This window comes from Halobacterium sp. DL1, assembly GCA_000230955.3.
Lineage (GTDB): Archaea > Halobacteriota > Halobacteria > Halobacteriales > Halobacteriaceae > Halobacterium.
Genome location: CP007060.1, coordinates 1,341,104 through 1,562,435 on the forward strand (window position 1 = coordinate 1,341,104; position 221,332 = coordinate 1,562,435).

232 protein-coding genes, 3 tRNA genes and 4 pseudogenes (2 of these 239 cut by a window edge) are annotated in these 221,332 nt (G+C 67.4%); 105 read left to right on the top strand and 134 right to left on the bottom strand.

Annotated elements, in window-relative coordinates:
* Together HALDL1_08545 and HALDL1_08550 are read right to left on the bottom strand one after the other, a co-directional pair.
* Positions 1–823, bottom strand: partial view of a type II secretion protein F gene (locus HALDL1_08545; protein AHG03639.1) — the start only. It extends 1,313 nt beyond the left edge of the window; 823 of the gene's 2,136 nt are visible here — the first part of the coding sequence; the start codon lies at positions 821–823; its stop codon lies off the left edge, out of view.
* Position 824: 1 nt separating this feature from the next.
* The gene (locus tag HALDL1_08550) at positions 825–2,474 is read right to left on the bottom strand and encodes a type II secretion system protein (GenBank protein AHG03640.1); all 1,650 of its coding nucleotides are present in this window, start codon (positions 2,472–2,474) and stop codon (positions 825–827) included.
* Positions 2,475–2,618: 144 nt separating this feature from the next.
* Here HALDL1_08550 and HALDL1_08555 point away from each other — a divergent pair, with 144 nt between their 5' ends.
* The 7 genes and pseudogenes from HALDL1_08555 to HALDL1_08585 all read left to right on the top strand — a co-directional run bounded on the left by HALDL1_08555 (position 2,619) and on the right by HALDL1_08585 (position 10,378).
* Positions 2,619–3,092: a hypothetical protein gene (locus HALDL1_08555; protein ID AHG03641.1), complete on the top strand. Its 474-nt coding sequence runs from the start codon at positions 2,619–2,621 to the stop codon at positions 3,090–3,092.
* Between the two features lie 65 nt (positions 3,093–3,157).
* A complete protein-coding gene (locus HALDL1_08560; protein ID AHG03642.1) occupies positions 3,158–4,519 on the top strand; it encodes a phosphomannomutase in 1,362 nt (453 codons plus the stop codon).
* A gap of 78 nt (positions 4,520–4,597) precedes the next feature.
* Positions 4,598–5,752: pseudogene (locus HALDL1_08565) on the top strand (ABC transporter).
* A 36-nt stretch (positions 5,753–5,788) separates the two neighbouring features.
* A complete protein-coding gene (locus HALDL1_08570; GenBank protein AHG03643.1) occupies positions 5,789–7,357 on the top strand; it encodes a heme ABC transporter ATP-binding protein in 1,569 nt (522 codons plus the stop codon).
* The gene (locus HALDL1_08575) at positions 7,354–8,631 is read left to right on the top strand and encodes a ribose ABC transporter permease (GenBank protein ID AHG03644.1); all 1,278 of its coding nucleotides are present in this window, start codon (positions 7,354–7,356) and stop codon (positions 8,629–8,631) included. Before HALDL1_08570 ends, HALDL1_08575 begins: the two co-directional genes overlap by 4 nt.
* Positions 8,615–9,817: a ribose ABC transporter permease gene (locus HALDL1_08580; GenBank protein ID AHG03645.1), complete on the top strand. Its 1,203-nt coding sequence runs from the start codon at positions 8,615–8,617 to the stop codon at positions 9,815–9,817. Before HALDL1_08575 ends, HALDL1_08580 begins: the two co-directional genes overlap by 17 nt.
* Positions 9,818–9,982: 165 nt before the next feature.
* Entirely contained in the window at positions 9,983–10,378 is a 396-nt protein-coding gene (locus tag HALDL1_08585; protein ID AHG03646.1) for a cytidine deaminase, read from the top strand.
* Here HALDL1_08585 and HALDL1_08590 read toward each other — a convergent pair.
* Positions 10,353–11,261 (bottom strand): transporter, encoded by a 909-nt coding sequence (locus HALDL1_08590; GenBank protein ID AHG03647.1) that lies wholly within the window; start codon positions 11,259–11,261, stop codon positions 10,353–10,355. The genes HALDL1_08585 and HALDL1_08590 overlap by 26 nt on opposite strands.
* Before the next feature lie 108 nt (positions 11,262–11,369).
* On the opposite strand from HALDL1_08590, the gene HALDL1_08595 reads away from it, so the two are divergent.
* On the top strand, positions 11,370–12,191 hold the full coding sequence (locus tag HALDL1_08595) for a uridine phosphorylase (GenBank protein ID AHG03648.1): 822 nt from the start codon (positions 11,370–11,372) through the stop codon (positions 12,189–12,191).
* 27 nt (positions 12,192–12,218) lie between these two features.
* Here HALDL1_08595 and HALDL1_08600 read toward each other — a convergent pair whose 3' ends face one another.
* Entirely contained in the window at positions 12,219–12,374 is a 156-nt protein-coding gene (locus HALDL1_08600) for a hypothetical protein (protein AHG03649.1), read from the bottom strand.
* A 96-nt stretch (positions 12,375–12,470) separates the two neighbouring features.
* On the opposite strand from HALDL1_08600, the gene HALDL1_08605 reads away from it, so the two are divergent.
* Complete coding sequence (locus HALDL1_08605; protein ID AHG03650.1) at positions 12,471–12,824, top strand: hypothetical protein; 354 nt, start codon at positions 12,471–12,473, stop codon at positions 12,822–12,824.
* 15 nt (positions 12,825–12,839) lie between these two features.
* Here the strand turns inward: HALDL1_08605 and HALDL1_08610 are convergent, their stop codons facing one another.
* Positions 12,840–14,009 (bottom strand): NADH dehydrogenase, encoded by a 1,170-nt coding sequence (locus HALDL1_08610; GenBank protein ID AHG03651.1) that lies wholly within the window; start codon positions 14,007–14,009, stop codon positions 12,840–12,842.
* A 60-nt stretch (positions 14,010–14,069) separates the two neighbouring features.
* Complete coding sequence (locus HALDL1_08615) at positions 14,070–14,603, bottom strand: TrmB family transcriptional regulator (GenBank protein AHG03652.1); 534 nt, start codon at positions 14,601–14,603, stop codon at positions 14,070–14,072.
* An 88-nt stretch (positions 14,604–14,691) separates the two neighbouring features.
* Between HALDL1_08615 and HALDL1_08620 the strand changes: the two genes are divergently transcribed.
* Positions 14,692–15,615 (top strand): nucleoside-diphosphate sugar epimerase, encoded by a 924-nt coding sequence (locus HALDL1_08620; protein ID AHG03653.1) that lies wholly within the window; start codon positions 14,692–14,694, stop codon positions 15,613–15,615.
* A 19-nt stretch (positions 15,616–15,634) separates the two neighbouring features.
* Here HALDL1_08620 and HALDL1_08625 read toward each other — a convergent pair whose 3' ends face one another.
* Positions 15,635–15,955, bottom strand: a complete 321-nt coding sequence (locus HALDL1_08625) for a hypothetical protein (GenBank protein ID AHG05253.1) — start codon at positions 15,953–15,955, stop codon at positions 15,635–15,637.
* Between the two features lie 89 nt (positions 15,956–16,044).
* Between HALDL1_08625 and HALDL1_08630 the strand changes: the two genes are divergently transcribed.
* Positions 16,045–16,995, top strand: coding sequence for an arginase (locus HALDL1_08630; GenBank protein AHG03654.1), 951 nt, complete (start codon positions 16,045–16,047; stop codon positions 16,993–16,995).
* 44 nt (positions 16,996–17,039) lie between these two features.
* On the opposite strand, the gene HALDL1_08635 is transcribed toward HALDL1_08630, so the two are convergent.
* From HALDL1_08635 to HALDL1_08645, 3 genes are all read right to left on the bottom strand, one after another.
* Positions 17,040–19,535, bottom strand: coding sequence for a DNA gyrase subunit A (locus tag HALDL1_08635; protein AHG03655.1), 2,496 nt, complete (start codon positions 19,533–19,535; stop codon positions 17,040–17,042).
* A gap of 1 nt (position 19,536) precedes the next feature.
* Positions 19,537–21,450, bottom strand: coding sequence for a DNA gyrase subunit B (gyrB, locus tag HALDL1_08640; GenBank protein ID AHG03656.1), 1,914 nt, complete (start codon positions 21,448–21,450; stop codon positions 19,537–19,539).
* A gap of 131 nt (positions 21,451–21,581) precedes the next feature.
* Positions 21,582–22,127: a hypothetical protein gene (locus HALDL1_08645; protein AHG05254.1), complete on the bottom strand. Its 546-nt coding sequence runs from the start codon at positions 22,125–22,127 to the stop codon at positions 21,582–21,584.
* Positions 22,128–22,277: 150 nt separating this feature from the next.
* Here HALDL1_08645 and HALDL1_08650 point away from each other — a divergent pair, with 150 nt between their 5' ends.
* From HALDL1_08650 to HALDL1_08660, 3 genes are all read left to right on the top strand, one after another.
* Positions 22,278–24,683, top strand: coding sequence for a DNA topoisomerase VI subunit B (locus HALDL1_08650; GenBank protein ID AHG03657.1), 2,406 nt, complete (start codon positions 22,278–22,280; stop codon positions 24,681–24,683).
* Positions 24,680–25,774, top strand: coding sequence for a DNA topoisomerase VI subunit A (locus HALDL1_08655; protein ID AHG03658.1), 1,095 nt, complete (start codon positions 24,680–24,682; stop codon positions 25,772–25,774). The genes HALDL1_08650 and HALDL1_08655 overlap by 4 nt, the downstream gene beginning before the upstream one ends.
* 83 nt (positions 25,775–25,857) lie before the next feature.
* Positions 25,858–27,042, top strand: a complete 1,185-nt coding sequence (locus HALDL1_08660) for a sugar transporter (protein ID AHG03659.1) — start codon at positions 25,858–25,860, stop codon at positions 27,040–27,042.
* Positions 27,043–27,070: 28 nt separating this feature from the next.
* Here the strand turns inward: HALDL1_08660 and HALDL1_08665 are convergent, their stop codons facing one another.
* Entirely contained in the window at positions 27,071–28,738 is a 1,668-nt protein-coding gene (locus tag HALDL1_08665) for a DNA ligase (GenBank protein AHG03660.1), read from the bottom strand.
* Positions 28,739–28,842: 104 nt separating this feature from the next.
* Here HALDL1_08665 and HALDL1_08670 point away from each other — a divergent pair, with 104 nt between their 5' ends.
* Entirely contained in the window at positions 28,843–30,372 is a 1,530-nt protein-coding gene (locus HALDL1_08670) for a hypothetical protein (protein ID AHG03661.1), read from the top strand.
* Between the two features lie 26 nt (positions 30,373–30,398).
* On the opposite strand, the gene HALDL1_08675 is transcribed toward HALDL1_08670, so the two are convergent.
* Complete coding sequence (locus HALDL1_08675) at positions 30,399–31,130, bottom strand: proteasome subunit beta (protein ID AHG03662.1); 732 nt, start codon at positions 31,128–31,130, stop codon at positions 30,399–30,401.
* A 99-nt stretch (positions 31,131–31,229) separates the two neighbouring features.
* Entirely contained in the window at positions 31,230–31,397 is a 168-nt protein-coding gene (locus tag HALDL1_08680; protein ID AHG03663.1) for a hypothetical protein, read from the bottom strand.
* Positions 31,398–31,646: 249 nt separating this feature from the next.
* Between HALDL1_08680 and HALDL1_08685 the strand changes: the two genes are divergently transcribed.
* From HALDL1_08685 to HALDL1_08695, 3 genes are all read left to right on the top strand, one after another.
* Entirely contained in the window at positions 31,647–32,009 is a 363-nt protein-coding gene (locus tag HALDL1_08685) for a hypothetical protein (protein ID AHG03664.1), read from the top strand.
* Between the two features lie 41 nt (positions 32,010–32,050).
* The gene (locus HALDL1_08690; protein AHG03665.1) at positions 32,051–32,590 is read left to right on the top strand and encodes a transcriptional regulator; all 540 of its coding nucleotides are present in this window, start codon (positions 32,051–32,053) and stop codon (positions 32,588–32,590) included.
* 278 nt (positions 32,591–32,868) lie between these two features.
* Entirely contained in the window at positions 32,869–33,285 is a 417-nt protein-coding gene (locus HALDL1_08695; protein AHG05255.1) for a hypothetical protein, read from the top strand.
* 86 nt (positions 33,286–33,371) lie between these two features.
* On the opposite strand, the gene HALDL1_08700 is transcribed toward HALDL1_08695, so the two are convergent.
* Genes HALDL1_08700 through HALDL1_08710 form a run of 3 tightly spaced genes read right to left on the bottom strand, consistent with a single transcriptional unit; the run spans position 33,372 to position 36,496 of the window.
* On the bottom strand, positions 33,372–34,361 hold the full coding sequence (locus HALDL1_08700; GenBank protein ID AHG03666.1) for a phosphoribosylaminoimidazole synthetase: 990 nt from the start codon (positions 34,359–34,361) through the stop codon (positions 33,372–33,374).
* Positions 34,362–34,400: 39 nt separating this feature from the next.
* Entirely contained in the window at positions 34,401–34,994 is a 594-nt protein-coding gene (locus tag HALDL1_08705) for a Zn-dependent protease (protein AHG03667.1), read from the bottom strand.
* On the bottom strand, positions 34,991–36,496 hold the full coding sequence (locus tag HALDL1_08710; protein AHG03668.1) for a conjugal transfer protein TraB: 1,506 nt from the start codon (positions 36,494–36,496) through the stop codon (positions 34,991–34,993). Before HALDL1_08710 ends, HALDL1_08705 begins: the two co-directional genes overlap by 4 nt.
* A gap of 124 nt (positions 36,497–36,620) precedes the next feature.
* Between HALDL1_08710 and HALDL1_08715 the strand changes: the two genes are divergently transcribed.
* Both HALDL1_08715 and HALDL1_08720 read left to right on the top strand, forming a co-directional pair.
* On the top strand, positions 36,621–37,085 hold the full coding sequence (locus HALDL1_08715; protein AHG03669.1) for an acyl-CoA hydrolase: 465 nt from the start codon (positions 36,621–36,623) through the stop codon (positions 37,083–37,085).
* A 31-nt stretch (positions 37,086–37,116) separates the two neighbouring features.
* Positions 37,117–37,566: a hypothetical protein gene (locus tag HALDL1_08720; GenBank protein ID AHG03670.1), complete on the top strand. Its 450-nt coding sequence runs from the start codon at positions 37,117–37,119 to the stop codon at positions 37,564–37,566.
* Positions 37,567–37,694: 128 nt separating this feature from the next.
* On the opposite strand, the gene HALDL1_08725 is transcribed toward HALDL1_08720, so the two are convergent.
* Complete coding sequence (locus HALDL1_08725; protein AHG03671.1) at positions 37,695–38,966, bottom strand: glutamyl-tRNA(Gln) amidotransferase; 1,272 nt, start codon at positions 38,964–38,966, stop codon at positions 37,695–37,697.
* Positions 38,967–39,242 (bottom strand): aspartyl/glutamyl-tRNA amidotransferase subunit C, encoded by a 276-nt coding sequence (locus tag HALDL1_08730; GenBank protein ID AHG03672.1) that lies wholly within the window; start codon positions 39,240–39,242, stop codon positions 38,967–38,969.
* Between the two features lie 225 nt (positions 39,243–39,467).
* Here HALDL1_08730 and HALDL1_08735 point away from each other — a divergent pair, with 225 nt between their 5' ends.
* The gene (locus HALDL1_08735; GenBank protein AHG03673.1) at positions 39,468–40,460 is read left to right on the top strand and encodes a transcription initiation factor IIB 2; all 993 of its coding nucleotides are present in this window, start codon (positions 39,468–39,470) and stop codon (positions 40,458–40,460) included.
* Between the two features lie 84 nt (positions 40,461–40,544).
* Here the strand turns inward: HALDL1_08735 and HALDL1_08740 are convergent, their stop codons facing one another.
* Positions 40,545–40,775 (bottom strand): mercuric reductase, encoded by a 231-nt coding sequence (locus HALDL1_08740; GenBank protein AHG03674.1) that lies wholly within the window; start codon positions 40,773–40,775, stop codon positions 40,545–40,547.
* A gap of 220 nt (positions 40,776–40,995) precedes the next feature.
* Here HALDL1_08740 and HALDL1_08745 point away from each other — a divergent pair, with 220 nt between their 5' ends.
* From HALDL1_08745 to HALDL1_08765, 5 genes are all read left to right on the top strand, one after another.
* Positions 40,996–42,087, top strand: a complete 1,092-nt coding sequence (locus HALDL1_08745) for a pyruvate dehydrogenase E1 subunit alpha (protein ID AHG03675.1) — start codon at positions 40,996–40,998, stop codon at positions 42,085–42,087.
* Positions 42,080–43,045 (top strand): 2-oxoisovalerate dehydrogenase subunit beta, encoded by a 966-nt coding sequence (locus HALDL1_08750; protein AHG03676.1) that lies wholly within the window; start codon positions 42,080–42,082, stop codon positions 43,043–43,045. The genes HALDL1_08745 and HALDL1_08750 overlap by 8 nt, the downstream gene beginning before the upstream one ends.
* A 101-nt stretch (positions 43,046–43,146) precedes the next feature.
* Entirely contained in the window at positions 43,147–43,644 is a 498-nt protein-coding gene (locus HALDL1_08755; protein ID AHG03677.1) for a potassium transporter TrkA, read from the top strand.
* Complete coding sequence (locus tag HALDL1_08760; GenBank protein AHG03678.1) at positions 43,645–44,829, top strand: sodium/hydrogen exchanger; 1,185 nt, start codon at positions 43,645–43,647, stop codon at positions 44,827–44,829.
* 75 nt (positions 44,830–44,904) lie between these two features.
* Positions 44,905–45,375 (top strand): NUDIX hydrolase, encoded by a 471-nt coding sequence (locus tag HALDL1_08765; GenBank protein ID AHG03679.1) that lies wholly within the window; start codon positions 44,905–44,907, stop codon positions 45,373–45,375.
* On the opposite strand, the gene HALDL1_08770 is transcribed toward HALDL1_08765, so the two are convergent.
* Both HALDL1_08770 and HALDL1_08775 read right to left on the bottom strand, forming a co-directional pair.
* Positions 45,372–46,436, bottom strand: coding sequence for an asparagine synthase (locus HALDL1_08770; GenBank protein ID AHG03680.1), 1,065 nt, complete (start codon positions 46,434–46,436; stop codon positions 45,372–45,374). The genes HALDL1_08765 and HALDL1_08770 overlap by 4 nt on opposite strands.
* On the bottom strand, positions 46,436–47,119 hold the full coding sequence (locus HALDL1_08775; protein ID AHG03681.1) for a phosphoesterase: 684 nt from the start codon (positions 47,117–47,119) through the stop codon (positions 46,436–46,438). Before HALDL1_08775 ends, HALDL1_08770 begins: the two co-directional genes overlap by 1 nt.
* Positions 47,120–47,249: 130 nt before the next feature.
* Between HALDL1_08775 and HALDL1_08780 the strand changes: the two genes are divergently transcribed.
* On the top strand, positions 47,250–49,349 hold the full coding sequence (locus HALDL1_08780) for a phosphoribosylformylglycinamidine synthase (GenBank protein AHG03682.1): 2,100 nt from the start codon (positions 47,250–47,252) through the stop codon (positions 49,347–49,349).
* On the opposite strand, the gene HALDL1_08785 is transcribed toward HALDL1_08780, so the two are convergent.
* A complete protein-coding gene (locus tag HALDL1_08785; protein AHG03683.1) occupies positions 49,346–49,618 on the bottom strand; it encodes a hypothetical protein in 273 nt (90 codons plus the stop codon). The two genes, HALDL1_08780 and HALDL1_08785, sit on opposite strands and share 4 nt — an antisense overlap.
* A gap of 26 nt (positions 49,619–49,644) precedes the next feature.
* On the opposite strand from HALDL1_08785, the gene HALDL1_08790 reads away from it, so the two are divergent.
* A complete protein-coding gene (locus tag HALDL1_08790; GenBank protein AHG03684.1) occupies positions 49,645–50,454 on the top strand; it encodes an imidazole glycerol phosphate synthase in 810 nt (269 codons plus the stop codon).
* A 46-nt stretch (positions 50,455–50,500) separates the two neighbouring features.
* Positions 50,501–50,902 (top strand): hypothetical protein, encoded by a 402-nt coding sequence (locus tag HALDL1_08795; protein AHG05256.1) that lies wholly within the window; start codon positions 50,501–50,503, stop codon positions 50,900–50,902.
* Here HALDL1_08795 and HALDL1_08800 read toward each other — a convergent pair.
* Complete coding sequence (locus HALDL1_08800; protein ID AHG03685.1) at positions 50,899–51,183, bottom strand: DNA-directed RNA polymerase subunit L; 285 nt, start codon at positions 51,181–51,183, stop codon at positions 50,899–50,901. The two genes, HALDL1_08795 and HALDL1_08800, sit on opposite strands and share 4 nt — an antisense overlap.
* Positions 51,184–51,330: 147 nt before the next feature.
* Here HALDL1_08800 and HALDL1_08805 point away from each other — a divergent pair, with 147 nt between their 5' ends.
* The gene (locus tag HALDL1_08805) at positions 51,331–53,106 is read left to right on the top strand and encodes a rhomboid family protein (GenBank protein ID AHG03686.1); all 1,776 of its coding nucleotides are present in this window, start codon (positions 51,331–51,333) and stop codon (positions 53,104–53,106) included.
* On the opposite strand, the gene HALDL1_08810 is transcribed toward HALDL1_08805, so the two are convergent.
* Together HALDL1_08810 and HALDL1_08815 are read right to left on the bottom strand one after the other, a co-directional pair.
* Complete coding sequence (locus HALDL1_08810; GenBank protein ID AHG03687.1) at positions 53,084–53,713, bottom strand: RNA methyltransferase; 630 nt, start codon at positions 53,711–53,713, stop codon at positions 53,084–53,086. The genes HALDL1_08805 and HALDL1_08810 overlap by 23 nt on opposite strands.
* Before the next feature lie 51 nt (positions 53,714–53,764).
* Entirely contained in the window at positions 53,765–54,151 is a 387-nt protein-coding gene (locus HALDL1_08815) for a hypothetical protein (GenBank protein ID AHG03688.1), read from the bottom strand.
* A 104-nt stretch (positions 54,152–54,255) separates the two neighbouring features.
* On the opposite strand from HALDL1_08815, the gene HALDL1_08820 reads away from it, so the two are divergent.
* Positions 54,256–55,422: a hypothetical protein gene (locus HALDL1_08820; protein AHG05257.1), complete on the top strand. Its 1,167-nt coding sequence runs from the start codon at positions 54,256–54,258 to the stop codon at positions 55,420–55,422.
* A 35-nt stretch (positions 55,423–55,457) separates the two neighbouring features.
* Here HALDL1_08820 and HALDL1_08825 read toward each other — a convergent pair whose 3' ends face one another.
* Positions 55,458–56,495: a diphthamide biosynthesis protein gene (locus HALDL1_08825; protein AHG03689.1), complete on the bottom strand. Its 1,038-nt coding sequence runs from the start codon at positions 56,493–56,495 to the stop codon at positions 55,458–55,460.
* A 152-nt stretch (positions 56,496–56,647) separates the two neighbouring features.
* On the opposite strand from HALDL1_08825, the gene HALDL1_08830 reads away from it, so the two are divergent.
* The gene (locus tag HALDL1_08830; protein ID AHG03690.1) at positions 56,648–57,196 is read left to right on the top strand and encodes a hypothetical protein; all 549 of its coding nucleotides are present in this window, start codon (positions 56,648–56,650) and stop codon (positions 57,194–57,196) included.
* Between the two features lie 117 nt (positions 57,197–57,313).
* Complete coding sequence (locus tag HALDL1_08835) at positions 57,314–57,712, top strand: hypothetical protein (protein ID AHG03691.1); 399 nt, start codon at positions 57,314–57,316, stop codon at positions 57,710–57,712.
* Here HALDL1_08835 and HALDL1_08840 read toward each other — a convergent pair.
* Positions 57,703–58,350 (bottom strand): bacteriocin, encoded by a 648-nt coding sequence (locus tag HALDL1_08840; protein ID AHG03692.1) that lies wholly within the window; start codon positions 58,348–58,350, stop codon positions 57,703–57,705. The genes HALDL1_08835 and HALDL1_08840 overlap by 10 nt on opposite strands.
* Before the next feature lie 79 nt (positions 58,351–58,429).
* Here HALDL1_08840 and HALDL1_08845 point away from each other — a divergent pair, with 79 nt between their 5' ends.
* From HALDL1_08845 to HALDL1_08855, 3 genes are all read left to right on the top strand, one after another.
* Entirely contained in the window at positions 58,430–59,269 is an 840-nt protein-coding gene (locus HALDL1_08845) for a beta-lactamase (protein ID AHG03693.1), read from the top strand.
* 79 nt (positions 59,270–59,348) lie between these two features.
* Positions 59,349–60,683: a hypothetical protein gene (locus HALDL1_08850; GenBank protein ID AHG03694.1), complete on the top strand. Its 1,335-nt coding sequence runs from the start codon at positions 59,349–59,351 to the stop codon at positions 60,681–60,683.
* Positions 60,684–60,748: 65 nt separating this feature from the next.
* Positions 60,749–61,657 carry a hypothetical protein gene (locus tag HALDL1_08855; GenBank protein ID AHG03695.1) on the top strand — a complete coding sequence of 303 codons (909 nt, stop codon included), beginning with the start codon at positions 60,749–60,751 and terminating at the stop codon, positions 61,655–61,657.
* 65 nt (positions 61,658–61,722) lie between these two features.
* Here HALDL1_08855 and HALDL1_08860 read toward each other — a convergent pair whose 3' ends face one another.
* Positions 61,723–62,889 (bottom strand): permease, encoded by a 1,167-nt coding sequence (locus HALDL1_08860; GenBank protein ID AHG03696.1) that lies wholly within the window; start codon positions 62,887–62,889, stop codon positions 61,723–61,725.
* A gap of 260 nt (positions 62,890–63,149) precedes the next feature.
* On the bottom strand, positions 63,150–64,604 hold the full coding sequence (locus HALDL1_08865; GenBank protein AHG03697.1) for an HTTM domain protein: 1,455 nt from the start codon (positions 64,602–64,604) through the stop codon (positions 63,150–63,152).
* 102 nt (positions 64,605–64,706) lie between these two features.
* Between HALDL1_08865 and HALDL1_08870 the strand changes: the two genes are divergently transcribed.
* Entirely contained in the window at positions 64,707–65,531 is an 825-nt protein-coding gene (locus HALDL1_08870; GenBank protein ID AHG03698.1) for a methyltransferase type 11, read from the top strand.
* Positions 65,532–65,816: 285 nt separating this feature from the next.
* On the opposite strand, the gene HALDL1_08875 is transcribed toward HALDL1_08870, so the two are convergent.
* The 7 genes from HALDL1_08875 to HALDL1_08905 form a co-directional block, all read right to left on the bottom strand.
* Positions 65,817–66,869: a XerC/D integrase gene (locus HALDL1_08875; GenBank protein ID AHG03699.1), complete on the bottom strand. Its 1,053-nt coding sequence runs from the start codon at positions 66,867–66,869 to the stop codon at positions 65,817–65,819.
* On the bottom strand, positions 66,866–67,243 hold the full coding sequence (locus tag HALDL1_08880; GenBank protein ID AHG03700.1) for a hypothetical protein: 378 nt from the start codon (positions 67,241–67,243) through the stop codon (positions 66,866–66,868). Before HALDL1_08880 ends, HALDL1_08875 begins: the two co-directional genes overlap by 4 nt.
* Positions 67,244–68,171: 928 nt before the next feature.
* Entirely contained in the window at positions 68,172–69,215 is a 1,044-nt protein-coding gene (locus tag HALDL1_08885) for a sulfate transporter (GenBank protein AHG03701.1), read from the bottom strand.
* A gap of 4 nt (positions 69,216–69,219) precedes the next feature.
* The gene (locus tag HALDL1_08890; protein AHG03702.1) at positions 69,220–70,029 is read right to left on the bottom strand and encodes a sulfate ABC transporter permease; all 810 of its coding nucleotides are present in this window, start codon (positions 70,027–70,029) and stop codon (positions 69,220–69,222) included.
* The gene (locus HALDL1_08895) at positions 70,004–70,906 is read right to left on the bottom strand and encodes an ABC transporter substrate-binding protein (GenBank protein AHG03703.1); all 903 of its coding nucleotides are present in this window, start codon (positions 70,904–70,906) and stop codon (positions 70,004–70,006) included. Before HALDL1_08895 ends, HALDL1_08890 begins: the two co-directional genes overlap by 26 nt.
* Positions 70,907–70,989: 83 nt before the next feature.
* Complete coding sequence (locus HALDL1_08900; protein AHG03704.1) at positions 70,990–71,868, bottom strand: ABC transporter; 879 nt, start codon at positions 71,866–71,868, stop codon at positions 70,990–70,992.
* Positions 71,865–72,914 carry a daunorubicin ABC transporter ATPase gene (locus tag HALDL1_08905; protein ID AHG03705.1) on the bottom strand — a complete coding sequence of 350 codons (1,050 nt, stop codon included), beginning with the start codon at positions 72,912–72,914 and terminating at the stop codon, positions 71,865–71,867. Before HALDL1_08905 ends, HALDL1_08900 begins: the two co-directional genes overlap by 4 nt.
* Positions 72,915–73,080: 166 nt before the next feature.
* Here HALDL1_08905 and HALDL1_08910 point away from each other — a divergent pair, with 166 nt between their 5' ends.
* Positions 73,081–73,755 carry a hypothetical protein gene (locus tag HALDL1_08910; protein ID AHG03706.1) on the top strand — a complete coding sequence of 225 codons (675 nt, stop codon included), beginning with the start codon at positions 73,081–73,083 and terminating at the stop codon, positions 73,753–73,755.
* Positions 73,756–73,833: 78 nt separating this feature from the next.
* Here the strand turns inward: HALDL1_08910 and HALDL1_08915 are convergent, their stop codons facing one another.
* Both HALDL1_08915 and HALDL1_08920 read right to left on the bottom strand, forming a co-directional pair.
* Complete coding sequence (locus tag HALDL1_08915; protein AHG03707.1) at positions 73,834–77,052, bottom strand: methyl-accepting chemotaxis protein; 3,219 nt, start codon at positions 77,050–77,052, stop codon at positions 73,834–73,836.
* Positions 77,053–77,281: 229 nt separating this feature from the next.
* Entirely contained in the window at positions 77,282–78,199 is a 918-nt protein-coding gene (locus tag HALDL1_08920; GenBank protein AHG03708.1) for an alpha/beta hydrolase, read from the bottom strand.
* A gap of 69 nt (positions 78,200–78,268) precedes the next feature.
* Between HALDL1_08920 and HALDL1_08925 the strand changes: the two genes are divergently transcribed.
* Positions 78,269–79,540, top strand: a complete 1,272-nt coding sequence (locus HALDL1_08925) for an atrazine chlorohydrolase (protein ID AHG03709.1) — start codon at positions 78,269–78,271, stop codon at positions 79,538–79,540.
* Between the two features lie 18 nt (positions 79,541–79,558).
* Here the strand turns inward: HALDL1_08925 and HALDL1_08930 are convergent, their stop codons facing one another.
* Entirely contained in the window at positions 79,559–81,859 is a 2,301-nt protein-coding gene (locus HALDL1_08930) for a chemotaxis protein CheY (protein ID AHG03710.1), read from the bottom strand.
* Positions 81,852–82,454, bottom strand: coding sequence for a DNA-binding protein (locus tag HALDL1_08935; protein ID AHG03711.1), 603 nt, complete (start codon positions 82,452–82,454; stop codon positions 81,852–81,854). The genes HALDL1_08930 and HALDL1_08935 overlap by 8 nt, the downstream gene beginning before the upstream one ends.
* 115 nt (positions 82,455–82,569) lie before the next feature.
* Here HALDL1_08935 and HALDL1_08940 point away from each other — a divergent pair, with 115 nt between their 5' ends.
* Positions 82,570–83,265: a glycosyl transferase family 2 gene (locus HALDL1_08940; protein ID AHG03712.1), complete on the top strand. Its 696-nt coding sequence runs from the start codon at positions 82,570–82,572 to the stop codon at positions 83,263–83,265.
* Between the two features lie 311 nt (positions 83,266–83,576).
* On the opposite strand, the gene HALDL1_08945 is transcribed toward HALDL1_08940, so the two are convergent.
* Complete coding sequence (locus HALDL1_08945) at positions 83,577–83,858, bottom strand: hypothetical protein (GenBank protein AHG03713.1); 282 nt, start codon at positions 83,856–83,858, stop codon at positions 83,577–83,579.
* 150 nt (positions 83,859–84,008) lie between these two features.
* Entirely contained in the window at positions 84,009–84,485 is a 477-nt protein-coding gene (locus HALDL1_08950; protein AHG03714.1) for an Lrp/AsnC family transcription regulator, read from the bottom strand.
* 237 nt (positions 84,486–84,722) lie between these two features.
* Between HALDL1_08950 and HALDL1_08955 the strand changes: the two genes are divergently transcribed.
* Positions 84,723–85,040 carry a hypothetical protein gene (locus tag HALDL1_08955; GenBank protein ID AHG05258.1) on the top strand — a complete coding sequence of 106 codons (318 nt, stop codon included), beginning with the start codon at positions 84,723–84,725 and terminating at the stop codon, positions 85,038–85,040.
* A gap of 21 nt (positions 85,041–85,061) precedes the next feature.
* Here the strand turns inward: HALDL1_08955 and HALDL1_08960 are convergent, their stop codons facing one another.
* The 7 genes from HALDL1_08960 to HALDL1_08990 are packed head-to-tail and all read right to left on the bottom strand — an operon-like array spanning position 85,062 to position 94,456.
* Positions 85,062–87,101: a hypothetical protein gene (locus HALDL1_08960; protein ID AHG03715.1), complete on the bottom strand. Its 2,040-nt coding sequence runs from the start codon at positions 87,099–87,101 to the stop codon at positions 85,062–85,064.
* Complete coding sequence (locus HALDL1_08965) at positions 87,101–88,237, bottom strand: sugar ABC transporter (protein ID AHG03716.1); 1,137 nt, start codon at positions 88,235–88,237, stop codon at positions 87,101–87,103. The genes HALDL1_08960 and HALDL1_08965 overlap by 1 nt, the downstream gene beginning before the upstream one ends.
* A complete protein-coding gene (locus tag HALDL1_08970) occupies positions 88,230–89,840 on the bottom strand; it encodes an iron ABC transporter permease (GenBank protein ID AHG03717.1) in 1,611 nt (536 codons plus the stop codon). Before HALDL1_08970 ends, HALDL1_08965 begins: the two co-directional genes overlap by 8 nt.
* Positions 89,841–90,983 carry an iron ABC transporter substrate-binding protein gene (locus HALDL1_08975; protein AHG03718.1) on the bottom strand — a complete coding sequence of 381 codons (1,143 nt, stop codon included), beginning with the start codon at positions 90,981–90,983 and terminating at the stop codon, positions 89,841–89,843.
* Positions 90,984–91,029: 46 nt separating this feature from the next.
* A complete protein-coding gene (locus tag HALDL1_08980) occupies positions 91,030–92,178 on the bottom strand; it encodes a hypothetical protein (protein ID AHG03719.1) in 1,149 nt (382 codons plus the stop codon).
* Positions 92,179–92,228: 50 nt separating this feature from the next.
* On the bottom strand, positions 92,229–92,942 hold the full coding sequence (locus HALDL1_08985) for a hypothetical protein (protein AHG03720.1): 714 nt from the start codon (positions 92,940–92,942) through the stop codon (positions 92,229–92,231).
* Positions 92,942–94,456 (bottom strand): MAPK-activated protein kinase, encoded by a 1,515-nt coding sequence (locus tag HALDL1_08990; protein ID AHG03721.1) that lies wholly within the window; start codon positions 94,454–94,456, stop codon positions 92,942–92,944. The genes HALDL1_08985 and HALDL1_08990 overlap by 1 nt, the downstream gene beginning before the upstream one ends.
* A 107-nt stretch (positions 94,457–94,563) precedes the next feature.
* Here HALDL1_08990 and HALDL1_08995 point away from each other — a divergent pair, with 107 nt between their 5' ends.
* Together HALDL1_08995 and HALDL1_09000 are read left to right on the top strand one after the other, a co-directional pair.
* Complete coding sequence (locus HALDL1_08995) at positions 94,564–95,715, top strand: 3-ketoacyl-CoA thiolase (GenBank protein ID AHG03722.1); 1,152 nt, start codon at positions 94,564–94,566, stop codon at positions 95,713–95,715.
* Entirely contained in the window at positions 95,712–96,092 is a 381-nt protein-coding gene (locus HALDL1_09000) for a hypothetical protein (protein AHG03723.1), read from the top strand. The genes HALDL1_08995 and HALDL1_09000 overlap by 4 nt, the downstream gene beginning before the upstream one ends.
* Before the next feature lie 6 nt (positions 96,093–96,098).
* Here HALDL1_09000 and HALDL1_09005 read toward each other — a convergent pair whose 3' ends face one another.
* The 4 genes and pseudogenes from HALDL1_09005 to HALDL1_09020 form a co-directional block, all read right to left on the bottom strand.
* Positions 96,099–96,320: a hypothetical protein gene (locus HALDL1_09005; GenBank protein ID AHG03724.1), complete on the bottom strand. Its 222-nt coding sequence runs from the start codon at positions 96,318–96,320 to the stop codon at positions 96,099–96,101.
* 189 nt (positions 96,321–96,509) lie between these two features.
* Entirely contained in the window at positions 96,510–96,746 is a 237-nt protein-coding gene (locus tag HALDL1_09010; protein AHG05259.1) for a hypothetical protein, read from the bottom strand.
* Positions 96,747–96,788: 42 nt separating this feature from the next.
* Positions 96,789–97,988, bottom strand: coding sequence for an acetyltransferase (locus tag HALDL1_09015; GenBank protein ID AHG03725.1), 1,200 nt, complete (start codon positions 97,986–97,988; stop codon positions 96,789–96,791).
* Between the two features lie 69 nt (positions 97,989–98,057).
* Positions 98,058–99,124 (bottom strand): annotated as a pseudogene (locus tag HALDL1_09020) (oxidoreductase).
* Between the two features lie 136 nt (positions 99,125–99,260).
* On the opposite strand from HALDL1_09020, the gene HALDL1_09025 reads away from it, so the two are divergent.
* Positions 99,261–99,947: a hypothetical protein gene (locus HALDL1_09025; protein AHG05260.1), complete on the top strand. Its 687-nt coding sequence runs from the start codon at positions 99,261–99,263 to the stop codon at positions 99,945–99,947.
* Between the two features lies 1 nt (position 99,948).
* On the opposite strand, the gene HALDL1_09030 is transcribed toward HALDL1_09025, so the two are convergent.
* Positions 99,949–100,179 carry a hypothetical protein gene (locus tag HALDL1_09030; GenBank protein ID AHG03726.1) on the bottom strand — a complete coding sequence of 77 codons (231 nt, stop codon included), beginning with the start codon at positions 100,177–100,179 and terminating at the stop codon, positions 99,949–99,951.
* Between the two features lie 122 nt (positions 100,180–100,301).
* Here HALDL1_09030 and HALDL1_09035 point away from each other — a divergent pair, with 122 nt between their 5' ends.
* Positions 100,302–101,171: a hypothetical protein gene (locus tag HALDL1_09035; protein AHG05261.1), complete on the top strand. Its 870-nt coding sequence runs from the start codon at positions 100,302–100,304 to the stop codon at positions 101,169–101,171.
* Positions 101,172–101,269: 98 nt separating this feature from the next.
* Here HALDL1_09035 and HALDL1_09040 read toward each other — a convergent pair whose 3' ends face one another.
* Together HALDL1_09040 and HALDL1_09045 are read right to left on the bottom strand one after the other, a co-directional pair.
* Entirely contained in the window at positions 101,270–102,046 is a 777-nt protein-coding gene (locus HALDL1_09040) for a hydrolase (GenBank protein AHG03727.1), read from the bottom strand.
* Positions 102,047–102,093: 47 nt separating this feature from the next.
* On the bottom strand, positions 102,094–102,894 hold the full coding sequence (locus HALDL1_09045) for a transporter (GenBank protein ID AHG03728.1): 801 nt from the start codon (positions 102,892–102,894) through the stop codon (positions 102,094–102,096).
* A 106-nt stretch (positions 102,895–103,000) separates the two neighbouring features.
* Here HALDL1_09045 and HALDL1_09050 point away from each other — a divergent pair, with 106 nt between their 5' ends.
* Complete coding sequence (locus HALDL1_09050; GenBank protein AHG03729.1) at positions 103,001–103,303, top strand: nucleotide pyrophosphohydrolase; 303 nt, start codon at positions 103,001–103,003, stop codon at positions 103,301–103,303.
* 306 nt (positions 103,304–103,609) lie between these two features.
* Here HALDL1_09050 and HALDL1_09055 read toward each other — a convergent pair whose 3' ends face one another.
* Positions 103,610–104,008: a purine-binding chemotaxis protein cheW2 gene (locus tag HALDL1_09055; GenBank protein AHG03730.1), complete on the bottom strand. Its 399-nt coding sequence runs from the start codon at positions 104,006–104,008 to the stop codon at positions 103,610–103,612.
* Between the two features lie 88 nt (positions 104,009–104,096).
* Here HALDL1_09055 and HALDL1_09060 point away from each other — a divergent pair, with 88 nt between their 5' ends.
* Positions 104,097–104,438: an ArsR family transcriptional regulator gene (locus HALDL1_09060; GenBank protein AHG03731.1), complete on the top strand. Its 342-nt coding sequence runs from the start codon at positions 104,097–104,099 to the stop codon at positions 104,436–104,438.
* Between the two features lie 69 nt (positions 104,439–104,507).
* Positions 104,508–104,789, top strand: a complete 282-nt coding sequence (locus tag HALDL1_09065; protein ID AHG03732.1) for a hypothetical protein — start codon at positions 104,508–104,510, stop codon at positions 104,787–104,789.
* A gap of 10 nt (positions 104,790–104,799) precedes the next feature.
* Here HALDL1_09065 and HALDL1_09070 read toward each other — a convergent pair whose 3' ends face one another.
* The 10 genes from HALDL1_09070 to HALDL1_09115 form a co-directional block, all read right to left on the bottom strand.
* The gene (locus tag HALDL1_09070; protein ID AHG03733.1) at positions 104,800–105,747 is read right to left on the bottom strand and encodes a cell division inhibitor; all 948 of its coding nucleotides are present in this window, start codon (positions 105,745–105,747) and stop codon (positions 104,800–104,802) included.
* Between the two features lie 45 nt (positions 105,748–105,792).
* Positions 105,793–107,526 (bottom strand): flagellar assembly protein J, encoded by a 1,734-nt coding sequence (locus HALDL1_09075; protein ID AHG03734.1) that lies wholly within the window; start codon positions 107,524–107,526, stop codon positions 105,793–105,795.
* Between the two features lies 1 nt (position 107,527).
* The gene (locus HALDL1_09080; GenBank protein AHG03735.1) at positions 107,528–109,417 is read right to left on the bottom strand and encodes a hypothetical protein; all 1,890 of its coding nucleotides are present in this window, start codon (positions 109,415–109,417) and stop codon (positions 107,528–107,530) included.
* A 9-nt stretch (positions 109,418–109,426) separates the two neighbouring features.
* Complete coding sequence (locus HALDL1_09085) at positions 109,427–110,197, bottom strand: ATPase (GenBank protein AHG03736.1); 771 nt, start codon at positions 110,195–110,197, stop codon at positions 109,427–109,429.
* Positions 110,194–110,649 carry a flagellar protein G gene (locus HALDL1_09090; protein ID AHG03737.1) on the bottom strand — a complete coding sequence of 152 codons (456 nt, stop codon included), beginning with the start codon at positions 110,647–110,649 and terminating at the stop codon, positions 110,194–110,196. Before HALDL1_09090 ends, HALDL1_09085 begins: the two co-directional genes overlap by 4 nt.
* Positions 110,650–111,087, bottom strand: coding sequence for a fla cluster protein flaF (locus tag HALDL1_09095; GenBank protein AHG03738.1), 438 nt, complete (start codon positions 111,085–111,087; stop codon positions 110,650–110,652).
* Positions 111,071–112,399 carry a fla cluster protein flaCE gene (locus HALDL1_09100; protein AHG03739.1) on the bottom strand — a complete coding sequence of 443 codons (1,329 nt, stop codon included), beginning with the start codon at positions 112,397–112,399 and terminating at the stop codon, positions 111,071–111,073. Before HALDL1_09100 ends, HALDL1_09095 begins: the two co-directional genes overlap by 17 nt.
* Before the next feature lie 96 nt (positions 112,400–112,495).
* Complete coding sequence (locus tag HALDL1_09105; GenBank protein ID AHG03740.1) at positions 112,496–112,966, bottom strand: flagella E; 471 nt, start codon at positions 112,964–112,966, stop codon at positions 112,496–112,498.
* Positions 112,963–114,855, bottom strand: a complete 1,893-nt coding sequence (locus HALDL1_09110) for a chemotaxis protein (GenBank protein ID AHG03741.1) — start codon at positions 114,853–114,855, stop codon at positions 112,963–112,965. Before HALDL1_09110 ends, HALDL1_09105 begins: the two co-directional genes overlap by 4 nt.
* 81 nt (positions 114,856–114,936) lie before the next feature.
* Positions 114,937–115,170 (bottom strand): hypothetical protein, encoded by a 234-nt coding sequence (locus tag HALDL1_09115; GenBank protein ID AHG03742.1) that lies wholly within the window; start codon positions 115,168–115,170, stop codon positions 114,937–114,939.
* Between the two features lie 156 nt (positions 115,171–115,326).
* Between HALDL1_09115 and HALDL1_09120 the strand changes: the two genes are divergently transcribed.
* The 4 genes from HALDL1_09120 (at position 115,327) to HALDL1_09135 (ending at position 118,890) form a co-directional block, all read left to right on the top strand.
* On the top strand, positions 115,327–115,902 hold the full coding sequence (locus HALDL1_09120; protein ID AHG03743.1) for a flagellin: 576 nt from the start codon (positions 115,327–115,329) through the stop codon (positions 115,900–115,902).
* Between the two features lie 2 nt (positions 115,903–115,904).
* On the top strand, positions 115,905–116,558 hold the full coding sequence (locus HALDL1_09125) for a flagellin (GenBank protein ID AHG03744.1): 654 nt from the start codon (positions 115,905–115,907) through the stop codon (positions 116,556–116,558).
* Between the two features lie 70 nt (positions 116,559–116,628).
* Complete coding sequence (locus HALDL1_09130) at positions 116,629–117,849, top strand: phycocyanin alpha phycocyanobilin lyase (GenBank protein ID AHG03745.1); 1,221 nt, start codon at positions 116,629–116,631, stop codon at positions 117,847–117,849.
* 171 nt (positions 117,850–118,020) lie between these two features.
* Positions 118,021–118,890 (top strand): hypothetical protein, encoded by an 870-nt coding sequence (locus HALDL1_09135; protein AHG03746.1) that lies wholly within the window; start codon positions 118,021–118,023, stop codon positions 118,888–118,890.
* 36 nt (positions 118,891–118,926) lie between these two features.
* Here the strand turns inward: HALDL1_09135 and HALDL1_09140 are convergent, their stop codons facing one another.
* From HALDL1_09140 to HALDL1_09185, 10 genes are read right to left on the bottom strand one after another with little or no spacing between them, the layout of a single operon-like run.
* Entirely contained in the window at positions 118,927–119,790 is an 864-nt protein-coding gene (locus tag HALDL1_09140) for a hypothetical protein (protein AHG03747.1), read from the bottom strand.
* A 46-nt stretch (positions 119,791–119,836) separates the two neighbouring features.
* On the bottom strand, positions 119,837–120,640 hold the full coding sequence (locus tag HALDL1_09145; GenBank protein ID AHG03748.1) for a chemotaxis protein CheR: 804 nt from the start codon (positions 120,638–120,640) through the stop codon (positions 119,837–119,839).
* Positions 120,637–121,101 carry a chemotaxis protein CheD gene (locus HALDL1_09150; protein AHG03749.1) on the bottom strand — a complete coding sequence of 155 codons (465 nt, stop codon included), beginning with the start codon at positions 121,099–121,101 and terminating at the stop codon, positions 120,637–120,639. The genes HALDL1_09145 and HALDL1_09150 overlap by 4 nt, the downstream gene beginning before the upstream one ends.
* Positions 121,098–122,237, bottom strand: coding sequence for a chemotaxis protein CheC (locus tag HALDL1_09155; GenBank protein AHG03750.1), 1,140 nt, complete (start codon positions 122,235–122,237; stop codon positions 121,098–121,100). The genes HALDL1_09150 and HALDL1_09155 overlap by 4 nt, the downstream gene beginning before the upstream one ends.
* Position 122,238: 1 nt before the next feature.
* Positions 122,239–122,826, bottom strand: a complete 588-nt coding sequence (locus HALDL1_09160) for a chemotaxis protein (protein ID AHG03751.1) — start codon at positions 122,824–122,826, stop codon at positions 122,239–122,241.
* 3 nt (positions 122,827–122,829) lie between these two features.
* Positions 122,830–124,842, bottom strand: coding sequence for a chemotaxis protein CheA (locus HALDL1_09165; protein AHG03752.1), 2,013 nt, complete (start codon positions 124,840–124,842; stop codon positions 122,830–122,832).
* Positions 124,842–125,882: a chemotaxis protein gene (locus tag HALDL1_09170; protein AHG03753.1), complete on the bottom strand. Its 1,041-nt coding sequence runs from the start codon at positions 125,880–125,882 to the stop codon at positions 124,842–124,844. The genes HALDL1_09165 and HALDL1_09170 overlap by 1 nt, the downstream gene beginning before the upstream one ends.
* A complete protein-coding gene (locus HALDL1_09175; protein AHG03754.1) occupies positions 125,879–126,241 on the bottom strand; it encodes a chemotaxis protein CheY in 363 nt (120 codons plus the stop codon). The genes HALDL1_09170 and HALDL1_09175 overlap by 4 nt, the downstream gene beginning before the upstream one ends.
* 47 nt (positions 126,242–126,288) lie before the next feature.
* Positions 126,289–126,822, bottom strand: a complete 534-nt coding sequence (locus HALDL1_09180; GenBank protein ID AHG03755.1) for a chemotaxis protein — start codon at positions 126,820–126,822, stop codon at positions 126,289–126,291.
* Between the two features lie 44 nt (positions 126,823–126,866).
* Positions 126,867–127,505, bottom strand: a complete 639-nt coding sequence (locus tag HALDL1_09185) for a hypothetical protein (GenBank protein AHG03756.1) — start codon at positions 127,503–127,505, stop codon at positions 126,867–126,869.
* Between the two features lie 289 nt (positions 127,506–127,794).
* Here HALDL1_09185 and HALDL1_09190 point away from each other — a divergent pair, with 289 nt between their 5' ends.
* Positions 127,795–128,697 carry a hypothetical protein gene (locus HALDL1_09190; GenBank protein ID AHG03757.1) on the top strand — a complete coding sequence of 301 codons (903 nt, stop codon included), beginning with the start codon at positions 127,795–127,797 and terminating at the stop codon, positions 128,695–128,697.
* Here HALDL1_09190 and HALDL1_09195 read toward each other — a convergent pair.
* The gene (locus tag HALDL1_09195) at positions 128,684–130,981 is read right to left on the bottom strand and encodes an ATP-dependent helicase (GenBank protein ID AHG03758.1); all 2,298 of its coding nucleotides are present in this window, start codon (positions 130,979–130,981) and stop codon (positions 128,684–128,686) included. The two genes, HALDL1_09190 and HALDL1_09195, sit on opposite strands and share 14 nt — an antisense overlap.
* A gap of 78 nt (positions 130,982–131,059) precedes the next feature.
* On the opposite strand from HALDL1_09195, the gene HALDL1_09200 reads away from it, so the two are divergent.
* The 5 genes from HALDL1_09200 to HALDL1_09220 all read left to right on the top strand — a co-directional run bounded on the left by HALDL1_09200 (position 131,060) and on the right by HALDL1_09220 (position 134,055).
* On the top strand, positions 131,060–131,494 hold the full coding sequence (locus HALDL1_09200) for a hypothetical protein (protein ID AHG03759.1): 435 nt from the start codon (positions 131,060–131,062) through the stop codon (positions 131,492–131,494).
* A gap of 90 nt (positions 131,495–131,584) precedes the next feature.
* The gene (locus HALDL1_09205; protein AHG03760.1) at positions 131,585–132,211 is read left to right on the top strand and encodes a DNA polymerase; all 627 of its coding nucleotides are present in this window, start codon (positions 131,585–131,587) and stop codon (positions 132,209–132,211) included.
* An 8-nt stretch (positions 132,212–132,219) separates the two neighbouring features.
* Positions 132,220–132,567: a ferredoxin gene (locus HALDL1_09210; GenBank protein ID AHG03761.1), complete on the top strand. Its 348-nt coding sequence runs from the start codon at positions 132,220–132,222 to the stop codon at positions 132,565–132,567.
* Between the two features lie 31 nt (positions 132,568–132,598).
* Positions 132,599–133,702, top strand: a complete 1,104-nt coding sequence (locus HALDL1_09215) for an aminotransferase class I and II (GenBank protein ID AHG03762.1) — start codon at positions 132,599–132,601, stop codon at positions 133,700–133,702.
* Positions 133,703–133,764: 62 nt separating this feature from the next.
* On the top strand, positions 133,765–134,055 hold the full coding sequence (locus HALDL1_09220) for a photosystem reaction center subunit H (protein AHG03763.1): 291 nt from the start codon (positions 133,765–133,767) through the stop codon (positions 134,053–134,055).
* A gap of 95 nt (positions 134,056–134,150) precedes the next feature.
* Here the strand turns inward: HALDL1_09220 and HALDL1_09225 are convergent, their stop codons facing one another.
* From HALDL1_09225 to HALDL1_09235, 3 genes are all read right to left on the bottom strand, one after another.
* The gene (locus HALDL1_09225) at positions 134,151–134,528 is read right to left on the bottom strand and encodes a phosphatase (GenBank protein ID AHG03764.1); all 378 of its coding nucleotides are present in this window, start codon (positions 134,526–134,528) and stop codon (positions 134,151–134,153) included.
* 132 nt (positions 134,529–134,660) lie between these two features.
* Positions 134,661–136,112, bottom strand: coding sequence for a DHH family phosphoesterase (locus tag HALDL1_09230; protein AHG03765.1), 1,452 nt, complete (start codon positions 136,110–136,112; stop codon positions 134,661–134,663).
* 74 nt (positions 136,113–136,186) lie between these two features.
* On the bottom strand, positions 136,187–137,029 hold the full coding sequence (locus HALDL1_09235; GenBank protein AHG03766.1) for a D-beta-hydroxybutyrate dehydrogenase: 843 nt from the start codon (positions 137,027–137,029) through the stop codon (positions 136,187–136,189).
* Positions 137,030–137,128: 99 nt separating this feature from the next.
* Here HALDL1_09235 and HALDL1_09240 point away from each other — a divergent pair.
* Positions 137,129–137,202 (top strand) — tRNA-Lys (locus HALDL1_09240).
* A gap of 205 nt (positions 137,203–137,407) precedes the next feature.
* Here HALDL1_09240 and HALDL1_09245 read toward each other — a convergent pair.
* Positions 137,408–137,749, bottom strand: a complete 342-nt coding sequence (locus HALDL1_09245; protein AHG05262.1) for a hypothetical protein — start codon at positions 137,747–137,749, stop codon at positions 137,408–137,410.
* 260 nt (positions 137,750–138,009) lie between these two features.
* Between HALDL1_09245 and HALDL1_09250 the strand changes: the two genes are divergently transcribed.
* The gene (locus HALDL1_09250; protein AHG03767.1) at positions 138,010–138,429 is read left to right on the top strand and encodes a stress protein; all 420 of its coding nucleotides are present in this window, start codon (positions 138,010–138,012) and stop codon (positions 138,427–138,429) included.
* Between the two features lie 18 nt (positions 138,430–138,447).
* Here HALDL1_09250 and HALDL1_09255 read toward each other — a convergent pair whose 3' ends face one another.
* Positions 138,448–138,624 carry a hypothetical protein gene (locus HALDL1_09255; GenBank protein AHG03768.1) on the bottom strand — a complete coding sequence of 59 codons (177 nt, stop codon included), beginning with the start codon at positions 138,622–138,624 and terminating at the stop codon, positions 138,448–138,450.
* Between the two features lie 310 nt (positions 138,625–138,934).
* Between HALDL1_09255 and HALDL1_09260 the strand changes: the two genes are divergently transcribed.
* Together HALDL1_09260 and HALDL1_09265 are read left to right on the top strand one after the other, a co-directional pair.
* Positions 138,935–139,324, top strand: a complete 390-nt coding sequence (locus tag HALDL1_09260; GenBank protein ID AHG03769.1) for a hypothetical protein — start codon at positions 138,935–138,937, stop codon at positions 139,322–139,324.
* Positions 139,325–139,391: 67 nt separating this feature from the next.
* A complete protein-coding gene (locus HALDL1_09265; GenBank protein ID AHG03770.1) occupies positions 139,392–139,838 on the top strand; it encodes a hypothetical protein in 447 nt (148 codons plus the stop codon).
* On the opposite strand, the gene HALDL1_09270 is transcribed toward HALDL1_09265, so the two are convergent.
* Complete coding sequence (locus tag HALDL1_09270) at positions 139,781–140,617, bottom strand: succinylglutamate desuccinylase (GenBank protein AHG03771.1); 837 nt, start codon at positions 140,615–140,617, stop codon at positions 139,781–139,783. The two genes, HALDL1_09265 and HALDL1_09270, sit on opposite strands and share 58 nt — an antisense overlap.
* Positions 140,618–140,718: 101 nt before the next feature.
* On the opposite strand from HALDL1_09270, the gene HALDL1_09275 reads away from it, so the two are divergent.
* The 5 genes from HALDL1_09275 to HALDL1_09295 all read left to right on the top strand — a co-directional run bounded on the left by HALDL1_09275 (position 140,719) and on the right by HALDL1_09295 (position 147,224).
* The gene (locus HALDL1_09275; protein AHG03772.1) at positions 140,719–141,201 is read left to right on the top strand and encodes a hypothetical protein; all 483 of its coding nucleotides are present in this window, start codon (positions 140,719–140,721) and stop codon (positions 141,199–141,201) included.
* A gap of 114 nt (positions 141,202–141,315) precedes the next feature.
* Positions 141,316–144,864, top strand: a complete 3,549-nt coding sequence (locus HALDL1_09280) for a Patched family protein (protein AHG03773.1) — start codon at positions 141,316–141,318, stop codon at positions 144,862–144,864.
* Positions 144,861–145,616: a TrmB family transcriptional regulator gene (locus HALDL1_09285; GenBank protein AHG03774.1), complete on the top strand. Its 756-nt coding sequence runs from the start codon at positions 144,861–144,863 to the stop codon at positions 145,614–145,616. The genes HALDL1_09280 and HALDL1_09285 overlap by 4 nt, the downstream gene beginning before the upstream one ends.
* Positions 145,617–145,648: 32 nt before the next feature.
* Positions 145,649–146,077: an acetyltransferase gene (locus HALDL1_09290; protein AHG03775.1), complete on the top strand. Its 429-nt coding sequence runs from the start codon at positions 145,649–145,651 to the stop codon at positions 146,075–146,077.
* 196 nt (positions 146,078–146,273) lie between these two features.
* Complete coding sequence (locus tag HALDL1_09295; protein AHG03776.1) at positions 146,274–147,224, top strand: ATPase AAA; 951 nt, start codon at positions 146,274–146,276, stop codon at positions 147,222–147,224.
* 21 nt (positions 147,225–147,245) lie between these two features.
* Here HALDL1_09295 and HALDL1_09300 read toward each other — a convergent pair whose 3' ends face one another.
* The 7 genes from HALDL1_09300 to HALDL1_09330 form a co-directional block, all read right to left on the bottom strand.
* The gene (locus HALDL1_09300; protein AHG03777.1) at positions 147,246–147,518 is read right to left on the bottom strand and encodes a glutaredoxin; all 273 of its coding nucleotides are present in this window, start codon (positions 147,516–147,518) and stop codon (positions 147,246–147,248) included.
* Between the two features lie 39 nt (positions 147,519–147,557).
* Positions 147,558–149,066 carry a hypothetical protein gene (locus HALDL1_09305; GenBank protein ID AHG03778.1) on the bottom strand — a complete coding sequence of 503 codons (1,509 nt, stop codon included), beginning with the start codon at positions 149,064–149,066 and terminating at the stop codon, positions 147,558–147,560.
* Positions 149,063–150,457, bottom strand: a complete 1,395-nt coding sequence (locus HALDL1_09310) for a hypothetical protein (GenBank protein ID AHG03779.1) — start codon at positions 150,455–150,457, stop codon at positions 149,063–149,065. Before HALDL1_09310 ends, HALDL1_09305 begins: the two co-directional genes overlap by 4 nt.
* A complete protein-coding gene (locus tag HALDL1_09315; protein AHG03780.1) occupies positions 150,454–151,047 on the bottom strand; it encodes a hypothetical protein in 594 nt (197 codons plus the stop codon). The genes HALDL1_09310 and HALDL1_09315 overlap by 4 nt, the downstream gene beginning before the upstream one ends.
* On the bottom strand, positions 151,044–153,611 hold the full coding sequence (locus tag HALDL1_09320; protein ID AHG05263.1) for a hypothetical protein: 2,568 nt from the start codon (positions 153,609–153,611) through the stop codon (positions 151,044–151,046). Before HALDL1_09320 ends, HALDL1_09315 begins: the two co-directional genes overlap by 4 nt.
* 68 nt (positions 153,612–153,679) lie before the next feature.
* Positions 153,680–153,889 carry a hypothetical protein gene (locus HALDL1_09325; protein AHG03781.1) on the bottom strand — a complete coding sequence of 70 codons (210 nt, stop codon included), beginning with the start codon at positions 153,887–153,889 and terminating at the stop codon, positions 153,680–153,682.
* Positions 153,890–153,933: 44 nt separating this feature from the next.
* Positions 153,934–154,524 (bottom strand): Lrp/AsnC family transcription regulator, encoded by a 591-nt coding sequence (locus tag HALDL1_09330; GenBank protein AHG03782.1) that lies wholly within the window; start codon positions 154,522–154,524, stop codon positions 153,934–153,936.
* Between the two features lie 128 nt (positions 154,525–154,652).
* On the opposite strand from HALDL1_09330, the gene HALDL1_09335 reads away from it, so the two are divergent.
* Positions 154,653–154,850: a heavy metal transporter gene (locus tag HALDL1_09335; protein AHG03783.1), complete on the top strand. Its 198-nt coding sequence runs from the start codon at positions 154,653–154,655 to the stop codon at positions 154,848–154,850.
* Between the two features lie 12 nt (positions 154,851–154,862).
* On the opposite strand, the gene HALDL1_09340 is transcribed toward HALDL1_09335, so the two are convergent.
* Positions 154,863–155,195: a hypothetical protein gene (locus tag HALDL1_09340; GenBank protein ID AHG05264.1), complete on the bottom strand. Its 333-nt coding sequence runs from the start codon at positions 155,193–155,195 to the stop codon at positions 154,863–154,865.
* A 196-nt stretch (positions 155,196–155,391) separates the two neighbouring features.
* Between HALDL1_09340 and HALDL1_09345 the strand changes: the two genes are divergently transcribed.
* Together HALDL1_09345 and HALDL1_09350 are read left to right on the top strand one after the other, a co-directional pair.
* Entirely contained in the window at positions 155,392–155,925 is a 534-nt protein-coding gene (locus HALDL1_09345; GenBank protein AHG03784.1) for a peptide methionine sulfoxide reductase, read from the top strand.
* Positions 155,926–156,053: 128 nt separating this feature from the next.
* Positions 156,054–156,653 carry a flagellin gene (locus tag HALDL1_09350; GenBank protein AHG03785.1) on the top strand — a complete coding sequence of 200 codons (600 nt, stop codon included), beginning with the start codon at positions 156,054–156,056 and terminating at the stop codon, positions 156,651–156,653.
* Between the two features lie 95 nt (positions 156,654–156,748).
* Here HALDL1_09350 and HALDL1_09355 read toward each other — a convergent pair whose 3' ends face one another.
* Positions 156,749–159,049, bottom strand: coding sequence for a cadmium-transporting ATPase (locus HALDL1_09355; protein AHG03786.1), 2,301 nt, complete (start codon positions 159,047–159,049; stop codon positions 156,749–156,751).
* Between the two features lie 211 nt (positions 159,050–159,260).
* Here HALDL1_09355 and HALDL1_09360 point away from each other — a divergent pair, with 211 nt between their 5' ends.
* From HALDL1_09360 to HALDL1_09370, 3 genes are all read left to right on the top strand, one after another.
* Entirely contained in the window at positions 159,261–159,488 is a 228-nt protein-coding gene (locus HALDL1_09360) for a hypothetical protein (protein ID AHG03787.1), read from the top strand.
* Positions 159,485–159,787, top strand: a complete 303-nt coding sequence (locus tag HALDL1_09365; GenBank protein ID AHG03788.1) for a cupin — start codon at positions 159,485–159,487, stop codon at positions 159,785–159,787. The genes HALDL1_09360 and HALDL1_09365 overlap by 4 nt, the downstream gene beginning before the upstream one ends.
* Before the next feature lie 107 nt (positions 159,788–159,894).
* The gene (locus HALDL1_09370) at positions 159,895–160,206 is read left to right on the top strand and encodes a hypothetical protein (GenBank protein ID AHG03789.1); all 312 of its coding nucleotides are present in this window, start codon (positions 159,895–159,897) and stop codon (positions 160,204–160,206) included.
* Positions 160,207–160,225: 19 nt separating this feature from the next.
* Here the strand turns inward: HALDL1_09370 and HALDL1_09375 are convergent, their stop codons facing one another.
* Positions 160,226–160,942 carry a bacterio-opsin activator gene (locus HALDL1_09375; protein AHG03790.1) on the bottom strand — a complete coding sequence of 239 codons (717 nt, stop codon included), beginning with the start codon at positions 160,940–160,942 and terminating at the stop codon, positions 160,226–160,228.
* A 443-nt stretch (positions 160,943–161,385) separates the two neighbouring features.
* On the opposite strand from HALDL1_09375, the gene HALDL1_09380 reads away from it, so the two are divergent.
* Positions 161,386–162,039: a bacteriocin gene (locus HALDL1_09380; protein ID AHG03791.1), complete on the top strand. Its 654-nt coding sequence runs from the start codon at positions 161,386–161,388 to the stop codon at positions 162,037–162,039.
* A gap of 89 nt (positions 162,040–162,128) precedes the next feature.
* A complete protein-coding gene (locus HALDL1_09385; protein AHG05265.1) occupies positions 162,129–162,323 on the top strand; it encodes a hypothetical protein in 195 nt (64 codons plus the stop codon).
* Between the two features lie 32 nt (positions 162,324–162,355).
* Here the strand turns inward: HALDL1_09385 and HALDL1_09390 are convergent, their stop codons facing one another.
* The gene (locus HALDL1_09390; GenBank protein AHG03792.1) at positions 162,356–162,661 is read right to left on the bottom strand and encodes a hypothetical protein; all 306 of its coding nucleotides are present in this window, start codon (positions 162,659–162,661) and stop codon (positions 162,356–162,358) included.
* Between the two features lie 318 nt (positions 162,662–162,979).
* Between HALDL1_09390 and HALDL1_09395 the strand changes: the two genes are divergently transcribed.
* The 3 genes from HALDL1_09395 (at position 162,980) to HALDL1_09405 (ending at position 165,806) form a co-directional block, all read left to right on the top strand.
* On the top strand, positions 162,980–163,375 hold the full coding sequence (locus HALDL1_09395) for a diadenosine 5'5'''-P1,P4-tetraphosphate pyrophosphohydrolase (GenBank protein ID AHG03793.1): 396 nt from the start codon (positions 162,980–162,982) through the stop codon (positions 163,373–163,375).
* A 227-nt stretch (positions 163,376–163,602) separates the two neighbouring features.
* Complete coding sequence (locus HALDL1_09400; GenBank protein AHG03794.1) at positions 163,603–164,748, top strand: membrane protein; 1,146 nt, start codon at positions 163,603–163,605, stop codon at positions 164,746–164,748.
* Between the two features lie 23 nt (positions 164,749–164,771).
* Positions 164,772–165,806: a halocyanin gene (locus tag HALDL1_09405; GenBank protein ID AHG03795.1), complete on the top strand. Its 1,035-nt coding sequence runs from the start codon at positions 164,772–164,774 to the stop codon at positions 165,804–165,806.
* 27 nt (positions 165,807–165,833) lie between these two features.
* Here the strand turns inward: HALDL1_09405 and HALDL1_09410 are convergent, their stop codons facing one another.
* The 9 genes and pseudogenes from HALDL1_09410 to HALDL1_09450 all read right to left on the bottom strand — a co-directional run bounded on the left by HALDL1_09410 (position 165,834) and on the right by HALDL1_09450 (position 172,144).
* Entirely contained in the window at positions 165,834–166,073 is a 240-nt protein-coding gene (locus HALDL1_09410; GenBank protein ID AHG03796.1) for a hypothetical protein, read from the bottom strand.
* A gap of 181 nt (positions 166,074–166,254) precedes the next feature.
* On the bottom strand, positions 166,255–166,611 hold the full coding sequence (locus HALDL1_09415; GenBank protein ID AHG03797.1) for a thioredoxin: 357 nt from the start codon (positions 166,609–166,611) through the stop codon (positions 166,255–166,257).
* A 295-nt stretch (positions 166,612–166,906) separates the two neighbouring features.
* A complete protein-coding gene (locus HALDL1_09420; protein AHG03798.1) occupies positions 166,907–167,308 on the bottom strand; it encodes a TrmB family transcriptional regulator in 402 nt (133 codons plus the stop codon).
* Positions 167,309–167,395: 87 nt separating this feature from the next.
* Positions 167,396–168,439 carry a hypothetical protein gene (locus tag HALDL1_09425; protein AHG03799.1) on the bottom strand — a complete coding sequence of 348 codons (1,044 nt, stop codon included), beginning with the start codon at positions 168,437–168,439 and terminating at the stop codon, positions 167,396–167,398.
* Entirely contained in the window at positions 168,436–168,585 is a 150-nt protein-coding gene (locus tag HALDL1_09430) for a hypothetical protein (GenBank protein AHG03800.1), read from the bottom strand. The genes HALDL1_09425 and HALDL1_09430 overlap by 4 nt, the downstream gene beginning before the upstream one ends.
* A gap of 177 nt (positions 168,586–168,762) precedes the next feature.
* A pseudogene (locus tag HALDL1_09435) lies at positions 168,763–169,940 on the bottom strand (sodium-dependent phosphate transporter).
* A gap of 27 nt (positions 169,941–169,967) precedes the next feature.
* Positions 169,968–170,402: a hypothetical protein gene (locus HALDL1_09440; GenBank protein AHG03801.1), complete on the bottom strand. Its 435-nt coding sequence runs from the start codon at positions 170,400–170,402 to the stop codon at positions 169,968–169,970.
* A gap of 48 nt (positions 170,403–170,450) precedes the next feature.
* Positions 170,451–170,939 (bottom strand): YeeE/YedE family protein family, encoded by a 489-nt coding sequence (locus HALDL1_09445; protein AHG03802.1) that lies wholly within the window; start codon positions 170,937–170,939, stop codon positions 170,451–170,453.
* 11 nt (positions 170,940–170,950) lie between these two features.
* Positions 170,951–172,144: a beta-lactamase gene (locus HALDL1_09450; protein ID AHG03803.1), complete on the bottom strand. Its 1,194-nt coding sequence runs from the start codon at positions 172,142–172,144 to the stop codon at positions 170,951–170,953.
* Positions 172,145–172,391: 247 nt separating this feature from the next.
* Here HALDL1_09450 and HALDL1_09455 point away from each other — a divergent pair, with 247 nt between their 5' ends.
* From HALDL1_09455 to HALDL1_09470, 4 genes are all read left to right on the top strand, one after another.
* The gene (locus HALDL1_09455) at positions 172,392–172,637 is read left to right on the top strand and encodes a hypothetical protein (protein ID AHG03804.1); all 246 of its coding nucleotides are present in this window, start codon (positions 172,392–172,394) and stop codon (positions 172,635–172,637) included.
* Position 172,638: 1 nt separating this feature from the next.
* Positions 172,639–173,220, top strand: a complete 582-nt coding sequence (locus tag HALDL1_09460; protein AHG03805.1) for a hypothetical protein — start codon at positions 172,639–172,641, stop codon at positions 173,218–173,220.
* 129 nt (positions 173,221–173,349) lie between these two features.
* The gene (locus HALDL1_09465) at positions 173,350–173,790 is read left to right on the top strand and encodes a hypothetical protein (protein ID AHG03806.1); all 441 of its coding nucleotides are present in this window, start codon (positions 173,350–173,352) and stop codon (positions 173,788–173,790) included.
* 2 nt (positions 173,791–173,792) lie between these two features.
* Positions 173,793–174,353 (top strand): S-adenosylmethionine-dependent methyltransferase, encoded by a 561-nt coding sequence (locus tag HALDL1_09470; GenBank protein ID AHG03807.1) that lies wholly within the window; start codon positions 173,793–173,795, stop codon positions 174,351–174,353.
* A 50-nt stretch (positions 174,354–174,403) separates the two neighbouring features.
* Here the strand turns inward: HALDL1_09470 and HALDL1_09475 are convergent, their stop codons facing one another.
* Positions 174,404–175,006: a superoxide dismutase gene (locus tag HALDL1_09475; protein AHG03808.1), complete on the bottom strand. Its 603-nt coding sequence runs from the start codon at positions 175,004–175,006 to the stop codon at positions 174,404–174,406.
* A gap of 147 nt (positions 175,007–175,153) precedes the next feature.
* Here HALDL1_09475 and HALDL1_09480 point away from each other — a divergent pair, with 147 nt between their 5' ends.
* On the top strand, positions 175,154–176,299 hold the full coding sequence (locus HALDL1_09480) for an acyl-CoA dehydrogenase (protein ID AHG03809.1): 1,146 nt from the start codon (positions 175,154–175,156) through the stop codon (positions 176,297–176,299).
* A 42-nt stretch (positions 176,300–176,341) separates the two neighbouring features.
* On the opposite strand, the gene HALDL1_09485 is transcribed toward HALDL1_09480, so the two are convergent.
* From HALDL1_09485 to HALDL1_09515, 7 genes are all read right to left on the bottom strand, one after another.
* Positions 176,342–178,225 (bottom strand): hypothetical protein, encoded by a 1,884-nt coding sequence (locus HALDL1_09485; GenBank protein AHG05266.1) that lies wholly within the window; start codon positions 178,223–178,225, stop codon positions 176,342–176,344.
* Positions 178,226–178,319: 94 nt separating this feature from the next.
* Positions 178,320–180,263, bottom strand: a complete 1,944-nt coding sequence (locus HALDL1_09490) for a chromosome segregation protein SMC (GenBank protein ID AHG03810.1) — start codon at positions 180,261–180,263, stop codon at positions 178,320–178,322.
* A 47-nt stretch (positions 180,264–180,310) separates the two neighbouring features.
* Positions 180,311–180,922, bottom strand: coding sequence for a hypothetical protein (locus HALDL1_09495; protein ID AHG03811.1), 612 nt, complete (start codon positions 180,920–180,922; stop codon positions 180,311–180,313).
* 127 nt (positions 180,923–181,049) lie between these two features.
* Positions 181,050–181,123: transfer RNA gene (locus HALDL1_09500), tRNA-Thr, on the bottom strand.
* An 11-nt stretch (positions 181,124–181,134) separates the two neighbouring features.
* A complete protein-coding gene (locus HALDL1_09505) occupies positions 181,135–181,617 on the bottom strand; it encodes a sporulation protein (protein ID AHG03812.1) in 483 nt (160 codons plus the stop codon).
* A complete protein-coding gene (locus HALDL1_09510; protein ID AHG03813.1) occupies positions 181,617–182,813 on the bottom strand; it encodes a phosphoglycerate kinase in 1,197 nt (398 codons plus the stop codon). The genes HALDL1_09505 and HALDL1_09510 overlap by 1 nt, the downstream gene beginning before the upstream one ends.
* 102 nt (positions 182,814–182,915) lie before the next feature.
* Positions 182,916–183,473, bottom strand: coding sequence for a hypothetical protein (locus HALDL1_09515; protein ID AHG05267.1), 558 nt, complete (start codon positions 183,471–183,473; stop codon positions 182,916–182,918).
* Between the two features lie 210 nt (positions 183,474–183,683).
* Between HALDL1_09515 and HALDL1_09520 the strand changes: the two genes are divergently transcribed.
* Positions 183,684–184,373 carry a uridine/cytidine kinase gene (locus HALDL1_09520; protein AHG03814.1) on the top strand — a complete coding sequence of 230 codons (690 nt, stop codon included), beginning with the start codon at positions 183,684–183,686 and terminating at the stop codon, positions 184,371–184,373.
* Here HALDL1_09520 and HALDL1_09525 read toward each other — a convergent pair whose 3' ends face one another.
* The 3 genes from HALDL1_09525 to HALDL1_09535 form a co-directional block, all read right to left on the bottom strand.
* Positions 184,374–184,697, bottom strand: a complete 324-nt coding sequence (locus HALDL1_09525) for a hypothetical protein (GenBank protein ID AHG03815.1) — start codon at positions 184,695–184,697, stop codon at positions 184,374–184,376.
* A 265-nt stretch (positions 184,698–184,962) separates the two neighbouring features.
* Positions 184,963–185,044, bottom strand: a tRNA-Ser gene (locus tag HALDL1_09530).
* Positions 185,045–185,100: 56 nt separating this feature from the next.
* Positions 185,101–185,865 carry a hypothetical protein gene (locus HALDL1_09535; GenBank protein ID AHG03816.1) on the bottom strand — a complete coding sequence of 255 codons (765 nt, stop codon included), beginning with the start codon at positions 185,863–185,865 and terminating at the stop codon, positions 185,101–185,103.
* A gap of 122 nt (positions 185,866–185,987) precedes the next feature.
* On the opposite strand from HALDL1_09535, the gene HALDL1_09540 reads away from it, so the two are divergent.
* On the top strand, positions 185,988–186,197 hold the full coding sequence (locus tag HALDL1_09540) for a hypothetical protein (protein ID AHG05268.1): 210 nt from the start codon (positions 185,988–185,990) through the stop codon (positions 186,195–186,197).
* A 35-nt stretch (positions 186,198–186,232) separates the two neighbouring features.
* Here the strand turns inward: HALDL1_09540 and HALDL1_09545 are convergent, their stop codons facing one another.
* Together HALDL1_09545 and HALDL1_09550 are read right to left on the bottom strand one after the other, a co-directional pair.
* Positions 186,233–186,865, bottom strand: a complete 633-nt coding sequence (locus HALDL1_09545; protein AHG03817.1) for a uracil-DNA glycosylase — start codon at positions 186,863–186,865, stop codon at positions 186,233–186,235.
* A 49-nt stretch (positions 186,866–186,914) separates the two neighbouring features.
* Complete coding sequence (locus HALDL1_09550; protein AHG03818.1) at positions 186,915–188,066, bottom strand: chorismate synthase; 1,152 nt, start codon at positions 188,064–188,066, stop codon at positions 186,915–186,917.
* A gap of 264 nt (positions 188,067–188,330) precedes the next feature.
* Between HALDL1_09550 and HALDL1_09555 the strand changes: the two genes are divergently transcribed.
* A complete protein-coding gene (locus HALDL1_09555; protein AHG03819.1) occupies positions 188,331–188,636 on the top strand; it encodes a hypothetical protein in 306 nt (101 codons plus the stop codon).
* A gap of 11 nt (positions 188,637–188,647) precedes the next feature.
* Here the strand turns inward: HALDL1_09555 and HALDL1_09560 are convergent, their stop codons facing one another.
* Complete coding sequence (locus tag HALDL1_09560; protein AHG03820.1) at positions 188,648–189,931, bottom strand: 3-phosphoshikimate 1-carboxyvinyltransferase; 1,284 nt, start codon at positions 189,929–189,931, stop codon at positions 188,648–188,650.
* Positions 189,932–190,009: 78 nt separating this feature from the next.
* On the opposite strand from HALDL1_09560, the gene HALDL1_09565 reads away from it, so the two are divergent.
* Positions 190,010–191,182 (top strand): peptidase M24, encoded by a 1,173-nt coding sequence (locus HALDL1_09565; protein ID AHG03821.1) that lies wholly within the window; start codon positions 190,010–190,012, stop codon positions 191,180–191,182.
* A gap of 4 nt (positions 191,183–191,186) precedes the next feature.
* Here the strand turns inward: HALDL1_09565 and HALDL1_09570 are convergent, their stop codons facing one another.
* The gene (locus HALDL1_09570) at positions 191,187–191,771 is read right to left on the bottom strand and encodes a DNA-binding protein (GenBank protein ID AHG03822.1); all 585 of its coding nucleotides are present in this window, start codon (positions 191,769–191,771) and stop codon (positions 191,187–191,189) included.
* Positions 191,772–191,823: 52 nt separating this feature from the next.
* Positions 191,824–193,197 carry a histidine kinase gene (locus HALDL1_09575; GenBank protein AHG03823.1) on the bottom strand — a complete coding sequence of 458 codons (1,374 nt, stop codon included), beginning with the start codon at positions 193,195–193,197 and terminating at the stop codon, positions 191,824–191,826.
* 84 nt (positions 193,198–193,281) lie between these two features.
* On the opposite strand from HALDL1_09575, the gene HALDL1_09580 reads away from it, so the two are divergent.
* A complete protein-coding gene (locus tag HALDL1_09580) occupies positions 193,282–194,007 on the top strand; it encodes a prephenate dehydrogenase (GenBank protein AHG03824.1) in 726 nt (241 codons plus the stop codon).
* A complete protein-coding gene (locus HALDL1_09585; protein AHG03825.1) occupies positions 193,994–195,385 on the top strand; it encodes an S-adenosylmethionine-dependent methyltransferase in 1,392 nt (463 codons plus the stop codon). Before HALDL1_09580 ends, HALDL1_09585 begins: the two co-directional genes overlap by 14 nt.
* Here the strand turns inward: HALDL1_09585 and HALDL1_09590 are convergent.
* On the bottom strand, positions 195,382–195,966 hold the full coding sequence (locus HALDL1_09590) for a hypothetical protein (GenBank protein ID AHG05269.1): 585 nt from the start codon (positions 195,964–195,966) through the stop codon (positions 195,382–195,384). The genes HALDL1_09585 and HALDL1_09590 overlap by 4 nt on opposite strands.
* A gap of 202 nt (positions 195,967–196,168) precedes the next feature.
* Between HALDL1_09590 and HALDL1_09595 the strand changes: the two genes are divergently transcribed.
* The 3 genes from HALDL1_09595 (at position 196,169) to HALDL1_09605 (ending at position 198,764) form a co-directional block, all read left to right on the top strand.
* Positions 196,169–197,425, top strand: coding sequence for an anion permease (locus tag HALDL1_09595; GenBank protein AHG03826.1), 1,257 nt, complete (start codon positions 196,169–196,171; stop codon positions 197,423–197,425).
* Positions 197,426–197,491: 66 nt separating this feature from the next.
* On the top strand, positions 197,492–197,911 hold the full coding sequence (locus HALDL1_09600; GenBank protein AHG03827.1) for a universal stress protein: 420 nt from the start codon (positions 197,492–197,494) through the stop codon (positions 197,909–197,911).
* Positions 197,912–197,990: 79 nt separating this feature from the next.
* Entirely contained in the window at positions 197,991–198,764 is a 774-nt protein-coding gene (locus tag HALDL1_09605; protein AHG03828.1) for a 5'-nucleotidase, read from the top strand.
* Between the two features lie 3 nt (positions 198,765–198,767).
* On the opposite strand, the gene HALDL1_09610 is transcribed toward HALDL1_09605, so the two are convergent.
* Positions 198,768–199,265: an NUDIX hydrolase gene (locus HALDL1_09610; GenBank protein ID AHG03829.1), complete on the bottom strand. Its 498-nt coding sequence runs from the start codon at positions 199,263–199,265 to the stop codon at positions 198,768–198,770.
* A 226-nt stretch (positions 199,266–199,491) separates the two neighbouring features.
* Here HALDL1_09610 and HALDL1_09615 point away from each other — a divergent pair, with 226 nt between their 5' ends.
* The 4 genes from HALDL1_09615 (at position 199,492) to HALDL1_09630 (ending at position 202,276) form a co-directional block, all read left to right on the top strand.
* Entirely contained in the window at positions 199,492–199,878 is a 387-nt protein-coding gene (locus HALDL1_09615; protein AHG03830.1) for a membrane protein, read from the top strand.
* Between the two features lie 63 nt (positions 199,879–199,941).
* Positions 199,942–200,622 (top strand): IcfA, encoded by a 681-nt coding sequence (locus HALDL1_09620; protein AHG03831.1) that lies wholly within the window; start codon positions 199,942–199,944, stop codon positions 200,620–200,622.
* 82 nt (positions 200,623–200,704) lie between these two features.
* The gene (locus HALDL1_09625; protein ID AHG03832.1) at positions 200,705–201,466 is read left to right on the top strand and encodes a geranylgeranylglyceryl phosphate synthase; all 762 of its coding nucleotides are present in this window, start codon (positions 200,705–200,707) and stop codon (positions 201,464–201,466) included.
* 48 nt (positions 201,467–201,514) lie between these two features.
* The gene (locus HALDL1_09630; GenBank protein ID AHG03833.1) at positions 201,515–202,276 is read left to right on the top strand and encodes a membrane protein; all 762 of its coding nucleotides are present in this window, start codon (positions 201,515–201,517) and stop codon (positions 202,274–202,276) included.
* Between the two features lie 40 nt (positions 202,277–202,316).
* On the opposite strand, the pseudogene HALDL1_09635 reads toward HALDL1_09630, so the two are convergent.
* A pseudogene (locus tag HALDL1_09635) lies at positions 202,317–203,113 on the bottom strand (alpha/beta hydrolase).
* A 248-nt stretch (positions 203,114–203,361) separates the two neighbouring features.
* Here HALDL1_09635 and HALDL1_09640 point away from each other — a divergent pair.
* The 4 genes from HALDL1_09640 to HALDL1_09655 all read left to right on the top strand — a co-directional run bounded on the left by HALDL1_09640 (position 203,362) and on the right by HALDL1_09655 (position 207,125).
* A complete protein-coding gene (locus HALDL1_09640) occupies positions 203,362–204,429 on the top strand; it encodes an adhesin (protein AHG03834.1) in 1,068 nt (355 codons plus the stop codon).
* Positions 204,411–205,202 carry an ABC transporter ATP-binding protein gene (locus tag HALDL1_09645; GenBank protein AHG03835.1) on the top strand — a complete coding sequence of 264 codons (792 nt, stop codon included), beginning with the start codon at positions 204,411–204,413 and terminating at the stop codon, positions 205,200–205,202. The genes HALDL1_09640 and HALDL1_09645 overlap by 19 nt, the downstream gene beginning before the upstream one ends.
* Positions 205,199–206,206, top strand: coding sequence for an ABC transporter permease (locus HALDL1_09650; GenBank protein AHG03836.1), 1,008 nt, complete (start codon positions 205,199–205,201; stop codon positions 206,204–206,206). The genes HALDL1_09645 and HALDL1_09650 overlap by 4 nt, the downstream gene beginning before the upstream one ends.
* Positions 206,207–206,909: 703 nt before the next feature.
* Entirely contained in the window at positions 206,910–207,125 is a 216-nt protein-coding gene (locus tag HALDL1_09655) for a hypothetical protein (protein ID AHG05270.1), read from the top strand.
* Positions 207,126–207,331: 206 nt separating this feature from the next.
* On the opposite strand, the gene HALDL1_09660 is transcribed toward HALDL1_09655, so the two are convergent.
* Together HALDL1_09660 and HALDL1_09665 are read right to left on the bottom strand one after the other, a co-directional pair.
* Positions 207,332–207,598 (bottom strand): chorismate mutase, encoded by a 267-nt coding sequence (locus HALDL1_09660; GenBank protein AHG03837.1) that lies wholly within the window; start codon positions 207,596–207,598, stop codon positions 207,332–207,334.
* The gene (locus HALDL1_09665) at positions 207,595–208,449 is read right to left on the bottom strand and encodes a shikimate kinase (GenBank protein AHG03838.1); all 855 of its coding nucleotides are present in this window, start codon (positions 208,447–208,449) and stop codon (positions 207,595–207,597) included. Before HALDL1_09665 ends, HALDL1_09660 begins: the two co-directional genes overlap by 4 nt.
* Before the next feature lie 104 nt (positions 208,450–208,553).
* On the opposite strand from HALDL1_09665, the gene HALDL1_09670 reads away from it, so the two are divergent.
* Positions 208,554–208,982 carry a hypothetical protein gene (locus tag HALDL1_09670; GenBank protein AHG03839.1) on the top strand — a complete coding sequence of 143 codons (429 nt, stop codon included), beginning with the start codon at positions 208,554–208,556 and terminating at the stop codon, positions 208,980–208,982.
* Between the two features lie 6 nt (positions 208,983–208,988).
* Here HALDL1_09670 and HALDL1_09675 read toward each other — a convergent pair whose 3' ends face one another.
* The 3 genes from HALDL1_09675 to HALDL1_09685 are packed head-to-tail and all read right to left on the bottom strand — an operon-like array spanning position 208,989 to position 210,890.
* Complete coding sequence (locus tag HALDL1_09675; protein ID AHG03840.1) at positions 208,989–209,123, bottom strand: hypothetical protein; 135 nt, start codon at positions 209,121–209,123, stop codon at positions 208,989–208,991.
* Between the two features lie 22 nt (positions 209,124–209,145).
* Positions 209,146–209,820 carry an ABC transporter gene (locus tag HALDL1_09680; protein ID AHG03841.1) on the bottom strand — a complete coding sequence of 225 codons (675 nt, stop codon included), beginning with the start codon at positions 209,818–209,820 and terminating at the stop codon, positions 209,146–209,148.
* Positions 209,820–210,890, bottom strand: a complete 1,071-nt coding sequence (locus HALDL1_09685; GenBank protein ID AHG03842.1) for an ABC transporter — start codon at positions 210,888–210,890, stop codon at positions 209,820–209,822. Before HALDL1_09685 ends, HALDL1_09680 begins: the two co-directional genes overlap by 1 nt.
* Here HALDL1_09685 and HALDL1_09690 point away from each other — a divergent pair.
* The gene (locus HALDL1_09690) at positions 210,865–211,077 is read left to right on the top strand and encodes a hypothetical protein (protein ID AHG05271.1); all 213 of its coding nucleotides are present in this window, start codon (positions 210,865–210,867) and stop codon (positions 211,075–211,077) included. The genes HALDL1_09685 and HALDL1_09690 overlap by 26 nt on opposite strands.
* On the opposite strand, the gene HALDL1_09695 is transcribed toward HALDL1_09690, so the two are convergent.
* Complete coding sequence (locus HALDL1_09695; GenBank protein ID AHG05272.1) at positions 211,074–211,886, bottom strand: hypothetical protein; 813 nt, start codon at positions 211,884–211,886, stop codon at positions 211,074–211,076. The two genes, HALDL1_09690 and HALDL1_09695, sit on opposite strands and share 4 nt — an antisense overlap.
* 222 nt (positions 211,887–212,108) lie before the next feature.
* Here HALDL1_09695 and HALDL1_09700 point away from each other — a divergent pair, with 222 nt between their 5' ends.
* Positions 212,109–212,543 carry a GCN5 family acetyltransferase gene (locus HALDL1_09700; GenBank protein ID AHG03843.1) on the top strand — a complete coding sequence of 145 codons (435 nt, stop codon included), beginning with the start codon at positions 212,109–212,111 and terminating at the stop codon, positions 212,541–212,543.
* A gap of 99 nt (positions 212,544–212,642) precedes the next feature.
* Here HALDL1_09700 and HALDL1_09705 read toward each other — a convergent pair whose 3' ends face one another.
* A complete protein-coding gene (locus tag HALDL1_09705) occupies positions 212,643–213,167 on the bottom strand; it encodes a hypothetical protein (GenBank protein AHG05273.1) in 525 nt (174 codons plus the stop codon).
* 63 nt (positions 213,168–213,230) lie between these two features.
* Positions 213,231–216,059: a helicase gene (locus HALDL1_09710; GenBank protein AHG03844.1), complete on the bottom strand. Its 2,829-nt coding sequence runs from the start codon at positions 216,057–216,059 to the stop codon at positions 213,231–213,233.
* 93 nt (positions 216,060–216,152) lie between these two features.
* Between HALDL1_09710 and HALDL1_09715 the strand changes: the two genes are divergently transcribed.
* Positions 216,153–216,896 carry a xylose isomerase gene (locus HALDL1_09715; protein ID AHG03845.1) on the top strand — a complete coding sequence of 248 codons (744 nt, stop codon included), beginning with the start codon at positions 216,153–216,155 and terminating at the stop codon, positions 216,894–216,896.
* A gap of 6 nt (positions 216,897–216,902) precedes the next feature.
* Here the strand turns inward: HALDL1_09715 and HALDL1_09720 are convergent, their stop codons facing one another.
* The 3 genes from HALDL1_09720 to HALDL1_09730 all read right to left on the bottom strand — a co-directional run bounded on the left by HALDL1_09720 (position 216,903) and on the right by HALDL1_09730 (position 220,600).
* Positions 216,903–217,637: a phosphoesterase gene (locus HALDL1_09720; GenBank protein AHG03846.1), complete on the bottom strand. Its 735-nt coding sequence runs from the start codon at positions 217,635–217,637 to the stop codon at positions 216,903–216,905.
* Positions 217,638–217,641: 4 nt separating this feature from the next.
* On the bottom strand, positions 217,642–219,255 hold the full coding sequence (locus tag HALDL1_09725; GenBank protein AHG03847.1) for a hypothetical protein: 1,614 nt from the start codon (positions 219,253–219,255) through the stop codon (positions 217,642–217,644).
* A gap of 76 nt (positions 219,256–219,331) precedes the next feature.
* On the bottom strand, positions 219,332–220,600 hold the full coding sequence (locus HALDL1_09730) for a replication protein A (protein AHG03848.1): 1,269 nt from the start codon (positions 220,598–220,600) through the stop codon (positions 219,332–219,334).
* Positions 220,601–220,764: 164 nt separating this feature from the next.
* On the opposite strand from HALDL1_09730, the gene HALDL1_09735 reads away from it, so the two are divergent.
* A protein-coding gene (locus tag HALDL1_09735) for a 5-amino-6-(5-phosphoribosylamino)uracil reductase (protein ID AHG03849.1) crosses the window boundary here: on the top strand, positions 220,765–221,332 show its 5' portion. The gene runs 92 nt beyond the window's last position; only the first 568 of its 660 coding nucleotides appear in the window; its start codon is at positions 220,765–220,767; its stop codon lies beyond the right edge, outside the window.

Sequence of the window (221,332 nt, forward strand, 5' to 3'; positions counted from 1 at the left end):
TGGACTCGGCCTCGTCGGCGTAGTACTCGTACTCCTGTTTGAGGAACGACGGGAGCTGCTGGCCGCTCTTCAGGACGCTCGTGAGGTTCTCGGAGAACTCCGAGAGGTCGTCGCTGGGCGTGCGGTCGCCGAGGCGTTCGAGCGCGCGGAGGATGTCCGAGCCGTACATGTCGACGTCCTTCACAACGATGCCCATCTCGCGAGCGCTCTCGCCGTACACCGACCGGTTCCGCGCGAGGATGCGCAACACCTCCGGTAGCGCCATCCCGCTCCGGGAGAGCGCGTACATGAACGCGACGGTGCGCTCCATCGACGTGTCGATGCGCCGGGCCCGCTCGCCGGCCTCGTACCGCGGCAGTAGCCACCGCACCTTGCTGGTGAGCAACGCGCCGAGCAGGCCGAGCGTGGCCCCCGACGCCACGAAGATGCCGAACAGTTCGGCGACGGTGAAGTCGGCGACGCTCGTGGCGAACAGCCCCCGTACCGCGGCGGGGAACTGCTCCTGGAAGCTCTCCGGTGTGGTCCCGACGAAGACGAGCACGCCCGCGACGAGGTAGACGCCCAGGATGGCGCCCGCGAGCGCCGCCGTCGTCGCGAACAGGTAGGTGCGGGCGGCGTACAGCCGGTAAGTCTGTGGGACGTGAGCGCCACGGAGCGCGTCGACCTTCTCGGGGTTCACGTCCTGCTGGTCGCCCGCGAGCGGGCCGAACGTCGCGAGCGCGACCCGGGAGACAACCCGGTCGAGGGCGGGAACGACGGACGCTACCGCGAAGAAGAGCAGCGCCGCGAACACCGTCGCGAGTGGCAGGTAGACGAGGGCCATACTACTCGGCGACACCCGGCGCGTCCACCACGACGTCCTCGTCCAGTTCCGCCTTCACGCGCTCGACGACGCGCTCCGGATTGGCGTAGTACTCGTTGATGAGCGCGGTGAACTGCCGGTAGTCTTCGACGTTCTGCTGGGTGAGGTAGTGGAGGACGCGCTTCCGGTTCCGGAGTTCCCGCAGTAGTTCGCTCCGCGACCAGCCGCGCTCCTCGCGGATGTCGTCGAGGACGACCGAGTCGCGCTGCGAGAAGGAGTCGTCGGCCGCCTGCCACTCGAACGCCGTCGAGTAGTCGAGGTCGCCGGTTCGCTGGTCGATGCCCTCGATCTCGGCGATGACGCGGTTACGGCGGACGCGCTTGGTGCCGACGTGCGTGAGCGTCTGCACGCAGAGGATGTCGAGGCTCTGGATCATCGCCCGCGGCACGTTGATTGGGTCGTTCTCGAGGCGGTTGATGACCGTCTGCACGCTGTCTGCGTGCATCGTGGAGTACGTCGTGTGCCCCGTGTTCATCGCCTGGAACAGCGTCATCGCCTCCTCGCCGCGCACCTCGCCGACCACGATGTACTCGGGGCGGTGGCGGAGTGCCGAGCGCAGCAGGTCGTACATCGTGATGTCGTCGCCCTCGCCGATGGCTTCCCGCGTCACCGAGGAGAGCCAGTTCTCGTGGTACAGCGACAGCTCCCGGGTGTCCTCGATGGTGAGCACCTTCGAGCGTGGCGGGATGAACATCGAGACGGCGTTCATCGAGGTGGTCTTCCCGGAGGCCGTCCCGCCCGCGAACAGGAGGCTCTTGTTCGACTCGATGGCGAGCCAGAGGTACGCCATCTGGTCGAGGTCGAACGTGTTGAGGTCGACGAGCCGCGCCGGCGTGAACGGGTCCTCGGAGTACTTCCGGATGGTGAACGCCGACCCGCGCGGGGTTACCTCCTCGCCGAGCGCGAGTTCGGCCCGCGAGCCGTCGGGCAGCGTCGTCTCCGTGACCGGGTCGCCGATGGAGATGTGGCGGCCCGACTGCTGGGCGAGGCGGACGACGAAGCCGTCCAGTTCCTCCTGCTCGTAGCTGACGTTGGTCTCGACGTCCGTGTACTCGGCGTGGTAGACGAACAGCGGCACCCCGTAGCCGTCACAGGAGACGTCCTCGATGTAGGGGTCCTGCATCAGCGGGTCGAGCTTCTCGAACCCCTCGAAGGCGCGGTGGAGGTAGTAGAACAGCCGGTAGAACGCGTTCATGCCGATCTCCACGCCGTACTCCTCGAGCAACTGCTTCATCTGCTCTTTCAGAACGGATTCGGGGTCCTCGGGTTCGTAGACGGCGTCGTAGATGAGCGCGTCACGGATGTCGTCGTACAGCGTCTCGAGGAGGTCCTGCTCGAAATCGTCGAGGCCGGGTTCGACGACGTGGTAGCGGTGTTCGTCGTTGGCCCCGTCGTACCCGATGTAGACGAACGCGTACGGCGCGTTCACCCAGTACCGGTCGACCTCCTCGTACCCATCGAGCCCGTCGAAGGACACCAGTGGCCCGTGGGCCTGGGGCTCGTACTCCGTGACTTCGACAGCGGAGCCGCGGAGCACCTCTGCGGCGCGCTTCGCGCGGTGTCGGAGGCGGTCCATCCGCCTGTCGAGGTCGGCGAGGAGGTCGTTCGACATCGATAGCTACCCCCATCTTCTCTCCCGTGAACTTAAAGACTGTCCGGTGGCGCTCGCTCGGCGCCGCCGCTGGGGGCTAGCAGCGTTCTGTGGTGAGGCGGGCGTTACGTTCATTTCCCCGTCGCCCCAACTGTCCGGTAGGGAATGCGCCGGGATTACTTCGAACTGGACGTGACGGGCGTCGACTGGGTCGACGACGGCGGTGAGCCGAGCAAGCCGAACGTCGTCATCGAGTTCACGGGCGACGTCGACGACCTCCGCGACCGACTCACAGACCACGACGGTGAACTGCTCGACGCCAGCGAAACTGACGCCACCTTCCGCCTCACGGACGACGTCGAGGAACGGGGGGCGACGGGCGTCGTCGCGGTGACCAACCGCACCACGGGGGACTTCGTGCTCGAACTGAACGAGGACGCCGAGGACGTCTTCACGTTCATCCGTGCAGCGCGCCGCTACGGCGAGGACACGGACGACGACGAGGGGCGCTACCGCGTAGAGATACGCGTCGACGGCGACGAACTGGTCGTCTACGAGAAGTCGACGTTCCTCGTCTACAGCCGGGACGGCGACCTCATGCGCGCGGACAGCCTCATACCGAGCGGCATCGAACTGTAGCAGCCCCTACTCCTTCGACGCCCGTATCACCGGGAGCTAAGTGCGAGCATCCGCTCCCACAGGGCATGGAACTGTTCGGTACGGCAGGCATCCGAGGGGACGCCGTCGAGCGCGTGAGTCCGGCACTCGCGCTCGCTGTCGGCACCGCAGCCGGTGGGGAGGCACGGGGGCACGGCGACCGCGAGTTCGTGGTCGCGCGCGACGGCCGGGAGACGGGGCCAGCGCTCGTCGCGGCGATGACCGCTGGACTCGAAGCCGCCGGTGCGCGCGTTCAGAACGCGGGCGTGCTCCCGACGCCGGCGCTCGCCTACGCCTCGCGTGGCCGCCGCGGGGTTCAGGTGACGGCCAGCCACAACCCGCCTGAGGATAACGGCATCAAACTGTTCGTGGACGGCTCGGAGTACGACCGCCAGCGCGAGCAGGCCGTCGCCGAGCGCGTCGACGCAGAGGCGACGTACGCCTCCTGGGACGAGTGGGGCGACGCCGAGTCCGTCGAGGTGCTCTCGGACTACCGGGACGCAGTCGCCGCGTACGCGAGTGAGTTCGGCGCGCCACTCGACGGTCTGACCGTCGTCGTCGACTGCGGGAACGGCGTCGCGAGTCTCGCCACGCCCCAGGTGCTCCGGCGACTCGGCGCGCACGTCGTGACGCTGAACGCGAACGTGGACGGCCACTTCCCCGGCCGGCCGAGCAAGCCGACGCCGGAGACCATCACCGACCTTCGCGCGTTCGTCGCCGAGAGCGACGCCGCGTTCGGCATCGCTCACGACGGCGACGCCGACCGTATCGTCGTCGTTGACGGCGACGGCGACGTCGTCCACGAAGACACGGTACTCGCGATTCTCGCCGAGCACTACACCCGGGAGAGCGACGCTGTCGACCCGGTCGTCGTGACGACGCCGAACGCGTCGGCCCGCATCGACGAGCGCGTGCAGGACGCCGGCGGCCGCGTCGAGCGCGTCCGACTCGGCGCGCTCCACGAGGGCGTCGCGGACGCCGAGGCCAACGGTGGCGACGTAGTGTTCGCCGCCGAGCCCTGGAAGCACGTCCACACCGGCTTCGGTGGCTGGATCGACGGTGTTGCGTCCGCCGCAGTGCTCTCGGGCCTCGTGGCGGACGCAGACGGCTTGGCGCCGCTCCGCGACCCGGTCACGGAGCGCCCATACCGGAAGGTCAGCGTCGACTGCGTGGACGCCCGGAAGGTAGCCGCGATGGACGAACTCGCTCAGACGCTCCCCGACGCGTACCCCGACGCGAGCGTCGACACCGAGTACGGCGTCCGACTCGAGTTCCCCGACGCGTCGTGGACGCTCGTGCGCCCCAGCGGCACGGAACCGTACGTCCGCGTCTACGCGGAGAGCGACGACGTCGACGCCCTGGTCGACGAGGTTGCCGGGGTCGTCGAGGACGCCGTGCGCTCGGCCTAACTAGTACAGCGAATTCGGCCACTCGCCCCCCCTGAAACGACGCTTTTATCAGGGTACGTACTACTCTTTGAGGCAACTATGTCCGACTTCGATCGGCGCGAGTTCATCAAGGCAACGGCGGGGCTCGGGGCAGTGGGTCTCGGCGGCATCGCTGGCTGTACCGGCGGCCCCTCGGACGGCGAGGAGGACACGACGACCTCGACGACCACGACCTCGGACGACTCGGGGAACGACACGACCACGGAATCGACGACCGCGGAGTCCGAGACCACCCACGTCGGGATGGTGTACGCGACCGGCGGTCTCGGCGACGGGTCGTTCAACGACCAGGCCCAGCAGGGCATCCAGCAGGCAGCCGAGGACTTCAACGTCGAGTACCGCGAGACCCAGCCCGACGAGGCCTCGCAGTTCGGCAACTTCCAGCAGCAGCTCGCCAGCTCCACGGACCCCAACTAAGACCTGGTGTCGTGCATCGGGTTCCTGCAGGCTGACGCGCTCAGCGAGACGGCGGCGAACTTCCCAGACCAGGACTTCCAGATCGTCGACTCCGTGGTCGAGTCGGACAACGTCGGGAACTACGTCTTCCAGGAGCACGAGGGGTCGTACCTCGTCGGCGTGCTCGCGTCGATGCTGACGTCCCAGAGCTTCGAGGCGGGCGCGGGTTCGACGAACCCCGACAAGACGACCGTCGGCTTCGTCGGCGGCGTCGAGGGCGCACTCATCAAGAAGTTCGAGGCAGGCTTCACGGCCGGCGCGAAGGCCGCGGGCGACAACGTCGAGGTGCAGACGTCGTACGTCGGTAGCTTCAACGACCCGACTGGCGGCCAGGAGGCCGCCCTCGCGATGTACAACGACGGCGCAGACATCGTCTACCACGCCTCCGGCAACACTGGGACCGGCGTGTTCCAGGCGGCCCAGGAGCAGGGTCGGTTCGCCATCGGCGTCGACCGCGACCAGTCCGTCACCAAGTCCAGTTACCAGGACGTCATCCTGGCGAGCATGGTCAAGCGCGTCGACACGGCCGTGTACAACGCCGTCGAGGCGAAGGTCAACGGCGAGTTCGCGGGTGGAAACGTCACGACGCTCGGCCTCGAGAAGGACGGTGTGGCCTGCGTCTACGGCCAGCAGCTCGGCTCGGAGATCCCGGAGGGTGCGAAGAGCGCCGTCAGCGACGCACGCGAGGGGATCATCGCCGGCGACATCTCCGTCCCGCAGGACCCGTCGAACGTCTAGGCTGGCCGACCTCTACCCCACTGGTATCTGTACGAAATGAGCCAAACGGACGCGGCTGTCCGACTCGAATCGATCACGAAGCGCTTCCCTGGCGTCGTCGCCAACGACGAGGTGGACCTGACCGTCGACCGCGGCACGGTCCACGCGCTGCTCGGCGAGAACGGCGCGGGGAAGACGACGCTGATGAACGTCCTCTACGGGCTGTACCAGCCGACCGACGGCCGCGTCGTCGTGAACGGCGAGCCGCGGGACTTCGACTCGCCGCGCGACGCCATCGACGCGGGCATCGGGATGATCCACCAGCACTTCATGCTCGTGGACCCGATGACCATCGCGGAGAACATCGCGCTCGGCAACGAACCCCGGAAGTGGGGCGGCCTCACCGTCGACGAGGAGGCGGCCCGCCGGGAGGTCGTCGAACTGAGCGAGCGCTACGGCTTCGACGTCGACCCCGACCAGACGGTTGCCGAAGCGAGCGTCGGCGTCCAGCAGCGCGTCGAGATTCTGAAGGCGCTCTACCGGGGCGCGGACATCCTCATCCTGGACGAGCCGACGGCGGTGCTCACCCCCCAGGAGGTCGAGGACCTCTTCGGTGTGCTCGAGGAGCTCACCGACCAGGGGAAGACGGTCATCTTCATCACGCACAAGCTCGGCGAGGCGATGCACGCCGCCGACGACGTCACCGTCCTCCGGGACGGCAAGCAGGTCGGCACCGTGGCCGCCGACGAGACGTCGCGTGAGGAACTCGCCGAACTGATGGTCGGCCGCGAGGTCATCCTCGGGGTCGAGTCCTCCCCGGTCGAACCGGGGGAGCCGGTGCTCGGCGTCGACTCCCTCTCGGTTCGGGACGACCGCGACGTGCCGGCGGTGCGCGACGTCTCGTTCACTGTTCGCGAGGGCGAGGTGTTCGGCATCGCGGGCGTCGACGGCAACGGCCAGGCCGAACTCGTCGAGGCGATAACGGGCCTCCGCGAGCAGGAGTCAGGCAGCGTCACCTTCGACGGCCGCGACCTCTCGGAGGACTCCCGCCGCGAGCGCATCGAGCGCGGGATGGCGTACATCCCGGAGGACCGACAGGAGCGCGGCCTCGTGATGGAGTTCGACCTCGTCGAGAACGGGATCCTCGGCAGCCAGCACAGCGCGCCGTACGCCGGAAACGGCCGCATCGACTGGGATCAGTCACGCGACCACGCCGAACACATCGTCGACGCTTACGACGTTCGACCGCCGAACGCGGACAACGACGCCGCGTCGCTGTCGGGCGGCAACCAGCAGAAGTTCATCGTCGGCCGCGAGTTCGAGCGCGACCCGCGACTCGTCGTCGCCACGCACCCGACGCGGGGCGTCGACATCGGCTCCCAGGAGTTCATCCACGACCGACTGCTTGGCCTCCGCGAGGACGGCCGCGCGGTGCTGCTGGTCTCCTCGAAACTCGACGAAGTACAGGGGCTCTCGGACCGCCTCGCGGTGATGCACGACGGCGACCTGATGGCCGTCGTCGACCCCGAGGCCATCACGGAGGAGGAACTCGGCCTGCTGATGGCCGGGGAGTACCCCGAGGACTACCCGACCGCTGAGACCGCCACCCCGGGGGTAGAGTCGTGACGGTCCGCGACCGAGCCCAGGACGCGATGGTGCGACTCGTCAACGCCTCCGGCTTCGAACGCCTGCTCATCAGCCTCTCCGCACTGCTGCTCTCCATCCTCATCGGCGCGGTCATCATCCTCGCCGCCGGGCGTATGACCGACTGCGGGTCTGCGGTGTACACACTCGCGTTCCCCGGCAGCCTCGTCACCGGACTGGTCGGCGGGGACGCGCTGTTCTCGATGGGGTTCTGTTACGACCCGTTCTCGGTGTACGACAAGCTGTTCCTCGGCGCGCTCGGAGACGTCCTCAACAACCCGACGAACGGCCAGTTCGCCACCACGCTCGCGGAGACGACCATCCTGATGTTCACTGGCGTGGCCGTCGCCATCGCCTTCCGCGCGGGCATCTTCAACATCGGGGCGCAGGGCCAGCTCGTCGTCGGCGCGCTGCTCACCGCTGTCGTGCTCGTCTACGTCGCGCCCGCGTTCTCGGGACTCGGCGTCGTTGCGACGCTCGTCCTGCTCCCGTTCGGCCTGTTGCTCGGCGCGCTCGGCGGGGGCGCCTACGGGGCGCTCCCCGGCGCGCTGAAGGCGTACGCGGACGCCAACGAGGTCATTACAACCATCATGCTGAACTTCGTCGCCACCTCCGTCGCGCTCTACCTGGTGTCGGACCACTTCAAAGACCCCGAGAGTTTCGCCGACCAGACCGTGGCGATCCCCGACTTCTCGCTGTTCCCGTCGATGCTGTTCCGGGCGCGAGACGACTTCTCGCTGGTCGCGCTCGGCATCGGCGTGCTCACACTCGTCGGCATCTGGTACGTCCTCACCCGGACGTCGTTCGGCTACGACGTGCGCACGAGCGGCCTCCAGCCGGACGCCGCCGAATACGGTGGGGTCGATGCAGACCGGACCATCGTGTCCAGCATGGCGCTGTCCGGCGCGCTCGCTGGCGTCGGCGGCGCAGTGTACGTGTTGATGATACTCGGGAACTTCCAGACTGGAGTCCCGTCGTACGGCTTCGACGGCATCACCGTCTCCATCCTCGCGGGCAACAACCCGCTCGGCGTCGGCTTCGCTGCGTTCCTCTTCGGCGTCCTGAAGAGCGGGTCCATCGTCGTCCAGGTGGGCTCGGACGTGCCGCCGGAACTGGTGGGCGTGCTCCGCGGGCTCATCATCCTCTTCGTCGCCATGCCGGAGTTCTTCCGGATGGCTGGTCGGAAGTTCTACTCGGTCCAGCCGACGGGGAACCGCGCTGTCGCCGCGGACGGCGGAGGTGGTCACGATGAGTGAGGCGTCCATCCGCGGCCGCGCCGGGTCGGCAGTCCGGAACGCCCGCGAGCGACTCTTCGAGGGGCGCAGCCCTCTCCAGCAGATCGTCATCGCCGTCTCGTTGTTCGCCGGGGTCGCGCTGCTCGCGGGGGGCATCTTCGCACCGAACTCGACGGCCTCGGACCTGCTCACCATCTTGTTCGCGGACTCGACGCTCGCCGCCACGCTGCGGCTATCCGTCCCCATCGCGTTCGCCGCGCTCGGTGGCATCTTCGCGGAGAAGAGCGGCGTCATCAACATCGGCCTCGAGGGCCTGCTCATCATCTCCGCGTTCACGGGCATCTGGGCGACGGACATCACCGGCAGCGTCTGGCTGGGGCTGCTCGGCGGTATCGTCGCCAGCACGCTGCTCGCGGGCCTGTTCGCGGTGGTCTGCATCGAGTTCCGCGCCGACCAGATCATCGCCGGTCTCGCCGTCTGGCTCATCGCGCTCGGCCTCGCGCCATTCGCGTCCTCCGTCGTCTACGGCGGGACCACCACCGTCAGCGTCCCCACCTTCCAGACGCTGCCGAACATGAACGTGCCCGTGCTCTCGGCGCTCGTCACGACGCCGCTCGGCTTCGTCGTCGAACTCCCGGTCTTCGGCGTGCTCGACCTCGAGTCGTCGCTCGTCGGCATCCCGTTCTTCGGGGCGCTGTTCGATGCCAACCCCACTGTCTACCTGATGTTCGCGGCCGTCGCGCTGTCGTGGTACACGCTCAACCGCACCGCGTTCGGCCGGTGGGTGGTCGCCAGTGGCGAGAACCCGAAGGCACTCGACACCGCCGGCGTCAACGTCCACCGCGTGCGCTACGCCGCCGTCCTGCTGTCGGGCGTGCTGGCGGGCGTCGGGGGCGCGGCGCTCGCGCTCGGCATCGGCCAGTTCACTGGGAACGGCCCGACGATGGTCAACGGCAAGGGGTTCATCGCCATCGTCGCCTACCTGTTCGGGAACTACAACCCCATCGGGGCGTTCCTCTCGACGATGCTGTTTGCAGGCCTCGACGCCGTCCAGTTGACCCTCCAGGCGCGTGACGTCTTCCAGGTTCCGCGGCCGCTCGTGCGCACCATCCCGTACGTCACCGTCATCATCGTGCTCGCGCTGTTCGGTCGCACCCGCCTGCCGGAGGCGGCCGGCGACAACTACGAGTCCGGCGAGGGCGAGTGAGGCCGGCGTCGGCCCACAGACAGCCCTCCATCGGAACGGGTGATATGCAGCGCCCGAGGCGCCGTGTCGGCTCTGTCACTGGATTTCTGTGGAAACGACCGTGGTTCAGAAGTCACTGACTGCACACCACCTACTGTTTTGCCCGCGCCGGAAGAAGGCATAGGCATGGACGAAGCCGACCTGCTGTCTGCCGCGCGCGACTCGCTCGACGACGCGTACGTCCCGTACTCCGAGTACCCCGTCGGCGCCGCCATCGAGACGGCCGACGGCGAGGTGTACGTCGGCTGCAACATCGAGAACGCCAACTACTCCAACAGCCTCCACGCCGAGGAGGTCGCCATCGGGGAGGCCATCAAGGACGGCCACCGGGAGTTCGAGCGCCTCGTCGTCACGTCCGCCGAACGCGACGCGGTCACGCCCTGCGGGATGTGCCGCCAGACGCTCGCGGAGTTCTGCGACGACGAGCTGCCGGTGCTCTGCGACGCCGGCGAGGACTTCGAGCGCTACACGCTCGGCGAGTTGATTCCCGACACGATCACGCCCCAGATGCTCGGGAAGTGAGCAGGTCGACGAACGTCGCCCTGTTCAACAGCACGAACCCCACCGCGACGACGACGAACCCGAGCACGGTGACTGGACCGACGCTGTGGCCGAGCACCACCCACCCGACCACGGCCGTCACCACGGGCACCGCGTAGGAGACAAGGTTGGCCCGGACTGGTCCCACGACGTCGATGAGTTCGAAGTAGAACGGGTAGGCCAGCGCCGTCGCGACGACGCCCACGTAGAGAATTGAAACTACGAGCGTCGACGTGTCCGGGAGCACCTGCGACTCTCCGAGGAGACTACTGAGAACGTGGAGGAGAACTGCGCCGAGGACGAGCCCCCAGGCCGTCTCCGCGAGCGCGTCGAGTCCGGAGTCCAGACGGCTCACGAGCACGCTCCCGAGCGCGAGGTTGGCGGCCCCGACGAGCACCAGTAATTTGCCGAGCGCTCCGCCCGTGAGTGCGGCGAACGACGGCTGGACGACGATGCCAACCCCCACCAGACCGAGCGCGAGGCCGAGGAACTCGACACTGTCGAGGCGGTCGGACGGGAGGAGGCCGCGCGCGAACCCCGTCGCGATGACCGGGGCCGTGCTGAAGAGGATGGACGCGACCGCTCCGGTGGTGTACTGCTGGCCGGTGAACAGGAAGGCGTTCATGAACGCCGCGACCAGCACGCCGTTCACAGCGACGCTCAGCACGTCGGCGCGGGTTCTCGGCAGCACGCGGTCCGATAGCAGGAACGCCAGCGGAACTGCGGTCACCGCGGCGACGTCGAGGCGGAAGGCCGCGAACAGGACCGCCGGGAGCGCCGTCAGCCCCACGTCGATGGCCACGTAGGCACCGCCCCAGGCGAGCACGACGACGGCGAACAGGACGACGGCGCGGTTCCGAGACACGCCGACGACAACGACCGCCACGACGAAGTGTGTTGGGCTCCCGGCACGCCGCCGGAGCTGCCGACGAAACGGCAAGACACTTTGTGTCGGGCGGCCGAATCGGCTGGCATGCCCGGCGACAGCGAGGACCCGAACGACGAGGTCCAGTACCACATCGAACTCGCAGAGGGGGACGTCGCGAACGCGGTGCTCCTCCCTGGCAACCCGGAGCGCCTCGACAAGATCACGCCGTTCTGGGACGACCACGAGGAGATGGCCTACCACCGCGAGTACCGCACCGCTACCGGTCGCTACGAGGGGACGCCCATCTCGGTCACCTCGACCGGCATCGGCTCCCCGTCGGCCGCCATCGCCGTCGAGGAACTCGCGCGGGTCGGCGCGGACACGTTCATCCGCGTCGGCTCCTGTGGCGCCCTCCAGGCCGACATGGACCCCGGGGACCTCGTCATCACGCGGGGCGCCGTTCGGCAGGAAGGGACCAGCGACGAGTACGTCCGCGAGGACTACCCCGCGGTCGCCGACCACGAGGTCGTCGCGGCGCTCGTCGCCGCCGCCGAGCGGCTCGGTCACGACTACCACGTCGGCCTCACGATGAGTTCGGACTCCTTCTACGCGGGCCAGGGACGGGCTGGGTTCGACGGCTTCGAGGCTGCGGGCAGCGACGACCTGGTCGACGAACTGAAGGCGGCGAACGTGAAGAACGTCGAGATGGAGGCGGCGGCCATCCTCACGCTCGCGAACATCTACGGCCTACGCGGCGGCGCCGTCTGCTCGGTGTTCGCCAACCGCGAGACCGGGGAGTTCCTCACGGAGGGCGAGACCACGGCGGCAGAGACGGCGAGCCTCGCGGTCCACCTCCTGGAGAAGATGGACCAGAAGAAGGCCGAAGCCGGCGTCGACCGGTGGCACGCCGGTCTGAGCCTGGAGTAGACAGCGACCCCGTCCACTCTACTGGTTCTACCGTTCGGGGTCGACGTCGTCCGAGAGGAAGATGCTGTCCTCGCCCGAGTAGAACGTGTCCAGGGCGCGGAGCGCGCCGATGTACGCCCCGATTGCGACGACGGTGACGGCCACGAGGAGGCTGAACGCGATGCCGATGAGTTCGGAGACCATACCTGGGGTCCACGGCGCTCGGTCTTCAAATGGCGGGTTGGACGTCTGCGCGTGGTCCTTCCAAACTCCTAAACCGGCTGCCGGAGTGCTACCGGTATGACTGACATCTGGGAGGACGGCGCCATCTCCGGGGCGTTCGCGACCGAGTTCGAGGACTGGGCGACGCGGAACGGCGCGGAGATAGAGACGTCGACCGACGAACAACTGTTCTGCGAGTTCCCGCCAACGGAGTCTCAGATACGGATGCGCGTCGGCCTCTACGAGGCCAACGGGCGACACCTCCTCCGGTTCGATACGGTCCGCGAGGAAGTGGAGCTGAAGCTCCTGACCGAGTTCGAAACGACCGAGAGCAAACTCATCCTCCAGTCCGACAAGTCCAGTCGAACGTTCTACCTCGACGTGCAGGCCAGCGAGTGGCGCATCGAGAAGCGACCCGTCGCGCAGTCCTGACCCGCGGCGGTCCAGCTACAGCGCGTCCCAGGCCTTCATCGCACGGGGCCACGACGTGATCTTCGCGATCCAGCGCGCGGCGGCCCCCTTCTTCAGCATCTTCGCGGGCGTGCTGTTGAACGTGCGGACCGGGGCGGAGATACCGTTGACCTCGACCTCGTGGGCGAGAGCCGTTTCGCCCACGGAGATGAGCGTCCCCTGGTCGTCGTACGTCCACGTCTTCAGCGGGCGGTCGTCGATGGCGCGGGCGATGTTCTCCGCGGCGACGTCGGCGGCCTGCCAGGCGGCCTGCGCGGTCGGCGGCGCGACGTCGTCGTCACCCTGGTCGACGAGCGAGCAGTCGCCGACGGCGAACACGCGCTCGTCCTCGGTCTGGAGGTTCGAGGCCGTGCTCAGGCGGTTGTGCTCGGCCTCAACGTCGACCTCGCCGAGTTCAGACGGGCCGGTGACGCCGCCGGTCCAGAGGAACACGTCGTAGTCGAGGTCGTCGCGCTCGTCGAACTGAAGGCTATCCGCTTCGGCGGCCGTAATCGGGTCGTCGGTGAGAATCTCGATGTCGCGGTCTTCGAGGCGGTGACGGAGCGCGCCCTGGATCTCGCTGTCGCCCGGTGGGAAGATCTCGGGCAGCGCTTCGACGAGCGTGATGTCGATGGGGGCGTTGCGGCGGTCGCGGAACTCCGCGAGTTCGCCGGTGCTCTGGATGCCGGAGAGACCGGCGCCGCCGACGACGACCTGCGCGGGGTTCTCGCGGGTCGCCTCGCGTGCTGCCTCTCGCACCTGCTCGTGAATCTCGAGGGCGTCGTCGAGGCTCTTCAGCGTGAGCGGGTGTTCGTCCATCCCGTCGATGCCGTACGTCGCGGTGTCCGAGCCGATGCCGACGAGGAGGTAGTCGTAGTCGACGTCCTCGCAGTCGGCGAGTTCGACGACGCGGTCGTCCGTGTCGACGTCGGTGACGGCGTCGTGGACGAACTGCGTCTGGCGGGACTTGATCTCCTCGACGGGGATCGTGATCTTCTCTTTCACGCCGGGGTCCCGGATGATGCGGTGTGCCTCGTGGAGGACGAGGTGGTAGTCAGTGTCGGAGATCCAGACGAGTTCGGTGCCGGAGTCCAGTTCGGATTCCAGTTTCGCTACGGCACCTGCGCCAGCGTACCCTGCGCCGAGAACGACGACTCTCGTGGTCATGACAAACGGTCGGGGGCCCTCGGATACAAAGGCTTTGAAACGCAGTCGGGCGGAGAGCTGTCAGTGAGCGGGCTCTTCGGCGGGCGCTTCCATCGAATCGATCTTCAGAATCAGGATGTTGCTCGTGTCGTCTTTCCCGTCGAGCGTGCCCGTGATGAGGAGCTTCGACAGCGGCGTCGGTCCGACGCGGAGTTCGTCGCCCTCGTGGAACTCCTTGACCGAGCCCCGGAGGTGTATCTCGGCGCGGCAGAGCTCCGGGTGGTGGACGCTCGTGAGGTCGATCTCCTGGACGTTCGCGTTCTCGAACTCCTCGCCCTCACAGAACACGGGAATCTCGGCGGTGGTGTCGAGTTGCTGGATCTCCAGGGCCTCGTAGGCGTTCGCGGTCGGCTTGTAGCCGCCCTTCGGTCCGGGGACGCCCTCCACCAGCTGGAGGGCTTTCAGGCTCTGCATCTGGTTACGGATGGTGCCCGCGTTCCGGTCTACCTCCCCGGCGATGTCCTCCCCCTTGATCGCCTCCTCGCGCTGCGTGTAGAGGTCGACCAGCGCCCTGAGGATGGTCTTCTGGCTAGAAGTCAGTTCGATTGATGACATGCTGTAGCATTCTCCACTGATTTTCTTAAAACCCCCGATGGCGGCGGTAGAACGGTAGACTTTACGGCACGTTAACCGAGCGTAGCGTATGGACGGAAACCGCGTGCTGGTCACGGGTGGCGCTGGGTTCATCGGGTCGAACCTCGCGAACCACCTCGCCGAGACCAACGACGTCGTGGCGCTGGACAACGGCTACCTCGGGACGGCCGAGAACCTCGACGACGCCGTCGAGTTCGTCGAGGCGGACGTTCTCGACGACGACCTCCCGACCGACGTGGACGTCGTCTTCCACCTCGCCGCGTTCTCCAGCCGCCAGATGCTCGAGGAGAACCCCCGACAGGGCGCCCGCGTCAACGTCGAGGGGTTCGTGAACGTCGTCGAACAAGCCCACGCCGACGGCTGTGACACCGTCGTCTACGCCTCGACGTCCTCCGCCTACGGGAGCCGAACTGAACCCAGCCCGGAGGATATGGACCTGGAGGCCGCGACGGGCTACGACGCGTCGATGCTCGGGCGCGAGCACTACGCCGAGTACTACAACAACTTCTACGACGACCTGGCCTGCGCTGGCACACGATTCTTCTCGGTCTACCAGGGCTACGGCGGCAACGAGGCCCACAAGGGCGAGTACGCGAACACGGTCAGCCAGTTCGCGGACAAGATAGCCGACGGCGAGTCACCGGTGCTCTGGGGCGACGGCTCTCAGACCCGGGACTTCACGCACGTCGACGACATCGTCCGCGGCCTCGTCACCATCGCCGAGCACGAACTCGCGGGCGTCTACAACCTCGGCACGGGGCGCTCGTACTCGTTCAACGAGATGGTGGAGATGATCAACGACGCGCTCGGGACGGAGGTCGAACCGACGTACGAACCGATTCCGATCGAGAACTACGTCCACGACACCTGTGCGGACATCTCGAAGGTGCGGGACGCGACCGGCTGGGAGCCGGAAATCAGCTTCGAGGAGGGCGTCCAGCAGGTGTGTGCGCCCTACGTCGACGGCGAGTAGTCGACGCAGCCGGCGGAACTCACGAGTAGACGTGGGACCAGTCGATTATCTTCGTAATCGCCACGGTCAAGCCGAGGACCGCCCCGCCGAGGAGCAGGCCCGTCGCGTAGACGGAGCCCGCCCACGCCATCAGTTCCCGCGGGAAGAACAGGTAGAGCCAGGTAGCGACGCCCACGTAACACGCCAGCGGCGTCAGCAGCAGGGCCGCCTTGCGGGGCCGGAGTCGTTTCAGTTCGCCCCACGTCCGTTCGTGGCGAAGGTTCCCCGTGAACGGCAGCCACAGCACCCACGCCACCACGCGGAGTCCCAGATAGTACAGTTGCTGAACCTTGGAGGGCATGCGATTTCGTTGTAGTGGCTATCTTGTATAAGTGCTTCCACCGAGGCGATACCCCGACGTACAAAGGGCCTCTCGTCGTATTGCCGGGTGTGACCCGAACTGTCCAACTCATCGGCGCACCGATGGACTACGGTGCGGACCGGCGCGGCGTCGACATGGGCCCGTCCGCGATTCGGTACGCCGACCTCGCCACCGAACTGTCGGACGCGGGCGTCGAAGCGGTGGACACCGGCGACCTCTCGATGCCCCGCGCGGAGGAACGGGACCCCGGTAACGAGAGCGCGAAGTTCCTCCCCGAGATCGAGGACCTCTGTGGTCGCCTCGCGGACGAAGTCGAGGAGGCGATCGCGGCCGACCGCGTCCCGCTCGTCCTCGGCGGCGACCACGCCGTCGCCATCGGTTCGATGGCAGGGAGCGCGCGCGACGCCGACATCGGCGTCGTCTGGTTCGACGCTCACGGCGACTTCAACACGCCCGAGACGTCGCCCAGCGGCAACGTCCACGGGATGCCACTCGCCGCCGCGCTCGGCGAGGGCTCGTTCGCCGACCACCCCTGGGCCACTGCCCCCGGCCTCAAAGAGGAGAACATCGCCTACGTCGGCCTCCGTACCCTCGACGACCACGAGCGGGAGGCCATCCAGGACAGCGACATGACGGCGTTCACGATGAGCGAAATCGACGAACGCGGCATCACTGACGTCACGGAGGAGGCCCTGGACGTGGCCAGCGCGGGCGTCGACGGTGTCCACGTCTCCTTCGACATGGACTGGCTCGACCCCGAGGAGGCGCCGGGCGTCGGGACGCCGGTCCGAGGCGGCGCCACCTACCGCGAGGCCCACACCGCCCTCGAGACGGTGGCCGAGCGGGACGCCGACGAGGAGATTCTGCGTTCGATGGAGATCGTCGAGGTGAACCCAATTCTCGACCAGTCGAACCGCACCGCGGACATCGCGGCGGAACTGGCGGCGAGCGCGCTCGGGAAACGAGTGCTGTACAACGCTGGGCGCGCGAGCCGTCGCCGGAAACGCGGCGAGCAGTAGAACTAGCGTCGTCGACCTGTTTCGGTACAGAACGGGAGTGAGGCCTACTCCTCGTCCGATTCGTCGTCAGCCTCGTCGTCGTTCTCGCTCGGGCGGTAGACGGAGACGGCGGCGACCTCGTCGCCCTCCTCGACGTCCATCACCTTCACGCCCTTCGTGTTGCGGCCGTAGGTCGATATCTCGTCGACCGGGAGGCGGATGATCTGGCCGCGCTCGCTCATCGCGACGAGGTTGTCGTCGTCGTCGACGCTGTCCAGGGAGACCACGTCCCCGTTGCGCTCGTCGGTCTTGATGTCGACGAGCCCCTTCCCGTTGCGGCTCTGCTTGCGGTACTCCGAGAGCTTCGTGCGCTTCCCGTAGCCGAACTCGGTGACCGTCAGCAGCGTGCGCTCGTCGTCGGCGTCGACCGCCGCGACGCCGGCCACGCGGTCGTCGCCCTCGAGATTCATCCCGTGGACACCGCGGGCGTTGCGGCCCATCGGCCGGACGTCGTCCTCGTCGAAGCGGATCGCCATCCCCTGCTCGCTGCCGAGGATGACGTCGTCGTCGCCGCTGGTCACCTCGACGTCCGCGAGTTCGTCGCCGTCCTCCAGGGAGGTGGCGATGATGCCGGTCGTGAGGATGTTGCCGAATTCGCCCACGCTCGTGCGCTTCACGTAGCCGTGGCGGGTGGCCATCGTGAGGTACTCGTCGTCGGCCTCGAAGTCCAGGTCGTCGGCCGTGACGACCGCGGATATCTCCTCGCCGTCGTCCAGGTCGAGGATGTTGACCGCGGAGGTCCCGCGGGCGGTGCGGGACATCTCCGGCACCTGGTACACCTTCAGGCGGTAGACCTGCCCCTGGTTCGTGAAGCAGAGCAGGTAGTCGTGCGTGCTCGCGGTGAACACCGTCGAGACGCGGTCGTCTTCCTTCAGGTCGGTGCCGATGATGCCCTTCCCGCCGCGGTGCTGTGAGTCGAACGTGTCCGCGGGGACGCGCTTGATGTAGTCGCCCTCGCTGAGCACGACCACGACGTCCTCCTCGGGGATGAGGTCCTCGTCGGTGACGGTGCCGGCGTCCTCGATGAACGAGGTGCGGCGCTCGTCGTCGTACCCGTCCTTGATCTCGCGGAGTTCGTCCTTGATGACCGAGAGCAGTTCCTCCTCGCTGCCGAGGATCTCCTCGAGGCGCTCGATGGTCTCCGTAACCTCCTCGTACTCGGTCTCGATCTCGGCGGCCTCCATCGACGTGAGGCTGCCGAGCTGCATCCGGACGATGTGGTCGGCCTGGGCCTGCGTGAAGTCGAAGACCTCCTTCAGCGCTTCTTTGGCGCCGTCGCGGTCCTCAGCGCCGCGGATGGTCTCGACCACGTCGTCGACCTGGTCGAGGGCCTTCAGGCGCCCCTCGAGGATGTGCGCGCGGTCCTCGGCCTCCGCGAGGTCGTGCTCGGAGCGCCGGCGCACCACCTCGCGGCGGTGGGCGACGTACTCCGCGAGCATCTCCTTCAGCGTGAGCACCTTCGGCTGGCCGTCGACGAGCGCGAGGTTGATGATGCCGAACGTGCGCTCGAGGTGGGACTCCAGCAGCCGGTTCTCAACGACGTCCGTGTTCGCGTTCTGCTTCAGTTCGATGACGACGCGCACGCCGTTCCGGTCGGACTCGTCGCGGAGGTCGCGGATACCCTCCAGTTTCCCGTCGTTGACGTCGTCGGCGATGCGTTCGACGAGCTTCGACTTGTTCTGCTGGTAGGGGAGCTCGGTGATGACGATAGTGTCGCTGCGGTCACCCTCCTCGACGTGGTACTCGGCGCGCATCCGGACGCGGCCGCGACCGGTCTGGTAGGCCTGCTTGACGTCCGAGCGCCCGACGATGTTCCCCGCCGTGGGGAAGTCGGGGCCCTTGACGTAGTCCATCAGGTCGACGACGGTGCACTCGGGGTTGTCGATGAGGTGGATTGTCGCGTCGATGACCTCGCCGAGGTTGTGCGGCGGGATGTTCGTCGACATCCCGACGGCGATGCCCGAGGACCCGTTGACGAGCAAGTTCGGGAGCGCCGCCGGCAGCACTGTCGGCTCGGTGAGGCGGTCGTCGTAGTTGGCCTGGAAGTCGACCGTGTCCTTCTCGATGTCCTCGAGCAGTTCCTCGGCGATGGGGGCCATGCGGGCCTCCGTGTACCGCATCGCCGCGGCGGGGTCGCCGTCGACGCTCCCGAAGTTCCCCTGCCCGTCGACGAGGGGGTAGCGCATCGAGAAGTCCTGGGCCATCCGCACGAGCGCGTCGTAGATGGCGGAGTCGCCGTGCGGGTGGTAGTCACCCATCGTGTCCCCGACGATGTTCGAGGACTTGCGGTGGCTCGATCCGCTCGTGATGTTCGCCTCGTGCATCGCGTAGAGGATGCGCCGGTGGACGGACTTGAGGCCGTCACGGACGTCTGGCAGCGCGCGACCCGCGATGACGCTCATCGCGTAGTCGATGTACGACTGCTCCATCTCCTCGTCGACGCGCACGTTCTTCACTCGGTCCGCCACGCCGTCGGGTACGTCAGGTGATTCCGAACTCATCTCAGATGTCCACCCACTCTGCGTCCGTCGCGTTCTCCTGGATGAACCGCTTGCGTGGTTCGACGGCGTCGCCCATCAGCACGGAGAACATCTTGTCCGCCGCGGCCGCGTCCTCGACGGTGATGCGCTTGAGGATGCGGTGCTCCGGGTCCATCGTGGTGTCCCAGAGCTGCTGGGGGTTCATCTCCCCGAGGCCCTTGAACCGCTGGACCTGCGTCGGGTTGCCATCGCACTTCTCCTCGACGATGCGCTCGCGGTCCGCTTCCGTCATCGCGTCGTACGTCTCGCCGCGGTAGCGGATGCGGTAGAGCGGCGGCTGGGCGGCGTAGACGAACCCGCCCTCCAGCAGCGGCTTCATGTGCCGGTAGAAGAACGTCAGCAGCAGCGTGCGGATGTGCGCGCCGTCGACGTCGGCGTCCGTCATCATCACGATGTTCTTGTACCGGAGGTTCTCGATGTCGAACTCGTCGCCGATGCCGGTGCCCAGCGCGGTGATGATGTGTCGCAGCTCCTCGTGTTCGAGGATGCGGTCGAGGCGGTGTTTCTCGACATTCAGAATCTTCCCGCCGAGCGGGAGGATGGCCTGGAACTCGGGGTTGCGGCCCTGCTTGGCGGAGCCACCCGCGGAGTCGCCCTCGACGATGAACAGTTCGGCGTCGTCGGGGTCTTTCGTCTGGCAGTCCGCCAGCTTCCCCGGGAGGCTCGTCGAGGAGAGCGCGCTCTTCCGGCGCGTTAGCTCCTCGGCCTTCTTCGCCGCCTTCCTCGCCTTCGCGGCCTCGACGGCCTTCAGGACGACCGCTCGCGCGGTGTCGGGGTTCTCCTCGAAGTAGGTGCCGATGCCCTCGTGGACGACGCCCTCGACGATGCCCCGGACGTCGCTGTTGCCGAGTTTCGTCTTCGTCTGTCCCTCGAACTGCGGGTCGGGGTGTTTCACGGAGATGACCGCGGTGAGGCCCTCCCGGATGTCCTCGCCCTTGAGGTTCTCGCCGTCGAGTTCCCCGAGGAGGTCGTTCTCGTTCGCGTAGTCGTTGACGACCCGCGTGAGCGCCGTCTTGAAGCCCGTGAGGTGCGTGCCGCCCTCGCGGGTGTTGATGTTGTTGGCGAACGCGTGCGTCGAGGACTGGAGGTCGTCGGAGGCCTGCATCGCGATCTCGACCTGGATGCCGTCGTCCTCGTCCTCGAAGTAGATGACGTCGTCGTGGAGCGCGTCGCGGGACTCGTTGAGGTACTCGACGAACTCCCGGATGCCGCCGTCGTACTTGAACGTCGAGGACTCGACCTCGTCGCCGCGCTCGTCCGTGAGCGTTATCTCCACGCCGGAGTTGAGGAAGGCGAGTTCGCGCAGTCGCGTCTCCAGGGTGGAGTAGTCGAAGTCCAGCGTCTCGAAGATCTCGCTGTCCGGTCGGAACCGGATGAGCGTCCCGGTGTCGTCGCTGTCGCCGAGTCGCTCGAGGTCGGTGACGGGTTCGCCGCGTTCGAACTTCTCGCGGTACTTCCCGCCGTCGCGCTCGACCTCCACGGCGAGGCGCTCGGAGAGCGCGTTCACCACGGAGACGCCGACGCCGTGGAGCCCACCGGACACCTGGTAGGACTTGGCGTCGAACTTCCCGCCCGCGTGCAGGACGGTAAGGATTACCTCGACCGCGGGGCGGTCGTACTCCTCGTGGGTGTCGACCGGGATGCCCCGGCCGTCGTCCTCCACGCTGACGGAGCCGTCCTCGTGGAGGGTCACTTCGATGTGGTCACAGTAGCCTGCCAGTGCTTCGTCGATGGAGTTGTCCACGACCTCGTACACCAGGTGGTGCAGGCCACGAGAGTCGGTGGAGCCAATGTACATCGCCGGCCGCTTCTGCACCGCCTCCAGTCCCTCGAGGACCTGGATTTGGCCAGCGCTGTACTCGGATTGTTCGGACATGAACGTTGTAGCGCCGTAGTCGCCGCATAGGTAAAAAAGCCCCGCACGCGTGCGCGCGAAACCGGGTAGGGTGACCTTATCCCCGGAGTCACTCCCGCAGACTGTAACTCGGGCGTCCGAGCGCTTCGGCGTCAGGCCGCCGACAGCGACGCGAGGTAGCCGCCGACTGCCCCCAGGCCCGCGGGAAACAGGATGGCCGCGAACAGCAGGACGTGCGGGAACGAGAGGGAGAGCGCCACGCCGTCGGTCGTCCCGGTGAAGTAAACCCCGCCGAGGACGGCCAGCGGGAGGTAGCCGAGGGTAGGCAACGCGCCGGCGAGCATCTTCGTTCGCGTGTCGGCTGGCACGATGTCCTTCACGGCGACGCTGTACCCCGTGCTGGTGAGCACTACGACGACGAGCAGCACGAACAGTTCGCCCGCGTTCGCCACCTGGGTCGCGTAGTTCAGCGTCGCGGAGCCCCCGGTGATGGGGACCAGGTGACCGCCGTAGAAGACGAATCCTAACTCGGCAACCGGCGACAACCCCGCGAACGTCCACCGGGTGAACACGCTCGTCCCGACGAGGGAGTACAGCGCGACGGACGCGAGGAACCCCGTGACGTAGGCCAGCACTCCGTTGACGAACCCGGAGACCACGGGGACGTCGCCGGAAGCCGGGGCGTCGATGTCCAGCATTCTCACAATCTCGAAAAGCGGCGAGCATAGTCGTTGTGGTCCCAGATGGTGCCCGTGAACCGGACTATCAGGCCCCGAGGACACCACTTTCACTTTCACCGAAGGTACCACGGTGGTTTTAACCTCGGAAGGGGAAAACAGAGGCACCGAATGACGTCCTTCCAGTCGACACTCGCCGAGGGAGAAGGCATCGCGGAGGAGCTAGCCGCGAGCCAGCGGGAGATCTCCATCGCCGAGTTCTTCGAGAAGAACAAGCACATGCTCGGCTTCGACAGCGGAGCCCGGGGGCTCGTCACGGCCGTCAAGGAGGCCGTCGACAACGCCCTCGACGCCACCGAGGAAGCCGGCATCCTGCCAGACCTCCTGGTAGAGATCGAGGACGCCGGGGACTACTACACGCTCGTCGTCGAGGACAACGGCCCCGGCATCACGAAAGAACAGATCCCGAAGATCTTCGGGAAGCTGCTGTACGGCTCGCGGTTCCACGCCCGCGAGCAGAGCCGCGGACAGCAGGGTATCGGCATCTCCGCTGCCGTGCTCTACTCGCAGCTCACCTCCGGGAAACCCGTCCGCATCGAGAGCCGCACGCAGGACAGCAACGTCTCGCACTACTACGAGCTCATCATCGACACGGACACGAACGAGCCCGAAATCGACATGGAGAAGGAACTCTCCGCTGCCGAGAGCAACCTCCGCGGGACCCACGGGACGCGCATCGAGATGGACATGGAGGCGAACATGCGCGCCCGCGGCCAGCTCCACGACTACATCAAGCACACCGCGGTCGTCAACCCGCACGCCCGCATCGAACTCCAGGAGCCCAAGGGTGAAATCAAGGCCGAGCGCGCGGAGGGCGCGGGCCTGCCCAAGGAGACCGAGGAGATTCGACCCCACCCCCACGGCGTCGAACTCGGGACGCTCATCAAGATGCTCGACGACACGGACTCCCACTCTGTTTCCGGGTTCCTCCAGGGGGAGTTCACGCGCGTCGGGAAGAAGACCGCAGACAACATCGTCGAGGCGTTCCTCGACCGCCACTACGGCCGCGAGATGCGCTGGCGACCGCCCGGCGTGGAGTCGGAGGTCGACCTCGAATCGGTCGTCGTCGACGCCGTCTCCAACAAGGGTGCCGCCGACACCGAGGCGTTCGCCGAGCGCGTCGTAGACGCCATCGAGGACGCCGGCCGCGTCGGCCACTCGGAACTCCAGTCGCTCGTCGCGGACGCCGCCGATGCCACCGAGAAGGAGACGGGGAAGACGTTCGGCGACACCGTCCAGCAGAACGTCGTCGAGGCGGTCTGGACCGAACTCACGGCCGACCGCGCGGACGATATCTTCGTCGCGGTCGACGCCGCGACCACCGCCCAGAAGGACGACGCCACCGTGCGCGGCCTCGCCGAGCGCATCGCCGACAAGTTTGGGGCGGATACGCCCAGCGACCGCGTCACCCGCGACCAGCTCTCGGAGTTCGTCGAGCGCGCCGCGGAGATGACCGAGGACATCGAGGACGCGACCATCGGCGACACCGCCCGCGAGAACGTCGTCCGCGAGATCTGGACGGAGATGGCGACGGTGCCCGACGACCCGCCGCTCACGCGGGAGGTCGGCGCTGACCGCGACGTCGCCAGCGACCTCCTCGCCGCGATGGAGAGCGTGCAAGTGATGGCACCCCCGACCTCGTGTCTCTCCCCCATCGACGCGGACCTGGTGGAGGCCGGCCTCCGCAAGGAGTTCGACGCGGAGTTCTACGCCGCCTCCACCCGCGACGCCGACGTCCACGGCGGCGACCCGTTCATCGTCGAGGCCGGCATCGCCTACGGCGGCGAACTCGAGGCCGAGGGCGGCGTCGACCTGATGCGGTTCGCCAACCGCGTGCCGCTTGTCTACCAGCGCGGTGCGTGTGCGATTACCGAGGTCGTCAAGGACATCGGCTGGCGGAACTACAACCTCGACCAGCCCGGTAGCTCGGGGCTCCCCCAGGGCCCGGCGGTCATCATGGTGCACGTCGCGTCGACGAACGTGCCGTTCACCAGCGAGTCGAAGGACGCCGTTGCCCACGTCCCGGCCATCGAGGACGAGATCGAGCTCGCGGTGCGGGAGGCCGCCCGCGAACTCAAGTCGTTCCTGAAGAAGAAGCGCTCGATGCGCAAGCGCCAGCAGAAGCAGAACGTCATCATGGACATCCTCCCGAAGATGGCCACGAAGGTCTCGGAGATGACCGGTCGCGAGCAGGTGAACGTGAACGACTCGCTGGCACGTATCATGAACAACGTCCTCGTGGAGCGGGAGGTCGAGGACGGGACGGTGACGCTCCGCGTGGAGAACCACGGGAGTTCCGCCGCCGACGTCGACCTCACCGACATCGTCTCCGCGGAGCCCGCCGACCCGACCGACGGCAACGTCGTGGAGATGGACGGCGAGTGGTTCGTGAAGTGGTCGCCGTCGATCTCCGGCGGCGACACCGAGACGCTCTCCTACGAGGTCGATGACGCCGACGCGACCTTCGACCTGAACGTGGACGGAATCGAGGACGCCCGACTCACTCTCAACCAATGAGCTACGCAGACACCGACGACGACGCCCGAGAACGCCTCATCGCGATGGCCGAAGAGTTCTACGACCAGTTCGAGGACGGGGAGATCCCCCGGATGACCCTGCCCACGCGCTCGAAGTCCAACATCGAGTACGACGAGGACGCCAACGTCTGGGTGTACGGCGACCGCACGAGCACGCGCTCGGCGAACTCCGTGCGCGGCGCCCGGAAGCTCCTGAAGTCCGTCTACACCGTCGACTTCCTCGCCCACCAGCTCGACGACGACCGCTCCTCGACGCTGCGTGAGTTGTACTACCTCTCGGAGTCCTGGGACGAGAAGGAGGCCCAGTTCAACGACCAGAGCGAGTCCGACAAGCTCGTCGAGGACCTCGAAATCGTCTCCGGCGTGAAACGCGAGGACTTCCACATGCGCCCCGAGGAGTCCGGCGCGAAGGTCATGGGGCCGCTGCTCCTCCGCGAGCAGACCAACCGTGGCGACCGCGAGATTCACTGCCAGGACGACGTCGGCCAGGGCGGCTACCAGATTCCGAACAACCCCGACACCATCGAGTTCCTCGACTCGGACGCCGACTTCATCCTCGCGGTGGAGACCGGCGGGATGCGCGACCGCCTCGTCGAGAACGGCTTCGACGGCGAGTACAACTGCCTCGTCGTCCACCTCGGCGGCCAGCCCGCCCGCGCCACCCGCCGACTCACCAAGCGCCTCCACGACGAGGTCGGCCTCCCGGTCACGGTCTTCACTGACAGCGACCCCTGGTCCTACCGCATCTTCGGTTCGGTCGCCTACGGCTCGATCAAGTCCGCACACCTCTCGGAGTATCTCGCCACGCCGGAGGCGCAGTTCATCGGCATCCGCCCGGAGGACATCGTCGACTACGAACTGCCGACGGACCCCCTCAGCGACTCCGACATCAACGCCCTCGAGTCCGAACTCGAAGACCCGCGGTTCCAGAGCGACTTCTGGACCGAACAGATCGAGCTCCAGCTCGACATCGACAAGAAGGCCGAGCAGCAGGCGCTCGCCTCCCGCGGCCTCGACTTCGTGACGGACACTTACCTGCCCGAACGCCTCGACACCATGGGCGTCATCTAGTCGGTTCGTCTCTCTCGCCAACTTCTGCGTTCTCGGTTGCCGCCTGGGACAGATGCAAGACCGTGCGGTAGTTCCTCGGAACTATGGACCACGGCCCGGCGCTCCGCGACCACCCGATCGTGGTGGCGAGCATCTTCGGTACCATCGTCGCATCGGGTGCCTTCGAGATCGTCCCGGCGAGCACGACGCCCGTGATGGCCGACCAGCTCGGCGCGAGCGCCGCTGAGGTCAACTGGCTCGTGAGCGTCATGCTCGGCGTCGCCGTCGTCGCGAGCCTCCCCTCGGGGGCGATCGTCGACCGATTCGGGGCCCCGCGTAGTTTCGCGCTCGCGGCTGTGACGCTGGTCGTCGGTGGCGTGGTGGGCTGGCATTTCACCCGACAGGGCGCCTACTGGCCGGTGTTCTGGTCGCGGTTGGTGGCGGGAATCGGCTTCGTACTCGTCTGGAACACCGGCCTCACCGTCGTCGGACAGTTCCAGAACGCCGCGACCGCGACCGGACTGTTCACCGCCGGCGGCCCCATTGGGTTCGCGGTTGGTCACCTCACGGGACCGACCATCGTCGCGGAGTACGGCGCAGCATCCGTCTTCCTCGTCTACCCACTGCTCATGCTCCCCGCACTCGCCGGGGTGCTTCTCGCCTGGGACGACGAGCTGGCCGGCGGTGGGACCGGCGAGTTACCCTCGCTCGGCGACGTGCTGAGCGTCTCCCGGAACAACTCCGTACTGCTGGTCTGCGTGCTGGGGTTCGTCGCCTACTCACTGTACCTCTTCATCAACAGCTGGGTGCCGACGTACCTCACTGAGGAGCTTTCGCTGTCGCTCGCCCAGAGCGGCGCGCTGACCGCGATGTTCCCGCTGCTGGGCGCCATCTCCCGGGCGAGCGGTGGCGTCGTCACCGACCGGCTGTTCGGCGGCCGGACGCGGCCCGTCGTGCTCGCCTCGCTGTTCGTCTCCGGAGTCGCCGTCGCCGGCATCGCGCTCTCCTCGACGTACCTCGTGGTGGCAGCGTTCCTCTTCGTGGGCGGCTACTTCGTCCAGTTGAGTCTCGGTCTCTTCTACAGCGTCGTGCCGACCGTCGTCGCCGACGCCAACGTCACCACGGCTGTCGCGCTGCTCTCGAGTGTCGGCCTGTTCGGCGCGTTCAGCGCGCCGCTGGTCGCCGGCGCGGTCATCCAGGCGACGGGGTCGTACGCGGCCGCGTTCGGCTACGCGCTCGGGCTCACTGCCGTCGGGTTCGCCCTCGCCGTGCCGTACTTCCACGACTGACCGCAAGCGGAGGGGCCAGACAGCCTCCTCATCCCTGCTTCTCGGCGGTGCGCTCTACGCGCTCGATGGTGTCCGCAGTCTCCGAGGTCTTGTCCTCGCGAACGGTGACGAACCGGGGGAAGCGGAGCGCGTAGCCCGAGGAGTACGTCGGGGACTCCTGTATTTCCTCGTAGCCGACCTCGAAGACGACGGCGGGCTCGATATCGACAGCCTGGCCGTCCTCCGCGCGGATGTGCGGTTCGAGCAGTTCGGTGAGCTCCGCGAGTTCCTCGTCCGTGATGCCCGTGGCGACCTTCCCGATGGTCTCGAAGGCGTCGTCGTCCTCGTCGCGAGCGGACAGCAGGAACGTCCCGAGGAACGAGGCGCGTCGCCCCTCGCCCCACTCCGCTCCCGTGACGACGAGGTCCAACGTCTCCACGTCGGGTTTGCGCTTCAGCCAGTGTTTTCCGCGGTCGCCCGGTGTGTAGGCGGCGTCCGGGTCCTTCAGCATGATGCCCTCGTGACCGCTGTCGAGCGCGCGCTCCTCGAAGGCCGCTATCTCGTCGGGGTCGTCCGTGACCAGCAACTCGGAGACCGCCGACTCGTCGCCGACGACCGCTTCGAGGCGCTCGTAGCGCTCCAGGAACGGTGCTTCGAGCAGGTCGTCTCCGCCCGCGTGCAGGCAGTCGAAGGCGTTCAGTTCGACGCGAACCTCCTGGCGCATCGCCTCGACGTCGTGCTTCCGGCGGAACCGCTTGAGGATCTCCTGGAACGGGAGCGGGTCGCCGTCCGCGGAGACTGCTACCGCTTCACCGTCGAGGATGACCGGCGCTTCGACGTGCTCCTCGACGAACTCCACGACCTCCGGGAGCGCGGCGGTCACGTCCTCCATGTTCCGGGAGTACAGCGAGACGTTCTCGCCGTCCCAGTGGACCTGCAGGCGGGCACCGTCGAACTTCGTCTCGACGGCCGCCTCCGCCCACTCCTCGAGGGCGTCGGTGACTGTGCCAGCCTGGGCGAGCATCGCCTGCACGGGGCGCCCGACTTCGAGGTGCATCGCGTCGAGTCCGGACTCGCCGTCGTCGCGGGCCGTCTCGGCCACGAGGCCGTAGTCGTTGGACACCTGGAGCGCGCGCTTCACGGCGTCGACGGGCAGGTCGAAGGCCGCCGCGATGGCGTCGCGGACGGTGCCCTCGCCGACGCCGATGCGCATCTCGCCGAGCACGAGGCGCGCGAGGTAACGCGCTTCCTCGCTCGAACAGCGGTTGAACAGGCCGAACAACAGCGTGACTTTCTCGTCCTGGCTGCCGTCACCCTCGGCGGCCGCGAGCGCCTCGAGTTCCGTGAACACCGCCGTGACGGTGAGGTCGTCACCACCGCTCTCGTCGCCGAACGCCGCGAGTCCGGCCTGTCCGCCGAGGTCCAGGCTCGTTGCCACCTCGCCGATGTCGCCGGTCTCGGCGAGGCGGTCCTCGACGTCGCTCACTGAGACGTTCGTCCCCGCCGCCCGCGCGAGCGCCTCGTAGCAGAGCCGCGGACCGATGTCGAGTTTCGTCTCCGAGTGGGCCGGAAAGACTCGCCCCTGAACGAACCGCGCGACGACGCCCAGGTCGTCGTCTGCGTCGGCGAATAGGTCGGTGACGAGCGCGACCACCTCGAGGTCCGCTGGTTCGGCCTCGATGTCGGCGGCGTGGGCGGCGAACGAACCGAATTCCATCGAGTGGAGCTACCCACCTCCAGTAGGTAAATCCCGCGAACCGCGGGCGGCGCCACTTCGCCATCGTCGCCGCTTATTAGGCCCGTGACAGCGAAGGTCCCCCCATGCCAGGGTCGGACCTCGTCGACCGAGTAGGGGACGTCCTCGATGTCGACCCGGAGACGTTCCAGCAGCGGGTTCGCGAGGACGCCGAGACTATCAAGGGGGAGATAGCAGCGGGCACGTTCGACAACCCGCAGGCCATCGTCGGCCTGGAGTACGAGTTCTACGCGGTCACCGACGACTGCTCGCTCGCCAGGGTGCCACGCCGCGTGCTCTCGTTCGTCGGGTTCGAGAAGGAACTCGGCCTCCACAACGCCGAGATGACGCTGAGCCCGCAGCCGCTCAACCGACACGGGTTGGCCGCCCAGGAGGCGGAGGTGAAGGCGAACCTCGACGCAGCCACGGAGCCGATGGCCGCGGAGGGACTCCACCTCGTCAGCGACGGCATGTGGACGATTCCCCCGGAGGGCGAGACGGCCGAGAGCTACCTCACGGACAGCGTCGAGCGCGACGGGATGATGCTCGCGACGAATATGAGCGCGTCGGCCCGCTACCACGCGATGGCCAACACCGGCCAGCCGGCGGGGATGCGACTGGACGCCCCGCACGTGAGCCTCCAGGCGGACACCGTGATGCCGGAGGCGCTCATCACCTCGATCCAGCCCCACTACCAGGTGGCCCAGGCGGTCGACCTGCCCGACCGCTTCAACTACGCGCTCAGGTTCGCCGCGCCCCTGCTCGCACTCGCGGTGAACTCGCCGGTGTTCCCGCCCGACCTCTACGACGACGACGCTCGGGCAGAGGAGATTCTCCGCGACGGGTGGGCGGAGTCCCGCATCGACGTCTTCGAGACGGTGTTGAACGTCTCTGGCGAGCAGGAGAAGGTCACGTTTCCCCGCGACCTGGCGGACGTCTCGGCGGCCATCGACCGGGTCGCTACCGACGATACCATCGTCCCGATGTCGGTGTCGAAGAGCGGCCGCTTCGACGACGAGTTCGCCCACTGGCGTCGCAAACACGGCACGTACTGGCGGTGGGTCCGACCGGTGTTCGGCGGGTCATCGAAGGAGAAGGCCAACGCTCGCATCGAGTTCCGCCCGGTCGCCGGCCAGCCGACGGTGCGGGACACCATCGCCGTCCACGCGGCGTTCGCCGGCCTGCTGGAGAACCTCCCGCGGACCGACCACCCGCTCCGGGAACTCGACTGGGAGGCCGCCCGCGACAACTTCTACGACGTCGCCCGCGACGGCCTCGACGCCGAAATCGAGTGGATAACCGCAGAAGGCGACCGCGTCACCGACAGGAAAGAAATCTACACGGACTTCTTCGACCAGGCGGAGGCCGGCCTCAAACGCCGCGGCCTGTCCGAGGAGGAGGCCGCGAAGTACCTCTGGCCGCTCCGCCACCGCGCCCGCCACGCCGTCACGCCCGCCGGGTGGAAGCGCGACCGGATACGGGAGGCCCTTGACGAGGGGAGTTCCTTCGAGAACGCGGTGTACGCGATGCAGTGCGAGTACATCGAGAACCAGCGGGAGACGCTGCTCTCGGGGAGTTTCGCGGACTGGGTGGGGCGGGGCGACGAACTGGAGTAGGGCCGCAGAACAGCGACGGGTGCCGACTACAGGATGTCGTCGAACGTCTTGTGGCCGACGATGGTGATGCCGTCGGCGGTGATGCGCGTGATGTGGATGCCGTTGCCGGACGCCGTGTCGCGCTCACTGGCCGACTGGACGGCCTGGGCGCCGACGCGCTCGGCCTCCTCCATCGTCAGGTCGTCGGTGTACTCCTGTTCGAGGACACCGAGCGCGTAGGGCATTCCCGAGCCCTGCGCGGTGTACTTGTCGGACATCGAGGAGCCGCCGGGGTCGAGGCTGTAGACGTGAGCACCCTCCTCGTCGACGCCGCCCAGGATGGGCACGACGAGGAAGAACGGGCCACCACGGAGCAGGTTCGACGCCATCGTGGAGAGCGCGTTGATGGACATGTACTCGCCGCGGCGGGCCTCGTAGAGGTTGGCCTCAGCGCGGAGCGAGCGGATGAACGCCTGCGAGCCGCCGACGGAGCCTGAGATGGAGAGGGCTGCGTTGGGCTGAATCTCCTCGACCTTCTGGACGTTCTTGTTGGAGATGACGCGGCCGCCGAGGCTGGCGCGCATGTCGGAGGCCATCACGACGCCGTCCTCGGTGGTGATGCCGACGATGGTGGTGCCGGTCTTGTTGACGTTCTCCATGTCCTGCGTCGAGAAGTCGTGGTCCGGAAGGGAGCCGACTTCCGGTTCGTACGGGTTCGGGGTGTCGTCGAACCGAGCCCGGTTCCGGGCGAAGTCGGAGCCTTCGTTGGAGTTGAACATTACTGGAGGTTACCAGTCCGGGACGGATAAAACCATCTTTTCCGGGGTTCTGCGTGGTGCCGCGAATCCCGGCGAGCGAGCGTCTGCGTACCGGTCGCGTCAGTTCGCGGACCGGTAGGCGCGTTCGGTCTGTTCGACGATGCGGCCGAACGGAAGCGTGACGCCTGCCTGACGGAACAGCAACGCGACGGGTAGCAGCAGGATGCCGAGTGCGAGCGTGGACTGGTACAGCGCGAACAGTCCGAATTGGGTGATGCGGTCGAACATCGGATACCATCGCCCAGACAAGACCAGTATAAATGCATTCCGGCCTGTCGGTGCTGGCTACCCCGACGCAGTGATGCGATTAAACCCAACTTGTCCCTGGCCCAAGCTGCGGTGCCGGAAATCGTAGTCAGTCGTATGCTCGCCGTGGGTGTGCGGATGGCACTCTGTAAGTTATGAGGATAGTTCGGGTCACGTCCGCCGCGACGGGCGAACCACAAAGCACGACTTTCCCCGCGCCGATAGGAGTGTATGAGCAACTACGTCGTTGCGATGGAAGCTGCCTGGTTGGTCCGTGACGTCGAGAACTCCGACGACGCCATCGGCGTCGCCGTGAGCGAGGCCGGCAAACGGCTGAACGACAAGGACCTCGACTACGTAGAGGTCGAGGCGGGGGTCACCGGCTGTCCCGCCTGCGGGGAACCCCTGGACGCGGCGTTCCTCGCGGCGAAGACGGCGCTCGTCGGGCTCGTCCTCGAACTCACCGTGTTCAACGCCGACAGCGAGGAGCACGCCAAGCGCATCGCGAAGAGCGAGGTCGGCGGCGCGCTCCGCGACGTCCCCCTGGAGGTCATCGAGGTCATCCAGGAGGACGGCGACGAGGAGGACGCGTAGTCGCCCGAACATTTATTAATAACTGCTGGTAATCGGTTGGTATGTACCTGCCGACGCCCGACGAGTTGCGAACGCGTCGGACCTCGCTCGAGTTGACCCAGAGCGACCTCGCCGACCGCGCAGGCGTCTCACAGCCACTCATCGCCCGCATCGAGGGCGGCGACGTCGACCCAAGACTCTCGACACTGCGACGAATCGTCGAGGCGCTCGACGAGGCCGAGGGCGATATCGTCCGCGCGGGCACTCTGATGCACGAGGAAGTGATCAGCGTCGCGCCCGACGACTCCGTCAAGGAGGCCGTCGAGAAGATGCAGGAGGCCGGCTACTCCCAGCTCCCCGTCATCACGAACGGGGTCCCAGTGGGTTCTATCAGCGACAGCGACGTCGTCAGCGCGGGGAGCGACATCGCTGACCACCCCGTCCGCGAGGTGATGAGCGAGAGCTTCCCCACCGTCTCCCAGGACGCCAGCGAGGACGAGATTTCGAGCCTCCTCGACCACTACAAGGCCGTGATGGTGACCGACGACGGTGAGACGGTCGGCATCATCACGCAGGCCGACGTCGCAGCCCGGGTGAGTTAGCCCGACCGTCGCTCACCGAATCCGTCATCGTCGCGTACGGGGTCGGGCAGAAGATACTTCATTTCGCCATTCGACCTCCCAGTATGGACCGGCGTCGCTACCTCCGGCACGCCGCTGCCGCGGCCGTCGCCGCGGTGTCTGCGGGTTGTTCGTCGGACAACGACTCGCCGAGGGAGTCGGAGGCCGACCTGACTACGCCGGCCGACCCCAGGGTAAGGACGCACAGATGGGCACCGCCGGACGACAGTCTCAGCTGTGCCGACGAGGCCGTGGAGCCGATGGAGGCCGTGACCGACGAACAGTTCCCCGAGCAGTCGGACGCCCTCGAACTGACAGCTTCGACGGACACCGTCGTCATCGGTGACGAAATCACGTTCTCGCTCCGGAACGTCGGCACTGAAGTGACGAGCCTCGGCTCCATTCACACGTACGCGTTCCAGCGCCGCGACGGGGACGGCTGGGCGCCTGTCTACCACACCTTCGGGTCGGAGTGGTATAGCGCGTGGATTGGATTCTGGCCCGGTGGCGGCTACGACTGGTCATTCACCTTCGACCGAAACGGCCTGGAACGGAGGAACAGCACCAACCCGAGCTACCTCGTCTGCTCGCCGCTCGAACCTGGGACGTATCGATTCGTCCACTGGGGGTCGAGCAGGCCCGCCCTCGCGACGGAGTTCACCGCCGAAGCACCCTGAACCGTCCGACCGGAGCGCACAGGAGCCCCCGATTCATTCTGTCGGTACCGTGAGTCGTCGAGGCGGAGACTGGCAACGGGACTGGCTCAGAGCGTCAGCCCGCGAACCGCCACTTCCTCGCCTTCCTCGACCTCGCCGATCTTCTCGCCGTCCGTCGCTTCGACCAGCGAGTCGGCCTCGCTCTCCGGGAGTGCGACGACGAAGCCGGTGCCCATGTTGAACGTCCGGTGCATCTCCTCGTCGTTCACGTTCCCGGCGTCCTGTACGAACGCGAAGACGTCCTGGGCGGGCAGCGGGTCCGAGACGTCGTACCGGAACTCGCCCATCCGCTCGAGGTTCGTCCAGCCGCCGCCGGTAACGTGGGCCGCGGCGTGGGCGTCGTGGTCTCGCAGGTCCTCCAGCAGGTAGGCGTAGATGCGCGTCGGTTCGAGGAGCGCGTCGCCGACCGTCTCGTAATCGTCGCCCGGAAACGGTTCGTCGAAGCCGCCCGCGCGCTGGGCAGCCTCGCGGGCGAGCGTGAGTCCGTTCGAGTGGATACCCGAGGAGGGGAAGCCGACAAGCGCGTCCCCTGCCTCTGCCTCACCCGGGAACAGGTCGTCCTCGGTTGCGAGTCCGGCGACGGTACCCGCGAGGTCGAACCCCTTCACGACTTCCGGCATGACGGCCGTCTCGCCGCCGACGAGCGCCATCCCGGACTCCTCTGCGCCTGCGGCGAGTCCCTCGCCGAGTTCCGCCGCGCGCTGCTCGTCGGGTTCGTCGACGGCGAGGTAGTCCACGAACGCGGCGGGTGCGACGCCCGCCGCGACGAGATCGTTGACGTTCATCGCCACGCAGTCGATGCCGACGGTGGAGTAGTCGTCCATCGCCTCCGCGACGAGCAGTTTCGTGCCGACGCCGTCCGTCGCGAGCGCGAGGTAGCGGTCCCCCAGGTCCACGAGGCCCGCGTACTCGGTGGTGTCCGCGACGCCGGACACCGCACCCACGAGCGCGGCCGTCGCGGCCTCGCTCTCCTCGATGTCCACGCCCGCTTCGGCGTAGGTCAGCTCGTCGCTGGCATCCTCGTCGCTGTCAGTCATACACGGACGTGTGTATTTGGCGGCGAAAAGCGTGCCGGTCTATACGCCGAAGAACAACACGACCGCCGGGCCGATGGTCGGGACCGCCGCCGCGGCGTAGGCGACCGGACTCCAGTCGAGGACCGTTGCGCCGTCGAGCGGCCCGAACGGGATCATGTTGAAGCCCGCGAGCAGCACGTTGATGAACAGGCCCCGCTGGCCGATGTCCGGCGCGAACGGGATGACCGCCAGCGAGACGCCGGCGAGCGCGACGTTGGTCAGCGGGCCCGCGAGCGCGATGAGACCGTGCTCCTTCGGAGTGATGTAGCCGCGGTGGTGGACCGCGCCGGGCGCCGCGAAGAGGAACCCCGCGAGGCCGCCGGCGACGGCGAGCGCGAGCATCCCGTAGTCGGCGCGGAACTCCGCGTGTTGCCCGAAGTTCACCGCGACCACCTTGTGCGCGAGTTCGTGGAGGAGGAAGGCGACGCCAACCGTCGCGAGGCTGAGCGCGAACTCGGCGACGAACAGGTCGCTGACGAGCACGTCGGCCATGTTCGTCGGCGTGATGCCCCGGACGTACAGCAGGCTGAACGCGAAGCCGAGAGCGACCCACGCGATCACGAGGTCCCGTCCCTCGCGGGCGCTGACCTTCATCGGAGCAGCCCCCAGATCGCGTCGGCGCTGTTCTCGACGCCCGTCAGCATCGCGTCGGTGACCGCGCCGACGCTGTCGAAGGGGCCGCCGATGAGCGGCAGCACGACGAACGGGAACAGCGCGCTCGCGACGAAACTCCCGACGTTCGTCAGCGCCACCACCGAGATGAGGCGGAACAGCGGGACGTCCAGCATCTCGGAGACGAGCGTTCGGATGGGCGTCTCCTCGTCGCTCATGAGTTCGTTCAGCGTGGAGATGTCCGAGACGTTCACGTCGAGGTAGCGGAGTTCGACGTAGCCCGCGAACCAGCCCGGCGCGAGCAGCGGGTTGACGCTGGTCAGCCACGCCACCGCGCCGCCCACGCCCGCGCTCGTCCAGTGTGCCCCACCTAGCTTCGCCGCCCCTGCGGAGATGATACCGTTGAACAGGAACCACGCGCCGAACACCTGGAGCAACACCGTGTTGCCGACGCCCGCCATCACGAGCAGGCCGAAGAAGACGAGGAAGCCGACGGTGAACAGGAGGCCGAGCAGTTTGAACACGGAGAACCGGCTCTTCTGGACGCCGGTCAGCGACGCCATCGGCGGCAGCGTCTCGGGGTTCTCGAGGTAGCGCTCGATGCCCTCGCGGTGGCCCGCGCCGACGACGGCGACGACGTGTTTCCCCTGCTCCCGGAGCGCGACCAGGCTGTGGGCGATGTAGGCGTCCCGCTCGTCGATGAGCGCCTCCGCGCCCTCCGGGCTGAACCGCCGGAACTCCTCCATCATCGCCGAGACGACGTCGGCGTCCGTGAGGTCCTCCATCGAGAACTCCTCGACGTCCTCGGGTTCCTTGCGCACGAACACCAGCGCGAAGACGACCCCGAGGACGACCGCTCCGCCCGCGGCGAACAGCACCGCCTCCGCGAGCAGCGACAGCACGCCGACCACGTTCCCGAGCAGGCCACTCACGCCCGGCGGCGGTGGCACGAGGAACGGGCCCGCGACGATGCCGGCGACGATGCCGGCGAGGAAGCCGACGAACGCGCCGACGGCGAGGCCGAGCGTCCGGCTGTCGGTCACTCCGAGCGCGAGTTCGCCCACCAGTCGTAACTTCTCGAAGCTGCTCATCCGCGCCCAGAACCGCTGGATGGTCACCTGGATGTCGCGGTCGACGAGCGCCACGTCCGCGCCCGAGCGCTCTGCGGCGTCGACCGCGGCCTTCATGTCCGCGCCGGGTTCGATACCGAAGCGGTCGCCGAGGCGCTTCTGGACGTACGACAGCAGCCAGTACGCGAGGAACTGGAACGCCATGCTCCCCTTCAGGAGGTCGCTGGCGTCGAGGTCCTCGGGCGCCTCACCCTGCATCTGGCGGAAGCGACCCTCGTCGAGTTCGACCGCGACGACGTCGGGGTTCTCCTCCTCGACCACGCGCTCGACCTCCTCGACGCTGTCCGCGGAGACGTGGGCGGTCCCGACGACCCGGACGGAGCCCTCCTGGGTCGCCGCGGCTTCCTCGCTCATTGCTACTGACGATTGGCGGACTGGCCTTACGCTTGTCGGATACCCGTGGCGTCTGGTCCCTGCGGCCCCCGACCACTGAACCCGGGTCGCAAGGTTTCAATGCGATGGCTGCGAAGCCCCACGTATGACCGACTCGGCGCGCCTGTTGGACTCGTACACGGAGATGACGGAGATGCTGCTGCCCAACGACACGAACAACCTGGGCCGGGCGCTCGGGGGCGCGGTGCTCCACTGGATGGACATCTGCGCGGCCATCGCGTCGATGCGCTTCGCGGGCAACCAGTGTGTCACCGCGTCGATGGACCACGTCGACTTCATCAGCCCCATCGAGATGGGGGAGGTCGCCGTCGTCGAGGCGTACGTCTTCGATACCGGTCGGACGAGTATCGACGTGAAAGTCGACGTGCGTGCGGAGGACCCCCGGGAGGGAACCAAGCGCAAGACCACCTCGTCGTTCTTCACCTTCGTCGCTCTCGACGACGACGGCAAGCCGACGGACGTGCCGGACCTGCGCTGTGACTCCGAGGCCGAGGAGGGACTGCGGACGGCCGCCTTCGATGCGAAGGCCGCCCAGCGAGAGGACGCCTAAGCTTTTCCCAGTCCGCGGCCTACCACCACGCGTGTCTCTCGACGCGCCAGCACCGGACCCGCCCGAGCTCGACGGCGACCCCGACGAGTACGACGACCTGACCGTTCAGGGGACCGACTATCACCGCGACGACCTCCAGGCGTTCCTCGAGGACGGCGCGTGGGCGGAGGCGTTCGAGTCGTGGGCGGCCGAGACGGACCTCGACCGCGAGGCGTTCGACGCCGCCGTCGACCTCGGCCTCTTCGAGCAGTTCGACTTCTTCTGGGACGACTTCGCCGACCGCGTTGGCTACCACGCCCCGGGCCTCCCCGAGAACTGGCGCGAGCGCGAACTCCACCCCGACCTCGACTCCTGGGGGACCGTCTCCGGCATCAACGCGTCGCTGGCGGAACTCGGCGCGGAGGTCTCCAACCATCTCAAGGAGGAGTACGTCGACTGGGAGGCCGAGTACGACACGCCCGACGACCTCCCGGACTTCTAGAATCGTTTGCGCTACGGGTCGCCGATGGCGACCCTCGGCAAAATCTCCACCAGAATCACGCCTGGTCCCTTCGCACGCCTCGGGCGCGCGGCGGTCTGCGGGCTCGACCGCTCGCTTGGCGAGCGGAACTACGACTCGACCGCAGCAGCCGCGTTGACGATGGTCTCCTCGCCGAACGCCGGGCCGACGAACTGGAGGCCGACGGGGAGGCCGTCGACGTCGCCCACGGGGACCGAGATGGCGGGGAGGTTCGCGAGGTTCGCTGGCGTCGTGTTGGCGTCCGCGAGGTACATCTGGACCGGGTCGTCGAGGCTCTCGCCGAGCTTCGGGGGGAGGACCGGCATCGTCGGCGAGGCGAGCACGTCCACCTTCTCGAACGACTCGTCGAAGTCTCGCTTCACGAGCGAGCGGGCCTCCTGGGCCTGCTTGTAGTACTTGTCGTGGTAGCCAGCCGACAGCGCGTACGTGCCCATCAGGATGCGGCGCTTCACTTCGTCGCCGAACCCCTCGGAGCGCGCCTCCGAGAACGACTCGTTCCAGTCGCCCTCGAAGCCGCCGGAGTGGCCGTAGCGCACGCCGTCGAAGCGCGCGAGATTCGAGGACGCCTCGGACATCGCAATCACATAGTAGGCCGCGACGGCGTACTCGCAGGACGGGATGTCGACGTCCTCGACAGTCGCACCCCGCGCCCGCAGGTCGTCGAGCGCGTCCTCGAACGTCGCGACGACGGCCTCGTCCGCACCCTCGACGAGTTCGTTCGGGACGCCGACGGTGAGGCCGTCGACGTCGCCCTCCGCTGCCGACGCGTAGTCCGAGTCGGCGCCCTCCGCCCGCGTCGTCCCGTCGTTCTCGTCGGGACCGGCGAGCACGTCGAGCATCGCGGCGGCCTCCTCGACGGTCGGCGCGATGGGGCCGATCTGTTCCAGGGAGTTCGCGTAGGCGACGAGGCCGTAGCGCGACACGAGCCCGTACGTCGGCTTGATGCCGACGACGCCGCAGTACGCGGCCGGGGCGCGGATTGAACCCCCAGTGTCGGAACCGAGCGCGAGGTCCGCCTCGCCACCGGCGACGGCCGCCGCGGAACCGCCCGAGGAGCCCCCAGGCACGCGGTCCTCGTCGACGGGATTCTTCGTCGCGCCGAAGTAGGACGTCTCGGTGGTCGTCCCCATCCCGAACTCGTCCATGTTCGTCTTGCCGACGATGGTCGCGCCCGCGTCCTTCAGGCGTTCGACGACCGTCGCGTCGTACGGCGGGACGTACTCCTCGAGCATCCGCGACCCGCAGGTCGTGCGGACGCCCTCCGTAGAGATGTTGTCCTTGACGGCGACGGTGGCGTCCGCCAGCGGGCCGTCCTCGTCGCCCTCGATGGTCTCCTCGGTGATGAACGCGTTCAGCCCCATCTACGACACCTTCGGCCCCTTGAAGCGGCCGTCCTCGGTCTCCTCGGCGTTCGCGAGGGCCTCCGCCTGGGTCAGACAGTCCTCGACCTCGTCGTCACGCATCACGTTGACGAGTTCCGGTTCTGAGTCGACCTCGGGCACCTCCTCGAGCGCCTCGAACTGCTCGAGTATCTCCCCGAACTGGTCGACGAACTCGTCGACCGCGTCGTCGTCGAGGTCGACGCGCGCGAGGTCCGCGACGTGCCGTACTTCCTCGGCGTCCACGGAATCGGTCATGTTCCAGCGATTGCGCGTGCCAGCGGTAAGCGTTTCGATGGCCGCACCGCTCACTACCGGGCCAGAAAGCGCGCCGACGAGCGCCGTCGAGAGGGGTCGTTTCCAACTGACAACAACCGCGCCGTCACGTGGTAACGGCTGCCAAAGCCCTTTTGTTCTCTCGCACCCTCGTTCAATTCGTATTCGACGTTCTTTCGGCCACAGAAACAACGGTCAGCCCTCACAATGAGTGATAGCACACGGACCCGCGAGGAGGAACGGGAGGCGGAAGAGCGACGCACGAGAGCGGAGTCCGAAGCCAAGGACGCCAAGCAGGATATCGCCTGTCCCGAGTGCAGCGGCGACCTGGTGGTCGACGAGGAGCGCGGCGAGACGGTCTGCGGTGAGTGCGGCCTCGTCGTCGAGGAGGACAGCATCGACCGCGGGCCGGAGTGGCGCGCGTTCAACGCCACGGAGAACGACCAGAAGTCCCGCGTCGGCGCCCCGACGACGAACATGATGCACGACAAGGGGCTCTCGACGAACATCGGCTGGCAGAACAAGGACGCCTACGGCAACTCACTCTCCGGGCGGCAACGACGGAAGATGCAGCGCCTGCGCAAGTGGAACGAGCGTTTCCGAACGCGGAACAGCAAGGAGCGAAACCTCAAGCAGGCCCTCGGCGAGATCGAGCGGATGTCCTCCGCACTCGGCCTCCCCGACAACGTCCGGGAGACGGCGTCGGTCATCTACCGACGCGCGCTGAACGAGGACCTGCTTCCCGGGCGCTCCATCGAGGGCGTCGCCACCAGCGCGCTCTACGCCGCCGCGCGGCAGGCGAACACCCCTCGCAGCCTCGACGAGGTGGCCAACGTCAGCCGGGTCGAGCGCGACGAGATCGCCCGCACCTACCGCTACGTCGTCCGCGAACTCGGCCTCGAGGTCGCGCCCACAGACCCCGCGAGCTACGTCCCCCGGTTCTGCTCGGAACTCGACCTCCCCGACGAAGTCGAGCGCCGCGCTCGCGAACTCCTCACGGCTGCCGAGGACGCCGGCATCACCTCCGGGAAGTCGCCGGTCGGCCTCGCCGCGGCCGCCGTCTACGCCGCCAGCCTGCTCACCAACGAGCGAATCACCCAGAGCGAGGTCAGCGACGTCGCGAACATCAGCGAGGTCACCATCCGCAACCGCTACCACGAGATTCTCGAGGCCGGCGGCGAGGAGTCCATCGAGGCGTAAAACTGACCACCCGACACTGGCGCGACCCCTCTGGCCGACAGCCCTCGCACCCGTTTTGACCGTCTCGCGACAGGGAAGAGCCGTCTACGCGTCTTCCTCCGTCAACTCGACCTCGTAGCCCAGGTCCTGTACGACGGACTTGATCTCCACCTCGGAGATGAGTTCCTCGCCGTAGCGGACCGTCACCTCCCCGCTGCCCGCGTCAGCTTCCGCGAGTTGGACGCCTTCTCGCTCTCGCAGTGCCGCCTCTATCTCCTCGACGTCGCCCTCGGACTCCAGGCCCGGCACGGCGAACGTCGTTCGGCTATTCGCCATTGTACACCTCGTTGGGCAACCCGGCTCCCGAAGTACCGCGACCGTTTCCGTCTCGCAGAACGCTGCTGGCTGGCTCGACTGACGGGCGGTCACCTGCGTGCATGCAAGAAGCTTCGGCAATCAGCTGGTTAGTCCTTGTGCCGGGGGACGCCTCGGGGTCGCCATCAACTCGTGGCTGGCCCGGGAAGCGGGTTAAACCGCTGGAACGAGTAACGGTACCATGCCACGCGAGGAGATCGCTCAGTTCACCATCGACTCGGTACAGGTGCTCTCGGAGGACGAGACCGTCGACGAGGAACTCGTCCCCTCGCTGTCCGACGACGAACTGCTAGAACTGTACGAGGAGATGAAGCGCTCGCGTCGCCTCGACGAGCGGGCCATCGCGTTGCAGCGGCGCGGGGAGATCGGCACGTACGCGCCGGCCATCGGCCAGGAGGCCGCCCAGGTCGGGAGCGCGTTCGCGATGGCCGAAGAGGACTGGCTCGTGCCCTCGTTCCGCGAGGGGCCAGCGCTCCTCGCACACGGTGTCGAACCGCATCAGTTGCTCTGGTACGCGATGGGGATGGAGGAGGGCGCCGAGATTCCCGGCGGCGAGGGCGCGCTCCCACCGTCGATTCCAGTCGGCACCCAGCCGCTCCACGCCGTCGGCGTCGGCTGGGGGGAGTCACTCCAGGGACGCTCGAACGTCGCGGTCACCTACTTCGGGGACGGCGCGACCAGCGAGGGCGACGTCTACGAGGCGCTCAACTTCGCGGGCGTCTACGACGCCCAGACCGTCTTCGTCTGTCAGAACAACCGCTACGCTATCTCGACGCGCCTCGCCGACCAGACCGCCGCCGAGACGCTCGCACAGAAGGCCATCGCGGCGGGTATCGAGGGCATCCGCGTCGACGGCAACGACGTCCTCGGCGTCTACCGCGTGGCGAAGGAGGCCATCGAGAAGGCGAGAGACGGCGAACCGGTGCTGATAGAGGCGCTCACCTACCGGCGCTCGATGCACACGACGTCCGACGACCCCTCCGTCTACCGGGAGTCGGAGGAGGAGGACGAGTGGGCAGCCAGGGACCCAATCGTCCGCTTCCAGGTGTACCTCCGGAACCGGGGGATTCTCGACGACGAGACGGTGGCGGAGATCGACGAGCGCATCGAGACCGAACTCGCTGCGGAGATTGAGAAGGCCAGGGAGGGCGAGGCAGACGTCGACCCGGCGGACATGTTCCGGCACGTGTACGAGGAGATGCCGGCGTCCCTGGAGCGACAGATGGCCACGTTCGAGTCGGCCGGCCTGCCCGGCGGTGAGACGGATGGTTGAACAGCTCCGGATGGTCGAGGCCGTCCGCGAGACGCTGCGCGGGGAACTGGAACGGGACGACAGCGTCGTCGTTTATGGCGAGGACGTCGCCCGTGCGGGCGGCGTGTTCCGGGCGACGGAAGGGTTGGTCGACGATTACCCTGACCGGGTCTTCGACACGCCCGTCGCGGAGGCGGGCATCATCGGGACCGGCGTCGGCCTCGCCGCGACTGGGCTCCGACCAGTGCCCGAGATCCAGTTCCAGAGCTTCCTCTACCAGGGGTTCCACCAGCTCGCCCAGCACGTCGCCCGCATCCGCAGCCGCACCCGCGGGACTATCACCTGCCCGATGACCATCCGGACGCCGTACGGCGGCGGCATCCACGCACTCGAACTCCACTCCGAGAGCTTCGAGGCGGGGTTCGCCCACGTCCCCGGACTGAAGGTCGTTGTCCCGTCGACGCCGGCCGAGACGACCGGCCTGCTCAGGACTGCCGTCCGCCACCCCGACCCCGTCGTCTTCATGGAGCCGACCCGGATCTACCGAGCCTTCCGCGAGGAGGTGCCCGACGACCACGAGATTCCGCTCGGAGAGGCCCGCCTGGCGGCCGAAGGCGACGACGTGACGGTCGTCGCGTGGGGGTCGATGCTCCGCGAGACGCTGGACGCCGTCGAGGACCTGGACGCGAGCGTCGAGGTCGTCGACCCGCGGACCATCTACCCACTTGACACCGAGACCATCGTCGACTCGGTGAAGAAGACCGGTCGCTGCGTCGTCGTCCACGAGGCGCCCCGGACCGGCGGGATGGCCGGCGAGATAACGGCCCGCGTCAACGAGGAGGCGTTCCTCCACCTCGAAGCGCCCGTCGAGCGGGTCACCGGCTACGACGTGCCGGTGCCGATGTTCGCTCGCGAGGACGACTACGTCCCGGACACCGACCGCATCGCCGCCGGCATCCAGCGCGCACTCGACTTCTAGGCGCGGTGGTTCGACTCGCTCCGGCCGGGTGGCCGGGAACGCCTCGAACAGTACTGCGACGCCACCTGAGCTTTATTGGACTGCCGAACCCCCGTACTACCATGGTCATCTACGAGGCGGACGTTCCTGGCGTCGGCAAACGGTTCGACGTGGAGGTGGGTGACGAAGAGCGCCTGGTCGTCATCGTCCACCACGACGGCAGACGCGAGATCTACCGGCGGGACCACCCGGACGCGGACGCCGAGAAGCTGTTCGACCTCTCCTCGTCGGAGGCAAGACAGGTCGCGAACGTCCTCCAGGGCGCCGACTTCCAGCCGCTGGACCTCGACGAGGTCGACGTGCCGCTGGGGAACGCCTTCATGGAGTGGGTGGAGATTCCCGACGACTCCCCGCTCACCGGCGAGACCATCGCCGACGCGAAACTCCGCGAGCAGACGGGGACGACCGTCGTGGCCATCCAGCGGGACGACGAGACGATCGGGAGTCCGGAACCCGACACCGTGCTCTCGACGGGCGACATCCTCGTCGTCATCGGTTCGCGGGAAGAGCAGCGGGCGCTCGACACGCTCCTCGAGACGGGGTCGGTCGAGAACGCCTAGATGGCGGGACCGCTCCTCCTGGAGATCGGTATCGCGTTGCTCGCGCTCACCGTCGTGGGCGCGCTCGCCCAGCGCTACCAGCAGTCGGTGATTCCCGCGTACATCGGGGCCGGCATCCTCGTCGGGCCCTACGTTCCGACGTCCTTCGGCGGGTTCTCGCTGCGCCTCGTCTCCGACAGCGAGTTCGTCAACACCGTCGCGGAGCTCGGCATCATCCTGTTGCTGTTCTTCCTCGGACTCGAGTTCAGCATCGGGACGCTCCTCCGGAACCGCAACAGGCTGGCGAAGGTCGGCGCGATAGACCTCGTCGCGAACGCCCTCGTCGGCGTCGCCATCGCCGCGGCGTTCGGGTTCGGGCTGACTGGAATCATCCTCGTCGCCGGCGTCGTCTACATCTCCTCGAGCGCGGTCATCACGAAGGGGCTTACGGAGTTCGGCTGGCTCGCGAACCCGGAGAGCGAGGTCATCCTCAGCACGCTCGTCGTGGAGGACATCGTCATCGCGGTGTACCTGGCGGTCGTCTCCGCGGCCGTCGTCGGGAGCGGCCCCATCAGCGAGGCAGCGGTGACCGTCGTGCAGTCGTTCGCCTTCCTGGCGGTGCTCGCCGCCGTCGCGTACTACGGGACGAACTACGTCGGGCGCGTCTTCGCCGTCGACTCCGACGAACTGTTCGTCCTCCGCGTGCTCGGCGTGACCGTCTTCCTCGGCGCCGTCGCCCTCCAGATCGGCGTCAGCGAGGCCGTCGCCGCGTTCTTCGTCGGCACCGCGTTCAACGGCTCCGGCCTTGAGGACCGCATCGAACACCTCCTCTCCCCGGTCCGGGACGTCTTCGCGGCCCTGTTCTTCTTCTCCATCGGCCTCGCGACGGACCTGCTGGTCGTCGTGGACGTCTGGCTGTTCGTCGCCGTGGCCGTGGTCTGTACGGCGGTGTCGAAGCTACTGAGCGGCTTCGCGAGCGGTCGCGTCTTCGGGCTCACCGACCACCGGTCGGCCAGGGTCGGCCTCGGTCTGGTCGCCCGCGGCGAGTTCTCCCTCATCATCGCGACGGTGGCGGCCACGAGCGCCATCCCCGCCGTCAGCCAGTCGATACCCGCGTTCACCGTCGGCTACGTGCTCGTGATGAGTCTCGTCGGCTCGCTGTCCATCCAGCACGGCTCCCGGCTCTCCTCACTGGTCCAGTCGTAGGCGACCGGCTGGGTCCACGGGAACCTCCCACCCGGATTCCGAACCGGTTACGTGCTATCGGTGTCCTGAGCGACCATGGAGACGACTCGCCACTTCACCGCGACCGTCTACGTCGTCAACGACGGCGCGACCGCCCTCCACGAACACGACCGACTCGGCATTCGCATCCCGCCCGGCGGCCACGTCGACCGCGACGAACTTCCCCACGAGGCCGGCGTCCGCGAGGTCCGCGAGGAGACCGGCCTCGAAGCGACGATTCTCGGCGACGCGCCCGACGTCCCCGCGCCGGACGGTCGAGCGCTCCCCAGCCCCCGCTACCAGATGCTGTACGACATCGACGTCCATGAGGACGGGCGGGTCGCCCACCAGCACATCGACCACCTCTACTTCGCCATCGTCCCGTCGCGGGACATCGACCCCGCGTCGGGCGAGGAACCTCCTGGTGCGTGGGAGTGGTACACGCCCGCGGACCTCCGTGGGAGCGACCTCGACGCCGACACCGTCCAGCTCGGCCTGGAGGCCATCGAGGCCGCCTGCGACGGTTAGCGGCGACTCTCGACGTACTTCGTCACGTGGTCGTCCATCCGGCGCTTGAAGCCGGCCTGCCGGGCCAGACGGTCGACCTCGCGGGCGACCAGACTCCCGTACTGCACGGCCTTCTTCTCGCGGTCCGCGACCGGGTCGGGGAGCCACTCCCGTGCGGCCTCGCGGAGCGCGCGCTTCCGCACGCCGCCCGAGACCAGCCACTCTTCGGACAGCGTCAGCGCCGCGCGCACCACGTGGTCGTGGAGCAGCGGCGTCACGGGTTCGACGCCGGCGGCCCGCAGCGCACGGATGTCGCGCTCTAGCTGGTTCGGCAGTGTCTCCAGGACCTCCCGGCGCGCGCCGCGGACGGTGTCGGCCTCGACCCGCGGGTCCTCTGGTGCCTTCGCCACCTTCGCGTAGCCGCCGAACAGTTCGTCGGCGCCCTGTCCGAGCGCGAGGCGGTCGTAGCCGTCCGCGGCGGCCCGCCGCGCGACAAGGTATAGCGGGAGCGCTATCTGGACGTCCATCGCGTTCGTCCGCCCGATTACCCGTGACACGTCCGGCACAGCGTCCTCGATGTCCGATAGGCTGACCTCGTGGACGCGCAGGTCGCCCTCGCACCCCATCGCGGCGGCGGAGTCCCGTGCGGCCTCGACGTCCGCGCTGCCCTCGAAGCCGACGACGTACAGTGGGGCGTCGAGCTGCGCTGCGACTAGCGCGGAGTCGACGCCGCCGGAGAACGCGACCGCTAGACCGTCGGTGTCGACGTCGTCGAGCACGCTGTCGATGGCGTCGCGCACCCGCTCGACCGGTCGTTCGTCGTTCGCTGGTACGTCCGGGAGCGTCCAGACCCGGCGTGTCTCCCCCGATTCACGGACGTGGCCAGCGGGGAGTAGCGTCGACCTCGGCAGTTCGTCGGGGTCGTGGCTCCACTCCACCCCGTCGTAGTAACAGAGTTCGCGTCCGAGCACGTCGCGGACCAGTCGGCCGTCCGGGAGTTCGCCGGCGAAGCCACCAGTCCCTGGGAGGGGGTCGCCGGATTCGAGCGCCGCGGCGACCGTTTCGGTGGCCGCCCCGCGCATCAGAAGAACTCCGAGAAACGGTTGCGCACGCGGCGTTTCGCGCCGCCGGCGGCCTGCCGGAAGCTGATGTACCACGGCGTGCGCTTGCCCTCCACGCTCGTCTCGCCGCGGCGAATCGCGTCCAGAATCGCGGACAGCGAGTGGTCGTCTGCGCCCACCCGAGTGACGGCCTGCCCCACCATCTCCGCGATGTGGGCGTCGCTGCCCGCTGTCATCGGGAGGTTCCGGTTGAGCGCGAACGCCTCGGCCTGGCGGTTCGCCCGCCCGGTGAGTAGCCGCGAGTTGTACACCTCGATTGCGTCCGCCGACGCGAGTTCGTCCCGCGTGATGTTGGCCGCGACGCCACTCCGTGAAGACTGGAACGGGTGTGGCACGACGGCGATGCCGCCGCGGTCCCGTATCTCGTCGAGGGTCTCTACGAACGGGAGCCCCGAGGGCACCGCATCGTGGACGCCGATGGCCAGCACGTGGCCGTCGGCGCTGGTCACCTCCATCCCGGGGATGCCGACGAGGTCGTACTTCGGCGCCAGGTCCGCGGCGCGCAGGCTCGCCGTTATCTCGTCGTGGTCCGTGACCGCGAGCGCGTCCAGACCCACCGCCTGGGCCTGCTCCAGCAGCATCTCGACGGGGTCCCGGCCGTCGTGGGAGAGCTCGGAGTGGGTGTGCAGCTCGACGGACAGCACGGAACAAGATTGCAGGGGGGTCGGCAAAAGCGCCCCGGTACGGACCTCCCTCGCTGGGACCTGCCCGGCGGAGTTGCACGAGCGTGCACATAGAAACGACTAAACTCACGCAGAAGAACCAAGAAGGTGAATGCCACTCGCCGACTCGGACCGCCGTCTGGTCGAAGCCGAACTCGGCCGCGACCCCACGCCCGCGGAGGTCGCGCTCTTCGAGAACCTCTGGAGCGAACACTGCGCGTACCGCTCCTCGCGCCCGCTGCTGTCTGCCTTCGACAGCGAGAGCGAGGACGTCGTCGTCGGCCCCGGAGACGACGCCGCGGTCGTCTCGGTGACCGACGACCTCTATCTCACGTTCGGCGTCGAGAGCCACAACCACCCCTCCTACGTCGACCCGTACGACGGCGCTGCGACCGGCGTCGGCGGCATCGTCCGGGACACGCTTTCGATGGGCGCCTACCCCATCGCGCTCGCGGACAGCCTCTACTTCGGGGGCTTCGACCGCGAGCACTCCCGCTACCTCCTGGAGGGCGTCGTGGAGGGAATCAGCGACTACGGCAACGCCATCGGCGTGCCGACGGTCGCCGGCTCCACGCAGTTCCACGACGGCTACGAGGGGAACCCGCTGGTCAACGTCGCCTGCGTCGGGCTGCTCCACGCCGACCGCCTCGTCACGGCCGCGGCCAAGGAACCGGGGAACAAACTCGTGCTCGTCGGCAACGGGACGGGACGCGACGGCCTCGGCGGCGCGAGTTTCGCCAGCGAGGACCTCGCGGAGGACGCCGAGACGGAGGACCGGCCCGCTGTCCAGGTCGGCGACCCGTACACGGAGAAACTCCTCATCGAAGCCAACGAGACGCTACTCGACCGCGACCTCGTCGTCGCCGCCCGCGACCTGGGCGCGGCGGGCCTCGGCGGCGCGTCCTCCGAGATGGTCGCCCAGGGCGACCTCGGCGCGCGCATCGACCTGAACGCCGTCCACCAGCGCGAACCGAACATGAACGCCCTCGAGATCCTCCTCGCGGAGTCCCAGGAGCGCATGTGCTACGAGGTCCGCCCGGATGACGTCGACGCCGTCCGCGAGGTCGCCGAACGCTACGACCTCGGCTGCTCGGTCATCGGCGACGTGACTGAGGGGAACTACGTCTGTGAGTTCGGCGGGGAGACAGTCGTCGACGCGCCCGCCGAGTTCCTCGCCGACGGCGCGCCGATGAACGACCTCGCTCGCGAGGACCCGCCGGTACCCGAGACCGACCTCCCGGAGGTCCCGCTCGGCGAGGCGTTCGACGCCGTGCTCGGGAGTCCGAACACCGCGAGCAAGCGCTGGGTGTACCGCCAGTACGACCACGAGGTCGGCAACCGGACGCTCCGGCGACCCGGCGAGGACGGCGCGCTGCTCGCGCTCCACGAAGCTGAGGAAGAGACCGCCGTCGCGCTCTCCGCGGGCGCGAACCCGAACTGGACCGACACGGACCCGTACCGTGGTGCGTACGCAACCGCCGTCGAGAACGCGACAAACCTCGCCGCGGCGGGCGCGCGACCGCTCGCAGCGGTCGACTGCCTGAACGGCGGCAACCCGGAGAAGCCCGCCGTCTACGGCGGCTTCGCGGCCGCAGTGGACGGCCTCGCGGACGGCTGCCGCGACCTCTCGGTCCCCGTCGTCGGCGGCAACGTCAGCCTCTACAACGACTCCGTCGCTGGTCCCGTGCCGCCGACGCCGACGCTCGCGATGCTCGGCGTCCGCGAGGGCTACGACGCGCCTGGGAGCGCGGTCAGCGGCGACGGCGAACTCGTCCTCGTCGGCGGCCACGACGACACGCTCGGTGGCTCCGAGTACCTCGCGCAGTTCGACGGCAGCGACACGTTCCCCGACGTCGACGACGCGGGAGTCGCGGCGGTCCGCAGGGCAGCTACCCACGACGCCACGCTCGCCGTCCACGACGTGAGCGACGGCGGCCTCGCGGTCACGCTCGCGGAGATGGTGACCGGGGACGCTGGCGTCGATGCAGACGTCCCGAGCATCGACGCGCTGTTCTCGGAGGCGCCCGGCCGGGCCGTCGTGGAGACGACGGACGCCGACGCGCTCGCGGACGAGGTCGCGGTGCCGGTCGTCTCACTCGGAACGGCGACCGAAGACGGAGGGCTGTCGCTGTCCGTCGGCGACGCTGGCGTCGAGTACGACTTCGAGGAGATCGTGGCTGCTCGTGACGTGCTCGCCCGCGAACTGGACTAGGCCAGCGTCGGGAGGACGTACGCCACCGCGACGCCGACCAGCAGGACGAGGAAACCGACGAGAATCTTCCCCTTTGAGTACGCCTGCATCGGAGACGTGACGCGCTGGTCCGCCTCGCCGCCCTCGTGGGCGTCGGGGTCGTGGGCCGTCCCTGGAGCGTCGCCGTGCGTATCGTCGTGGTCTGCGGTCATGCGCGACGCTTCGAACGGGCCGTACTTGGCAGTACCGAACCAGGCGCCGCGGGCGCGGTGCGGACAGACGAAACCCATATTCGGTGTTCGCGCCAAGCGACGGTATGCTCACCAAGCGCGTCGTGCCCTGCATCGACGTGGACATCGACGACGACGGGAACGCCGCGGTGTACACCGGCGTCAACTTCGAGGACCTCGAGTACACCGGCGACCCGGTGGAGATGGCCAAGCGGTACAACGAGTCGGGCGCCGACGAGTTCGTCTTCCTCGACATCACGGCGAGTTCGGACGGCCGCGAGACGATGCTCGACACCGTCTCCCGGGTCGCCGACGAGGTGTTCATCCCGCTCACCGTCGGCGGCGGCATCCGCGACACCGAGGACATCAAGGAAACGCTGCGGGCGGGCGCCGACAAGGTGTCTATCAACACCGGCGCGCTCGAACGCCCGGAACTCATCACCGAGGGCGCGAAGGCGTTCGGGAGCCAGTGCATCGTCATCAGCGTCGACGCGAAGCGCCGCTTCGACGATCGCGGCGAGCAGTACGAGCAGGTGGACGGCGAGTCCTGCTGGTTCGAGTGCATGGTGAAGGGCGGCACTGAAGGGACGGGCGTCGACGCGCTGGAGTGGGTTGCGGAGGCCGAGGAGCGCGGGGCCGGCGAACTGTTCGTCAACTCCATCGACGCCGACGGGACGAAGGAGGGGTACGACCTGCCGCTGACGGGCGCCGTCTGCGACACCGTCTCGACGCCCGTCATCGCGTCCTCGGGCTGCGGGTCGCCCCAGCACATGGTCGACGCCTTCGACGCCGGCGCGGACGCTGCGCTTGCGGCGTCCATCTTCCACTTTGGCGACTACACCGTCGAGGAGACGAAGCAGTACCTCGACGAACACGGCGTCCCGGTTCGCCATTGAACCCATCGGCGAACCACTTATGGTTTTGGTGGTAAATAGTGACAGTATGTCACACTTCCGTACGTCGGGGCCGCCCGACACCGACCCGGGAGAATGTCCGGCGAACGGCCCCCTCGAACCGGGGCGGTCCGTCGTGGAGGCCGTCGAGTGCAACACGGCCAGGTTCGTCGACTTGACGGGAACGTCCGGGGGTGTGGTCCCGACATACCTCGTGTTGACGGGCGCCGAACGCGCGAACGTGTCGCTGTCGGGGACCGAGGTCTACGCGTTGCCGGAGATACAGAACGCACTCGCGTACTTCGGTCCGGAGACGAACAGCGTCCGCGTCCACACCTGTCCGGAGCGTCGAACGCTACTGAACGAACACGTCGCGGCGTTGACCGACGGCGGGGAGTCCACCGTCGAGTTCGCCGACCGGACGTTCGACCTGGACGTCGTCCTCGGCTAGACCGCGGCCTCGAAAATGTCCGCGAAGTCTCGTAGTTCGTCGCCCGTACGGTTCGCCGCGGACTGCAGCGCGTCCAGCGGGTCCGTGTCCTCGTCAGTCTTGATGGTGAGCAGCGGCTCGGTCTGCCCGCCGGACTGCTCGGGGTTGACGTCGTAGGAGGCGGCCTCCACGCCGTCGGTCTCCAGCAGCGCACCCTTCAGCACGTTCATGAACGTGTGGTTCTCCCCGGCGATCTCGATAGTGAGTTCCGCGTCGCCCTTCTCGATGACCCGCAGATCCATACCCCGTGATTCGGAACTGCGGCGTTTCAACGTTTCGAAGCCCTGATTGGACGAAGCACGGTCCGGCCAGCTGACGGACCGGCGGCCGTTCCCGGCGGAACTCGCGGACGCCACTGCTTTATTCTCCCGCGCCAAGGCACCACCTGTATGAACGTCTCCCCGCTGGTGGTGGTCGCCGGCACGGCCCTCGTGGCCCTCGCAGTGCTGGCGGTCGTCTCCCGCTTCCGCCAGTTCTCGCTGCGCTCGTACGGCGTGCCGATTGCCGTACTGGCCGGTGTGGTCGTCGCGGTCGCCACCGGCACCCTGAACGTCTGGCGGGGGACCGCGTGGGTCGGCGTCGTCGTCTTCCTGGGTTCCCTGGTCGTGGTACTGTCGAGCGGTGAGGGCCGCGCGTTCTGGCAGCGCGTGCGCTCCCGGCTCCTCTTCGGGGTGCCGTGGGGGACGCTGGTCGTCACCGGAGCCATCGTCTGCTTCTACCTGTTCGTGCAGTTCGGCGCCCGCGGCACCGGGTCGCCGCTCGTCATCCCGTTCGTCTCCTGGTCGTACTTCTACCCGCTGGGCGTCCTGACCGCGCCGCTGGCCCACGCGAGCCTCGGTCACGTCACGAGCAACCTCGTCGGCACGCTCGTCCTCGCACCGGTCGTCGAGTACGCAGTCTCGCACTACCCCACCGAGCGGGGAACCACGTCGTTCGGGTCGTGGCGGACGAACCCGTACGTCCGCGCGTTCGTGCTCTTTCCCCTGGGTGTCGCCATCATCTCCCTGCTCACGGGCCTGTTCTCGTGGGGGGCGACGATCGGCTTCTCCGGCGTCGTCTTCGCGTTCGCCGGCTTCGCGCTCGTCCGCTACCCGCTCGCGACGGTCGTCGCCGTCGCCGCCCGGGACGTGGTCTCCCTGCTGTGGTCGGTGCTCCAGAACCCTATCTCGTTCGCGTCCGTCTCGCCGTCGTTCTCACCGCCGTGGTGGGCGGGCATCTCTGTGCAGGGGCACCTGTTCGGATTCCTCGTCGGCGCGGTGCTGGCGGCGGTCCTGCTCTCCCGCCGGGAGGAGCGCCCGTCGGCCGCTCGCGTCTGGTTCGGGTCGGTCGTCCTCGCGACGTCGCTGTCGCTGTGGGCGGTGTGGTGGTACGGTCAGAGCGTCGACTACGTCCTCTACCGGTCACTCGGCGTACTGCTCGTCGTTGGGCTCGCGCTCACACTGACCGCCGCAGTGCGCGCCGACGAGACGACCATCGCGCGCGACCTCACCGGGCGGAGGGCGGCGGTGCTGTTGCTGTTGCTGCCCGTCGTCACGATGTCGATGGCCGCGGTCCCCATCAACCTCACCACCGTCGAAGACTCGTCGCTGGCCGGCGACCCCGTCGAGATCCGGGGCTACGAGGTGACCTACGCGGAGGACGTGCAGAACGAGCGGGTGGCGTCCGTCCAGTTGCCGTTCTTCGCGCAGGCGACGAACGTCTCCGCGAGCGGCGTCATCGTCGCCAGCGACAGCCGCACCATCTGGACGGAGCGCGTGAGCGCCGGCGAACTCGCGTTCTTCGGCGACAGTTCGGTGACGGTCGGGGGCATCGGCTGGGAGGAGACCGTCTGGGCGCACCGCCGCGGCTGGGTGCCCCGTGGTGGCAGCCCCGTCTACAACGTCTACCTCGAACCGCCGGGCGCGGACTGGCGGCCGGTGTTCGCCTCCAGCAGTTCCACCGCCGACCCCGTCGTCGCGGACCGACAGGTGCGCATCGACGCCGAGACCGGTCGGTTCACTCTGGAAGTAGTGCGCAACGACTCCGTGCTGGGAACGGCGCGGATTCCGCCGGTCAACGAGTCGACGAGCGCCGGCGGTCTGACGTTCCGCCGGCAGGAGGCGAGACTGCTCGCCGAGCGGGGGAACACGACCGTGACGGTGGCTACTCGCGAGACCTACGAGTAGCCCACTCGACCCTGAACGCCTCGACGTCGAGTGTCTCCCGCTCGCTCGTGTGGAAGTCGAACTGGCGGTCGACGTCGAACTCGGCGGCGAACGCGTGGGTGAGTTCGCCGCCCCTGTCGGTAGCGAAGGACTCGACGAACGCCCTACTCCCGCTATTGTGGATGGAGTAGGAGACGTCGGCGACGTCCGCCGCCGCGGCGAGGAACTCACGGTCGGCGTGGCGCTGGCCCGCTTGAGCGCCGAAGGGTGGATTCATCACGACGGTGTCGACGCTCGATAGCGGTGGGCGCGTCGCGTCGCCGAGCAGCCAGTCGACGGCCACGCCGGGGTCGACTCGCTCCTCGTTCTCGCGTGCGACAGCGAGTGCTTCCGGGTCTCGTTCGATTGCGATGACTCGCTCGGGACTCCGCGTCGCGGCGCCGAGCGCGAGCATCCCCGTTCCCGTGCCGAGGTCCGCGACGGAGCGGCCGGCGACGTCGCCGTGGAGGTCCGCGAGGTGGAGGAGGTGGGCGGCGATGTCCGCGGGCGTGGGGTACTGTTCGAGCGCGGCGCTCGGGTTCCGGAACCCTTCGACGGCCGATAGTCGACGTTCGAGCGCGCGCTTCACGACGGAGGCGAGGAGACGACGGGCGAAGAAACCTGCGTTAGAACCGGGCAGTCAGTCGAGTGCGAGGCCGTCGACGTCGAGGCTGACGCCGTCGCGGTGGGCGCGTTCGGCGACCGCCGAGAGCGCGGGACGGGCCTTCTCGGGGCACTCGACGGCGTCGACGTCGACCGTGAGCTGGTTCGCGCCGATGAACGCGGCCGCGTCGACGATGTCCCGGAGGCGGTCGGCCTCGCGCTGGGTGGCGAGCGAGCAGTCCTCCTCGAAGCGTACCTCGGCCGTAACCTCTGCGGGGACGTACCCCTCGCGTGCGAGTTCAGCCGCCAGCGTTCGGAGGTCGTCCCGCGACACGTCTGCGATGGTCGTCGCCTCGACGGCGACTGGGGTTCGCTCGATGGGGCGACAGCCTTCGACGGTGTCGGAACGGGGCGTGGTGCTCATGGAACTACATACATAGCGGAAATACAAAAACCTTTGCAGATGCTCAGTAGTAATACCTCATTGCACAACGTTATCCGTTGCCACGTCTCTTTCTCGCAAGGAACATGCCAGCTGGGGACCCGAGCGGGCCGGAGGACGGCTCGGTGCTCGTATTACACGTCGACGACGAGCCCGATTTCGCCGACCTCGTGGCGGAGTTCCTCGAACGGGAGGACGACCGCCTCGAGGTAGCCACGGCCACGAACGCCGACGACGGACTCGACGCGCTGGCAGAGCGGCCGGTCGACTGCGTCGTCTCGGACTACGACATGCCCGGGACCGACGGGATCGAATTCCTGGAGGGCGTCCGCGAGGCGTTTCCCGAGCTCCCGTTCGTGCTGTTCACGGGGAAGGGCAGCGAGGAGGTGGCCAGCGACGCCATCTCCGCAGGCGCCACGGACTACCTCCAGAAAGAACGCGGCACCGACCAGTACGCCCTGCTCGCGAACCGCGTGCGCAACGCCGTCGAGAAGCGCCGCTCCCAGAGCGCGCTCGCCGAGCGCAACCGCCGACTCGAGACGCTCGTCAGCAACCTCCCGGGTGTGGTCTACCGGTGCCGGAACGAACCCGAGTGGCCAATGGAGTTCGTCGGCGGCGAGTGCGAGGAACTGACCGGCTACCCAGCCGAGACCATCGAATCCGGCGACGTGGTCTGGGGCGAGGAAGTCCTCCACTCCGAGGACGCAGAGCCAGTCTGGGCCGAGGTCCAGTCCGCGCTGGAGCGCCGCGAACCGTTCGAGGTCACGTACCGCATCCACACCGCGGACGGCGAGCGACGAACCGTCTGGGAGCGCGGCCGCGGCATTTTCGAGGACGACGAACTCGTCGCACTCGAGGGATTCATCACCGACATCACGAACCGTCAGCGGCGGAAGCAGGAGCTCGAACGGAAGAACGCGCGCCTGGAGGTGCTCTTCGAGAACTCCCCGGATCTGATAGTGGTCCACAACGAGACCGGAATCATCGTCGAGGCGAACCGGCGGTTCCGCGACGAACTCGGCTACACCCAGGCGGAGGTGGTCGGGATGGCCGTCTGGGACATCGCCGTCGACGCGACCGAGGAGGGTGTGCGGGAGATCGAGCGGGAGACCGGGGTCGGCGACCTCCAGCGGTTCGAGTCGACGTACGAGCGCACCGACGGGGACCGGTTTTCGGTCGTCAACCACCTGACTCGACTCGACTTGAACGGCCGAGAGCGATACGTCGCCATCGGTCGCCTCGCGGACCACTGAGGAGTCCACAGAACGACTCTGGAGTGGACTGTCGCCTACCAGGTGCCGTGGAACGTGTCGAAGGAGAGTTCGTCGAGGGGCTTGTTGCCGACCGCAATCTCGTACTCGCCGGGCGTGAGCATCGGCTGCTTGAACTGCGGGCCGTCGTCGGTCGTGATGCGCGGACAGCCAGTGTTGACGTAGGCGTCCATCCCGAAGTTCGTGAGTCGGTCCGGGGTGACCTCGTCCATCGTGATGAGGTAGGCGTTCTCGTTGTTCTCCACGATCTCGTTGGCCTGGTCCCAGCGACCCTGGCCGATCTTCGTGCAGAAGATGACGCCCCACGTCTCGGCGTCCATCGCCTTGTGGACGGAGGCGTAGCGCTGCTTGAGGAACTTCTCGGTGTCCGCTATCGAGACCGAGTTGTTGACGGGGTCGGCGATGACGACCGTCTTCTCGGGGTGTTCCATCGCGAGGCCGAGCGGGTGGAACTTGCCGCCGCCGACGTACAGCACCTGGTCGGCGTCGATGTCCGCGCTCGCGTAGTTGCAGCCCAGGACCTGCCCCTCGTTGGTGAGGCGGTCGTCGCCGCGGCGCGTGTGGACGTCGAAGCCGCGCTCCTCGAGGTACTCTCGCATCTCGTCGAAGCGGTTCATGTGCTGGGCGGTCGTGACGAGGCCGACGTCGCCCTCCTCGAGTTCGTCGAGGGACTGCTCCATGATGGGTTCGACCTCGACGTTCGAGAACAGCGGCACGTAGATGATCTTCTCGGACTCCTTCATGGGGGAGTGCCCGAAGTGGACGAAGACGTCCGTCCGCCGCATCATGTAGGTGTCGAGGTCGCAGGCGCCGTAACACGGCTGCCCGGAGATGAGGATGCGCACGTCGTCGGGGAGCAACTGCCTGAGGTCGTCGGCGACGGCCGGCCCGCGTCGCTTCAGCCCCTCCGGGAACTGGAGCCCCACCTTCTCCGCGCCGCGTTCCTCGACCTCCTCGACGATGCGGTCGAGTTCGTAGTCCCACGTCCGGTCGTGTTTCAGGGAGAGGCCAGTCTTCCGGAGGTCTCCCGCCGAACGCGTCTCTTCGTGGCTCATTGCTCACCGGTACAGGCTTCGCTCGTTTAACCCCGGCGGTTCCCCGAAGCGCCCAGAGCAGGTGCGCGAACCACTCACAGGCGCGTTCTGGGTTCGCACACTAGAGCGGACTCCGGGGGACCTTATGCGCGGTCAGCACGTACTGTGTCAGCATGGCGCGAACAACCTCGCCGTGGTGGCTGCGGCTCTCGCTGTGGTTTGCGGCGACGCGACTCGGAACCTGGGTGTTGTCACGGACGCTCCCCCGCGTCGACCGCGTCCTCTCGAGCGTCTCCGGCGGTCGGCTCTCCATCGCCAGGCTGCTGTCGGCGCTCGGCGCACCGGTCGTGGAACTGACAACAGTCGGCACGAAGACGGGGAAGCGCCGCAGCGTCCCCGTGCTGGGCTTTCGGGACGGCAGGAAGTGGGTCGTGGTCGCGTCTAACTGGGGACGCGACCGACAGCCCGCCTGGTACCACAACCTGCGAGCCAGGCCGGACGTCGAGCTGTCCTTCGGTGGCGAGACGGAGCAGTACGTCGCTAGCGAAGTGACCGGGGCGAAACGGGCCGCGTACTGGAGCCGCCTCGAAGCGCTGAATCCCGGTCTCGAAGCGTACCAGGAGCGCTCGGGGGACCGCGACATCCCGGTCGTCGTCCTCACTCCCAAGCCGATGGCCCAGGCGAGGACGGCCCCGGGAGGTCGAGTCAGCGCAACTCAGTAACCGTCCGCGGTGGCGGTGTGTGTCGTCGTCCGTCTCCGTGAGCGGCTCGCGAGACCCTCGGCGACGGTCACCCCCGGTTCCGGCAGGTTGAAAGACCGGCGGCCCCAACCCGGAACCATGAGTGTCGATTCCGACGCCGCGGCCGCGACCGAGACGACGGACGCAGAGGCGCTCGCGCGCCAACTCGGCGAGGCGATCACCGAACTCCCCGAGTACCAGGACTTCGAGGAGGCCAAACGCGAGGTCGAGACGAGCGAGGAGGTCCAGGAGCGTATCGGCGAGTTCGAGGAGATCCGCCAGGAGTTCATGCTCGCCCGCCAGACGGGCGACGCGACCCAGGAGGACATCGAGCGCGTCCAGGAGGCCCAGGCCCACCTCCACGACCACCCCGCGATGGCGGAGTACCTCGACGCCCAGGACGCCGTCCAGGAGACCTTCGAGGAGCTCAACGACGTCATCTCCGAACCGCTCGACGTGGACTTCGTCGGCGAGTCCGGCGCCTGCTGTCAGGACTGACGGTCGACCGCTTCTCGCGAGAGATTCCGCATCGCTCGGCGCAACCGCTCCGAGACCGACTGTTCTGAGACGCCCAGTTCCTCGGCGACTGCAGCGAGCGACGCGTCCCGTGGCACCTCGAGGTACCCCGTTTCGAGGGCGAGTTCGAGGGCCTCCGACTGGGCCTCCGTGAGACAGGACTGGTTCGGCGCGTCGGGCTCGTCGTAGATACTCTGGACCGTGAACTCGACCGCCGCTTCGTCGGCCTGGGCCTGGAACTCGCGGAGCGCGTCCCGGTCCGGGAACCGCACTCTGTTGTGCCACTCGCCGCCGCTGGCGCCGACGTTGAGCTGGGCGGCACCGACCTCCAGCCAGCGGTTGTACATCTGGACCTCCACGTCCTCCGCGACCCGGTACCGGTAGAGGCGTCGTCCCTCGAAGTCCTCGAGCAGCGCGACGTCCGTGACTGTCGGGTCCGCGCGGATGGCGTCGTCGAAGGTCTCGAGGTCGCCGCCAGTCGCCCAGAGCATCGTGACGACGTCCTCCGGCGGCACCCCGTCGACGGACTCGACGCTGATGGCGACGTCCGGCGCGCGTCTCATCGTGTCGGTCAGGACGAGCCGCGGGGACCTGAGCGTGAACTCCACGATGATACTCATCACCCGACACACGCAGGCCGTCGGGAAAATTCCTGGCTTTCCCCGGAACGCTTAGGGACGCGCCGGCTGACCCTCCGGTATGGTACACTCCGACTGGGGCGACTGGCTGCCCGAGGCCATCGCCGACGCCGACCCCGAGGGAGTAGCGGTCTGGTATCTCGGCTGCAACGGCTTCGTGCTGAAAGGCAGCGGCGGGACGACGCTGTTCGTCGACCCCTACTTCGGCACGGGCGACCCGCCGCGGACGGTTCGGATGGTCCCCGTTCCGATGAACCCGCGGGACGTCACGGAGGCTGACGCCGTCTTCGCCACCCACGAGCACTCCGACCACGTCCACGGCCCGAGTCAGGCGCCGATACTCGCGGAGACCGGCGCGACGTACTACGGTCCCGACGACTCCGTCGCGCTGGCCCGCGACGAAGAGGAGTGGCACGACCGGTACGCCGTCCAGGCCGACCAGTACGAGGAAGTCGCGGAGGGCGACACCGTCGAAGTCGGCGAGTTCACGGTCCACGTGGAGTTCGCACACGACCCCGACGCGACCCACCCGGTTTCCTACGTCTTCGAGCACGACGCGGGTACCGTCTTCCACGGCGGGGACACGAAGCCGAGCGAGGAACTCGAGCGCGTGGGCGAAGCCTACGACATCGACCTCGGCATCCTCGCGTTCGGCTCCGTCGGCCAGATTCCGGACAAGCAGACCCGCGAACCGAAGCGCACGCGCTGGTACAGCGACGAGAACCAGGTCGTCGAGGCCGCGAGCGCGCTCCAGTTCGACCGGCTGCTCCCCTCGCACTGGGACATGTGGAAGGGGTTGACCGCGGACCCGACGGCGCTCCACCACCACGTCCGGAGTTTCACGTACCCCCGGCGCCTCGAGGTCGCGGAGATCGGGGACCGCGTGGACGTCGAGTCGTGACAGGGAAACTTGCTTTCGAGTCGGCGGGCAATTTAAGTCCTGCCTTGCGTAGGTGGGGGTATGCACGACCAGCGAACGGGTGGTTGCTGTGAGTGACGAGACGGTCGTCGAGAGCGACGGGGTCACTGTGAGCAAGTTCTTCAACGGAGAGGACTTCCCGGTGCCCGCCGTCGCCTTCGACGTCTCCTCCTCACGGGACAGCCCCGTGGAACTGCGAATCGTCGACGAGATACCCGAAGAGTTCGGCATCGACCAGATCGGCTTCCACCCCGAGTACGGGAGCGAGAACTGGACCGCCAGCGGCGACGGCGTCGTCCGCTTCGAGCGCGAGATCGAGGCCGGCGAGACGTTCACCACCGTCTACGGCGTCCGCATGGAGGACGGCCAGGACGAGACACCGTTCCTCTCCGCGCCGACCGTCGAGATCGACGGCGAAGACATCGACGACGTCGTCCCGCCCGAGTCCACCGACGTCGTCCGCGAACTCGCGGGCGGCGAGCGCGACACCGTCCCCGGCCTCGAGGACGACGAGGAACTGGAAGCCGAGGTCGCCGCGAGTTCCGGCGGCATCGACTCCCTGGACGACGACGCCGAAATCCTGGAGGGCGACATCGACCTCGGGTCCGACGACGCGGCCGACGCGGCGGCAGACTCGGACGCCGATGCGGACAAGGACTTCCTCGACGCCGACGACGAGGACCCGGACCCCGTCGAGGCCGGAGAGGAACTCGACCCGGTCGATGGCGGTGAAGACGACGAGAGCGACGTCGGGCTTCCCGACCCCGACGCGCCGAGCGAGACAGCCATCGGCGCGGACGCCGACCCGGTCACCGAGACGGCGAGCCTGGACGAGGAACCTCCGGCCGCTATTGGCTTCGACGCCGGTGACGTCGCCGGCGCACTCGCGGAGGCCATCCGCCAGGACGAGGTCAGCGACGAGGACATGGAGACGCTCGACGAGGCGTTCGGCGGCATCTCGGGCAGCACGGAGGTCGAGATAGAGCACGTCCAGAGCCGCGTCTCCGAACTCGAGGCGTACACGGACGCCCTCGAGGCGTTCCTCGACGATAACGGTCCGGCACAGGACCTGCTGGCGGAACTCGAAGCGGACGTCGGGAGCCTCTCCGAGGACCTCGGTGAACTGGAGGCCAGCGTGGAGAACGCGGCCGACGAGCGGGAGACGCTCCGGGAGCGCGTCGCGGACGTCGAGGCGGAGTTCGACGCCGTCGACGACCTCTCCGACGACCTCGAGCGCCTCCGTGGCGACGTCGAGGCACTCGACGAGCGCGTCGCCGACACCGAGGACGCGGTCTTCGAGATCGGGGACATCGAGGACGACCTCGAGGACCTCGAGGACCACGTCGACGAGATCGAGGAGTGGCGCAACCAGCTGTCGGACGTCTTCGGCACGTAGGCGAACTCGGCCGGGGTATCCCCGGAAGCGGAACCGTTTTTGACGCGCGAGGGCTCTTTCCCACAATGACTACGCCGGTTCGCGTCGCCGTCCCGCGCAAGGGACGGCCGCTGGAAGCCGTTCTCGACCGCCTCGCGGCGTGCGCCGACGCGACGAGCGTCGCGGACAATGTCGTCTCGACGCTGCGCTATGAGAAGGCGCTCGCGAAGGACGAGCAGACCGACGACCGCGGCGTCTACGAGCGCCTCGCCGCGTACAGCGACCCCGACGACCCGAACCGTCCCGACTACACGCTTCTCCGGGACGCGCGCGCCGGGAAACCCCGGCGCATCGCCTTCGACTCGCTCTCTCTCGACGTCGACGGGACGCCGGTTCAGTTGATCGGCCGGGAGGAGCCGTTCCGCGCGCTGCGCACCCACGAGTTCGCGCTCGGCTTCGACAGCGCCGACCTCGTCCTCGAGGAGGTCGTCCAGTTGCGCCCGGAGCCGCTGTCGACCATCGCGGACCTGAACGCCCGAATCGACCCACACGACACCGACGTCCGGGTCGTCTCGGGGCTCGGCGACACCGTCTACCACACGCTGCTGGCGACGCCCGCTGCTGTCCAGTCCGTCGACGCCGACGGACTCGACCGGGAGTTCCTCGCCGCCTACGAGGGCGAGGTCTGTATCAGTCCGCGCTACGAGCGCCTCGTGGAGGCCGTTCTCGGCACGGACGCCACAGAGGGCGTGGAGTTCGTCTACCCCGACGCGGGCCGCGAGGAGGAAGCTGCCGTCGCGGACACCGGCGTCGGCGTCTACCTCACGGTTACTGGTTCTACCGCGCGCGAACACGGTCTCGAGGTGGGCGAGCCGCTGTTCCCAAGCGAGACGGTGCTGATGCAGAACAGCTCCGAAGCCGAGGGCGCCGACGTCGAGGCGGTCCAGCGCGCGCTCACCACCGAACCGTCGGAAACCGCGATTCCGCCGCAGTAGCGACGGACGGGAGAGTTTGGTAGAACAGCGCCACCCACCGACGCTGCCTCGGGTGCTGACATCGGTCACCCAGGCGGCCCATTTTCGCTGTCTGGCCCGGTCGATTCGACGTACTCCGTAGTGGCACCATCTTCGTCGGTGGCAGCCCGTGGCTCGTCCGTGGTTGCAGTCTCCCGGGATTCGGGACGCACGAGCAGCGGGAGGACGTTCACGACGAACTCGACGATGACCACCATCAACAGCGGTGCCAGGAAGATGCCGTACCAGCCGAACAGCACGGGACCGAGCAGGTACGCGAACATCACGAGCCCCATGTGGTAGCGCTCGCCCGACAGCCTCGGTCGGATGTACGTCCGGACGACGTTGTCGAACACCACGCTCATGAAGAGGTAGAACGCGACGGGAATCCAGAGGAGGGACTGGTCTGCGTTGTAGGCACGGAGCCCCAGGAACGCGACGATGAACGCGTACACGACCGAGCGCCCGACGAGCGGCACGAGGGTGAACAGCCCGGTGACGACAGCCAGCAGTAGCGCCGTCGGAATCCGGAGGGGCGCCGGTGCGACGAGATTGAAGACGGTGTAGATGATTGCAGCCAGCACGATGACGGCGAATATCGTGAGAGAGTAGCCGAAGTAGACCGACGTCAGGCCCCGGTCGACGCCGCGGAGGTAGTCGGCGCTCAGTGAATCCGGGCCCAGGACGTTGGTTTCGAACCACCCGGCTAGCCGCCGGTCTTCAGTGAGCAGGAAGAACGCCAGGATGAGCACGAGGGAGACGTTGAACAGCGTCGTCGCCAGCACACCGACCACGACGCCGAACTGGTCGAGCACCGGCGAGACCGCGGGGTTCTGGAGTATCACGACGACGGTCTCGACGGGGTCCGTCGGGAGCTCCGCGACCGAGAACGGGAGGTCCCTGAGGGCGGCCTCGACGGTCTCCGAGGAGAGGAATCTGAGTATCTGTCCCAGCGCGATAGCGAGGAACGCTGCGACGAAGAGGAGGATGGGGACGACGATGAGGAGGAGCGTGAGTACGGCCGCTAGCGACCGCGAGGGGGCGTGGCGCTGGAGTCGGCGCGAGATGGGGCGCGCGACGTAGTAGGTGAACAGCCCGAAGACGATCCAGCCGACGTTCTGGCGTCCGACCCAGACGAGCACCCCGAAGATGACGAGGCCCAGAATCCACCAGGCAATTCCAGGGCGTTGGGGCCGGGTCCCCGCTTCGACCATGTGACTACTACTACTGCGGCGACACAGTTAACCTTTCAGCGCACCAGTACGTTCTGCGAGCGTCGCTGTGGATTCTGCGTCTGGATCACGTCGCACGGCCACGGACACCGGCACGAGGGAGGCTGTGAGCAGGGCCCGCGTGTGTCCCGAAGTAGATATCCGAGCGTGGAGGTTCACGGTCACCCGTTCGCCGCGACCACGGTAACGGTGTCCTCGTTACTATCGACGAGACGTGCGCAGCGCCAGGGGAACAGCGCCACTCAGCCGCTACAGTTCCGTTCGACGAGCAGCACGCGGTTCGTCGGCTCCGGGCCGTCGAGACGCGTCGGCTGGAGGACGGCGTAGACGGAGACGTTCCGGAGTGTGGCGTCGTTGCGGGCGTCCCAGCGCTCGCAGAGGTAGCCAGCGAACTGCGAGGAGAGTTCCGGAGCGTCCGCGCCCTGGAGGTTGGTGAGGTACTTCCGCCAGCGCGCGCTGGGGTACGTCGAGGAGACGTCTGGCGGTTTCTCCCAGTCGAAGCTGCCGCCCTGGAACGCGTCGACGCGCTCACCCGACTCGAGCGTGCCGGGCGCCGTGAACCACGCGTCGGTCCCCAGCGGTGCCGGTGCGAACATGTTCCACCGCGGGCTGGGGTCGCTGTTCACCGGCGCGTCCTGGGGGATGGCCACGAACCCGACGGTCGCAGCGTTCCAGACGAGCACGACCACCAGCACGACGGCGAGTCCGCCGGAGAGCGACCGGTTCCACCACAGCCGAACCGACTCGGGGGGCGTCGGAAGCGAGACCAGCGGCAGCGTCTCACGAAGCCGACGCTCCCACCCGTGGACGGGCAGGTCGCGGAGTACTGGAACTGCGTCCCGACCGGGCAGTCGGTCCCAGACCACGGCCGGGACGAACGGGAGCAACGCCGCGACGGAGATGAGCGGGAAGAGGCCGAGTTGCATCGTGGCGAGCATCCCGAGGTGCATCGCCGCGAACAGCGCGACGAGCGCGGCGCGCAGCCACCCCGTCAGCACGAGCAGGAGGAACGACCCCGCGACCAGCGTTATCCAGAGCTTGTCGAACGCCGCCAGGAGTCCGGGGTACTGGGCGAGCACCTCGCCGAACCCGACGACGAACATGTCGAGGCTGAAGACGTACTCGATGGCCTCGCCGCTCTTCCAGACGTCGCTGCGGAGTTTGAGCGCGGCGTTGACGGAGTAGACGACCACCACCTGCAGGAGCACGCCCGCGGTGGCCACGGACAGCACTCGACCCCGGTGGTTCTCGCTCCGGACGGCGTCGACGGACCACCGCTCGCCGAGCGGGAGGAAGATTGCCCAGAGGAACAGCATCCGGAAGAGGATGTCCCCGCCGTTCAGTACCATCGGGTTCCGGTACTGAAGAGAGACGAGCAACACGCCGGTCACCACGGTCGCGAGCGTCGTCCGGTAGCCGACGAGCATCGCGAGCGCGACGACGGCGGCCAGCACGAACAGCGCTCCCTGGACCCACGCGCTGCCCGACAGCGCGTGGATTGAGAACTGACTGATCTCGGGCCACCGCTCGTACAGCAACGCTGTCGGCAGGACGCCGGCGTCCGTGTAGAACGCGACGAGGCTCCGCGAGCGGAGGGCCAGGTCGGCGAGCACGAGGCTGGCGAGCGCGACGCGGAACGCCGCCAGCGCTCGCTCGTCCGCGCCGAACCGGCTGGCGACTGCGTCCCGGACTGTCACAGTTGGTCCTCCCGTGCACGCCGAATAAGCTTTCCGTGGGCCACCCGGCACCACCGGCCCCGAGTCGGGGCTTTATGCGCGTGGGAGGCGTGCAATCGACGGATGACAGACGCCGACAGCGAGGGCCAACAGCGCTCGACGTACACTTGGTCGGCGGGCCGCTATCCGTCGCTCGCGCCGAACTTCCTGCCGGCCATCGCCCGCGTGGTGAGCGCGGCGGGAATCGACCCCGGGAACCGGGTGCTCGACGTCGGTTGTGGCACGGGGAACGCCGCGCTGACCGCCCGCCGCGCCGGCGCGGAGGTGGTCGGCGTCGACGTCACGCGACCGATGCTCGAACTGGCCCGCGAGGGCGCCGCGCTGGCCGACTACGACGACATCGAGTGGGTCGCGGGGGACGCCGAGGTGCTCCCGTTCCCGGACGGCAGTTTCGACGCCGTGCTCTCGAACTTCGGGCACGTGTTCTCCCCGGAGGCGAGCGTCGCGGGCAGCGAGATGGTCCGGGTCGCGCGCGAGGGCGGCCGGGTGGCGTTCACCGCATGGTCGCCGAACGGCCTAGTCGGGGCGCTTACCGACGTCCTCGACGACCACGTGGCCCACGAGAACCACGACCCGTGGGCCCACCTCCGCTGGGGGAAGCCGGGGTTCGTCCGGGAGCAACTGGGTGAACACTGCGAACTCTCTGTGCAGCGCCGCATCGCCCGCTTCCGGTACGTCTCCCCGCAGCACTTCTGGCGGGAGTTCGCCGAGGAGTCGGGGCCACTGTCGCCGGCGCTCAGACAGCTAGAGGAGCAGGACGCCCGGGAAGCACTCCGCAGGGACGCGCTCGCGACGCTCGACGAGTGGTTCGCGGACAACGCGGTCCGCGTCGAGTACCTCCAGGTCCGTGGCATCGTCGGCGGCGCCACGAGAGCGGACCGCGATTAAGCTGACCGTCGGGGCCACCTTTCGCTGCTAGCTCCTCGTGACGAACGTTTCTCAAGCCAATTCCTCGTTCCTCGCTCCCCGCCCCATCGAGATCGGGTGCTCTGAGCGCTCCACGGTCGATGCAGTCGACGGACACTGACGAAATCGCCCGTAGCCATGCGATAGAACGCCTCTGCAGGTGGATTGAGGTGCCGCTATCAGTTCTGAGAATACCTTCAGTGAAGGGGTCCAGTCAGGCACCGAGTTGATATAGCAGGATACAGTTTACGAGTCTGCCACGCGACGCTACGACAGGGAGTAGATGTTAGATAAGTATACTTTACGGACCCTGTCTCCCCAGTTGTGAGTGTACGTGTCGATGATGTCGTCCGCCACGTCTCCGCGGAGATATTTCACGACGCCGCGGTCTCCGGTTCGGTCCCGGAGGTGAGTCGTGAAGAAGTGTCGGAAGTAGTGGGGCGTGACGTTCTCCGCGGCGTCACCGCCCGTTCGGTACCAACCCGCTGCCTCGGCGTGTCGGCGCACCATTGAGCGCACCATCTCCGGCGTCAGGCGCTCTCCCCACGCGTCTCGCGTGCTCACGAACAGCGGCTCGGCCTCCGATGTGGCGTCGGGCCGTATTGCCAGCCACCGGACGAGAGCGGCTTTCAGCTCCCCGTCGACGGGAACGAGCGTCGCGCGCTTGCGCTTGTTCGACGCAGTCCGTTCTTCGCCGTTGACTGTCTCGCCGCGGCTCATCGCCGGATCGACGAACAGCGTGTCGGGTCGACCGTCGAGTTGTCCCCGGGTTCCGAGGTCGTAGGAACCCTCGACCGCCGGCGTGGCCAGTGAGACGTCGCGAACGTCGAGGTTGCAGAGTTCGCCGACCCGCAGCCCTGTCTTCAGGAGCGCCACAATCACGGCGCGCTCTAGCGGGTGGGTGATATCGGCGACGAACTCCCGCATTCGCTCGACGGAGACCTCGCGGCGCGTCGGGTCGGTGTCGATGGCTTCGTCCATCTCCTGCATCACGAGCGCCATCGGGTTGGCGTCGAACGTCCCGACCTGGGTCATGTAGCTGTAGAAGCGGTTGAGGTAGGAGGCGTACGTGGCGACGGTACTCTCGGCGTGCTCGCCGCGGAGTTCGTGCACCCACGCGAGGCAGTCCCGGCGGTCCGCCTCCGCGGCCGTCGTGTCGAACTCCGTCAGGAACGCCTCGAACTCCTGGAGGACGCGGCCGTAGGCCTCCCGCGTCCGCTCGGACTTCCCGTGGTAGCCCATGTCCTCGAGGAAGTACTCGACCGGGTCCTCCGTGTCGGCGTCACCGCGGTCGGCAGCGGCCGATGCTTCACCGCTCATGCGTCCTCCTGGAGCACGAAGCCGTCACGGCGCGGGTCGAAGCGAATCTCGCCCGCCTCTGACAGCGCCTGGACCGTCTCGTCGAGTCGGTCCTCGAAGTCTCCGGACAGTTCGTCGACGAGCTGGTCCCACGAGACGACCCCCTCCGCAGAGAGGGTCGCGAGGACCCGGTCTTCGAGGCCCTGACCCCTGGGGTCTGACCCCTCAGAACCACCTTCCTCGCGGTCGGTCAGGAACCCTCGTCGCCCGGCCTGTACCATCGACCGGAGGAACTCGCTGAGGGACATGTCCATCTCCTCTGCATGCGTCACCCACTGCTCCTTCTGGTGGGCTGGCACGTACGTCTTCACGACTGCTCGGTCGTCACCGGCCATGGACCACCGATTCGAGGCCGCCTCCTTCAATGTTCCCTTCTCCGTGGATAAAGACCCTTATCCAGGAACTGGGCGCTACCATTTGGTGTTATGTAGTACCAGATTCGCCGATACAGTGGATGGAAAACACTGCCTTGGATGATAAGTGGATTTCCTATGTGGTGCTCCATAGAAGGATAAACTCTTCTGTCTGTTCGGCGGTTCGAGTCGGTTCGCCCCGTTCAGTTCCAGGCACACCAGTAGAATGCCCACCAGACTTGATCCGTCAAGCAACTCTCAATCCCGATTGGCGAGGCAATTGCGACGGATGCTCTGGGCTAGTGGAACTAGCTATCGCCGAGTGGGTCGAGGAGGGTTCGTAGTTCGGTTGACCAGGTCAGTCTACCATGCCGTTCTCCGGAAACCCGAACGACCGCACACTCGCTTCTCGGCTCGGACGGCTGGTGGAGCACCCTCACACCCCAACAGGCAGTGAACTGGGGCCTGGATAGTTCGGACCCACAACACAGAGTACACCGGGCGCACTGAGTCCTTTCGCTCAGCGGCACAGCTAGTGTGTCGAATGTGGTTCTCCTAGCCCGTTTCCTATAGGGTGAGCGGCTTCAGCAGCGGAGGAACGCAGCATGAATCGCATCGAGTGATATCGAAGGAGAATCGGAAGCCACTCTCGTGCGCTGGCTCGTTGGGCGCGCATCGCAGTCGACGAGTGGAGCCCCGAACTGATTCGGGGGTGAATGCCTCGATTTATGGGATTCTCGAATTTTGAAATCGTGTGTCGAGGCAGTCGCGCTGTCCGAACAGCAACTCGTAAACTGTATGCTGCGATACGAAGGCCTCGGTGGATTTTCTTCTTCGTTTTGGTCGAAAACCAACACGCAGCGACCTACGGAAACGGAGACGACGAGGTCCAGCAACCCGTTGGTTGGGGTTACTCGCTCAGCACGTGGATCGCGTCCGGAGGGAGCATCGCGCGAACGACGGACTCGGGTTCGACGTGCACCTGTTCGAAGGTCGCCGGTTGGAGCGATGCGACGAGCGAGAGGTCCGTGCCGTCGACGTCCACGAGGACCCGGTGTTCGTCGCCCTCGTTCAGGTGGCGGCGAACCGTTCCGGCGAGCGCGTTCTCGTCGGCGGTTTCGGTCGCCGAGGCGTCCCGCAGTTGGACCCGAGACGGACGGACGCAGACGCTGACGGATTTCCCAACCGAACTGTCGGCCCGTGCTCGGAGGGTTTGTTCGCCCACGGCGAGTGTGAGCGAATCGCCGTTCTGTTCGAGCACTGTCGCGTCGAAGACGTTCTCGCTCCCGGTGAACCGGGCGACGAACTCGGAGTCCGGACGGTCGAGGATGGTCTGTGGTGGACCGACCTGTTGGATACTCCCGTCCCGGATGACCGCGATGCGGTCGCCGAGCACCGTGGCCGCGCGCTGGTCGTGGGTCACGTAGATCGTCGGAATCTCCAGCGACCGGAAGAGGTCGTGCAGTTCGTCGCGCAGGCGGCGACGAATCGGCGTGTCGAGACTAGACAGCGGCTCGTCGAGCAACAGGACCTCGGGGTCCGCAGCGAGTGCCCGGGCGAGTGCGACGCGCTGGCGTTCGCCACCTGAGAGGGCAGACGGTCGGCGGTCAAGAACGTCCTCGATTTCGAGAGTCGCGGCGAGGGCACCTGTCCGGTCACCATCTGTCGCGGCGTACTCGACGTTCTCCCGCGCGGTCATGTGCGGGAACAGCGCGCCGTCCTGAAACACCAGTCCCACGCCGCGGTCCTCGAGTGGGCGACCGACGAGTGGCCGTCCGTTCAGTGAGATGTCGCCAGCGTCGGGAGTGGCGATGCCGGCAATCGTCGAGAGCAGCGTCGTCTTCCCGCTCCCCGAGGGCCCCAGCAACGAGAGCACCTCGTCGCCGACCGTGAGGTCGACAGGCCCGAAGTCGAAGTCGCCGTAGGATTTTGCGAGTCCAGTTATGTTTAGCATCGAGTCACTCCAGTGGATTGGTTCCGAGGACGTCGAGGACGACGAGCGTTCCGACGGCGATACCGACGAGGATGACCGCGACGGGGAACGCGTTCTCAAGGCCGAGTGTCGTGAACGACACCCAGATCTGGACCGGCATCGTCCGCGGGTAGTACGCGAGCATGATGGTCGCGCCGAACTCGCCCATCGCCCGGGCGAACGCGAGGGTGACGCCGGCCAGAATCCCCGGCCACGCGAGCGGGAGGGTGACGCGTCGGAACGTGGTGAACCTGCGCTTGCCGAGCGAGCGCGAGGCGTGTTCGAGGCTCCGGTCGACGCTCTCGATGGCCGCCTTCGCGGTGACGACGACGAACGGCGACGCGACGAACGTCTGCGCGAGGACGACGCCCGCCAGCGAACGCGTCAGCGGGAATCCGCTGGCCCCGGCCGCACCCCCGAGCAGCGTGTTCGGCCCGACGACGGTCAACAGCACCATCCCGCTGACGACCGGCGGCAACACCAGGGGGAGGACGACGACGGCGGTGACGACCGTCGGTAACCGACCGTCGGTGCGCGCGAGCCAGTACGCCAGCGGGAGGCCGAACACGGTGGCGATGACCGTGCTCGCGCTGGCGCCGAGCAGCGACGTCCGGGCCGCCGCGAGCACTTCGGGGTCGTCCAGTCGAGCGAGGACGGCGCCGGGTGGCTGGCTCGCGACGAGTGCCAGCAGCGGCAGGAGGTAGTAACAGAGCAACACCGCACCGAGGACGAACGCGACCGAGAGCCAATCGAACCGTCCGGCGACGGACTCAGTTCGCGACGTTCTCGGGAACATTGCCGGTGTAGCGTGGGTAGTCCTGGGGCACCACGAAGCCGTACTCTCGGAGGTACTGTCCCGTCGTCTGTTCGCCGAACACGTCGACCACTGCGGTCGATTCGCGGCGAGCGGTCGACCCGTAACTGATGGGGGCGCCCGTGACGACCGTCCCGCCCGGAAGTTCGTAGGACACCGACGCGTACCGGTCCGCGTACTCGGGCGTGCTCAGGTCGATTTCGGGGGGTAACTCGACGTAGTCGTAGCCCCGCTCGACAGCCATGCTCCGGTACGCGACGGCCGCGTTGACCGACCCCGTCTCGAACTGACTGACGAGTTGCGTCTCCGGGTAGACCTGCCCGCGGCGTGGAATCGTCTTCCGGAGGTTCTCTGTCGTTCCGTAGTACTCCGTGGCCAGTTCGAGCACGAACAGCGTCCGGTAGCCGAGCGGGTCCAGGTCCGGGTCGGTCCGGCCGAGCGCGACGTCGCCCTCGAGCAGCGGCCGGTACCACCGGTCGGGCCCCGCCTCGGCGATGCGCTGCCCGCCGTCGGTGTCCTGGTTGTAGGCGAGGACCACCGAGTTAGTCGCGAACTCCGCGTACCAGTCGGGTTCCATCGGGCCGTCGAACAGCGCGACGTCAGCGACCGACACGATGTCGGGGTCTTTCTGGCCCTCCGCGACGAGGCGAGCGACTTCGGCGGAGCCACGCGCCTCGACTTGCAGGTTCGCGTCGACGGCCGGCCGGAGCCCGTTCTCGAGGGCGTTGTTGAGGCTCCCGGCAGCCAGCAGGGACACAGTCGGCCCCGGGTCGCCGGCCAGCGCAGAGCACCCCGCGAGCGCTCCCGCGCCGGCGGTGAGACCGGCGATGACGTCCCGGCGACCGAGCGTGCGCGCCATGCGTGTATACACAGACGGTTTCCGTATAGTCGTAACGCAATCAATTCTGGTTACGTGGGCGCCGGGAGGGAGGGGGCGGACCCTCAGCGCACGTCGGAACTCGACGCCCGCGACAGCAGGACCACAGCGATGGCGCCGAGCACGAGGTCGAGGGCGACCAACACCACGATTCCGGGGACGACGCCGTCGAGGGTCCCGCCGAACACCGACACGTCGACGACGCTCGCTACGTCCCGGTCGAGCATCAGCGACCGGGCGGCGTCGACGCCGTACGTGACGGGGTTGAGGCTGGCGAACGTCTGGACCCACCCCGGGAGCGAGTCCAGTGGGAGGAACGCACTCGAGAGGAACAGCAGCGGGAACTGGAGGAGGTTCGCGGCGATGATGGTCGACTCCTGGTCGCGGGTGATGACGGCCAGGGAGTTCGACAGCGCGAGGAACCACAGCGAGAACAGGATGCCGACGGCGACGATGGCGACGGCGCCGACCACTCCGGTCGCGATCTCCGCGCCGAGCAGCACGCCGAGACCGAGGATGATCGATATCTGGATGGCGATGCGGAACACCTCCGCGGCGGTCTTGCCGACGAAGACGGCCGTCCGGTTCATCGGCGAGACGAGCACCTTCTCGAACATCCCGTTCTCGATGTCGTTGACCAGACCGATGCCCGACGTGATGGCCGCGGCGAGCGCGACCTGTATGGCGATGGCTGGAACGAGGTACGTCTCGTAGTTGATGCCGGGGATGCCGCGGTTGACGGCGTCGCCCGCGACGTTGCCGAACACCTCCGTGAACAGCACGAGGAAGATGATGGGCTGGACGAGCGACACCACGAGCACGAACGGGTTGCGGACGGCCTTGAGGTTCCAGCGCTTGAAGTTCACCCAGACGTCCCCGAAGAAGGAGTTGCCGGAGCGCTCGACGCGGCGGTCGGCGGCCGCGTCGCTGGCGGGCGAACTCATCGACCCACCTCCCCCTCCTCGGGCGTCTCGACGTCGAGCTCTTCGCCCGTGATGGCGAGGAACACGTCGTCGAGAGTCGGTGCCCGGATGTTGAATCCGGTCACCGTCAGCCCCGCGTCCCGGAGCGCGACGAGCAGGTCGGTGCCGTACTGGCGCGCGGTCTCGGCGGTGACGCTGATGCCGGTCTCGGTCTCCGAGACGGAGGCGTCGTCGAACGCCTCGAACTCGCGGGCGATGTTCGCGGCGCGGCTTCGGGCGTCGCCGTCGCCCTCCAGTTCGACGTCGAGGACCTCGCCGCCCACCTCGCGCTTGAGGTCGGCGGGGCTCCCCTCTGCGACGATGTTGCCGTCGAGGATGACCGAGAGGCGGTCACAGAGCTGGTCGGCCTCCTCGAGGTACTGCGTGGTGAGAAAGATGGTGGTGCCCCGGTCGTTGATGCGGCGGAAGTAGTCCCAGAGCCGGTTGCGGGCCTTCGGGTCGAGTCCCGTCGTCGGTTCGTCGAGGAACACGAGCGGCGGCTGGTGGACGAGCGCGGTGGCTGCGTCGAGGCGTTTCTTCATCCCGCCGGAGAACTCCTCCGCGCGTTTGTCGGCGACCTCCTCGAGGCCGACCAGTTCGAGCAGTTCGTCGATGCGGTCCTGGCGGTCGCCCCGGGGGACGCCGTAGGCCTCGCAGGCGAATCGGATGTTCTCCTCGGCGGTCAGTTCGGGGTCGATGCTCGTCTCCTGGGCCATGTAGCCGATGGATTGGCGGACCTTCCGGGGTTCGGAGCGGACGTCGAAACCGTTGACGTGGACGTCACCCGCTGTCGGCGAGAGCAGCGTCGCGAGCACCTTGATGGTGGTCGTCTTCCCCGCGCCGTTCGGGCCGAGGAAGCCGAAGAACTCCCCCTCCGGCACGGTCATGTCGACGCTCCGGACGGCCTCGGTACCGTCGGCGTACGTCAGTCCCAGTCCCTCCACGTCGATTGCTGGAGCCCTGGACCGCGCCTCTTCGGTCCGGGTCGCCGCCGGCTCGGCCGGCGACTCGGACTGTGGTGTTGGCATACCGGTACTAGCGGGGCGGGCTGTAAAGTCGTTCAGCTTCGAGTAGTCGAAGTCTCGCCCTCGCTGTCGCAGTTCGACTGTTTGGAGGTTCAGTGGCAGTCAGGCGTGACCAGCAGGAGCTTCCCACTACCCTAGGCTTATTCGGCTCGCCTTCCCGGTGACGCGTATGCGAATCAAGACATCGCTGAAAAGTAACTTCACGGCGGGACTCGTGCTGGTCGGGCCGCTCGTCGTGACGCTCGTCATCCTTCGGACGCTGCTCGGCTGGCTCGGTGGGCTGCTCGACCCCATCGTGGAGGGAACCCGACTCGCCACCCAGACCGGCGACAGCACGGTGCTCGCACAGCTACTCGCACTCGGCATCATCGCCGCTCTCGTGACGGTGCTGGGCTTCCTGGCCCAGCGCACCGTCGGGAAACGCATCTTCGGGCGGACCGGCCGCCTCGTCGACTTCCTCCCGGTGTTCCGGACTATCTACGGGAGCGTCCGCGGGATGGCGTCGTCCGTCGTGAACCGGAGTTCGGACTTCGAGTCCGTCGTCTACGTCGAGTACCCACGCGACGGCGTTTACCGCCTCGGCCTGAAGACTGGCAACAGTCCCGAGGACCTCTCGGAGATTGCGGGCGAGCGCGCGCACAACGTCTTCTTCCCGGGGAGCCCGAACCCGACGCAGGGCTCGCTCATCCTCGTGCCCGACAGTCGCGTCTACGACTCCGAGTTGAGCGTCCGCGCCGCCATCCGCCTGCTGATGACGACCGGGATGGACCAGTCCGACTCCGTCATCGAACTCGACGACGACGAGGTCGTGTTCCCCGGCGACCACCCGGGGTCCGCGGACTGAGCGCCGCGGGCGGACCATCCGCTACACGAACACGAGAACCACGTAAAGAATTGGACGGGAACTGCCGGAGTTCTGCAGTCAGTCGTCTTGCCGGTCGAACTCCCAGTCGCCGCCGTCGGTGGCCGGTTCGACGGACCCGGAGACCGCCGAGGCGTCGACGTCCCTGCCGCTCGTTCCGCTGTCCTCGCCGACCTGGAACTGGGTGACGAGTTCCTGGAGGGACTTCGCGGACTGCGAGACGCCCTGGACGCTGGTCGTCACCTCGTCGATGGCGGCGGTCTGCTCCTCGGTCGCCGCGGACACGTTGCTCGCCTCGGCGGCGGACTCCTCGCTCACTGCCGACACCTCGTCGACCATCGCGACGACCTCCTCGGTGGAGACCGCCTGGTCCTCCGCGGCGTCCGAAATCTCCTCGACGCCGCGCTCCGCGTCGGTCACCGCGTCCGCGATGTCGTCGAACATCTCGATCGCGTTCCCGATGGTCTCGGCCCCGCTGTTCACGCTGTTCTGCATGGACTGCATGTCCTCGACGGTCTCGTCGGTGCTGTCCTGTATCTCGGAGATGAGCTGTTCGACCTCTTCGGTGGCATCGCCGGCTTCCGCCGCCAGCGTCTTGATCTCGTCCGCGACGACCGCGAACCCTTCGCCGGCCTCGCCGGCGCGGGCGGCCTCGATGGACGCGTTCAGCGCGAGCAGGTTGGTCTGCTCGGCGATGTCCGTGATCAGCTGGACTATCTCGTTGATCTCCGTGATTTGGTCCTCTAGGCTCTCGACCTGGTCGACGGCCTCGTCGGCCTCGGACTCGATTGCCGTGATTTCGTGGGTTGCGTCCGCGGCGTGGTCGCGGCCGCGGTCTGCCAGTTCGACGGCTTCGTTCGCCGTCACGACGACGTCTTCGGCCGACGACGCCACCTCCTCGATGGTCGCCGAGAGGTCGTTCATCTCGTGAGAAACGGACTGTAGCTGTTCGGTCTGCTGGTCGGCGCCGCTGGCGATCTCCTCGACGGCCTGGGCGGTTTCCTGGCTCGCCGACTTGATCTCCTCGGCGCTCGCGGCCGTCTCGTCGCTCAGCTCCGCAAACTTGTCGGCGACGTCCCGAACCTCCGCGAGGCTGGTCTCTATCTCCTGGAGGCCGGCCTCCAGGTCGGTCATCACGACGCCGTACTGCCCGGGGAGGTCGGTGTCGAACTCCTGGTCGAGGACGCCCTCTCGCAGCAGGCGGCTGGTCTCCTGTAGCTGGTCGAAGCTCCCGGAGAGCTGTCGGACGCCCCCCTGCAGGTCTGCGAGGACCTCGCCGTACTCGCCGGGGAGGTCGGTGTCGACTTCCTGGTCGAGTTCGCCCCCGCGAATCCGCTGGCTCGTCTCCCGTATCTCGTCGAAGGCGACCTGAAGCCGACCGATGCCGTCGTCGAGGTCGGTCATAATCGTGCCGAACTCGCCGGGGAGGTCAGTGTCGATGTCCTGGTCGAGGTCACCCTGGCGGAGTCCCTCGCTGACACCCCGCAGCTCAGTGACCTGCCGGCGGAGGTTCGTCCGCATGTCGTCGAACGCGTCGACCAGTTCGCCGACCTCGTCGTCGCCAGCGTTCACCTCGACGGTGTCCTCGAAGTTGCCCTGCGAGAGCGACTTCGCCTGGTCGCGGACCGCCTCGATGGGCCGCGAGAAGTACCGCGCAGCGAGGTATCCCAGGCCGACGACGGCGACGATGATGCCGCCGACGAGCAACAGCAGGAGGTTACGCGCGGACGTCGTGCGGTCGTCGAGGGCCGCCGCGAGCGCCGCGCTCGGCCCGGTCACGTCTGTCTCGGGGACGGTCCCGAGAACTGCCAGCTGTTTGTCGCCGAACTGGAGCGGCGCGTAGGCGACGTAGTAGTTGCTCTTCGCTCCGTCAGAAGCGGTTCGCGTGTACGTCTCGAGTCCGGAATCTCCGGCGAGGATCTGCTCTTTCGCGATATCGGTCAACGAGCCGTACTGCTGGCTCGTGATGCTCGACCCTGCGGTGACAACAGACTCGTCGGGGTGACTCAGAATCGTTCCCTCCCCGTTCACGATGCTGAGGTGGCCGGACTCACCGACCGTCATCCCGGTCGCGAGATCGGTGACGATGCCGTAGTCGAACTTGAGCGCCACCGTGCCGCCGAACTCGCCGTCGTGGTAGACCGGCGTGGCGATGTAAACCATCTGCTCGCCGTTCACGTTGCGGACGTCACCGACGTACACCTCGTCCTTGCCGAGCGTCTTCGCGTTCTTGAACCACTTGGTGTTCGCGTAGGACGTGCTGTCGAGGGACTCGGAGACGACCGACCCGTTGTCGTTCCGGTGGGCGCGTGTGACACCCCACCCGTTCTCGTCGGTCATCACGATCTCGTCGTAGGCGTAGCGCTCTTCGCCATCGGCGGTGACCGTCCGAGTGTTCAGGTAGCTCTCGAAGGAGTCGCGGATGCCGTCGCGGGCGTTCTCGACGGCGCTCGTCTGGAGCTCGTAGTAGTAGACGCTCGGCGCGAGCACCCACTCGAAGTCCTCGTAGTACGTGTAGGCGATGAACTTCTGCTCGGTCGGGTTGCCCTCCTGGGTGGTGTCCTCCCAGTCGTATTGGGCGATGCCCCACTCCTCGCCGTTCCGGATGGCCGCCTCGGACTGGACCGTGGACTCGATGTCCTCGAAGACGGTGAGGTCAGCGTCCTCGACGAGGTTGAACCCGTCTGCCAGGTTGTGGTGGGAGACGATGGAGGAGTCCAGCGTCGTCACGTAGGCGTAGCCCGTCTGACCGATGTAGCCGGGCTGGTGCGTGTCGGCCAGCGTCCCGCTGGGCTGGGTGAAGTTGCCCGCCGTCCCGAACAGCGTCGCCTCAACTTCGTCTTTCACGGCCTGTTGCTCCGAGGCGGAGAGCTGTTCCCAGTTCTGGCCGCCGTACTGCCGTTCGAGAATCTGCTGTTTGGCCGTCTCGACGGTGTCGTGCATCTGGAGCGCGACGAAGCCGACCTGCCGGTGGCTCTGCTCCCGTATGAGTTCCATCTGCCCCGCTTCGGCGGCCTGGTAGTTCTGGACTGGCGTCGACTCCGCCAGCGACCGCACGTCGACGCGGCGCACGTTGAGGAGGTTCTGGAGTTCTCCCTGTCTCGACTGGACCGTGTCGTTCAGTTCACCCGTGATCTGATCCTCCAACGTCGTGGTGCTCTGGTCCTGCGCGTACGAGCCCACGGATTCCATGTTCTGGAGGCCGGCCACACCCACGGCCGAGACGGGAACCAGCGAGATGACGAGACAGAGTACGATGAGCTTCGTCCTTATCTTCACGACCGCTCACCCGGGCTGCTTGCGGCTGCTGCAGCCGTGTCCTTCGACCGTGCCTCTGCCCTGCCGCCCGACTGTTCGAACTTCCTTTCTCTCCGGGAATCCCTGCCCCCGTTTTCTTCCATGTGTCCGCCGTCACTATATGGGGTAATTAAATCTTGTGTGGCGTTCTTTCCTCCGATAACGTCGGGGTTGAATCTCCGACATGAATCGGCCTTCGACGCACTGTCACTCAGCCGAGGCGGGCTGCGAGGCGGTCCATCGCGTCGTCCGCGGCGGCGACGTCGTCGGTGAGGCTGAGGAATCCGTGGGCCATCGACGGGTAGTGGTGGTGCTCGACCGGTGTCCCGCCGGCGTCGAGGGCGGAGGCGTACGCCTCTCCCTCGTCCCGGAGCGGGTCGTGTCCGGCGGTGACGACTGTCGCTGGCGGCAGGTCGCCGTGGTCGGGGGCGCGCAGGACGCTCGCGTACGGGTTCGCGGCGTCGACGGGACTCCGGCAGTACTGGGCCCAGAACCACTCGACGTCAGCGCGGGTGAGCAGCGGGCCATCTCCGTGCTCTCGGTAGGACTTCCGGCTCGTGTTCCGGTCAGTCATCGGGTAGAGCAGCGCCTGGTGGGCGAGGTCGGGTCCGTCGAACGCCCGTGCGCGAAGCGCGACGGCGGCCGCGAGGTTGCCGCCCGCGCTCGTCCCCGCGACGGCGACGCTGTCCGGGTCACCACCGAACGCGGCCGCGTTGTCGACGGTCCACTCCAGTGCGGCGTAAGCGTCGTCGAGGCCCGCTGGGAACGGGTGTTCGGGCGCGAGGCGGTAGTCGACGCTGACGACGACGCAGTCCGCGCGGGCGGCGAGTTCCCGGCAGACGCCGCCGATGGAGTCCAGCGTCCCGAGTGTCCACCCGCCGCCGTGGTAGAAGACGACGACGGGTGCTGGTCGCTCTGGGTCGTCGTGGTAGACGCGGACGGGCACCTCGCCCGCGGGGCCGTCGAACGCGAGGTCACGGGCGAACGCGACCTCTCGCGGGTTTTTGGCGGTGAACACCTCGTCCTCCACGCGGCGCGCGGCCGGGACGGAGAGTTCGTGCCACTCCGGGACGCCGGCAACGCGAACCCGCTCGACGACCGCCGCCAGTTCCGGGTCGAGTTCGCTCACGGCTGTCCATCTCACCCCGCAACCGAAAACGTTCGGAACGTTCTCGTCGCTGGCGTCACACGGTGGGGTATGGACGAGTTCGACGCGTCGCGGTCCGCGGCCCGGATGCGCGACGCCGAGTCCTCGCTGACGGGGCTCCGCGAGCGGTTCTCGACGCCCGAGGGGACGGTGTACATGGACGGTAACAGCCTCGGGGTCCACGGCGAGGACGCCGCGGTGGCCCTCGAGCGCGCCGTCGACCAGTGGCGGGAACTCGGTATCGAGGCGTGGACGGAGGCCGACCCGCCGTGGTTCGACTACGGCGAGCGACTCGGCGACCGACTCGCGGACGTCGTCGGCGCCAAACCCTCGGAGTGCGTCGCGGCGAACTCCACGACGGTGAACATCCACGCGCTCGTCGGAACGTTCCTCGACGCCGCCGACGGCACGCGCGTCGTGGTCAACGAACTCGACTTCCCGACCGATCACTATGCCATCCGCGCACAGCTGGAGGCGCGTGGCCTCGACCCAGTGGAGAACCTCGTGGCCGTCGAGAGCGACGACGGGCGGACAATCGAGACGGACGCTATCGAGGCGGCTGTCGACGACGACACCGCTATCGTGTTCATGCCCTCCGTGCTCTACCGGAGCGGTCAGCTGTTCGACCTCGAAGCCGTCACCGACGTCGCCCACGAGCACGACGCGTTCGCGGGGTTCGACCTCGCTCACTCCGTCGGCGTCGTCCCCCACGACCTCCACTTCGACGGCGTGGACTTCGCGGTGTGGTGTAGCTACAAGTATCTCAACGCGGGACCGGGCGCCATCGCGGGTCTCTACGTTCACGAGGACCACTTCGACCTCGACCCTGCGCTCCCCGGCTGGTGGGGTCACGAGTCGGCGACGCAGTTCGACCTGCGCCCGGAGTTCACGCCCGCCCCGGACGCGAGCGCGTGGCAGATAGGCACGGTGCCGGTGTTCTCGGCCGCGCCGCTGTTCGGTACGCTCGACGTCGTGGAGGCGGCGGGCATCGACGAACTCCGCGCGCACTCGGTGTCGCTCACTCGATACCTCATCAGCCTCGTCGACGAGCACCTCCCGGAATGTACGGTCGGTAGTCCCCGCGAGGCCGACCGACGCGGCGGCCACGTCGCGGTCGAACACCCCGAAGCCGGGGCGCTCAGTCGCGCGCTCCGGGACCGCGGCGTGGTCGTCGATTACCGGCCGCCGAACGTCGTCCGGGTCGCGCCGTCGCCGTACTTCGTCGGCTACGAGGACGTGTGGCAGGCAGTCGACGAACTCCGCGTGGTGCTCGAAGAGGACGCACACGCCGACTACGCCGCCGAGGCGGACTCCGTCACCTGAGGCCGGTTACGCGGACGTCTACTCGCTCGTCGTGAACTCGAAGCGCGCGCCGCCATCCTCCCCGTCGGTCACCGACATCGTCCAGCCGTGGGCCTCGGCGATGCTCTTCACGATGGCGAGGCCGAACCCGGTGCCGTCCTCGCTGTGTGTCTCCCCGGACTTCAGGACGCTGTCGCGGTGGTCCAGCGGGATGCCGGGGCCGTCGTCCGAGGCGAAGAAGCCGTCCTCGGTCGTGCCGACTCTCACCGTGACACTCGGGCCAGCGTGCTCCACGGAGTTCCCGAAGAGGTTCTCCAGTAGCGACCCGAACCGCGAGGGGTCCGCGAGGAGCGTCGCGTCGCCGGTTACCTCCAGGGCTGCACCGTCGGTCTCCACGTTCCGCCACGCCTGCTGGGCGGCCGTCGACAGCGACACGTCGACCGTCTCGTCGAGGCTGCGCCCCGTCCTGGCGAGGGTGAGCACGCTCTCGATGATGTCGTGCATCCGTTCGAGCGCGGTGTCCGCCCGCTCGAAGTGCTCGTCGTCCCCGGTCTGTTCGGCGAGTTCGACGTAGCCCCGCGCGACGTTCAGCGGGTTCCGGAGGTCGTGGCTGACGATGCTGGCGAACTCCTCGAGGCGGTCGTTCTGGCGCTCCAGTTCTCGCTCGCGCTCCTTGCGGTCGGTGATGTCGGTGTACATCGCGTAGCCGTGGACGTTCGGCTTGTCCAGGCGGAACGGCACCACGTCGAGCAGGAAGTCCCGCGGGCCGTCCACGGCGATGCGGCGAACCTCGACGTTCACGCTCTCCCCCTCCTTGAGCTTCTGGTTGTACACCTCGGCCTCGGTGATGGCGTCGGGTGGAACGATGTACTCGTCTATCCGTTCGTTTGCGAGTTCGGACTCGCCGTAGCCGAACACGCGCTCGAAGGCGGGATTGATCGACTGGATGACGGGCTCCCCGTCCTCGACGAAGAAGCTCCCGGTCGGGCTCGGAATGTTCTCGAACAGCGCGGCGAGGCGGTTGCGCTCGCGGCGCAGTTCCGCCTCGCGTCGGTGGAGCATCTGTACGCGGTCAGCCCGGTCGAGCGCCGCCTCGCCGTTCGCAGCCAGCACGCGCACGAGGTCGCAGTCGGTCCGGCTGAGCGTCCCCCGCTCGGTGGCGCCGACGAGTAGCACGCCGTGCTCCCCGAGTGGGTGGATGATCTCCTCCTCGATGAGCGTCTGCGGGTTGTGGACGTCCTGGTGGTCCGGGACGTAGTCGAACCGCTCGGACTCCCCGTTCTCGTACACCCGCCACGCGAGGCTCTCGCCGGCCTCGAGCACCGGCGGTTCGTCACCGCCGACGGGTCCGGAGACGGCCGCCGGCAGGAGCGCGTCGCCGTCCTCCGAGACGAAGAACACGCCGACGTACGGCAGCCCGAGCAGGTCTTCCGCCACGTCGACGATGACCGACGCTATCTCGCCGGAGGTGTCCACGGCGAGCATCCGTCGCATGGCGTCGTGGAGGCCCGTGAGCGTCCGTTCGCGGTGGTGTTGCTCGGTCACGTCACTGACCACTGCGAAGGCGTCGGCGCTCGTTCCCTCGTCAAGCGGTTTGACAGTGACCTCCAGAACGCGGTCGTCCGCTGGGTCTGCGAGCGTCGTCTCGAGAGTCACGTCGCCCCCTGTGGGGACGAGTGAGCCGCCGTCCGCCTCGACGAGTTCTGCGAGTGACTGATCGCGGAGTTCCGACTCGGTCGCCTCGAAGATGCGTTCGGCGGCACCGTTCGCCTGCTCGATGGTCGCGGGCGCGTTGACGCCGGTGTCGTAGAGCACGAGCGCGTCGTCCGCCTGCTCGAACAGCGTCCGGAAGCGCTCCTCGCTCTCGCGGACGTCCTGCCGCGAACGGATTCGCTGGACCGCCTGGAACGTGTGGGAGGCGAGCAGTTCGGCGAGTTTGAGGGTCTCCTCGTCCAGGCTACCGGGTTCGTCCATGCCCGCCTGGAAGATGCCGACGTCCCCGATGGGGACGGTCACGACCGACCGGGGAGCCCCTTCTGGTAGTTCGTCGACGCGGGGGTCGTCCTCGACGTCGGGCACCACCTCCGACTCGCCCGTCTGGTAGACCTCCCCGGCGATGCCCTCGCCGACGTCGATTCCGGTCACGCTCGGTCGCCGCCCGCTCCACGCACGCACCGACAGGACGCCGTCGCTCTCCGTCTCCACGACCGCCGTCGAGAAGTCGAAGATGGCCGCCGCGGCGTCCGCCATCGCGTCGTACACCGTCTCGACGCGCTCCGCCCTGGCAACCTCGGTGGCGTACGCGAGCAGTTCGCTGCGCTGGTCGCTGTTGTCACTCATCGTCGGACTGGTCGGAGAGGCGCCTGAACAGCACCTCGTAGTCCTCGTTGTCGAAGTCCGCGACAACCTCGTCGAGTTCGCCACGGAGCGCTTCGAGCCTGGACCGTAGCTCAGCGAACTCGTCGGACTCCGTGACGGTGGGGTCACCGGAGTCCACCAGCAGCGCGTGCTTGCGCGCCGTCGAGAAGTAGCGCTGGACCGTGCCGTCGTACGTCGAGCGTCTGAGGAGGCGCTCGACAGTCGCGAGGAGGGTGTCGCGGTCGACGGGTTTGCGGAGGTAGTCGTCGAACCCGAGGTCGATGATGTCGAGTTCGGGTTCGACGGCGGTGACCATCGCGACCCGGCACTCGAGGTCGCGCTCCCGGATGGTCTCGAGGACGTCGTCGCCCGAGAGGTCTGGCATCTGCCGGTCGAGCAACACGGCGTCGACGCGCTCGTCGAGGGAATCGACTGCCTCCTCGCCGTTGTACGCAGTTCTGACTGTGTAGCTGTCGCGCAGCCAGATGGCGTAGAGGTCGGCGAGCCCCTCCTCGTCGTCGACGACGAGAATGGTGGCCGCCTCGTCGTCCGTGTTCCCGTTGTCGACGTCGCTCATATTTGCGGTGTCCCGCGGTCTGGCGGACAAAAGAAGCGGACCTATTTATCACTTGTTGCGTGCGGGCCGACGGTTTTGGCAAGCCTAAAATACTCGCGCTGAGTAGCGACCGGCGATGAGAGAGACCGACGGCCCCTACACGCTCGACGACGTCACCGTCGTCATGGGGACGTACAACGAGGAGGCGGCCGTGGACGCCGTCCTCGACGACATCGAGTCCGCCACGGACGGGCGCGCAAGCGTCGTCTGCGTGGACGGATCGAGCGACCGGACGCCAGAGATCGCGCGGGAACACGGCGCCCGAGTCGTCGAACAGGAGCCCCAGGGATACGGTGTCGCTGTCCGGGCCGCGCTGCTCGAAGCCGAGACGCCCGTCGTCGTCACTACCGACTGCGACGACACCTACCCGATGGAGCGCATTCCGTCGTTCCTCGACTACGTCAACCGCGGGTACGACGTGGTAAGCGGGGACCGGCTCTACTGGGGGGCCGACGAGATGCCCGCGTTCAACCGCCTCGGTAACGCCGCGTTCGCCGCGCTGGCGTCCCTGCTCGTCGGCGAGCGAGTCCACGACACGACCACGGGGATGCGCGCCTACCGCCGCGAGGTCGTCGAGGACATCCACTGGACGCAGAACACCGGGCTCTCCGCGGAACTGCTGCTCCGCCCGCTCTGCCGCGGCTACGACGTGCTGGAGGTTCCCATCGAGTACGACGAGCGCCTCGGCGAGACGAAACTCGACCCCCTGGAAGGTGGTGCGGAGATTCTCGGCTCTATCGTCAAGGTCTGCCTCGAAGAGCGCGTTCGCTGAACGAGCCGGTGGTCGAGCACGCGTCGGCCCGACCCGTCAGCGCGGTGCAGGGTCCGTCACTCGTCCGGCGCTCCAAGAGTAATCCCTCAGCGAAGGGCGGGTTCGCACTGTAGATGAATTCTCCCCGTCAGTTGCGTCGGATTCCCCGTCGAGTGGGTCCACGCAGACGACACAGGTCGTGGTTTGCTCCGTCTCCCCGTCGTAGCTGGCCTGTTCGTCGCCTGCGGTGCCGCTCGGCCGCTCCGCTCGGGCCGGTCAAAGATGACCGCTACTGTCGACAGCACCGTCGCTCGGCTGCCGCTGTCGGTGGACTACTGCTCCCCGGGGCCGACCGTGGGCCGAGAACGGCGTTCCTCGTCGGTCACCGACACCTTGCCGTCGCTGTCCACGGTCACCTCGTAGCCTACGTACGTGAACTGGACTGTCAGGCTGTCGGCGCGCGTCTGGACGAGCGCGGTCAACGCGTCGGGGTCCAGGACGTCGTACAGCGGCGGGAGACTTGTCGGTTCGACGGCGCTTCGGTCTGCGACTTCCCGGATGATTCTGTGGAGTAGGTCGTTGCTGGTAGAACGCTCGATGCTACTGCATTCCATTACAGAACCACAGGCTTGCGACGTAGATAAGCCTCACAGAAAGTTGCTGGCCGTTGGTGCAGGATTTCAACGACGACTGCAGAATCGCGCAACCATTGAGTTGTGGGAAGGCGCAACTTTCCACCGGAGTACTGCGGTTTTCGTCCCAAGTCAGTCCTCGGTAACGTCGCTCCCGAAGTGGTCGAACGGCTGGACGTGGGAGTCCTTGACGAACTGCTGGACCTCGACGTCCAGTCCGAGCGACTCGATGTCCGCCGCGATGCGCGTGACGTCGTCGCCTTCGACGGCCACCGCCTCGATGACAAGGTTCCCGGTTCCGGAGTGGATTTCGTCGACCTGCACGACGCCGTCGATGCCGATTGCCCGCTCCACGTGTTCCGCGCGTTCGCCGACGGACACCGTGCAGACGAACTTGACGCGCAGCTGGAAGCCCGCCGCGTCGTAGTCGATGTGCGGGTGGTACCCCTGGATGACGCTGCGCTCCTCCAGTCGCTCGATGCGGTTCCGGACCGTGTTCGGCGCGACGCCGACGGCTTCGGCGATGACCGACGCGGTGTTGTTCCGGGCGTCGGCCTGGAGCATGTGGAGGATGCCGCGGTCGACCTCGTCGAGTTCCGGCGGCTCCATACGTCGTCTACCGGAACGCGACGGAAGGCCGTTGTTACCAGTCGCCCCGGTCTGGTCGTCGGTAACTCACACCTATCCGTCAGAGGCAGCACTCTCCTCCACGGTCACAGAGGCGGTCCCAACTCTCGAACGAGCAATCCTGCGAACAGCGTCGAGAAGCATACTTCCTGCCAGATAACTCGGCCTGATCCCCGATTTCACCAGATACTATTTGGGTACTGGCCTCGTAGCGTAGATATGGTAAATGACACGGAAGATACTGATGTTCGCGAGGGGGGTGGGTTCGGCGTCGACCAGGCCCTCGGCGTGGTCGACAGCGTGCTCGGGGACTGGACCCCGCTGGTCTGGAAAGCGGTGGTCTTCTACGCGCTGTGGATCGGGCTGGCGTACATCGCGATGACGACCGTCACGGGGAGCCAGACGGCCCAGTTCGCGGCCATCGCCTACTGGTTCGGCTGGCTGTTCCTCGGGATGACCGCCATCCTCGGCGTCTTCATCGCGGTCAGTGGCTGGATCGACCGGATGCGACTCTCCAGCCGGCAGAGCAAGTACTGACGCGAAGCCAGCGACTCGATTCTACGCCGCTCGTACCGTCGCGTTCAGGGTCGTCCCGTCGGGTCCAGCCCCTGGGACGAAGGCCGCCTCGCCGCCGCAGTTCCTGAGGTCGGTGCAGAGCTCTCGATACGGCGTCAGCGCCCGGTAGCCGTCCGCCGTCTCCTCGACCGGGAGGCGAACGCGGTAGCTGAGGCCCGCGCCGTAGCCGCCGTCGACGAGGGCCTCGACAGTCACGCTCCCGTTCAGCGGCACGCTGGCGTCCTCGGTCTCCGGAGCCAGTCCATCGAGACGAACGCGTCCGTCACGGACAACCACGTCGAACTCGGCGCTTCCACCGGCGTCCACCGCCCCGAGTGCGTGGTGGACCCGCTCGTCGCCCGAGGAGAGCGTGAGGGTGACGCTCTCCGTCCACTCCGGGAGGCCGACACGCACGCCGGTCCGCAGCGCGTCCCCCGAAACCACCTGCACGCGCCGGAGGTCGGGCGTGACCGGCCGCGTCGAGTACGGCGACCACGACCCCCGGTAGACGTACCGGTAGAGCTCGCGGTCCGGGTAGGCGTCCACGACGGCGAACTGGCGCTCCTCGAGCGCGTAGACGGTCCGCCCGTCGAACCCGGGGTCGTTGCGCAGCGGCTGGAACGGGTGGTTGAGCCACTCCCCGTACGGCTCGGGGAGGAACACCACCGAGTCGGCGGGCGGCGACGGCTCGAACGGTTCGTAGGCGGCCTCGTAGTGGTCCGTGAGGTCGGCGTTCTCCCGGAGTTGCGGCCCGGCGACGGACGCCGTCGCGGCGCCGAGTACCGCTCCCGTCACGACCAGCAGGGCGACCGCAGCGGGGCGAGCGCGGCCGGGCGAAACGCGTCTCCGGACCGAGCGCCGGGCCACGTCCACGACGGCCAGCAGCCCGACTGCCGCGAACGCGCTCGCCGGCACGAGCAGGTCGAAGTGGTAGTACGGACCGAGCGTCGAGACGAGGCCGTCGGTCGGGTCGCCCAGCGCGCCGAGCACGTTGCGGTTCCCCCAGAAGAGGAGGTTCCCCGCGACGACGCTGACGGCCGACCCTCCGAGGACTGCCGGGCGCCAGTCCCAGCCACGGTGGTGGGTCGCGTAGACGCCGACAGCCGCAAGTAGGGTGCCGAGCGCGCCGAACGGCCCCCACGTCGTGAGGAACTCCCCGACCACCTCGGCGTTCGAGCGCACGGCGAGCCCGGGGGTGTACGTCAGTTCGTAGCCGAGAATCGCGCGGCGGCCGAACCCGAGGCCGTCGAGGGGCGCGAACGCCTGGTACGGGAACAGCAGCGGCGACCCCGTGACGACGGCGTTGTACGCGAGCGTGACGGCGACGCCGAGGAGGCCGACGGCCGCGGTAGCGCTGCGGCGCCGGACGACCGGGCCCGTCGAGCGGTCGCGGAGCGCGGGCAGCAGCGTCCAGACGGCGTGCGCGACGAACGGGGCGGCGAACAGTACAGCCGTGTACGGTCGCGTGAAGAACGCGAGTCCGGTCGCCGCGCCCGCGATCGCAGCCCATCGTGGGCTCCCGGTGCGCTCGGCGCGGAAGTACGCGAGCGCGAACGTGAGGTTCAGCATCGTCGTCGGCGCGTACGGGAGGAAGAGACCGGACTGCACGAGGAACAGCGGGGAGCAGAGCAGGGCGACGCCGGCCACCACGCCGGTCCGGTGGTCGAATACCTCCCGAACGACGCCGTAGAGCAGGGCGACGGTGGCGGCGGCGACGGCGGGTAGCGCGTAGCGGAACGACCCCGCGAGTTCGCCGAGCGCGAAGACCGCGGCGGTCGGCGGCGCGTACTTGGGGTAGAGGCCGCTCGCCGAGTCGACGAAGAACCACGGCCGGAACGCGTCCTCGACGGGCGGGCGGAGGAACAGCTGGCCGTCGATGAGCATCGCGGCCTGCTGGAGGTAGACCGCCTCGTCGTGGTTCGTAGAGTGGTACGGGAAGAGGTGGACGGAGACGGCGAACGCGACGACTGCGGCGACGCCGGCGAGCGCGAGCGGTGCGAGGGGGAGGCGATCGATGGCCCCGCGCACGCGCTGGTCGTCCATTATCGGGTCGGGTACCAGGCCAGCGAGTGGTCCGACACCAGATCGACCGTCACGGGTTCGCCGACGTCCATGTCTTCGGCGTGGTTGTGGAGGCAGCGCACCACGTCGCCGTTGTCGAGTTCGACGTGGTAGATGAACGAGGGGCCGGTGTACTGGCGCTGGACGATGACGCCGTTCGCGTTCGCCTCGTTGGCGGGAACGGCGCGCAGGTCGTCGGGGCGCACGAGCACGTCGACCATCGCGCCCGTGTAGCCGTCGGAGAGCCCCTTCAGGAGCCCGCGGTCGTAGGAACCGATGCGTGTGTCGACGGTCTGCTCGCCGACGCGCCCGGAGAGGAAGCCGGCCTGGCCGAGGAAAGAGGCGACGAACCGCGACTCGGGGTGTTCGAAGACGGACTCGGGGTCGCCGACCTGCTCGAGGCGGCCGTCGTTGAGCACAGCGACGCGGTCCGAAATCGAGAGCGCCTCCTCCTGGTCGTGGGTGACCGAGACAGCGGTGACGCCCGCCTCCTTGAGGATACGCCGGACCTCCTCGCGCATCTCGACACGGAGTCGCACGTCGAGGTTCGAGAACGGTTCGTCGAGCAGGAGGATGTCGGGTTCGGGCGCGAGGCTCCGGGCGAGCGCCACACGCTGCTGTTGCCCGCCGGAGAGCTGGTCGGGCGAGCGTTCGCCCATTCCGGGCATGTCGACGAGTTCGAGGAGGGCGTCGACGCGCTCCGCGGTGGCCTCGTCGTCGAGGTCGGTCAGCCCGAACGCGACGTTCTCCCGGACCGAGAGGTGGGGGAACAGCGCGAAGTCCTGGAAGACGATGCCGACGCCGCGGGTCTCGGCGTCCTCGAACGTCCCGGGGCCGGCGACGGTGTCACCGGACAGCGAGATGGTGCCCTCGGTCGGGCGTTCGAGGCCAGCGAGCAGACGCAGCGTCGTGGTCTTCCCGCAGCCGGAGGGACCGAGCAGCGTGAGGAGTTCGCCGTCGCGCACGGTGAGCGTGAGGTCGGTGACCGCCGTCTCCGTCCCGTACTCCTTCGTGACGCCGTCGAGTTCCAGCACCGTCTCTGGTTCGTCCGGCTCGGCCTTCGCGTCGCTGTCTCCGGGTTCCGTCGCCGTCTCCGTCGTGACGTCTGGGTCAGCCATTGTATCGTTCCTGTGCGAGGATGACGACCATCGAGAGCGCCGACACGCCCACGAGGACGAGCGCGGGCACCGCGGCCGCGCCGTACGAGCCCGCTCCTCTGACGAGCCAGATGTAGGAGACCAGGGTTTCAAAGCCTAACGGACTGAGCATCAGCGTCGCCGGGAGCTCCTTCATCGTCGTGAGGAAGACGAGCGCGGCGCCCGCCGCGACGCCTGGCGCGATGAGCGGCAGCGTCACCTCGCGGAACGCAGCCGTCGACGAGCGGCCGAGCGTGCGCGCGGCCTCCGTCAGCTTCGGGTCCACCTGGAGCACCGACGAGCGCACGGTACCGACGGCCTGCGGGAGGAAGCGCACGACGTAGGCGAATACGAGCAGCGGGAGCGTCTGGTAGAGCGACGTGGCGTACTCCGTGGAGAAGAAGATGAGCGCGAGCCCGATGACGACACCCGGGACGGCGTAGCCGACGTACGTGAGGCGGTCGGCGACGGTCGAGACGAGGGAGTCCGAGCGCGCCGAGTAGCCCGCCACGGGGAGCGCGAGCAGGATGGCGGCGAGCGCGGCGGCCACGGCAACCTTCACGGAGTTCCACGCTACCCCGGGTTCGAACGTGAAGACGGTCGCGCCCGCCTGTTCGAGCCAGAGAACGAGCACGCCCAGGGGGACGGCCAGGGCGAGCCCCGCTACCGCGGTACAGAACGCGAGCGCGGGCAGCGTCCAGGCGCCGAGTTCGATGCGTCCGGGCTGGCGGGAGCCCCGCGAGATGTACGCCGCGCTGTCACCGCCGAGGCGGGATTCGAGGGCGAGCACGACGGCGACGACGCCGAGCAGCTGTAGTGAGAGCAGCGCCGGGAACCCCTCGGGGACGCCGAGGCTCTGCTGGGCGACGTATATCTGCTGGGTGAACACCTGGTAGCGCATGATGGATGGCGTGCCGAAGTCCGAGAGTGCGTACAGCGCGGCGAGCAGCGCGCCCGCCGTGACGCCGGGGAGAATCTGGGGGACGGTGACGCGTTTGAACGCCTCCCAACGGGAGTGGTTGAGGGTGCGCGCGGCTTCGACCAGCGTGCCGTCGAAGGAGAGCAGCGCGGCCCGCGTCGTGAGGAAGACGTAGGGGTAGGTGAACAGAATCAGCACGAGTGCGGTGCCGTGGAGTCCGTAGATGGCGGGGATGCGTTCGATGCCGAGCGGCGCGAGCGCGTCCGCCAGGTCACCCCGGGGGCCGAACGCGCTGACGAACGTGAACGCGCCGATGTAGCTGGGGACGACGAGCGGGAGCGCGGCGACGATGGTCCAGAACCGCCGCCCCGGGAGGTCGGTCTGGACGGTCAACACCGCCAGCGGGACGCCGACGAGCACGCAGCCGAGGGTCACCCAGAAGACGAGCACGAGGCTGTTGACGAGCGTCGTGACGCTGCCCGAGTAGGTGAACAGCCCGAGCAGGTGGCCGAGCCCGTAGTTCGACGCGCGGACGAAGAGGACGACGAGCGGCAGCGAGACGAGCGCGGCGACGGCTGCGGCGACGAGCGCGAGACCGAGGCCGCTGGCGCCGTCGTCGCCCGCGGCAGCGGCCTTCAGCCGTTCGATGCGCTCGCTGGTCGCCATCTACGAGAGGATGCCGACGTCCCGGAGCATCGAGAGCGTGGGCTGTACGTTCGAGAGCTTCTGGAGGTCGATCTCCGGCGGTTCGAGTTCGTCGATGGTCGGGAGCGGGCCGACCGGTTCCACGCCGGAGATCATCGGGTAGGCGAAGCCGCGGGTGGCGATGAACTCCTGGGCCTCCGCGGAGAGCAGGTGGCGGACGAACAGGTTCGCGAGGTCCTGCTTGCCCGAGCCGCCGAGGACGGACGCGCCGGAGACGTTGACGAGTGCGCCCGCGTCGTTCTTCGTGAACGCGAGGCCGAGGGGTGCGTTCTCTCGGCGCGCGAGCACGCGGATGGCGTAGTAGTGGTTCGCGAACCCGGCTCCGATTTCGCCGTTGGCGGCCGATTCGGAGACCAGGAACTCGTTGTCGTAGCGGGCGACGTTCTGGTCGACCATGTTCTGGAGCCACTGCCGGGTCGCCTCGTCGCCGCGCTGGAGGCGCATCGCGGTGACGAACGAGTGGAACGCGCCGTACGTCGGCGCCCACCCCATCGCGCCCGAGAATCGGTCGTCGGTGGCGAAGGCCGCGACGTCGGTCGGGATGTCGGAGGCCGCGAACTGCTCGGTGTTGTACGGAATAGCGCGTGCGCGTCCTGCGACGCCGACCCACTGGCCAGTCTTGAACGCGTCCGGGACCGGCGAGAGCGCCTCGGAGGAGAGCTGCGTCGTCGCACCGGCGTCCGCGACGTAGGCCAGCGACCCGGCGTCGACCGACCAGAACACGTCCGCCCGGACGGTGTCGTTCTCGTGTTCCTGTTCGATCTGCTTGGCGAGCTGTGAGGAGGGCTGGACGCTCCAGGTCGCCTCGAAGCCGTCGTAGTAGCGGTTGAACAGTTCGAGGAGGTTCTCGTAGCGGCCGCCCTCGCCGCCGCCCAGGTAGACGTTGAGTTTGCCCTCGAGGTCCGGGAGGTCCTCGATGGAGGTGCCGCCGGGTGCGGGTCGACTGGAGACGAGCGGCCCCGAGCCGCGGAAGTCCGCGAGTCCCGGCTGCCCGCTGCTGCCGTTCCCGCCGAGAAGTCCAGAACAGCCCGCGAGACCGCTCGCAGCTACCGTACCGGTCGCCGCGAGGAAGCGCCGACGCGTGCGTCCGAATCCATCGCTCATAGGGGAATTAGGTCGGCCTAAAACTCTTATAGCTACCGGTTCGTACTCAGTCGTCGGCCGTCGCGGCGACGCGCTGGTCGGCGACCGCGTCCAGGCAGTCCACCCAGTCCAGCAGGTACTCGCCGCACTCGTTGAGGAAGGCGCCGTTGTTGTACTCCTCGTAGTCCCCTTCCGCGAGCCGCTCGCCGACTGCGCGTGCGACCGCTGCGTACGACTGCTCGCCGACCTCCGCGGCGGCGACCTCTCTCCAGAAGTGCTCGTTGAGTTCGAGGCCCGCAACCTCGTTGGCGAGGTCGTCGAACGTCGAGCGTGGAGCCTTGTTGTGCTCGCAGAGCGGCGCGCCGTTGTAGACGTCGCCGCCCACCAGGTCGGCGGCGCGCTTCAGCAGGACGCCGCTCCAGATGTCGTCGAAGCGCCCGACGTCCCACGCGTTGTCGTCCATCGGGAACTGGTAGAACGCGGGGATGACCTCGCGGCGGAACGCCAGGTTCATCGAGCAGACGGTGAGGTAGTCGTCCTCGCGCGCGACGAAGTCCCGCTCGAAGTCCTCGAAGTCGGTTCGCGTCTGGGCTTGTCCCTGCAGGTCGCCGTCCATCAGGATGCGGACGGCGTCTAGGTCAGGGACGTTCGTCCAGAGGCCCTGGGAGGCGACGACGTGGTCGACCTCGGTCGTGCCGACGTCGACGTCCTCGTCCATCGCCGAATAGGGGTAGCCCCGCGGGTAGAGGTCGGTGTCGGACTGGTAGAGCACGTTCACCCAGTTCTCGTCGGAGGTCACCGCTTCGACCTCGCCCTCGTAGTGGAGGTTGTCGAGGTGGGTTCCGAAGAAGTCCCACTCGTCGTGTGGGAGCGTGTCGTCGTCGACGAACACGCCGTAGTCGAAGTCGTTGGCCCACATGTACAGCAGGCCGAACGACGTCTGGGCGTGGCTGGCGGCGGGGACGAGGTGGCTGTAGTCGGCGACGCCGTGTTCGTCGAACCACTCCTCGCGGTCCGACCCGTCGAAGACGGCGCCGGCGACGCCCTCGTCGTCGAGCATCTCTCGCATCCCGTCGGTGTCACAGAACTCCTCGGTGACGAGCACCACGAACAGGCGGTCGAGGTCGAAGCCGTGGTCGCGGGCGTTCCGGAAGTACGAGTGCACGCACTCCCACTCGCGTATCGTGGGGACGACGACGCAGACGTCTCGGCTCATCGGTTACAGCCTTCTATTTAGGCTGGCCTAAAAGGTGTGTCGTTGTCGGCTCACGAGATGCCCGCGACCGACTGCTGGAGCCGGATCGTCGGCGGCACCAGCAGGCCGCCGAGGAGGACGAGGAAGACGTAGGACATCGAGTCGGCCACGGCAGCGGGTGCGACGAGCGCCACGAGCCCCGCGACTGCGACGCCCGTCGCGCAGACGAGCACGATGAGGAGGTGGCGGCGGAGCGTGTCCATCGTCGTGCCGTGCGCCAGCGCCTCCAGTCGTTCGCTGAACGCCACGCCGTACGCTGCGAACGCGAGCGCGCCGACCCCTTTGATGATGGCCGTGGCAGTGGTGTCACCGAGCGCGACGACGACGACCCACTCGGCGGCGATGACCAGCACGAACGCGAACTCGATGGTCCGCACCTGCTCCAGCGAGAGGTCGCGTTCTTCTGGCGGTGGGGCGAGTGCGCTGTCGTAGTACACCTCCCGCATCGCGAACGCCACGAACGCGATACCGAACAGCAGCGAGAGGTCGCCGAACGCCCGCACAACGTTGCCGCCGCCCAGCATCAGCGCGAGTCCGCAGAGGGCGAACGCCGACAGCGCGATGCCGAGGTACGAGAGGTAACTCCAGAAGTCCTCGTGGCCCTCCATGCGGTCGAGTTCGAAGTTCTGGAGCGCGTAGTAGGTGAACGCGACGCCGGAGACGAGCACGATGCCGTAGCCGGTGAACTCCAGCGCCGAGAGCACGTTCGCGGCCGCTGTCGCCATCAGGCCACCCCCTCCCCGCCGAGCTCCGGCACCAGTTCGTCGAGCGCGCGCTGGAAGTCGATGACGGTGTCGTAGCGCGCCGCCTTCTCGGACGCCAGCGACAGCGAGAACAGCTCGTCGACGGAGTCGGGGAGCGCCGGATTCCACTCCGTCGCCGGCACCAGGGTGTCGCCGTCGGTGGGCGCCTCGCCGGTGAACAGGTAGTAGGTCATCGCGCCGACGCCGTAGACGTCCGTCGACTGGTCGAAGCGACCGTACCGCTCGGGTTCGCGGTGTTCGGGCGCCGCGAACCCGACCGGAACTGGCGGTGTCTGCACGCCGCTGGCTCCGTGTGCGAACCCCCAGTCGCCGACAACCGGGGCGTCCCAGGTCCGACCGCCCGTATCCACGAATCGTACTGTCCCGGGATGGAGGCCGCCGTGGACGACTCCACGCGCGTGAGCGTAACTGACCGCTTTCGTGATGCTCATCGCGTCGTAGACTGCCTCGGCGAGCATCTTGGGGACGCCACGTCGGTCGAACGTCTCGCCATCGTCGTAGCGCGTCGCCAGCCAGCGCTCACCGTGGCCGAGTATCGACACCACGTGGTCGTGGTCGTCGATGGCCGCCCACCGCTCGACGGCCTCGTGGAACGCCTTCAGCACCGCCGACTCGTCGCGGTGGAACCGGCGGTAGGTGACGAGGCCGTGTTCGAGTTTGTCCTCGTCGACGTCCGCGCGGAAGTCCGTTGTCAGTACCCCCCGCCGGAGTTTCAGATTCGGTGAGAGGTCGTCGTCCTCGAGGACGACGTTCGGCGGGTCCGGCACCTCGTCGGGGGGACCCATATTCGGGCGCTCGTCCTCGTTGTCCTCTGCGACCGCCGGTGCGTCCTGCCCGAAGGAGACGTACACCGGCCGGGAGCGGTCGTCGTCCGCGTTCACCGTGACGACGGAGACGCCCTCCGGGAACAGGTCGACGAACTCGGGGTGGGCGCGGACCAGCATCGGGTAGCCCGCGTCCTCCGCGCGGTCCGCGATAGCCGCCGTCACCTCGCGGACCGCCTGCTTCGCGTAACGCCTGAGCAGCGCGTCCTCCGAGCGAGTGAGCGGCGCGATGCTCGAGAGACCTGCGCTCGCGCGGGCGGGGTAGGCCTTCGTCACGCCAGCGACGGCGACTACGCCGTTCTGTCGTACCAGCGGGTCCGCGGAGCGAGTGAGTTCGACGAGGTCCCCGAACTTCACGGAGAGCGCGTCGGGCTGTCGATCCGCGAGTTCCGCGAGCACCCACGTCGCGCCGCGTTGCACCCAGACGTCGTCGTCGTCGACGCGGTCGAGCACGCTGTCGAGGTGCGCCCGCACCTTCGTCGGCTTCGAGGACGCAGCCTCGACGAGTCGCCACGCGGCGCCAGCGCGTGCGTCGGCGTCCTCGCTGTCGAGTTCGGCGACGAGCGCGTCCACGGAGTCCGCCTCGACCTGCTGCTGGAGCGACGCGACGTGTTCGCGGTCCACCTCGCGGTCGCGTTTGTCGGGTTCCATGCGGGACTGTCGCCGCTTACTCGCTCGCGACAGCACATGGACCTTTGGGTGTGTACCCGTCCGCCCGGAGTGAAAACCTAAAAGACGCCTTCGGGTGACGGAGGTGTATGAACCGAGTAGCAATCGTCGGTGCGTCGATGACGGAGTTCGGCGACCGCGACGCGTGGGTGCGTGAGTTGCTGGCGGAGGCCGGCGACGCGTGCCTCGACGACGCGGGCGTCGCGGGCGACGAACTCGACCACCTCTACGTCTCGAACATGGCAAGCGGCGAGTTCGAAGGCCAGACGGGCGTGCCGAACGCGCTCGCTCACGACCTGAACGCGATCGGCGCCTACACCGCGCGAATCGACCAGACCAGCTCTTCCGGTGGCGCCGGCATCTACGCCGCCTGGCAGTCCGTCGCGTCGGGCGCCAGCGACTTGACGATGCTCGTCGGCGGCGAGAAGATGACCCACCGGTCGACCGGCGAGGCGACGGACGTCATCGCCAGCCTCACCCACCCGGTGGAGTACAAACACGGCGTCACGCTCCCGAGTTTCGCGGGGCTCACCGCGCGCAAGTACCTCGACGAGTACGACGCCCCTCGGGAGTCCCTCGGGAAGGTCGCGGTGAAGAACCACCGCAACGGCGTCGACAACCCCCACGCGCAGTTCCGCAAGGAGGTCGACCTGGAGACGGTGCTCGACTCGCCGGTCGTCGCGGACCCGCTGCGCCTCTACGACTTCTGTCCCATCACGGACGGCAGCGCGGCGCTGCTGTTCTGCCCGGAGGACGTCGCCAGCGAGTACACCGACGACTACGTCGTCGTCTCCGGCATCGGGGGCGCCACCGACACCCACGTCGTCCACGAGCGCGAGGACCCGACGACGATGGGCGGCGTCGTTGACTCCTCGGAGATCGCCTACGAGATGGCAGGCCTGGGTCCCGACGACGTCGACGTCGCTGAACTCCACGACATGTTCACCATCCTCGAGTTCCTCCAGAGCGAGGACCTCGGCTTCTTCGAGAAGGGCGAGGGCTGGAAGGCCATCGAGGACGGCGTCACCGACCGCGACGGCGAACTCCCCATCAACACCTCGGGCGGCCTGAAGTCCAAGGGCCACCCGCTCGGCGCGAGCGGGGTCGCACAGGCGTACGAGATCTACCAGCAGTTGCTCGGCGACGCCGGCCCGCGGCAGGTAGAGTGCGAAGTCGGCCTCGCGTGCAACGTCGGCGGCTTCGGCAACTGCGTAACCACCACCATCCTCGAACAGCCATGACAGACGACGACCAGAGTTTCGACGCGCACCGCTGCCCGAACGGCCACCTCTCGTACCCCGGCCACACCCGCTGCCCGGACTGCGGCGAGAAGCAGACGGAGACCGTCGACCTCGCGGACCGTACCGCGACGGTCGTCACGTGGACCACTTCGAACGCGACGCCGCCGGGCGTCCGCGAACCGAACCACCTCGCCATCGTCGAGTTCGACGTCGACGGCGAGGCAGTCCGCGCGCTCGGCCAGCTAACGACTGCGGACGACGTCGACATCGGCGACGAGGTCGAACCCGTGTACGCGGAGGAACTCCGCGAACCGGGCGTCGGTATCCGCGAACCCGACAGTCAGGAGTGGGACGGCTACCGCTTCGAACCCGTCTGAGCGGTCTCAGTTCCCGCCGGGGGTCAGCTTCCGGACGGTCTTCCCGAGGTTCTCGATGGAGCCGTCGAGGAACGACCGTATCGAACCGAGGATGTCCCCGACGAACTCCGGAACCGCCGAAGGGAGGTCCGACGGCGGGCCGGCCGCTGCGACGTTCGTGAAGTCGATACCGATGGTCGCGACAGTGTCGACGAGTTCTATCATCGCACTCGTTCCTGGGAGCGCCACCCATAAGGAGCATGGAGTCGCTCGACCCGGATTTCGGACAGTTAACCCGATTCAGCGCCGGTTGGCGCTGTCGGACGCGGGTCGGTGAAGGACGCCGTCGATTGCACCCGCCACGGTGGATTCGAAGAGCGCGAGCGCGCCGACGAGGGAGAGGAACGCCAGCGACAGACCGAACCCGGGTGTGACCTGCTAGGGCTGGAAGACGGCCACCACGAGCGCGACGACGCCAAGCACGACGAGCAGTTCGCCGACGCCCACGAGCAGGCCGTGCCACAGGCCGGACCGCAGTCCGCCCTCAGACGCGACTGCTCCGGCGCCACCGAGGAAGCCGGTGACGAACACGTACGGCGGGACGGTGAAGACGGCCACGGCGCTCGTGGCGACGATTACACCCACAGCGGCGGCGACCCCCCACCAGTTCGCCATCGAGGCGACCGAGGCGGCACGACTCCCTAACTCTAGGAGTGCTCAGAACCCCTCGCGGAGCAGCGTCTCGCGTTCGGGGAACGCCTCGCCGAGGAACTCGACGGCGGCCTCCACGCCGTCCAGGTCGCCGACGGTGGCGAGTTCGGCCGCGCCCCGGTAGCCGACGTACAGCTGGGAGAGCGCGCCGACGCCGAGGGCGACGTCAGCGTCTTCTTCTGTGGATTCGACGCTGGCCCCTCCGTCCTCGACCACGAGATTGAACGCGTCGTCGTTCCACGCCGCGAGTGGGTCGTCGACGTCCAGTACGACGGAGCCAGAGATCTCCTCGGGGAACGAGAGCGCTTCCAGCGCTTCCGGCACGTCCACGATGCGGACCATCGGCCCGACGTGCAGCGTCGCGTCCAGGTCGTCCGCGTTCGGAATCACGTCCAGCAGGTCTGCGTCGGCGGGCGTCCAGAACTGCACGCTGTCGACCTGCGAGTCGTGGTCCGCGAAGAACCGGAGGAGCGCGAGCAGCGCGTCGTAGTCGACGTGCGCCATATCGAGGACACTCAACACTCTGCCGTCGTCGCCCGCGCTGACGGAGTACGCGACGTAGGCAGCGAGTTCTCCGTCGCGCTCCCACCCGTAGACGTACGGGTCGTCGTCGTAGCCGGTGAACACGCGCTTGCGCCACCACTCCTCGGTGCGGTCCATCGTCAGTTCGTAGCGCGCGCCGTGGGCGTCGTGGACCGGGTCGAGTCGCTCCCACTCGTCCTCGCTCAGTTCGACGAACTCGCCGTGCCGGTGGTCACGCGTGAACGACAGCATCTCGGGGTCGACATCGTGCTCCACGCCCCGGCTGCAGGTGGCCCAGCCGTACTGGCCGTAGAACGTGCGCTTGAACGGCCAGAGCGCGGAGAGGTAGGTGCCGTGGTCGCGGGTCTCTTCGAGCGTCGCGGCGAGCAGGTCGCCGACGAGGCCCTGCCGTCGGGACTCCGGGGGGCTCGCGACCGCCGAGAGGCCGTCCATCGGGTGGAAGTCGCCGCGGACGCGCGTCGAGAAGTCGATGAGTTTGCAGACCGTCAGCAGGTCGTCGCCGTCGTAGAGGCCGCGGCGGCGGCCCAGTTTCCACGCCGCTGGGATGTCGTCGGGGTCGACGTCTTCGGGGTCCGTGGGTCCCTCGTGTGGGCGGAACGCGTAGCTGACAAGAGACCGGAACTCGGGGACATCACTCTCGGGGACGGGACGGAACTCGGGCATACTGAGTTCCGAAACGTCGTACCGCTTCAAGCTACCGGGAGCGTGTGAACGGGTCGTGAGGCGCGCGGCTCAGAAGCCGCGGCGGTACTGGACGGGCACGTCCACTGCGTCCTCGCAGCCGAGGTCATGGGCGGCGTGCAGCGGGAAGTAGGGGTCGCGGAGGAACTCTCGGCCGACGACGGCGAGGTCCGCGCGCCGGTCCGGATGCCGCCAACCGTGCCGACCTTGATGGATGTCTCACGCTCGTCGCGGATGCGCTCGGCGAACCGGACCTGGTAGTTCGGCCCGACCCAGTCGATCTCCTGGTCGGGGTGGATGCCGCCCGAGGAGACGTCTATCAGGTCGGCGCCAGCCTCGTAGAGGTCGTCCGCGAGTCGGACGGACTGCTCGATGTCCCAGGAGTCCCTGTCGTCGAGCCAGTCGGTCGCGGAGATGCGGACGAATACGGGGGCGTCCTCGCCCCACTCCTCGCGGACTGTCTCGGTCACCTCGTGAACGAGGCGCGTCCGGTTCTCGAATCTGCCACCGTACTCGTCCTCGCGGTGGTTCGCGACCGGTGAGAGGAACTCGTGGAGGAGGTAGCCGTGGGCGGCGTGAATCTCCGCCACCTCGAAGCCGGCGTCTCGGGCGCGTCGCGCGGCCGTCCGGAACGATTTGACGACGGCGTCGATGCCGTCGCGGTCGAGTTTCCGGGTGGCCCGCTGGTCGTCCTCGTAGGGGTAGGGTTCGTCGCTCGGGGCGACGACGTCCCAGCCGCCCTCCCCGGGACCGAGCGGACCGCGGTCGTCCCACGGACGGGCCGTCGAACCTTTTCGTCCCGCGTGGGCGAGCTGAATCGCCGGCGTCGCGCCCTGCGAGCGGACGAACTCCGCGATGGGTGCCAGCGCGTCGGCGTGTTCGTCGCTCCAGATGCCCAGGTCCTCGGGGGAGATGCGGCCGCGGGGTTCGACCGCCGTAGCTTCCGTCATCACGACGCCCGCACCGCCGACGGCGCGGGAGCCGAGGTGTGTGCGGTGCCACTCCGTCGCCAGGCCGTCCCGGTCTTCGCAGGAGTACTGGCACATCGGGGACACCATCAGCCGGTTGCGGATCGTCGCCTCGCGGATTTCCAGCGGCGAGAACAGGTCGGCCGTCATTGTCCGTGGTACCGGTCCGGGCGGTTTATCGGTGATGGAGAGCGGCGTGCTTGCCGGCTTCGATTCGAGATCAGCTTTATCTAACAACTCCCTCACCAAATATTTATCAAAGTGGTTGCCGTGGATACAGGTACAGATGGCAGATACTGCGTCCGACCGCGGGTGGGCCGACTCCCCGGTAGCATTCGGCGACGCGCTCGACGAACTGAAGACCACGGGATGCATGCTCCTCGTCGTCCAGCCAGCCAACGGCGACGGGGGCCACGCGGGCTGTGACCGGATGCTCGGCTCGGACGTTTTGGCCGACAGGCGCCGACTGTTCGTCCGGACCGACACCGCACACGCCGACGGTCACGGCGCCGCGACCCACCAGTCGACGGACGACAGTCAGACCGTGGTCCTCGACACGACCGCCCGCGGTGCGACGGCCGCTCAGGGGAACGACGCCACACCGGCGTCTTCCACCACTGTCACCGACGACCTGGCCTCCCTCGCGGACGCGGCGGAGTCGGAACTGGACGCGCTCGCACCCGCCAGCGGCTTCGACACGGGAGAGCTACGGGTCTGCGTGGACTCCTTCGGCAGTCTGCTCGCTGCCGAGGACCTCGCCGCCGCGGCGAACTGCGTCGAGCGACTTCAGCGCGCCATCACCGTGCGGGGCGGGATGGGGCACCTCCACGTCAGCCGCCAGGTCCCGGCGACCGCCGTGGAGGCGCTGCTCCCGCTGTTCGACGCCGTCGTGGAGGTCGCCGACGACGAAAGCCCACGCCAGCGCTGGCACCTCCTCGACGAGTCGTTGTCGACGTCCTGGCTCGAACTGTAAGCTACGGCGCTTCGTCGCCCTCGCTCGTTGCCATTTCGTAGTTCTCGTCGCCGTCCGTCTCATCGCTTGTATCTGCTCCAGACTCCGCGACCGATATCTCCGCCTCGACCGCTATCTCGAGACCGGGCTCCTCCAGTTCGGCCTCGAACGTCTCGGTGTCTTCGACTTCGACCTCTAGTTCCGACGAGTCGACCTCGATCTCTACCTCCGTCTCGACGTGGGTGTCTGCCATGCCCCCAGTTACGCGTTGGACGTGGAAAACGTCTGGCCGCGGACAGGGGTCGACGTAGCCCTCGGTCGACACCCTCCACCCCGAGTTATATGTCGTCTCACCACACACTGTCGGACGATTCGATGACGACCGAGGAGACTGGTGTCGACTCGCGCACTGTCGGCGAGGCGCTCGACGCCATAGAAGACGGTGCTGACGCCCTGAGCGTCCCCGGAGAGACCGAGGAGACCGCGGGCGCCGTCTTCCGCCGGCACCGGGAACAGCGCGAGACACACCCCTACTCAGTCGAGACGACGGCGGCCGCGTGCCTCTACGTGGCTTGCAAGGTCGAACGGGTGCCGCGGACCGTCGACGAGGTGGTGGACGCGACGGGGGCCGACCGCACCCACCTGTTGCGCCGCGCGAAGGAAGTGACCAGTGAACTCGACATCGACCTCTCCGGGTTCGCGGACGCAACGCGGTACGTCGAGCGGTACGTCGGGGAACTCGAGCTCCCCGGGGACGTCGCGGCGCGCGCGAGCGACATCGTGGACGCCTGTGAGGACGCCGGTATCGCGGGCGGGAAGTCCCCGAGCGGGTGGGCGGCGGCCGCCGTCTACAACGCCTGCGTGGAGGCGGACATGAAGGTCCGCCAGGACACGCTCACGGAGCTCGCGGACGTGACCCACGTCACCATCAGGAACCGCTACCAGGAGCAACGCGAACTACTGTACGAGCAGAACCCACCCCCCGAGACGGCGGACGAGGCGATAGACTGGTACTGCGAACACCTCCCAGCCTCGGAGTACGTCGCGACGGCCGCCCGCGACCTGCTCTCGACCGCCGCTGGGAGTCAGGACCTCGACGACGCGCCTGCTGTGTGGGCCGCCGCGGCACTCCGTGTCGCTGGCGAGCGCGCTGGCGCACCCATCGGGATGAAGGCGCTCAAGACGCCGGTCCGCTGCGCGTCCTCGGCCATCCACGAGCGCGAGCAGGCCTTCGAGAACTGCTGAGTGCTGCTGCTATCCTCGGTAGTCCTTGGTGCGACGGTCGTCCCAGCCAGGTAGGGTGCTACCAGTGGTATTGAGCGAGCAGCGCCGGTGTCGGTTAGCTACGAATCCTCGGCGAACACGGGGATGAATTCGCGCTGCTCGGCCAGGATGTCGGGGTCGAGGTCCGCGACGAGCGTGCGGTCGTCGCGGTTCAGCGACGCGCTGACTGCGCCGTCCGGGCGCACGACTGCCGACCGACCGGCGTACTCGACGACCGGCGAGTCCGGGAGTTCGCGCCGTCCCGTGCGGCCACAGCCGACCACCCAGCGCACGCCGTCGAGCGCGCGGGCCCGCAGGAGGAGCCGCCAGTTCTCGCTGTAGGAACCGGGCCACGCGCCGACGACGAACAGCGCGTCGACGCGGTCGCGGGCGAACGCCGCGCTCACCTCCACGAAGTTGAGGTCGTAGCAGGTCACGATGCCCGCCTCGCCGACGGGCGTCTCGACAGTGACTGCCTCCTCGCCTGCCGAGAGCACACCGCGCTCGCCCGCCCAGCGGTTTCGCTTCCGGTAGAACGTCCGGTCGCCGTCCGGCGCGACGTAGACGGCGGTGTTGTAGTACTCCTCGCTGGCGTCCTCGACGAACCCGGCGAGTACGGCGACGTCGTAGTCGGCGGCGTAGGCTGCGAGTCGGTCGAGTTCCTCCCCCTCCCGGTCGAGCGCGGCGTCGTAGACTCGTTCGTCGGCGACGAAGCCGGTGAGCGCGTACTCCGGGAACAGCGCGACGTCGACGCTGTTGTCGAGGCCGGCGAGACGCTCGCCGACGGTGGCGAGGTTGGCCGCCGGGTCGAGGTCCGCGACGTCGGTCTGGCAGGCGGCGACGGTTGGAGTCGGCACACCCTCGACTCCGCGGGCACTCGGCAAAAGTCCGGCGCTCCGGCCGCTCAGGTGACGAACAGCATCGGCACCATCCCCGCGACGCCGAGGACGAGACCGGTCGCCAGTTCGCGTGCACCGCCGCCCGGGAGGCGCTCGCCGACCTCCCTGGCCTCCGGGATGAACTCGTGGAGGACGAGGAACACCATCGCGCCGCCCGCGAAGCCGAAGCCGACGGGGAGCAACGTCCGTGCGACCTGGACGAACGCGTACGCGAGCACCGCGCCGATGGGCTGGGGGACGCTGGTGAACACCGCGACCCCGACCAGTTTCCAGCGGCGCGCGCCGTGTTCGTGGAGCGGGATGGAGACGGCCAGCCCCTCTGGGACGTTGTGGATGGAGATGGCGATGGTCATGAAGACGGCGAGCAGCGGGACGGTGAACCCGAGAATCGGGAACCCGCCATCCAGTCCCATGTCGGCGAAGGAGACGCCGACGGCGACGCCCTCGGGGAACGAGTGGACGGTGAGGACGCCCGCGATGAGCACGAGTTTCTTGAAGTCTGCCTCGGCAATCTCCCGTGGCGCGAACTCGTAGCTGTGGATAATGCGGTCGGCAGCGAGGACGAGGACGACGCCCACTGCAGCGCCCGCAGCCACTTCGAGTGGCGTCCCGTAGTTGAGCCCCTCCCGGAACAGCCCGAACCCGGAGGCCGATAGCATGATGCCGGAGGCTAGCCCCCAGAGGCCGACGCGCCAGCGGTCGTCGACGTCGTCGACGAAGAAGAACGGGAGGGCACCCAGTCCCGTGGCGAGTGCCGTCAGCAACCCGGCGACGAAGACGAAGGCCAGCGTACCCGTCAGTTCCATACCGCGACCTACGCAGACGTGACGAATATCGCTTTTGCTTCCGAGAAAATATATTCGGGTAGCCTAAAACCAGGCGAGTGAAGCAGGGGGTCGCGACTAGGGAGGTATGGACGAGCAAGCGCGCGTCGCCGCGTTCCTCGACGGCAACGACCTCCGCGCACCCCCCGAGAATCGCGTCCTCGACCTCGCTAGCGAGGTCGGCGAACTCGCGAAGAACGTCAACGAGAGCACCGACTACGGCGCTTGTGAGGGCGCCGACGTCGAGCGCGACGAACTCGGTGACGCCCTGTTCTGCCTGCTCGCACTGGCCGACGAGCTCGACTACGACGCGGGCGCGGCCGTCGACGAAGCGCTCGCGAAGTACGAGGACCGCATCGAGGAGAGCGGCGGCGCAGGTTCCGGCGCGTAACAACTACAGCACCACCACCGGTTTCACGCCATCTGATTGTCAACGTCGCGTCTCACAGCGCCACACCGACACGCGACAGGGCGAACTGAGCGAGTACTCCGAACCGTCCAGGGACTCGGCGGCGCCCCTCCGGAGCAGCGTTCAGAACGATCACCGAGATGGAGGTGCACATCGTGGCCGTACAGCCGTACGCGCTGCCGGCCGTCGGACGTGCGGAGAATCTCGTTCGCGGCAGTTGATTCAGACGCGGAGGTTGTTGAACTGATACCGGGGCTCCTCAACGACTACGGTGACTTGGACGGACTCCTACACCAGGGCGTTGGGTTCGACCCAGACGACGAAACGGTCCTCGCGCCTGACGACGCCCCGAGTCGTTTCCGAAGCAGCCGAATCGTCGAGCTCGGCTTCGCTGACGGACTCCACCTCGTGGACGTTGTCGACCAGCAGGCCGGTCGCGTCGTGGTCCGAGAGTACGACGATGCGCTGGCCGTCCGGCTCCCCGTCGACCTCCAGGTTGACCCGTGGGTCGACGACTGTCGTCGTCTCGCCGCGCAGGTCGACGACGCCGACGACGTTCGCGTCGGCGTTCGGGATCTGGGTCACGTCCTCCGTCGCGTCGACGATCTCGTCCACGTGTCCGATGTCTATACAGTAGCGACCGTCGTCCAGCGAGAACTCCAGCACGTCCGTCTCTTCGTCAGCCATACGGAGGTCTCTGCAACCGACCAGATTAAGCGTTGGGTCTACAACAGGCCCGACAGTCTTTTTTCCCCCCGCTCCCATCCTTCGCTCGATGGAGCCGGTGGACGTGTTGCGGGTACTCGGTAACAAGTACAACGCCGAGATACTCGAAGCAACGCACGCCCCGAAATCCGCCCAGGAGCTCAGCGAGGAGCTCGACATCCCTATCGCAACAAGCTACCGCCGAATCGAGGAGCTGAGCGACCACGACCTCCTCAAACTCGAGGGGAAGGAGCTCTCCGACGAGGGGCGCCGCACGAAAGTGTACCGGCGGCAGATAGACGAAATAACCGTCAAGTTCGGCGTCGACGAGACGCGCGTCGACACCACCGAACGCACAGAGGCCAAGAACGCGCTCGTCGACGTGTGGAGCGACCTTCGTTCCGAAGGCTAATTCTCCTAGGTAATAACTGCGGCCACAGATTTATACGCGGTGTAGGTGACCACTGTACGACACTTGGATATGCGCCTCATCGAAGCACTCTACCTCGTGTTCAGTGGCACGCTCACTGCAGCCGGCCTCAGCATGGTCTGGTTCGCGGTCCGCGCCTACCGGAACACCGGACGGTCCGCCATGCTCTACCTCTCCGTGGGGTTCGGACTCGTCGTCGCCGCCGCGCTCGGCACGACGCTGCTCGCCTTCCTCACGGGGTTCGAACAGACACGTTCGCTGCTGACGGCGAACTACCTCCTCACGACCGCAGGGTACATCTGCGTGATGTACAGCATCGTCATCCGCGACTGAAGGGGTCCGCTCAGGAGAAGCGAGACTTCACGCGGTCGAACAGTTTTACGCGCCGCTCGGAGGCGTCCGGACTCTCGTCGAGGCCCGCCTCCTCGATTAGCTCTTCCAGGGAGATCTCGTAGACGGGCCCCTCCTCCGCTGCCTCTTCTGGCTGGCCCGCCGGTTCCGCCGTCTCTCCCGTGTCGGGGTCGACCCACTCGAAGCCCGCGTCGGGCGTCGTGGTCGGCTCCATCCCCACGCTGTCCGCGAGCTTCGCGGCGAGACGGTCGTAGGCCCGCGCTGCCGGGCTCTCCGGTTTGATGTCGACGACCGGCCGGCTCTTGCGCACGGCCAGTTTTACCGCGTCGTCGTGGGGAACGCTGGCCGTCACTGCCTCCGTCGTGCCGAGCGCGGCAGCGATGCCCTCGACGTCGTCGAAGCCGCCGTCGCCGGTCCGGGTGAACACCGCGCCGACGACCGGTTTCTCCAGCTTGGTCACCAGCTGCCCGGTCTTCGTCGCGTCGGTCAGTGACGCGAGCTCGGCGGTCGTGACCAGCAACACGCCGTCGGCGACGCTCATCGCCATCGCGATGTCGTAGCTCAGGCCCGCTCCCGCGTCCAGCAACACCACGTCGTTGCGGGCCCGGAGGTAGTTCACCACGCGGTGCAGCGACTTGGCGTCAGCCTCGGCGAACTGCTCGAGTTCCGTGGAGCCAGGGACGAGGGTGAGGCCGTTCGTGTCGTAGGCAGCCTCCGCTGGCGACGCTTCGCCCGCGAGGACGTCGTGAAGCGTCTTGTCGGGGTCGACGCCGAGCAGCCCCGCGAGGTTCGCCATCCCGAGGTCGACGTCGACGAGGGCCACGTCGAACCCGTCGTTGGCGAGCGCGACTCCGAGATTCGCAGTCGTCGTCGACTTCCCGACGCCACCCTTCCCGCTGGCGACGGCGAACACGTACCCGTCGCCTCCGGCCTCGTTCATCTATCGCCACGTAGCGGGGTACAGTACATAAGTGTGGCTCCGTCGTCAGACCGCCAGCAGCGACCCGACTAGCTCCAGGGTCAGCGCCGCGATGACGGCCGAAATCCACGTCATCGCGACGAAGTGGACGTAGGCGTTGACCTTGTGGCCGCCGTCGATGACCCGGATCATCAGCGAGGAGAGCACCGCGTTGACCAGGATGGTCACCACCAGCAGGTACTCGATCAGCTGGATGTCGTACACCTCGGTGTTGATGATGCTGCCGACGTTGAACGCGGGGTTCGAGAAGTCAAGTCCGAGTCCCGAGATGACGTCGACGATGCCGAGGCCGATGAAGAACGCGAACGTCGCGGCTGCGGTGATACCGTAGAGGACGCCGATCATCGTCGAGACGGACTGCGAGCGGCGCTGGCGCAACTGCAGCACCTCGCTCATGTTCCGCGAGATGAGCTCTCCCAGGTTTTTGGGCTCCCCGCCCATCTGGCGCCCGATGAGGTACATCTCGCTGAACTTCTGGATGAGGTAGGAGTGAGCGTCCGCAGTGAAGTGCCGCCACGCCAGGGAGGCGTCGAGGCGGAGGTTCAACCGCTTGTAGAGGTCGTCGACCAGCCCCGAGAGCGCGCCGAAGTTCTTGTCGCGCAGCGTCTCCAGAACCCGAGTGGTCGTGGTCTGGCGGGCCGTCTCGCTGGCCCCCAGTCCGCGGATGAAACTCGTGAACGAGTCGTCGCGGTCCTTCACGCGCTCCTCCTCGAAGTGCGCGAGGATGCCGGGGATGAGCAGCGGCGTCGTCGGCACCGCGGCGTACAGCGGGAGCGGGACCGACCGGGGGTCGACGCTCGTCCACCTGAACAGGACCGCCATCACGCCGACGACGGCCGCCACGGAGAGCAACCCGCCGACCGCCGTCGCGCCCCGGAGCTTCCACTCCGTCCACGTCGTCCGGTTCTCCGGGAAGTACCACAGCGGGTCGCTCGGCGCGACCGTGTAGATGGCGTAAAGGAAGCCGATCTGGATGAACGAGTAGAGCACGACGACGGCGGACACCGTCATGGTCGGGTTCGTCCCGGAGAGGATGGGCAGGACGGTTGCGAACACGAGCGCGAACGTCACGGACAGCACCATGGACAGGTAGAGGTCCTTCATCACCTGGAGGTTCTCCAGTTGCCCCTCGTAGGCTGTCACGTAGTTCCGAATGATGGCATCCTGCTCGGTGGTCAGGTACGACTCCAGGCTCTCCCCGGAGTTGATCGTGTACGCGAGCCGGTCGAGGAAGTCGGCCAGCAGGTCGCTGGGAACCTTGTTCGCGCGCATCCGGCAGGCGTCGTCGAGGCTCTGGTTCCAGGCGTCGATGAGCTGGACGATGCGGCGGGCCTCCTCTGCGAGCGGTCCGTACTCTTCCTCGGCACCGATGCGGCGGAACACCTCCACCCGGTCGATGTTCGTCGTCGACAGCACCGTCATGTGAGTGACGAACAGGTGGAAGCGATTCTCCATGCGCGTCCGGCGCTGGTCGAGTCGGATCTTCGGGTAGAGCACCGCCGCCACCAGGCCGAGCAGGCCGAGCATCGGTATCGGCAGCGTGAGGAATATCGGCAGGTCGAAGACCACCACCGAGACGACCGAGAAGATGAAGAACAGCACTCCCGGCGCGACGATGAACAGCACGTACTGGAACGTCGGCATCGGCATCTGCCGGTAGGACTCCAGCACCGAGTCCACGATGTCCCCGAGCTCCAGATTCTCCAGCGTGCCTGTCGCTTCGACTTCCTCGGTGGACATGTTAGAACCCGCGCGAGATGGTGAACGGTAGCCCCTCGACCCCGTCCCGCTGGAACGCCGCGATGGTGTCGTTGAAGTCGTGGTAGCCGATCAGGTCCTCCTGGATGATGCGCTCGATGATCTCCGCGCGGAAGTCCATCTCGTCGTAGATTTCGCGGGTGTCGGCGTAGCCCAACAGGGTCGCAATCTGCTCTTCGAGTACGTAGGAGTTGTTCCGGCCCTGGAAGACGATCTCGTCCTCGACGGGGTCCCAGTAGAACGCCTGCCGGGTGACGACCCCGCCCATCTCCTTGGAGTACCCCTCGATCTCCTGCACCGAGGTGACACGGCGCAGGACGTCGTCGCCCTGTTTGACGCGGTTCTGGAACAGCGCCACGTCGGCGTTGTCCATGAACGTCTCCGGGACGTTGATTGGTTCACCGGTGAACCGCTGAATCATCGAGACAATGTCGCTGGCGTGGAACGTCAGCATCACGGGGTGACCGGTCTGGGCTGCCTGGAACGCCATGCGACCCTCGGCGCCACGCACCTCACCGACGACGATGTAGTCGGGGCGGGAACGGAGCGCCGCCGCGACCAGGTCGAACATGTCCACGTCTGCGGAGTTCTCCCCTTGCCCCTCGCGGGTGAGCAGTTGCTGCCACGTCTCGTGGGGCGGGATGACCTCCGCGGTGTCCTCCGCGGTGTAAATCTTCGAGTCCCGCGGGATGAACGACATGATGGAGTTCAGTGTCGTCGTCTTCCCGGACGCCGTCTCCCCGACGACGAACACCGTCTGCTCGTTCTCAAGGCAGAGCCAGAGGTAGGCAGCCAGTTCCGGCGACAGCGTCCCCCACTTCGTAATCTGGCCGACTGACAGCGGCACGTCGTCGCCCTGGCGGATGGTGAGCGACGGCCCCTTCAGCGAGACGTCGTCGCTGTAGATGATGTTGATACGGGAGCCGTCCGGGAGCGTCGAGTCCACGATCGGGTCGGAGTCCGACACCGGGTCACCCATGCGTTCGCCGATGTTCCGCAGCCAGCTGTCGAACTCCTCGGGGGTGCCGAAGTCCACGGTGGTCTCGAGCATCCCGTAGGTGCCGTGGTCGACGTAGCAGCCGCTGGGCCCGATGACGTGAACGTCCTCGTTGTACGGGTCGCGCATCACCGGTTCGAGCGGTCCGAGTCCGACGATGTCCCGGTTCAGCTGGTAGCGGATGTTCTCGTAGGTCGTCTGGTCGACGGGGATGCGCCCGAACCCGAACGCCTCCTCGAGAGCCTCTCGCATCACCGGCACTGCAGCACGGAACTGGTTCGCGAAGCTGGTCGGCGCCGACGCGACCCGGCGGGCCCCCGCCTTCACCTGCTGTGTGGAGAGGTCGCCGGAGTCCATCGACATCTGCCCGCGCTCGTCGCTGACCATCGTGTCCGCGACCGACGAGGAGTCGAAGTTCCGCACCAGCGAGCCGAGGTTGTTCGGGAGCTGGCGGACGCGGTGGAAGACTCCCATCTCGTCCTCGTCGTTGATGCGAACCGTCTCTTCCAGGAGTTCCTCGATGCGGTCGTCGTACTCAGCCTCCGCCTCCGGAGCGGGCTTCTGGACGGACTTCTCTAGGATGCGTTCCTGGACGTTGGCGAACACCGCGGCCTCGGGCCCGGAGAGCTCCGGTTCGATGGTGTAGTACTTCGTGTCCTTCCCCAGGTCGCCGTAGACGTGGCAGTAGATGGGGCCGCCCACGGGGTAGAGCACGTTCGGCTTGTCGGCCTCCCAGTCGTCGTCCGGTTCGTCGATGAGCTCCGGGAACTCGCCCGTGAACTGCTTGAACCGCTGGAGGTACTCGCGCAGATGGGTGTAACGACTCGCGGTCTCCCGGAGTTCGTGCCCGATCTGTCTACTCCCGTGGTCTGCCATGGTGATTTCCTACGCCACACTGCGACTCTCGATGACGATACCGGTCCCGGACCGAACCGAGTACCCGATCGTGTCACCGACCTGCTCGCCCATGCCGGCGAACCGGCGTACGGCGATCGAACGGCGGACGTCGTTGCCGACCTCTACCATCTGTAACTCGAGGTAGACGTCGGCAATCGAGCGGAACGGCCCGATTGCTTCCTCGTCCACCGTACTCGGGTCCACCGTCAAAACGATGACCTTCCCCTGCGAGACGACGTCCCTGAAGAACGAGATGATCTCGAGGGCCGCCTGCCGCTCGTCGTTCTGACGGACGAGCGCCTCGAACTGCGGGTCGTTCCGGAGGATGGCGTCGAACGTGTCGATGATGACGGTGTCGGCCTGCCACATCTTCTCCGCCTCCATCAGCCGCTTCAGTAGCTGTTTCCGGTTCCCCTCGTCGTCCTCGTCCATGTCGGTCGTCCGGAGCGCGCTCTGTCCAGTGTCCACGTCGGCGTGGAAGAACAGCAGGTCCTCGTTCAGGAGGTGCTCCTCGACGTCGTAGCTCAGCGAGTGCATCTGGTCGATGAAACCGCGAACCGTCAGCTCCGTCGAGACCAGCGTCACGGAGTGGTCCTCCTCGCAGAAGCCGTGCGTGAACCGCTGGCTCATGGCGGACTTCCCCGCGCCGTAGTCGCCCTCGATGAGGACGATGCTGCCGCCGGGAATCCCACCGCCCAGCTCGTTGTTCAGTCGGTCGTGCGCGTCCAGGCCGAGGGAGTAGAGATTTCTCGTGCTCATGTAGTTCTGAACTCCAACACCTCCTCGTCACCGTGCACGATGACCACGATGCGGTGGTCGCCGCTTTCCAAGTCGACGCCCGTCGCGTTCACGCGAGCGACATTACCCGGGGTCCAGCTAGTTCCGTCGACGACCTCGACCGTCAGTCCGGTCTGGTACTGGCCGTCGACGATGAACTCCACGATGTCCGGGTCGGCCCCCAGGCTGTTCGACCCCGTGTTTTTCAGTAGCACCGTCAGGTTGTTGCTGCCGTCGTCGTAGATCGAGTCCGGGCTCCCTGCGTCGCTGATGATCTCGACGTCTGTCTGAATCTCCTTGCTCACGTCCACGCTCCTGTCGCCGAGAGCGTCGCTGAGCCGCTGGACGCCGTTCGTCATCGTGCCCGCGACGGACGCCGCTACCAGGATGCTCGCGATGAATATGATGAGCGTCGACGAGGACACGCTGGCCACTCAGACCACCCCCGTCGCAGTGACCCCGGTCGACGTCACGACCTTCACGCGAGAGGGTTCAGCACTCAAGTTCACCTCGATACTGTACGTCTCTCCCGGGAGCCACAGCGTCGTGTTCGACTGACCGTCGACGGTCCAGTTCTCGTAGCTGTCGCGGCTGTAGAACTCGCCGTCGACGAGCAGGTCGGTCTCGTTCACCGACAACGATGTAGCACCCTCGTTGGTCACGTTCACCGTCAGTATGTCGTCAGTGGAGTTGTACGTTGTGTTCGTGACGTTTACCTCGGTGTTACGTTGCTCGAGGACGCGCTCCCCGTGACCGGCGTCGGCGTCCTGCACCCGTTCGTAGCCGTTGTAGGCCGCCGAGTAGAGGATTCCGACGCTGACGAAAGCGGCGATGAACAGGATCGCCGCCGAGCCACTAACGCTGAATCCCATTCCTGTGGAGGTCCTCACAGCGGTCGACGATGGCACGCTCGATGTCGTCGCTGGCCAGCTCCTCGATGTAGTCCAGGCTCTTCAGGTGGTCGTCCATCGTCAGTTCCGTCGTCCCGAACTCCTCTCGGTAGAGGTAGTCCGAGTCCGTGAGCCCCTCCAGGTAGTCGAACAGCTGGTCCCGGACCGGCTCGCCGATCCAGCCGATCCGCTCGTAGTAGTTCAGCGTGCGCACCGTGTTCTTCGGGCCGAAGTCGGTGAGCAAGTAGTCCAGCCACTCGAGACAGATCACGTCCCCGAGGTAGCCCTTCGGTGGATCGACGAGGTGTGGCCCCTCGCCGCGCGTCCGCAGACCAAGCGCCGGGGCCTCCTCACTCGCTTCGTTCGGACCCGTGTCCGCCTCTGTCTCTCCGAACTCGAACCCATCCTCTTCGGCGTCGTCCTCGGCACCTGCCTCCGCTTCGAGGTCGGAGTCGTCGAACCCGAGGTCGGGCTTCTCGTCGGCCTCGATACCCTCGTCGTCGGGCGCTTCGCCCTCGGCCCAGTCGGCGTCTCCGGACTCGTACTCCTCCTTGAGTTCGTCGAAGGACGTCCCGTCACCGCTGCCGCCGTCGTCTGCTTCGCCCTCTTCTTCGTCGGCTTCGAAGTCGTCGAACCCGTCCATGTCACCAGTCTCCTCGTCCAGTTCCGCCTCGTCCTCGAACTTCCCGAACTCGTCCATCTCCTCGTCGTCCTCGAGATCCTCCATCCCGTCGTCTAAGGCGTCGTCCTCGAAGAAGTCGTCCGCGTCCGCGTCCGCGATGTCCGAGTCGAGGTCGTCGTCGGCCGTCTCTTCCGCTTCCTCCTCGTCGAACAGGCCGAAACTCTGTCCGGCAGCGTCACCGCCGCCGCCCATCGCGTCCGGATTCACGTCGTCGACGAACGGGTTGACGCCGCGAGTCACCATCTCGTAGATCTCGAGGAGTTTGCGGACGTTCTCCTCGACGTCCTCGACGCTCTCGGAGATCTGTTCGTTCTCGCTACGGACGGTGTTCGCCTTCGACGCGACGTTCGACACCTCGGTCTCGAGTTCCTCGATGCGGTGTTCGAGTTCGTTGACAGAGGAGTCCTGCATTCCCCCACCTCCACCGCCGTCGTCGTCCATATCGTCGAACGACCCGAACTCGTCGTCGAAATCGTCGTCCATTCCGAACTCCTCGTCACCCTCGGAGTCCCCCGACCCCTCGTCGTCATCGAGCCAACTGGCCATACCGACGGCCAGCGCCCCGAACTGCAGGAGAATGAGGGCAGTCGGGGTGAGGTGGATAAACTTCATCGGGATAATACACGAGAGTCCCGCGTAATTAATGTTCTCCCCCAGTTCTCAATTCGATGAATCGGATAGGGGGCGCTTATACAGCGAGTACGACCGCTACTCCATCGAGGCTAGACGGGCGATGAAGACGAGGCTCAGCACGTGGTCGGCCATTCCGAGGTCCGCGTGGGCTTCCTCGTCCGCCGGTCCCGCGAAGCCCCGGACGTGGTTGCGCAGTTTCTCGCTCGCTTCCTCGCCGACCCAGCCGATGTTCTCGTAGTAGTCGAGGGCCTGCAGCGAACGCTTGACGCCGCCCCGCTCGAGGAGGAACTCGAGCCACTCGAAGAGTGTAATCTCGGCGGCGTACTTCCCCGGCATGGTCTGCAGGTACGGGCGTTCGAGTCGGTCCTCGCTCGCACTCGACTGCATGAACAGGAGCTGCTTCAGCTGTCCCGACCGGACGGACTCGTCGGTCTCCTGTTCCTGTTCGGCGAGCCGTCGCTTCAGCTCGCGGATGTTCTCGTCGTCACCCTGCTGGGCGGCGGTGCGTAGTTCCTCCGGGTCGTACTCGCGTGGGTTGAGCGTCATTTGGTGTTCTCCTCCGTGTTAGTGAGCTGGTCGACGCGCTCGTTCAGTTCGCGAACTGCGCGCGACTGCTCCTGCGTGGCGCTGACGATTCGTTCGGACGCGTCCGCGGCGCCCTCGGCCTGGTCCTGGACCTCCTCGATGGTGACGATGACGTCCTCGACCGTCGAGGCCTGCTCGTCGTTCGCCCGAGCGACCTCCGTGATACCGGTCGCAGCCTCGTCGACGGCTTCGGCGATCTCTTCGAGCGCCGTCAGTGCGTCGTCTATCTCGTCGCCCGCGCGGTGAATCTGCTGGTGGGACTCCTCGACGGCGACCACCGTCTCGTTGGCCTGCTGCTGGACCTCCTCAATGCTCCCCGCGATTCGCTCCGTGTGCGAACGCGTCTCGTTGGCGAGCTCCTTCACCTCGTCTGCGACGACCTCGAAGCCACTACCTGCTTCGCCCGCGCGCGCCGCCTCGATGTTGGCGTTGAGGGCCAGCAGGTTCGTCTGGTCGGCCACCTCCGCGATGACCTCCACGACGTCCTCGATCTCGTCCATCTTCTCCTCGAGTTCGGAGACGCTGTCCACCAGGTCGTCGCTGATGTCGATGACCTCGTTCGTCGCCGTGCTCGCGCCCTTGCTCGCGTCGAGACCACTTTCGGCGGCGGTCTGTGCCTGCTCCGCGGCCGCGGCAACCTGGTCCGAGGACGCCGCGACCTCTTGCATGCTCGCCGAGAAGTTCTGCATCTCGCTGGCCGCGTCCGAGAGCATCTCGTTCTGATCGGTGACGACCGACGCGATCTCGTTCGCCTCGGTCGTCGCCTCCTGGATGGAGGACGCCAGTTCCTGGGTCTTCCCGTCGACTTGCCCGACGAGGCGCTCGAACTGGTCGGCCATAGAGTTCAGGTCGTCGACGACCTGCACCAGCCGGTCGTCGATGTGTCCATCCTGCTCGAACGACGCCCGGGACTCCAGGTGACCGTCCTGCAGTTCCTGCATCGTCGAGCGCAGCTCAGTCACGAGGTCCTCCGTCGCGTTCGCACGCGCGACATCTTCAGTACGGTCGTTGACGGTCTGGACCACGGCGATTAGTTCCCCGCGGTCGAATATCGGTCGAGCACTGAACTCGATCTCGTGCTCGTGGCCCGCTCGCGTCACCATGGTCCCCGAGTCCTCGTAGAGGACGTACTCCCGGTCGGCGCGCGACACGTCGAACTCGACCTCGGCGCTGTTGGGTGCTTCCAGCACCTGCTCGGCCAGCGTCATCGACCGACTCCCGTCTGCGTAGATGGCGTCACAGGCACCTTTCGTGCCGACCGCTTCGTCCGCCGAACAACCCGTTAACTCCTCGAGAGCGTTGTTCCACGCCACGACTTCCCCGTCGACGTCAAGCATGAACACCGGCATCCCGATACCGTCGAGTAGTTCGTCGTCCTCGACGTTCAGTTCGTCTTCGTCTTCGATCCCGGCGTCGCCGAACTCTGCGACACCAGTGGCGGCATCCCGGACGACTGCGGTCATCCCTGCCCGGAGTTCGCCCTCCGCCCGGTTGAGCGACTCCTCGTCGAGCCCCTCTCTGTGGAGCCGGTCGAAGACGGCGTCCACGACGGCATCGACCGACACCTCGTGAGCGGAGACGAACCCCGAAGCGCCGACGCCCGCTGACTCGTAGGCAGGGACGTAGGCTCCCGGGCCAGGCGAGTTCTCTTCGAGGATATCGTCGAGGTGGTCGGCCGCCTCCGGGGGGAGCGACGGGTCGAGCTTGGCGGTGTCCAGCTCGTACCGCTTTCGGACAGCGGCCCCGTGTTTGTCGTGCTCACCGAAGGAGAACTGGCCGGCGTCTGTACCGCCGTCAGTCGCCGTCCGCTCGGACCCTCGCCCGAGCAGTTTCCGAAGGGCACCCAGCATTCGTGGCTAAAGCGGGCAAAGTAGCTATAAAAGATTTCCCCCTCGATTACCAGTGCTTAGAATCGGGTAGCGGAACCCTACTCACGCGTGCGTGAAGACAACTAATCGCTCAGCCTCCCGAAGGAGACAGAACTGGAGGGAGTGGTCGGGGGAGAGCGTTTTCGTCCGCTCGGTAGTTGCCAGTACCTCGTCGAACGGTTCCTCGCAGACTGGACAGTCGACGTCGTCCCTGTTCTCTAGGAGTCTCGTCTCACCGCTATCCCTGAGCAGCTTCAACCGGTGGCGGAGTCCCTCGAGGTCGATGCTTGCTGCCATACGTAGTCGGGTTTACACTCTCTCTTAGCTCTTTTGCTGGCTACTAACGGGGTTTTTCAGCGATGATAACCACGCCCATAGACTTTAGTACAGTTGTCGGAATTTTCGGACTAAGCCCCAAGCAGACCCGTTCGGGTGGGGGCGAACCACAAAACAATGTTCGAGTTCATCACAGACGAGGAAGAGCGTGGTCAGGTGGGGATCGGGACGCTCATCGTGTTCATCGCGATGGTCCTGGTCGCCGCAATCGCCGCGGGCGTCCTCATCAACACCGCCGGTTTCCTGCAGACGAAAAGTGAAGCAACCGGTGAGGAAGCAACCGCGCAGGTATCGAATCGCGTCACCGTCGTTTCGGCGGCCGGTAACGTCACGGATAATCAAGATATCGACTTTGTGAACGTGACGGTCATGCGTGCGGCGGGCGCCGAGAACATCAACCTCTCGGAGGCCACCGTCCAGTGGATTGGTCCAGCTACGGCTACAACCCTGACGCATGGTGACTCCGCAAACGCTACGCAGTTCGACACGGTAGACGTGAAAGGTGACAACAATCCGGTCCTGACAACTCAGGATAGCCGGATTAACATCGTCATCAATTCCACGGCGGTTGGTGGAGGTCTCGGTGGCGGCCAGCAGGCCCAGCTGACGATCACAACGCAGTTCGGTTCGCAGACCGAGTATTGGGTCAGCGTGCCCGAATCGCTACAGGGGAAGAACGTCGTGAAACTGTAACGATGTTCGAGTTCATCACAGACGAGGAAGAGCGTGGTCAGGTGGGGATCGGGACGCTCATCGTGTTCATCGCGATGGTCCTGGTCGCCGCAATCGCCGCGGGCGTCCTCATCAACACCGCTGGCTTCCTGCAGACGAAAAGCGAAGCCACCGGTGAAGAAGCGAGTGCACAGGTATCGAACCGCGTGACCGTCATCTCCGCGACGGGGAATGTCAACACGGTCAACGACGACGACTCGGTCACGAACGAGACGATCCAGTACGTGAACGTGACGGTGATGCGTGCGTCCGGCGCGGACAACATCAACCTCTCGGAGGCCACCGTCCAGTGGATTGGCCCGGACAACGCCGAAACGCTCACTAACGGTCCGAAGAGTGCTTCGGGGACGAACGCCACACACTTCGCGACCGTGACTGTGAACGGTGAGAGCGAGGACGTCCTCGATAGCCAAGAGACGCGCATCAAGCTCGTATTGAATGCGACGGCTATCCGGAACCCTGGCTCCACCGACTGGGGCGCGAACGGTAACAACATCACTGGTCTCGCTGAGGGAGAGACCGCTCAGATTGAAATCACGACCCAGTACGGTTCGACGACTCCGTACTGGATTTCCGCGCCGGAGTCCCTGCAGGGCAAGCAGGCCGTCAAGCTGTAGCGGCTCCACCTTTTCTGTCGTATCGCCGTCTGAACGTCACGATTTTGTAGTGGCACTACAATCGGTAGGTGTGCCATCGCTGTACGGACTGGAGCGCTCCGGCGACGTCGAGAAGCTAGTGGAGCTACTCCGGGAAAGCGAGAAACCGACGGTCCGACGTCGAGCGGCCGAGATTCTGGGGAACCTCGACGACCCCGAGTCGGAAGGTATCGACGCGCTCGTGGGCGCGATGAGCGACGACGACGAGACAGTGCGCGCGGAGGCCATCGACGCACTCACCCAGCAGGAGGCCGTGGATGCCCTGATGAAGGGGCTCGGCCAGAAGGTGCCGGACTCCGGCGCGACGTGGGCGCAGGCCGAAGCATTCGTGGAGAACCTCACGTCGGATTCTACGGAGCTTCGCATGGCGGCGGCGAACGTTCTCGGTCTCCTCGGGGTGGAGGATTCTGCCCGACCGCTCGCAAAGCGCCTGCAGTCCGAACCGCATCCAGAGGTACGGTCGCGAATCGCGCGGTCGCTCGGCCGTGTCGGCGAGCCAGCCGTCACGAACGTTCTGGTCGACTGCCTCCACGACCAGCCGCTGAAAGTGCGTCGGGAGGCCGCGGAGTCACTCGGTCGGCTCACGTCGAAGGACGCACTCGGTGGCCTACTGACGGTGGTCGACGACGAGAGCGAGGCGATGCGACGGACGGCGGTGAGTTCGCTCGGCCAGTTCGAGAACGCCGAACCCGTGGACGCACTAGTCGAACGGCTCGGGGATCAAAGTGACCTTGTCAGACGTGCGGCCGTCTTCTCGCTAATCGAGATCCTCTCGAACGTGCCACCGGACCAGAGTCACGAGCTCCGCGAGACCATCGTCGACCGGATGGCCGAGCGCAGCGACCCGAGCATCGTCGCGTCGCTGATCGAGATCATCGAGGAGGGGACGCAGACCCACCAGCGGCGGAACGCGACGTGGATGCTGGGTCGGGTCGCGGGCAGCCAGTCGACGAAGATCGAGGCTATCGAGGCACTCCGGGACGTGCTCGGTGAGGACGACGACCTGATATCGCAGTTCGCTGCAACCGGGCTGTCGGAGATCGGCGGCCGGTCCGTGGAGACGTCGCTCCTGGAGGTCGTCGAGACCGACGAGTACGGCGGCGACGCCGTCGCGATGGCGGCGTTCGCTCTCGGGAAGGTGGGCGGCGACCGGTCGCGGCAGCGCCTCGAGAAACTCGTCGAGGAGACAGAGAGCGACGAGGTTCGACGCCGGGCGTTCTCGGCGATATCGAAACTGGGCGGCCACTCCTGACCGTTCTCGGAAACCGGACTCGTCGCCGGACGGCGATTTCAGACGCGAGAATCGCACGCAAAGCATTAAATACGCCACCTGAATAGTGTCGTCCGACATGAGTACGGAGGCGTCGCGTCGGCGCGAAATCGGCGTGACCGCGGCACGCACAGCCACGCTCGCAGGTGAGGAATGAGCGAGTCCGAATACAAGATCGCCGACGGAGCGGGCAAGTTCCTGCAGGCTGTCAAGGATGGCCGCAGATTGAAGGACGCGGCGTGGACCAACGGCCGCATCCTGCTGTCGAACAAGCGCATCGTGCTGGCGGGTAACGACGGCAAGCGCAACCTCCCACTGTCGGGGGTCGCCAGCCTGAGCGGTCGGTACGACGTGAACCAGACAGTCGCACAGGTTAGTGACTACGTGAGCATCCAGATGAACGACGAGAGCGTGCTGTTGCTCTCGATGGGGGAGAACACCGAGGATTTCGAGGGAAAACTGTACGGCGCGCTCCTCGACCAGACGGAGATGCTCGTCAAGCACCCTGCGGTGAAGGGTGGCGTCGTGCAGGACGAATCCTTCGAGCGCGCGCGAATCAAGGTAGAAGCCGACCAGTTGAGCGTCGCGATGTCGAGCGGTTCGTTCGTTTCGGTCGAACTCCACGACGTTGGCTCGGCGGAGGCGGCTTCTCTGGACGTCAAGGGCGAGAAGAGTCCAGTGTTGAAGGTCGAACACACCGTCGACGACGCGAGCGTGCAGACGTACTTCTCCAGTGACTCCCACACCTGTTCGATTCTGGAGTCGCTGCTGAGCAAGGAGGCCCGGAAGAGTCAGGGGTCCGTCGACCTGTCGGAGACGGAGAAACGCGTGCTGATGGCGCTGTACTCCGGCGTCTCCTCGTTCGAGATTCCGGACTTCCTGGGGATGGACGTCGACGAGGTGGAGAGCATCTTCGAGCGCCTCATCGAGGTGGACGTCCTCGAGGAGGTGCGCAAGCGACGGGAGGTTTCGATGAAGACCCGCGGCCGGAACATCGCGAGCGAAGCGATCAACGAGGAGTAGCGGTCACCGTTCTGCAGTCGCCCGTCCGTCGACGTCTCAGAAGTTCACGTCTTCGATGTGTTCGCTGACGGCGGCGCGCCCGAGTTTCGTGAGCGTCACGCCGTCGCTGTCCTCGACGAGGCCCTCATCGACGAGGCTGTTGAGGAGCATCGTCACCCGACTGGCGTCGATGCCGAGAACGGCCGCGAGGCTGGCCTCCGGCCCGCTGGAGTAGATAGCGACCAGCGCTTCCACCTCGTCGGTGGTGAGGCTGATGTCTTTCAGTTCCTGCTTGAGGTGCGTGTACCGCAGGCGGATGAACCGACCGAGAAGGTTCATTTTCCGGCCGGAGTCGAGCGCGAGTTCCGTCGTTACGGTGCCGGTTCCACCCATGTGGCGGACGGAGAGTAGCTGTCTGCTGGAGCCGTTGACGTTCCGTTCGACACGCTCGAAGTGCGTGACCGTCGAGAGGTCGATGCTGGCGCCGACATTGCCACGGAGCCCGACAGTCCCGGGCGAGAGGAACAGCTCCCCCGACTCGAAGGACCGTTCGGTGACGCGGCCACCGCGACGTGCCGGGTGTTTCGCGTAGACAGCGGAGCCGTTGAGCAGGCCCTTGAAGACGAGCGTGACGAACTTGTCGACGGTGTCGCCGGCGCCCTCGATGACAGCGACGTGTTTCTCACCGCCGCGTTCGTAAGCCACGGTGACGGTGTCTTCGAAGAACTCCGCGAGGTCGCGAGGCGCGGTGTCGTGCTGGACGTCGAAGACGCCAGCGAGGGGGATGGTCACGCTAGCGTCCTCGGTTGCGAGGACGATGCGGCGTTTGCTCATCACGACGCGGCCGCGAACGGGTTCGGCGTGCGTGGCCGTATCCGGGATGAACGACGTCACGAAGTCTGCGATTGCTGATTCCGACATGCTCCCCCAGTCTCGAAACCGAATCGTCGCGGGGACCGAATAAGCGTTACTCTACGTCGGAGAGTCGGCGGTAGATTCGGATGCGTGGGTCCGCAGCCTCGAAGCGCTCTTTGACCTCGCCTGGGAGGGTCTCCGTCTGCCCGAGGACGAGGTGGCCGCCCTCGTCGAGTGACTGGCTGACGGTGTCGAGGATCGGTAGCTTGTACTGCTTGTCGATGTAGATGCAGACGTTCCGGCAGGCCACGAGGTCGAAACCGGACTTCGGGTCGTCGGTGATGAGGTCGTGGCGCTCGAAGCGGACCAGGTCCTTCACGTGGTCGGCGACGACGAACCCGCGTTCGCCCTCGCGCTCGACGTACTCCATCGGGTGGTCGAGGAAGCTCAACTGGTCCTCGATGTCCGCGGTCCGCGTGCTCTCGTAGCGACCCTGTCTGGCGCGGTCGAGGGCGTCCTCGTCGATGTCCGTCGCCAGGATGCGGACGTTCTGGGGCTCTAGTCCGGCGTCGAGGGCGAGCATCGCGATGGAGTAGGGCTCGCGGCCGTCGGCGCAGGCAGCGCTCCAGATGGAGAGCGTCCCGTCGGTGGATTCGAGGAGGACGTCGCGGAGCGCGGCCCACACCTTCCGGTCGCGGAAGAACTGGGTCACGTTGACGCTGAGCGTGTCCAGCAGTTCCGCGCGCTCGTCGTGGTCGTCAGTGCGCAACATCTCCAGGTAGTCGTCGTAGCTCTCGGTGTCCCGCCGGCGCATACGGGCAGAGATGCGCCGGTCGAGGTAGGCGTCGTCGTAGTAGCTGGTGGCGAACTCCGTCTCCCGTTCGATGAACGCCAGCAGGTCCTCGAAGTCGGTCAAATCACTTCCACCTCGGAGTCGACACGGTTGATGGTGACGTCGCCGCTGGCGGGACAAAAGGACACCGACCGGCCGTCGTTGCCACCCGTCTCCGCGGCGAGTAACTGGACGTTTGCGGCGTCGAGCGCGCGGTTGGCGGCGTCGACGTTGCGCTGGCCGACTGCCTCACCGACGGAGATGTCCAGCATCGAGCTCCCCCCGACGAGTTTGGCCGCGAGGTTCCCCGGAGAGGCGCCCCGTCCGGCCATCGCGTCGACCATCTCTTCGAGGCCGGAATCGACGTACTTCGAGGGCTTGTCCACCGGGTCGGGAGCCGCCGGGAGCATCGCGTGGAGCAGTCCGCCGACCCCCGCCTCGGGGTCGTAGACCGCGACCGCGACACAGGAGCCGAGACCGCTGGTGACGAGCGTTGACCCGTTCGTCGCGACGCGCCAGTCGGCCACGCCGACTCGGACAGTCACGCGCTCTCACCAGCTGTGTCGGTGAGCTGTTCGGCAATCTGCCCGACGGTGTCTGCGTCCTCGGGGCTCGGGAACGCACAGACCCGACAGGTCAGGCCGTCTCCCAGTGCGACCGTCGTGTTCACGACGGCGATGGCGTCCGCGTGCTGTCCGTAGGCCGCGGCCACGGTGTCGAGGACGGCCCGGCCGTCGTCGTGCACGTGCGACGGTGTGGAGACGTCGATGGTCGTCTCCAGCGCGTTCGCCCACCGGTCGATGAAGCCGCTGGCGGTGACGTTGCCGAGTTCCGCGACGGCGCTCTCCGCGAGTGCCGGGTCCGGGTCCGACTCGTCGAGCATCGTGTCCGCGACGGCGCCGGATTCGCCCTCCTCGAACAGGATGGCGATGACGCTGTCGACCGGGCCCTCGCTCTCGAACACCGCGCCCTCGTAGGCAGCGTCGTCGAGCAGCGACGGGACGCGCTCTACCGGAACGAAGTCGATGTGGGACTCGACGGTGTCGGCGTCGACCCCCGTCATCGCCGCGAGGTGGGATTCGACGGCCGCCGCGCTCTCGGTGGTCAGGCGCAGGTACGCCGACAGTCCCTCGACGGAGAGCGCTGCGTCGTCGGCCGCGAGGTAATCCGCGAACGACTCGACGTCCGGCACCACTGCGAACCGACAGCGACCCTCAGACCCCGACAGCGAGACCTGGCTCTCGAAGACGAACGCGCAGTCGTCGACCACCGCTGCGTCCTGCACCATCCGGTCCTCGTCGGTGACTTCCAGGGGCGGTTCGATATCGATGGTAGTGTCGGCCCCCTCGGCCCACACGTCCACGAACCCGCTGGTGAGGATGTTCGACACCTCGGGGAGCGCAGCTTCGCCAGTGCTGAGTTCCTCCGCGACCCCCGCTGCGAACGCGTCGTCGAAGGACAGTACCGCCCGTCCCGAGAGCGCGCCGTCGAACCCCACGGTGAAGCGGAACGGGGATTCGCCGAGGAACGTCGACAACTCGCCGGCGTCGACGAGCGCGGTGCGCGTGAGTACGCAGTGAGCTGTGATGCCCGTCAGCGTCTCCAGTGACTCGGCGGCGCGTTCGCCACCTTCGTCACCGGTCCGGCTGAACGAGGCGACGGCTCCGAGGTCCACCCGCATCTCAGATGTCGTTGATCATCGAGACGAACGCCTCGATGTCCGGGAAGGAGTAGATCTTCGCCTCGACGTCGGCGTCGGGCGCGTGGAGCGTGGCGTCGAACACCATCGCGATCTCGTGTTCGCCCGGGTCGACGCAGTGGGCGGCGATTTCGTGGCCCGACGCCCGAATGAGCTGCGGGGTAGAGATGTCGATGGTCCGACCGAGGACGTTCGCCCAGCCGTCGATGAAACCGCTGGTCATGATGTTGCCGACCTCGCGGATGGCCGAGCGCTCCATGTCGCTGTAGGTGCCGCCGTCGCTCTCGATGCCGCCCATCATCGTGCCGGCGACGCGGCGCGCGCTCTCGTCGTCGAACAGCACGAGCACGGAGCCGTAGGGCTGTTCCTTGAGGGGGACGTTGACGCCCACCTGTTTGTCCGCCCCCAGGTGTGCGCCCAGGTCCCCGACGTCGATGACGTTGATCTTCGTGATCTGCATCTCCGTCTCGACCCCGGTCAACTGGCTCATGTTGTCGGCCACCGTGGTCGCACCCGCCCGTGCCAGTTCGTTCACCGTCTGTAACCGCCGAATATCGATCATCGTGCTCATAGTTCAGAGAGTCCCAACGTCCAGAATCGTCACCACGTCGCCCTCGCCCAGCACCGCTGCCCCGGAGAGCCCGGGGATTCCCGAGAGGATGCCCTCGAACGGCTTGACGACGACCTCCTCCTGGCCCCGCACGTCGTCGCAGTGGATGGCGACCTGCCGCTCGGTGTCTCGGATGCGAACGAGCATCCCGTCGCCGTTCCTCGTCTCGCCGGGTACCTCCAGCGCGGAGCCGAGTCGTACGAGGGGGTACACCGTCTCGTCGTAGGTGATGACCTCCTCGCCGTCGACGGACTTCACGGGCTTCATCCGCGAGATCTCGTCGACGGTCTTGATCGGGATGCCGTACTCCTCGCCGCCACTCTCCACGAACAGCACCTTCACGATGGCGACGGTCACGGGTAGCGTCATCGTGAACGTCGTCCCCTCGCCGGGGACACTGCTCACCGAGACGGAGCCGTCGAGACGCGTGACCGTGTCCCGGACGACGTCCATTCCGACCCCGCGGCCGGAGACGTCCGTGACCTCCTCGTTCGTGGAGAACCCGGGGTGGAAGACGAGGTCCTCGACCTCCTCGTCGGGCATCGCGTCGACCTCTTCGCGGGTTTTGATACCCTTCTCGACGGCCTTCTCGCGGACGCGGTCGCGGTCGATGCCGCCGCCGTCGTCTTTCACTTCGATGAGCACGCGGTCGCGGTCGCGTTCCGCCGACAGCGTGATGGTGCCTTCGGGGTCTTTTCCGTTCTCCTCGCGGACCGCGGGCGGCTCGATGCCGTGGTCGACGGCGTTGCGCAGCAGATGCATCAGTGGGTCGCTGATCTCCGTGAGGATGGTGCGGTCGAGTTCCACGTCGTCGCCCTCGACCACGAAGTCGATGTCCTTGTCCTGCTCTCGTGCGAGGTCGCGGACGAGTCGCGGGAACTTCCCGACGATCTTCTTCATCGGGACGAGGCGCATGTCCATCACGGTGTCCTGGAGGCTCGACGTGATCTTGTCGAGTTCGTCGAGTTCGTCCAGCACCGCGCGGTCGCTGTCCTCGACGCCGCGCCGGAGTTTGATGCGCGTCGTGACGAGCTGTTCGACGAGCCCGTGGAGTTCGTCGAGCTGGTCGACGTCCACGCGCACGGACTGAATCTCGGTGTCGGTCGACTGCACCGCCGACTCCTCGTCGGCGTCACTGGCGTCGGTCGCCGAATCGTCACTATCGTCAGCCACGTCAGTTGCTTCCTCGGTTGCGTTGTCACCCGTCGTATCGTCTCCGGTCGCGTCGTCCAGGTCGCTGGCTGCACCGAGGTCGCCGGTGAGTTCCGAGACGGTCGCGTCCGTCAGTTTCGGGAACGACTGGAGGGTCTCCGTCACGTCGGACATCTCCGTGGCGACGACGAGGTCGAAGCCACCCTCGAACTCGCCGTCGTTGATTGCGGCCGGTTCCGGGGACGCACCGAGGAGGTCGAACGCCTCGGTGGCGGCCTCCATGACGAACATGCCGTCGACACCCTTCATCTCGGAGTCGGACATGTCCACGTGGACGTGGAAGATGCCGCCGTCCACCTCCTCGAGCGTCTCCTCGTCGACGATGGAACCCAGGTCGAACTCCGTCCCGACAGTGTTCTCGGGGGCGTCGCCGGCTTCGGCTGCCGCCGCTGCCTCGTCGAGGACCGCGCGGACGGATTCGGCAGTTCCGGAGACGTCCCGCTGGACCTCGCCGTGGGCCTCGATGTCGTCGAGGCAGGCCTCGATGTCGTCGACGCCCTCGAACACCCGGTCCATGCGGTCGGAGGTGACTTCGAGGTCGCCCTGGCGCATCTCGTCGAGGAGGTCCTCGACGGCGTGAGCCAGGTCGCTGGCGCTCTCGAACCCCATCGCGCCGAAGTTGCCCTTCAGCGTGTGGGCGGTCCGGAAGATGGCGTCCATCGCCTCCTCGTTGCCGGGGTCGGACTCGAGTTCCAGCAACGCGTTGTTCAGGTTGGTCACGTGCTCTTCGCCCTCGCGAACGAATGCTTCGAGATAGTCGTCCATCAGGAGCTCCTCCGTATCGAATCCGCGATCGCTTCGGTCAGCCTGTCCGCCGGTCGCACCGCGTCCACGCAGCCAGTCTCGATGGCGCGCTGCGGGATGCCGAACACCGCGCTAGTCTCCTCGTCCTGTGCGAACGTGTGGCCGCCGGCCTCCTTGACCGCGCAGACGCCGTCGGCGCCGTCCGTCCCCATTCCGGTGAGCACCACCGCGACGAGCGGGTCGGTGACGCGCTCGGCGGCCGTCTCCATCGTCACGTCGATGGCCGGCCGGACGCTGTGCTGGCGCTCGCTCTGGTCGAGGCGGACGCGCAGGCGGCCGTTCGAGTAGCCCGACACCCGCATGTGGTAGTCACCGCGCGCGACCAGCCCCTCGCCGCCACTGATGCGAGTGCCATCCTCGGCCTCCCGGATGTCGTACTCGCTGGTGTCGTCGAGGCGGTTCGCGAACCGCGACGTGAACTGGGCGGGCATGTGCTGGACGACCAGCACGCGGAAGTCAGCCTCCCGCGGTAGCGAGCCGAGAATCGACTCGACCACGTTCGGGCCACCGGTCGACGCGCCGACGAGCAACGTCGGGTGGTCGACGTACTCGGTAGCACCCGCCGGATCGGCTGGCTCCGACTGTTCCACGTCGTGGCCGGCCGTCGGGTCGGCCGCCGCGACGCGCTCGACGGTGGCGACGAGTTCCTCGCTGTGGCCCGAGAGCTCCGTCGAGATGGTACCGCCGGGCTTGGCGAACGTGTCGACCGCGCCACGCTCCATCGCTTCGAGCGTCGCGTCGGCGTCCTCCGTGGTCAGCGCAGACAGCATCAGGATTGGTGTCGGCGCCCGCGACATGACGGCCTCGACGGCCTCAATGCCGTTCATCTTCGGCATCTCCACGTCCATCGTCACCACGTCGGGCTCCGTGGCCTCGACCTTCTTGACGGCCTGCTTGCCGTTCGCGGCCGTGTCCACGACGTCGATACCCCCGTCCTCCAGGATGTCGCTGATGACCGTCCGCATGAAGTGGGAGTCGTCGACCACCAGCGCTCGCGTCATGCCGTGAGCACGTCGGAGATGGCGTCCATCACGCTGGGTTTCTGGAACGGCTTGGTGATGTAGCCGTCGGCGCCGGCCTTGACGGCCTTCTTCATCTTCTCCTCCTGGCCGATGCTCGTGCACATGATGACGTGGGCGCCGCCGTCGAACTGCTTGATCTCGGCGGTCGCCTCGATGCCGTCACGGATGGGCATCACGATGTCCATCATCACGAGGTCGGGGTCGTACTCCTTGTACATCTCCACCGCTTCGACCCCGTTCTCGGCCTCGTCCGCGATCTCGAACTCCTCCTCGAGAATCTCGCGGAGTAGGTTCCGCATAAACTCCGAGTCGTCCACAAGTAGGACCTGCTTCGCCATGATTCCACCTTTGGGAGAAGGGTCTAATAAAGCCTCGTCACCGATTATCAGCGCTGATTGTCCTCGTTCTCGTCGTCCGACACCACGGCGATGAGCCGGTCGATGTCGAGCCACAGCACGAGCTCCACCTCGCCCGCCTCCTCGTCCTCCTCGTCCTCGACGACGCCCTTCCGGATGACGCCCTTCACGAGTTCCGCCTCGACCGCGGAGGTGCCGATGCGGGCCACCCGCTCACCGGTGTCGATCTGGGCCTCGGCGTAGCCCGAGACCTCGGTCACTTCGGCGACGCGGAGTCCGATCTTCTGCTTGTCGTCGGCCCGGTCGAGAACGAGGATGTTGTCCGAGGCGAGGTCGCCCTCGATGGCGAGGAACTCCCGCGGGTCGACGATAGCCGTCGTCTCCCCCCGGAGGTCCATCACGCCCTCGACGGCGTCGGGGGCACGCGGTACGCGGGTCACCTGCTTGGACTCCACGATGCTGTCCACCGCGTCGATGTCGATGGCGCAGACCTCGTTGCCCAGGCGGAACTCCACGACGTGGGCGTCGTTCGCGACCACACGGTCGGCCTCCTCGAGGTTCATCATACCCGGACCACGAGAGACCACGACCAAAACTGTTTCGCGGCCTATCGGCGCGGGAACTCGATCCCACCCTCCTCCGAGACAGCGGAGACAAGGTCTCCAATGGTGTCTCCCGGGCCGAGGCCCTGCTCTTGGAGGTACGCGACGAGCCGCGAGGTCGGGTACCGGACGTTCACGCTGGACTCCGAGAGGAGGATACCGAGCGCCTCGTCGACGGACGTGTCGCCGGCGATCTGCCGGGCGTACCAGACGAGCAGGCCGTCGAACGCGGATCCGATATCGTCCGTTGCCAGCTGCTGGTGGGTGACGTCGTTGCCGGACTTCGCCGAGACGTGGTAGGCGTAGGTGCTGTCGTGGTCCGACAGCTCCTCCCCGAGCCACCGCTTGACGTCGCCGCCGGAAATCTGGTCGACCGGGTCGACGTCGGCCGGTTCCGGTTCTGTTTCGGGTTCCGGTTCGGCGCCAGAGTCGGGTTCGGGTTGCTCGTCGAGAGCCGACTCTGCCTGCTCGGCCGTCGTGTCGACGGCTCCCGCAGCGTCGGTGTTGGTCGGCGGGCCGTCGGCCCCGATGACGTAGCGCCCCTCGTCGAGTTTCGCCACGTCCTCCTGGGCCTCGATGTCGAGTTCCTCGGGGGTGAGCACGTCCCCCTCGGTGTCCTGTTGGCCGTCGCCACCTGAGACCATGCGCTCCGTTGACCGCGACGGCTCTAAAGTCTATCGTGGGTCGCGGCCGTTGCGTCGCCGCGCAGCGTTCGAGCGGCGGCCCCGGTTGGCGCCGGATACTCGCGGTAGGTTGTCGATAGTTATTGGGGCGTCCCCTGACAGTTTGCCCATCGTGACAGCGCAGCAGCGGACGGACGCTGGCGGCCGGGTGCCCCAGTTTCGGAGCGAGCACGGGACAGCTACGCCACCGCGTCTCACGCCTGGAGACGGGGTACAGGCCGTTTATCACACCACCCGTTCACACTGACACATGGTCTGGTACGCGGTCAGCGCCCTCGACGACGCCCTCTCGGAGACGCAGACCCTCCTGCTCCCGTTCGACCTTGAGACGTGGGTCCGTCTCGCCGTCATCACCGTCTTCGCGGGGTTGTCGGCGCCCCAGACGCCGACGTTCTCCTGGGAGGTGCCGCCCCAGGCGGCCGTCGAGACGACCACAGAACTGGCGCCAGCGGACCTCCCCGCCATCGTCCTCGGTGTCGTGCTCGCCGCCGTCACGCTCGCCCTCCTGTTCGCGCTCGTCGGTGCGGTGATGGAGTTCGTGCTCGTTGACGCGGTGCGGTCCCAGTCACCCCGCATCGTCGCCCCGTTCCGCCGGCGCCTCGGTGCGGGCCTGCGTCTGTTCGGCTTCCGACTCGTCGCGATGCTCGCCGTGTTCGTCGCCGCGCTCGGCGTCGTCGTCCCCGTCGGGCTCGCGGTCGTCGCCGGAAGCCCCGTCTGGCTACTGGCGCTGCTCGTGACCGTCCCGGTGCTCGTCGCGGCCGCCCTCGTCGCCGCCCTCATCCTCGAGTTCACGACGGCGTTCGTGGTGCCGCTGATGGCGGACGACGGCGTCGGCGTGATGGCGGGCTGGCGGCGCCTCTGGCCCGAGGTTCGCACGGACTGGGAGCAGTTCGCCGTCTACGCGCTCGTGAAGGTCGTGCTGCTCGTCGGCGCGGGATTCCTGCTCGGCCTCGCGGGCGCCATCGTCGCCATCCCGGCCGGTCTCGTCGTACTCTCGGGCGCGCTCACGGGTCTCGCGCTGGTCGCCGTCGCCGTCACCCTCGTCGTCGCGCTGGTCGTCATCAGCGCGGTGAGCGTGCCGCTCGTGACGTTCCTGCGCTACCACTCGTTGTGCACGCTCGACGCCTCCGAAGTGCCGTTCACGCTCCGGTGAGCGCGGCGAGCAGCGTGACGGCGAGTCCCTTGTCGAGCGGGTCGTTGGCGTTTCCGCACTGGGGAGACTGGACGCACGCCGGACAGCCGTCCTCGCAGTCACACGAGCGGAGCATCGACAGCGTCCGCTCTGCGAGTTCCGCGACGCTGTCGAAGCCGGCGCGCGTCAGCCCCACGCCGCCCGGGTAGCCGTCGTAGACGAAGATGGTCGGGCGGCCGGTCCAGGGATGGAGCGGCGTCGAGAGGCCGCCGATGTCCCCGCGGTCGCAGAGCAGTTCGGTCGGGAACATCGATATCATCGCGTGCTCGGCGGCGTGGATGGCGCCCGGGAGGTCGCCACCGGCACGTAGCTCCGCCTCGACGTCTCGTGGCACGGTGAAGTAGAGCGCTCGCGTGTCGAGTGTCTGCTCCGGGAGGTTCAGGGAGAGGGTGTCGATGGTCTCGCCGCGCTTCGGGTCGCGGCGCTCGTAGCCCGTGACAGCCGTCGTTAGCGTGATGTCCGCGAACCGCACCGGCACGTCGTGGGCGAACGGGTAGCGCTCCTCGCGGTCCGCCTCGACCTCGATGGTCTTCTCGGTCAGGACGCGCGTGTAGTGGTCGGCCCACGTCGGCTGGAGGCGGGCGACGCAGCGCTCGAGGTCGAGGTCCGACACCTCGTAGCGCTGGCCCTGGTGGTGGTAGATGGCGCCCGGGTGTGCGTCACGTATCGCGTCCGAGAACTGGAGTGTCGCGAGCGTGTCGTTCGAGCCGTCGAGCAGTCGGACCTCCCGGTCGTCGATGGTCCGCAGGCTCATCTCGTGCTGGGGGCTCCCGTCGCCGGAATACGTCCATCGCGTGCCGTACTCCGTGCTGCGTCGCTCCAGTTCGCCCTCGTCTTCGAGGACTTCCACGCGCTCCTCGAAACGCGGGAAGTACTGGTCGTCGTCGGGTTTCAGCCAGTTCTCGCGGGCCGCCGACCGCAGGTGGTCGTCGAGGATGTGCTCGTTAGCGGGGTCGACGACTGCCCGCTCCGGCGCTCCGTCGAACAGTTCCTCGGGGTGGGCCATCACGTACTGGTCTAGCTGGTCCTCGCCCGCGACGAGCACGACAGCGGCGTCGTCCGTGCCGCGACCCGCCCGCCCCGCGCGCTGGAACGTGTTCATCTTCGTCCCCGGGTAGCCGTCGAGGAGGACGGCGTCGAGGCCGCCGACGTCGACGCCGAGTTCGAGTGCGTTCGTGCTCCAGACGCCGCGCAGGTCGCCGTCGTGGAGCCGCGATTCGAGGTCGCGTCGCCGGTCGTCCGTGAGTGACCCCTGGTACGCCGCGATGGCGTCCGCGAGTTCGCTGTGCCCGCGCTCTCCGAGGTCGTCGGCCGTCGCGGCGGCGTTGCGCTCTGCGCCCTGCCGGGAGCGCGTGAACGCGAGGGTCTGGTGGCCACGGGTCACGAGGTCCGCCATGAGGTGGCGCGTCTCGACGTGCGAGGAGCGACGCCGGCCCTCGCCGCCGTCTTGTTCCGGTGGGTTCCAGAGTAGCCAGTGGGTCCGCCCCGTCTCGCTTGTATCCTCGTCGACGAGCGCGAACCCCGACTCCGGCTTGCCCGTCACGCGGGCGGCGTGTTCGACAGGGTTGCCGATGGTCGCCGAGCAGCAGACGAACTGCGGCGATGCGTCGAACCGCTCGCAGACGCGCCGGAGTCGCCGCATGACGAGCGAGACGTGGCCGCCGAAGACGCCGCGGTACTCGTGGACCTCGTCGAGGACGACAGTCTCGAGTCCGGAGAAGAACCACTCCCAGAGCCGGTGGCCGTGCGGGAGCAGCGCGTAGTGGAGCATGTCCGGGTTCGTCAGGAGGACGGTGGGCATGCGGTCGCGCACCGCCTCCTTCTCGGACTTCGACAGCCGCCCGGTGTAGGTGTCGACTTGCACGCGACTGCCGAAGCCGAGGTCCGCCGCGAGCGACGAGAGCGTCTCCCGCTGGTCGGCGACGAGCGCGTTCTGGGGTCCGATATAGAGAGTGCGGCCCCCGTGGTCCATCGCGCGCTCGAACGCCGGAACGGTGTACGCGAGGCTCTTCCCGCTGGCCGTCGGGGTCGCCACGACCACGTCGCCGCCGCCTCGCACGGCCCCGATGGCCTCGGCCTGGTGGTCGTAGAGTTGGTCGATGCCGCGGTCCGCGAGCGCCGACGCCAGCCGCGGTTCGAGTTTGACGTCCTCGGTCCGGGCTTCGCGCCCGGGGAGCGTCCGCTCGTGGGTCAGTTGACCGCTGTAGTGGTGGCGGTTGCGGAGCCAGTCGGCGAGGTCGTCCACGGGCCTACGTGGGGGTTCGGCGCTCTAACGGCTTCCGGTGGCCGACAATTTTTGGGCGACGCGAGCCTATTGTCTAACGTGACCGACCCGGAGTACGACGGGGTGCTGATCTACGACGGCGACTGCCCGTTCTGCTCGGCGGCGTCGTCGGCTCTTCGCCGCGCGGACAACGTGGGTGCCGTAGCGCACGGCGACGACGCGGCGACGGCGTTCCTCGATGCTCAGTTCGACGACGCGCCGTTCGCGCTGGTGTTCGCCGACCGCCAGACCGAATGCGTGTACGTCGGCCGTGACGCGGCCCGCGAACTCTGCGACCGGGCCGGGGTGCCGGTCCTCGTCCAGGACGTCGTCGGAGAGAACTACGAGACTGTCGCGGACGCCGTGCGGACGGTGGTCGGCGCGGACCGCAATCCCGACCCGTTCCACGGCACGTACGAGTTCTCGGCCGGCGCGGCGGAGACGTACGGGCCACTAGAGTCGGCTGCTGGAAGTATGCCACTCCGCATGGAGTAGTTCACCCCGCCGGAAACGGATTTCCAGCGCTGTGAAGCAGAGTTACACTGCGGTAAACACTAAGTGTGGAGTGCCCGAACATACTGTCGTATGTCCGACGACAAAAAACACGCCAGCGGAAGCGTCAAGCCCGGAGACACCTCGCGACGCGTCGGCGTCGAGGCCGTCCGCGAGCGCGGCGGCGACCCCGAGGAGATCCGCGAGAAACTCGTCGACGCCATCGGCGCGGAGTTCACGACGTACTACTACTACACGAACCTCAGGTGTTTCCTCGCCGGCGAGGAGGACCTCAAGGAGATCACGGAAGACGCCCGGCTTGAAGACCGGGCGCACTTCGAACTCGTGATGCCCCGGGTGTTCGAACTCGGCGGCCAGCTCCCGACGGACATCCGGGAGTTCGCGGACCGCGCGTCGTGTCCCGACGCCCACCTGCCCGAGGACCCGACCCCGACGAACATCCTCGAGACGCTGCTGGAGGCCGAGCGGTGCGCCATCCGCACGTGGGGTGAGGTCTGTGACATGACCCGCGACTGCGACCCGCGAACCTACGACATGGCCCAGCGCATCTACAACGAGGAGGTCGACCACGAGGCGTGGTTCATCGAGTTGCTCAGCCGCGAGCGCGACGGTGAGACGAACCCTGCGGGCCACTTCGTCCGCGGCGAACCCGGTGACGCCCCCTACTCCACGAACAACCGCTTCAACGACTCCGCGTGAGTCACTCCGTGGAACTCGTCGTTCCGGAGGACTGCGAGATTCCCCAGGCCGGCGAGACCGTCGACGTCGAGGTGCCGGAGGGCGAGTACGTGCTTTGGGCCGCCCGCGAGGCCGGCGTCTGGCTGCCCGCGGACTGCCAGCAGGGGTGGTGCTGTCGCTGCGCTGGCGAACTGCTCTCCGGGGAACTCGACCAGACGGACGCCCGGCGCTACTTCGAGACGGACCGCGACGCCGCGCTCCACCTGCTGTGCACCGCGGTCCCCCAGTCCGACTGCCGGATTCGGGTCTGCCAGTACGAGGAGATGCTCGACGAACGCGCCAAACAGGAACTGCCGCCTGGCAACTCGAAGCGGTAACTACTAGCCGGCGGCTGCCGGAACTGTGGACATGTTCCCGCGGCTCGCGTACCTCGAGTGGATAACCGGACGGCCGGAAGTCGCGCTCTACGACCTCGCCACCAGCGACATGCGCGGCGACCGGGACCACGAACCCGACATCGTCCCCGAGCCACTGGAAGGGCTAGTCGACCCGCCGACCGGCGCCACGCTCGAGACGCAAATTGCCGGCGAGTACGGGGTCCACCCCGAGCAGGTGCTCGTCACGGCGGGCGCCTCCGTCGCCAACTTCGTCGCGACTGCCGCCGCACTCTACCCCGACGCCGACGCGACGGACCCGGAGGCCGCCGAGCCCACCGCGCTCGTCGAGAAACCTACCTACGAGCCGCTCCTGAAGACGCCGCAGGCGGTCGGCGGCGACGTCAACCGGTTCATCCGCGAGGAGAAGTCCCGCCTGGTTCCGGACCGCGTGGCGAAGGCGATGACCGACGACACCCGCCTCGTCACGGTGACGAACCGCCACAACCCGAGCGGACGACTCGCCGGCCGTGAGACGCTCGCAGAGATGGCTGCCGTCGCCGACGACAACGACGCCCGCCTGCTCGTCGACGAGGTGTACGCCCCCTACGTCGCGGAGCCAGTCGACGGGCCGTTCGGCGGCCCGACCGCCGCTGGCCTCGACGGCGCAGTCGTCACGAACTCGCTGACAAAGTTCCACGGCCTCTCGGACCTGCGGATCGGCTGGCTCGTCGCCGACCGGCCGTTCGTCGAGCGCGCCCGCTCGGTCGCCTACCACGTTCCCGGCGTCTCCGGCCCCGGGCGAGCCCTCGGGAAGCGCGCCTTCCACAACACCGACGAACTCGACGCGCGGTCCCGGGAGCTCGTCGCCACGAACGCCGACCTGCTCGCCTCGTTCGTCGAGAACCGCGAAGACGTCGAGGGTGTCCTCGCGCCCGGTAGCACGTTCGCGTTCCTCGACCCCGTGAACGTCGACGGCGACGAACTCACAGAGACTGCCTGGGAGGAGGGCGTGCTCGTCGTGCCTGGCCGCTTCTTCGGCGACGAAGAGCGCATCCGCGTGAGCCTCGGGCGGTCCCCGGACCACGTCGCGGCGGGCCTCGACGCACTCGCCGACGTTCTCGACAGCTTCCGATAGCCTCCGTTTCAGACGGGGCCGTGCCTTCAACACTTATGGTCCCCCGCTCCATTCACAGCCACATGGACTCCGAAGCAGACGAAATCACTTCGCTCGTCGGCCGCGAGGTGTACTCGAACAACGGCGTCTTCGTGGGCGAAGTCGAGGACGTCCGCCTGAACCTCGATTCAGAGATGGTGAACGGTCTCGCGCTCAGCGAACTCAACAAGCAGCTCTTCTCGGCGGCCGAGACGGGCAAGAAGGGCGTCATCGTCCCCTATCGCTGGGTGCGCGCCGTCGGCGACGTCGTGCTCATCAACGAAGTCGTCGAGCGCTACGAGAGTCCCGAGACAGAAGAAGAAGTCGCAGTCTAGCGTTCTTCGAGCAGTTCTCTCACGCGTCTCTGCAACAGTTCGTCCTTCGCGACAGCTGGCCGCAATTGGGTCGACCAGTTCTTTGGGAGCGCTCGCTACGCCCTGGCAGCGAGGTAGACGACACCGAGTTCGTGGAGCGCCGGGTGGGGAACCGCGTGTAGTCGGGCGTTCTGCACCTCGTGGAGCGCGTCGACGAACGTCCAGTCCTCCTCGGCGGCGAGGGCCAGGGCGACGAGCGTGGCGCTCCGGGAGATGCCCGCCTCGCAGTGGACCAGCGTCGACCCGTCCCGCCGGTAGAGCAGGTGCGCCGCGTCGGCGACCGCTTCGAACGTGCGCCAGTCGTTGTCGGCCCCATCGCTCAGTGGGTGGTGGTGCGTCGTGAGTGGCTGTTCGTCTCCGGTCACCGAGAGCACGTGGTCGAACTGTCGCTCGTGACGCTCGGGGTCGGCCGCGTGGACGTTCCCAATGAACAACTCGCGGTCTCCGACGCGACGGACGACGGCGCTGTCTGCCGTGTAACCGAACGGTCGAACGAAACAGGTAGCGGGGGCCGAGTCGTGGCTCGTCGACCGTCCGACCGAGCCGTCCAGCGCGGTCCGAGTGGCCTAGCTGCCGTTACTCCCGCTCTCGGACTCGACGCCCATCGCGTCGAAGAGCTTCCGGGTGACGGCCTCCTCGGTCAGCGAGAGCAGCGTGTTCCGGTTGTCCTCGGTCGTCTCGATGCCCGTGAAGATGCCGAGCGGAATCTCGGCGGACGCCTGCGTCGAGTGACCGGCGGCCTCGCCGATGTCGACGAACGCGTCGGCGAGCACGCGGCCGATGTTCAGCCGGATGTCCTTCGAGCGCGCCGCGAGGTAGATGGTGTCGTCGACGATGCCGAATACCGCCGTCGTGGTGATGCCCTCCAGATTGAGGAGCTGCGAGGCGGCTTGCGCGAGGGCGTCGCGGTCTCGGATGAACCCGGCGTTGGAGACCAGGTGACTCCCCTGGACCTCGCGGCTGGTGATGGCCTCCGCGAGCACGTCCAGCGTCTCGGGGCTCATGTTCGGCGACTCCACCTGTTCGAGGGTGTCGTGGTCGGCGAACGGGTAGAGGTACGCCGCCGCGGTGAGGTCCGCTGGCGTGGTGTCGCGGCGGAAGTCCAATGTCTCCGCGCGGATGCCGTAGAGCAGCGCCGTGGCGACCTCCTGGCTCACGGAGAGGTCGAACTCCTGGATGTACTTCGTGAGGATGGTCGACGTCGCGGAGACGTTCGGGCGCACGTCCGCGAACTCCGAGTCGAACGGTTCGTCGACCTCGTAGTGGTCGATGAAGATGTCGACGTCGTGGTCGATGCTCACCTCGCCTGCCTTCGCGGGGTCGATGAGCGCGACCGTCTCGTAGCTCGAAATGTCGACGTCGTCGTACGGCGTCAGTTCGATGTCGAGGAGGTTCACGAACGCGCGGTTCTCCTGGTGGCCGATGTCCCCGAAGTAGAGGATGTCTGCGTCGACCCCGAGGTGGGTGGCGATGGCCTGCAGGGCGGCGGCCGCGGCGATGGAGTCGGGGTCGGGGTTGTCGTGCGTGACGATGGCAAGTCGACCCCCGGTCCGTTCGATGACCTCCGCTAGCTGGCGGGCCTTGTACTCCAATTCGCCGGACTCGAGGGCGCGAAGCGCGGCGTCGGCGATGACCGACGACGGGTTGATGACGACGTCGGCCCCGAGTTCCGTCAGTTCGTCGCTCGTCACGGGGTCGCTGGCGCGCACGACGACGAACTGGTCCTCGTTGCGCCCGCGGATGTTCGCGACAGCTGCCTCGTTGGCGTCGACGTCCGAGGCCATGATGAGCACGACGTCGCGGTCGGCGACCAGTCCGGCCACCTCCTCGTCCCGGATGTCCGCGACCTGCGCGTTCAGGTCCTGGTCGCGGAGCGCCTCCACGCGGGAGTCGTCTCGGTCCACGATGAGAACGTCCTTCCCCCGCTCTACCAACTCCTCGGCGACGGCGTGGCCGACGCTCCCGCAGCCGAGAATGGCGTACGTGGACATCGAGGAGATGGTTGCCCGGCTACTCATGATGTACCCGGATAGCGGTGGCCCTCACTTAACGTTCCCGACCTGTTCCCGTTCGTGGTGCTCGCTTGCGGTGCTCAGTCGTAGGTCAGCGTCATGCCGTCGTCGAAGCGCAGGTCGCCGCCGTTGAGGTGGTCGCCGAGTTTCGAGAACCCGAGGACGAAGAGGTTCGCGACGTCCACCGGTTCCATCATCTCCGTCGCGCGGGACTGGCCCAGCATCACGTCCTCGACGACCTCCCGCTCGGTGATGCCTCGCTCCGCGGCGGTGTCCGGAATCTGGTCGACGACCAGCGGCGTCTTCACGTACCCCGTCGACACAGAGAACGACCGCACGTCGCCCTCGCCCTCTGCGGCGATGGACTGCGTGAGCCCCCGAATGCCGAACTTCGCGACGTTGTACGCGACCTTGTCCGCGGTGACGTAGTGGCCGTGGACCGACGCCATGTTGCCGATAGCGCCGCCCCCCGCGTCGCGAATGTGGGGGAGCGCGTGCTTCGCGATGAGCGTCGGCGCGCGCACCATCACCGCCTGCATCGTGTCGTAGACGTCCATCGGGAACTCCTCGAGCGGTGCGACGTGCTGGAGGCCGGCGACGTTCGCGACGAACCGGAGGTCGCCTAGTTCCGCTGCCGCATCGACGGCCGCCACGACCGCCTCGTCGTCCGTCAGGTCGGCCTCGACCGGGTGGATCTCGCCCGGCGCGTCCATCTCGTCGGCGGTCGCAGTGGTCTCCGAGAGGCCCTCGGCGTCCACGTCCAGCGCTGCGACGGTGAGTCCGTTGACCGCGAGTGCGACCGCGGTCGCCCGTCCGATACCGGACGCCGCACCGGTCACGAGCGCCACGGTCTCCGCGCCGAAGCGCTCGTCGTCGACGACGTGGATGTCCTCGCGTTCGAGCGTCGGTGACTCGACTGACATGACGGACGTGTTCCGCCCGTGCGAACTTAAAGCCGTACCGTGGTCGGCGTACCGAATCAGAACGTATTTTAGTAGCACCCTGCAAGAATTGACTGCGCTGGGCCGGTAGCTCAGTTCGGCAGAGCGACGGACTCTTAATCCGTCGGTCGCGTGTTCAAATCGCGCCCGGCCCGCTTTTCCACGGACCTGTGACAGAGAGCGACCAGCGTGTCGCTATCTCGCAGTCCCTCCCTATAGCGGGCAGCGATCTGAAGTACGGAACGAGCGACTGTCAGGAGCGAAGTTCCGGCGATTCAAATCGCGCCGGGCCCGCTCTTCATTCACCGACGTCAGAGAGTCACTTCATGTCCAGCGACTGCGCTCGGCGGCCGGATGTCTTCACCCGAGTGCGATGAGAGAGGCGTCGGTAGCCGACGTCTCGACGCCCGTGGTGACGCTAGCCCCAATTGCGGCGAGTATACCGAGTCCGACCAGGAGACAGAGGACGAGCCAGTAGAGCGGATAGCCACGTTCCACGGTGAGGTACAGTCCGACGCCGACGAACCCCGGCACGAGCCCCGAGAGGAACAGAACGACGATGCCGACGCCCCACGTGAAGTGGTAGTCGCCGGTGGCGTGGTCCGCCTGGAGGCCGCGAACCACGAAGTAGGCGAGTGTGAGGAACGCCGCGAGGGCGCCCAGAAGGAAGACGCTACTCGGTAACTCGATAGCTGGGGCCATAGTGGCGAATCACGAACACGTCACAAATAGTTCGGGTGCTTGGCCTTGGCGCTCACCAGTCGGCTCCCAGTTCGCGCCGACAGCGGCCTCCTTCAGGTCGTCTTCGATGATAACTGGCCTGGCGTCGACCTGCCGACCGTGGGGGCGGCCGTCGAGGATGACTTCCACCGCGGGCTGTCGAGTTCGACGGCGCAGCGGCGTTCGCCCGGCCGTTGGGAACGTACCGTAGATTTATCCCGTGGACGGGCGTTTCACCGCGTATGTATCGCGTACTGGTGCCGGTGGACGAGGACGTGGACCGGGCGGTTTCACAGGCGGGCTACGTGACGGACCTGCCAGCAGCGGCGGAGAACGTGGAAGCGGTCCTGCTGTTCGTGTTCACGGGTGACGACGGGGACCTGCCTTCGGAGATGCAGCAGTTCAAGACCGCCGACCGCATCCAGTCGGTGCGCCGCGCCCGGGACCACCTCCAGGACCACGGCGTCGAGACCATCGTCCGCGACGACTCCGGGGACACCACTGACGACATCATCCAGGAGGCCGAGGAGTACGACGTGGACGCCATCGTTCTCGGCGGCCGGAAGCGCTCGCCCGCGGGGAAGGCTATCTTCGGGAGCGTCACGCAGTCGGTCATCCTGAACACCGACCGCCCGGTCGTCGTCACCGGGAAGAACAGCTGAGGCGCTAGCGACCCCCGTTCAGGTGTCGATGCGGCAGCAGGCTCCTTCGGCTGCGTTCGACTCCTCTATCCACGTCCCGAGGCAGCCGTAGTTACAGAACGCGCCCTCCTGCTCCCGACTGCCACCTCGTTCGCGCTCGACGTAGACTGCGTCGTACGGCGCGAGGTCCTGCCCGCAGTACGTACATTCTGTCATACAGGTACGCTACGGCCGCCGGTCAGAAGTAGTCGTCCACCGCGACGAGTACGTCCCAATTACGAGTTGGTCCACTCACGCCGTTCGAAACGCGCGAGTACCGACAGTGTGGCGCATCCGCTACCGCATTCGGCAATGCGAACCCAGGGAGAGCGGAGTGAAAGTGTAACGGGACGTCTGAGTCGGCTTTTCCTGCCACTTGCGCGCTCTTCTGGGCGTTTTCGGCACATGGGGCGTTCGGAGTCGAACGCTTCACTTTCACTCCTTGCGAACCGGCAGGCCTTATTGGCGCGCTGGCTAATCGGTTCGCATGAGCGCGTTCGCGGACCTGCCCAAGAGCTGGCAGGTGTGGAACGAAGACGAGGCCGGGAGCGCGATTCTCGTCTACCGGCCCGACGTCTTCGACAGCCAGCAGTTCCCCGCCCCCTGCCTCCCGACCATCCGGGTCAGCCAGCGCCCGCCGACCGAACGCAGGCGCCGCGCGGGGTCGACCCACGAGGGGTGGTGGGTCTGGCTCACGCTCGAACCGGAGGTCCGCGTGCAGTCGGTGGATGCCGACTTCGACACGCGCCCTGCTGCAGTCGCGGGCGCCGTCGAACTGGCCGAGCGCTTCGACGCGGGTGACGTCGATTTCCGCGACGCCTACCAGATTCCCCGTGAGGACTACCTCGACGAACTCGACGACCTCACCGGCGACTGACGCCGCAGCAACGACGGGCAGGTCAGCTGTCGGGGAACTTAACCACGCTCGCCCCGAACCCCCGACCATGTCTATCACGCTCCTCGGCGCGCGGCTCGCCGAGCCGGGCTCGGAGTTCGTCTACCGGGGGGAGTCCACCGCCTGCGAGGGCTGTCCCTACCGCCAGCAGTGTCTCAACCTCGAGGAGGGCGTCCGCTACGAGGTAACTGAACGTCGCGAAGGCGGCCAGGTGCTCGACTGCGCGGTCCACGACGAGGGCGTCGTCGCGGTGGACGTCGAACCAGCGTCGGTGACGGCGAACGTCCCGTCGAAGGGCGCCTACGCCGGCAGCAAGGGGAAGCTAGCGGGCCCGTGTCCGCACACAGAGTGTCCGAGTCACGAGTTCTGCGAACCTGCGGGTGCGGAGTTCGAGGCCGAGTACCAGATATCGGAGATTCTCGGCGACCCGCCCCACGACTACTGCGCGCTCGACCGGGAGTTGACGCTCGTGGAGTTCGCGCCCTCCGAGGACTGACCGAGCACGCCAGTGCGCTGGCCGCGGTAGCCGAAGAGGTCGCTGTAGCCGTACGGTGAGACCAGTACCGGCCAGAACGGCTCGTCGGCGACGAACTCCTCGCCGTCGGCGGCGGCGAACCGCTCGCCGGCGTCGACGCGCTCGAAGTTCTGGACGAACACCCGATAGTCGTCGGCGATGGGCTTCGGAATCGGCTCCCCCATCTCGTAGAGCGGGAGTTCGTGGGCGACCGTGTCACCGGGAAGGGCGCCGGCAGCTGTCAGGAACTCTCGGACGAGGCGGTAGGCGTTCTCGTCGGCCGTCTCGGAGCCCTGGAGGCCCGCTTCCACTTCGATGATGTCGGCGTCCGCCGCGAACAGTCGTCCGTTCTCGAGGTCCGTCGCGTCGACTAGAGCGTTCACCGAGAGGTGGGGAACGATGGCCTCGATGGTGCTGTTGAGTCCAGACGTGATGGCGAACGGCTCGGCGTAGGACTGCGTGGAGTGAATCGAGAGCACCGTACAGCCCTCGATTTCGTTGTCGAGCTGCTGAGCTAGCTGGCGCTCGTAGGCGTCCGCCGGGACGCTGTCCGTGAACGCGCGATTGAGGTCCGCGTCGATGTACCGGACGCCGGCCTCGAGCGCGCGCTCGCTGGCGACGATGAGTTTCACCGGCCGCAGCACCTCCGGGTCGTCCTCGATGAGTCGCTCGATTGCACGGACGCCGCACGTCTCGTCGCCGTGGATGCCGCCGACGATCGCTAGCTCCGGAGTCCCTTCACCGAGCTGTTCGACACGCATATAGCCACATTAGCCGTTCCGTAGTGAAAGGGGTTGGTGTTACGGCACGGTGGAGCGACGGGAGCCGAGAGGATTACGTGGCCCGGGCCGGAATTACCGACATGGACGACCACACCCGCGACCCGAGCGTCGCACCGCCGCTGGGCGACCCGACGGGGTGGCGGTCCGCCGAGCGGGTGTGGGAGCACGCGACCCTCCGCCGGGCCTGCGAACACGGGGTTCGGCTCTACAACGCCGGGGAGTTCCACGAGTCCCACGACTGCTTCGAGGACGAGTGGTACAACTACGGCAGCGGCACGACCGAGAGCGCGTTCCTCCACGGGATGGTCCAGGTGGCCGCCGGCGCGTACAAGCACTTCGACTTCGAGAACGACGACGGGATGCGCTCGCTGTTCGACACCGCGCTCCAGTATCTCGACGGCGTCCCCGCGGACTTCTACGGCGTGGGCGTCGCGGACGTGCGGGCGACCCTGCGGGCGGCACTGAAGGACCCGTCGGTCCTCGAGGAGTGGCAGATAACCATCGACGACGCGGAGCCGACGGCCTACCCGGCGGACTACGAGTACGCCGAACGGCTGGAGTGAGCCGGGGCGATTCCGGGTCCTTTCGGTGCGCTTATGTAAGGCGTAGCTGTCAGTACGACTCGAAAACCACACTGTCAGTATGATTCTACCAACAGCAATTCCGGGGTGTCGGCGGTGAGCCGCGTCGACGACCTCGTCGCACTCGTCACGGGGCACAGCAAGGCCGCAATCGCCATCATGCTGGTGTTGACCGTCGCCATCGGCGCCGGCGCGCCGATGGTCGACCAGTCGTCGTCGCTCGACCAGTTCCAGTCCGAGAGCGACGCCTCCGAGAAGCTCGAGTACATCGAGGAGAACTTCCAGACGAACAGCGAGAACTCGACGACAGCGCAGATTATCGTGCGCGGCGACAACGTGCTCTCGAAGGACGCGCTCGTGAACACGCTGGAGTACGAGCGCGCCCTCTACCAGAACGAGACCATCGCGCCGACGCTCGCCGACGAGAACGCCATCACCGGCGTCGCCAACATCGTCGCGCTCGCGGCGATACAGACCGAGCAGGGCCGCGAGGTCCAGCGCATCGCCACAGAGTTGCAGGAACGCCAGTCGGCCCTCGAGGAGCGCTCGACCGCGCTCAACGACACCACCGACCTGCTCCAGGCAGAGCTCACCTTCCTCCGGCAGAATCCGGGCGCGAGCGTCTCGTCGTCCTTCGAGTCGGTGCGCGCGAACAGCTCCGTCGAACTGAACCAGACGGACGCCGCCATCTTCGAACGCGCGGCCGAGTCGCTCCGGAACGCGACCTCCGAAACCGAGGCCCAGGAAGCCTACCGTCTCGGGACGCGGGGCGTGCTCGCGGACGACTACCGCGAGCTACAGAGCCAGGCGGGTGAACTGGAGTCCCTCGCAACCGACCTCGAGACCGAGCGCGCGGAGCAACAGGCAGCACGGAACGCGAGCCTCGATGAGCAGATCGCGCAGCTCCAGTCGATGAACGAGTCGGAGGTCGACGCCTTCGTTGGCACCGTGCTCGGGGAGGGACAGAACGGGAACGGAGGCTTCTCCGTCTTCGCGCTGATGCCGTCGAGCTACGAGCCGGGGTCGACGAACGCCGAGGCGACCATGCTCGTCGTCCGGCAGAGCGCCCAGGGGGCCGCCCCGACCGGGCAGGTGACCGACGAGGCCATCATCGACGCCCAGTTCGCGATGCAGACGCTCGGTGAGGCCAGCGGACAGGACTACCTCATCTTCGGTGCGGGCATCATCTCCGAGGAGATCAACACCTCGATGACCGACAGCCTGCTCATCGTCGGGCCGCTGGCGGTCGTGTTCGTGCTGCTCGCGCTCACAATCGCCTACCGCGACGTCCTCGACATCCTGCTGGGTCTGTTCGGCATCGCCGCCGTCCTGACGTGGACGTTCGGGTTCATGGGATGGACCGACATCGCGTTCAACCAGATATTTATCGCGGTGCCCGTTCTCCTCATCGGCCTCTCCATCGACTACGCGATACACATCTTCATGCGCCACCGCGAGGAGCGCCAGAACGGCAACGGCGAGGGCGTCCGCGGTTCGATGCGGGTCGCGCTCAGCGGTGTTGGCGTCGCGCTCGTCTGGGTGACCGCCACCACGGTCATCGGCTTCCTCTCGAATCTGACGAGCCCCGTGCCGCCCATCCAGGAGTTCGGCGTCGTCTCCTCGTGGGGGATCGTCGCGGCGCTGCTCGTCTTCGGCGTGCTGATTCCCGCGCTGAAGGTGGAGATAGACGGCTTCCTCGAGTCCCGCGGCTGGGACCGCCAGAAGCGCGCGTTCGGTACCGGCGGCGGCCGCTTCAGCAGCGCGCTGGCGGTCGGGTCGACGGCCGCGCGGAAGGCGCCCGTGGTCGTGATCGTCCTGACGTTGCTCGTGACCGCCGGTGGCGCGTACGGCGCGACGCAGGTGGACACCTCCTTCAACCAGGAGGACTTCCTCGCCGAGGAGCCCGCGGACTGGATGAAGGACCTCCCCGAGCCGTTCGCGCCGGGCGAGTACACCGCCAAGCAGAACCTCCGCTACGTCAACGAGCGGTTCGTCCGCGAGGACTCACAGGCACAGATACTGCTCGAGAACGACGTGACGGGGGACACCGCCCTGGAGCGGGTGCAAGCTGCCCGCGACGCCGCAGCCGAGAAGGACGTCACCCAGACGCTCTCGAACGGCCAGCCGGCGATACAGGGCCCGCTGTCCACGATGCGGGCGGTCGCGGCCCAGAACGAGTCGTTCGCTGAGACGTTCGAGGCGGCGGACACTGACGGCGACGGCGTCCCCGACCAGAACGTCGCCGGGGTGTACGACGCGCTGTTCGACGCGGCCCCGGACCAGGCGAACACCTACATCTACCAGAACGAGGACGGGGAGTACGAGGCAATGCGCCTCGTCGTCTCCGTGCAGGGCGGCGCGTCCGGCGAGGACATCACCACGCAGATGCGCGACGTCGCGGACGTCGCGTCCGGCGACGGCATCGAGGCGACCGCGACCGGGAGCGCCATCCTGAACAAGATCGTCCAGGACCAGCTGCTCGAGACAGTCGTCCAGAGCCTGCTCATCACGCTCGTCGCGGTGTTCGCCTTCTTGATGGTGATCTACCGCATCACCGACGGGAGCGCGACCCTCGGCGCGGTGACGCTGCTCCCCGTCGTGTTGAGCGTGGCCTGGATTCTCGGCACGATGTACCTCGCGGGCATCCCGTTCAACGTGCTCACGGGGATGATCACGAGTCTCACCGTCGGACTGGGTGTGGCCTACAGCATCCACCTCAGCGAGCGGTACACCCAGGAACTCGAGCGCAGCGGCTCCGTCTGGGAGGCGATGCGCACCGCGGTCACCGGCACGGGCGGCGCGCTCCTCGGGAGCGCGGCGACCACCGTCGGCGGCTTCGGCGTGCTCGCGTTCGCCATCCTGCCACCGCTCCAGCAGTTCGGCATCATCACCGGGCTGACCATCATCTACGCGTTCCTCGCGGCCGTGCTCGTCCTGCCGACGCTGCTCGTCATCTGGACGAAGTACTTCGGCCCCGACTGGGCGAACACGGACTTCGAGGAGGGCGGCGGTAACGCGGGCACCGACTCGGACGACACCGACGACGACAGTCCGTCCGGTGACGTTCCAGCGGCCGGCGGTTCGGCCGAGATGGTCCCCAACGGTGGCGCAGTTGCGGCGTCATCGGCGGCAGTCACGGCCCCAGACCCGGCGAGCGAGGCGACTCGCGAACTCGACCGCGACGTCGTCCAGCCCGGCGGAACCGTGCAGGTGACGGTCCGCGTCCCCGACCGCGATGGTCGGGTAGCGCTCTCGGAGTCCGTCCGCGGCGGCGCAGTGACGAGGGTCGACCCCGACGGTGACCCCGTCGAGGCAGTCGCCGGCGGCGACGGCGTCCACGTCGCGTGGCCGGTCGCCGACGGGGCAGCGGCGACCTACGACGTGACCGTCCCCGATACGGCGCCCGACGGCTCCGAGGTGACGTTCGTCGGCCACGTGCTCTCGGGGGGTGAGGAGCGCGACGTCGCTGGTGAAGCGAGTGTGACCGTCGTCGCGGACATCTTCGAACGCGTCTTCGCCCAGGCTGGCGTCACCAACGCCGACCTCGGGGCCGCCAGCGCAGCGTTTCGCGACGGCGACCTCACGCCCGACGAGTACGACCGCGTCGTCCGGGAGTGGGTGCGCGAGCGCCCGGGGGCCGAATGAACGACGACGACGCCATCGGCGCCCTCAAGCGCCTCGGTCTCACGACCTACGAGGCCCGCGTCTTCGTCGCGCTCCAGAAACTCGGCACTGGGTCGGCCAGCGAGGTAGCGGACATCGCCGACGTGCCCCGCTCGCAGGTGTACGGCGCCGCCGAGGACCTGGAAGGGCGCGGACTCGTCGACGTCGAGCAGTCCAACCCCACGCGGTACCGGCCCGTCGATGTCGAGGAGGCACGCGAACGGCTCTACCGACAGCTCCGTTCGGAGAGCGACGCTGCCTTCGACTACCTGGAGTCCGTCCGCGAGGAGTACGGCACCGACGAGGAGGAGAGCGAGTCGATCTGGACCGTGCGGGGCCGGTCGAACATCGTCTCACGGGCCGCACAGCTCATCGGGTCGGCGAGCGCCCACGTGGTCTACGGCACAGACACCACGGCGGAACTCGAACCGGCAGTGCGGGAAGCGCTGGGTGCGGCCGCCGACGCAGGCGTCGAGGTGACCGTCGTCAGCGAGTCCGGGGACGTCCTCGACGTGGCCCGGACGCTCGGTGCGCGTACCGTCTCCGTTGCCGACCAGCCGACCCCGGAGATGGGCGCGGAGCGCGTCGTGATGGCTGACAGGGACGCCGTGCTCATCAGCGTCGAGAGCGACGACGGGACGGAGACCGCCTTCTGGAGCCGCGACACGGCGTTCGCGGGGATGCTCTCCTCGCTGCTCGGGGAGTTCGTCGCCGACGTCGCCGGCGAGCAGTAGGGGTTTTCCGGTTCGGCCACGCAGTCGCCTGTATGCCGGTCGTTCGCGCAGACACCGACGCCCGCTACGACGATGCGATCAGCGTCAGGTACGAGGTGTTCGTCGAGGAACAGGGCGTCCCAGAGGGTCTGGAGGTCGACGAGCACGAAGCGGAGTCGCTGCACTTCGTCGCCTACGACGCCGAGGAGACGCCGGTGGGTGCCGCTCGCCTCCGCGAGTACGAACCCGGGGTCGGCAAGGTCGAACGAGTCGCCGTCCTCGAATCACGCCGCGGCGAGGGGCGGGGCGACGCACTGATGGACGCGCTCGAGGACGCCGCTCGCGAGCGCTACGACGAACTATACCTCCACGCGCAGCTTCCCGCAGCGGGGTTCTACGACCGCAGGAGCTACGAGCGCGAGGGCGAGCGATTCGAGGAGGCGGGCATCCCCCACGTCGCGATGCGCAAGCGCTTCGAGTAAGGAGGGCCGAGAGCGGCCGAGATACTGACACCGAGGGGAGTGGCCTGAGCCGGCGGACCACTCCAGACGACTCCACTCCCCGGACCCAGTTAACTGTATTCTGAACGATACTTCAGTAAGCGAACAGAGAGGAATCGCTGTCGGCAGGTCGAACAGACGACAGCTACAAGGAACGTCGCGGCGACTCACCAGTCGAATGGATGTCGACACTGCCGCCCAGACGTGTACCGACGTGATGGACGCGGTGAGCGAGGCGGTCGTCACCGACCGCGAGTTCCTCGAGACGGTTCTCTCCGGCGCCCTCGCCCGCGGCCACGTCCTACTGGAGGACGTCCCTGGGACGGGGAAGACGCTGACGGCCCGCAGTCTCGCGAACGCGCTCGGCCTGGAGTTCACCCGCATCCAGTTCACACCCGACCTCCTCCCCGCCGACATCACCGGGTCGCACGTCTACGACGCCGCCACGGAATCGTTCACGTTCAATCGCGGCCCCGTCTTCGCGAACGTGGTGCTCGCCGACGAGATCAACCGCGCGCCGCCGAAGACGCAGGCCGCGCTCCTCGAGGCCATGGAGGAGGGGCAGGTGAGCGTCGACGGCGAGACCCGCCAGCTTCCGGACCCCTTCTTCGTCATCGCGACGCAGAACCCCGTCGAGCAGGAGGGGACGTTCCGCCTGCCGGAGGCCCAGCGCGACCGCTTCGCCGTGAAGGCGGGCATCGGCTACCCGGACCGCCCGGGCGAGCGGGAACTCATCGACCGCCGAGCCGACCGCACCGCCACCACGCCCGTGGTTTCCCAGGTCGTGCCGGACGACGCACTCGCCGACCTTCAGGCGGTCCCGGAGACGGTCGCTGTCGCCGACGGCGTGCGCGATTACGTCGTGGACGTCGGGCGAGCCACCCGCGAGGACGACCGCGTCGAGGTCGGTGTGAGTCCCCGCGGCACGCAGCGCCTGTTCGAGGTGGCCCGCGCCCGCGCCGTCATCCACGGCCGGGAGTACGTGACCCCCGACGACGTGAAACGAGTCGCGCTCCCGGTGCTCGTCCACCGCCTCGTCCTGACTGGTGCGGCGACTGTCGAGAACACCGACCCCGAGGACGTCGTTCAGGACGTCCTCGAACGGGTCGAGGTCCCCGCAGTCTCGTAACCGTCGGTTCCGTCGGCGGGACTACGCCGCCGTTTCCGCCGCTCCGACAGACTCCTCGCCGTACGTCTCTCTGAGGTACGCCACGATGTCGTCGCTCTCGTTCATCCCGTCGACGCCGTGCTCCGAGTCGACGAGCACGGGGACTTCGGACTGGTTGCTGAGTTCTCGCACTTCGTCGCGTCGGAACTTGAAGAAGGAGACGCGGTGCGTGGTGTACTCCAGGTCGAGTTCGTGGAGGACGCGCTTCACCTTCCGGCAGTACGGACAGAGAGGCTGCACGTACAGTTCGAGCATACCGGGAGTTGGGAATCCCGCAACATAGTTCCCCCGTCGTCAGTCAGCGAGCGCGGCGACGAGTGCCGCGAGACCGACGCCAGCGGCGACGAGCGCGGCCAGGGCGGCGGGGGTCGCGGCGACGCTGGAACCGATGGAGAGCCCGTAGAGGGCGTTCGCGCCGTGGTACGCGAGCACGCCGACGACGACGCTCGCGGCGACGTGGACGAGTTCGACGCGGGCGGTGGGGACACGCCGGTCGAGTTCAGCGCCGAGGCCGACGCCGTACTCGCCGGCGTCCCAGGTGACCATCCCGGCCGCGACGAGTCCGAAGACGAACCCGGGGCTGGCGTTCTGGACGCCCGCGACGGCGCCCGCGAGGACGAGTCCCGCGGCGGCGACGGCGGCGGGCGCCCCGCGCTGCGGAACCGCGCGGAGGCGGCCGAGAGCCGCGAACGCGAGCAGGAGGGCGGACAGCCCGATGAGGGGGACGACGAGCGCGGCGAGCGCGAGCGCGGGTTCCCCGAACACCCTGACCGCGTTCTCGAGGAGCGGGAGGGCCTGTTCTGGGGCGGCGTCGCGCGCCGCTGTGACCAGCTGGGAGGCGTAGACGACGCCGACGCCGACGGCGAGGACCCCGCCACCGACGGTGGGCGCGACCCGCCGCAGGCTCTCCCGGTGGTCGCCGGTCGCGAGTCGCGCCAGACGGAGCACGGCGTACGAGAGCAACGAGAGGCCGATGGTGGCGAACATCAGCGGCCTGAGCGGCCCCGCGGAGGCCAGCGTCCCGACGACTGAGACGACGCTGGCGGGGACCTGTGCGACCATCGACTGTCCCATCCCGGTGACGAGCGCCACGAACGCGGCCACCCACGCGACGGCGAACAGGCGCCAGACGGAGAGACAGACCACCACGAGCCAGCGGGTGATGCGCGCGACCGCGTCCCGGCGGTCTCGCGGCGCGAGTTCGACGAGCGGTGCGACGTCCACAGCGGCGGCCAGCATCCGCGCCGTGATCGCCAGGAGGACGAAGAAGACGACCACGTCGACGGGGCTCCCGGTGGGCGTCACGGCGAGGGAGACGACCTCCCCACCGAATTCCGCGACGAAGCCGGTGCCGGCGTCCAGCCCGAGGACGATGGCTGCGACCACAGCGAGGCCGGGGAGCGCCGTGGTGGCGACGACGACGGAGAACGCGCGGCCAATCGCGCCGCCGCCGACACCGCCCGTGAACGCCGCCACGGCGCCGAACGCGGCGGCGGCGAGCGCGAGCAGCACGAACGGGTCGAGCAGCCCCTCGAGGAGCGGGAGGTCGGAGAGCGAGAGCGCCATCGCCGCGAGCACGGCGACGCCGCCCAGCGGTGCGAGCACCGACGCCCCGAACACCGCGAGCGGTTCCTCGCGGCTCGCCAGCCCGGTCGAGACGGCGAGCACCGCGCCGCCGAACGCGGCGAACACCGACAGATTCCCGTATGAGACGCTGGCGTCGTCGACGGCGAACGCGACCACGGCGAGCACCGCTACACCGGCGACCAGCGTCGGGCGCTGGACGGTCCGGCTCGTCGTCATCGCTCACCCCTCCTGACTGCCGCCGCGGCCCGGGAGACGGCGCTCGGCAGCGACTCGTCGGGCGACCAGTCGACGACCTGCGCGCCCGTCGAACGGAGCGCGTCCATCGACAGCGCGCGGTCGGCGGCGGCGAGCGTCCGCCCCGGGGTAGTCGTCGTGGTCACGTCCGGGCAGACCGCGGTGACGCGGTGGTCGTCCGCCACGAGGCGGCGCGCGAGCATCGCCGGGAACTCGTCGAGGGTCGGCGAGCAGACGACCACCTGTGTCCCCGGGGACATCCGTCCGGCGAACCGCCGCACACGGGCGTCCTCGCCGTCCGCTGCGCCAGCCCACGGAGTGCCGCCGTCTGCCGTCATCGGCTCGGGACGGGCCGCCTGCTCGCCTTCGTCCGTCGGAGCGACCGCGTCGGACTGGTCGGGTTCGTCGACGGACTCGCTGTCGCCGTCCAACGCAGCGTCAAGCACCGAGGAGATGCGCGCGTGGTGTGCGTCACCCGACCCGGGCGGCACCCACGCGGGGTCGGTGGCGCCGGTGAGGGGGTCGTCGATGCCGAAGACCGCGAGGCCGACCTGGTGACCGCCGGTCTCCAGCGGTTCGACGGACTGGGCCGCGGCGTACGCCGACAGCGCGGCGCCGGAGGGCGTTCCACTCTGCGCCGATACGTCGGCGGACGGGCGTGCGTCGACGACGAGCACGACCGCCGCTGCACGCCGCTCGCGGTAGTTAACGGTGGAGAGTTCACCGGTCTTCGCGTAGCGCCGCCAGTTGATGCGGCTGACCGGGTCGCCGTGCTGGTAGTCCCGCGTGGAGTGGAATTCGATGCCGGGGCCGCCCGTGTCCGTCGGCAGCGACCCCGCATGGGCGGTGGTTTGTCGACGCAGCGGGATGTCCGCCACGGTCACGCGGCAGTCGAGGCTGTCGGCCCCGTCGGCGTCGACTGCTGCGGTCCGGGAGGCCGCAGCACCCAGACCGCGGAGTCGGACCGTCGCCGGGTCGAACGGGAACTCCCCCCTGTCGGCGACGACTGTGTACTCGAGGGTCGTCGACTCGCCGGAGGGGACGGCGAACGCGCCCTCGGTCTGCCCGTCGACGACGCGGAGTCCGTCCGGGACGCCGTCAGCCACCCGAACGTCCGGGAGCGCGCTGTCGCCGGCGTTCTCGACGGTCAGCGTCACTCTGACGCGGTCGCCGGGAAGCGGTGACTCCTTCGAGAGCGACCGGGTGAGGCGGAGGCGTTCGGGACTCGCCGGCGTCGAGAGGGCGCCGTAGACGACGAACACGAGGGGGATGGCGGCGGCGACGAACAGCGTGCGCTGGCCGCTGAGCGCGCCCGCGGCGGCCAGCGTCAGCGTGGCCAGCAGCGCGCCCGAGAACCGCGACCCGGTGGTCACTGGGCCACCTCCGTGGCGAGGCCGTGGACCGCGTCCGCCGCGCGCTCGGCGCGGCTCCGGTAGGCCCGCTCGGGGTGGAGCCACCCCCGAAGTCGTTCCCGCAGCGGGAACGGCGGCGCGCGCTCGTCGCCGACGAACGCCGCGGCGACCACGTCGCTCGTCCACTCCCCCGCGGCGACGGCGTCTGCCGCCCGGTCCTCGTCGACGCCGTGGCGGCGAGCGAACGCGCGGACGGCGGTCACTCGCACCCGCTCCCTCACACTCGCGCGGGCCTCCTGGGTGAGCGGCGAGTCCGCGTCCTCCGTCGCGATGCGCAGCGCGTCGTCGACCGACTCCCCGGGGTCGTCGGGTTCGGTGACAGTGCGCTCGCTCGCTAGCGGAATCGGGCCGTCGCGGGCGTCGTTGCTGCGGCGCTGCTGGAGCGCGTAGCCGACCAGTAGCGAACCCAGAACCCCCGTGGCGAGCGTCGCGTCGATGCCGGACACCGGACCGGTGACGGCGGCCGGGGCCAGGCCGACTGCGATGCCGGCGGCCACCGCGATGCTAGCGACGCCGACCGCACCGAGCAGCGTCTCGCGTGCTGTCGTCACTGGTCCTCACCCTCCTCGTCGTCGTCACGAAGCGACGCGAGCGCGTCCCGTGCCCGGTCCAGCCGGGACCCGGCCGCCCGGCCGCCGTAGGCCGCGTCGCGGAAGGCGTTGGTGAGCGCGTAGACCGGCTCCCTGGGGAACCCCGCGCGGACTGCTCGCCGGGCCACCTCGCCGGGGGTCTTCGTCTCCCGGCGTTCGACGCCGACAAGCGCCACGAAGCGCCGCCAGACCGACTGCAGGCGGCCCGCGGCCTCTCGGTCGGTCTCCGCACCGTCCGCCCCGGGCGCTCCTTGAGCCTCCTCGCGTCCTGCACGGGCGGCCGCGACGACGCCGGAGACCCATGCCCCCACGTTAGGGGCGCTGAGGCGCCCAGGTAGGGACGCAAGCCACGCTAGCACGCCGCGCCAGCCGTCCTCGGCGGCCTCCCGGAACTCCGCAGTCAGTTCCTCCACGGCGTCGACGACGCCGACGAGCGCCCCGACCATCGTGGACACGGCCTCGCTGACGACGTGCACGAGCGCGTCGACCAGCGAATCGAGCGTGACGCCGTGTCTCCGGGCAGTCAGCGCGACGCCGCCGAGCGCGGCCAGCGCAGCGAGCACGGCGACTGCCAGCGTCGGGAGGACCCCGTCGACGTACGTGGTCACGAATTCGTCGCCCGCACTCGCCGTCACCGCCGGCACCCGCGAGAGCGGAATCTCGAACTGCACGCGGCCCTCGGTGTCCGTCGTGCCGATGGTTCTCCCGTTCAACTGGACGACGGCGTCGCTGACCGCCTCGCCGCCAGCGGTGACGTGCGCGGTGGCCTCGGTCGTAGGGAACGGAGCCAGCAGCGACGGCGACACGGCGACCGAGAGGTCGTCGACGGGGTAGGTCGTCGTCTTCGTGACGCCGTCCCGCGTGGCCGTCAGTTCGACCACGCCGCTCGCCTCCTCGGGAATCTGAACGGTCACGCGGCCGTCGGTGCCCGTCGTGCCCTGTCGTTCGCCCGCGACGCTGACCGCTGCGTTCTCGAACTGCTTGCCCGCGATAGTGACCTGGAGCGGGAGTTCCGCGCCGGGTTCGACCTCGCCGTCGAACTGGAAGCGCACGTTCGTGTTCACGTCGAACCGCTGTGTCGTGCCGTTCGTTCCGTCCCCGTCGTCCTGCCGGGCGAACGTCGCCGCGCCGAACCCGCCGGCACTGGCGCTCTCCAGCGTTCCCACCTCCGTTCCAAGCGAGTCGTTCTCCCGGGGCTCGACGGTGACCTCGATGGACTCGGCGTACGGCACCGTGAACTCCACCTCGCCGTCCGGGTCCGTCGTGCCGACGTGCTCGCCGTTGACGGACACCGCGACGTTCGACGCCGGAACACCGGCGGTCGTCACGGAGGCGGTCACCCGGTCGCCGGGGACCGCAGACTGGTTCAACTGCACGCGGAACGACGGCGAGTTCTCGCCGAGTCGCTCGTCGGCGGACTGGCGGGGCGCGCTCGGCGTCGGGTCGAAACGGACCCAGCCGTAGCGTTCGAAGTAGACCTCCACCCACGCGTGCGCGTCCGCGCCGCGGACGAGATAGCGACCGTCGCCGACGCGCTCGCCCGGCGCGTAGCCCGCGACGTACCGCGCGGGGACGTCCTGGGAGCGCAGCAGCACTACCATCGCGGTGGCGTAGTACTCGCAGTACCCCTTCTCTTGTTCGAAGAGGAACTGGTCGGCGATCTGGTCGCCGGGCTTCGGGACGTCGCTCAGCGAGTAGGTCTTCTCGCTCTCGAGGTACGTCTCGACGGCTCTGGCGGCGTCGTACCGGGTGTCGGCGTCGTCGACCAGGCGGTCGCCGAGCGACTGGACGCGGTCGGTCGTCTCGACGGTCGTGTACTTCGTGGAGGCGATGGTCCCCCTGACGCGGATGTCCCTGAGGGTGCTCGCTTCGGTCACTGGGTCGAGGGTCTGCACGCGGTATTTCTGGCCGGCTTCGAGCCCCGGTTGAGCCCGGATGCCGCCGGTACTCGTCGGGAAGAACGTCTGGCTGCAGTCGTCGGCGGTACACACCTGCCGGATGTCCGCCGGCCGCCACGGCGTGGGGAGCGCCGTGGCGGGTTGGCGCAGCGTGACGGTGTGCCACTCCAGATTGCGCTCGTCGATGGGGCGCGTCGGTGCGATATCGTTTACGCTGTCTCGCTCCCAGCCGGAACCGGTGTACTCCACGTACGCCCCGGTGCGCCAGTAGCGCGGTTCGTCGGTCTCCGCGACGAAGTGCGGCGTCGCGGCCCGGGTCCGCTGGGACTGGGATATCGGGCCGCCGACCTCCGTCGAGTCACCCAGCGAGAGCGCACCGAACGTGCCGCTGCCCCCCTCGAGGTTCACGTCGGGCTGGTCATTACCGAGGAGGTCGCGGAGGCCGTCGAACTGGCTGAGGAACTCCGGCGCCTCGCTGGGCGCTTCTGGGGAGTCGAGCCCGCCGAGCGGTGTCTCTCCGGCGAGCACGGGGGCTGCAGTAGAGGCGGCGACGAGCCCGAGAACGGCGACGACAGCGAGGAGGGCGCGGCGACTGTCGGGCCCGTCGGACGGGACGTCGTCACTCATCGTCCCATCTTTGGCCGGCACGGCACGTATATGATTCGGACACTACAGTCGCCGCTGAACCCAGCCACTCAGTCGAACTCGCGGACGCCGACGGCAACCAGGATGGCCTGTGAGAGCACGACGAGCGTCAGCGCGGCGGCGAGGAGCAGCGTCGGGGCAGCCAGTAGCCTGGCCACCCGGTACGGAAGGACCAGCCTGCTGAACCCCAGAATAACGAAGCTGACCAGCACGAGCGCGAGCGCGGTCAGCGAACGAGTGACGAACTGGCTCCGGCGCATAGGCGTACTGGGTAGGCCCGGGGTTTAGCGGTTTCCCGTCGGCACTACGCGTCGGCGTCCAGTCGCTCGTAGCGCTCCTCGAAGCGCGCACGACAGGAGCCACAGCAGAAGTGGTGGCGCTCACCGCCGATGTCCGCCGTCGCGCCCTCGCTGGTCACCGTGTTGCCACACTCGTCGCAGGCGAGCGCGAGGTCGGCACCCCCGACGTTCGGCTGCCACCGCGATTCCGCGACCAGCGTGACGTCGTAGCCGGTCACCAGCGCGGGGTCGACGGAGTCCTCGACCCACGCGCGAACGTCCTCGACGGGGAGTCGCGCGGAACAGAGCACGTCACCGCCGGCAGTGACGAAGACGTGTTCCACGGCGTCCGTCGCCGAGACGGCGTCGCGGACCGCGTCCACTTCGCCCGGCACCGCAGTGAGTTCCACGAGCACCTGGGCGCCCTCGCGGAGCGTCGACCGGTCGATGTCGACCGTGAAGCGCTGGACGATACCGCTCTCGCGGAGTTTCGCCACGCGGTCGGAGACGGCGGGTGCGGACAGCCCCACGTCGTCGGCGATGTCGCTGTACGGTCGGCGGGCGTCCGTAGCGAGCAGTTCCAGAATCCGTCGGTCGGTCCCGTCGAGTTCGGCCATACCTCCAGATTTGAGTTCGGAATGCAAACCAGTTGCGCACGATTAGTGCTGTTTCCAAAGCGAGTACTCGTGAGAAGGACGGAATCAGAGCCAAAACGACGTTACTGTTCGAGCCCCTACGCGAACACATGGCACGAACCATCACCGTCCGCGGCATGAGCTGTGGGGGCTGCGAGAGCACCGTCGAGGAGGCCTTGACTGGAGTCGAGGGAATCACCGACGCCGAGGCCGACAGGGAGTTGGAGCGCGCGACAGTGGAGGGTGACGCCGATCCGGACGCCCTCGTCTCGGCCGTCGAGGACGCAGGGTACGAGGCCGAAGCGTAGGAGCAGTAGCTCTCAGAACTGTTCGTCGAGGAACTCGAGGAGGGCCTCGAGGCGCTCGTTCGGGTAGTAGCGGACTCGGGAGCCGTCCTCCTCGTACTCGATGACGCCAGCCCCCGCGAGCTTCGGGAGGTGGCGATGGTGGAGTCGCGTCCGGACCGCCTCGTGGGACGCGAGTTGCTTGCCGACCGTGGGACCCAGCGCCGCACAGACGGTGCTGACTAGCTCCTCGACGCCCGCGCAGCCGTCCTCCTCCTCGACCAGTTGCCGGAGGACGATCCGGCGGGTCCGGCTGGCGGCGAGTTCGAGCAGTTCGTCCGTCCCGAGTGGCTGGCTGTGGTTCTCCATTGGTCCCTCCTGGTTCGGCTCGCGGTGAGATTTCTCCGACCACTAGTGTTGACGGACTGCTGACTGAAATGTACTATGCTACCGAACAACGTATTCGGAACTAGACCCTGCCGACCGAAACTGTGCAGACCGAGAGATGGCGGCGGAGGGGTCCGCTCCCGGTGTCGTTAACCGGTCCGACCACTAACTCTCAGCCATGACGACCAACACGGCGACGTTCGGCGGCGGCTGTTTCTGGTGCATCGAGGCCGCTTTCGAGGAACTCACCGGCGTGACAGACGTGACCTCGGGCTACGCTGGCGGCGACGTCGACGACCCCTCCTACCGGGCGGTCTGCAGCGGCGACACGGGCCACGCGGAGGTCGTACAGGTGACCTACGACGGCGACGAACTCGACTACGAGGACCTCCTGGAGGTGTTCTTCACCGTCCACGACCCGACGACGCTGAACCGCGAGGGGCCCGACGTCGGTTCCCAGTACCGTTCTATCGTGCTCTACCACGACGACGACCAGCGCGAGCGCGTGGAGGCGTTCGTCGACGAACTCGCATCGAGGGACGCCTTCGACGGCGACATCGTCACCGAGATCGAGCCCCTGGAGAAGTTCTACCGTGCAGAGGAGAAACACCAGGACTACTTCGAGAAACACCCGAACCAGGCGTACTGCACCGTGAACGTCGCGCCGAAGGTGTCGAAGGTCCGCGAGCAGTTCGCCGACCGGGTCCAGTAACCAGTACCGCACCCCCAGACGAGCGGCTACTCGTCACCGCGCTTATGAGTTTGCCGTCCTGCGATTATCACGGCTGATGACTGCGCTCAACTCTTATATACGACCGTTTGCCAAGAGCGAGTCGCGTAATGTTCGAGTTCATCACAGAGGAGGAAGAACGCGGTCAGGTGGGGATCGGGACACTCATCGTGTTCATCGCGATGGTCCTGGTCGCCGCAATCGCCGCGGGCGTCCTCATCAACACCGCCGGCTTCCTGCAGACCAAGAGTGAAGCCACCGGCGAGGAAGCAACTGCACAGGTATCCAATCGCGTCACTGTCATTTCCGCGTACGGTAACGTCACGGATAGTCAGTCGATCGACTTCGTGAACGTGACGGTCATGCGTGCGGCGGGTGCCGAGAACATCAACCTCTCGGAAGCCACCGTCCAGTGGATCGGCCCGGACCAGGCCAAGACGCTCACGTACAACGGCTCGGACGCTGGCACAGTCAACGGTGCCGACAGCGGTAACTTCACGACAGAGGCGGTGAAGGGGACCGAGGACCAGGTGCTAATAAGTCAGGACTCCCGCATCAACCTCGTCATGAACGCGTCTGCCATCGACACTGACCCGCTCGCCGAGGGCGAGCAGGCGCAGTTGACGATCACGACGCAGTTCGGCTCCCAGACCGAGTACTGGATCAGCGTGCCCGAATCGCTGCAGGGCAAGAACGTCGTCAAGCTGTAATCTGTAGCGTTCTCTCAGCCGATCTTCTTTCTACTGCGTCTCTGGTACGTAACCTAGTGGCAACCGGCGTTCCAGAGCGGACGGCCCTATGCAACTCAGTTGCTCGACGCGTCGAGCTCCGGTTTCACGCGGGAGAGCCGCATGGCGTTCCCGGTGACGGCTGTGGTCATCCCCGCGTCGCCGACGAGCACCGCCACCCAGATTGGGACGAGGCCGAGCGGGACGCCCGCCGCGAGGACGGCTTTCGCGGCGAGGCTGGTCCAGACGTTCTGCCGGATGACGCGGTTCGCGCGCCCGGAGAGGTCGTAGAGGTAGGGGAGTCGCGTGAGGTCGTCGCCCATCAGCGCGATGTCGGCCGTTTCGAGGGCGGTGTCCGTGCCCGCCGCGCCCATCGCGACGCCCACCGTGGCGGTAGCGAGCGCCGGCGCGTCGTTGACGCCGTCGCCGACCATCGCCACCGCCTCGAACTCCTGGGTGAGTTCCTCCACGGCGTCGACCTTCTCCTCGGGCAGTAGCTCCGCGCGGAACTCGTCGACGCCGACTTCCTCCGCGATTGCGCGCGCCGTGCGTTCGTTGTCGCCGGTGAGCATCACGGTGCGCTCGACACCGAGGTCCCGTAGGCGCTGGACCGCGGCCGCGGCTTCGGGGCGGACCTCGTCGGCGACGGCGATGACGCCCTCGACCTGCTCGTCGGTGCCGACCAGCACAACGGTCTTCCCCTCGGACTGGAGGCGCGGCACGAGGTCCTCCAGCAGGTCGAGACAGCCGCTGCGGTCGCAGAGGTCCCGGCTCTTCGCCGTCACCGTCCCGCCGTCGGTGGCTGCGTGGACGTGCGAGAGATCGAAGCCGAGTTCCTCGAAGAGGCCGGGCTTCCCGGCGTAGTGCGTCCGGCCGCCCAGGTCGGCGGTGACGCCTTTCCCGGTGATACTCTCGAACGCCGCAATGTCGTTCGCTTCGACGTCGCGTCCTTCGGCGGCTTCGACGATGGCGTCGCCGATGGGGTGTTCACTCCGCGATTCGAGACCGCGCGCGCATTGGAGCACGTCCTCCTCGCTGCGGCCGCCCAGCGGTACGACGTCTGTGACCACGAGTTCACCCTTCGTGAGCGTCCCCGTCTTGTCGAGCGCGACGGCCTCGACGGCGCCCATCGCCTCGAGGTGGTTGCCGCCCTTCACGAGAACGCCGTTCTTCGCCGCGCTCGTGATGCCGGAGACGACGGAGACGGGCGTGGAGATGACGAACGCGCAGGGGCAGGCGAGCACGAACAGCGTGAGCCCCCGTAGAATCCACGTCGCCCACGCGCCGCCCAGCAGGAGTGGCGGGACGACGCCGACGAGGATGCCCGCGCCGACGACGACGGGCGTGTAGTACGAGGAGAACCGCTCGACGAACTGCTCGCGCTCGGTCTTGTTCGACTGGGCGTCCTCGACGAGGTCGACGATTCGCGCGAGCGTGTTGTCCGCGGACTCGGCGGTCACCTCGATTTCGAGGTAGCCCTCCTCGTTGATGGTGCCCGCGTACACGTCGTCACCAGAAATCTTGTCGACGGGGACGCTCTCGCCCGTGATGGGCGCCTGGTTGACCGCGCTCTCGCCATCGACGACGACGCCGTCCATCGGAATCTTCTCGCCAGGCCGCACCACGACCCTGTCGCCAACGCGGACTGCCTCGACGGGTACGACGGTCTCCTCACCCTCGCGGAGGACGGTCGCCTCGTCGGGGGAGAGCTCCATCAGTTCCTCGAGGGAGTTGCGCGCGCGGTCCATCGAGTACCGCTCCAGCAGTTCGGAGACGCTGAAGAGGAACGCTAGCGTCGCTGCCTCGAAGTAGAGTCGTTCGCCGAACGCGAGGCTGGCGGCGATGGCGCCGAGGATGGCGACGCTCATCAGCAGGTCGATGTCGAGGCTCAGGTTTCGCAGCGAGTAGTAGCCGTTCCGCACGATGGCCTGGCCGCCAACGGCGATGGCGACCAGGAAGAGCGCGTCCGAGACGAACAGTTCGGTGCCGAGCAGGGAGGCGACGCCGGCGTTGTTCCCGGTCAGCAGGAACTCGAAGAGGAAGCCGAGGGCGACGAAGACGCCGCTCGTCCAGGTCTTCAGCGCGCGGGTGCTCGTCCAGACCGAGTCGGCTGCCTCGTCTGTCGCCTCCGCGCCGGGTCGTCCAGTCACCTCGTAGCCCGCGGCCTCGACGGCCGAAACGAGGGCGTTCTCGTCCGTCCGCTCGGGGTCGTAGGTGACGGTCAGTTTCCCGGTCGTGATCTGGGGGTCAACGTCCTTGATGCCGTCCAGGGCCTGCACGCTGTTCTCGACTTTGCCCGCACAGGAGGGGCAGTCCATCTCGGGGACGGAGAACGCCACCACCGTCGCGTCGTCCCGGGCGGCGTCAGATTGTGTCATTACCTGGAGCTAGCAGCCACGTAGTTATTAATTCGGCTGTTAGATTCGTCGCCGGATGTAGGTGTCTCTAATAAAACATCGGGGGCGAGTTGTTAATTCGGCCGGTGGAGCGTACGGAATCGCAGAGTGGTCCGCCCCGTAGTGCATACGGGGGAGCGTCGAACGTGTTCGGGAAAACGAGGGTAGTGCGGAGGCGAGAAGTCGACCGTGTATGCCGACACTCGACGTCCGAGACATCCCACCAAAGGACCGCCACTCACAGATCAGGACGACGTTCGACGAGATGGATAGCGGCGAGGTGATGCAGATCGTCAACGACCACGACCCGAAACCGCTGTTCTACGAGATGCAGGCCGAAGTGGAGGAGTTCGACGCCGACGGCTACGAGGTCGAACAGCGCGGTTCCGACGAGTACGTCGCGGCGTTCCCGAAGGAGTGAGCGACGTTGTCGCTCTGGACGCGCTCACCGAAACGCCCCACGCGCACGTCTTCCCCGGCCGAGAGCCACAGACGGTGCGCCTCACGCTCGAGGCGGGCGAGTCAGTCCCGGCCCACCAGCACCCCGAACGGGAGGTCGTCTGCCACGTGTTGGAGGGTGAACTCTCGGTGTCGCTAGGGGCCGACTCGGTGAGGGTGACGGCGGGGGAGGTCGCCCGCTTCGACGGCGCACAGGACATCTCCCCCAGCGCCGTCGAGGACGCCACGGCGCTGCTGGTTCTGGCGAACCGGCACGACTAATCGCTGCCCGTCGTGCCGACGAGGTGACTCGACGTGGCCTCGATGTGTAGGGAGCCCAACTATGCCGCGTCCGCTGGAGTGGAAGACACGAACGCCTGCGTGGTTCCATGAACGAGCACGACACACCAAATCGGGTTGGCGACGGCGACAGCATCACTCACACGCGAGACGCCGACGAGTCGGTCACGCACAGTGTCGTCCGGGCCGTGGCCGCAGTGACGGGAACCGACCCGTTTCGTCTGCCACCGCTGTACGACACGGTCGACCCGGAGGCCCTGAGCCAGGTGGTCGATTCACTCTCCGAACGGTCCCCGTCGTCCCGGACTGGACAGGTCTCGTTCCGGCTCGACGGCTGTCGCGTGACGGTCCACGCGGACGGTCGAACCGTTGTCACGCCGCCCGACAGAGACGACAATTGAGACCAGCGCCCGGGCCGCCTCATGCGCCTTCGGGACTTGACTCCTGGCCGTCGAACAGGACTGTGAGGAGGTTTCGCTCGGCGGCGTGGATGTGCTCGGAGAAGGTCGCCGACGTGATGTCGAGTTCCGCAGCGACGTCCGCTCCCGTACACTCGCGCGGCCAGTCGTAGTAGCCTGCGTCGAACGCCGCCTCCAGAACCTCGCGTTGTCGGTCGGTGAGTTGGGTCTGCAGGACGCGCTGGAATACGGACCGGGAGACCATCGGCCGCATCGACTCCTTCTCCCGTTTGGTGTTGAGTGTAGCGTCCGGGTGGTCGTCGAGGAACGACTCGACGACCGTAGCCGGGTCGTACCTCTCCGGAATCTCGGCGACGATGTGGCCCGACCCCTCAACTCCCCGTACCTGCCGCGGGAGGGCGCCGAGTTCGGCGAGCCTGAGGGCCGGGCAGTCACCGGAGACGACGAACTCGAAGAGTCCCCCAGACTCGTCGGTCGTGTGTAGAGTCGCGTCCACTGTCGGCTTGTCGCTCACGTGGCTCTCGACCTGCTCGATGTCGGAGCCAGTCACGTTGAAGAACTCGGAGTACTGGCCGTCGTCGCGAGGGAGCATCTCCGCTAATTCGAAGGTACACCGACCGTCCGCGGAGGCGCCGACGAACGGATGTGCCGAGTTATCGGTGACGAACTCGACCTCCACGATGGAGCCCGGTTGGCCGCTAGTGGTTCTCTCCGACATCGATTATCGTGGGCGACTACTCGGGGTTGACGCAAGAGTCCTGTGGCAGTTCTGGAGACACCCGATGTATCCCCAACGTTCGACTATGGCAGGGGCCGAACGGGTAGGGAACCAGAACCGGCTACCTGCGACTCTCCGAGTCCGGCGGCAGCTGACAGTGACGACGTCTTTCGCGCGTTCGACGGTGGCGTAGTCGTAGCCCCGGTCGTCGAGTTTCGGGTAGAGGCGCTGTGGTGTGCGGTCGTTCATCTGGACGAGCAGCGTCTCTGCCGCGAGGTTCGGGAGCAGTTCGAGCGTCCGGCGAGCGGGTCCGGCCAGTCGGGGCTCAGGGCCATGGAAGGGAACTGGGTCGGCAGCGACAATGCGGTTCTTCCAACCCGTTCGTTCGAACATGTTCGGGAAGAACACTTGGGCCTCCGGCCGTTACGTCCGAACATCTTCGCATGGCCCGCGCCCAACTCACCATCGACCTTCCCGACTCGGTCTGGATATCCCGGATATCCGCGGCACACCCGGAGACGCTGTTCCGCGTGCTCGCGGCGTTCTCCGACGACGGCGAGGGCGTTGCACTCCTCGAACTGAGCGGCCCGGACGTCGTCGAGGTGCTCCAGGAGATGCACGACGAGGACTCCGTCCTCAGCCTCGAACCCCTCGAACGCGACGACGACTCGGTACTCGTCCAGTTCGAGACGGACGAACCGCTGCTGCTGGTCACGCTCCGCGAGGCCGGCCTCCCGCTCGAACCGCCGCTGGAACTGACCGGCGGGAAGGCCAGCCTCGAAGTCGTCGCGCCGCACTCGAAGCTCTCGGACCTACAGGAGCAACTCGACGCCTTCGGCATGGAGTTCGAGGTTGGCTACCTCTACGAGTCCGGGGACTCCAAGCGACTGCTGACCCCCCGCCAGCAGGAACTACTCGTCGCCGCCATCGAGGCGGGCTACTACGACACGCCCCGGGAATGCACGCTCACCGAACTGGCCAACGAGATGGACACCGCCAAGTCGACGCTCAGCGAGACGCTCCACCGCGCCGAGGAGACGGCCATCAAGCAGTTCGCCGCGAACCTGCCGCAGTTCGCCGGCGAAGTGCCCGCCTGAGGCGAACCCGTTCGGCGAAAACTCCCAGAATACGCACTGACGGGACAACGTTTTGCCCGCGAATGCCGAACGGTAACACGGGTCTTACCATGGCCGAACAACGCCGATACTACCAGTACCAGTGCGAGGACTGCGGGTTCCGAACGCGCTCGCCGGACCGGGCGGAGGTCGTCGACGTGGTCCAGCGACACGAGCGCGAGAAACACGGCCTGGAGCGCGGCGAGGACGCAATCACGCCGGAGCTGCGCGAACTCGAACTCGAGGGACTGCCAGACAATTCCTGAGAGCCATCGCCCGGGTGCCCCGGGCGAAGCGGCTACTCGACGTGGACGCGGGTGACGTGGCCGCCGCAGCCACACTGCTCGACGTACTCCCACTCCACGCCGCCGTCGAAGGCGTCGACGAGCGGGTCGAAGAGGTACGTCTCGGGGTGGCCGTGGTCGCCGTGTGTGACGAGGTTGACGTGGTAGCCCGGGGCGGTGTGTTCGACGGCGTCCAGGGCCTCCTCGACGACGAGAGCTGCATCTTCGGCGTGGCGGGGCTTCTCCAGATTCGCCGACCAGGAGTTCTCGTGGACACCGTCTGTGACGTTCTCGACGTCCTCGTGGGACACTGATGCCATGGTGGATTGTACGGCGGGCAGTCGCGAGTACCGAGCGCCGAACGTGTTCGGCACAAACCCCGATCCATCACGAACGATTCGACGGCAGAACTAACTGGAACTGCGCTGTCAGGTGCACCGATGGTCGGAAGCAACTGGGACGAAGTGCGGAGTGCTGTCGCCGAGCGGACGGACTGCGTGCTCGCGAACCTGCATGCCGACTGGGGAACGACGCGGACCGCCGACCCCTTCGAGTTCGGGCCGCGGTCGTTCGACCCCGAGAGACCGCCGGCGTCCGTCGAGGCGCAACTGGAGCGCATCGCCGGCATTGCGTCGGTCATCCTGTTCTACACGCCGGAATGCGAGGAGACGGTGCTCGTCTACAATCCGGGCGGCTTCTGGGAACCGCCCGGAGGGGTCATCGAGCGCGCCCAGACCCCCGAGAATGCGGCACGCGCCGAGGCCCGCGAGGAGACCGGCCTTGAGGTCGAACTCACGGACCTCCGCTACACCGGCCGCATCGAGTTCCAGTACGCCAGCGGGGCGAGCGTGCCGCTCCCGCTCGCCCAGTTCGTCGGGCACCGCGTCGACGGCTCTCTGGAGGTCGAGCGCGAGGGCTCGGATCACCCCGGCGTAACACGCGCCACGGGGCTCTTCGACGCGGCGACGCTCCCGGAGGGAACCCGCGAGCACGACGAGATACGGGACCTGCTCGCAGACTCGTCGACGAGGTAGCACGTCGGGTCCGGAGCAAATAGCCCGCCCGCGCTCAGCGCGCGGAGCCGCGACCCGCCGCGACAGACAGATTGATACAGGAATCTTCTCGTCCCAGGGCCGGGGATTCCCACCCCCGAGACTGGCCGAACATGTTCGCCGGTGTTCTCGTCGGCTGGGAACAGTTTCCGGGGAACGGGAATCACCGTCCCGGGCTTTACCAGCGTAGTGCCAACGTCGAGATGTCTATGAGAGACCGCATTGGCGCACCCGGAACCGGGATTTCCCGACGCGAGTTCGTCGCGGTGACGGGCGGCGTGGGCACCGCCGCACTCGCCGGCTGTACCGCTCCGGCCAAGTCGAACCCCGAACGCACCAGTTCGACAACCACGCAGAACCGCGCCCAGGACCTCCCGACGACGAGTCCGCCGGAGATCGTCGACGTCCACGAGCAGGGCAACGAGGTGACGCTCAAGAGCATGCCCGCGGTCCACGAGGCCCACCCGCTCGACACGATGGGCGGCCCCGTCGAACTCCCGCGGGTCTGGGCGTTCCAGGCCGACGACGGCGACCCTAGCGTCCCCGGTCCCATCATCCGCACGGTGGAGGGCGAGGACATCGAGGTGACCCTCGACAACACGGACGGTAAGCGCCCGCACACGCTGCACTTCCACGGCGCCCAGAAGGCCTGGATGGACGACGGCGTGCCGACCACGACGGGCATCCGCGTGGACGCCGGCGAGAAACACACGTACACTATCCCCGCGAACGTTCCCGGGACCCACGTCTACCACTGCCACTACCAGACCCACCGGCACATCGACATGGGGATGTACGGCATCTTCCGCGTCGACCCCGAGGGCTACGAACCCGCCGACAAGGAGTACTTCATGACAGTCAAGGACTGGGACTCCCGGCTGAACCGGAAGATGGCGGGCGAGAACGTCGACTACAGTCCACGCACGCGGAACCCCGACGTGTTCACCATCAACGGGAAGGTGGCGCCCCGGACGCTCCACCCCGAGGACGGCTCCCCGATGATCGTCGAGCAGGGCGACACGGTGCGCGTCCACTACGTCAACGGCGGCTACATGAACCACCCGCTGCACATCCACAACCACCGCTTCCAGCGCGTGGAGAAGGACGGGGGCGTCATCCCGGAGGCGGCGCGCCACGACATGGACATCACGAACATCGCGCCCGCCGAGCGACACACCATCGAGTTCGAGGCCGACTCCGAGCCGGGCATCTACCTCATGCACTGCCACAAGGTCAACCACGTGATGAACGGGAGCTACTACCCCGGAGGGATGCTCACGGGCATCGTCTACAAGGAGGTCATGGACACCGACATCTTCAGTCAGCTAATGGAGTACGCGGGGTACGAGGCCTGAACGTGGAACCATCCACCAGAACAATGTCTACTAAAGATACCACGATGGTCGACAGACGCACCGTACTCCGAGCGACTGCCGCGGCGGGCGCAGCAGCGGTCGGCGGGAGCGCGCTCTCCGGGACCGCCAGTGCCCAGGAGAGCGGTTTCGCGTCCTGGTTCAGCAACGTCGGCAACTACGACGGTGTCGTCGAGGAGACCGGCAAGTCGGAGGTCACCATCGAGGTGGGCGCGGAGGCCAACGGCGGGCAGTTCGGCTTCGGGCCCGCAGCGGTGCGGGTCGACCCCGGAACGACGGTGACCTGGAAGTGGGTCGGCGGCACCCACAACGTGGTCGCCGACAACGGGAGCTACGAGAGTGAGACGACCGGCGAACAGGGATTCACGTTCTCCCAGACGTTCGAGGAGGAGGGCGTCTCGAAGTACTACTGCGTCCCCCACGAGACGATGGGGATGAAGGGCGCCATCGTCGTGGGTGACGTCGAAGTCGACGACAGCCCGGCTGGCAACAGCAGCCAGAGTGGCGAGAGCGGCGAGCAGCAGTCCGTGGACTTTGGCGGCTGGTTCGAGAACGTCGACAACTTCGACGGAGTCGTCGACCAGACGGGCAAGTCCGAAGTGACCGTCGAGGTTGGCGCAGAGGCCAACGGCGGGCAGTACGGCTTCGGTCCGGCGGCAATTCGCGTGGATCCGGGGACGAAAGTGACCTGGGAGTGGGTCGGTGGCACCCACAACGTGGTCGCCGACGACGGGAGCTTCGAGAGCGCGATGCAAAGCGAGCAGGGTGCCACCTTCTCCCAGACGTTCGAGGGAGAGGGGGTCTCGAAGTACTACTGTGTCCCCCACGAACAGATGGGGATGAAGGGCGCAGTCGTCGTCGGGAGCGGCGGTGGTGGGTCAGGTGGAAGCGGTGGCGGTGCGCTTTCCACGACGGACATCGGCGTGCTCGCGTTCGCGGGCGCCCTCGTCGGCGGCCTGCTCTCCCCGTTCGCGCTGAAGGCCGCCAGTAGCTCCTCGAAGCAGACGGGGCGTAACGGCCCGCAGACGCGACGGAACTGACCCCCAGCGACTTCCGCCGGTTGCCGACTACGGTTCTGTCCGGAGTCGGAGCACGACACCGATAACGCCGACCGTCAGCGCCGCGACGACGATTCTCACGATTCCCCCGCCGAGCGCTGCCGTCGCACCGCCTGCGGCCGTCCCGCCGGCGACGCCCGTGGCTGCCGGTGCCGCGAACAGACAGCAGAGGCTCAGAGCGCCCCCGAGGGCGAGGAGCGCCCGACGAGAGACTGACTCGGAGTCTGCGTCCGAATCGGCGCTGGTCATCTATGCGTAGGATACGAAGAACGGTTGTTTGACTCTTTGGGCGGCGAGCCTCCTCGCCCTTCGCCGCGTCAAACGCAGAAGCCAGGTTCACCGTCGAATAGAGTATCTGGACTGTCTCGTGTCGGGGTCAGACCGTCGCGTCGAGCCGGGCGACGACGAGCTCGTGAATGTCCTCGTCCATCTACTCGGTGTAGTCCTCGATGAGTGAGCGCAGTCGTGCTTCGTCCTGGACGCCGACGAGTTCCTCGACCTGTTCCCCGCCCGCGAACAGAACCAGCGTCGGGACGCCACGAACTCCGTACGCCGCGGCGAGTTGCTGGTTCGCGTCGACGTCGACCTTGGCGACGGTAGCGTCTGTCTCGGCAGCCAGCGTGTCGACGACCGGTGCGAGCATCTGGCAGGGCCCACACCAGTCGGCGTAGAAGTCCGCGAGGACGACGCCGTCCGCGACGAGGTCGTCTAGCTCCGCCTGGCTGTCGATACTCACAGGTTCGGTAGGTGTGACCGTACTCGATTCGCTGGTAGATTCAGTTGTCATCACTGCACCGTAAGCGCCGGCCGGATTTAAGGTTTTGGGGAAACTGCACAATACTGATTGGCCGGTGATTGCTCGGCATCGGAAACCCAGGCTCCTCCGTGGATTCACTGGGCCGGAACGAAGCGCAGGCGAGGCGAGCGGCGGCTACTGAACTGTCGAGAAGCGAACCTCGAACGGAGCGAGTGCGAGATGGGAGTTACCGAAGAGCGGAAAGATAGGACGACTGGTGCGAGCGACGGAGCAGACGAGGAGCCGCGAGTGAAGCGTAGAGCGCAGAGAGCGGGGTAAGGCACCCTCAGCTCTCGGCCGGGGTCGCCGCGTCGCCTCGCTCGTACTTGGTCTCGAACTCCTGGATGAGCTGCCCCATCTTCGCGTACCAGTCGTTGAGCAGGCGCTGCATGTCGCCCGCGATTTTCGACGGGTCCGTCGGGGCGTAGACGTGGTAGTAGCCGCCCTGGTCGTAGTTCACCTGCTCCTTCTGGATGAACCCGGTCTGGAGCAGCCGCTGGATGGCCCGGTAGGCGGTCGAACGCTCGCGGTCGACGGCGTCAGCGATCTCGTCGACCGTCAGCGCTTCGTCGGCGTTCACGAGCGCCTGGAAGCACTCCCTGTCGAGTTGTTTGAGCCCGTGGAAACACTCGAGGAGCCCCTCGCACTCCATGTCGCTCTGCAGTTGTTCGGCCATCGAGTCTGGCATTGGTATCACCCGAGTGTAGCAGCCGTGGCGATAAAAGACTTGTGTACAAAACGTACAATCGCACGCACGCAACCGAGAGACGGCCCCTCAGTCGGCGCTCGACTTCGACGCCCTGGATTCCGCACGCATCTCCCTGACGGAACTGACGACGACAGCGCCGGCGACCAGCATCGCCGCGCCGACGATGATGACCAGCGAGACCGAGTCGAGGACTGGCATGTCGATGGCGTCTCCGACTTTCCGGACGGCGACCGCGATAGCGCCGAGGAGCAGCATCACGCCGAAGTACACCTTGATGTCGTCCTCCTCGACGAGGCTGGTCGCCGCGGCGCCCATGCGGGCACCGAGCGCGCTTCCGGCCAGCAGCGGGACGACGATACTCAGGTTCACCGCGCCGTCGATGGCGTACAGGTAGCTCCCGATGCCCCCCGAGAAGACGATCTCGAAGAGGTCCGTCCCGACGGCGATGGGGACCGGCACACCGATGAGGTAGAACAGCGCGGGCATCCGGATGAACCCGCCGCCGACCCCCAGGAAGCCCGAGAGTAGACCCGTGGCGAACGCGACGACCAGGATCATCCACAGCGATACGGTCACGCCGCCCCGGAGTTCCATCATCGGGGGCACCCGGTAGGACTGGATTTTCTTGGCGACGTCGGGGATGTCGTTCGCGTCGACCTCACCGTGGGCGGCGTCGGCGTCGTGGCTGATGCCACCGCCGCCATCACCCCACGTCGCGGTGTACGTGATGAAGACGCCGATACCGCCGAGCAGCCCCACGTAGATGATGCTGACGACAGTGTCGGCGATTCCCATCGCCTGTAGCGCGTGGAGGCCGATCTTCCCGACCTCGATGCCCGCGGTGGTGCCGGCGATCATCAGCACGCCGAGTTTGTAGTCCACCTGACCGAGGTCGCGGTGTTTCAGCGTCGCGATGACGGCGGTCGCGAAGACGAACGCGAGCCCGGACGCGACTGCGACGTCGGTCCGGTAGCCCATCACCATCAGCGCGGGGGTGACGAGGAACGACCCGCCCATCCCGAAGAAGCCGAACAGGAGGCCGATGAGGACGCCGAAGCCCGCGAACATGGCGAGCAGGGGCGTGGCCACCCCCAGGAGCTCCGTGGTCATTCGCCACCCAGCGCCCTCACGAGAGTCGGCCCGAGGAGACGTTCCATCGCGCCGTACCCGACGTACAGCAGAATTGCTTCGACCAGCACGACGCCGACGACGAGTGCTGCGCCACCGACACCGGACGCGTTCTCAAGCCCGAACATCGATGCTCACTCCGTTCGATATTGTGAAGTTCATGGATTTCTGCTCACGTCAAGGTAGCCGACACCACCACTTAACGGTTCTGGGAGTATTGTACAATACAATCAATTATGGTTCGCTGTACGATGTTCCGGACGGACGCCGTGCCGCCACCTGCGAAACGCGGTGCTGGCGTCCGATTACGAGTGGAAGACGGCGCCGAATCCGTAGGCGAGCGAGAACGCGACCACGAACGACGCCACCCAGGCGCCGACCGTCACGAGCAGCTTGCGGGCGCTGATAGCCTGCGGCCTCCCACAGCGGCACCGCTCCCGACGATGGCGCTGACGACGATCTCGTTGAACGACACCGGGACGCCGAGCAGGACGGCGGTCTGGGCGATGAGGAACGACGGGACGAGCGCGGCGATGGAACGCCGCGGCCCCAGCGAGGAGTAGTCCTGTGCGAGGGACTTGATCATCCGCGGCGCACCCGTCCAGGAGCCGACGAGGATACCCACCCCGCCGCCAACGAGGACGGAGAACGTTGAGGCCACGCCGACGTCGTCGAGCAGCGGGAGCAGCGGCCCGACAGCGAGGCCGACCTGGCTCCCGCCCGCGGAGAACGCGACCAGCGACCCCAGCGCGAGCAGCATGCGCCTGAGCCCGCCCGCCTCGTCGCGGCGGACGTCCCAGTGGACGAGCAGCGCAACGCCTCCGGCGACGACGAGGGAGACTCCGACCACAGCGACAGTCCCCTCGACTCGCAGTAGCCCCAGGCCGAGTTCGACGACCGAGCCTGCCGACCCATCGTGTCCGAGGGACGCGAACTCGACGTTCGCGAGCACCGAGCCGACGAGCCCCGCGAGGGCGGCGATACTGAATCGCTCGGGGACGCCGGGCCGAGGGAGGAGGCTGGCGACGACGTACGCGATGCCCCCGCCGACGAACGGCGTCAGCACCCAGACGGCACCGATCTGGCGGTACTTCGGCCAGACGGGCGTGCCGCCGAGGGCGAGTCCGATACCGATGACGGCGCCGGTGACGGTGAACGCCGTCGCTATCGGGTAGCCCGTTCGGATGCCGACGGCCATCAGTCCGGCCCCGATCGCCAGCGCGAGGATGACGCCGCCCGCTGGCAGGCTGACGCCGCCGACCAGACCGCTACCTACGGCCTCCGAGACGTTCGCGCCCTGCGTGACGGCACCGGCGAAACCGAAGAGGCCAACGACGAAAGCCGCGCGCATCGTCGGGATGGCGTTGGCGCCGACAGCCGGCGCGAACGGGGTCGCGCCACTGGACCCGGCACCGATGACCCAGGACATGAAGAGGCTCGCGACGGCGGCGACAGCGAACAGAGCGAGGAAGGCTACGTCCATCGGTGGGTCGAGGCCAAGATGTGGTGTTCAGTCGGCCCCCGCGGTCGCGGAGGACGTGGCTGTGCTTCGGCTCCGCCACCGGCCCTGTGCGTACGCCCCGAGGAACATCCCGGCGATCGCCCAGAGGATGGTGACGTTGCCCACGCCGAGGCTCGCGTACGCCGCACCCGGACAGATTCCCGAGAGCCCCCAGCCGACGCCGAAGACGGCCCCGCCGACGAGGACGTTCCTGTCGAAGGACTTCAGGCGGCGCTCGTAGTGGTCCCCCGTGAGCGGCGCGCGGTCGAACAGCTTCGGCCCGACGAAGAAGCCGAGTCCGGAGACGACTGCGCCGCCGAACATCACGAACAGCAGTCCGAGGTCCTCGAACTGGAGGAAGTCCAGCACGACCTCTGGGCGAGCCATGTGGCTGTAGCCGAGGCCGAACCCGAAGACGAGCCCGCCGACGAGTATTAGCGGGATGAACAGGGGATGTCTGTCGCTACTCGCGGGTCGCTCCGTCTCGCGCATCTACGGACTCACCCCCAGTTCCGAGACGAGCTGTGCGGTGACGATGGCGACAGTGAGGAAGGTCACGACGCCCACGATGGACGTCTTCGACGCGGAGCCGACGCCGCAGACGCCGTGGCCCGAGGTACAGCCCTTCCCGACGCGCGTGCCGACGCCGACGAAGACGCCGCCAACGAGCAGGCGCCACGGCTGGACGTCTGTCGTCCACGCGCCAGCCTGGAAGAGCACCGCGTAGACGGCTCCGCCGAGGACGATGCCGACAGTAAAGACGACACGCCAGTCTCGGGAGGCGACGTACCGCTGGAACCGGGACTGGCCGGAGACGTACGAGAGCGTCGACTCCAGGAACGTGCTCGCGCCGGCGGCGATGCCGGTCCCGAGGTAGATGATGGCCGCCCCGAGGCCGACGAGCAGGCCACCGACGGCGTAGCGACTGATGCCGTTGGGGAACAAGTCGGCCGCCAGCTGGAGTGGGACTAGGTCAGTCACGGTCGGGGGCTTCAGTCACCCGCGAGAGACTCCTGGCTCGCGGCGCAGTTGTTCGGCCCGAGCTCCAGCGTGAATGCCTCCTCGTCGTCGACCTCGTTCTGGCCGAGGTTCGCCGCGATGATGTCCTCGTAGTTCGCGGGACGCGGTGGCATGTCCGAGAGGACGAGGTCGACGAACGCGTCTTCGTCCATCGTGAGCGCGCCCATCTCCGCGACCAGGTCGCCGATTGGCGCTGTGTAGGTGCCGTCCTCGGCGGGAACGGCCGCGTCGCTGAAGTGAGCGCCGCCGACGAGCGTGTCGTCGGGGAGTGCGAGGACGCGCTCCTGGAGGGACTCGTAGAGCGTGCGTGCGGCCTCGGGGGTGCCGTCGTCGCCTTCCTCGAGGTCCGGGCGGGCGACGCTCTCAACGAACAGTCCGTCGCCGGTGGCGAGCAGGCTGTCGCCGAGGAGGTAGGAGGTCATGCCCGTCGTGTGACCGGGCGTGTAGACCGTCTCGATGGTGGCGTCGCCGACGTGGAAGCTGTCGCCGTCTGCAGTCGTGGTTACGTCCTCTGCGTAGGTGACTCCGCGATCGACGGCCGCTTCGGGAACGATTCCTTCGACGCCCTCGCTTGTGAGTGCTCGGACCCCCGAGATGTGGTCCGCGTGCACGTGCGTGTCGATGGCGTACTTCAGGTCGACGCCGAGGTCGTCGGCGTCGGCGAGGTAGCGGCCGGTGAACGCGCGCAGCGGGTCGACGACTGCGGCCTCGCCACCGTCGTAGAGCAGGTAGCCGAGACAACCCGAGGACGGGCGCTGGTACTGGAGGAGTGTGCCGGGGCCGTCGTAGCGGGTGACCTCGACGGCCTCGTAGATTCGAGCCCAGCCGTTCATGCCGTCTTCGAGGTTGTCGACGTCGTAGCCGCAGGCCTTGAGCGTGCCCGCGACGAACTCGCTGGCGCCCCCCTTCGCGCAGAGCACGGTCACCTCGCGGTCGTCGGGAATCTGCGCGAGGACGGCCTCGTCGACGTCGTCCTCGAGGAACTCGAAGTAGGGCACGTTGATCGAGTCGACGTTCTCGCCGTCGACGTGCCATTCCTCGTACTCCGAGGCCATTCTCGCGTCGAGGAGCGTGACGTCCTCGCCGGCGTCGATGCGGCGCTTCAGCGCCTCGGGGTCGACTGTCTCGACCTCTGCGTCCGGAGTCGGGAAATCTTCGGGGTTCATGTCGTACACCCCTGTCTACTGGACTGACGCACATAAGGATTTGCATAGTAGTTCGAATACAACACAATACCCTTTGGAGCAATTGGTGGATAACGGCGCCCAAACATCCGTTGTGTGCACGTGGCGCCCCTGAACCAATATATAACGGGTTACAGTAGTTTGCGTGAATTACAAGAACCGGCATTCTTTTACACCCACAGTTGGTATTGTGAGTTAGCTCCAATACACAACATCGGGGTGACCCACTATGAGCGAAGAATACGAAATCACGGAGACGCTCGACGTGAAAGGTGCATCGTGTCCCATGCCGGTCGTGAAGACGAAGTCGGCTACCGACGACCTCACGGAGGGCGAGGTGCTCGAGGTGCTGGCGACCGACTCCGGCAGCCTCAGCGATATCGACGGCTGGGCGCAGGGTACCGACGGCGTCGAACTGCTCGACCAGGTCGAGGACGACGACGTCTACAAACACTACGTCGAGAAGACGGCGTAACATGAGTTCGGAAACAGCCACCGAAGACGTCGACAGCGAACCGACGACTGAGGCCGAGCTCCGTGCTCGTGTCGAGGAGCTCGAGGACACGGTAGCTAGCCTCGAGAACGAGGTGGGCGACGACCAGCAGAAGATGACCATCGTCGCCACCCAGGGTTCGTTCGACATGGCCTACCCGCCGCTCATCCTCGCCAGCACGGCCGCCGCGTTCGGCTGGGAGGTCGTCGTGTTCCACACCTTCTGGGGGCTGGACATCCTCCACGAGGAGAAGTCGCGGAACCTGCAGCTCTCGGCCGTCGGCAACCCCAGCATGCCGATGCCGAACGCGCTCGCCGCGCTCCCCGGCATGGACAGGATGGCGACGAAGCTGATGGAGAAGAAGGTCGACGACAACGGCACCGCCACCATCGAGGAACTCGTGGAACTCTCCCTCGAGCAGGGCGTCGACCTCCAGGCGTGCCAGATGACCATCGACCTGATGGACTACGACGAGGACGACTTCTACGACGACGTCACGGTCGGCGTGGGCGCAGCGACGGCTGTCCAGCACATGGCCGACTCCGACGTCCAACTGCTCGTCTGAGGACGACCGCTACCAGTTCGAGTTATTCTGGCGGGTAGGCTCTGAACGAGTCGCCGAATCGCATTTCGGGGCCCTCGGACCGCAACGGACCCGAAAGAGTTTGTCCCGCTAGGCGCAATACTACACACGATGACTGTACCGTTCGACCCGTCACAGATAGAGCCTGACGACATCGGCGAGGAAGAGACGACTCTCGAGATGAGCCACGAGGACGCAATCGAGCACACCCGCGAGGTGTTCGAGGACGCGGGGTTCGGCGTGCTCGTCGAGTTCTCACCCTCCGAGGTGCTCAACGAGAAGGTGGGCGCGGACCGGGACCCCTACTACGTGCTCGGCGCGTGCAATCCGGAGATGGCCGACCGTGCACTAGACGTGACGGATCAGCGCATCGGCGCGCTGTTCCCGTGCAACGTGGTCGTCTGGGAGGAGGAACCCGGCCTCCAGCGCGTCTACCACGTCTCCATCATGCGCATCGCGCGCCTGGTTGGGATGGCGCCGGACAGCGAGGAGATGGCCGACATCGTCGCCGACACCGGCGAACTCGTCGACGAGGCGTTCGAGAACCTCTGACGATGGGGCACCACACGTTCGACGCCTCCCGGGCCGACAAGCTGGAACAGCCCGCGGATCGGTACCGGTTTCTCTCCGTGGAGGAACTGCTGTGGGCACTCGACCTCTCCCCCGAGGACACCGTCGCCGACCTCGGGAGCGGCACGGGGTTCTACACCGACGACGTGGCACCCCACGCCGGCGACGTGTACGCCGTCGACGTCCAGTCGGCGATGCACGACTACTACCGCGAGAAGGGTGTCCCGGAGAACGTCGACCTCGTCACGACCGACGTCGACGACCTCCCGTTCGCAGACGGGTCGGTCGACGCCGCGTTCTCCACGATGACGTACCACGAGTTCGCCAGCGAGGCCGCGATCGCAGAGATCCGACGCGTGCTCGGCGACGGCGGCCGCCTCGTCGTGGTGGATTGGGCGGCAACCGGAACCGGCGAGAGCGGACCGCCGACTGACGAGCGCTATACCGCAGCGGAGGCGGCCGATGCGCTGGGAGTCGCCGGGTTCGAGGTGGACCACCAGGCCGTGCGTCCGGAGACGTTCCTGCTGGTCGCGACGGTCGAGTGAGTGTTTAGCATTCGGGGACGGGTTGAGCTGGTCGAAGCGACGCGGGACCGCTACTCGAAGCGGTCGACGGCCTGCTCGTAGCGGGCCGACGGCTCCTCCCAGTCGACGACCTCGAAGAAGGCGTCGACGAAGTCGCCGCGAGCGGGACCGTAGTCGTAGTAGTAGGAGTGCTCCCAGACGTCCAGCGCCAGGATGGGGTGGCTACCCCAGAGCGCGCCCTGGTCGTGTTTGTCCACGACGACGTTCCGGAGCTGCTCGGAGTGGCTGTCGTAGACGAGGAGTGCCCAGCCGCCGGCGGCCGAGGCTGCAGCCTCGACCTCGCCCTTCCAGCCCTCGTAGGAGCCGAAGTCCGCCTCGATGCGGTCGCGGAGGTCGCCCCCGGGTTCGTCGCCGCCTTCCGGACTCATCGACTGCCAGAACAGCGTGTGGAGGACGTGCCCGGAGCCGTTGTGGGTGACGTTCCGGATGGCACCAGCCGAGTCCGAGAAGTCCTTGGACTCGCGGTTGGCTTCGAGCGTCTCCTCGGCGCTGTTCCAGCCGCTGACGTAGCCCTGGTGGTGGGTGTCGTGGTGCCACGTGAGCACCTGTTCGCTGATGTGGGGTTCGAGCGCGTCGTAGTCGTACGGGAGCGGCGGCAGTTCGTAGTTCGACATGCAGACGACACGAGACCCCGTCGCCCCTTGGTGGTTTCCGGAAACCGGCTTCAGTTGCACTGCTGATAGTTCGTCGGTGGCGGGAACTGCCCGGACATTGTCGGCGGTTTACGAGTACTTTTGTCCCGCTGTACGGTAGAACGACACATGGACTTCGGACTCACCGACGAGCAACGAGCCATCCAGGACGAGGTGCGTCGATTCGCCGAGAACGAGATACTTCCCGTCGCCAGCGAGTACGACGAGGCCGAGAAGTACCCGTGGGACGTGATGGAGAAGGCAGCGGAGGCGGGACTCACCGGGCCGGGCATCCCGCTGGAGTACGGCGGCGCGGGCTACTCGCCAGTCGAGACGGCCATCATCGTCGAGGAACTGTTCGCTGCCGACGCTGGTATCGGCCTCTCCGTCTCCAGCGCCGGCTTCGGCGCCGAGGCGATCATCGCGTTCGGCACCGAGGACCAGAAGGAGCGGTTCCTCGAACCCATCGCGGCGGGCGACGCCATCATGGGGTCGGCCATCAGCGAACCTGACGTGGGCTCCGACGTCTCCAGCGTCTCGACGCGCGCGGAGAAGGACGGCGACGAGTACGTCATCAACGGCAACAAGATGTGGATCACGAACGGGTCCGTCGGGGACTTCTTCGTCGTGCTCTGCCAGACCGACCCCGAGGCCAGCGGCCGGTACAACGGCTTCAGCCAGATCGTCGTGGAGTCCGACCGCGACGGCTTCGAGGCCGAGAAGATCACGGGCAAACTGGGCATCCGCGCTTCCGACACCGCCGAACTCCTCCTCGACGACGTCCGCGTCCCCGAGGAGAACCTGATCGGCACCGAGGGCGGCGGTTTCCTCCAGCAGATGCAGTTCTTCGACGAGACGCGCACGATGGTCGCCGCCCAGGGCGTCGGCATCGCCCGCGGCGCCACCGAGCGCGCCCTCGAGTACGCCAAGGAGCGCGAGCAGTTCGGCCGCCCAATCTCGGACTTCCAGGCCATCAAGCACAAACTCGCGGAGATGCGCACGCAGACCGAGGCCGCCCGCACCATCACCCAGAAGTCCGCCTGGAGCGTGGAGAACAAGGACGAGCAGCTCACGGCGCTCGCGTCGATGGCCAAGGAGTTCGCCTCCCGCGTCGCCGTCGAGGCGGCCGACGAGGCCGTCCAGATCCACGGCGGCGCCGGCTACGTCAACGACTTCGACGTCGAGCGGTTCTACCGCGACGCCAAGATCACCCAGATCTACGAGGGTACCACGGAGATTCAGAAGAACATCATCGCCCGCGAGTTGCTGGAGTGAGGCGCGGAAGAACCAGTAGTACCAGTTCCCGCTGAACGCCGCTCACCCCGACTCGTCGGGGTCGAGCGAGAAGTGGTACTGCTTATCTCGTCGTTCCGTGACTGTCAGCTGGTCGACTCGCGTTCCATCCACCGAGAGCGTCGTCTCGAACGGGTCGCCGTCCCGAGCGGCCGACGCGTCGAGGGTGAGCCGAGAGGCCCTGGCCACGTCCTCGCGGTCGAAGAACAGTTCGGCTTCCCCGTCCTGGCCACCGAACCAGCGCTTCCCACCACTCGAAGACCCTCCGTACACTCCAACGCCGATGTACGGGTAGAGCAGTTTTTCACCCATGTCGATTCGCTTCTCGTACCCTGTACTCGGGTTAGAGAGTTCGAGGTAGTCTACGTAGAGTGCGAGGTCCCGAGCGAAGCGCGGGTCCGCCTCCGAGTTCAACTCCGTCTCCGCTACGGTGTGGTCGAAGGAGAACACCACATCGGCGTACGCGTCGAGGTTCAGGTACACGCCGTCTCCCTCGGCGAACTCCTCCTCGAGAATCTCCATGTACGTCGTCCCGTACTCCTCGCTGGGCTCCACGTTCGTGTACTCGTGGCCCTCGTTGAACGACGTGACCAGTACAGCGTTCAGGTCCGGGTCGACGAGGTCCAGGACGCTGTTGCACCACGACCGGAACGACGACGGCGAGCGTTCCATCACCGGATTGTCGCTGTCGCCGTTCCACTCCGTCTTGTCGAACCCGGGCATGATGCCCGGGATGAAGTCGACGTCCGTGTCCGCGGTCGCGAACCGCCAGTCCCGGTACTCTGCCAACGAGTACTCCGGAACGCGCTCGTTGACGTTCTCGACTGGTTCGTAGAACCCCGTGTAGTTGGAGACGGCGTCGAACGCGAACATGTGGTCGGCCTTCCCCGGTTCTCGAACCTCGAGCGGCATGTCGGCGACGACGTAGAGCTCCTCGCCGATTGCGTCGGCTGCCGCGTCGAACGCTCCCCGGATGTCGCCGATGAACCCGCCCGCGACGTACATGTAGACGACGGGCTTGTCGTCGATTCGCAGGTAGTTGTCGTGGCCGAAATACTCGTCGGCGAGATACTCCACGTCCTCGACGAACTGCTCGCGGTTGGCCTCGTCGTCGAAGTCCACGTTCCAGCCCGGGTCCTGCTCGAGACGGTTCGTCGTCTCGTAGAGGATGGAGACCTGTACGTCACCCAGGGCGTCGGCTGGAAGCACGTGGTCGACGAACGTCTCGTTCGAGTAGCTGTCCGGGCCCCACCAGCTGAGGCTCAGCCAATTCACTCCGAACTGCCGGCACCACTCGAGGTGCTGTTCGATGACCGCGGGGTCCTGGGCGTCGTACTCGCCGAGGGTCGGCTTCCCGGGGTAGCCCGCGTCCCAGTGGTCGCCGTTCCCCCACCACCCGTAGTAGTGCACACCCACGAGACGGTCGTCACCGACCGGCGCCGAGGGTTCCCCGACGTACCGCGTCTCCTGTCGTTCGGTCGCTGACGCCTCGTTGCTGTCGGTAGCTGTCACGACGACCTCGTACTCGCTGCCACCCATCACGTCGAGGGAGGCCTCGAACGACACGGTGCTGGGACCGTCGAACCGTTCGGTCGTAGATGCGTCCCCAGTAGCGACCGCCACAGCTTCGACGCCAGCCTCCGCGGACACGCTCCCGGTCACTGTGAGCGTTCGTTTCTCGGTCGTCTGTGGGTCGTCGTACTCGACCACCAGGTCCGCCACGGACGGCGGCACCTGGGTTGTCTCGGTCGTCTCGGTTCTCTCGCTGGTCTCGATTCCCCCGGTCGTCGTGCCAGTAGTGGTCGTCGACTCGGAGCCGCTCGACTGACACCCGCTGGTGGCCGTAATCAGTGTGGAGCCGGCGAGAGCGAGAAACTCGCGTCGAGGGCTGGAGGTCCCGTCGCTCATTCATGTCAGTCTGCTTCGAGGGTCGACTTAAAACTGTCTCACGCGAGCGTTCCCTGAGGTTCGCTCGTCAGCGGACCGCTCTCGTTCGTGTCGACTAGATTTCTGTGACGCGGTTGTCCACGTTCTCGACTGCCTCGGCGTCCTCCGGGAGCAGCGCCGCAACGAGGAAGTCGGTGTACGCCGCGACGTAGTCGACCAGCGCGGCGATGCGGTCGGCGTCGATGGCCTCCAGTGAGTCCAGCAGGAGGAACGGCACGTCCTCGTAGACGTCGTGGACGAGGTAGCCCGCGAGCGCGAACACCAGCCCCGTCACCTCGCGCTCGCTCTCGGAGAGGTGGGCGACAGTGTCCTCGTAGGCCGTTCCGTCGGCCGAACGGACCACGTGGAGGTCGAACTCGGCGTCCTCGGCTGCGCTCCGGCGGTCTCGGCTGGCCGTCGTGCGCTCGATCCAGATGCGTTCGACGTTGTCGTAGTCCAACATCTCGAGGACCGTCGCCATGTGGCCGTTGAACGCCTCGACGGCCTCGCTCTCCACCTGGTCGACGCGGTCCCGGAGGTCGGCGAGTTCCGAGACGATCTCCGCGCGGCGCTCCTCCAGGGCCTCCCGTTCGGAGAGGCGGTCGTCGAGGTCCGCGACGGTCTCCCTGACGTCCGCGAGGTCGGCGTCCACGCGGTCGAGTTCGGCCTCCAGTTCGTTGACCCGCTTCGCGCGGTCCACCGCCGTCTCGTGGCCGCCCGCGTCCTCGACTGCGGCTTCCAGTTCCTCGACATCGACTGCGAGTTCGTCTCGCTCGGCTTCGAGGCCCGACACGCGTGACTCGCGCTCCGCTATCTCCGACTCGACGGCGTCGAGTGCGGCCTCGACCTCCGCGCGTCGCTCCCGGACGTCGGCCGCCTCGCGCTTGCGCTCGGTGAGTGATTCGAGTTCAGCCGTGAAATCGTCCTTCCGCGCGCGCTTCCGGTCCCGGAGGTCCCGCAGGCGCTCGACGGTCGCCTCGATGCGCGAGCGCTCTACCTCCGTCCCGCACGTCCAGCAGACGTCGGTCCCCTCTTCCGCGACCAACGCGTCCGTCAGCGTCCCGCCGTCCGAGCGCTGCCCGCGGTTGCCCTCGGCGGCGCCGACCTCCTCTGCTATCTCTTCGTGAACGCCCTCCCCGTCGGCCAGCATCTCCTCGTTGAACCGCACGATTGCCTGGAGGTCTCCGACCTCGGCCTCCAGTTCGTCGCGCCGCCCGCGCAGTTCGCCGATGCGGGCATCGATGGTCTCCCCCTCGACGTCCATGGTGGGCAACGACTCTCGCTCCTCTCGGAGCTCCGCACGCTGCTCCTGCAGCGATTCGAGGCTCTCGCGCTCGGTCCGGAGCTTGAACCGGACGTCCTCGAGGTCCGACCGGGTCGCCTTCAGGTCGGCCAGCGCCTCGGACTCCTCACCCTCGGGCGCCTCCACGTCAGCGAGCTCGTCACGCGCGACGGACAGCTCCTCACGTCGGTCCTCGCGTTCGGCTTCCAGTTCGGCGACGCGCTGGCGGCGGTTCTCCAGTCGGGCGGCGACGTCGTCGAGGGTCGCAAGTTCGTCGTCGACCTCTCGTTTCTCGGTCTCCAGCCGGCCGATCTGCCGGCGGAGTTCGGCGGTGTCCACGGGTCGGACGACGATTTCGCGGAGGTCGTCCCCGCGCTCGACGGCGCGCCGCGCCTCGTTGTCCTCGAGGAGGAACGCGAAGAGGTCGGCGAGTTCGGAGTCCCCGAGCAGCGGGTCGCCCCCGAACGCGACGGTCCCGTCGACGCGGCCGAGCGTGCGCTCGTAGCGCTCGTCGGCCAGTTCGAGGCTCACGCTTCCCTTCTCGGCATCTCCTTTGAGGGTCGCGCGGTCGCTCCCGACGACGGCCATCACGGCCTGGAGGAAGGAGGTCCTGTTCGTCGCGTTCCGGCCCGCGAGGACGTTCACGCCGGGGGCGAGCGTGACGTCCGTTTCGTCGATACCGCCGACGTTGCGCGCGTGTAGATGTGCCGCGGACTGCCGCGCGGCCGACTCGTCCATGACTCTCCGTAGCTCACGGTCAGATATAGTTCTTCATCTTGGCGGACTCACTGGTCGCAGTCGCAGCCGCCCCGGTCGAGCAGCTCGGCGGCGTCGTAGTCCGCCCCGCAGTCCTGACAGAACACGCGAACGTTCACCAGGACGTCGGTGTCGCCGACGTCGATGCGTCCGGTGTTCGCCGACCGCTCGACGGCATCCGCCGTGACGGACGCCGCGCGTGACTGCAGGCGCCGCAGCGTCTCCACGTCCCGCTGTAGCTGGTCGCCGTCGTCTTTCCGCTCTGCGCCGCGGTACTCCCGGAGGTACGTGTGCACCGCCTGGTGGGAGACGAAGTCCTCGCGAAGCGCCTCGACGTCCACGCCCTCCCGGGACAGTTCGAGGCGCTTCTGCGTGCGCACGCCCTCGCTGACGTCGTCGCCCGTCAACACCTCGTAGGTCGCCGCGACGTCCTGTTCGACCGGGTTAGCACCCACGTCGGCGAGCGCCGTCGCGAGCAGGCGGCGGTTGAATTCGTCGGCGAGCGCCCGGAGACTCGTCCGCTCGTCGCCAGTCCCCGTCCACCGGCGTTCGAGCTCCTCGCCCGCGCCCGACAGGTCGTACTCGTCGATGAGGCGGCCGACCTTGCAGCGCGTCGGGTCGCGGGTCTCCGGGCCTGTCATCGACTGTACCGTGGGAACGGTGGAGGAAAAGCGTCGCGGTGTGAGGGAGGGGGGAGGCGCAGACCTCACGGCTCGCAGCGCTCGCCGTTCGAGTTATCGGAGACTCTCCTCGCGGTCGAGTCTCCCAAGCCAAGGGTGCGATTTGAACGCACGGATTCTCGATTACAAATCGAGTGCTTGAACCACCCAAGCTCCCTTGGCGCAGTTCCGGCTTAGTCGGGGTCCTTTGTGTGCGTATCGCTTTCGGCCGGTCGTTCTAAGGTGACACGGTTGGGGTCGTACCCCCGGCGCTCGTACAGTCGGCGGGCGCCCTCGTTGTCCCACAGCGCCTCGACGGCGAGCACGTCGGCATCCCGCTCGCGCAGTTGGGCTTCCGCGTGGTCGAGTAGCGCGCTCCCGACTCCGCTGTCCCGCGCGTCCGGGACCACATAGAGGTTGTCGACGACGCCCCGCGTCACGTCCGTCTCGTACAGTCCGGTCTCGACGTGGAACATCACGAAGCCGACCCGCAGTCCATCCCGCCGCGCCACGCCCACGCCGCCGGTGTGGACGTACTGCGCGATGAGTTCCTGCGCTTGCTCGCGATTCTCTTCCGCGAGGAGGTGCGAGCCGTGGTCGTGCTGTTCGGCGGCGAGCGCCACCCACTGGTCGGCCACGGCCGGGACGTCGCCGCCCGTCGCGGCCGTCACGTCCATCAGCGCAGCGCCTCCACTGCCGCCAGCGGTTCGCCCGTGAGCATGCGGAGGGCAGCGCCGCCGCCGGTGCTGATGTGGTCGAACCCGGAGAGACTGAACTTGCGGATGGCGGCCGCGGTGTCGCCGCCCCCGACGATGGTGTACTCGGCCCGCGTGGCTGCCTCGTAGAGACCGCGCGTCCCCTTGGCGAACAGTTCGTCCTCGAAGACGCCGGCGGGACCGTTGAGGATGGCGGTGCCGGTCTCGGCGAGCACGTCCGCGTACGCCTCGATGGTGTCGCTCCCGAGGTCCATCACGGCCTCGTCGTCGCGGGGCGGGAGTTCGGAGACGGGGAGTTCGCAGCGCTCGCCGTCGCGCGCGACGGCCACGTCGACGGGTAGCTGGATGCTCTCGCTGTAGGATTCGAGCAGTTCCTCCGCTCGCTCGATCTCCGTCTCGTAGCCCCGGTCGTGGATGAGTTCCGTGCTCCGGCGCCCGACGTCGACGCCGTCGGCTGCGAGGAAGATGTTGGCGACGACGCCAGTGCACAGGACGTTCTCCGCGAGGCCGTTCTCCAGGGAGTGCTCGGCGACCGCCACCGAGTCCGGCACCTTGGCGCCGCCGACGACGTACGTTCGCGGGGTCGGCGTCTCCTCGATGGCGCCGAGTACGTCGAGTTCCTCTTCCATCACGCGACCCGCGTACGAGTCGAGCAGTTCGGGGAAGCCGACGAGCGACGGCTGGGAGCGGTGTGAGGCCGCGAACGCGTCGTTGACGTAGGCGTCGAGAGCCGAGGAGAGCCGGGAGACGAGGAACGTCTCCGCTGCGCGCGCCGGGTCGAACTCCATGTACTCCTCGCTGTAGAAGCGCGTGTTCTCCAGCAGCACCGCCTCGCCACCGTCGAGCGCCTCGATGGCCTCCCGCGCCTCGGCGCTGAACGTCGCGTCGCAGTAGCCGACGTCGTGGTCGAGAAGGTCGTCGAGGCGGTCGGCGTGCGATTCGAGGCGCGCGAACTCGTCACCGCCGGGGCGGCCCTGGTGGGCGAGCACCGCGACCCGCGCGCCGGCGTCGAGCAGTTCGGCCAGCGTGTCGACGTGGGCCCGCAAGCGAGCGTCGTCGGCCAGCGAGTCGTCCTCCGCGAGCGGACTGTTGATGTCGACCCGTACACCGACCGCAGCGTCGGCCGCCGGGAGGTCGTCGAGGGTCCGTATCGCCATGTACGAAAAGGGAGCCTAGCGGCCTGTATATGCGTTACTGTCTCCGAGGTCGTGAGGGTAGAACTAACGAACGGTAGCAGTCAACTAAACCGGCCGGGCGGCTCAGACGGAGCGACACTCGATGCAGAGGAGCTGGCCGTTGACCGAGACGAGTTCGCCCGTGAGCCCCCCACAGCTCTCGCAGACGCCCTGCTCCGCGTAGTCGGTCTGTGCCTCGGTGAAGTCCTCGCGGGCCGACCCGTCGCCGAACTCGCTACCGGAGTCCTCGCCGGCGGTCGCGCTCACGGCCTCGGGTGGCTGTTCGCGAGCGGGCCCCACCACGGTTGGCGCGATGTCCCGGGCCTCGACGATGCCGCGGACGCCGTCCCCGTCGGTCACGAGCACCCGGGGGTTGCCGGTCCGCCCCATCGCGTTCGCGGCGTCCGCGACGACGGCGTCCGGGGGGAGCGATTCGGGCGTGTCTCGCATGACGTCCGATACGGTGGTGTCGGCGAAGCGTGCGTCGTCGAGGAGCAGGTCGAGGATGGCCTCGGTTGTCACGAGACCGACTGATTCGTTGCCGCGCAGCACCACGGCGCTCGTGGTGTTCTCGGCCCGCATCAGTTCGACCGCGTCGAGCAGCGCGTCGGATTCGCTCACGCCGACGAACTCGTGGGACATCACGTCCCTGAGAGCTAGTTGGGGCATGTCAACAACTAACACGTATCTGCGCTAAAAATGTGTTCCCGTAACGCGTATCACCACTTCGCCCCTACGTTCACGGCCTGCGGCAGCGGGGGGAACGCGGTAGACGAGGACTGCCAGGACCGCCGACACGTCCACCGTGGCGAAACGCTGCATTCAACACGATTCGCCCCCGTGCGTGTAGCAATGACCATCCCGTCGTTCGTCGTCGGCATCGCAGGGGGGACCGGTGCGGGGAAGACGACGGTGGCCCACGAGGTGACGGAGAACGTCGGGGAGGCAGTCACGCTCATCCCTCTCGACAACTACTACGAGGACCTCAGCCACATGGCCTTCGAGGAACGAGCGGACGTCAACTACGACCACCCGTCCGCGTTCGAGTGGGAACTCCTCCGCGAGCACCTCGACGCCCTCCTCTCCGGGCAGTCCGTCGAGATGCCCCAGTACAGCTTCGAAGAACACCTCCGCGAGGACGAGCGCGTCACCGTCGAACCCACCGACGTCATCGTCCTCGAGGGCATCCTCTCGCTCTACGACGAGCAGGTCAACGAGATGCTCGACCTCCACATCTACGTCGAGACGGACGCCGACGTCCGCATCCTCCGGCGCATCGAGCGCGACGTCGTCGACCGCGGTCGCGGCCTGGAGGGCGTCATGGAGCAGTACCTCTCGACGGTGAAGCCGATGCACGAGCAGTTCATCGAACCGACGAAGAAGGACGCCGACATCATCATCCCGGAGGGCGCCAACTCCGTCGCGGTGAACCTCCTCGAGGAGAAGGTACAGGCCGAGAGTTCGGAGATGGCCGCGTGGGCCGCCCGCGAGGACGGCGAGCGCTACGCCGACAGCAGTCAGCCAGTCGGCGACACGAAGTAGCTACGCGCTCGGGTGGTACTCCAGGAAGTCGCCCGCCCGGAGCGCCCCGCCGACCCTCTTGTGGAAGTCGACCTTCGTCTCGAACTCGTCGACCTCCACGTACTCGAAGATGTCCGCGACGGAGACGACGAGTTTGTGGTTCAGTCGCACCGGCCAGTCGCCGTACTCCTCGACGAACGCCGCCGCGTCCAGCGGGAAGTCCTCGTGCTCGTCGGTCATCTTCGAGAGCACTGCGAGCCCGTAGTTGCGGCCACCCTCGCTACCCTTCTCCCCGTCCGGGTCGTGAATCCAGTTCCGCCCCGAGGGGTCTTCCATCTCTGCCATACACGGACGGTTCCGCGCTGGCCCCAAAACCGTTTCTCAATAGCGCTCACTGGACAGGCGGAAACTCCGCGTCCAACTGACCAAACGACAAGGGGAGCATTCGCGGGCCGAGCGGTTCGCAGAACCCGAGGCCCAGCGATTCACCGCGCGAACGGAGTGAGCGCAGGCCGACGAACGAACGGAGCGTTAGCGAAGTGAGTGAGGAGTGCTTTTAGCGTAGCTTTTGCGAGCGCGAGCCGGTGTCTCGCGCGCTGGAAAAGGTACACGGTGAGGATGGGATTCGAACCCATGAGGCTGACGCCACCGGTTTTCAAGACCGGCGCATTAGGCCGCTCTGCCACCTCACCACGCGGACAGGCGTACGAACGGTGGACGGTTGAAACTGTCGTTGTCCGGCGGTCGGCTACTCGCGGACGAGCGTCGGGTCGCCGTCTTCGGCGACGACGCGGAGGCCGAGTTCGTCGACACGGGCCGCCGTGTGGGCGGGAACGAGACGGCCTGCGGCGCGGCGCGCGCTGAGTTCTGCGACGAGCGAGCGCAGGTCGTCGCCGGTGCGGACCCGAATCGACCGCGGGAGGAAGTCGACGTCGTGGCCGGCGTCGAGCGCGCGGGCGGTCAGGCTCTCGACCTGTGGAACGTCGTAGGCGCCGGTGAAGTCGATCGGGGAGGTGAACCCAGCGAAGTAGACGTCGCCGTCCGCAGCGGGACCGAGGACGACCGGACTGCGTCGGAGTTTCATCGCGGCGCTGTCGACGTCCTTCCGGAGGAACAGCGGCGCGTCGGGTTCGACCGCAGCGGCGGAGGTGACGCCCTCGCGTTCGAGCAGGTGGGAGACGGTGTTTCCCACGCGAGCGGCCTTCGAGGAGCCGACCTGTACCTCGACGCGCGCGTCCTCCCGCTGCTCGTCGTCGAGGACTGCATCGACGAGCGCGCGGACTTCTGCCTCCGCGTCGGCGTCCGTGGGGACGTGCTCGTCTGGGATATCGTCGTCCGACCGGTAGTTCACGAGCAATTCGCCGCCGCTCTCGACGGCCGCGAGGAACGCGTCGGCGGCCATCGCCTCGTACAGCGACGTCGCTTCGGGGGCGGTGAGCGGCGACGTCCCGGGGAACTTCGGGAGGACGAGTCCCTCCCGCGGCGGGTCGATCGTGACGGCGACGACGGTCATACGTGCTTCTGGGTTCCCGGGTGGCTTGAACGCGGTGATACCGGTCCAGCAGAGCCAAAGTAGACCGCCGACTGCGTCGTGCCCAAACCGACTAAGTCCGAGTACCCGAAACAAAGCAGTCGATGAACGCTCGGAAGGCCCTGACTGGGCTCGCACTGGCCTCGATTCTTGTCGCAGCGGTCGGCGTTGTCGCCTCCCTGGCGGCGGCGCTCGGGCTGCTCTCGAACGCCGCGACGCTCGCGTTCCTCGTCGTCGCCGTCATCCTGGTCGTCGGCGCGGGCGTCCTGGGAACCGGGGGTCCGAAGCACACGAGAACGCCGTACTGGCGGTAGAACCCGTCGCCTTCCGTGGTCGCAGTGGTGGCTGACTACCGTCCGCGCCGCCCTTTCGTCTGCCGGTAGTCCGTCCCCAGAAGGTCGAGGAAGAACTCGATGTAGGCCTCCGTCTGGTCGTCGGTCTGGTCGGCGGGGTGGACCATCGGCGCGAGTTCGAACCCGCGCCCGCGGATGGTCGTTGCGTGGCACTCCTCGACGTCGAACGACTCGGCCGGCTTCGTGGTGTGGTCGCGGGCGAGTTCGGTGAGTGCGCGCTGGCCGACGGGTACCAGTATCTCCGGGTTGATCATCCGCACGTCGGCGTTGAGGTACGGCTCGCAGGTCGTCACCTCGGTGTCGGTCGGCCCGCGGTCCGGGTGCCGGCAGCGCGTGAGGTACGCGAGGTAGGCGTTGTCGAGTTCCGGGTCCTCGCTCGACGGGAGGGAGTTGTTCAGCCCGACGCTCCCGAGGATGTGCTGGAATTTCTCGCCCACCTCGTCGCCAGTGAACGGAACACCGGTGCGCTCGGCGCCCGCGCTCGGCATCTCGCCGACGAAGACGAAGTCCGCGCCCACGTCCCCGTAGCCGTGGACGACGCGCTCGCGGACGTCACAGAGTTCCGGACAGTTCCGGCACTCCTCGTCCATCCCGTAGGGGTTCTGCTGGCCGCGCTGGTGGGCGTCCATCTGTCCGGTACTCGGGGCGCCTCGCAAAAAGCCGCTTCGCTCGAACTCGCTACTCGTTGCGCGGACTGCTCGGGTGGTAGTCGGTGTCGTACTCGCCGGGCTGGCCGTCGAGGCGGTCCGGGTTGATGCGGCCCCCGAGCAGCATGAAGTCCAGAATCGTCAGGTTGAGCATCGCCTCCACGACCGGGACGCCGCGGGGCGGCAGCACGGGGTCGTGGCGCCCGATGACCTGCTCAGTCTTCTCCTCGCCGGTCTCCCAGTCGACCGTCTGCTGCTCCTTGGGAATCGACGTGGGCGCGTGGAGCGTCACCTCGCCGTAGATGGGTTCGCCGGTCGTGATGCCGCCCTGCAGGCCGCCGTGGTCGTTCTCCACGGGGACGGGGTCACCGTCCTCGCTGAACTCCCAGTCGTCGTTCCGGTCCTTCCCGGTCCGCTCGCGGGCCTCGCGGCCGAGACCGAACTCGAAGGCCGTCGTCGCTGGGACGGAGAGCATCGCCTGTCCGAGTCGGGCCGTCACGCTGTCGAAGCGCGGGGCGCCGAGGCCGCGCGGCACACCCTGAACCTCGAAGTAGATCGACCCCCCGATGGAGTCGCCCTCTGCCTGGTACTCCTCAATGAGCTCCTGCATCTCCTGGGCCGTCTCCGGGTGCGCGCAGCGGACGTCGTTGTCCTCGGTGTGTTCGAGCATCTCCTCGAAGGACACTTCGGGCGCTTCGATGTCCCCGATCTGGTTGACGTGGGCCTTCACCTGCACGCCCTCCTTCTCGAGGATCTCTTTGGCGATAGCGCCCGCGGCGACCCAGTTCACCGTCTCGCGCGCCGAAGAGCGGCCGCCGCCACCCCAGTTCCGGGTGCCGAATTTCGCGGAGTACGTGAAGTCGCCGTGGCTCGGCCGCGGGGCCGTGACGAACGGCTCGTACTTCCCGGACTCGGCGTCCTTGTTCTGGATGGTCATCCCGATGGGCGTCCCCGTCGTGTAGCCGTCCTGGATGCCGGAGTTGATGGTCACCTCATCGGGTTCGCCCCGCGAGGTGGTGATCATCGACTGGCCGGGCTTCCGGCGGTCGAGTTCGCGCTGGATCGTCTCCTCGTCGAGTTCGAGTCCCGCGGGACAGCCCGAGACAACGACGCCCATGCCCCGACCGTGGCTCTCCCCGTAGGTCGTGACCTGGAACAGTCGCCCGAAGCGATTACCGTTCATTGTGGGAGGATACGGCGGGAGGGATTTAGTGCTTGCAGTACGCGCAACGGGTGCCGGTCAGTGGGCGGCCCAGCGAACCACCGACAGCCTGGGCAATCTGGTGACTAACTGGGGTGTTTCTATCGATATCTGGCTAGTACAATGAAGGCAGATGATTGCCAATTCGTTTCAAAACCCACCCAACTGCCCCCAACGAGCATTTTTGCGAGTACTTAATCCTTGAGGTGAAGTCCTTATTGTCGGCGGTGGCCTTCAATATTCGATATGGCAGAGTCGATGCGGGTGGACGGTGCAGGAACCGAGGCTCAGATTCATAGCGCGCTAGCGAACGAACGGCGTCGTCACGTGCTCTCGACCCTGGAGGAAGCCGAGTCAGAACTCACGCTGACCGAACTCGTCCGCGAGGTGGCGCGTCGCGAGCGCGGCAACGAACCGGGAGCGACCAGCGACGAGGTGAAGCGGATTCGCATCTCGCTGTACCATCGCCACCTCCCGAAGCTCGCGGACGTGGGGCTGGTCGAGCACCATCCCGGGAAGAAGACGGTCGCACTGACGGACGAACGCGAGTAGCGGTCCAGCTGTTACCGGTCGACGTCGGCACCGAGCCCGGCGAGCACCTCGAAGAAGTCGGGGAACGAGACGTCCACGTGTTCTGCGCCAGCTATCGTGGTCTCGCCGTCGGCGACGAGTCCAGCGACGGCGAGCGCCATCACGAGACGGTGGTCGCCGCGGCCGTCGACGTGCGCGCCGACGAGGTCGGAGTCGCCGCCGTGGACGAGCAGTTCGTCCGGGCGCTCCTCCGTCTTCACGCCCATCTTCGTGAGTTCATCGGCCATCGCGCTCACACGGTCGGTCTCCTTGTAGCGGACGTGCTCGGCGTCCGTGATGCGCATCGTGCCGTCGGCGGCAGCGCCGAGGACGGCGAGCGTCGGCAGGAGGTCGGGCGTGTCCGCGACGTCCACCGTGACGCCGGAGAGCGCGGACTGGCGGACGACGATTTCGCCGTCGTCTTCGTGCCAGTCGACGTCCGCGCCCATCTGTTCGAGGACGTCCACGATGGCGGTGTCTCCCTGTGCGCTGGGGTACGCGCCTTCGACGACGACGTCGCCGTCGGCAGCGAGCGCGCCCGCTGCGAGCAGGTAGGAGGCCGAGGAGAAGTCGCCCGGGACGTCGTACTCGCCCCCGGCGGGGTCGTAGGTCTGCTCCCCATCGACGCGGTAGCCCGCCTCGGTCTCCGCGGCCTCGACGCCGAAGTCCGCCAGCACGTCGAGGGTGATGTCGACGTAGGGCGCGGACTTCAGCTCCGTCGTCAACTCGACGTCGATGCCATCCTCGGTGGCGGCGCCGGCCATGATCAGCGAGGTGACGAACTGCGAGGAGACGTCGCCGGGCATCTCGACGCGCCCGCCCTCGATGGGGCCGTCGACGACGAGCGGCGCCTGGCCGTTGCCCCGCGTGGAGCGCGCGCCTCCGCCGAGGGACTCGATGGCGTCGAGGAGTGGTCCGTGGGGGCGCGAGCGCAGCGATTCGTCGCCGGTGAGGACCGTGGTTCCGTCGGCGAGTGCCGCGGTCCCCGTGACCAGGCGCATCGTCGTACCGGAGTTCTCGCAGTCGACGACATCCGCCGGGACCGATGGGTCGCCGCTGAACCCGGTCACGTCCCAGTCGTCGCCCTCGCGGTTTTCGCTGCCCCCGAACGCCTCGACGGCCGCCGCGGTCGCCCGGGTGTCCGCGCTTTTCAGCGGGTTGCGGACTAGCGCGCCGTCGGCGTACCCCGCCGCGAGCAGCGCGCGGTGCGTGTAGCTCTTCGAGGGCGGGGCGCGCGCGGCGCCGCTCACCCGCGAGTTCCCGACAGTGGCTTCCATGGGCGCGAGGACGGCGCGCCCACCCAATAGGGTTCCGGAGGCGGTAGCGTTTAGGTGCCACCTCCACGACTCGGTGGCATGGACCCCGACCTCTCTCGACTCGACGAGTACCTCGACGAACGGGGACTCGACGGCTACGCGTTCTACGACGACGCCTCGAACTCCGACCTCTACTACGTCACCGGCTTCGGCGCCCCCGACCCGTTCTTCGCCGTCTACACGCCCGACGCCACCGGTATCCTCGCGTCGTCGCTCGAGTACGGTCGCGCAACCAGGGAGAGCCGAGCGGACGTCGTCAAGCGGTTCTCGGACTACGACCTCGCCGAGAAGCGCGCCGAACACGGTCCCGAGAAGGCAGGACACCTGGTTCGTGCGGAGTTCCTCGCGGACCTCGGTTGCGAGGCTGTCGACACGAACCAGAGCTTCCCCCTCGGCGTCGCGGACGCGCTCCGCGAGGAGGGGCTCTCGCTCGACCCGGACGACGACAACGTCGTGATGGACATCCGCGCGGTGAAGACCGAAGAGGAGGTAGAGCACGTCCGCCGCGCCCAGCGCGCCAACGAAGCGGCGATGGCACGCGCCGAGGAACTAATCCGGGGTGCGGACGTCGTCGACGGCGTCCTCCACCACGACGGCGAACCGCTCACCAGCGAGTTCGTGCGCCAGGAGATCGAGATCACGCTGCTCCGCAACGACTGTTCGCTCGACGAGACCATCGTCGCCTGCGGGAACGACGCCGCCGACCCGCACAACCGCGGCAGCGGCCCGCTCGAAGCCGACGAGTTCGTCATCGTCGACATCTTCCCTCGGGACAAGGCCTCGAAGTACCACAGCGACATGACGCGGACGTTCCTCAACGGCACGCCCTCCGAGACGCAACAGGAGTGGTACGACGTGACACAGGAGGCGCTGGAGGCGGCCCTCGACGCCGTCGGTCCCGGCGTCCCGAGCGAGGCGGTCAACCAGGCCGTCGTCGACGTCTACCAGAAGCACGGCCACCCGACCATCTTCACGGACCCGGAGACGGAGATCGGGTTCATCCACTCGACGGGCCACGGCGTCGGCCTCGACGTCCACGAGAAGCCGGGCGTTTCCCGCGGCGGCGACGAACTCCGGGCTGGCCACGTCGTCACCATAGAACCTGGCCTGTACGACCCTGACGTCGGTGGCGTCCGCATCGAGGACATCGTCGTCGTCACCGAGGACGGCTACGAGAACCTGGCCGACTACCCCATCTCGCTCGTGGAGTAATCGCTCAGCTGCGGGTGTCGGTGTTCTCCTCGCTGAGGTCGTTGAACACCGCGAGGAAGTCCGACTCGTCGAGCTTCCTGACCATCCGGTCGAGATTCGACCGCTTCTCCGCCAGCTCCGCGCACAGCGACTGGTAGCGCTCGTCGTCGACGAGTTCGTCCTCGGTCTTCGACGTCTCGAGGGTGGCGCGCTTCGAGGCGAGCGAGAAGTAGCTCTGCACCTCTTCGCTGTACAGCGAGCGTGCGAGTAGCTGACTGACGAGCGTCTCGAGGTCCTCGCGGTCGACGGGCTTCACGACGTAGGCGTCGAACCCGAGTTCGAGGATGTCGAAGTCCGGGTCGACGGCCGTCACCATCGCGACCTGGCAGTCGTTGCCTTGCTGGCGGACGGTCTGTAGTACGTCGTCCCCGGAGCTCTCCGGGAGTCTACGGTCGAGCAACACCACGTCAACGTCCTCGTCGAACTGGTCGAGGGCGCTACTGGCGGTGTACGCCGTCCGCACGTCGTAGCTGGGACTGAGCCAGTCGGCGAACAGGTCCGCGAGTTCGCGTTCGTCCTCGACGACGAGGACCGTCGCCGTATGTGTCATTCCAGACCGTACAAGTCAGTCGGGTTGTTTAGTTCTTTCCCGATACAGTAGTCTAATTGATGGGTTCGGCGTTCGGACGCACGACCACAGTGCCCTCCTCGGTGACTCTCACCGCGCCGTCAGACTGGGTGACGAGCCAGTAGACGAGCCAGAGTCCCACGCCGGAGCCGTGGCGCAGCGGCGTCTCGTCGGCCCCTGCCAGCGTCCTGCGCTCGTGCTCCGGGATGCCGGAGCCGTTGTCCCCGACGCGCACCATCGGTGGGTCCGGTTCGACGGTGACGTGCACCATCGAGTCGGTGGCATCGTTGTGCTCGGCCGCGTTCGACAGCAACTCCCGGACCGCCAGGCGAAGTCGGCTGTCCGCTTCCAACTCACAGGTCACGGTGATCTCGAAGGAGACGCCGGGGAACTCCTCGGCCACCCGCTCTACTTCCTCGCGCACCATCTCGCCAAGGGGTTCCTCCGGGCCGACGCCCGCCTCCAGGGCGCGCTCGAGCTGTCGGGCCTTCTCGCCGGCCGCCAGCAGGTCCTCCGCGGCGGTGACGATGCTGTCGACGTCCTCGTCGTCGCCGAGGCGCTCCCGGAGTCGTTCCGCCCGACCGAGCACGACGTTCAGCGCGTTCCGGACGTTGTGCCGCAGCACGCGGTTCAGGACGCGGAGGCGCTGCTCGCGTTCCTCGCGGCCCGTGACGTCTCGGCAGACCCAGACGTAGCCGTCGCCCGCGAGCGCGGTCATCGAGAGGTCCTGTGGGTACGTCGTCCCGTCGCTGCGCCGGGCGGTGACCGTCCCCTGCCACTCCTCCTGCGCTCCAGCGTCGAACTCCTCGAGCACGGCCGAGACGCGCTCGCGGGTGGCCTCCGGGTAACAGACCTGCCACGGTTCGCCGACGATGCTGGCGGGACTGTCGGCGCCGTACCCCTCGGCGAACGCCGCGTTCGCGTAGGAGACCGTCCCGGAGTCGTCGAGCACCGCGATGCCGTCCATGGCCGCGTCGAGCGCGCGCAGGAGGCGGAGGTGCGACCCAGCCCGCCAGCGGTCCCGGTCGCTGTACGTCCCCGCGATTGCGGCACCCAGCGCGCCGGTGCTCACGTGCTGGATGACCACGTGTGGTAGCGTCGCCTCGACGCCGTACGCACCGACGAGGACGGCCCAGAGGTCGAGCGTGAGGACGACCCCCGCACCGCCGATAGCCCACGCGAAGACCGCGTCCCCCCGGGCGCCGGCGGGCGCGCGCAACCAGAACCAGAGTCCGTAGCCGAGCAGCGCGAGCGCCGGCAGTATCGTCGCGACCGCCACCATGGGGGCCGGTGAGACGTGAGTGGCGAAGTGGGCGAGTGCCGCGCCCGTCAGTGTCACCCCGAGCGCCGGGACCAGCCAGCGTCGGGCGGTAACGGGCGCGGCGAGGTGGTCGTCGACGGCCGACATGGTTTCGGGGATACAGCGGAGGGATAAAAATCCACGCGTCGGCGAGCGAACGCCTTTTGCCGACCGGGACGCAACCGTCGGTCGATGGACGTACTCGTGGTGGGGGCCGGCGACGTCGGACGGTGGTTCGCGGCGCTAGCGGACGCACCGGTGGCGTTCGCCGACGTGGACGACGAGCGCGCCGCGGCGGCCGCCGAAGCACACGACGGCTGTGCCAGGACGGTGTCGCTCGACGCCGACGAGTCCTTCGGGCTGGTCGCCGTCGCGGTGCCGATGAGCGCCGCTGCCACCGCCATCGAGGACCACGCGGGGAAGGCCCAGCAGGCCGTCGTGGACTTCACTGGCGCGATGGAGGCGCCGCTGCGCGCGATGGCGACGGCGGCCCCCGCACGCGAACGCGTGAGTTTCCACCCGCTGTTCGCGCCGGAACACGAACCGGGCCGAATCGCGGTGTCGTCGAGCACGCCCGGCCCGGCCACCGACCGGGTTCGCGAGTGGCTCGAAGCCGCGGGCAACGACCTCGTCGACGTCGAACCAGCGGAGCACGACGAGGCGATGGCGACGATTCAGGGGCGGGCCCACGCCGCTGTGCTCGCGTTCGCGCTCGCGGCCGACGACGTGCCGGAGGAGCTGGCGACGCCGGTGTACGAGTCGCTATCGGAGCTCGCGGACCGCGTCACCGACGGGAACGCGGGGGTCTACGCCGACATCCAGGAGACGTTCGGCGGCGCGGACGAGGTGGCCGCCGCCGCGCGCCGGCTCGCCGACGCCGAGGACTTCGCGGAGGTGTACGAGGATGCCGGTCGATAGAGACGCGATCCTGGACAGCGCGAAGTACCTCCGCGGGGTCCGCCCGCTCGACCCAGCCGAACTCCGGGAGTACGTCACCGACCAGCCACACGACGCGGTGGTCCGGCAGGTGCTCCGCGAGCACGCCGCAAAACTCGGCGTCGTCGAGCGCGACGACGGCACGTTCGTCCCCGCCGGCGAGGATCCGGTCTACCCGGAGTTCGACGGCGTCAAAGCGCTCCCAGCGTCGTACGAACGCGCCGTGGAGAACCTGCTCGTCGAGCGCTGGGGACCGGAGTGGCACACGGGGGACTCGGGGGACACGTTACGCGAGACAATTCGGCGGTTCAAGGACGACTACTACCGCCAGGCAGACGTCGAATACGACCGCGACGTCGCGCTCGGCTACGCAGTCTACCACCTCGCGACGTACTACGCGGCGGTCCAGTACGTGCTCGCGGACCTGGCGCGAGACGGCCTGCTGACCGGACATCTGCGCGTCCTGGACCTCGGTGCGGGCATCGGCGGCCCCGCCCTCGGGCTGTTCGATTTCCTGCCCGAGGACGCGCTCGTGGAGTACCACGCCGTCGAACCGAGCGCCGCGGCCGACGTGCACGAAGAACTGCTCGCGGAGGCGCCGCGGAACGTCCACCCCGAAATTCACCGCGAGACGGCCGAGGCGTTCGAACCCGAGGGCGAGTACGACCTCGTGATGGCGTGCAGCGTCCTGAGCGAACTCGACGACCCGGTTGCGGTTGTCGAGCGCTACCTCGACTGTCTCGCCGATGACGGCACGTTCCTCGGGCTGGCGCCCGCGGACAAGAACACGAGCACGCAACTCCGCCAGGTCGAGCGCGAGGTAGAGCAGCGCGGGGCGACGGTCTACGGCCCGACGCCGCGGCTCTGGCCCGGGGAGCGGCCGACGGACCGCGGGTGGAGCTTCGACGAGCAACCCGAGGTCGAGGCGCCGGCGTTCCAGCGCAAACTCGCGGAGGCCAGCCAGCGCCCCTCGGAGTTCCTCCACACCGAGGTCCGGTACTCCTACTCGCTGTTGCGGACGGACGGCCGCCGCCAGCACGCGGTCGAGTTGAGCGCGGACCGCCTGCTGAAACTCGCGGACGCCGACGACCGGGTGACCGACCGCACGGACACGGTGGTCGCGAAACTCTCCCGGAACCTCGCGGACGAAGACGCCAACCCGCTGTTCAAGGTCAGCGACGGCAGCGAGCGCGACGACTGCTACGCGGTGCTCGTTCGGCCGACGAGCCTGAACCGCGACCTGCTCGACGCCGACTACGGCGACCTGCTCTCCGTGGAGTCTGCGCTCGTCCTCTGGAACGACGACGAGGAGGCGTACAACCTCGTCGTCGACGAGGAAACAGTCGTCGACAGCGCCTAGAAGAACTCGTCGGCCCGCCTCGTGGCGAACTCGTCGAGACGCGCCGGCCGTTCTGCGACCCACGCTGCGCCGTTGATCTCCGCCTCCTGGACGGCAATCTGGCCGCCCGCGTACGCCGCGTCGAAGAACACGTGTAGCGTGTGGCTCACCGTGTCGTCGTCGGGGTCCTCGCTGCGCCAGCGGGCGTGCTGGAGGTGCCAGAGCCCCGTGATTTCACAGTCGACGCCCGCCTCCTCGCGGACCTCCCGGCGAGCGGCTTCCTCGAAGGACTCCTCGCCTTCCAGACCGCCACCCGGCACTCCCCACTCCGACTCGCCGCGGGGCAGAATCACGAGTGCCCGCTCGCGGGTCTCCTCGCCGCCGGAGTAGCTCTCGCTGCGTTCGCCCGCCTGGTCGGGCTGGCGCACCGTCCAAGCGTACGCGCTTCCGACGTAGCCGTCGCGGGCGTTCTCGACGTACTCCGGGAACTCCGCGGTCGGAACCTCGACGGTCTCGTCTTCGACGGGGACGGCCACGTATGCGGACTGCAACCGCTCCACCTGGCGCTCCACGAACTCACGGTTGATGGCCGTCTCCGTCATGGAGCCGAGGCTTCTACCGGTTCGACAAAATACCTGGCGGAACCCTGCTCGATCAGCCCACACTGCGCAGGCCCGCGACGGCGGCCGGCAGACAAATCCTCTTTACCCCGGCGGCCGACAGCGTACCGTATGCACTGGTCATCTGCGGGAGTGTCTCTGTTCTGCGCCGTCGACGCGCCGTCCGAGCGGGGTGCTGTCTGACGTGGTCACGGTCCTCGCAGTCGTCGGCATCATTGTCGCGGCGTTCGTCGGATTCAACATCGGTGGCTCCTCGACGGGCGTCGCGTTCGGGCCGGCGGTCGGTAGCAAACTCGTGCGGAAAGCGACCGCGGCGGGACTGTTCAGTGTGTTCGCGCTGGTCGGCGCGTGGACCATCGGACGGAACGTCATCGCGACAATGAGCGACGGCATCGTGCCCGCCGCGCAGTTCTCGCCCGCGGCGGGCGTCGGCGTCCTCTTCTTCACGGGCTTCTCACTGCTCATCTCGAACATCTACGGGGTGCCCGCCTCGACGTCGATGACCGCCGTCGGCGCCATCGTCGGTCTCGGGCTGGCAACGGGGTCGCTGAACGAGGCGCTGATGTTCACCATCGTCTCGGCGTGGATTGTCGCGCCGCTCGTCGGCTTCGCCATCGGCGCCGTCATCGGGCGGTACGTCTACCCGCAACTGGACGCGCGGCTGTCGTTCACGCGCCTCCAGCGGGAGTTGATACAGGTCGACCGGTCGGGGTCCCTCCCGAGACCACGGCTCAACCAGAACGCGTCGCCCCGCGACCTCGTGGCGTCGTTCCTCGTGCTCGGCATCGCCTGCTACATGGGGTTCAGCGCCGGCGCCTCGAACGCCGCGAACGCCGTCGCGCCGCTCGTCGGCAACGGGACCGTCGACACCAGCCAGGGCGTCCTGCTCGCCGTCGCGGCGATAAGCCTCGGCGGGTTCACCATCGCGCGCCGCACGCTCGCGACGGTCGGGGACGGCATCACCGACCTCCCAATCCTCGCCGCGCTCGTCGTCTCGACGGTCGGCGCGACCATCATCACCGTCCTCTCGTACTTCGGCATCCCGGCCAGCCTCGCGGTGAGCACGACGTGTTGCATCATCGGCCTCGGGTGGGGGCGGGCGAGTCGCGCCGTCACGCTCGCCGAACTCGCCACGCCCTCCGTCGAATCGGACCCCGGACCGGGGCTCTCGACGGGCGCGCTGGCGGCGCCGTCCGTGGACGCGGACGACGGTGCTGGCGGGACGACCGTGGGCGACTTGGCGAGCGAGGAGCGTATCGAACCGGAGACGCCCACCGAGGAGACACCGTCCGTCCCGCCCATCGGCGAGGAGGACATCGAGGAGCTGACCGCGGAGGACCTCTTCGACCCCGCGGCGACCACCAGAATCGTGTTCCTCTGGGTCGCGACACCGGCGCTCTCGGTCGTCGGCTCCTACGTGCTGTTCGCGTTCCTGCTGTGAGTGAGAGCCCTGGGGACCGTCGCTCCCGCCACCTACGTTTATGCGGTAATCGCCCGTTGTTCCCGTATGGTTTCACGCGTTCTCGTGCCGATGGACGGCTCCGAGATGGCCGAACACGCCCTCGAATACGCTCTGGACGTGTTCCCCGACGCCGAAATAACCGTCCTCACCGTGGTCGGGGAGCCGTCGGCGTTCTGGGCTAAGGCGACAGCGCTCGCGCTCGAGGACGACATCGCGGGGGCTGCCGAGGAGCGGGCGGCACCGGTCCGCGAGCGCGCCCGCGAAATCGCCGCCGACCACGACACCGAAATCGAGACTGACGTCCGAGTCGGTCACCCGAGTCGTGCGATCCTCGACGTGGCTCCCGAGTTCGAAACGGTCGTCGTCGGCAGCCACGGCGGCTCCGTCGCGGACCGCCTGCTCGTCGGCAACGTCGCGGAGACCATCTTCCGACGGTCGCCGGTTCCGGTCGTCGTCGTCCGCTGACCGATACACCTCCCCAGTCGTTCACCCCCCGTCGGCGGCCGTCGATACGCTTTTTCACCGGGGCGCCGACGTTCGCCCAATGGCAGACAGTCCGGAAATCCTCGTCACCAACGACGACGGCATCGACGCGCCCGGCATCCGCGCGCTCGCCGAGGGCCTGCGCGACGTCGGCAACGTAACCGTCGTCGCGCCCGCGGACAACCAGAGTGCGACGGGGCGAGCGATGTCCCGCGAGGTCACCGTCGACGAGCACGAACTCGGCTACGCCATCGGCGGCACGCCGTCGGACTGCGTCGTCGCGGGCCTCGAGGCGATCGGGCCGTACCCCGACCTCGTCGTCTCCGGCGTCAACGAGGGCGCGAACCTCGGGATGTACGTGCTCGGGCGCTCGGGGACCGTCAGCGCCGCTGTCGAGGCGGCGTTCTTCGGCGTTCCAGCCATCGCCACGTCGCTGTTCCTCACGAGCGAGGACTTCGGCTCCGAGACCCACCCCGAGGACTACGAGACTGCGGTCGAGGCGACAGTGTACCTCGCGGAGCAGACCCTCGAGACAGACGTCTTCGAGCAGGCCGACTACCTGAACGTGAACGCACCCCACCCCGGCGTCGAACCCTCGGGCGAGATGAAAGTGACGCGGCCGTCCCACGGCTACGACATGACCGCCGAGCGGAACGGCGAGACAGTCGTCCTGAAGGACCGCATGTGGGACCTGATGGACTCCGGGGAGATCCCGGACCCCGCGGGCACCGACCGCCGCGCCGTCGTCGACGGCCACGTCTCCGTCTCCCCGCTCACCGCCCCGCACACCACCGAACACCACGAGGCGCTCGACGGCCTCGCCGACGCCTACTGACGGTCAGTCGAGTCGGCAGTCCCGGAGCAACGCCTCGGCGTCCACGAACTGCTCGGTGTCCGCGGGTGGCTCGCTGAACCACGCGGTGGCCGCTATCTCGTCGTCGTGCTCGCCGAGGTCGTCGCCGAACTCGGTCTGGTCGGTGCGCGCCGCGAACGCCACGAACCAGCCCCGCACGCTTTCCTCGCCAGCGCGGAACACCTGCTCCTCGACGCGTACCGGCCGGCGGATGTCCGCATCGAGACCGGTCTCCTCACGGACTTCCCGCGCTGCGGCCTCCGCGAACGACTCGCCGGCCTCCACGCCTCCACCGGGCAGCACCCAGCCATCGCTCCACTCGGTCTCCACGAACGCCGCCTCCCCGCGCGGGTTCCAGACGACCGCGCCCGCCGCCGTCCAGCCATCGGCGGTCGGGTCGAGGTCCTCGGGCGCCACGTCGAACTCGCGGACCGCGTGGGTCGAGTCTGACTCGGCGATGAGGGAAGCGACGGCACTGTGCATACCTCGTCACTGGCGACGCGGGCGAAAAAACCAGCGGTGGTCTCTCCGCAACGGGTGGCCTCTATCTAGTGACTATCTGTACCGATTCTGGGTCGTACAGCGCCAGCATCCTGCTGTCCCCGTACTTATACTCAGAAAGCGTACCTGTTTTTGGTGTAACATTATGGCTACCGACGCTGCTGACGCGGTCGACGACGCGAGACACGAGGACGACTACCGAACAGAACTGGGAGAATCCGAAACCGGCCTCGACGAGAACGTCGCCGGCGCGCTCTCCTACCTCCTCGGCGCACTCACCGGGATACTCTTCGTCGCGATAGAGCGCGACAACGAGTTCGTCCGGTTCCACGCCGCCCAGAGCATCGTCGTGTTCGGAGGTCTCCTCCTGGTCAGTGTCGGTGTGAGCGTCCTCAGTACGGTTCTCACGACTGGAGCCCTCGGTGGCGGTGCGGGGGCCCTCGTCTTCGGCCTGCTCTCGCTGTTCCTCTCCCTGTTGTGGTTCGGCGTCTTCCTCGCAGGGTTCGTCCTCTGGCTCTACCTCATGGTCCGCGCGTACAGTGGGGAGACGCCACGAGTCCCTGTCGCCGCGGGCATCGCGGACCGCCTCGTCTGAACGGGCCCACCTGGGGCCTTCCACCAGACACAAAGCACTCGACACAGAACTCTTCTCCGAACGATGAATCCGACTGTCGTCGAGATGCTGGAACGCAACGCCGAACACGCGGCCTCCTTCCACGACCGGTTCGACGGCGTCCAGGACGCACAGCACCCGGAAGCGGTCACTGTCTCCTGCTCGGACTCCCGGGTCCTCCAGGACCACGTCTGGGGGAACGACGAACCCGGCCACCTCTTCACGTGCAGCAACATCGGGAACCGCGTCGTCCAGCGGACGGACGACGGGACCGTCGTCTCTGGGGACGTGCTCTACCCGCTCGAACACACGGGGACGGACACCGCCGTCGTCGTCGGCCACACTGGCTGTGGCGCAGTCACGGCGACGTACGACCACCTGACCGACGGGCTCTCGGAGCCGCCGGGCATCGAGCACTGCATCGAACTGCTGGCGCCTCACCTCGAGGACGGCGTCGAACTGCTCCCGCCGGACCTGGACCGCGAGGAAGCCATCAACCACTTGGTGGAGTACAACGTCGACCGGCAGGTCGACGCGCTACTGGACAGCGACGACGTCCCGGAAGCCACCGACATCGTCGGCGTCGTCTACGACTTCCACGACGCCTACGGCGGGCGGCGCGGCGAGGTCCACGTCGTCAACGTGGACGGTGAGACCGACGTGGAGAAGCTGCAAGACGCGCACTCAGACGTCGAGTCGCGGGTTGCGAGGCGCTGGGAGTACTGACAGAGCGCTCGCTCGAGTCGCCGCACGGTGATAGCCCCACCGTTCCGGAGGAATCATAACCCAATATCTCGACTCCGACACCATGTCCATCGACTGGAGCGACATCACGCACGTCACGAAGGTGGACCCAGCGGAGGACCTGCCGACGAACCTCGACATCCTGGACCACACCGACCTCGTCATTGTCGGCGGCTCCGACGGCGTCACGGAGGCCAACTCCCTCGACGCCATCGAGCGGATTCGCCGAGCGCTCCCCGACCTGCCGGTGTTTCAGGAACCGTACAGTTCGGGCCACGTCTCCTCGGAGACCATCGACGCCGTGGACTACCTCTCGATTCCGGCGGTGTACAACGGCGACCGCGACAACTTCGTCGCCAAGCACGTCGAGTTCTTCACCGAGATCGCGGCGAAACCCCAGGAGACCCTCGGCGCCGGCCTCCCGGTCGTCGGCGAGGTCATCGCGTCGAAGGGCCGGGACGCCGTCGCACAGCTCTCCGAGAAGATTCTGCCCGAGGGCTACATCGTGCAGAATCTCGACTCGAAGGCCGCAACGGAGTCCGGCGTCGACGAGGCGTACACCACGGACCAGGTCGCCGGCGCGGCGCTCGCCACAGAGTCGTTCTACGACTTCCCCATCTTCTACGTCGAGTACTCCGGCACCTACGGCGGGCCCGAGGACGTCGAGGCGGCGGCGAACTATCTAGACGACACCGTACTGTTCTACGGCGGCGGTATCGAGACCCACGAACAGACCGAGGAGATTCTGGACGCCGGCGCCGACGCCGTCGTCGTCGGCGACTGTTTCCACGACGACCCCGAGCAGTTCCTTGAGACCCTCCCCTGAGCGCTCGGGCCCAACACACTTTTGCTCGGCACAGCCGAATTTTACGTGATGACCTCGCCAGTCGCCGGTGTCCTCCTCGCCGGCGGACTGGCGGCCGCCCACTTCTTCGCCGGGAAGCTCCGGTTTCTCCGGTCTGTTCCCCGTAGTCGGACGCTCTCCGTCGCGGGCGGCGTCTCCGTCGCGTACGTGTTCGTCCACCTGCTCCCCGAGATAACGGAACACCAGGCAGAACTCGCGGAGCACGCCCGGGCGATGAACGTCCCCGGCCTCGCGGCCACCGAGCGAGCGCTCTTCCTGGTCGCTCTCGCGGGGTTCGCCGTCTTCTACGGCCTCGAACGGCTAGCCGTCAAGTCCCACGCGGAGACCGGCACCGACGACGTCGAGGGGAAGGCGGAGACGGAGACGACAGAGCCGGTGTTCTGGATCCACATCGCCTCGTTCGCGGCGTACAACGCGCTCATCGGCTACCTCCTGTTGCACAGAGAGGAAGCGGGCACGGTCAGCCTGCTGCTGTACTTCACGGCGATGGCGCTGCACTTCGTCGTGAACGACTACGGCCTCCGCGAACACCACAAAACAGCGTACTCCCACTACGGCCGGTGGATTCTCTCCGCCGCCGTCTTCTTCGGATTGTTCGCCGGCTTCCTCGTCGACGTCCCGGCGGTCGTGTTGAGCCTCATGCTCGCGTTCCTCGCCGGCGGCGTCGTGCTCAACGTCATCAAGGAGGAACTCCCGGAGAAGCGCGAGAGCCGGTTCTGGGCGTTTCTCGCTGGGACGGCGAGTTACACAGTCGTACTGTTGCTCGTGTGAGCGGAGACGTCTGCCGCTTCGCGGGAGTGAGTCGAACTGTTCACAGCGACTCGACGAACTCGCTCAGCACCTGGTTGAACCGTGCTGGTTGCTCGAGCGTGATGCAGTGGCCACTCTCCTCGAACAGTTCGAACTGGGCGTCCGGAATTAGTTCCGCGGCGTACTCGACGGAAGCGACAGTCCGCCACTTCTCGTCGGCGCCCGCACAGACCAGCGTCGGGACGTCGATATCGGGGAGCACGTCCCGGTAATCCCGGAGCAGTTCGAGTAGCAACGCGCTCTGGACCAGCGGTGGCGTCCGGGAGTCCTCGTCGAACATCGTGGTTCGTAGCTCCCGGGACGGTGGGTCTTTGACCAGTTCCGTGATGCTCCGTTGAGTGAGGCCGACGGGGTCAGTCTGGATGGCGACGAGGGCGTCTCTGAGGTCCTCAACGGTGTAACTCCCGTGGTCGTAGTCCTCGCGTTTCAACGGCGACGGTTCCATGTCGACGTCGACGAGCGCCCGTGTCCGGTCGGTGCCGAACTGGTCGACGTACTCCCACGAGACGATCGCCCCCATCGACCACCCGACCAGAACGACGTCACGGAGGTCGAGTGAATCCAGGAACGTGTGGAGGTCCAGTGCGTACTGAGGGAGAGTGTGCCCCAACTCCGTTTTCTCCGACCGGCCCTGTCCCCTGAAGTCGAAGGCCAGCGCCCGGTACTCGTCCGACAGCGCCGTCAGCTGGGGTTCGAAGTACCGGAGTCCCGCCGCCCCCCGTGGAGGAAGACGATTGGTTTCCCCTCCCCGTGGTCCTCGTAGTAGAGGTCCGCGCCGTTGCACTGTACGACTGGCATATCTGCACATTCGCGCTGGCGGACGATAACGATGATGCGGAGAGCACCGACCGCTAGTGGAGGTGTCGGAACGCGTGATTCCGTGTGCTATTATCGCTCGCTCCGCTGGACCTGCCCGGTCACGTGTCGTCCGCAGCGGAAGAAAATCCGTCTTTGGTCACCCAGCGAACGACATTTTTTAGACTCATCTAACTTCTTAGTTAGACCGATAGCATTATCATATTCGGGTCGACTACTATCGACTGACAATGACCAACAGGACTCGAGCGAAGACGCCCCCACCCGTCTCGAGGAGGGACGTCCTCCTCGCCGGGTCGGGCGTCCTCGCCACGGGGCTCGCTGGCTGCCTCGGCGGTCTGGCGAGCGGAACCGACCCCGGAGAATCAGGGGACGGGCCCGTCGCCGTCGCATCCTTCTTCAGCTTCTACGACTTCGGCCGGAAGATCGCAGACGGCACGCCGGTCACGGTCCGCAACCTGATTCCGACCGGACTCCACGGGCACGGCTGGGAGCCGAACGCGAGCATCACGAGGGACATCATCGAGGCCGACGCGTTCGTCCACGTCGGGCCGGAGTTCCAGCCCTGGGCCGACAGGGCGATACAGACGCTGAAGGACGACGACGTCGATACGCAACTCATCAACGTCCGCGAGAACGTCGAACTCGTCGACCTCGCCGCCAGTCTCGACCCCGACGAGGAGGGCGTCGGCGACGGCCGCGGGAAGGACCCCCACTTCTGGCTCGACCCCACCCGCGCGAAGCAGTCTGTCGACAACATCACCGAGGGGTTCGTCGAACTCGCGCCGGACCACGAGTCGACGTTCCGGGAGAACGCCGCGGCGTACAAGCGCGACGTTCTCGACCGCATCGACCGCGACTACCGGGCCATCTTCGACGCCGCCGACCGCGACGTCGTCCAGTTGGCCGCGCACAACGCGTTTCAGTACATCGGTGCCAGGTACGGCGTCAGGATGCGTCCGCTCGTCGTGAACCTCGCCGCCAGCGGTGATGTCAAACCCTCCGACATCACCGAGGCCAAGCGCGTCATCGACGAGAACGGCATCGAGTACATCGGCGCCGGCGTCTTCGAGACCCGGAAACCCGCCGAGCAACTCGTCGCCGAGACGTCGGTCGAAGCCTACTACCCCGTCACCCCCTACGCCGGCGTCCGTGAGGAGTGGGTCGAGGAGGACTGGGGGTACGAGGAAATCGCCTACAACATCAACATGCCCACCTTCGAGGTCGTTCTCGGGAACAAACCGCCCGAGGAGGCCGGCTACGACGGGTGGAACGAGGAGTGGAGGAACTTCGAATGAGTTCCCAGACCGGAACTGCTCAACAGATGGCAGAGGACGCGCCCGTCGTCGAACTGGCTGGCGTCGACTTCGGCTACACCGCGACGCCCGTCGTCGAAGACATCTCTCTGCAGGTGGACGCCGGCGAGTACGTCGCCATGGTCGGGCCGAACGGGTCGGGCAAGTCCACGCTGATGAAGCTAATGCTGGGACTCATCAGACCAGACGACGGCAGCGCTCGCCTGTTCGGCGAACCCGCCCACGCCTTCCAGGACGGGTCGCGCATCGGCTACGTCGCCCAGCACGCCAGCGCCTCCAAGGAGATGCCCATCACCGTCCGCGAGGTCGTGAAGATGGGGCGGTTCCCCCACGTCGGCTTCGGGTGGCTCTCTGGCCGCGACTGGGAAATCGTCGACCGGGCGCTGGAGACGGTCGGGATGTCGGCGTTCGCGAACCGCCGCGTGACGCAGCTATCCGGCGGGCAGCGCCAGCGGGCGTTCATCGCGCGAGCGCTCGCCAGCGAGGCCGACCTCCTCGTCCTCGACGAACCCACCGTCGGGGTCGACGTCGAGTCGGTCGACGCGTTCTACGACCTGCTCGAATCGCTCAACGAGGACGGCATCACGATACTGCTCATCGAGCACGACCTGAGCGCGGTCACGAACCACGCCGAGCGCGTCGTCTGCCTCAACCGCGAGATCTACTTCGACGGACCGACCGACGCGTTCGTCGAGAGCGACGCCCTCGGCCGCGCGTTCGGTACCGCGGCGACACTCATCGGTGATGCTGCATGACCGACGCCCTAATCGTGGCGTTACAGCTCGGGGTACTGGACTCCGTCCTGGCGCCCCTCTACTGGCTCCTCTCGCTGTGGTCGGAGCTGCTGTTCTGGGTCGCTGGGGCGACCGGCCTCGAACTCCTGCAGTACCGGTTCATGCACCGGGCCATCCTCGTTGGGCTCTGTATCGGCGTGATGGCCCCGCTCATCGGCACGTTCCTCGTCCACCGACAGCTCGCGCTCATCGGCGACGCGCTGGCACACACCGCGTTTGCGGGCGTCGCCGTCGGATTGTTCCTCAACGCAGTGCTCGACCTCGGCGTCTCGCCGTACCTGACGGCCGTGGTCGTCGCGATGATCGCGGCGCTTCTCATCGAGTTCATCTCGGAGGTGACCGACGCCTACAACGACGTCTCGATGGCCATCGTCCTCTCGACGGGGTTCGCGCTCGGGACGGTGCTCATCAGCATCAACGCCGGCGGACTCGCCGTTGGGGTCAACCAGTACCTGTTCGGGAACCTCTCGACCGTCTCCGCGGAGAACGCAGTGATTCTCCTCGTCCTGTTCGGCGTCATCGTCGCGACGGTCACGCTCACGCGCAACCAGTTGCTCTACGTGACCTTCGACGAGACCGCAGCGGCGGTCTCCGGCATCTCGGTCTCGTGGTACAACCGCGTGATGGTGATGCTGACGGCGCTGGTCGTCGTCGGCGCGATGCAGATCATGGGCGTCATCCTGGTCGCGGCGATGCTCGTCGTGCCAGTCGCGGGCGCCTCGCAGGTCTCCCGGAGCTTCACCGAGTCGCTGTTCGTCTCGGTCGCCCTCGCGGAACTCGCCGTCCTCCTCGGCATCGGATTCGCCTACTACGGCGAGGCGACGGCAGGGGGCGTCATCGTCCTCGTCGCCGTCAGCATCTACGTCCTGACTGTCGTCGCCGGTAAGTTACAGTCGCGGGCGAGCGAGGGGGACGCAGCCGTCGGAGCCATCACTGCAGACGATGCCGAATCGCCCTCGGACTGACGGTACTCCGCAGGTTGAAGGTCTGTACGCTTCTAACTGGCCTCGCGTTGTTCGACTTAGTTCAGATACCGGACTGAAGTTTCGGATACGCCGAGTAGGACCAGCGACCTCCTGTTCGTCTGCGTATCCGATGCATCGAACTGCCAGCCCCCAACAACTATACTTGGTGTTCACAAACGACGGGAGTAGAAATGGCCTCGACTACTGATGGAAATCCAGCAAATCAGGAACTTGCTGACGTGAACGTCGGGGAGTTGCTAAAAACCCGACTTGAGAACTCTTTGCCCCGGGTTCTCTGGGTTCCGATATTCTACGGGGCATGCGTTCCAGTAGCAGTTGTAGGTGGGTTCCTGTGGATGGTATTCTGGGCGGGAATGCCATGGACCGGGTTCGGGGGGATAATCTCCGTTGTAGGCCTCGTCTTTGGTGTCCAAGCAGCGTACACGGCGATTGGTGTCTTAGTCGCGTTGATCGTTGTTGCAGCCGGTGTATACGGGAATCTCGAACCGGCCCAGGTCGACCGGGTTCGGGACTATGGAGCACGGGGCAGGAGGTATGCCAAATGGCACATAGTCAATTCGATATTTTGACATAATGTCCCTCACCTGCTTCGCCCGCTATTCCGCGAGATCTGAGTGCGATTTAGAAGTGTCGCGTCTACCCACAGGCTGATTACGCATGGCAATAACCGAAGTGTAGTCGGATGACAGATCCAGATTCCGGTTCATCGATCGCGCGTCGGGCGTTCGAGATAGTGAAAATACCAGTCCGGGGAGTTGTCAAATCTGCAAAATTCCTCGACAAAGTCGCTGACGGACTCATCAGCATCAAGGACCACTCTATCATGACCGTCACGAAAGAAGGTGTCCGGGTGATAAACGAGGCCTACGACGATGTGTTCCGAGGGAAGCGAGAGTAGGGAAGCAGACTGTGTGCAGCGATTGACGTTCGTCGGAAGAATCCCTCCAGAAACCTGATTCTCGTTTCGCATCGACTGGGTGGCGAGCGTGGCCACCTGGCAGACCCGGGAACGAATCACTCACCAACCCTGAAACGATGGAGCCACTACCGGAAGAAGTCCCACCCATCGTGGCCAAGTACACGCCTCGAAACTCCCGATTTCGGCTACCGACTCTCCCGCTGCTCGGCCTTGTTCAACTCGATGAGCAATCTGAAGACGGCCTTCACGAGATTCGGGTCGACGTCGAACGCTTCGGCGTTCTGGCCGGCGCGCTCCATGACGGCCTCCTCCTGGGACTCGTCGGTGGTCGCCATGTCGCGTTCGTCCTTCACGGCCGCGATGGTCTCGGCGACGTACGTCCGTCGCGCGATGAGGTCGACTATCTCGCGGTCGATCTGTTCGATCTCCGCGCGCAGTTCGTCCAGGCTCATGTCGTCCGGGCCCCGTCCGGCCGCGTCGTCGTCAGCCGGACCGTCCCCGGGTTCTCGTTCCATACAGATTTCACCTCCTTGAGTGCCGCCCGCTCCCCGACCGCGACGTAGCTCGGCCCCGTGCCCGACAGCGACGCCCCGTCTGCGTGGGGGAGCGCGTCCACGATGGGCGCCGCCGGGAAGTCGAGGGCCGCACAGAACGCCAGTCCGTTCACCGTCATCGCAGTGCCGTACTGGCCGCGTGCCGCGAGGTCGGCGACGTGCTCGGCCAGCGGCGCGACGTGCTCGCACCGGGTCACGTCGGCATCCGCGGAGAACGACTGGCGGGGCGGCGTCCAGACGACGGCGTCCCACTCCACCTCTTCGCGGAACAGCAGTTCGTCCGCCTCGTTGTCGGTCATCGTTAGGCCGCCGAGCATGCTCGCGCTGGCGTCGTCGAACGCGCCTGTGACCGTCACGCCTGTCTCGCGTGCGGCTTGCACGCCGACTCGCGCCGCGTCGACGCGCTGGACCTCCTCGGCGCGGCCGAGCGCGTCGAGGGTCGCGAGCACCGTCGCGTTCGCCGCCGCGCTCGAACTCTTCAGCCCCGAGGCCAGCGGTATCTCCGTCTCGGTCCTGACCGTGCCGCCCTCGCCGTCGCCGAACTCCTCGGTCACGAGGGAGACGCAGCGCTCGACCAGCGCGGTGTCCGCGCCCGGGTGGTCGACGACCTCACCGGTCACGCGGCTGGCGTCCGGGTCGAGGGATACCGACGCGGTCACGTCGAAGTCGATGGCGAACGCGCTCCCGACGCCGGTCGCTAGCGCGTTCAACACCGTGCCCGCGGCTGGTGCGACTGCACGGCCGTCCATGTGTGAACCTGCCACGGGTCGTACTTACGACTGGCGCTTGGGGCAACGGCCGGTCTTCGCGGGCAAACGGCGGGCTTTTCCTGTCACGCCGAAAACCCACAGTCATGAGCGCCCGCAACGACATCGCGCCGAGCACCATCGGCGTCGAGCTCGACGAGGGTGGCGTCTACGTCGAGTACACCGACGGCCGCCGGACGTTCTACAACGGCGTCCCCGAGAAGGTCCACGGGACGGTCAGATGTCGACCCGGCAAGGACGTCCACGTACTCGTCACGGACCCCTCCGAGACGGAGGGCGTTCTCGTCTACGTCAACGACCTGAAGACCCACGACGACATCCTCGAGTCCTCTGGTGTCGGTCGCGTCCTGCTGGACCCGGGCGAGGAGGAGGAACTGTTCCCTGGTGTGACAGTCCAGGTAGACGGCTACGCGATAGAAGTGACGGCCGACCCGGAGGAGGCGCGCGGCCGGGTGTTCGTCTTCGAGGAGGACGAGATCGGCGAGTACTCCTACGAACTGTTTCCCGAATCGTAGCCTGGCCTACTGCAGATAGGAGGGACCCTCGCCGTCGCAGTTCTCCTCGTGCTGGCGGGCGTCTCCTTGATCGTCGAACATGAGACCACATCCCTCACAGCGGTACCAGGTCATGTCGTCCCGCTCTGTCGCCTCGACCATGGTAGAGGATGGGTGGCCAGTGCTAAAAACCGTTGCCCCGCTGAGATTGTAGCTCTGCCAACAGTCCGTCGTACGCGCTGGCGGGGCCGGTCGTCAACTCCTCCCGAGTCCACTCTCTCCGGATTCGGCCGTCGACGAGCACCGTCAGCGTCTCGTACTCGTCGCGGAACGCCGCGAGGTTGTGCGTGCACGCGAGGACGCAGTGGTCGTCGGCGTACTCCGTGGCGACGGCGACGAGACGGCGACGAGTGGCTGGGTCGAGGTCCGCCAGCGGTTCGTCGAGGATGAGCGCGTCGGGGCGCTTCAGGAGCGCGAGCGCGAGGTCGAGTTTCTTCCGGAACCCGCCCGAGAGGTCGGTCGCCGCCCGGTCACGCTCCGGTCCGAGTCGCAGTCGCGTGACCAGCGTCTCCCGCCAGGACGCGCTCGCGCCGGTCAGCGACGCGAACACGTCGAGGTTCTCCCGGACCGTCAGTTCGGGGTAGACGTTGGGCACCTGGAAGGCGTAACCCAGCGAGTCGGGGGTCGAGACGCTGCCCGAGTCCGGGCGGGTGAGACCCGCGAACAGTCGCATCAGGGTCGTCTTCCCAGAGCCGTTTGGGCCAGCGACGCAGTGCAGTCCCTCCCCGAACGCGACGCTCACGCCGTCGAGGGCGGTCGTTCCGTCGTACGTCTTCCCGAGATTGTATGCTTCGAGCATCAGGCCCTCCGTTCGTACAGTTCAACCGCGCCAGCGAACGCCAGCGCCGCGACCACGACGGCGGCAGCGAGACCGAGCAGCCAGTCGGCGTACAGGCCGATGGGGTCGTCACGCAACACGAACCCCCTGGTCGAGATGGCCGCGTAGTGCGTCGGGACGTGGCGGACCAGCCACCGCCGCGCCGGCGAGAAGAACCCCACCGGGTACGCGAACCCCGAGAAGCCGAGCACGAACAGCAGGACGAGGAGGTTCACGATGCGCCCCCAGGCCCCGAAGCCGACGAGCAACATCACCGTCGCCGCTGTCAGCGCGAGCAACAGGAAGGTCAGCAGTGTGACGACGACGGTGCCGACGCCGAGGACCTGGACGCCGGCGCCCATGTAGATGCTCATCAGGTCGAACACCGCCAGCGGGACGATCAGCAGCGCGGCGAAGAACGCGAGTTTGCTCGCGACCACGGCGTGCAGCGACGTCTCCACGCGCAGGCGGTCGAGAACCGCGGCCTCGGAGTCGAACGTGTACGGGAAGTAGACCAGCGCCACGAGCGCGACGAGCGTGAGTACGAACGTCGGCACAAGGTACGACGACAGCGAGTACTCCGTCCCGACGACGTGTCTCGTCACCTCCACCTCCCGCGGGAGGGTCCCGTCGAGGCCGTAGGCGACGATGTTCTCGATGGCCTGGGCGGGGGTGAGGTACGGGACGACGCTCCCGTCGACGTACACCCCGAACTGCGCGGTGCCGAGCGACCCGTCCGTGAGGTTCGGCGGCACCGTAACGACGGCATACACCTGCTCGCGGGCGAGTGCGTGCATCGCCGACGACTGCGTCGTGAACGTTTGCGGGTCGCTGAAGACGGTCACCGCCGCCGTCGCGATGTTGAGGTCGTCCTCGGTCACTGCGGCGGTCTGGGGCGCGATAGCTATCGGCGTGTCCGTCGGGAGCACGTGCTGGAAGCCGAAGGTCGCGTACGCGAACACCGCAGGGAGCACCACGAGGATAGCGAACAGCGCGAGAATCTTGTGCCGCCCCCACGTCAGCTCCTTGCCGAGCAGGGACGAGAAATCCATCTATGCGTCCGAGGCGCTCCCGCTCGCCGTCGCGGAGGCGCCCGCGTTCATCGTGTACATCGTCTCGACGAGCTCCTGGAGGTTCTCGACGTTGTCGGTGAACGAGACTGTCGTGGTGTCGCCGTTCTGGGAGACGGAGAGCTTCTCCAGAGTGGACCGAATCTGCTCGTTGCCGACGCCCGACTAGATGGAGAGGGCCCCGTCGACGAGGTCCGCGGTCCGGGAGGCGTCCCCGCTGGACTCGCTGACCATGTTGACGTTCGCGGTGACGCTGTCACCGGACGTCGAGAACGACCCGGAGACGAACTGGACGGTGTTGAACGCGCTCGTGTCGAGCGGAGAGTTCGCCCCGAGCTGTTCGCTCGGAATCTGCTCCTGTGGGACGTTCATGGCGAAGCGGACGTAGCCGTCGTCCGTGTCCTTGTACTCCGAGCGCAGTTCGCCGCTGAGTGCGTCTGCGTCGCCGGACTCCACGTCGACGACGCTCTTCACTGCGGCCGTGTCGCCGAGTGCGAACGTGCCGTCACCGAGCGCCGCGACCGCGTTCTGGTTCTCGAAGCCGTACGTGTACACGGTCGTGTCGCCGTAGGACTCCTCGGCGAGTTCGGTGCCGGACTCCTCCATCGAGGAGATGATCTCGTCCTCGGAGAACTCCGTGGTGACGATCATGCCGGCCTGCTCGGCGTTCGTCGCCACGGTGTCGCCGGGCGACCCGAAGAACGTCACGTCGTTGAACTTCTGGGGGTCGAGTCCGGACTCCTCCTCAAGCGTGTCCAGCATCTCGGAGACGCTCTCCGGTCCCTCGTAGTACTGGGACGTCTGGGCCTGGGTCTCGAGGGCCGTGTTGGCGAGCGTCCGCAGCGAGTCGTCGCCGACCATTCCGCTGGCGTCGACGTAGCCGACGAACTCGGCGTTCGCGGGCACGCTGTCGAGCTGTGCGCCGCTACCGCCACTCTCGCCGCCGGAGCCGAGGATGCCTGTACAACCTGCCGTCACAAGCATCGCAGCCAGCGCGACTGCGAGCAACGCCTTCCGTCCGCGCAGGCGGGGACTACCTGTCATAGCCGCTACTTTGCAACACCGCTATGAATAGCTTGTGACGTACAGCAGCGATTGCGACTGACCAGGTAGGGTTTCCCTACCTCGATTTTGGGATGGCTGGTACCACCCCACACACCACCGTAATCGACTTCCACAGCACCCACCATCTATCACCCGATGCCGACCGTCCGCGACCTCACACCCGACGACGCCCCGGCGCTGACTGCGCTCTACGAGGAGTACGAGTGGTGGGCGGACAGGACCGTACCGACCGTCCGTGAGGCGCTCACGGAGACCGAGGTAGCCGTCGGGATCGAAGCCGACGGTGAACTGGTCGCCGCCGCCCGCGTCCTCACCGACTACCAGTACTACGCGAACCTCTACGATCTCATCGTCGCCGCGGACCACCGCGACGACGGCCACGGCGAGACGCTGATGGAGGCAGTCGTGAACCACCCCGACCTCCAGTCCGCTCCGGGCGTCTCTCTGCTCTGCCGGGACGGCCTCGTCCCGTTCTACGAGTCCGTCGGCTTCGAGGTGTTCGGCCCGGAGTTCGAGGTGCCGGAGGGCGGTACCGAGGAACTCGTGCGGATGACCTACGCGTTCGACTGACGTCGCCGTGATGTCGGGCACTCGAGTCGCCCGCAGTCACTCTGGCCGGACGCTCCGCTCGGGGTCGAAAGGGAGACCGAGTGTGTCGAAGACGCTCCGTCAGCGACCGACGTCGGTGTCGTCCAGCAGGAACGGGGCGTAGCCGGCGTCGAGGGAGAGTCGTACTGCTGGCAATCGGTCGGATTCTACGCCGACGCGGACGCTGTGGTAGCCGGCGTCGAGCAGGCGCCGGGTCGCCGCCGCAGCGAGCGCCCGTCCGAGTCCCTCCCTGCGGTGTGCCGGATCGACGACGAGATAAGCTAGTTCGCCGCCGAACGGGAAGTAGTGGTCGCCGGCGTCCGGATTGTGGATGCCGGAACACGTGCCGACGACGGCGTTCGTCGCGCGCTCGACCGCCACGAAGCAGCCGTTGGGCAGCACGCGGTCGCGGAAGGCGTCGAAGGTCTCGTCGTCGACCGCCCACCCGCCCGCCTCGACGAGGTCGAGGACCGCCGCCCTGTCGCGGCCCGCCAACCGGCTCTTCCGGAGCGCGAACTCGTCGGGAACCTCCGGGTCTGGCGGCCGCAGTCCGTCGGGCCAACAGAGGTAGAGTGTCCCCTCGCCTTCCGGCGCGTCCTCGGTCATACGCCCTGTTCGTCGCCGAGCGTGGAACGCGTTGCGGTCACGGACGCGGTTGCGGTGGGCACTCTACCAGAACGCCTTCGTGCGGGCGTACTCCCGCTCGCGTTCGAGGATGTCGCGGTAGAAGTCGGCCTCGTCCTCCCGGTGGCGGTTGATGACGCGGGCGGCGTTCTGCGGGCCGACGCCGCGGGCGGAGAGCGCGATTATCGCTTGCTTGCCGTGGCTCTGGACGATGCTCGCGTTCCGGTAGGCCCGCTCGGTCTGCTTCTCCTGTTCCTCGTCCTTCTCGTCCGCCCGGACCGCGGTGACCACCTCGTCGGCCCACGGCGACAGCGCGGCGATGCGCGTCGACCCACAGCGCGGGCATTCTGGCTGGTCGCTCACGCGGCTCACCGTCGTCTCGCGCTCCCAGTCCTTGCAGTGCGTGCAGAAGAGGTTCACGCGGTCGTCCTGGATGCGGTCCCGGATGGCCTGCACGACACTCGCGTCGGCGTTCTGCGGGGTGAGTAGCTCCTGACCGGACGACCGCCCGCCGGTGCCGATGGCGGTGCGCTCGCCGACGATTTCCACGTCGAGTTCGTCGGACTGGATGGCCTCGAGTACGGCGCTCGCGCGTTCGACGTCGAGGTCCGTGTGGAATACCTCGCGGATGGCCTCGTCGTACACCGGCGTGTCCTCGAGCGCGCCGAGGAGGCGGGAGAGGCCGACGCCATCCCGACCTTTCCATCGCTTGAGCGCCCCGAACTTCGCGGCGACCTGCGCGAGCGTGAACTTCAGCGTGTCCGAGCGCTTCAGGCTGAGTTCCAGCAGCGGTTCGACGTGGTCGGGGTCCGTCTCGCGGAGCAGGTCGACCACCTCGTTGGCGCTCACGCGCGCCGGAACCTCCAGTTCGATGCGGTAGGGTCCGACGTCCATCCCCACCGAGGAGCCGGTCTGCTGGCCGAGCAGTGACGAGAGCAGGCGCCCGAGCGTCTCGTTGGTCTCGTGGCCGAAGCAGGCGTTCACGCCGATGGTTTGTCCCATCTGCTCGACGACGAGTCGGTCGTCGGTCGGCACCGGCGTGTCGGCCTCGACTTGCCGGCTGACCTGGTCGAGCGCCTGCTCGGTGGTGTACTGGTCGGTCGGGTAGCGAGTCGTGAACTCGCGGGCCACGCCCTCGCGGGTCCCGCCCGCGGCGAGCTGGTCGCCGGCCACCTCGCGCATCTCGCCGACCTCCTGGGCCACGTCGTAGGGGACTGGAATCTCCTGGCCTGTCCACGACGGCACCTCGCCCGCCGGGTCTTCGATGGGCGAGACGTTGACCTCCTCTTCCTCCTCGTCGATGTTCGTGATGCGCCACATCTCCCCGCGCTGGACGAACGTCGCGCCGGGTTCGACGAAGTTCACGACGAAGCGCTCGTCGAGTGTCCCGACCTGCCGGCCCGCGGCCATGTCGTAGACGTCGTACGTCTCCTCGTCCGGAATCATCGAGAGGTTCGCGTAGTAGTACTGCCACGTGCCGCCAGATTTGGAGATGGTGTCCTCCTCCTCGTCGACGTAGACGACGCGGTTCGAGTGGAGTTCCAGGGCCACCTCGCGGAACGTCGACTCCTTGAGGTCGTGGAACGGGTACGCCCGGGTGAGTATCTGGTAGGCGTGGCGGGCGCTCGTCTCACCGAAGTCCATTGCGATGCCGACGATCTGGTTCGCCACGGTGTCGAGGCTACCGTGGTGTATCTGGGTCGTCTCAACGTCCCCGGCGGCCGCCCGCCGGGCGATAGCGAGCGCCTCGAACGTGTCGTCCGGGTGGCCAGTGATGACAGTGCCCTCGCTGACCTCGTCGCGGCGGTGGCCCGCGCGGCCGACGCGCTGGAGCAGGCGGGCAACCTCCCGGGGCGACGCGTACTGCACGACGTGGTCGATGCGCCCGACGTCGATGCCGAGTTCCATCGAGGACGTGCAGAGCAGGCCGTCGAGTTCCCCGGCCTTGAACTGGTCCTCGACCTCGATGCGGGCGTCCTTCGACAGCGACCCATGGTGGACGCCGATGTTCGCGTCGAGTTCCTTGAACCGCGAGCCCAGCGCCTCGGCCGTCTGGCGCGTGTTCACGAAGACGAGCACCGAGTCGTGGGCCTCGACGATGCGCCGAATCTCCCGGACGTGGCTCGCCATCTCGGGGCTGGTCATCAGTTCGTTCCCCATCCGCTCGTCCGCCCGCGTCACCTCTGGTTCCCTGACCGTGAAGTCGACCTTCGAGGCCACGTCCACCTCGATGATTTCGCAGCCCCGTCCCCCCGTGAGGAACGCGCCGACCTCCTTCGGGTCGCCGACGGTGGCAGAGAGGCCGATTCGCTGGAAGTTCCCCGCCAGCTCGACGAGTCGCTCTAGGCCGATGGAGAGCTGTGTCCCCCGCTTCGCGCCCGCGAGTTCGTGGACCTCGTCGACGACGACGTGGCGCACGTCGGCGAGCCCGTTCCGCAGTTTCTCTCCGCTGAGCATCGCCTGCAGCGTCTCCGGTGTCGTCACGAGCACGTCCGGCGGGTCGTTCGCCTGCTTCGTGCGCTGGTACTGCGTCGTGTCGCCGTGGCGCACGTCGACGTCGATGCCCAGCGTCTCCCCCCACCAGTCGAGGCGCTCGCGCATGTCGCGGTTGAGCGCCCGCAGCGGCGTGATGTACAGCGCAGCAAACCCCTCCGGCGCCCCCTGCTCGGCGATGCTGTTCAACACCGGGAGCATCGCCGTCTCCGTCTTCCCGGTGCCAGTCGGCGCGACGACGAGGCCGTTTCGCCCGTCCGCGAGCGCCGGAATCGCGCGGCGCTGTGGCTCCGTGGGCGTGGAGAATCCGCGCTCGGAGAGCGCCTCGCGGACCTCGGGGCCGAGGTGCGAGAACGCGTCCATCCCCCGCGTCTCAGTCACTGTCCGTCGTAGGGGTGTGACGGCCAAAAGCACGTCGCCGGTGAAGAAACGTTCACAGAACCGCTTTCAGGGAGCGCCACGCCACTCCCACCGATGAAGGTCGGAACCACCGTCGGACCGCACATCGACGTCGTCGAAGGTGACACCGACTCCTTCGACTTCGTGGAACCCGCGCTCAATCCCCGGGACAATCCGGTCGACGACATCGACGCCGAGCACTGGCGCGACGAACTCGACGCCGCTGGCCTGGACTGCACGGTCCACCTCCCGCACTTTCCCCACCTCGCGACGACAGTCCAGGAAGTGGACGAGGGCATCCGACAGTACCAGGAGCGCGCACTGGACGTGGGGGCGACCCTGGGCGCCACGAAGGCTGTCGTCCACGGGAAGACCCGCCTGAACGACGAGGGGGACAGAGCGGCGTTCGTCGAACAGGCGAGTTGGCTGGCCGAGGCCGCCGCCGAACGAGGTGTCGAACTCACAGTCGAGAACATGGGGTACTCGGGCGGCTTCACGCTCGACGAACTCCCGGCGGTCGTCGAGGAGGCGGGCGCGAGCGTCTGCTTCGACGTCGGCCACGCGTTCCGCGAGGGCGGACAGGACGCTGTCGAATCGTTCCTCGCCGACCACGGCGACATGGTCAGCCACCTGCACGTCCACGACGCTCGCTCCAGGGGAGACGACCACATCCCGGTCGGCACCGGCGAAGTCGACTTCGTCCCCGTGATGGAGTGGGCAGGGGGCCGCGACGTGACCGTGGCGGTCGAACTGCTCGTCGACGAGTTCGCTTTCAACCGCGACAGCGTCCGGCGACTCCGGGAGATGGCGTCCGACTGACGGCCGCTACACGTGGTCGTAGCGGCCGAGTCGCGTCCCGTCGAGCAGGTAGAGCTGGGCGTTCGGACAGCCCTCGGGGAGGAACGGCGCGAGGAAGCCCTGGCCCTCCACGTTCACCCAGGTCCCGCCGGAGAGGTCGTTGAACGCCGGGAACACCGAGAGGTCGCCGTTCACGTCGATGGCCTCGCCGTGGTGTTCCTCGAACGGCGCGGCGACCAGTGGGCCGCGGAGCCACGCCCGCTCGACGCGCGTGCCGCCGACGTCGTCCTCCAGGCGGACCGCCGGGTGTTCGTGTCCGACGCAGACCGCCTCCGCTTCGAGCACCTCTGGGCTCGGCCAGGTGTGGCCGTGTGCGAAGCCGATGTCCCCGATGCACGCGCCCTCCGGCGGCGTCACCTCGATGTCGAACTCGTCGCCGATGCCGCCGTCGTGGTTGCCGACGACGAGCGTCACTGGCACGGTCAGGGCGTCGAACAGCTCCGCGAGTTCCTCGCGCTCGTCGCCGACCGGCGTCGCGATGTCGTGGCCCAGGTCGCCGAGAACGATCACCCGGTCGGCACGGGTCTCCTCGACGAGTCGCAGCAGGCGCTCGCGGCGCTGGGTGCTACGGCTCCGCACTTCGAGTCCCTCGCGGCGCAGCGACCTCTCGATGCCCGCGTGGTAGTCTGCGACCACGAGCGCTCTACTACCGACGTCCGCGATGGCGGCGGGTGCGCCCGGCACTGGCTCGACGAGCGCCATCCGCTCAGATGGCCTTCAAGTGGTCGTCGCCGGACTCGTAGCAGCGTCCGCTCATCAGCGCGGACTGGATGGCGTCCTCGACCTCACCCTCGTCGACGTCGTGTTCGTCGACGGCCGTGGCGACGATTGACTCGCGGCTCGCGCCGTCGCCGTCGTCGAGTTCGCCCATCAGGTCGACGACGTAGTCCTCGAGATCGAGTTCCATCGATCCCGCCTCGTCGTCCTCCCTGTCGGAGGACGACTCGTCGTAGGCGTCCTCGGTAAAGTCGTCGAGGTCGTCGGCGTCGTCCTCCTGGGACTCGTCGAACGCCTCGTCGGTCTCGTCGAAGTCACCAAGGTCGTCCGCTTCGTCGTCTCCACCGTTCGTCTCTGCCGTCTCGGCGGTCTCCCCGGTCTCCGCGTCCGGCTCGGGCTCGTCGAGGTCGGTCTCGCCGGACTCCGGAATCTCGTCGCCCGAGCTGAAGCCGACGTCGTAGTTCTCCTCTACCTCCTGGCGCTCGTCCTCGGAGAGTTCGTACATCTCGCCGTCGCTGGACGCCGCGTCCTCCGTGGCAGGTTCGGCGTCGCCACTGGTTTCGTCCGCGTCCGCAGTCGTCGTTTCGGTGGTGTCGGTCTCTGCGTCCGCCGTCGCCGTCTCCGCGGTCGCTGTCTCGTCCGGTTCCTTAGAGGTGGACGCCGGTTCGGCGTCCGCCGGCTCCCCGTCCTCGGCCGCCGGTTCGGACGCCTCGACCTCGGCGGCTTCGGACGCGTCTTCGGTGGTCTCGGCAGTCTCGGATTCGGCCTCTGTGGACTCCGTCGCCCTGGTCTCGACCGCTTCCGCCTCGGTGGTCGCGGGCTCCGCTTCGGCAGTTTCCGGCTCGGGTTCAGCTTCGGGCTGCTCGACGTCGACGTCGCCGAGGTCCGCGGCGAAGTCGAGCGGGACCTCGCCGCCCTGGTCGGGGGAGAGTTCCAGTTCGCCGGCGGACTCCACGTCGCCGGAGACGACGCGGGCAGCGTCGAGGGCGAGTTCCCGGACCGCCGCGAGGTAGGCTGGTGACGTACCGTAGTGGTCGAGCGCGAGCGGGATGCCCGCGGCGAGTCCGTAGTCCACCCCCGCAGATTCGAGGACCTGGCGGAGCTGGTCGTCGCGTTCGACGCGCTGGTAGGCCGCGGCCATCGTGGCCACGCGGTCGACGGTCTGCTCGGCGGTGGTGACCACCCAGCGGTCGCGGGTGTCGGCGTCCACCTCGCTAACCGTCTCAGGCCGGATGGACGTGTAGACGACGTCGGAGTCGTCCGGCGAGAACGTACGGGCCTTCCCGGTCACTGCGACGAACGACGGCGTCTCGGCTGATTCGAGGGCGGCGAGTGCTTCAGGCTGGTACTGGCCGGCGTAGACGACGAACGCGCCCGTCGGGTCGACGACCCGGGCGCGAACGACGTCCTCGTTGACCTGCTCGATCTCCGTGAGCACACCGACGACGAACACGCGGTTGACCCGCGCTCCCGTCGGCGTTACGACGTAGTTCGGCGCGCGCTCCTCGTCGCTCTCGGCGTAGCTGTAGTCTGCGTCGTCGAACTCCGCCGCGAACAGCCGGTAGGCGACTTCGCGTCGGTTTATCTCCTCGGACTCGCTCACGCGAACCACCCCGTGGTGGTGAGGGTGAGGTCGTCACGCGCAGTCTCACCGCAGGTGAGGAAGCGTGGGACGGAACTCATGCTTCCACCTCCGAGAGGAAGCTACGGGCGCGCTCCGCTGGGTCGTCGTCGCTCTCGTCGAACTCGACGGTCTCGAGGTTCGCGCCGTACTCGTCGACCGAGAGGTGGCCGCGCACGCGGTACTCCGCGCCGACGAGTTTCTCCGCGATGGTGTCCGCGACGACCTCCTGGTCCATCGCGTCGCGGGCCTGCTGGCGTGCGTCCTCGATGCCGCCGCCGTACACCCTCTCGGTGAGGTCGCGGTCCAGGACGACCGTGACGGTCTCCGTGCCGTCGTCGAGGATGGCCTTCACGCGCAGGTCGTCCTCGCCCTCGACGTCGCCGTGCTGGCGGCACTGTCCCTTCTGGACCACGCGACCGCACTCCGGACAGCGCTGGATGAGCCCGGAGCCGTCCCGCACCTCGATGACGTTGCCGACGAGTTCCACGTCGTAGGCGCCGCCGCGTTCGACGGCTTCACGGATGGTGAGGCGGGTCGGACCGCCGATTTCGACCTCACGGTCGAGGGTCGAGACTGTCGAGAACTCCGAGACGTTCACGGACGGGACGCCCCGGAACTCCCGGACGTAGACGTCCTCGAGGCGTACGGAGGCGCCCTCGGTGAGTTCGTCGTGGGGGTTCCAGTCGGTGAACGGGAGGCGGGCGGACTCGTCGCCGAGCACGCCGCTCAGAATCTCCGTCTCGCCGTCGCGGCCGTCGATGGTCCGCGTCTCGACCTCTGTGACGCGCACCTCGACGTTTCGGCCGCGGTCGCCGGGCTGGAGGTCGGCGAGGTCGCGGTCGCCGCCCACGTCGTCGGGGACGTCGATGTCGTCGGCCTTGCTGACCGAGGCGGACTCGCCGAAGTTCAACTCGGCGTTGCCCTCCCACTCGCGGACGCTCGCGTTCCCGATGGTGACCGTGTCGCCGGGTTCGAGGCCGAAGTCCTCCCACGCGGTGTAGGATAGCGTTCCGGTCTCGTCGGCGAGTTCGCCCTCCCGGATGACGTGGTCGTCGCCCTGGTAGCGGATGGAGCGCTGCCCGGCCGTGAGGACTTTCACCGTGACGGTGACGTTGCCGCTGTCAGGTCCGATGTCGGCAATGTTCGCGGCGGTCGGACCGCCCGACTGGCCTTCGCCCTCGTCGCCGAACTTCCGGCGCAGGCTCCGCTTGGCCTCCTCTACCGGGACGCTGTACTCCACGAGGTTCTGCAGGTTCTCTTTGACCTCCGCTTTGTCTACACCGAGGTCGGAGGCGAGCTCCTCGGCGTGATCGTCGATGTTCATGCGTCTTGAAGTGGGGCAGCCCGGGATAAAAGAGTTCCCGCGAGCGGGCGCGCGGCCGACAGTGTGGAGGGTGGAGGGCGCGGACGGACGAGCGGGGGGCGATGCAACCCGCAAGCGCGCGGTGGAGCGAAACCGGTTTCCCGTCCCCGCCGCCTACCCCGGGTATGCACGTCGTCGTGAACGCCGCGATGAGCGCGGACGGGAAACTCTCCACGCGCCGCCGCGAGCAGGTCGCCATCAGCGGGCCCGAGGACTTCGACCGCGTGGACGCCCTCCGCGCCGACGTCGACGCCGTGATGGTCGGCGTGGGCACCGTTCTCGCGGACAACCCCTCGCTCACCCTCGACGACGCTGACCGCATCCGCGAGCGCGAGGAACGCGGGGACTCCCCGCACCCGGCCCGGGTCGTAGCGGACTCGCACGCACGCACGCCCCCCGACGCGAAGATTCTCGACGGCACCGCGGAGACGTTCGTCCTCGTCGCCGAGGAGGAGCCCCGGGGCCACCGCAAGTCCCTCGAAGAGGCCGGCGCGACGGTGGTCGTCGCGGGCGAGAACCGCGTCTGGCTCCCGGACGCACTCCCGCAACTGGAGAGCCACGGCGTCGAGCGCCTGATGGTCGAGGGCGGCGGCGAACTCATCTTCTCGCTGTTCGAGGCCGGCCTCGTCGACGAACTGTCAGTGTACGTCGCACCGAAGATAATCGGCGGCCGTGACGCCCCGACGCTCGCCG

Bases quoted from the DNA above. Each gene is read 5' to 3' on its own strand.
- HALDL1_08695 (AHG05255.1), top strand. From the start codon at position 32,869: ATGGAGGCCGTGACCGACGAACAGTTCCCCGAGCAGTCGGACGCCCTC.
- HALDL1_09185 (AHG03756.1), bottom strand. From the start codon at position 127,505: ATGGTCTCAGGTGGCGACGGCCAACAGGACACCGAGGGGGACGTGCTC.
- HALDL1_09170 (AHG03753.1), bottom strand. From the start codon at position 125,882: ATGACGCGAGCGCTGGTGGTCGACGACTCCCACTTCATGCGGACGGTC.
- HALDL1_08900 (AHG03704.1), bottom strand. From the start codon at position 71,868: ATGAGTTCGCCCGCCAGCGACGCGGCCGCCGACCGCCGCGTCGAGCGC.
- HALDL1_08770 (AHG03680.1), bottom strand. From the start codon at position 46,436: ATGCGCGGGGCGGCCACCGAAACGGTCGCCGCGGCGCTCGAATCCGGC.
- HALDL1_09215 (AHG03762.1), top strand. From the start codon at position 132,599: ATGTTCCCGCGGCTCGCGTACCTCGAGTGGATAACCGGACGGCCGGAA.
- HALDL1_09055 (AHG03730.1), bottom strand. From the start codon at position 104,008: ATGGCTGACGAAGAGACGGACGTGCTGGAGTTCTCGCTGGACGACGGT.
- HALDL1_09155 (AHG03750.1), bottom strand. From the start codon at position 122,237: ATGCGGGTGGACCTCGGAGCCGTCGCCTCGTTCAGCCGGACCGGTGAC.
- HALDL1_09350 (AHG03785.1), top strand. From the start codon at position 156,054: ATGTTCGAGTTCATCACAGAGGAGGAAGAACGCGGTCAGGTGGGGATC.
- HALDL1_09100 (AHG03739.1), bottom strand. From the start codon at position 112,399: ATGAAGTTTATCCACCTCACCCCGACTGCCCTCATTCTCCTGCAGTTC.
- HALDL1_09665 (AHG03838.1), bottom strand. From the start codon at position 208,449: ATGGACGGCCGTGCAGTCGCACCAGCCGCGGGCACGGTGTTGAACGCG.
- HALDL1_09000 (AHG03723.1), top strand. From the start codon at position 95,712: ATGACAGACGACGACCAGAGTTTCGACGCGCACCGCTGCCCGAACGGC.
- HALDL1_09580 (AHG03824.1), top strand. From the start codon at position 193,282: ATGGACGTACTCGTGGTGGGGGCCGGCGACGTCGGACGGTGGTTCGCG.
- HALDL1_09320 (AHG05263.1), bottom strand. From the start codon at position 153,611: ATGAGTGACGACGTCCCGTCCGACGGGCCCGACAGTCGCCGCGCCCTC.
- HALDL1_09560 (AHG03820.1), bottom strand. From the start codon at position 189,931: ATGGAAGCCACTGTCGGGAACTCGCGGGTGAGCGGCGCCGCGCGCGCC.
- HALDL1_09110 (AHG03741.1), bottom strand. From the start codon at position 114,855: ATGCTGGGTGCCCTTCGGAAACTGCTCGGGCGAGGGTCCGAGCGGACG.
- HALDL1_08835 (AHG03691.1), top strand. From the start codon at position 57,314: ATGAGTGTCGATTCCGACGCCGCGGCCGCGACCGAGACGACGGACGCA.
- HALDL1_09715 (AHG03845.1), top strand. From the start codon at position 216,153: ATGAAGGTCGGAACCACCGTCGGACCGCACATCGACGTCGTCGAAGGT.
- HALDL1_09505 (AHG03812.1), bottom strand. From the start codon at position 181,617: ATGGACGTGACGGCCGCGACGGGCGGCGACGTCCCGGCCGTGGCCGAC.
- HALDL1_08595 (AHG03648.1), top strand. From the start codon at position 11,370: ATGCCCGGCGACAGCGAGGACCCGAACGACGAGGTCCAGTACCACATC.
- HALDL1_09300 (AHG03777.1), bottom strand. From the start codon at position 147,518: ATGCTCGAACTGTACGTGCAGCCTCTCTGTCCGTACTGCCGGAAGGTG.
- HALDL1_09010 (AHG05259.1), bottom strand. From the start codon at position 96,746: ATGGCGAACTGGTGGGGGGTCGCCGCCGCTGTGGGTGTAATCGTCGCC.
- HALDL1_09385 (AHG05265.1), top strand. From the start codon at position 162,129: ATGGCCGAACAACGCCGATACTACCAGTACCAGTGCGAGGACTGCGGG.
- HALDL1_09335 (AHG03783.1), top strand. From the start codon at position 154,653: ATGGCACGAACCATCACCGTCCGCGGCATGAGCTGTGGGGGCTGCGAG.
- HALDL1_09355 (AHG03786.1), bottom strand. From the start codon at position 159,049: ATGACACAATCTGACGCCGCCCGGGACGACGCGACGGTGGTGGCGTTC.
- HALDL1_08895 (AHG03703.1), bottom strand. From the start codon at position 70,906: ATGGCGCGCACGCTCGGTCGCCGGGACGTCATCGCCGGTCTCACCGCC.
- HALDL1_09390 (AHG03792.1), bottom strand. From the start codon at position 162,661: ATGGCATCAGTGTCCCACGAGGACGTCGAGAACGTCACAGACGGTGTC.
- HALDL1_08870 (AHG03698.1), top strand. From the start codon at position 64,707: ATGACAGACGCCGACAGCGAGGGCCAACAGCGCTCGACGTACACTTGG.
- HALDL1_08975 (AHG03718.1), bottom strand. From the start codon at position 90,983: ATGAGCGATGGATTCGGACGCACGCGTCGGCGCTTCCTCGCGGCGACC.
- HALDL1_08625 (AHG05253.1), bottom strand. From the start codon at position 15,955: ATGCCCTCCAAGGTTCAGCAACTGTACTATCTGGGACTCCGCGTGGTG.
- HALDL1_09205 (AHG03760.1), top strand. From the start codon at position 131,585: ATGTCCGACGACAAAAAACACGCCAGCGGAAGCGTCAAGCCCGGAGAC.
- HALDL1_09030 (AHG03726.1), bottom strand. From the start codon at position 100,179: ATGGCAGACACCCACGTCGAGACGGAGGTAGAGATCGAGGTCGACTCG.
- HALDL1_09625 (AHG03832.1), top strand. From the start codon at position 200,705: ATGTCCATCGACTGGAGCGACATCACGCACGTCACGAAGGTGGACCCA.
- HALDL1_08705 (AHG03667.1), bottom strand. From the start codon at position 34,994: ATGAAGGTCAGCGCCCGCGAGGGACGGGACCTCGTGATCGCGTGGGTC.
- HALDL1_09255 (AHG03768.1), bottom strand. From the start codon at position 138,624: ATGACAGAATGTACGTACTGCGGGCAGGACCTCGCGCCGTACGACGCA.
- HALDL1_08890 (AHG03702.1), bottom strand. From the start codon at position 70,029: ATGTTCCCGAGAACGTCGCGAACTGAGTCCGTCGCCGGACGGTTCGAT.
- HALDL1_09630 (AHG03833.1), top strand. From the start codon at position 201,515: ATGACCTCGCCAGTCGCCGGTGTCCTCCTCGCCGGCGGACTGGCGGCC.
- HALDL1_09550 (AHG03818.1), bottom strand. From the start codon at position 188,066: ATGAACGGTAATCGCTTCGGGCGACTGTTCCAGGTCACGACCTACGGG.
- HALDL1_08885 (AHG03701.1), bottom strand. From the start codon at position 69,215: ATGCTAAACATAACTGGACTCGCAAAATCCTACGGCGACTTCGACTTC.
- HALDL1_09410 (AHG03796.1), bottom strand. From the start codon at position 166,073: ATGACCAGCGCCGATTCGGACGCAGACTCCGAGTCAGTCTCTCGTCGG.
- HALDL1_09015 (AHG03725.1), bottom strand. From the start codon at position 97,988: ATGCCCGAGTTCCGTCCCGTCCCCGAGAGTGATGTCCCCGAGTTCCGG.
- HALDL1_09575 (AHG03823.1), bottom strand. From the start codon at position 193,197: ATGTCGGCCGTCGACGACCACCTCGCCGCGCCCGTTACCGCCCGACGC.
- HALDL1_09045 (AHG03728.1), bottom strand. From the start codon at position 102,894: ATGGAACTGACGGGTACGCTGGCCTTCGTCTTCGTCGCCGGGTTGCTG.
- HALDL1_09070 (AHG03733.1), bottom strand. From the start codon at position 105,747: ATGAACGAGGCCGGAGGCGACGGGTACGTGTTCGCCGTCGCCAGCGGG.
- HALDL1_08980 (AHG03719.1), bottom strand. From the start codon at position 92,178: ATGAGCCGAGACGTCTGCGTCGTCGTCCCCACGATACGCGAGTGGGAG.
- HALDL1_09250 (AHG03767.1), top strand. From the start codon at position 138,010: ATGTATCGCGTACTGGTGCCGGTGGACGAGGACGTGGACCGGGCGGTT.
- HALDL1_09490 (AHG03810.1), bottom strand. From the start codon at position 180,263: ATGGACGAGTCGGCCGCGCGGCAGTCCGCGGCACATCTACACGCGCGC.
- HALDL1_08935 (AHG03711.1), bottom strand. From the start codon at position 82,454: ATGAGCGACGTCGACAACGGGAACACGGACGACGAGGCGGCCACCATT.
- HALDL1_08755 (AHG03677.1), top strand. From the start codon at position 43,147: ATGGTCATCTACGAGGCGGACGTTCCTGGCGTCGGCAAACGGTTCGAC.
- HALDL1_09720 (AHG03846.1), bottom strand. From the start codon at position 217,637: ATGGCGCTCGTCGAGCCAGTGCCGGGCGCACCCGCCGCCATCGCGGAC.
- HALDL1_08925 (AHG03709.1), top strand. From the start codon at position 78,269: ATGGACGAGTTCGACGCGTCGCGGTCCGCGGCCCGGATGCGCGACGCC.
- HALDL1_08815 (AHG03688.1), bottom strand. From the start codon at position 54,151: ATGAGCACCACGCCCCGTTCCGACACCGTCGAAGGCTGTCGCCCCATC.
- HALDL1_09275 (AHG03772.1), top strand. From the start codon at position 140,719: ATGGACGACCACACCCGCGACCCGAGCGTCGCACCGCCGCTGGGCGAC.
- HALDL1_09515 (AHG05267.1), bottom strand. From the start codon at position 183,473: ATGTCCCACGAGTTCGTCGGCGTGAGCGAATCCGACGCGCTGCTCGAC.
- HALDL1_09140 (AHG03747.1), bottom strand. From the start codon at position 119,790: ATGTCGGAATCAGCAATCGCAGACTTCGTGACGTCGTTCATCCCGGAT.
- HALDL1_09370 (AHG03789.1), top strand. From the start codon at position 159,895: ATGAACGAGCACGACACACCAAATCGGGTTGGCGACGGCGACAGCATC.
- HALDL1_09265 (AHG03770.1), top strand. From the start codon at position 139,392: ATGTCTATCACGCTCCTCGGCGCGCGGCTCGCCGAGCCGGGCTCGGAG.
- HALDL1_08995 (AHG03722.1), top strand. From the start codon at position 94,564: ATGAACCGAGTAGCAATCGTCGGTGCGTCGATGACGGAGTTCGGCGAC.
- HALDL1_09415 (AHG03797.1), bottom strand. From the start codon at position 166,611: ATGACAACTGAATCTACCAGCGAATCGAGTACGGTCACACCTACCGAA.
- HALDL1_09340 (AHG05264.1), bottom strand. From the start codon at position 155,195: ATGGAGAACCACAGCCAGCCACTCGGGACGGACGAACTGCTCGAACTC.
- HALDL1_09485 (AHG05266.1), bottom strand. From the start codon at position 178,225: ATGAGCGACGGGACCTCCAGCCCTCGACGCGAGTTTCTCGCTCTCGCC.
- HALDL1_08880 (AHG03700.1), bottom strand. From the start codon at position 67,243: ATGGCCGGTGACGACCGAGCAGTCGTGAAGACGTACGTGCCAGCCCAC.
- HALDL1_08985 (AHG03720.1), bottom strand. From the start codon at position 92,942: ATGGCGACAGCGGCCGCGAACGTGCTCTCGGCGCTGGAGTTCACCGGC.
- HALDL1_09115 (AHG03742.1), bottom strand. From the start codon at position 115,170: ATGGCAGCAAGCATCGACCTCGAGGGACTCCGCCACCGGTTGAAGCTG.
- HALDL1_09585 (AHG03825.1), top strand. From the start codon at position 193,994: ATGCCGGTCGATAGAGACGCGATCCTGGACAGCGCGAAGTACCTCCGC.
- HALDL1_09660 (AHG03837.1), bottom strand. From the start codon at position 207,598: ATGAGCCTGGACGAACTGCGCGCGGAGATCGAACAGATCGACCGCGAG.
- HALDL1_08645 (AHG05254.1), bottom strand. From the start codon at position 22,127: ATGCTGGACATCGACGCCCCGGCTTCCGGCGACGTCCCCGTGGTCTCC.
- HALDL1_09455 (AHG03804.1), top strand. From the start codon at position 172,392: ATGAGCGAAGAATACGAAATCACGGAGACGCTCGACGTGAAAGGTGCA.
- HALDL1_08855 (AHG03695.1), top strand. From the start codon at position 60,749: ATGACTACGCCGGTTCGCGTCGCCGTCCCGCGCAAGGGACGGCCGCTG.
- HALDL1_08960 (AHG03715.1), bottom strand. From the start codon at position 87,101: ATGGACGACCAGCGCGTGCGCGGGGCCATCGATCGCCTCCCCCTCGCA.
- HALDL1_09430 (AHG03800.1), bottom strand. From the start codon at position 168,585: ATGTTCGGGCTTGAGAACGCGTCCGGTGTCGGTGGCGCAGCACTCGTC.
- HALDL1_09325 (AHG03781.1), bottom strand. From the start codon at position 153,889: ATGCGCCGGAGCCAGTTCGTCACTCGTTCGCTGACCGCGCTCGCGCTC.
- HALDL1_09535 (AHG03816.1), bottom strand. From the start codon at position 185,865: ATGACCGTCGTCGCCGTCACGATCGACCCGCCGCGGGAGGGACTCGTC.
- HALDL1_08685 (AHG03664.1), top strand. From the start codon at position 31,647: ATGAGCAACTACGTCGTTGCGATGGAAGCTGCCTGGTTGGTCCGTGAC.
- HALDL1_09165 (AHG03752.1), bottom strand. From the start codon at position 124,842: ATGGACGACTATCTCGAAGCATTCGTTCGCGAGGGCGAAGAGCACGTG.
- HALDL1_09460 (AHG03805.1), top strand. From the start codon at position 172,639: ATGAGTTCGGAAACAGCCACCGAAGACGTCGACAGCGAACCGACGACT.
- HALDL1_08615 (AHG03652.1), bottom strand. From the start codon at position 14,603: ATGTCATCAATCGAACTGACTTCTAGCCAGAAGACCATCCTCAGGGCG.
- HALDL1_08585 (AHG03646.1), top strand. From the start codon at position 9,983: ATGGACGAAGCCGACCTGCTGTCTGCCGCGCGCGACTCGCTCGACGAC.
- HALDL1_08830 (AHG03690.1), top strand. From the start codon at position 56,648: ATGGCGCGAACAACCTCGCCGTGGTGGCTGCGGCTCTCGCTGTGGTTT.
- HALDL1_09520 (AHG03814.1), top strand. From the start codon at position 183,684: ATGACCATCCCGTCGTTCGTCGTCGGCATCGCAGGGGGGACCGGTGCG.
- HALDL1_08930 (AHG03710.1), bottom strand. From the start codon at position 81,859: ATGAGTGACAACAGCGACCAGCGCAGCGAACTGCTCGCGTACGCCACC.
- HALDL1_09730 (AHG03848.1), bottom strand. From the start codon at position 220,600: ATGAACATCGACGATCACGCCGAGGAGCTCGCCTCCGACCTCGGTGTA.
- HALDL1_09345 (AHG03784.1), top strand. From the start codon at position 155,392: ATGACGACCAACACGGCGACGTTCGGCGGCGGCTGTTTCTGGTGCATC.
- HALDL1_08650 (AHG03657.1), top strand. From the start codon at position 22,278: ATGACGTCCTTCCAGTCGACACTCGCCGAGGGAGAAGGCATCGCGGAG.
- HALDL1_08550 (AHG03640.1), bottom strand. From the start codon at position 2,474: ATGTCGAACGACCTCCTCGCCGACCTCGACAGGCGGATGGACCGCCTC.
- HALDL1_09405 (AHG03795.1), top strand. From the start codon at position 164,772: ATGTCTACTAAAGATACCACGATGGTCGACAGACGCACCGTACTCCGA.
- HALDL1_08635 (AHG03655.1), bottom strand. From the start codon at position 19,535: ATGAGTTCGGAATCACCTGACGTACCCGACGGCGTGGCGGACCGAGTG.
- HALDL1_08560 (AHG03642.1), top strand. From the start codon at position 3,158: ATGGAACTGTTCGGTACGGCAGGCATCCGAGGGGACGCCGTCGAGCGC.
- HALDL1_09465 (AHG03806.1), top strand. From the start codon at position 173,350: ATGACTGTACCGTTCGACCCGTCACAGATAGAGCCTGACGACATCGGC.
- HALDL1_08825 (AHG03689.1), bottom strand. From the start codon at position 56,495: ATGAGCCACGAAGAGACGCGTTCGGCGGGAGACCTCCGGAAGACTGGC.
- HALDL1_09285 (AHG03774.1), top strand. From the start codon at position 144,861: ATGAACGACGACGACGCCATCGGCGCCCTCAAGCGCCTCGGTCTCACG.
- HALDL1_08800 (AHG03685.1), bottom strand. From the start codon at position 51,183: ATGGATCTGCGGGTCATCGAGAAGGGCGACGCGGAACTCACTATCGAG.
- HALDL1_09330 (AHG03782.1), bottom strand. From the start codon at position 154,524: ATGGCCGAACTCGACGGGACCGACCGACGGATTCTGGAACTGCTCGCT.
- HALDL1_08610 (AHG03651.1), bottom strand. From the start codon at position 14,009: ATGACCACGAGAGTCGTCGTTCTCGGCGCAGGGTACGCTGGCGCAGGT.
- HALDL1_09175 (AHG03754.1), bottom strand. From the start codon at position 126,241: ATGGCGAAGCAGGTCCTACTTGTGGACGACTCGGAGTTTATGCGGAAC.
- HALDL1_09590 (AHG05269.1), bottom strand. From the start codon at position 195,966: ATGACGGAGACGGCCATCAACCGTGAGTTCGTGGAGCGCCAGGTGGAG.
- HALDL1_09565 (AHG03821.1), top strand. From the start codon at position 190,010: ATGGACCCCGACCTCTCTCGACTCGACGAGTACCTCGACGAACGGGGA.
- HALDL1_08840 (AHG03692.1), bottom strand. From the start codon at position 58,350: ATGAGTATCATCGTGGAGTTCACGCTCAGGTCCCCGCGGCTCGTCCTG.
- HALDL1_08690 (AHG03665.1), top strand. From the start codon at position 32,051: ATGTACCTGCCGACGCCCGACGAGTTGCGAACGCGTCGGACCTCGCTC.
- HALDL1_09700 (AHG03843.1), top strand. From the start codon at position 212,109: ATGCCGACCGTCCGCGACCTCACACCCGACGACGCCCCGGCGCTGACT.
- HALDL1_09600 (AHG03827.1), top strand. From the start codon at position 197,492: ATGGTTTCACGCGTTCTCGTGCCGATGGACGGCTCCGAGATGGCCGAA.
- HALDL1_09525 (AHG03815.1), bottom strand. From the start codon at position 184,697: ATGGCAGAGATGGAAGACCCCTCGGGGCGGAACTGGATTCACGACCCG.
- HALDL1_09085 (AHG03736.1), bottom strand. From the start codon at position 110,197: ATGAGCACGAGAAATCTCTACTCCCTCGGCCTGGACGCGCACGACCGA.
- HALDL1_08780 (AHG03682.1), top strand. From the start codon at position 47,250: ATGCCACTCGCCGACTCGGACCGCCGTCTGGTCGAAGCCGAACTCGGC.
- HALDL1_09475 (AHG03808.1), bottom strand. From the start codon at position 175,006: ATGTCGAACTACGAACTGCCGCCGCTCCCGTACGACTACGACGCGCTC.
- HALDL1_08860 (AHG03696.1), bottom strand. From the start codon at position 62,889: ATGGTCGAAGCGGGGACCCGGCCCCAACGCCCTGGAATTGCCTGGTGG.
- HALDL1_09450 (AHG03803.1), bottom strand. From the start codon at position 172,144: ATGAACCCCGAAGATTTCCCGACTCCGGACGCAGAGGTCGAGACAGTC.
- HALDL1_09655 (AHG05270.1), top strand. From the start codon at position 206,910: ATGACAGATCCAGATTCCGGTTCATCGATCGCGCGTCGGGCGTTCGAG.
- HALDL1_09705 (AHG05273.1), bottom strand. From the start codon at position 213,167: ATGACCGAGGACGCGCCGGAAGGCGAGGGGACACTCTACCTCTGTTGG.
- HALDL1_09640 (AHG03834.1), top strand. From the start codon at position 203,362: ATGACCAACAGGACTCGAGCGAAGACGCCCCCACCCGTCTCGAGGAGG.
- HALDL1_08990 (AHG03721.1), bottom strand. From the start codon at position 94,456: ATGGAACCCGACAAACGCGACCGCGAGGTGGACCGCGAACACGTCGCG.
- HALDL1_08655 (AHG03658.1), top strand. From the start codon at position 24,680: ATGAGCTACGCAGACACCGACGACGACGCCCGAGAACGCCTCATCGCG.
- HALDL1_08620 (AHG03653.1), top strand. From the start codon at position 14,692: ATGGACGGAAACCGCGTGCTGGTCACGGGTGGCGCTGGGTTCATCGGG.
- HALDL1_09480 (AHG03809.1), top strand. From the start codon at position 175,154: ATGGACTTCGGACTCACCGACGAGCAACGAGCCATCCAGGACGAGGTG.
- HALDL1_08845 (AHG03693.1), top strand. From the start codon at position 58,430: ATGGTACACTCCGACTGGGGCGACTGGCTGCCCGAGGCCATCGCCGAC.
- HALDL1_09380 (AHG03791.1), top strand. From the start codon at position 161,386: ATGGCCCGCGCCCAACTCACCATCGACCTTCCCGACTCGGTCTGGATA.
- HALDL1_09105 (AHG03740.1), bottom strand. From the start codon at position 112,966: ATGACGCTCAACCCACGCGAGTACGACCCGGAGGAACTACGCACCGCC.
- HALDL1_09075 (AHG03734.1), bottom strand. From the start codon at position 107,526: ATGTCCACCGAGGAAGTCGAAGCGACAGGCACGCTGGAGAATCTGGAG.
- HALDL1_09095 (AHG03738.1), bottom strand. From the start codon at position 111,087: ATGGGATTCAGCGTTAGTGGCTCGGCGGCGATCCTGTTCATCGCCGCT.
- HALDL1_09190 (AHG03757.1), top strand. From the start codon at position 127,795: ATGGTCTGGTACGCGGTCAGCGCCCTCGACGACGCCCTCTCGGAGACG.
- HALDL1_08905 (AHG03705.1), bottom strand. From the start codon at position 72,914: ATGCCAACACCACAGTCCGAGTCGCCGGCCGAGCCGGCGGCGACCCGG.
- HALDL1_09245 (AHG05262.1), bottom strand. From the start codon at position 137,749: ATGGCCCCAGCTATCGAGTTACCGAGTAGCGTCTTCCTTCTGGGCGCC.
- HALDL1_09400 (AHG03794.1), top strand. From the start codon at position 163,603: ATGAGAGACCGCATTGGCGCACCCGGAACCGGGATTTCCCGACGCGAG.
- HALDL1_08940 (AHG03712.1), top strand. From the start codon at position 82,570: ATGAGAGAGACCGACGGCCCCTACACGCTCGACGACGTCACCGTCGTC.
- HALDL1_09235 (AHG03766.1), bottom strand. From the start codon at position 137,029: ATGTCAGTCGAGTCACCGACGCTCGAACGCGAGGACATCCACGTCGTC.
- HALDL1_08700 (AHG03666.1), bottom strand. From the start codon at position 34,361: ATGACTGACAGCGACGAGGATGCCAGCGACGAGCTGACCTACGCCGAA.
- HALDL1_08785 (AHG03683.1), bottom strand. From the start codon at position 49,618: ATGGGTTTCGTCTGTCCGCACCGCGCCCGCGGCGCCTGGTTCGGTACT.
- HALDL1_09035 (AHG05261.1), top strand. From the start codon at position 100,302: ATGACGACCGAGGAGACTGGTGTCGACTCGCGCACTGTCGGCGAGGCG.
- HALDL1_08730 (AHG03672.1), bottom strand. From the start codon at position 39,242: ATGACCGATTCCGTGGACGCCGAGGAAGTACGGCACGTCGCGGACCTC.
- HALDL1_08805 (AHG03686.1), top strand. From the start codon at position 51,331: ATGAACGTCTCCCCGCTGGTGGTGGTCGCCGGCACGGCCCTCGTGGCC.
- HALDL1_08910 (AHG03706.1), top strand. From the start codon at position 73,081: ATGCGAATCAAGACATCGCTGAAAAGTAACTTCACGGCGGGACTCGTG.
- HALDL1_09425 (AHG03799.1), bottom strand. From the start codon at position 168,439: ATGACCACGGAGCTCCTGGGGGTGGCCACGCCCCTGCTCGCCATGTTC.
- HALDL1_08715 (AHG03669.1), top strand. From the start codon at position 36,621: ATGACCGACTCGGCGCGCCTGTTGGACTCGTACACGGAGATGACGGAG.
- HALDL1_08555 (AHG03641.1), top strand. From the start codon at position 2,619: ATGCGCCGGGATTACTTCGAACTGGACGTGACGGGCGTCGACTGGGTC.
- HALDL1_08745 (AHG03675.1), top strand. From the start codon at position 40,996: ATGCCACGCGAGGAGATCGCTCAGTTCACCATCGACTCGGTACAGGTG.
- HALDL1_08600 (AHG03649.1), bottom strand. From the start codon at position 12,374: ATGGTCTCCGAACTCATCGGCATCGCGTTCAGCCTCCTCGTGGCCGTC.
- HALDL1_09685 (AHG03842.1), bottom strand. From the start codon at position 210,890: ATGGATTTCTCGTCCCTGCTCGGCAAGGAGCTGACGTGGGGGCGGCAC.
- HALDL1_09220 (AHG03763.1), top strand. From the start codon at position 133,765: ATGGACTCCGAAGCAGACGAAATCACTTCGCTCGTCGGCCGCGAGGTG.
- HALDL1_08820 (AHG05257.1), top strand. From the start codon at position 54,256: ATGCCAGCTGGGGACCCGAGCGGGCCGGAGGACGGCTCGGTGCTCGTA.
- HALDL1_09135 (AHG03746.1), top strand. From the start codon at position 118,021: ATGAGCGAGTCCGAATACAAGATCGCCGACGGAGCGGGCAAGTTCCTG.
- HALDL1_09510 (AHG03813.1), bottom strand. From the start codon at position 182,813: ATGGCGATACGGACCCTCGACGACCTCCCGGCGGCCGACGCTGCGGTC.
- HALDL1_09610 (AHG03829.1), bottom strand. From the start codon at position 199,265: ATGCACAGTGCCGTCGCTTCCCTCATCGCCGAGTCAGACTCGACCCAC.
- HALDL1_09420 (AHG03798.1), bottom strand. From the start codon at position 167,308: ATGCCAGACTCGATGGCCGAACAACTGCAGAGCGACATGGAGTGCGAG.
- HALDL1_08660 (AHG03659.1), top strand. From the start codon at position 25,858: ATGGACCACGGCCCGGCGCTCCGCGACCACCCGATCGTGGTGGCGAGC.
- HALDL1_09120 (AHG03743.1), top strand. From the start codon at position 115,327: ATGTTCGAGTTCATCACAGACGAGGAAGAGCGTGGTCAGGTGGGGATC.
- HALDL1_08665 (AHG03660.1), bottom strand. From the start codon at position 28,738: ATGGAATTCGGTTCGTTCGCCGCCCACGCCGCCGACATCGAGGCCGAA.
- HALDL1_09375 (AHG03790.1), bottom strand. From the start codon at position 160,942: ATGTCGGAGAGAACCACTAGCGGCCAACCGGGCTCCATCGTGGAGGTC.
- HALDL1_09650 (AHG03836.1), top strand. From the start codon at position 205,199: ATGACCGACGCCCTAATCGTGGCGTTACAGCTCGGGGTACTGGACTCC.
- HALDL1_09060 (AHG03731.1), top strand. From the start codon at position 104,097: ATGGAGCCGGTGGACGTGTTGCGGGTACTCGGTAACAAGTACAACGCC.
- HALDL1_09080 (AHG03735.1), bottom strand. From the start codon at position 109,417: ATGGCAGACCACGGGAGTAGACAGATCGGGCACGAACTCCGGGAGACC.
- HALDL1_09180 (AHG03755.1), bottom strand. From the start codon at position 126,822: ATGAACCTCGAGGAGGCCGACCGTGTGGTCGCGAACGACGCCCACGTC.
- HALDL1_08570 (AHG03643.1), top strand. From the start codon at position 5,789: ATGAGCCAAACGGACGCGGCTGTCCGACTCGAATCGATCACGAAGCGC.
- HALDL1_08790 (AHG03684.1), top strand. From the start codon at position 49,645: ATGCTCACCAAGCGCGTCGTGCCCTGCATCGACGTGGACATCGACGAC.
- HALDL1_09230 (AHG03765.1), bottom strand. From the start codon at position 136,112: ATGAGTAGCCGGGCAACCATCTCCTCGATGTCCACGTACGCCATTCTC.
- HALDL1_09305 (AHG03778.1), bottom strand. From the start codon at position 149,066: ATGACGACGAGCCGGACCGTCCAGCGCCCGACGCTGGTCGCCGGTGTA.
- HALDL1_09025 (AHG05260.1), top strand. From the start codon at position 99,261: ATGGCAGATACTGCGTCCGACCGCGGGTGGGCCGACTCCCCGGTAGCA.
- HALDL1_09360 (AHG03787.1), top strand. From the start codon at position 159,261: ATGCCGACACTCGACGTCCGAGACATCCCACCAAAGGACCGCCACTCA.
- HALDL1_09065 (AHG03732.1), top strand. From the start codon at position 104,508: ATGCGCCTCATCGAAGCACTCTACCTCGTGTTCAGTGGCACGCTCACT.
- HALDL1_08945 (AHG03713.1), bottom strand. From the start codon at position 83,858: ATGGAATGCAGTAGCATCGAGCGTTCTACCAGCAACGACCTACTCCAC.
- HALDL1_08680 (AHG03663.1), bottom strand. From the start codon at position 31,397: ATGTTCGACCGCATCACCCAATTCGGACTGTTCGCGCTGTACCAGTCC.
- HALDL1_08710 (AHG03668.1), bottom strand. From the start codon at position 36,496: ATGAGCGAGGAAGCCGCGGCGACCCAGGAGGGCTCCGTCCGGGTCGTC.
- HALDL1_09570 (AHG03822.1), bottom strand. From the start codon at position 191,771: ATGACACATACGGCGACGGTCCTCGTCGTCGAGGACGAACGCGAACTC.
- HALDL1_09675 (AHG03840.1), bottom strand. From the start codon at position 209,123: ATGGTCGAGGCGACAGAGCGGGACGACATGACCTGGTACCGCTGTGAG.
- HALDL1_09620 (AHG03831.1), top strand. From the start codon at position 199,942: ATGAATCCGACTGTCGTCGAGATGCTGGAACGCAACGCCGAACACGCG.
- HALDL1_08760 (AHG03678.1), top strand. From the start codon at position 43,645: ATGGCGGGACCGCTCCTCCTGGAGATCGGTATCGCGTTGCTCGCGCTC.
- HALDL1_09540 (AHG05268.1), top strand. From the start codon at position 185,988: ATGAACGCTCGGAAGGCCCTGACTGGGCTCGCACTGGCCTCGATTCTT.
- HALDL1_09050 (AHG03729.1), top strand. From the start codon at position 103,001: ATGGACGAGCAAGCGCGCGTCGCCGCGTTCCTCGACGGCAACGACCTC.
- HALDL1_08670 (AHG03661.1), top strand. From the start codon at position 28,843: ATGCCAGGGTCGGACCTCGTCGACCGAGTAGGGGACGTCCTCGATGTC.
- HALDL1_08725 (AHG03671.1), bottom strand. From the start codon at position 38,966: ATGGGGCTGAACGCGTTCATCACCGAGGAGACCATCGAGGGCGACGAG.
- HALDL1_09605 (AHG03828.1), top strand. From the start codon at position 197,991: ATGGCAGACAGTCCGGAAATCCTCGTCACCAACGACGACGGCATCGAC.
- gyrB (AHG03656.1), bottom strand. From the start codon at position 21,450: ATGTCCGAACAATCCGAGTACAGCGCTGGCCAAATCCAGGTCCTCGAG.
- HALDL1_08795 (AHG05256.1), top strand. From the start codon at position 50,501: ATGTCACACTTCCGTACGTCGGGGCCGCCCGACACCGACCCGGGAGAA.
- HALDL1_09125 (AHG03744.1), top strand. From the start codon at position 115,905: ATGTTCGAGTTCATCACAGACGAGGAAGAGCGTGGTCAGGTGGGGATC.
- HALDL1_09270 (AHG03771.1), bottom strand. From the start codon at position 140,617: ATGCGTGTCGAACAGCTCGGTGAAGGGACTCCGGAGCTAGCGATCGTC.
- HALDL1_09555 (AHG03819.1), top strand. From the start codon at position 188,331: ATGGCAGAGTCGATGCGGGTGGACGGTGCAGGAACCGAGGCTCAGATT.
- HALDL1_08965 (AHG03716.1), bottom strand. From the start codon at position 88,237: ATGGCTGACCCAGACGTCACGACGGAGACGGCGACGGAACCCGGAGAC.
- HALDL1_08875 (AHG03699.1), bottom strand. From the start codon at position 66,869: ATGAGCGGTGAAGCATCGGCCGCTGCCGACCGCGGTGACGCCGACACG.
- HALDL1_09160 (AHG03751.1), bottom strand. From the start codon at position 122,826: ATGAGCACGATGATCGATATTCGGCGGTTACAGACGGTGAACGAACTG.
- HALDL1_08970 (AHG03717.1), bottom strand. From the start codon at position 89,840: ATGGCGACCAGCGAGCGCATCGAACGGCTGAAGGCCGCTGCCGCGGGC.
- HALDL1_08735 (AHG03673.1), top strand. From the start codon at position 39,468: ATGAGTGATAGCACACGGACCCGCGAGGAGGAACGGGAGGCGGAAGAG.
- HALDL1_09670 (AHG03839.1), top strand. From the start codon at position 208,554: ATGAGCGCCCGCAACGACATCGCGCCGAGCACCATCGGCGTCGAGCTC.
- HALDL1_09495 (AHG03811.1), bottom strand. From the start codon at position 180,922: ATGACAGGCCCGGAGACCCGCGACCCGACGCGCTGCAAGGTCGGCCGC.
- HALDL1_08675 (AHG03662.1), bottom strand. From the start codon at position 31,130: ATGTTCAACTCCAACGAAGGCTCCGACTTCGCCCGGAACCGGGCTCGG.
- HALDL1_09545 (AHG03817.1), bottom strand. From the start codon at position 186,865: ATGGACGCCCACCAGCGCGGCCAGCAGAACCCCTACGGGATGGACGAG.
- HALDL1_09680 (AHG03841.1), bottom strand. From the start codon at position 209,820: ATGCTCGAAGCATACAATCTCGGGAAGACGTACGACGGAACGACCGCC.
- HALDL1_09295 (AHG03776.1), top strand. From the start codon at position 146,274: ATGGATGTCGACACTGCCGCCCAGACGTGTACCGACGTGATGGACGCG.
- HALDL1_08605 (AHG03650.1), top strand. From the start codon at position 12,471: ATGACTGACATCTGGGAGGACGGCGCCATCTCCGGGGCGTTCGCGACC.
- HALDL1_09290 (AHG03775.1), top strand. From the start codon at position 145,649: ATGCCGGTCGTTCGCGCAGACACCGACGCCCGCTACGACGATGCGATC.
- HALDL1_08750 (AHG03676.1), top strand. From the start codon at position 42,080: ATGGTTGAACAGCTCCGGATGGTCGAGGCCGTCCGCGAGACGCTGCGC.
- HALDL1_08765 (AHG03679.1), top strand. From the start codon at position 44,905: ATGGAGACGACTCGCCACTTCACCGCGACCGTCTACGTCGTCAACGAC.
- HALDL1_08950 (AHG03714.1), bottom strand. From the start codon at position 84,485: ATGGAGCCGCCGGAACTCGACGAGGTCGACCGCGGCATCCTCCACATG.
- HALDL1_08740 (AHG03674.1), bottom strand. From the start codon at position 40,775: ATGGCGAATAGCCGAACGACGTTCGCCGTGCCGGGCCTGGAGTCCGAG.
- HALDL1_09470 (AHG03807.1), top strand. From the start codon at position 173,793: ATGGGGCACCACACGTTCGACGCCTCCCGGGCCGACAAGCTGGAACAG.
- HALDL1_08955 (AHG05258.1), top strand. From the start codon at position 84,723: ATGGTAAATGACACGGAAGATACTGATGTTCGCGAGGGGGGTGGGTTC.
- HALDL1_09260 (AHG03769.1), top strand. From the start codon at position 138,935: ATGAGCGCGTTCGCGGACCTGCCCAAGAGCTGGCAGGTGTGGAACGAA.